Annotated in this window: 199 protein-coding genes and 5 tRNA genes (1 of these 204 running past the window's edge); 108 read left to right on the top strand and 96 right to left on the bottom strand. The window is 53.6% G+C overall.

From position 1 onward, the window contains the following. Positions 1-55: 55 nt before the first annotated feature. Positions 56-550: a GNAT family N-acetyltransferase gene (locus FJM65_RS08595; protein WP_239022887.1), complete on the bottom strand. Its 495-nt coding sequence runs from the start codon at positions 548-550 to the stop codon at positions 56-58. 116 nt (positions 551-666) lie between these two features. After that, positions 667-1,638: an aldo/keto reductase gene (locus FJM65_RS08600; protein WP_140621107.1), complete on the bottom strand. Its 972-nt coding sequence runs from the start codon at positions 1,636-1,638 to the stop codon at positions 667-669. 241 nt (positions 1,639-1,879) lie between these two features. Here FJM65_RS08600 and FJM65_RS08605 point away from each other — a divergent pair, with 241 nt between their 5' ends. Further along, complete coding sequence (locus FJM65_RS08605) at positions 1,880-2,416, top strand: YceI family protein (RefSeq protein ID WP_140621108.1); 537 nt, start codon at positions 1,880-1,882, stop codon at positions 2,414-2,416. Between the two features lie 86 nt (positions 2,417-2,502). Here the strand turns inward: FJM65_RS08605 and FJM65_RS08610 are convergent, their stop codons facing one another. Beyond that, complete coding sequence (locus FJM65_RS08610) at positions 2,503-2,997, bottom strand: DUF4168 domain-containing protein (protein ID WP_140621109.1); 495 nt, start codon at positions 2,995-2,997, stop codon at positions 2,503-2,505. 426 nt (positions 2,998-3,423) lie between these two features. Between FJM65_RS08610 and FJM65_RS08615 the strand changes: the two genes are divergently transcribed. The 4 genes from FJM65_RS08615 to FJM65_RS08630 all read left to right on the top strand — a co-directional run bounded on the left by FJM65_RS08615 (position 3,424) and on the right by FJM65_RS08630 (position 7,184). After that, complete coding sequence (locus FJM65_RS08615) at positions 3,424-5,190, top strand: chloride channel protein (protein WP_140621110.1); 1,767 nt, start codon at positions 3,424-3,426, stop codon at positions 5,188-5,190. A gap of 143 nt (positions 5,191-5,333) precedes the next feature. Beyond that, the gene (locus FJM65_RS08620; protein WP_140621111.1) at positions 5,334-5,609 is read left to right on the top strand and encodes a hypothetical protein; all 276 of its coding nucleotides are present in this window, start codon (positions 5,334-5,336) and stop codon (positions 5,607-5,609) included. A gap of 174 nt (positions 5,610-5,783) precedes the next feature. After that, the gene (locus tag FJM65_RS08625; protein ID WP_140621112.1) at positions 5,784-6,461 is read left to right on the top strand and encodes a site-2 protease family protein; all 678 of its coding nucleotides are present in this window, start codon (positions 5,784-5,786) and stop codon (positions 6,459-6,461) included. A 111-nt stretch (positions 6,462-6,572) separates the two neighbouring features. After that, on the top strand, positions 6,573-7,184 hold the full coding sequence (locus tag FJM65_RS08630; protein WP_140621113.1) for a MarC family protein: 612 nt from the start codon (positions 6,573-6,575) through the stop codon (positions 7,182-7,184). Positions 7,185-7,221: 37 nt separating this feature from the next. Here the strand turns inward: FJM65_RS08630 and FJM65_RS08635 are convergent, their stop codons facing one another. The 3 genes from FJM65_RS08635 to FJM65_RS08645 are packed head-to-tail and all read right to left on the bottom strand — an operon-like array spanning position 7,222 to position 10,947. Further along, positions 7,222-8,097 (bottom strand): universal stress protein, encoded by an 876-nt coding sequence (locus FJM65_RS08635; RefSeq protein WP_140621114.1) that lies wholly within the window; start codon positions 8,095-8,097, stop codon positions 7,222-7,224. Further along, positions 8,094-9,758, bottom strand: a complete 1,665-nt coding sequence (locus FJM65_RS08640) for a BCCT family transporter (protein WP_140621115.1) — start codon at positions 9,756-9,758, stop codon at positions 8,094-8,096. Before FJM65_RS08640 ends, FJM65_RS08635 begins: the two co-directional genes overlap by 4 nt. Positions 9,759-9,774: 16 nt before the next feature. Continuing rightward, positions 9,775-10,947 (bottom strand): hypothetical protein, encoded by a 1,173-nt coding sequence (locus tag FJM65_RS08645; protein WP_239022888.1) that lies wholly within the window; start codon positions 10,945-10,947, stop codon positions 9,775-9,777. 319 nt (positions 10,948-11,266) lie between these two features. On the opposite strand from FJM65_RS08645, the gene FJM65_RS08650 reads away from it, so the two are divergent. Continuing rightward, complete coding sequence (locus FJM65_RS08650; protein ID WP_140621116.1) at positions 11,267-11,692, top strand: YybH family protein; 426 nt, start codon at positions 11,267-11,269, stop codon at positions 11,690-11,692. A 28-nt stretch (positions 11,693-11,720) separates the two neighbouring features. Next, positions 11,721-12,113: a YybH family protein gene (locus tag FJM65_RS08655; protein WP_140621117.1), complete on the top strand. Its 393-nt coding sequence runs from the start codon at positions 11,721-11,723 to the stop codon at positions 12,111-12,113. Positions 12,114-12,211: 98 nt separating this feature from the next. Here the strand turns inward: FJM65_RS08655 and FJM65_RS08660 are convergent, their stop codons facing one another. Then, entirely contained in the window at positions 12,212-14,389 is a 2,178-nt protein-coding gene (locus tag FJM65_RS08660) for a M3 family metallopeptidase (RefSeq protein ID WP_140621118.1), read from the bottom strand. 48 nt (positions 14,390-14,437) lie between these two features. Between FJM65_RS08660 and FJM65_RS08665 the strand changes: the two genes are divergently transcribed. From FJM65_RS08665 to FJM65_RS08715, 11 genes are all read left to right on the top strand, one after another. Then, positions 14,438-14,623, top strand: a complete 186-nt coding sequence (locus FJM65_RS08665) for a hypothetical protein (RefSeq protein ID WP_140621119.1) — start codon at positions 14,438-14,440, stop codon at positions 14,621-14,623. Between the two features lie 121 nt (positions 14,624-14,744). Continuing rightward, positions 14,745-15,614 (top strand): prephenate dehydrogenase, encoded by an 870-nt coding sequence (locus FJM65_RS08670; protein WP_140621120.1) that lies wholly within the window; start codon positions 14,745-14,747, stop codon positions 15,612-15,614. A gap of 116 nt (positions 15,615-15,730) precedes the next feature. Further along, entirely contained in the window at positions 15,731-15,985 is a 255-nt protein-coding gene (locus FJM65_RS08675) for a hypothetical protein (RefSeq protein WP_140621121.1), read from the top strand. Between the two features lie 26 nt (positions 15,986-16,011). After that, the gene (locus FJM65_RS08680) at positions 16,012-16,299 is read left to right on the top strand and encodes a hypothetical protein (protein ID WP_181163680.1); all 288 of its coding nucleotides are present in this window, start codon (positions 16,012-16,014) and stop codon (positions 16,297-16,299) included. A 195-nt stretch (positions 16,300-16,494) separates the two neighbouring features. Beyond that, positions 16,495-20,574, top strand: a complete 4,080-nt coding sequence (locus FJM65_RS08685) for a response regulator (RefSeq protein ID WP_140621123.1) — start codon at positions 16,495-16,497, stop codon at positions 20,572-20,574. Next, positions 20,564-21,394: a CheR family methyltransferase gene (locus FJM65_RS08690; RefSeq protein WP_140621124.1), complete on the top strand. Its 831-nt coding sequence runs from the start codon at positions 20,564-20,566 to the stop codon at positions 21,392-21,394. Before FJM65_RS08685 ends, FJM65_RS08690 begins: the two co-directional genes overlap by 11 nt. After that, complete coding sequence (locus FJM65_RS08695; protein ID WP_140621125.1) at positions 21,394-21,969, top strand: chemotaxis protein CheB; 576 nt, start codon at positions 21,394-21,396, stop codon at positions 21,967-21,969. Before FJM65_RS08690 ends, FJM65_RS08695 begins: the two co-directional genes overlap by 1 nt. Next, positions 21,959-23,170, top strand: a complete 1,212-nt coding sequence (locus FJM65_RS08700; RefSeq protein WP_140621126.1) for a sensor histidine kinase — start codon at positions 21,959-21,961, stop codon at positions 23,168-23,170. Before FJM65_RS08695 ends, FJM65_RS08700 begins: the two co-directional genes overlap by 11 nt. A 323-nt stretch (positions 23,171-23,493) precedes the next feature. Then, complete coding sequence (locus FJM65_RS08705; protein ID WP_140621127.1) at positions 23,494-23,952, top strand: hypothetical protein; 459 nt, start codon at positions 23,494-23,496, stop codon at positions 23,950-23,952. A gap of 194 nt (positions 23,953-24,146) precedes the next feature. Beyond that, complete coding sequence (locus FJM65_RS08710; protein ID WP_140621128.1) at positions 24,147-24,686, top strand: glycine zipper domain-containing protein; 540 nt, start codon at positions 24,147-24,149, stop codon at positions 24,684-24,686. An 88-nt stretch (positions 24,687-24,774) separates the two neighbouring features. Continuing rightward, a complete protein-coding gene (locus FJM65_RS08715) occupies positions 24,775-25,230 on the top strand; it encodes a YybH family protein (RefSeq protein ID WP_140621129.1) in 456 nt (151 codons plus the stop codon). A 74-nt stretch (positions 25,231-25,304) separates the two neighbouring features. On the opposite strand, the gene FJM65_RS08720 is transcribed toward FJM65_RS08715, so the two are convergent. Beyond that, positions 25,305-27,029, bottom strand: a complete 1,725-nt coding sequence (locus FJM65_RS08720; protein ID WP_140621130.1) for a T9SS type A sorting domain-containing protein — start codon at positions 27,027-27,029, stop codon at positions 25,305-25,307. Positions 27,030-27,233: 204 nt separating this feature from the next. Here FJM65_RS08720 and FJM65_RS08725 point away from each other — a divergent pair, with 204 nt between their 5' ends. Further along, positions 27,234-27,536: a hypothetical protein gene (locus FJM65_RS08725; protein ID WP_140621408.1), complete on the top strand. Its 303-nt coding sequence runs from the start codon at positions 27,234-27,236 to the stop codon at positions 27,534-27,536. 69 nt (positions 27,537-27,605) lie between these two features. Here FJM65_RS08725 and FJM65_RS08730 read toward each other — a convergent pair whose 3' ends face one another. Both FJM65_RS08730 and FJM65_RS08735 read right to left on the bottom strand, forming a co-directional pair. After that, positions 27,606-28,139 carry a YceI family protein gene (locus FJM65_RS08730; protein WP_140621131.1) on the bottom strand — a complete coding sequence of 178 codons (534 nt, stop codon included), beginning with the start codon at positions 28,137-28,139 and terminating at the stop codon, positions 27,606-27,608. Positions 28,140-28,228: 89 nt separating this feature from the next. Next, on the bottom strand, positions 28,229-28,831 hold the full coding sequence (locus tag FJM65_RS08735) for a TetR/AcrR family transcriptional regulator (protein WP_140621132.1): 603 nt from the start codon (positions 28,829-28,831) through the stop codon (positions 28,229-28,231). A gap of 489 nt (positions 28,832-29,320) precedes the next feature. On the opposite strand from FJM65_RS08735, the gene FJM65_RS08740 reads away from it, so the two are divergent. From FJM65_RS08740 to FJM65_RS08775, 8 genes are all read left to right on the top strand, one after another. After that, complete coding sequence (locus FJM65_RS08740; RefSeq protein WP_140621133.1) at positions 29,321-30,817, top strand: M48 family metalloprotease; 1,497 nt, start codon at positions 29,321-29,323, stop codon at positions 30,815-30,817. Positions 30,818-30,839: 22 nt separating this feature from the next. Beyond that, positions 30,840-32,411, top strand: a complete 1,572-nt coding sequence (locus FJM65_RS08745) for a DUF6770 family protein (protein ID WP_140621134.1) — start codon at positions 30,840-30,842, stop codon at positions 32,409-32,411. 277 nt (positions 32,412-32,688) lie between these two features. Continuing rightward, positions 32,689-33,543, top strand: coding sequence for an ABC transporter ATP-binding protein (locus tag FJM65_RS08750; protein ID WP_140621135.1), 855 nt, complete (start codon positions 32,689-32,691; stop codon positions 33,541-33,543). Next, positions 33,527-34,300: a hypothetical protein gene (locus FJM65_RS08755; protein ID WP_140621136.1), complete on the top strand. Its 774-nt coding sequence runs from the start codon at positions 33,527-33,529 to the stop codon at positions 34,298-34,300. The genes FJM65_RS08750 and FJM65_RS08755 overlap by 17 nt, the downstream gene beginning before the upstream one ends. 12 nt (positions 34,301-34,312) lie before the next feature. Next, positions 34,313-34,705, top strand: a complete 393-nt coding sequence (locus FJM65_RS08760; RefSeq protein WP_140621137.1) for a GntR family transcriptional regulator — start codon at positions 34,313-34,315, stop codon at positions 34,703-34,705. Further along, complete coding sequence (locus FJM65_RS08765; protein ID WP_140621138.1) at positions 34,702-35,439, top strand: hypothetical protein; 738 nt, start codon at positions 34,702-34,704, stop codon at positions 35,437-35,439. Before FJM65_RS08760 ends, FJM65_RS08765 begins: the two co-directional genes overlap by 4 nt. Positions 35,440-35,597: 158 nt before the next feature. Continuing rightward, a complete protein-coding gene (locus FJM65_RS08770) occupies positions 35,598-36,527 on the top strand; it encodes a lytic transglycosylase domain-containing protein (protein ID WP_140621139.1) in 930 nt (309 codons plus the stop codon). A gap of 176 nt (positions 36,528-36,703) precedes the next feature. Beyond that, a complete protein-coding gene (locus tag FJM65_RS08775) occupies positions 36,704-38,089 on the top strand; it encodes a hypothetical protein (protein WP_140621140.1) in 1,386 nt (461 codons plus the stop codon). A 106-nt stretch (positions 38,090-38,195) separates the two neighbouring features. Here the strand turns inward: FJM65_RS08775 and FJM65_RS08780 are convergent. The 4 genes from FJM65_RS08780 to FJM65_RS08795 all read right to left on the bottom strand — a co-directional run bounded on the left by FJM65_RS08780 (position 38,196) and on the right by FJM65_RS08795 (position 40,245). After that, positions 38,196-38,279, bottom strand: a tRNA-Leu gene (locus FJM65_RS08780). 57 nt (positions 38,280-38,336) lie between these two features. Next, positions 38,337-38,873 (bottom strand): Fe-S protein assembly co-chaperone HscB, encoded by a 537-nt coding sequence (hscB, locus tag FJM65_RS08785; protein ID WP_140621141.1) that lies wholly within the window; start codon positions 38,871-38,873, stop codon positions 38,337-38,339. A 179-nt stretch (positions 38,874-39,052) separates the two neighbouring features. After that, a complete protein-coding gene (locus FJM65_RS08790; protein WP_140621142.1) occupies positions 39,053-39,343 on the bottom strand; it encodes a putative quinol monooxygenase in 291 nt (96 codons plus the stop codon). A gap of 125 nt (positions 39,344-39,468) precedes the next feature. Beyond that, positions 39,469-40,245: an SAM hydrolase/SAM-dependent halogenase family protein gene (locus tag FJM65_RS08795; RefSeq protein WP_140621143.1), complete on the bottom strand. Its 777-nt coding sequence runs from the start codon at positions 40,243-40,245 to the stop codon at positions 39,469-39,471. Positions 40,246-40,342: 97 nt separating this feature from the next. Between FJM65_RS08795 and FJM65_RS08800 the strand changes: the two genes are divergently transcribed. Genes FJM65_RS08800 through FJM65_RS08810 form a run of 3 tightly spaced genes read left to right on the top strand, consistent with a single transcriptional unit; the run spans position 40,343 to position 44,016 of the window. Then, positions 40,343-41,380, top strand: a complete 1,038-nt coding sequence (locus FJM65_RS08800) for a PhoH family protein (protein ID WP_140621144.1) — start codon at positions 40,343-40,345, stop codon at positions 41,378-41,380. 36 nt (positions 41,381-41,416) lie between these two features. After that, positions 41,417-41,914 (top strand): GNAT family N-acetyltransferase, encoded by a 498-nt coding sequence (locus FJM65_RS08805; RefSeq protein WP_317131335.1) that lies wholly within the window; start codon positions 41,417-41,419, stop codon positions 41,912-41,914. Beyond that, positions 41,914-44,016, top strand: a complete 2,103-nt coding sequence (locus tag FJM65_RS08810) for a ComEC/Rec2 family competence protein (RefSeq protein WP_140621145.1) — start codon at positions 41,914-41,916, stop codon at positions 44,014-44,016. The genes FJM65_RS08805 and FJM65_RS08810 overlap by 1 nt, the downstream gene beginning before the upstream one ends. A 671-nt stretch (positions 44,017-44,687) precedes the next feature. Here the strand turns inward: FJM65_RS08810 and FJM65_RS08815 are convergent. After that, positions 44,688-44,769 (bottom strand) — tRNA-Leu (locus tag FJM65_RS08815). Between the two features lie 295 nt (positions 44,770-45,064). On the opposite strand from FJM65_RS08815, the gene FJM65_RS08820 reads away from it, so the two are divergent. Together FJM65_RS08820 and FJM65_RS08825 are read left to right on the top strand one after the other, a co-directional pair. Continuing rightward, positions 45,065-45,823, top strand: coding sequence for an ABC transporter ATP-binding protein (locus FJM65_RS08820; RefSeq protein WP_140621146.1), 759 nt, complete (start codon positions 45,065-45,067; stop codon positions 45,821-45,823). A 93-nt stretch (positions 45,824-45,916) separates the two neighbouring features. After that, positions 45,917-47,278 carry a hypothetical protein gene (locus FJM65_RS08825; RefSeq protein ID WP_140621147.1) on the top strand — a complete coding sequence of 454 codons (1,362 nt, stop codon included), beginning with the start codon at positions 45,917-45,919 and terminating at the stop codon, positions 47,276-47,278. 60 nt (positions 47,279-47,338) lie between these two features. Here the strand turns inward: FJM65_RS08825 and FJM65_RS08830 are convergent, their stop codons facing one another. The 15 genes from FJM65_RS08830 to FJM65_RS08900 form a co-directional block, all read right to left on the bottom strand. Next, entirely contained in the window at positions 47,339-48,121 is a 783-nt protein-coding gene (locus FJM65_RS08830) for an enoyl-CoA hydratase/isomerase family protein (RefSeq protein ID WP_140621148.1), read from the bottom strand. Positions 48,122-48,189: 68 nt separating this feature from the next. Continuing rightward, the gene (paaZ, locus tag FJM65_RS08835) at positions 48,190-50,241 is read right to left on the bottom strand and encodes a phenylacetic acid degradation bifunctional protein PaaZ (RefSeq protein ID WP_181163681.1); all 2,052 of its coding nucleotides are present in this window, start codon (positions 50,239-50,241) and stop codon (positions 48,190-48,192) included. A gap of 121 nt (positions 50,242-50,362) precedes the next feature. Then, positions 50,363-50,962: an acyltransferase gene (locus tag FJM65_RS08840; protein ID WP_140621150.1), complete on the bottom strand. Its 600-nt coding sequence runs from the start codon at positions 50,960-50,962 to the stop codon at positions 50,363-50,365. Positions 50,963-50,964: 2 nt separating this feature from the next. Continuing rightward, positions 50,965-52,170 (bottom strand): 3-oxoadipyl-CoA thiolase, encoded by a 1,206-nt coding sequence (pcaF, locus tag FJM65_RS08845; RefSeq protein WP_140621151.1) that lies wholly within the window; start codon positions 52,168-52,170, stop codon positions 50,965-50,967. Positions 52,171-52,237: 67 nt separating this feature from the next. Then, positions 52,238-53,398, bottom strand: a complete 1,161-nt coding sequence (locus FJM65_RS08850; protein WP_140621152.1) for a 3-hydroxyacyl-CoA dehydrogenase NAD-binding domain-containing protein — start codon at positions 53,396-53,398, stop codon at positions 52,238-52,240. After that, complete coding sequence (locus FJM65_RS08855) at positions 53,395-54,180, bottom strand: enoyl-CoA hydratase-related protein (RefSeq protein WP_140621153.1); 786 nt, start codon at positions 54,178-54,180, stop codon at positions 53,395-53,397. Before FJM65_RS08855 ends, FJM65_RS08850 begins: the two co-directional genes overlap by 4 nt. A gap of 3 nt (positions 54,181-54,183) precedes the next feature. Beyond that, positions 54,184-54,690, bottom strand: coding sequence for a 1,2-phenylacetyl-CoA epoxidase subunit PaaD (gene paaD / locus FJM65_RS08860; RefSeq protein ID WP_219855963.1), 507 nt, complete (start codon positions 54,688-54,690; stop codon positions 54,184-54,186). Beyond that, positions 54,684-55,517: a 1,2-phenylacetyl-CoA epoxidase subunit PaaC gene (gene paaC, locus FJM65_RS08865; RefSeq protein WP_219855964.1), complete on the bottom strand. Its 834-nt coding sequence runs from the start codon at positions 55,515-55,517 to the stop codon at positions 54,684-54,686. Before paaC ends, paaD begins: the two co-directional genes overlap by 7 nt. Before the next feature lie 6 nt (positions 55,518-55,523). Continuing rightward, positions 55,524-55,811, bottom strand: coding sequence for a 1,2-phenylacetyl-CoA epoxidase subunit PaaB (gene paaB, locus FJM65_RS08870; RefSeq protein WP_140621154.1), 288 nt, complete (start codon positions 55,809-55,811; stop codon positions 55,524-55,526). Positions 55,812-55,823: 12 nt separating this feature from the next. Beyond that, positions 55,824-56,777, bottom strand: coding sequence for a 1,2-phenylacetyl-CoA epoxidase subunit PaaA (gene paaA / locus FJM65_RS08875; protein ID WP_140621155.1), 954 nt, complete (start codon positions 56,775-56,777; stop codon positions 55,824-55,826). Positions 56,778-56,834: 57 nt separating this feature from the next. Then, positions 56,835-57,911, bottom strand: a complete 1,077-nt coding sequence (gene paaE / locus FJM65_RS08880; RefSeq protein ID WP_140621156.1) for a 1,2-phenylacetyl-CoA epoxidase subunit PaaE — start codon at positions 57,909-57,911, stop codon at positions 56,835-56,837. Next, positions 57,895-58,494: a TetR/AcrR family transcriptional regulator gene (locus FJM65_RS08885; RefSeq protein WP_140621157.1), complete on the bottom strand. Its 600-nt coding sequence runs from the start codon at positions 58,492-58,494 to the stop codon at positions 57,895-57,897. The genes paaE and FJM65_RS08885 overlap by 17 nt, the downstream gene beginning before the upstream one ends. 256 nt (positions 58,495-58,750) lie before the next feature. After that, positions 58,751-59,515 (bottom strand): DUF4403 family protein, encoded by a 765-nt coding sequence (locus FJM65_RS08890; RefSeq protein WP_140621158.1) that lies wholly within the window; start codon positions 59,513-59,515, stop codon positions 58,751-58,753. Beyond that, positions 59,484-59,556 (bottom strand) — tRNA-Lys (locus tag FJM65_RS08895). The genes FJM65_RS08890 and FJM65_RS08895 overlap by 32 nt, the downstream gene beginning before the upstream one ends. A 139-nt stretch (positions 59,557-59,695) precedes the next feature. Next, a tRNA-Lys gene (locus FJM65_RS08900) sits at positions 59,696-59,768 on the bottom strand. A 73-nt stretch (positions 59,769-59,841) separates the two neighbouring features. On the opposite strand from FJM65_RS08900, the gene FJM65_RS08905 reads away from it, so the two are divergent. Next, complete coding sequence (locus tag FJM65_RS08905; protein WP_140621159.1) at positions 59,842-60,579, top strand: SH3 domain-containing protein; 738 nt, start codon at positions 59,842-59,844, stop codon at positions 60,577-60,579. Between the two features lie 146 nt (positions 60,580-60,725). On the opposite strand, the gene FJM65_RS08910 is transcribed toward FJM65_RS08905, so the two are convergent. Beyond that, positions 60,726-61,535, bottom strand: a complete 810-nt coding sequence (locus FJM65_RS08910) for an SDR family oxidoreductase (protein ID WP_140621160.1) — start codon at positions 61,533-61,535, stop codon at positions 60,726-60,728. 304 nt (positions 61,536-61,839) lie between these two features. Here FJM65_RS08910 and rlmD point away from each other — a divergent pair, with 304 nt between their 5' ends. Together rlmD and FJM65_RS08920 are read left to right on the top strand one after the other, a co-directional pair. Beyond that, positions 61,840-63,252 (top strand): 23S rRNA (uracil(1939)-C(5))-methyltransferase RlmD, encoded by a 1,413-nt coding sequence (rlmD, locus tag FJM65_RS08915; protein WP_394348135.1) that lies wholly within the window; start codon positions 61,840-61,842, stop codon positions 63,250-63,252. 86 nt (positions 63,253-63,338) lie between these two features. Then, entirely contained in the window at positions 63,339-63,707 is a 369-nt protein-coding gene (locus tag FJM65_RS08920; protein WP_140621161.1) for a hypothetical protein, read from the top strand. A gap of 69 nt (positions 63,708-63,776) precedes the next feature. On the opposite strand, the gene FJM65_RS08925 is transcribed toward FJM65_RS08920, so the two are convergent. Further along, a complete protein-coding gene (locus FJM65_RS08925) occupies positions 63,777-64,226 on the bottom strand; it encodes a DoxX family protein (RefSeq protein ID WP_140621162.1) in 450 nt (149 codons plus the stop codon). Positions 64,227-64,266: 40 nt separating this feature from the next. Further along, the gene (locus FJM65_RS08930; RefSeq protein WP_140621163.1) at positions 64,267-64,875 is read right to left on the bottom strand and encodes a mechanosensitive ion channel protein MscS; all 609 of its coding nucleotides are present in this window, start codon (positions 64,873-64,875) and stop codon (positions 64,267-64,269) included. A gap of 119 nt (positions 64,876-64,994) precedes the next feature. Here FJM65_RS08930 and surE point away from each other — a divergent pair, with 119 nt between their 5' ends. Then, on the top strand, positions 64,995-65,771 hold the full coding sequence (gene surE / locus FJM65_RS08935) for a 5'/3'-nucleotidase SurE (protein WP_140621164.1): 777 nt from the start codon (positions 64,995-64,997) through the stop codon (positions 65,769-65,771). 121 nt (positions 65,772-65,892) lie between these two features. Here surE and FJM65_RS08940 read toward each other — a convergent pair whose 3' ends face one another. From FJM65_RS08940 to FJM65_RS08975, 8 genes are all read right to left on the bottom strand, one after another. Continuing rightward, complete coding sequence (locus FJM65_RS08940) at positions 65,893-66,255, bottom strand: hypothetical protein (RefSeq protein ID WP_140621165.1); 363 nt, start codon at positions 66,253-66,255, stop codon at positions 65,893-65,895. A gap of 21 nt (positions 66,256-66,276) precedes the next feature. After that, positions 66,277-66,972 carry an energy transducer TonB gene (locus FJM65_RS08945; protein WP_140621166.1) on the bottom strand — a complete coding sequence of 232 codons (696 nt, stop codon included), beginning with the start codon at positions 66,970-66,972 and terminating at the stop codon, positions 66,277-66,279. A 112-nt stretch (positions 66,973-67,084) separates the two neighbouring features. Next, complete coding sequence (locus FJM65_RS08950; RefSeq protein WP_140621167.1) at positions 67,085-68,527, bottom strand: hypothetical protein; 1,443 nt, start codon at positions 68,525-68,527, stop codon at positions 67,085-67,087. Positions 68,528-68,728: 201 nt separating this feature from the next. Further along, positions 68,729-69,970: a TonB family protein gene (locus tag FJM65_RS08955; protein ID WP_140621168.1), complete on the bottom strand. Its 1,242-nt coding sequence runs from the start codon at positions 69,968-69,970 to the stop codon at positions 68,729-68,731. 96 nt (positions 69,971-70,066) lie between these two features. After that, on the bottom strand, positions 70,067-71,359 hold the full coding sequence (locus FJM65_RS08960) for a M56 family metallopeptidase (protein ID WP_140621169.1): 1,293 nt from the start codon (positions 71,357-71,359) through the stop codon (positions 70,067-70,069). Then, a complete protein-coding gene (locus FJM65_RS08965) occupies positions 71,343-71,735 on the bottom strand; it encodes a BlaI/MecI/CopY family transcriptional regulator (protein WP_140621413.1) in 393 nt (130 codons plus the stop codon). The genes FJM65_RS08960 and FJM65_RS08965 overlap by 17 nt, the downstream gene beginning before the upstream one ends. 167 nt (positions 71,736-71,902) lie before the next feature. Further along, on the bottom strand, positions 71,903-72,487 hold the full coding sequence (locus FJM65_RS08970) for a histidine phosphatase family protein (protein ID WP_140621170.1): 585 nt from the start codon (positions 72,485-72,487) through the stop codon (positions 71,903-71,905). A 57-nt stretch (positions 72,488-72,544) separates the two neighbouring features. After that, positions 72,545-73,147, bottom strand: a complete 603-nt coding sequence (locus tag FJM65_RS08975) for a GNAT family N-acetyltransferase (protein ID WP_239022890.1) — start codon at positions 73,145-73,147, stop codon at positions 72,545-72,547. A gap of 215 nt (positions 73,148-73,362) precedes the next feature. Between FJM65_RS08975 and FJM65_RS08980 the strand changes: the two genes are divergently transcribed. The 12 genes from FJM65_RS08980 (at position 73,363) to FJM65_RS09035 (ending at position 87,588) form a co-directional block, all read left to right on the top strand. Continuing rightward, complete coding sequence (locus FJM65_RS08980; protein ID WP_140621171.1) at positions 73,363-75,093, top strand: ABC transporter ATP-binding protein; 1,731 nt, start codon at positions 73,363-73,365, stop codon at positions 75,091-75,093. A 230-nt stretch (positions 75,094-75,323) separates the two neighbouring features. Continuing rightward, complete coding sequence (locus FJM65_RS08985; protein ID WP_181163682.1) at positions 75,324-76,028, top strand: SDR family oxidoreductase; 705 nt, start codon at positions 75,324-75,326, stop codon at positions 76,026-76,028. 80 nt (positions 76,029-76,108) lie between these two features. Continuing rightward, entirely contained in the window at positions 76,109-77,227 is a 1,119-nt protein-coding gene (locus FJM65_RS08990) for an NAD-dependent epimerase/dehydratase family protein (protein WP_140621173.1), read from the top strand. Positions 77,228-77,267: 40 nt separating this feature from the next. After that, positions 77,268-79,331, top strand: a complete 2,064-nt coding sequence (locus FJM65_RS08995) for an SDR family NAD(P)-dependent oxidoreductase (protein ID WP_140621174.1) — start codon at positions 77,268-77,270, stop codon at positions 79,329-79,331. Between the two features lie 3 nt (positions 79,332-79,334). Further along, a complete protein-coding gene (locus FJM65_RS09000; protein WP_219855965.1) occupies positions 79,335-80,345 on the top strand; it encodes an MDR/zinc-dependent alcohol dehydrogenase-like family protein in 1,011 nt (336 codons plus the stop codon). Positions 80,346-80,347: 2 nt separating this feature from the next. Then, positions 80,348-81,397 (top strand): Gfo/Idh/MocA family protein, encoded by a 1,050-nt coding sequence (locus FJM65_RS09005; protein ID WP_140621175.1) that lies wholly within the window; start codon positions 80,348-80,350, stop codon positions 81,395-81,397. Between the two features lie 39 nt (positions 81,398-81,436). Continuing rightward, on the top strand, positions 81,437-82,507 hold the full coding sequence (locus FJM65_RS09010) for a glycosyltransferase family 4 protein (protein WP_140621176.1): 1,071 nt from the start codon (positions 81,437-81,439) through the stop codon (positions 82,505-82,507). Between the two features lie 140 nt (positions 82,508-82,647). After that, a complete protein-coding gene (locus tag FJM65_RS09015; RefSeq protein WP_140621177.1) occupies positions 82,648-83,772 on the top strand; it encodes a CgeB family protein in 1,125 nt (374 codons plus the stop codon). Between the two features lie 7 nt (positions 83,773-83,779). Next, positions 83,780-84,886: a CgeB family protein gene (locus FJM65_RS09020; protein ID WP_140621178.1), complete on the top strand. Its 1,107-nt coding sequence runs from the start codon at positions 83,780-83,782 to the stop codon at positions 84,884-84,886. Further along, on the top strand, positions 84,883-85,986 hold the full coding sequence (locus tag FJM65_RS09025) for a CgeB family protein (protein WP_140621179.1): 1,104 nt from the start codon (positions 84,883-84,885) through the stop codon (positions 85,984-85,986). Before FJM65_RS09020 ends, FJM65_RS09025 begins: the two co-directional genes overlap by 4 nt. 134 nt (positions 85,987-86,120) lie before the next feature. After that, the gene (locus FJM65_RS09030; RefSeq protein WP_140621180.1) at positions 86,121-86,942 is read left to right on the top strand and encodes a TIGR04290 family methyltransferase; all 822 of its coding nucleotides are present in this window, start codon (positions 86,121-86,123) and stop codon (positions 86,940-86,942) included. 82 nt (positions 86,943-87,024) lie between these two features. Further along, the gene (locus FJM65_RS09035; protein ID WP_140621181.1) at positions 87,025-87,588 is read left to right on the top strand and encodes an NUDIX hydrolase; all 564 of its coding nucleotides are present in this window, start codon (positions 87,025-87,027) and stop codon (positions 87,586-87,588) included. Between the two features lie 638 nt (positions 87,589-88,226). Here the strand turns inward: FJM65_RS09035 and FJM65_RS09040 are convergent. The 5 genes from FJM65_RS09040 to FJM65_RS09060 form a co-directional block, all read right to left on the bottom strand. Next, positions 88,227-89,795, bottom strand: a complete 1,569-nt coding sequence (locus tag FJM65_RS09040; protein WP_140621182.1) for an NFACT RNA binding domain-containing protein — start codon at positions 89,793-89,795, stop codon at positions 88,227-88,229. A 286-nt stretch (positions 89,796-90,081) separates the two neighbouring features. After that, positions 90,082-90,846, bottom strand: coding sequence for an MBL fold metallo-hydrolase (locus FJM65_RS09045; RefSeq protein ID WP_140621183.1), 765 nt, complete (start codon positions 90,844-90,846; stop codon positions 90,082-90,084). Next, positions 90,843-91,118, bottom strand: a complete 276-nt coding sequence (locus tag FJM65_RS09050) for a hypothetical protein (protein ID WP_140621184.1) — start codon at positions 91,116-91,118, stop codon at positions 90,843-90,845. The genes FJM65_RS09045 and FJM65_RS09050 overlap by 4 nt, the downstream gene beginning before the upstream one ends. Then, complete coding sequence (locus tag FJM65_RS09055; RefSeq protein WP_140621185.1) at positions 91,119-91,499, bottom strand: response regulator; 381 nt, start codon at positions 91,497-91,499, stop codon at positions 91,119-91,121. A 3-nt stretch (positions 91,500-91,502) separates the two neighbouring features. Beyond that, positions 91,503-96,728 carry a PAS domain S-box protein gene (locus tag FJM65_RS09060; protein WP_140621186.1) on the bottom strand — a complete coding sequence of 1,742 codons (5,226 nt, stop codon included), beginning with the start codon at positions 96,726-96,728 and terminating at the stop codon, positions 91,503-91,505. Between the two features lie 281 nt (positions 96,729-97,009). Here FJM65_RS09060 and miaA point away from each other — a divergent pair, with 281 nt between their 5' ends. Further along, positions 97,010-97,930 carry a tRNA (adenosine(37)-N6)-dimethylallyltransferase MiaA gene (gene miaA, locus FJM65_RS09065; protein WP_140621416.1) on the top strand — a complete coding sequence of 307 codons (921 nt, stop codon included), beginning with the start codon at positions 97,010-97,012 and terminating at the stop codon, positions 97,928-97,930. Positions 97,931-98,096: 166 nt separating this feature from the next. On the opposite strand, the gene tamL is transcribed toward miaA, so the two are convergent. From tamL to pfkA, 3 genes are all read right to left on the bottom strand, one after another. Beyond that, positions 98,097-100,463, bottom strand: coding sequence for a translocation and assembly module lipoprotein TamL (tamL, locus tag FJM65_RS09070; RefSeq protein ID WP_140621187.1), 2,367 nt, complete (start codon positions 100,461-100,463; stop codon positions 98,097-98,099). A gap of 5 nt (positions 100,464-100,468) precedes the next feature. Beyond that, a complete protein-coding gene (locus FJM65_RS09075) occupies positions 100,469-105,511 on the bottom strand; it encodes a translocation/assembly module TamB domain-containing protein (protein WP_140621188.1) in 5,043 nt (1,680 codons plus the stop codon). Positions 105,512-105,821: 310 nt separating this feature from the next. Next, on the bottom strand, positions 105,822-106,793 hold the full coding sequence (pfkA, locus tag FJM65_RS09080) for a 6-phosphofructokinase (protein WP_140621189.1): 972 nt from the start codon (positions 106,791-106,793) through the stop codon (positions 105,822-105,824). A gap of 284 nt (positions 106,794-107,077) precedes the next feature. Here pfkA and FJM65_RS09085 point away from each other — a divergent pair, with 284 nt between their 5' ends. Together FJM65_RS09085 and FJM65_RS09090 are read left to right on the top strand one after the other, a co-directional pair. Further along, positions 107,078-107,506: a TerB family tellurite resistance protein gene (locus FJM65_RS09085; RefSeq protein ID WP_140621190.1), complete on the top strand. Its 429-nt coding sequence runs from the start codon at positions 107,078-107,080 to the stop codon at positions 107,504-107,506. Continuing rightward, entirely contained in the window at positions 107,506-107,817 is a 312-nt protein-coding gene (locus tag FJM65_RS09090; RefSeq protein ID WP_140621191.1) for a hypothetical protein, read from the top strand. Before FJM65_RS09085 ends, FJM65_RS09090 begins: the two co-directional genes overlap by 1 nt. An 11-nt stretch (positions 107,818-107,828) precedes the next feature. On the opposite strand, the gene FJM65_RS09095 is transcribed toward FJM65_RS09090, so the two are convergent. From FJM65_RS09095 to FJM65_RS09105, 3 genes are all read right to left on the bottom strand, one after another. Continuing rightward, entirely contained in the window at positions 107,829-108,431 is a 603-nt protein-coding gene (locus FJM65_RS09095; protein ID WP_140621192.1) for a hypothetical protein, read from the bottom strand. Positions 108,432-108,481: 50 nt separating this feature from the next. Continuing rightward, entirely contained in the window at positions 108,482-110,239 is a 1,758-nt protein-coding gene (locus FJM65_RS09100) for an SLC13 family permease (RefSeq protein WP_140621193.1), read from the bottom strand. 714 nt (positions 110,240-110,953) lie between these two features. After that, positions 110,954-112,144, bottom strand: coding sequence for an aspartate aminotransferase family protein (locus FJM65_RS09105; protein WP_219855971.1), 1,191 nt, complete (start codon positions 112,142-112,144; stop codon positions 110,954-110,956). A 245-nt stretch (positions 112,145-112,389) separates the two neighbouring features. Between FJM65_RS09105 and FJM65_RS09110 the strand changes: the two genes are divergently transcribed. Both FJM65_RS09110 and FJM65_RS09115 read left to right on the top strand, forming a co-directional pair. After that, positions 112,390-113,928: a sensor histidine kinase gene (locus FJM65_RS09110; RefSeq protein WP_140621195.1), complete on the top strand. Its 1,539-nt coding sequence runs from the start codon at positions 112,390-112,392 to the stop codon at positions 113,926-113,928. Positions 113,929-114,051: 123 nt separating this feature from the next. Further along, positions 114,052-114,231 carry a hypothetical protein gene (locus tag FJM65_RS09115; RefSeq protein WP_140621196.1) on the top strand — a complete coding sequence of 60 codons (180 nt, stop codon included), beginning with the start codon at positions 114,052-114,054 and terminating at the stop codon, positions 114,229-114,231. 54 nt (positions 114,232-114,285) lie between these two features. On the opposite strand, the gene FJM65_RS09120 is transcribed toward FJM65_RS09115, so the two are convergent. Further along, positions 114,286-115,383: an MBL fold metallo-hydrolase gene (locus tag FJM65_RS09120; RefSeq protein WP_140621197.1), complete on the bottom strand. Its 1,098-nt coding sequence runs from the start codon at positions 115,381-115,383 to the stop codon at positions 114,286-114,288. Between the two features lie 257 nt (positions 115,384-115,640). Here FJM65_RS09120 and FJM65_RS09125 point away from each other — a divergent pair, with 257 nt between their 5' ends. The 3 genes from FJM65_RS09125 (at position 115,641) to pepE (ending at position 117,079) form a co-directional block, all read left to right on the top strand. Next, positions 115,641-115,871, top strand: a complete 231-nt coding sequence (locus FJM65_RS09125; protein WP_239022891.1) for a hypothetical protein — start codon at positions 115,641-115,643, stop codon at positions 115,869-115,871. A gap of 98 nt (positions 115,872-115,969) precedes the next feature. Next, positions 115,970-116,230 (top strand): hypothetical protein, encoded by a 261-nt coding sequence (locus FJM65_RS09130; RefSeq protein WP_140621199.1) that lies wholly within the window; start codon positions 115,970-115,972, stop codon positions 116,228-116,230. A 129-nt stretch (positions 116,231-116,359) separates the two neighbouring features. Beyond that, a complete protein-coding gene (gene pepE, locus FJM65_RS09135) occupies positions 116,360-117,079 on the top strand; it encodes a dipeptidase PepE (protein WP_140621200.1) in 720 nt (239 codons plus the stop codon). 298 nt (positions 117,080-117,377) lie between these two features. Here pepE and FJM65_RS09140 read toward each other — a convergent pair whose 3' ends face one another. The 9 genes from FJM65_RS09140 to FJM65_RS09180 form a co-directional block, all read right to left on the bottom strand. Continuing rightward, positions 117,378-117,830 carry a hypothetical protein gene (locus FJM65_RS09140; protein ID WP_239022892.1) on the bottom strand — a complete coding sequence of 151 codons (453 nt, stop codon included), beginning with the start codon at positions 117,828-117,830 and terminating at the stop codon, positions 117,378-117,380. 7 nt (positions 117,831-117,837) lie between these two features. Then, positions 117,838-118,260: a hypothetical protein gene (locus FJM65_RS09145; RefSeq protein WP_140621201.1), complete on the bottom strand. Its 423-nt coding sequence runs from the start codon at positions 118,258-118,260 to the stop codon at positions 117,838-117,840. A 43-nt stretch (positions 118,261-118,303) separates the two neighbouring features. After that, positions 118,304-118,843: an RNA polymerase sigma factor gene (locus FJM65_RS09150; RefSeq protein WP_140621202.1), complete on the bottom strand. Its 540-nt coding sequence runs from the start codon at positions 118,841-118,843 to the stop codon at positions 118,304-118,306. 131 nt (positions 118,844-118,974) lie between these two features. Then, the gene (locus FJM65_RS09155; protein WP_140621203.1) at positions 118,975-119,928 is read right to left on the bottom strand and encodes a transketolase family protein; all 954 of its coding nucleotides are present in this window, start codon (positions 119,926-119,928) and stop codon (positions 118,975-118,977) included. A 71-nt stretch (positions 119,929-119,999) separates the two neighbouring features. Continuing rightward, complete coding sequence (locus FJM65_RS09160) at positions 120,000-121,391, bottom strand: vWA domain-containing protein (RefSeq protein ID WP_140621204.1); 1,392 nt, start codon at positions 121,389-121,391, stop codon at positions 120,000-120,002. Between the two features lie 22 nt (positions 121,392-121,413). Further along, positions 121,414-122,271 carry a transketolase gene (locus FJM65_RS09165; protein ID WP_140621205.1) on the bottom strand — a complete coding sequence of 286 codons (858 nt, stop codon included), beginning with the start codon at positions 122,269-122,271 and terminating at the stop codon, positions 121,414-121,416. Between the two features lie 184 nt (positions 122,272-122,455). Further along, positions 122,456-122,905, bottom strand: a complete 450-nt coding sequence (gene bcp / locus FJM65_RS09170) for a thioredoxin-dependent thiol peroxidase (protein ID WP_140621206.1) — start codon at positions 122,903-122,905, stop codon at positions 122,456-122,458. Between the two features lie 85 nt (positions 122,906-122,990). Further along, positions 122,991-124,904 (bottom strand): M23 family metallopeptidase, encoded by a 1,914-nt coding sequence (locus FJM65_RS09175; protein WP_239022893.1) that lies wholly within the window; start codon positions 124,902-124,904, stop codon positions 122,991-122,993. Beyond that, entirely contained in the window at positions 124,891-125,502 is a 612-nt protein-coding gene (locus tag FJM65_RS09180) for a fumarylacetoacetate hydrolase family protein (RefSeq protein ID WP_140621207.1), read from the bottom strand. Before FJM65_RS09180 ends, FJM65_RS09175 begins: the two co-directional genes overlap by 14 nt. A 346-nt stretch (positions 125,503-125,848) precedes the next feature. Between FJM65_RS09180 and FJM65_RS09185 the strand changes: the two genes are divergently transcribed. Both FJM65_RS09185 and FJM65_RS09190 read left to right on the top strand, forming a co-directional pair. Further along, positions 125,849-126,649 carry a M48 family metallopeptidase gene (locus FJM65_RS09185; RefSeq protein WP_317131336.1) on the top strand — a complete coding sequence of 267 codons (801 nt, stop codon included), beginning with the start codon at positions 125,849-125,851 and terminating at the stop codon, positions 126,647-126,649. 21 nt (positions 126,650-126,670) lie between these two features. Beyond that, positions 126,671-127,303, top strand: a complete 633-nt coding sequence (locus tag FJM65_RS09190; protein ID WP_140621209.1) for a hypothetical protein — start codon at positions 126,671-126,673, stop codon at positions 127,301-127,303. A gap of 191 nt (positions 127,304-127,494) precedes the next feature. Here FJM65_RS09190 and FJM65_RS09195 read toward each other — a convergent pair whose 3' ends face one another. Both FJM65_RS09195 and FJM65_RS09200 read right to left on the bottom strand, forming a co-directional pair. Continuing rightward, a complete protein-coding gene (locus FJM65_RS09195) occupies positions 127,495-128,301 on the bottom strand; it encodes a 3'-5' exonuclease (RefSeq protein WP_140621210.1) in 807 nt (268 codons plus the stop codon). A 5-nt stretch (positions 128,302-128,306) separates the two neighbouring features. Continuing rightward, positions 128,307-129,692, bottom strand: a complete 1,386-nt coding sequence (locus tag FJM65_RS09200) for a UDP-N-acetylmuramate--L-alanine ligase (RefSeq protein ID WP_140621211.1) — start codon at positions 129,690-129,692, stop codon at positions 128,307-128,309. 210 nt (positions 129,693-129,902) lie between these two features. On the opposite strand from FJM65_RS09200, the gene dnaB reads away from it, so the two are divergent. The 5 genes from dnaB (at position 129,903) to FJM65_RS09225 (ending at position 138,107) form a co-directional block, all read left to right on the top strand. Next, complete coding sequence (gene dnaB, locus FJM65_RS09205) at positions 129,903-131,477, top strand: replicative DNA helicase (protein WP_140621212.1); 1,575 nt, start codon at positions 129,903-129,905, stop codon at positions 131,475-131,477. 744 nt (positions 131,478-132,221) lie between these two features. Next, the gene (locus tag FJM65_RS09210; protein ID WP_140621213.1) at positions 132,222-134,924 is read left to right on the top strand and encodes a D-alanine--D-alanine ligase family protein; all 2,703 of its coding nucleotides are present in this window, start codon (positions 132,222-132,224) and stop codon (positions 134,922-134,924) included. Between the two features lie 96 nt (positions 134,925-135,020). Then, positions 135,021-135,797: a PASTA domain-containing protein gene (locus tag FJM65_RS09215; RefSeq protein ID WP_140621214.1), complete on the top strand. Its 777-nt coding sequence runs from the start codon at positions 135,021-135,023 to the stop codon at positions 135,795-135,797. Between the two features lie 185 nt (positions 135,798-135,982). Next, positions 135,983-137,794 carry a T9SS type A sorting domain-containing protein gene (locus FJM65_RS09220; RefSeq protein WP_181163683.1) on the top strand — a complete coding sequence of 604 codons (1,812 nt, stop codon included), beginning with the start codon at positions 135,983-135,985 and terminating at the stop codon, positions 137,792-137,794. Positions 137,795-137,801: 7 nt separating this feature from the next. Continuing rightward, positions 137,802-138,107 (top strand): rhodanese-like domain-containing protein, encoded by a 306-nt coding sequence (locus tag FJM65_RS09225; protein ID WP_140621216.1) that lies wholly within the window; start codon positions 137,802-137,804, stop codon positions 138,105-138,107. 162 nt (positions 138,108-138,269) lie between these two features. Here the strand turns inward: FJM65_RS09225 and FJM65_RS09230 are convergent, their stop codons facing one another. Both FJM65_RS09230 and FJM65_RS09235 read right to left on the bottom strand, forming a co-directional pair. After that, a complete protein-coding gene (locus FJM65_RS09230) occupies positions 138,270-139,556 on the bottom strand; it encodes a site-2 protease family protein (protein ID WP_140621217.1) in 1,287 nt (428 codons plus the stop codon). After that, complete coding sequence (locus tag FJM65_RS09235; RefSeq protein WP_140621218.1) at positions 139,543-140,175, bottom strand: HAD family hydrolase; 633 nt, start codon at positions 140,173-140,175, stop codon at positions 139,543-139,545. The genes FJM65_RS09230 and FJM65_RS09235 overlap by 14 nt, the downstream gene beginning before the upstream one ends. A 92-nt stretch (positions 140,176-140,267) precedes the next feature. Between FJM65_RS09235 and FJM65_RS09240 the strand changes: the two genes are divergently transcribed. Beyond that, positions 140,268-140,341 (top strand) — tRNA-Ile (locus FJM65_RS09240). Positions 140,342-140,459: 118 nt separating this feature from the next. Beyond that, positions 140,460-140,636: a Fic family protein gene (locus FJM65_RS21725; protein ID WP_140621219.1), complete on the top strand. Its 177-nt coding sequence runs from the start codon at positions 140,460-140,462 to the stop codon at positions 140,634-140,636. A gap of 251 nt (positions 140,637-140,887) precedes the next feature. Here the strand turns inward: FJM65_RS21725 and thrC are convergent, their stop codons facing one another. Genes thrC through thrA form a run of 3 tightly spaced genes read right to left on the bottom strand, consistent with a single transcriptional unit; the run spans position 140,888 to position 145,610 of the window. Continuing rightward, positions 140,888-142,189: a threonine synthase gene (thrC, locus tag FJM65_RS09250; protein ID WP_140621220.1), complete on the bottom strand. Its 1,302-nt coding sequence runs from the start codon at positions 142,187-142,189 to the stop codon at positions 140,888-140,890. Then, positions 142,189-143,142 carry a homoserine kinase gene (locus tag FJM65_RS09255; RefSeq protein ID WP_140621221.1) on the bottom strand — a complete coding sequence of 318 codons (954 nt, stop codon included), beginning with the start codon at positions 143,140-143,142 and terminating at the stop codon, positions 142,189-142,191. The genes thrC and FJM65_RS09255 overlap by 1 nt, the downstream gene beginning before the upstream one ends. Positions 143,143-143,159: 17 nt before the next feature. Further along, positions 143,160-145,610 carry a bifunctional aspartate kinase/homoserine dehydrogenase I gene (gene thrA / locus FJM65_RS09260; RefSeq protein ID WP_140621222.1) on the bottom strand — a complete coding sequence of 817 codons (2,451 nt, stop codon included), beginning with the start codon at positions 145,608-145,610 and terminating at the stop codon, positions 143,160-143,162. 785 nt (positions 145,611-146,395) lie between these two features. On the opposite strand from thrA, the gene FJM65_RS09265 reads away from it, so the two are divergent. Continuing rightward, positions 146,396-146,881 carry a hypothetical protein gene (locus FJM65_RS09265; protein ID WP_140621223.1) on the top strand — a complete coding sequence of 162 codons (486 nt, stop codon included), beginning with the start codon at positions 146,396-146,398 and terminating at the stop codon, positions 146,879-146,881. A gap of 288 nt (positions 146,882-147,169) precedes the next feature. On the opposite strand, the gene FJM65_RS09270 is transcribed toward FJM65_RS09265, so the two are convergent. Both FJM65_RS09270 and FJM65_RS09275 read right to left on the bottom strand, forming a co-directional pair. Beyond that, positions 147,170-148,144: a hypothetical protein gene (locus tag FJM65_RS09270; RefSeq protein WP_140621224.1), complete on the bottom strand. Its 975-nt coding sequence runs from the start codon at positions 148,142-148,144 to the stop codon at positions 147,170-147,172. Positions 148,145-148,636: 492 nt separating this feature from the next. Continuing rightward, positions 148,637-149,041 carry a DUF7793 family protein gene (locus FJM65_RS09275; RefSeq protein WP_140621225.1) on the bottom strand — a complete coding sequence of 135 codons (405 nt, stop codon included), beginning with the start codon at positions 149,039-149,041 and terminating at the stop codon, positions 148,637-148,639. Positions 149,042-149,125: 84 nt separating this feature from the next. Here FJM65_RS09275 and FJM65_RS09280 point away from each other — a divergent pair, with 84 nt between their 5' ends. From FJM65_RS09280 to FJM65_RS09290, 3 genes are all read left to right on the top strand, one after another. Continuing rightward, positions 149,126-151,579 (top strand): bifunctional aminotransferase class I/II-fold pyridoxal phosphate-dependent enzyme/GNAT family N-acetyltransferase, encoded by a 2,454-nt coding sequence (locus FJM65_RS09280; protein ID WP_140621226.1) that lies wholly within the window; start codon positions 149,126-149,128, stop codon positions 151,577-151,579. A 42-nt stretch (positions 151,580-151,621) separates the two neighbouring features. After that, entirely contained in the window at positions 151,622-153,292 is a 1,671-nt protein-coding gene (locus FJM65_RS09285; protein WP_140621227.1) for a PAS domain-containing hybrid sensor histidine kinase/response regulator, read from the top strand. A gap of 195 nt (positions 153,293-153,487) precedes the next feature. Next, the gene (locus FJM65_RS09290) at positions 153,488-153,976 is read left to right on the top strand and encodes a cupin domain-containing protein (protein ID WP_140621228.1); all 489 of its coding nucleotides are present in this window, start codon (positions 153,488-153,490) and stop codon (positions 153,974-153,976) included. Between the two features lie 72 nt (positions 153,977-154,048). On the opposite strand, the gene FJM65_RS09295 is transcribed toward FJM65_RS09290, so the two are convergent. Further along, positions 154,049-155,077 (bottom strand): SDR family oxidoreductase, encoded by a 1,029-nt coding sequence (locus FJM65_RS09295; RefSeq protein ID WP_140621229.1) that lies wholly within the window; start codon positions 155,075-155,077, stop codon positions 154,049-154,051. 114 nt (positions 155,078-155,191) lie between these two features. Here FJM65_RS09295 and FJM65_RS21230 point away from each other — a divergent pair, with 114 nt between their 5' ends. After that, complete coding sequence (locus tag FJM65_RS21230) at positions 155,192-155,344, top strand: hypothetical protein (protein ID WP_181163684.1); 153 nt, start codon at positions 155,192-155,194, stop codon at positions 155,342-155,344. 1 nt (position 155,345) lies between these two features. On the opposite strand, the gene thiL is transcribed toward FJM65_RS21230, so the two are convergent. Continuing rightward, positions 155,346-156,371, bottom strand: a complete 1,026-nt coding sequence (gene thiL / locus FJM65_RS09300; protein WP_140621230.1) for a thiamine-phosphate kinase — start codon at positions 156,369-156,371, stop codon at positions 155,346-155,348. Positions 156,372-156,587: 216 nt separating this feature from the next. Here thiL and FJM65_RS09305 point away from each other — a divergent pair, with 216 nt between their 5' ends. Further along, complete coding sequence (locus FJM65_RS09305) at positions 156,588-157,172, top strand: nitroreductase family protein (RefSeq protein ID WP_140621231.1); 585 nt, start codon at positions 156,588-156,590, stop codon at positions 157,170-157,172. Positions 157,173-157,193: 21 nt separating this feature from the next. Then, a complete protein-coding gene (locus FJM65_RS09310; protein ID WP_140621232.1) occupies positions 157,194-157,907 on the top strand; it encodes a pirin family protein in 714 nt (237 codons plus the stop codon). A 57-nt stretch (positions 157,908-157,964) separates the two neighbouring features. On the opposite strand, the gene FJM65_RS09315 is transcribed toward FJM65_RS09310, so the two are convergent. Next, a complete protein-coding gene (locus tag FJM65_RS09315; RefSeq protein ID WP_140621233.1) occupies positions 157,965-158,660 on the bottom strand; it encodes a TIGR02117 family protein in 696 nt (231 codons plus the stop codon). A gap of 446 nt (positions 158,661-159,106) precedes the next feature. On the opposite strand from FJM65_RS09315, the gene FJM65_RS09320 reads away from it, so the two are divergent. The 4 genes from FJM65_RS09320 to FJM65_RS09335 all read left to right on the top strand — a co-directional run bounded on the left by FJM65_RS09320 (position 159,107) and on the right by FJM65_RS09335 (position 164,510). Beyond that, positions 159,107-161,665, top strand: a complete 2,559-nt coding sequence (locus FJM65_RS09320; RefSeq protein ID WP_140621234.1) for a M14 metallopeptidase family protein — start codon at positions 159,107-159,109, stop codon at positions 161,663-161,665. Positions 161,666-162,187: 522 nt separating this feature from the next. Then, complete coding sequence (locus FJM65_RS09325; protein WP_140621235.1) at positions 162,188-162,721, top strand: DinB family protein; 534 nt, start codon at positions 162,188-162,190, stop codon at positions 162,719-162,721. Positions 162,722-162,794: 73 nt separating this feature from the next. Next, positions 162,795-164,243, top strand: coding sequence for an SLC13 family permease (locus FJM65_RS09330; RefSeq protein WP_239022894.1), 1,449 nt, complete (start codon positions 162,795-162,797; stop codon positions 164,241-164,243). A gap of 84 nt (positions 164,244-164,327) precedes the next feature. Beyond that, positions 164,328-164,510, top strand: coding sequence for a hypothetical protein (locus tag FJM65_RS09335; protein ID WP_140621236.1), 183 nt, complete (start codon positions 164,328-164,330; stop codon positions 164,508-164,510). 292 nt (positions 164,511-164,802) lie between these two features. Here FJM65_RS09335 and FJM65_RS09340 read toward each other — a convergent pair whose 3' ends face one another. After that, complete coding sequence (locus FJM65_RS09340; protein ID WP_140621237.1) at positions 164,803-165,855, bottom strand: AI-2E family transporter; 1,053 nt, start codon at positions 165,853-165,855, stop codon at positions 164,803-164,805. An 89-nt stretch (positions 165,856-165,944) separates the two neighbouring features. On the opposite strand from FJM65_RS09340, the gene FJM65_RS09345 reads away from it, so the two are divergent. The 3 genes from FJM65_RS09345 to FJM65_RS09355 all read left to right on the top strand — a co-directional run bounded on the left by FJM65_RS09345 (position 165,945) and on the right by FJM65_RS09355 (position 169,021). Next, positions 165,945-167,240, top strand: a complete 1,296-nt coding sequence (locus tag FJM65_RS09345; RefSeq protein WP_140621238.1) for a M20/M25/M40 family metallo-hydrolase — start codon at positions 165,945-165,947, stop codon at positions 167,238-167,240. A 46-nt stretch (positions 167,241-167,286) separates the two neighbouring features. After that, positions 167,287-168,300 (top strand): hypothetical protein, encoded by a 1,014-nt coding sequence (locus FJM65_RS09350; protein WP_140621239.1) that lies wholly within the window; start codon positions 167,287-167,289, stop codon positions 168,298-168,300. A gap of 145 nt (positions 168,301-168,445) precedes the next feature. Then, entirely contained in the window at positions 168,446-169,021 is a 576-nt protein-coding gene (locus tag FJM65_RS09355; protein ID WP_140621240.1) for a hypothetical protein, read from the top strand. Positions 169,022-169,125: 104 nt separating this feature from the next. Here FJM65_RS09355 and FJM65_RS09360 read toward each other — a convergent pair whose 3' ends face one another. Continuing rightward, positions 169,126-169,989 carry an endonuclease/exonuclease/phosphatase family protein gene (locus FJM65_RS09360; RefSeq protein ID WP_140621241.1) on the bottom strand — a complete coding sequence of 288 codons (864 nt, stop codon included), beginning with the start codon at positions 169,987-169,989 and terminating at the stop codon, positions 169,126-169,128. Positions 169,990-170,294: 305 nt separating this feature from the next. Between FJM65_RS09360 and priA the strand changes: the two genes are divergently transcribed. Further along, positions 170,295-172,826 carry a replication restart helicase PriA gene (gene priA / locus FJM65_RS09365; protein ID WP_140621242.1) on the top strand — a complete coding sequence of 844 codons (2,532 nt, stop codon included), beginning with the start codon at positions 170,295-170,297 and terminating at the stop codon, positions 172,824-172,826. Positions 172,827-173,015: 189 nt separating this feature from the next. On the opposite strand, the gene FJM65_RS09370 is transcribed toward priA, so the two are convergent. Both FJM65_RS09370 and FJM65_RS09375 read right to left on the bottom strand, forming a co-directional pair. Continuing rightward, entirely contained in the window at positions 173,016-175,613 is a 2,598-nt protein-coding gene (locus FJM65_RS09370; protein ID WP_140621243.1) for an ATP-dependent Clp protease ATP-binding subunit, read from the bottom strand. Between the two features lie 120 nt (positions 175,614-175,733). Continuing rightward, positions 175,734-176,339, bottom strand: a complete 606-nt coding sequence (locus tag FJM65_RS09375; RefSeq protein ID WP_239022895.1) for a WbqC family protein — start codon at positions 176,337-176,339, stop codon at positions 175,734-175,736. 257 nt (positions 176,340-176,596) lie between these two features. On the opposite strand from FJM65_RS09375, the gene FJM65_RS09380 reads away from it, so the two are divergent. Beyond that, a complete protein-coding gene (locus tag FJM65_RS09380; protein WP_140621244.1) occupies positions 176,597-177,502 on the top strand; it encodes a lysophospholipid acyltransferase family protein in 906 nt (301 codons plus the stop codon). Between the two features lie 66 nt (positions 177,503-177,568). On the opposite strand, the gene FJM65_RS09385 is transcribed toward FJM65_RS09380, so the two are convergent. Beyond that, entirely contained in the window at positions 177,569-178,195 is a 627-nt protein-coding gene (locus FJM65_RS09385; RefSeq protein WP_140621245.1) for an L-threonylcarbamoyladenylate synthase, read from the bottom strand. A gap of 89 nt (positions 178,196-178,284) precedes the next feature. Then, positions 178,285-178,842: a GNAT family N-acetyltransferase gene (locus tag FJM65_RS09390; protein ID WP_140621246.1), complete on the bottom strand. Its 558-nt coding sequence runs from the start codon at positions 178,840-178,842 to the stop codon at positions 178,285-178,287. Between the two features lie 129 nt (positions 178,843-178,971). Between FJM65_RS09390 and FJM65_RS09395 the strand changes: the two genes are divergently transcribed. Next, positions 178,972-179,571 carry a porin family protein gene (locus FJM65_RS09395; protein WP_140621247.1) on the top strand — a complete coding sequence of 200 codons (600 nt, stop codon included), beginning with the start codon at positions 178,972-178,974 and terminating at the stop codon, positions 179,569-179,571. Between the two features lie 19 nt (positions 179,572-179,590). After that, the gene (locus tag FJM65_RS09400; RefSeq protein ID WP_140621248.1) at positions 179,591-180,139 is read left to right on the top strand and encodes an RBBP9/YdeN family alpha/beta hydrolase; all 549 of its coding nucleotides are present in this window, start codon (positions 179,591-179,593) and stop codon (positions 180,137-180,139) included. A gap of 513 nt (positions 180,140-180,652) precedes the next feature. Here FJM65_RS09400 and FJM65_RS09405 read toward each other — a convergent pair. The 4 genes from FJM65_RS09405 to fabG form a co-directional block, all read right to left on the bottom strand. Next, positions 180,653-181,333 carry a pseudouridine synthase gene (locus FJM65_RS09405; RefSeq protein ID WP_140621249.1) on the bottom strand — a complete coding sequence of 227 codons (681 nt, stop codon included), beginning with the start codon at positions 181,331-181,333 and terminating at the stop codon, positions 180,653-180,655. Positions 181,334-181,357: 24 nt separating this feature from the next. Further along, positions 181,358-181,939 (bottom strand): GNAT family N-acetyltransferase, encoded by a 582-nt coding sequence (locus FJM65_RS09410; RefSeq protein ID WP_140621250.1) that lies wholly within the window; start codon positions 181,937-181,939, stop codon positions 181,358-181,360. Between the two features lie 272 nt (positions 181,940-182,211). Next, complete coding sequence (locus tag FJM65_RS09415; RefSeq protein WP_140621251.1) at positions 182,212-184,287, bottom strand: VWA domain-containing protein; 2,076 nt, start codon at positions 184,285-184,287, stop codon at positions 182,212-182,214. 318 nt (positions 184,288-184,605) lie between these two features. Continuing rightward, positions 184,606-185,352: a 3-oxoacyl-[acyl-carrier-protein] reductase gene (fabG, locus tag FJM65_RS09420; RefSeq protein ID WP_140621252.1), complete on the bottom strand. Its 747-nt coding sequence runs from the start codon at positions 185,350-185,352 to the stop codon at positions 184,606-184,608. Positions 185,353-185,630: 278 nt separating this feature from the next. On the opposite strand from fabG, the gene FJM65_RS09425 reads away from it, so the two are divergent. Continuing rightward, a complete protein-coding gene (locus FJM65_RS09425) occupies positions 185,631-186,968 on the top strand; it encodes a peptidoglycan DD-metalloendopeptidase family protein (protein WP_140621253.1) in 1,338 nt (445 codons plus the stop codon). A 287-nt stretch (positions 186,969-187,255) separates the two neighbouring features. On the opposite strand, the gene FJM65_RS09430 is transcribed toward FJM65_RS09425, so the two are convergent. After that, a complete protein-coding gene (locus tag FJM65_RS09430; protein WP_140621254.1) occupies positions 187,256-187,864 on the bottom strand; it encodes a tetratricopeptide repeat protein in 609 nt (202 codons plus the stop codon). Positions 187,865-188,066: 202 nt separating this feature from the next. Here FJM65_RS09430 and lpdA point away from each other — a divergent pair, with 202 nt between their 5' ends. From lpdA to FJM65_RS09475, 9 genes are all read left to right on the top strand, one after another. After that, on the top strand, positions 188,067-189,461 hold the full coding sequence (gene lpdA, locus FJM65_RS09435; protein ID WP_140621255.1) for a dihydrolipoyl dehydrogenase: 1,395 nt from the start codon (positions 188,067-188,069) through the stop codon (positions 189,459-189,461). 138 nt (positions 189,462-189,599) lie between these two features. After that, positions 189,600-190,358, top strand: a complete 759-nt coding sequence (locus FJM65_RS09440) for a DUF3108 domain-containing protein (RefSeq protein ID WP_140621256.1) — start codon at positions 189,600-189,602, stop codon at positions 190,356-190,358. 106 nt (positions 190,359-190,464) lie between these two features. Beyond that, positions 190,465-191,055 carry a hypothetical protein gene (locus FJM65_RS09445; RefSeq protein ID WP_140621257.1) on the top strand — a complete coding sequence of 197 codons (591 nt, stop codon included), beginning with the start codon at positions 190,465-190,467 and terminating at the stop codon, positions 191,053-191,055. A gap of 361 nt (positions 191,056-191,416) precedes the next feature. Beyond that, entirely contained in the window at positions 191,417-192,535 is a 1,119-nt protein-coding gene (locus FJM65_RS09450; RefSeq protein WP_140621258.1) for a fatty acid desaturase family protein, read from the top strand. Between the two features lie 130 nt (positions 192,536-192,665). Continuing rightward, the gene (locus FJM65_RS09455) at positions 192,666-193,187 is read left to right on the top strand and encodes a GNAT family N-acetyltransferase (protein WP_140621259.1); all 522 of its coding nucleotides are present in this window, start codon (positions 192,666-192,668) and stop codon (positions 193,185-193,187) included. A gap of 87 nt (positions 193,188-193,274) precedes the next feature. Further along, positions 193,275-194,255 carry a YpdA family putative bacillithiol disulfide reductase gene (locus FJM65_RS09460; RefSeq protein ID WP_140621260.1) on the top strand — a complete coding sequence of 327 codons (981 nt, stop codon included), beginning with the start codon at positions 193,275-193,277 and terminating at the stop codon, positions 194,253-194,255. A 2-nt stretch (positions 194,256-194,257) separates the two neighbouring features. After that, entirely contained in the window at positions 194,258-195,070 is an 813-nt protein-coding gene (gene ygiD, locus FJM65_RS09465) for a 4,5-DOPA-extradiol-dioxygenase (RefSeq protein ID WP_140621261.1), read from the top strand. A 703-nt stretch (positions 195,071-195,773) separates the two neighbouring features. Next, a complete protein-coding gene (locus FJM65_RS09470; protein ID WP_140621262.1) occupies positions 195,774-197,153 on the top strand; it encodes a DEAD/DEAH box helicase in 1,380 nt (459 codons plus the stop codon). A 510-nt stretch (positions 197,154-197,663) separates the two neighbouring features. Continuing rightward, positions 197,664-199,571 (top strand): multicopper oxidase domain-containing protein, encoded by a 1,908-nt coding sequence (locus FJM65_RS09475; RefSeq protein ID WP_239022896.1) that lies wholly within the window; start codon positions 197,664-197,666, stop codon positions 199,569-199,571. A gap of 58 nt (positions 199,572-199,629) precedes the next feature. Here FJM65_RS09475 and FJM65_RS09480 read toward each other — a convergent pair whose 3' ends face one another. Continuing rightward, positions 199,630-200,526, bottom strand: a complete 897-nt coding sequence (locus FJM65_RS09480; RefSeq protein ID WP_140621264.1) for a DMT family transporter — start codon at positions 200,524-200,526, stop codon at positions 199,630-199,632. 107 nt (positions 200,527-200,633) lie between these two features. Here FJM65_RS09480 and FJM65_RS09485 point away from each other — a divergent pair, with 107 nt between their 5' ends. The 5 genes from FJM65_RS09485 (at position 200,634) to FJM65_RS09505 (ending at position 206,594) form a co-directional block, all read left to right on the top strand. Then, entirely contained in the window at positions 200,634-201,734 is a 1,101-nt protein-coding gene (locus FJM65_RS09485) for an AI-2E family transporter (RefSeq protein WP_239022897.1), read from the top strand. Positions 201,735-202,115: 381 nt separating this feature from the next. After that, positions 202,116-203,384 carry a replication-associated recombination protein A gene (locus tag FJM65_RS09490; protein ID WP_140621266.1) on the top strand — a complete coding sequence of 423 codons (1,269 nt, stop codon included), beginning with the start codon at positions 202,116-202,118 and terminating at the stop codon, positions 203,382-203,384. A gap of 66 nt (positions 203,385-203,450) precedes the next feature. Then, positions 203,451-203,654, top strand: a complete 204-nt coding sequence (locus FJM65_RS09495) for a hypothetical protein (RefSeq protein WP_140621267.1) — start codon at positions 203,451-203,453, stop codon at positions 203,652-203,654. Between the two features lie 172 nt (positions 203,655-203,826). Further along, positions 203,827-205,590 (top strand): signal peptide peptidase SppA, encoded by a 1,764-nt coding sequence (sppA, locus tag FJM65_RS09500; RefSeq protein WP_140621268.1) that lies wholly within the window; start codon positions 203,827-203,829, stop codon positions 205,588-205,590. A 191-nt stretch (positions 205,591-205,781) separates the two neighbouring features. Then, entirely contained in the window at positions 205,782-206,594 is an 813-nt protein-coding gene (locus FJM65_RS09505) for a purine-nucleoside phosphorylase (protein WP_140621269.1), read from the top strand. A gap of 108 nt (positions 206,595-206,702) precedes the next feature. On the opposite strand, the gene FJM65_RS09510 is transcribed toward FJM65_RS09505, so the two are convergent. The 9 genes from FJM65_RS09510 to FJM65_RS09550 all read right to left on the bottom strand — a co-directional run bounded on the left by FJM65_RS09510 (position 206,703) and on the right by FJM65_RS09550 (position 221,635). Further along, a complete protein-coding gene (locus FJM65_RS09510; protein WP_140621270.1) occupies positions 206,703-207,476 on the bottom strand; it encodes a CPBP family glutamic-type intramembrane protease in 774 nt (257 codons plus the stop codon). A 255-nt stretch (positions 207,477-207,731) separates the two neighbouring features. Continuing rightward, the gene (locus tag FJM65_RS09515) at positions 207,732-208,541 is read right to left on the bottom strand and encodes a DUF4249 domain-containing protein (RefSeq protein ID WP_140621271.1); all 810 of its coding nucleotides are present in this window, start codon (positions 208,539-208,541) and stop codon (positions 207,732-207,734) included. Next, positions 208,541-210,844: a TonB-dependent receptor gene (locus tag FJM65_RS09520; RefSeq protein WP_140621272.1), complete on the bottom strand. Its 2,304-nt coding sequence runs from the start codon at positions 210,842-210,844 to the stop codon at positions 208,541-208,543. The genes FJM65_RS09515 and FJM65_RS09520 overlap by 1 nt, the downstream gene beginning before the upstream one ends. 215 nt (positions 210,845-211,059) lie before the next feature. Continuing rightward, the gene (locus FJM65_RS09525; protein ID WP_140621273.1) at positions 211,060-212,412 is read right to left on the bottom strand and encodes a TolC family protein; all 1,353 of its coding nucleotides are present in this window, start codon (positions 212,410-212,412) and stop codon (positions 211,060-211,062) included. Positions 212,413-212,457: 45 nt separating this feature from the next. Beyond that, on the bottom strand, positions 212,458-214,338 hold the full coding sequence (locus FJM65_RS09530) for a M61 family metallopeptidase (protein ID WP_140621274.1): 1,881 nt from the start codon (positions 214,336-214,338) through the stop codon (positions 212,458-212,460). Between the two features lie 259 nt (positions 214,339-214,597). Further along, positions 214,598-217,003, bottom strand: a complete 2,406-nt coding sequence (locus FJM65_RS09535) for an ABC transporter permease (RefSeq protein WP_140621275.1) — start codon at positions 217,001-217,003, stop codon at positions 214,598-214,600. Between the two features lie 46 nt (positions 217,004-217,049). After that, positions 217,050-219,452 carry an ABC transporter permease gene (locus tag FJM65_RS09540; RefSeq protein WP_140621276.1) on the bottom strand — a complete coding sequence of 801 codons (2,403 nt, stop codon included), beginning with the start codon at positions 219,450-219,452 and terminating at the stop codon, positions 217,050-217,052. 87 nt (positions 219,453-219,539) lie between these two features. Then, complete coding sequence (locus FJM65_RS09545) at positions 219,540-220,259, bottom strand: ABC transporter ATP-binding protein (protein ID WP_140621277.1); 720 nt, start codon at positions 220,257-220,259, stop codon at positions 219,540-219,542. A 125-nt stretch (positions 220,260-220,384) separates the two neighbouring features. After that, positions 220,385-221,635 (bottom strand): efflux RND transporter periplasmic adaptor subunit, encoded by a 1,251-nt coding sequence (locus tag FJM65_RS09550; protein WP_140621278.1) that lies wholly within the window; start codon positions 221,633-221,635, stop codon positions 220,385-220,387. A gap of 294 nt (positions 221,636-221,929) precedes the next feature. On the opposite strand from FJM65_RS09550, the gene FJM65_RS09555 reads away from it, so the two are divergent. Beyond that, positions 221,930-223,318 carry a sigma-54-dependent transcriptional regulator gene (locus tag FJM65_RS09555; RefSeq protein WP_140621279.1) on the top strand — a complete coding sequence of 463 codons (1,389 nt, stop codon included), beginning with the start codon at positions 221,930-221,932 and terminating at the stop codon, positions 223,316-223,318. After that, positions 223,308-224,684, top strand: coding sequence for a sensor histidine kinase (locus tag FJM65_RS09560; RefSeq protein ID WP_239022898.1), 1,377 nt, complete (start codon positions 223,308-223,310; stop codon positions 224,682-224,684). The genes FJM65_RS09555 and FJM65_RS09560 overlap by 11 nt, the downstream gene beginning before the upstream one ends. A 74-nt stretch (positions 224,685-224,758) precedes the next feature. Here the strand turns inward: FJM65_RS09560 and trxA are convergent, their stop codons facing one another. Further along, complete coding sequence (trxA, locus tag FJM65_RS09565) at positions 224,759-225,064, bottom strand: thioredoxin (RefSeq protein ID WP_140621280.1); 306 nt, start codon at positions 225,062-225,064, stop codon at positions 224,759-224,761. Positions 225,065-225,242: 178 nt separating this feature from the next. On the opposite strand from trxA, the gene FJM65_RS09570 reads away from it, so the two are divergent. From FJM65_RS09570 to FJM65_RS09605, 8 genes are all read left to right on the top strand, one after another. Next, positions 225,243-225,563 carry a hypothetical protein gene (locus FJM65_RS09570; RefSeq protein ID WP_140621281.1) on the top strand — a complete coding sequence of 107 codons (321 nt, stop codon included), beginning with the start codon at positions 225,243-225,245 and terminating at the stop codon, positions 225,561-225,563. After that, a complete protein-coding gene (locus FJM65_RS09575; protein ID WP_140621282.1) occupies positions 225,560-226,225 on the top strand; it encodes a hypothetical protein in 666 nt (221 codons plus the stop codon). The genes FJM65_RS09570 and FJM65_RS09575 overlap by 4 nt, the downstream gene beginning before the upstream one ends. Continuing rightward, entirely contained in the window at positions 226,222-227,097 is an 876-nt protein-coding gene (locus FJM65_RS09580; protein WP_140621283.1) for a sensor histidine kinase, read from the top strand. Before FJM65_RS09575 ends, FJM65_RS09580 begins: the two co-directional genes overlap by 4 nt. Beyond that, on the top strand, positions 227,060-227,476 hold the full coding sequence (locus FJM65_RS09585; RefSeq protein ID WP_140621284.1) for a response regulator: 417 nt from the start codon (positions 227,060-227,062) through the stop codon (positions 227,474-227,476). The genes FJM65_RS09580 and FJM65_RS09585 overlap by 38 nt, the downstream gene beginning before the upstream one ends. 151 nt (positions 227,477-227,627) lie before the next feature. Beyond that, complete coding sequence (locus FJM65_RS09590) at positions 227,628-228,176, top strand: CsgE family curli-type amyloid fiber assembly protein (RefSeq protein WP_140621285.1); 549 nt, start codon at positions 227,628-227,630, stop codon at positions 228,174-228,176. Between the two features lie 31 nt (positions 228,177-228,207). After that, complete coding sequence (locus FJM65_RS09595) at positions 228,208-228,636, top strand: curli production assembly/transport component CsgF (RefSeq protein ID WP_140621286.1); 429 nt, start codon at positions 228,208-228,210, stop codon at positions 228,634-228,636. 60 nt (positions 228,637-228,696) lie between these two features. After that, positions 228,697-230,091, top strand: a complete 1,395-nt coding sequence (locus tag FJM65_RS09600) for a CsgG/HfaB family protein (protein WP_140621287.1) — start codon at positions 228,697-228,699, stop codon at positions 230,089-230,091. A 222-nt stretch (positions 230,092-230,313) separates the two neighbouring features. After that, on the top strand, positions 230,314-230,686 hold the start of the coding sequence (locus tag FJM65_RS09605; RefSeq protein ID WP_140621288.1) for a hypothetical protein. The gene runs 1,241 nt beyond the window's last position; the window shows 373 of its 1,614 coding nt (coding positions 1-373); it begins with the start codon at positions 230,314-230,316; the stop codon falls past the right edge of the window.

Raw genomic sequence — 230,686 nt, forward strand, 5'->3', positions numbered from 1 at the left:
GCCTATCCCTATCCCGATAGAGAGTGATAATAGCTGCACAAGTTGCTAAAAGTCCCTACGCCTTCGTCATCTCAATATGGTCGATGCCGTCCTCGTCGTACACCGGGCCCGACTGCAGAAAGCCGAAACTCTTGTAAAAGCCTTTAGCGTATACTTGCGCACCGATTTTAATCGGGCCGTGGCCGTAGAGGCGGTAGCATTCCGCAATAGAGTAATCCACCAGAACCTTGCCCATGCCTGTGCCGCGCACCGCCATACTTGTCACGATGCGGCCGATAGACATGGCATCGGGGTAGGAGAGGCCGGGCGGCACCAGGCGTGCCGTAGCCTCCAGCTCATCATCCTTATAAAGCAGAATGTGCTGGCACTTCTGGTCTTTGTTGTCCATGTCCAGGAACACGCAGGTCTGCTCCACCACAAACACCTCGCTGCGCAGGCGCAGCATCTCATACATCTCGTGTGGGGTAAGCTCGTCAAAAGCTTTGCTGATCTTGGTAAGGCTCATGCAGGATATTTCGTCAAAAGGTAACACCACAAAGATAGCATTCATTGGCCACCTATGAGCACAAAAAAGCCGCTGCGGTTCGGGCAGCGGCTCTGTTTATACTTTGCGGCAGGGCGCAAACGGGTGCTGGCGCCATACTTTCTGCTGCAGGTATGCTTTATTTACTGCGACCACTCGGTCGGCTGGCGGTCCCAGCGGTGGCCTTTTAGCTCCTGCACCAGCTCCTGGGGCAGGCCTTTGCCGTCGCTGCTGGCCAGGTTGGCCTCTACGTGGTTGGCTTTGCGCATGCCCGGTATGGTGGTGCTGATCTGCGGGTTGCTCAGGATAAAGCGCAGCGCCATCTCGGCCATCGTCATACCTTGCGGCACCAGCGGTTTTAGCGCGTCGGCGTGGTCCACGCTGCTGTTCAGGTTTTCCGGCACAAAGTACGTGTTGCGCCAGTCGCCTTCCGGAAAAGTGGTGTCTTTGGTGAGGTTGCCGGTCAGGGTGCCTTCGTCAAACGGTACGCGGGCGATGATGCCGATGTCCAGCTTCTCACAGAGCGGGAACAGCTCATCCTCCGGCGCCTGGTCGAAGATGTTGTAGATAACCTGCACGGCGCTGATATGGCCGGTCTGCAGCGTTTTCAGCACGTTTTCCGGCTCCCAGCGGTTCACGCTGATGCCCATGTGCTGTATCTTGCCGTCGGCTTTCAGCTTTTCCACAGCGCGCTGCCACTCCTCGTGCTCGGCCCAACTGTCTTCCCACACATGGAACTGCTGCAGGTCTATCGTTTCCACGCCCAGGTTCTTCAGGCTTTTCTCGGTGTACTCTACTATGTGGCTGGCCGGAAAAACATCCTCCAGCTTAAACTCCGGTTTGGAGGGCCATGTAAAGTTCTTCGGCGGGATTTTGGTAGCCACATACAGCCTCTTGTCTGCGTGGCGCTTGAGTAGCTGGCCCAGCAGCTCCTCGCTATGGCCTTTGCCGTAGCCCCAGGCGGTATCGAAAAAGTTGCATCCGCGCTCCACGGCCAGGTCCAAAGACTGCTCCGACTGCCGGTCATCCGACTCTGTCCAGCCGGCCATGCCCCACATACCGTAGCCCACTTCGCTTATGTTCCAGCCTGTGCGGCCAAATCGTCTGTATTGCATAAGTATGGTTTAGTTTGGTAGATGCCTAAGGTACGAAAAAGCAGGAAAAAATGTGCCCCTGGTTAGGCCTGCCAGCGAAAAGAAGGCGTAGTGGAAACAAAATGCGCTTACGATTGTATGTATGTACACAGGAATTAGGTGAGGCTGAGTGCGCAGAACGATATATGCTCCGGCTCGTTAAGTCTAATTCCCTATCACCCAAGGAATTTAATTTATCCGATAACTACAAAAAACAACAAGTATGGCAAAGACAAAATGGCTAACAGACCCCACGCACAGCGAAGTGCAGTTTAAGGTGAAGCACCTGATGATCTCCACCGTGACGGGCTATTTCGGCAAGTTTAATGTGGAAGTGGAGACAGAAGACGACGATTTCACCGAAGCCTCCCAGATCCTGTTTACAGCTGACGTGGACTCCATCAGCACCAACAACGAGCAGCGCGACACCCACCTGAAGTCGGCGGACTTTTTTGATGCGGCCAACCACGAGCAGGTGAAGTATGAGGGCAAGAATTTTGAGAAGGTAGGCGATGACGAGTATAAACTGCACGGCGACCTGACCATCAGGGGCACGACAAAGCCTGTTACCGTGAATGTGGAGTTTGGTGGCGTGGTGGTAGACCCTTACGGGCAAACCAAAGCCGGTTTTACCGTTACCGGCAAAATAAACCGCAAAGACTTTGGCCTTACCTGGAATGCCGTAACCGAGGCCGGCAGCGTGGTGGTAAGCGATGAGATAAAGCTAAACTGCGAGATACAGCTGGTAAAGCAGGGCTAAGGACCTGAATCAGCCACAGCTTATACCTACAGAAAGCCCCGGCCGTATGCGGCCGGGGCTTTCTGTAGGTATAAGCTGTGCAGCTCTTACTTCTGCGCCACGATTTTTCTGATCTGCTTCTGTACCTCCGGGTCCTCGCGGTAGGCTTTCATCATGGCGTCATACTTTTCTTTTGTCAGGCCCTGCTCCTCAATCGCCTGCTGCACCTTTTCGCGGGTTTCCGGCTGTATTTTTACAACCTCCTGCGCTGCCTCGCTAAAAGACGCAATTTCCTCGGGGTTCTCGGCCACCTCGTCCAGCTTTTGGGCACGGTGCGCCTTGGCCAGTTCGTTAAAGCGCTCAAGCGTCAGGCTGTGTCCTTCTATCACGGCAACCATGGTGTCGCGGCTTGCCTTCTGTAACTCGGTAACGGCCGTGTTTGCCGCCACAAAGCTTTGTAGTTCCTGGTCGGTAAACTCTTGGTCGGATGCTGCCTGAGCGGTTGCGTTTGGAGTAGCCTCTTGGGCATAGGCGGTGTTGCCGAAGTAAACTGATGCCACCAGAAGTGCGGCTGCAATGGTCCCTGTCTTCTTGAATACCATAACTGGATTTTTGGATTGGGTTAAAAATAATTTTTCTGAGGGATGTGCCGCTCCGCCTCCAGGTTTGATAGAAGAGGCAAAAGAGAAGCTGCGAGGGCCTACTCGGGCCCGTGTGTAAATCCCGTGAGACTAAATATAGGCTTTTTTTGTGGCAAAGGCAAATTTTAGGGCGAGGAACCCTGCGCTGGAGTATCACTGCGGCAGCCATCCAAACCCGGGAAGTAAGTATAAAGTTGCGTTGAAAAGAGCTGTATACCAGGATGAAGTATAAGTGCCTGAGCCGAGAGGAGAGGAGGGCGGCGGCTAACCTGCATGAGCAGGTTGGTTAAATAAACTATGCCCAGGCCAGCATCAGGGATTCCTGAATAATAGTAAATTAGCGATCTATAGGGTTTCCTACGTATAGGGTGCATATATCCACAACCCATGAGCAGACTCAACCGCTACCAGTTGGCTTTTCTTAAGTGGCGCAGAAGGCAGAGCAACAACCGCATCATGCCTTTTGTGTTGAGCGTAGTAGTGGGCCTGATCGCGGGGCTCTCAGCCATTACGATCAAGACGATCATTTTCTACATAGAGCAGTATGCCGTATACTTTGCCCCTAACCTGCTGAACTTCCTGCTGCCTTTGATAGGCTTTTTGCTGGTAACGTTCATCAACCGCAACATCTTTCAGAAAACCGCCTACTTCAGCGGTGCCCGCAACGTGATCGAGGCCATCGAGAAGCACTCTTCCATCATCAAGTTCCGGCTCATTTACTCAAAGTTCATCACCACAGGACTTACCATCGGTTTTGGCGGAAGCTCCGGGGTAGAGGCGGCCATTATCTCCAGCGGCTCTGCTGTAGGCTCTAACGTGGGCCGCTTTCTGGGGCTGGGCTACCGGCTGCGCACCCTGCTGATAGGCTGTGGCGTGGCGGCAGGCATCTCGGCGGTGTATAATGCGCCTATGGGAGGCTTCATCTTTGCCCTGGAAACCATTTTGCCGGAGTTTACGCCCACGCTGCTGATCCCCCTGCTGGTGGCCGCCGCGGCCGGCAAAATCCTGTTCGAGTTTATCATGGGCCAGCACCTGCGCTTCGAGGTGCCCATCACGGACTTTGCCTACGAACAGATACCGCTGGTCGTGCTGCTGGGCGTGCTGGGCATGCTCATGTCGAGTTACCTGCTGAAAACCTACAGCTACTGTGCGCAATATTTCTCCCGCGTTAAAAACGCGTATGTGCGGGCGCTGATCGGAGGCGTGGCCCTCGGCAGCATCATATTTATACTGCCGCCCATGTATGGCGAGGGCTATGTAAGTATAAACGCGCTGCTCAACAACGAGGAGCGTTCCCTGTTTATGAACTCGCCGCTGGCCGTGCTGCCCAACACGCTCTGGGCCAACCTGCTCTTCTTTTCGCTGATAACGCTGGTAAAACCGATCAGCACGGGCATTTGCGTGAACTCCGGCGGAGAGGGCGGTTACTTTGCCCCTTCCATCATCACGGGTGGCCTTTTAGGCTTTCTGTTCTTTAAGGTGGCCGATTTCATGTTTCCTTTTTATGGGATAAACCAGGCGACCTACATGTTTTTGGGTATGGCTAGCGTGTTTGCCTGCGTGATGAATGCCCCGGTTACCGCCATATTCCTTGTAGCCGAGATTACCCAAAGCTACGAGCTGTTTGTGCCCCTGATGCTGGTGTGCGCCGTGGCTTATTTCCTGAAGTACTACATCGAGAACCTGAGCCGCAGCGTGGTGCAACCGAAGGGGCAGAGCAAAGCGCTGCGCGTAGACCGCATCCTGCTAAACCAGCTAAGTATAAAGCAGCTGGTGGAGAAGGATGGTGCCGCCGTTACCGAAAACGCGGGCTTCCGGAAAGTGGTGGAGAGCTTTGCCAGCTCGGATAAGGACGTGCTGCAGGTGCTGGACGAGCAGGGCATGCTGAAGGGAATCATCAGGCTGCAAGACTTCCGGCAGCAGCTGGGCGACACCTCCAACTACGATACCCTGCTGGCCCGCGACATGATGCACCCGCCCGAGGCCGTGGTAGAGCTGGACGAGTCGGCTGCCGAGGTGCTGGACAAGTTTGACAAGTATAACCTGTGGTCGTTGCCGGTGGTGCGCAAGGGCAAATTTAAGGGCTTTATCTCCAAGAGCCGTTTGCTAACGCAGTACCGCACCGAGCTTACCCGCGTAAACAGGTTCTTCTGATGCCGCCCCTGCGCCGTGCCGAACAGCCAAAAAATATCTTTTAGCGCTATCCGGGCAATTTAAGCGGGAATTTCATAACAATAGGCAGGCCTACTGCGTTTCTACTGAAATATTATCAATAACTATTAATTAGAAGAGAAACTATGGATGCAAACGAGCTAAAAAGAAAAGCCGATTCGATGAACCCTGAAAAGAAGGAGGGACCTGTAGCCGCCGCAATAGAAGAGTATACCGCACGAATCCCGTCAGATATGTACCTGTGGGCCGCGCTTGGCTCTATGGCAGTTTCTGCTACGCTAAAAGTATTAAGAAAAGACGAAGAAGCGCTGTTTGTGGGCCAGTGGGCTCCATCTTTCCTGCTGCTGGGCGTTTACAACAAACTTGTAAAGGAACTGGGCAAAGATAAGTACAGAGACTAAGGGCTGTTACCTGCCACAAACAAAAAGAGGAAGCCACCACGCTTCCTCTTTTTGTTTGTGGCTCAGTTTAGGGTATACTTTAAAGGCCTTCTGCAGTAACCTCTGTTAACTCTAACCTTGCTAGCCGCTAATTTTGGGTACACATTTTTGCCGGATGCCGTAACAGGAAGGGTTATGTTTGGCATTCAAGATATCCCTAAGTTTTTCCTGGCCTTTTTCCTGGTGCTTCCTGTTATCTCCCTGTTGCACGAGTCGGGCCACGTTTTCTTTGCCTGGCTGATGGGCGGCAAGAACATTAAAGTGACCGTTGGCTCGGGTAAAGTGCTTTTTACGGCCGGCATGCTGGAGGTGCGCAAGTATTACTTCTGGTACGGCCTCTGCTCTTTCGATAACCTGAAGCGCAACCGTCGGTTCTCCAACATCCTCATTTTCTCGGGCGGCGTGCTCTTCAACGCCTTGTCGGCGCTTGCGGTCATGGTTATGGTGGAGGAGGACGTAATAAAAGCTGGCATGCTTACCTACCAGTTTACCTACTTCTCCATGTACTACATCTTCTTTGCCCTGCTGCCCATGCCTTACCCCGACGGCACCTACAGCGACGGTAAAATCATACTTGACCTGATCCGGAAACCGCAGGTGGCGGAAAACACATACCGCCTGCACTGGGATGAGAAGACGCAGCAGTGGCAGGTGCTGGACCACAACAGAAAACCGGTAGAGAGTTTTGAGAACGAGGAAGAGGCGCTGGAAAAGGCGCACGAGGTGGCGCAAAGCAACAGGCCCAGCCGCCTGCTGCGGGTCCGGAGCGGCGAAGAAACCGAGATCTGCAACTACCCCCGGGTGCCGCTGTAGCCAGAAGTATTTTGCCAACCATGCAGCTTGCCTCAGCAGGCTTCCTTATACTTGCACGGTGGCCTCAGGCTTGGCCCGTACAAAACAACACCTAAACCTTACCTTTATTTTATGATTGCAGCAATTGTCAGCTTTTTAGTGATGCTGAACCCGTTTGCCCTCTTTCTGTACCTGAGGCCCGTGATGAGTGATTTGTCGAGCGCTGATTTCCGCTCGGTGTTCCTGAAGGCCTCCATGATCTCGTTTGGCATATACCTGGTGTTTCTGTTCTTCGGCGATTTGATGTTTAAGACCGTGTTCCGCATAAACTTCGAGTCGTTCAGGATATTTGGCGGCGTGGTGCTGTTTTCTTTCGCTTACATCTTTATTGTGCAGGGCAAAAAAGCCTTTATCCAGATAAAAGGCGACCTGCACGACCTTGCCTCTGAGATTGCCTTGCCTTTTATGGTGGGCGCGGGCACCATCTCGCTTACCGTGCTGATGGCCGAAGAGCTGGCCCTGTGGCAGGGCGTGCTATCGCTTGCCATTATCATGGCCGTGAACTTCGGGATCATTATGGGGCTGAAGAACATCCGCAGAGGCATGCGCTCCAAAAAGGTGCAGGTGGCTTTCGATAAAAACATGGAGATACTGCTGCGCATCAACGGCTTCTTTCTGGGCGCCATCGGCATAGACATGATCGTGACAGGCATCAGGCACCTGGTGGCAGCCGGAGTAGCTTAGCCCTCCAAAACCTGCTCCTCAGGGAGGGGCTTAGTGCTTACTTTATCACGTCCTCAGAGTACACCAGCCACAGCGGCACGTTTATATCGGTGTTATATATTTCGGTAGGCACGCTGCCCAGGCTAAGCGAGGGCAGGGGGTTATTCCCCTTCAGGCCCAGCACCAGCAGGTCATATTTGCCTTTCTCCAGCTGCTGGGCAATGCGCCCGGCAATGCTCTTGTTGGCGGCGCGCACCAGCGTATAAGGTATGCCAGCTATCTCCGGGTGCTTTTTCTGCAGGTCGGCGAATTTTTCCTTTACAACCTCCTCGGCTTTTTTTACGGCTTTCTCTTCGGATATCAGCGGGAAGAACTGGCTCGGGAGCCGGTACACGTGCATGATCTCCAGATGCAGGCGGAGCTGGTCGGCCAGGTTACGGCTCAGGTGCAGGGCGTGCAGCGACGCGTCTGAGAAATCAATCGGGACCAGCACCCTCTGAATCGGGAACTGTGCCGTTTCCGGGAAGACAAGCATGCTGCAGGGCAGAATGCGCAGCAGTTTGGTGCCCAGCGCCCCGGTGCTTTTGTCGCTCATCTTTTTGCCGAGCAGCGTCAGCTTTATTTTATAGCGCTTTACCAGGTCCGCCAGTATAATCTCGGTGTTCGGCTCCTCGCTCACCAGTATCTCATAGTCGGCGGCGTTGGTAAAATGCGCTGTCACGATGTCGGTAATGTTGCCTTCAATCTCATCGCTGATGTTCACATCGCCAAAGAACTCCCGGAAGTCGTCGCTCAACTCCGAGGTTTTGATGTTGTGCACAAAGTATACTTTCTTTACCGGCACCCGCTCAAAAATGGACCGGGCAAAGCCTACTAGTTTTTCGTCAATATCGCTCAGGTCGAGGCAAACCATCATGGCATCTACTGCAATCATAGCGTTTCGGGGTTTTGTGTGGTGGGAGGATCTTTTCTTACATCAGCGGGTTTCGCTTCCTGCTTTTGGGCGCGCCGGGCAATTACTTCTGCTACCAGCTGCTGGTAGTCCTTGCGCTGCTGCGCCATGCCCAGTTTCCTTTCCTCGGCCAACTCTTCGCTCAGGCCGCGGTACAGGCTGTAGCACATCAGCAGGAGGATAAGCGCAAAGGGCAGGCCCGTCAGGATGACGGCCGTTTGCAGGGCCTGCAGGCCGCCGCCTATTAAAAGCACGGCTGCCACGGCGCCCTCTGCCAACGCCCAGAAGATGCGCACACCTACCGGCGAGTCGGGCCTGCCGCCCGAGGTGAGGCTGTCGACCACCAGCGAGCCGGAGTCGGAGGAGGTGACGAAAAAGCCGGCCACCAGCACAATGCCTATCACGGAGAGCACGGTAGAAAAAGGCAGCTGCTCAAAGAACACGAAAAGCGCCGTGGAGATGTCTGCGGCCACGGCCTCGGCCACCGCGTTGTTGCCGGCCAGCACCTCGTGCAGGGCTGTGCTGCCAAACACGGTCATCCACAGGAACGAGAGCAGGGACGGCACGATCAGCACGCCAAGTATAAACTCCCGGATGGTGCGGCCTTTGGAAACGCGCGCGATAAAGATGCCCACAAAAGGTGCCCACGAAATCCACCAGGCCCAGTAGAACACCGTCCAGGCGCCTTGCCAGTTGCGGGTAGAGTAGGCCTCGTTCCAGAAAGAGAGCTGCAGGAAGTTGCCCAGGTAGGAGCCTGTGTTCTGCACATAAGAGCCAAGTATAAAAACCGTAGGCCCCAGAAACAGCACGGCCAGCAGCACCAGCAAGGCTATCCGCACGTTCCACTCGCTCAGGATGCGCACGCCTTTGTCTACGCCCGTAACCACAGACACAGTGGCGATGGCCGTGATGCCGGCTATAAGTATGATTTGGGTGGTTACGCCGCTGGCAATGGCCGGGAAAACGTGGTGCAGGCCGGCTGCCACCTGTTTCACGCCGAGGCCCAGCGAGGTAGCCAGGCCAAAAAGCGTCGCCAGCACCGCCAGGATATCGATCACATCGCCGATAAGGCCGTGGATGCGCTCTCCCAGAAACGGGTAAAAAACGGAGCGGACGGTGAGGGGCAGCTTTCGGCTATAGGTAAAGTAGGCCAGCGAAAGCCCCACCAGCGCGTAAATGGCCCAGGCATGGAAGCCCCAGTGCAGGAAAGTATAGTTCATGGCCTGCCTAGCGGCGGCGGGTGTGCCCGGCTCTCCCAGGGGCGGCGTCTGGAAGTGGTTGATAGGCTCGGCGATACTCCAGAAAAGCAGGCCGATGCCCATGCCCGCGCTAAACAGCATGGCAAACCAGGAGGACGTGCTGAACTCGGGCTTCGCGTCCTTTCCGCCCAGCCTGATGTGCCCGAACTTGCCAAAGGCCATGTACAGGCAGTACACCACAAACACGTTTACGCTAAGTATAAACAGCCAGCCCATGTTGGCGGTTACGGCGGCCTGCGTGTCGCTGAAGAATTCCTCAGCGCCCTTTCTAAAGGTCAGCACCAGCCCTATCACCAGGATGAGTATGACAATGGAAGACCAGAAAACCGGGCCGTTTACCTCCAGCCCCAAGGATTTTTTTGTGTCGCTTCTTACTTTACTCATGTAGTATATGTTAAGCTCAGAAATAATATCCCATGTTTATGTTAAAACGCATGTGCCACTTTGTGTCATCGGGGGTGCCGGCGGTGAAGGCGTTCGTCCACTCCGGCCCCAGCCACGGGTGGTTATAGCCAAAGGCCGCATCGGTGTAGATGTACATCGGGCCGGCCGTCAGGAGGGCGCCAAGTACGTTCATGTGTGCGTTTTCGTAGCCGCTGATGCGTTTGTTGTAGTAGCCGTAGTTGTTGTAGATATCGATGCTTTGCAGCAGGCGCGTCTGTATCGGAAGGTGGTAGGAGATGCCTGCCGTATATACCTCGCCTTTGTTGGCCACGTTGTAATTGGCCCCGTACGCGCCCATCTCCACAAAATCAAGGTCGTTTCCGGCGGCATACTTGGGGTTGATGCGGTAGAGCATCGCCTGCAGCTTCAGGTTCCAGGGGCTGTGGCCTGATTTATACTCGTAGTGCACAGCGCCGGCGTAGCGGTTGCCGTTCTCCTCGGTATCGAGGTTGTAAATCAGCCCGCCCTGCACCGACACCCCCAGCTCATGCGCCAGGCTGTCGCCCAAGCGCCGCACTACCTTAAAGTTAAGCTGGTTATTTTCCTTGTTGCGGCCGGTTATGTCGTACGAGTAACGGTTAGGGCTAGCCTCTGCAGAACTAAACACCATGTCTTCGGCACTTTTATAGTAGGCTGCCTGCCACTGCCATTGGCCCGCGTCGTGTATATACTTCACGCCCATGTCGTGGTCATCCTCAAAACCGATGTAGTAGGTCATATTAAAGAACCAGTTGTTGGAGTTGTACTGCTGAATGCCAAAGGGCACTTGGTTCAGGCCCACCTGCAGCTGTGAGGCCTCCGAGAAATCATGTTGAAACCAGCCCTGCTTTAAAAAGCCGCCACCGAATGCTTCCGAGTAAAAGCGGTACTCGGCGTTTAGCTTGATGCCTTTATACGCTGCCTCGGCGTTGATGCGGAACAGGTCGAAGCCAAAGTCGCCGCCGCGTTCCAGTTGGTCCTCTTTCCAGGTAGACAAGTTGTAGTTGAAGCGCAACGCGCCACCGAGTTTCAGGTACGGTTTCTCTTCAGGCTTCTCCTCTTCCGGGTACTGCGCTCGGCAAACCGCGCTTACCAGGAGGAGAAGCGGTAACAACAAAATCCATTTCAGTATAACTCTTTTCAATGGCATCTGCTAGTTTAGGTTTAACATTGCCCTACTAGGTTGGACGAACTGAGGTGATTTAAGTTGTCCGACGGGCTACACTTCAAGTATGTTTCCGTTGCAACCTTGCATCGCCTTTACCACTGCCTTTGCTGCACTTGGCCATTCGCAAACGGGCCTTAGCTTAAAAGCTATGGTGAATTGTGCGCTGCAAGTATAAAATTTATGGTGTTTTTCGTTTATAATGTTAAACGGAAGTAAGTTTGCGCGGCTGCATAGAGTGGTGCGGTTGCGCCATCAAATTGATGAGGAGTTTTAAGGATGAGTGTTTTTAAAGAATGTAGCTATGGAAACAAAAGTAAACCTGCGGGAGGAGATCAGGAACGCCTACAATAAACTGGAAGGGGCTTTTACGAAGGGAAATGTAACAGGCGTAGACAGCATATATGTGGAAAACGCCGAACTGTTGGCGCCCGGCCACGATGTGGCAAAAGGGAAAAGTGCTATACTGAAGTATTGGCAGGGTATCGTAGATATGGGGATCAGGAAGGTTGAGCTGAACACAGATAAGGTAGAGGACCACAACGACCTCGCCGTTGAAACGGGCACCTACCGGATGTATGCCCAAGCCAATCAGCAAATAGACCAGGGTAAGTATATTGTGCTGTGGAAGCATACGGATGGTAAAATGCTGGTGGAAAGGGGCATCTGGAACAGCAGCAACCCTGAGTCGTTGCAGTTCCTGACCTCACGGATCCCGCAGCACCGTTGATTTTCTAACCATACAAACAGACCAACCTATGGAAACAACAACAGTGAACATCGGTGCAGAGATCAAGCGCGCCAACGAAAAGTTTATACAGGCCTTTACCGAGGGCAATGCTGCCGGCATCGCCAATTTATACACCGATGAGGGCATGCTCTTGCCCACCGGCATGGAGGCTGTAAAAGGAAAGCCGGGCATACAGGAGTTTTGGCAGGGCGCCATGAAAATGGGTGTAAAAGGCGTAAAACTGGAAACCGTGGAGGTGCTGCCCTGTGAGAACACGGCCATTGAAATGGGAAACTATACGTTAACAGGTGAGGGCGGCACCCGGATGGACAAAGGAAAGTACATTGTGGTGTGGCAGAAGCAAAACGGCCAGTGGAAGCTGCACAAAGACATCTGGAACACCAGCCTGAGCGCCACCTAAGTTGAACGGCACAAAGTATAAACGCCCTGCAGGTATAAACTTGCAGGGCGTTTGCTTTAGCTGCGGCGCAAAGTATACACTATGGCTGCAGGTTGGTTTTACTTTTTAGACTGCGGCACCGGGAAACCACGGTCACGCATCAAGGCATCAATCGTCGCGTCGCGGCCACGGAACTTGCGGTACGCCTCGGCAGGGTCCATGGAGTTGCGCGGGGCAAACAGGTACTTCACCAACTTGTCGGCCACTTCCTTGTCGTAGAACCCGCCCGGCGCTTCGGCAAAAGCCTCGGCAGCGTCAGAGGTCAGCACGTCGGCCCAAAGGTAACCGTAGTAGCCAGTAGCGTAGCCCTCACCGGAGAACACGTGCCCGAAGTGCGGCGAACGGTGGCGCATCACGATCTCTTTCGGCATGTTCAGCTCGGCCAGCGTCTCGCGCTCAAACTTGTCCGGGTCCAGGTTGGTTGGGTCTGCCAGGTGATACTTCATGTCCATCAGGGCAGAGGCCAGAAACTCGGTAGTGGCAAAGCCCTGGTTAAAGGTAGCCGCCTTCTCGATCTTGGCAACCAACTCCTGCGGCATTGGCTCACCGGTCTTGTAGTGCTTCAGGTAGTTGTTGATCACCTTGTCGGTAGACAGCCAGCGCTCCAGCAACTGCGACTGGAACTCGGTATAGTCGCGCACGCCGCCGTTCAGGGTCGGGTATTTTACGTTAGAAGACAGGAAGTGCAGCGCGTGGCCAAACTCGTGGAAGAAGGTTTCGGCATCGTCCCAGGACACCAGCACCGGCTCGCCTGGGGCAGGCTTCACGAAGTTAGAGTTGTTGGAGGCGAGCACCGTCTCTTTGCCGTCAAAGGTAGTATGGGAGCGGTAGGTAGTGGCCCAGGCGCCGGAGCGCTTGCCCTGCCGCGCAAACGGGTCGAGGTACCACAGGCCGATGTGCTCGCCGGTGGTTTTATCGGTCACTTCCCATACTTTCACATCCTCGTGGAACACGGGCACAGAGCCCTCCGGCACCGGCGTGAACTTAAAGTTAAACAGCTCGCCGGCAGTGTAGAAGATCGCCTGCGTCAGGTTGCCCAGCTCCAGGTACTGCTTCACCTCATCCGAGTTCAGGTCATACTTCTCCTGGCGCACTTTCTCGGCGTAGTAGCGGTAGTCCCACGGCTCTATGGTGATCTTGGCTTTGCTGGTTTTGTCGGCGATGGCCTGCATGTCGGCTACCTCTTCCTCTACGCGGGCCAGGGCAGCAGGCCATACGGCCAGCATCAGGTCCATGGCGGCCTCAGGCGTTTTCGCCATGCGGTTTTGCAGGCGCCACTCGGCAAAGTTGTCGTAGCCCATGAGCTGCACGCGCTCCCGGCGCAGCTGCAGTATCTTGGTGATGTTCTCGTTGTTGTCGTGCTCGTCGCCGTTATCGGCACGCGAGTAGTAGTTTTTCCATACTTTCTCACGCAGGGCGCGCTCATCCGAGTAGGTCAGGAACTGGTCCATGCTGGAGCGGGTGTTGGTCACGGCATACTTGCCTTCCTGGCCGCGGTCGGCGGCGGCTTTGGCGGCAGCCTTCACAAACGACTCGGGCAGCCCGCCCAACTGGTCTTTGGTGAGGTATACCACATAGCCTTCTTCGTCTGCCAGCACGTTGTTGGAGAACGAAGTATAAAGCGCCGCCAGCTCCTTGTTTATCTCCGCGTAACGCTGCTTTTTCTCCGGACTCAGGTCAGCGCCTTCCATCGCGAAGCCCTCGTACACCAGCTGCACCACGCGCTGCTGGTCGGCTGGCAGCGGGTTTTTCCGGGATGCCTCGTAAACAGTTTTAACGCGCTGGAACAGCTTCTCGTTCTGCGAGATCTTAGAGCTGAACTCCGATATTTTCGGCGCCAGTTCTGCCTGCACCTCGCGGAACTCCGGCGTGGACACGTTGCTGCTCCAGATGCCATAGTAGGTAAACACGCGGTCCAGCTCCTTGCCGGAGCGCTCCATAGCCGCAATGGTGTTCTCGAAGGTGGCAGGCTCCGGGTTGTTGGCGATCTTCTCCACCTCGGCCAGGTTCAGGGCCATGGCTTTCTCCATGGCCGGCTGCAGGTCGGCCAGGTTCATTTTATCGAAGGCCGGCACACCGCCATAGGGGCCGGTCCACTCTTGCAGGAGCGGGTTGGTTTCTTCCTGTTTTTGTTCCATTTGGGTTTGCTGTGCCTGTTCCTGCGTCTTTACGGAGGAGCAGTTGCTAAGGGCAAGTATGGCCACCAGGCCAGCTGCCGTTATTACTTTCTTTTGCATCTGTCGTTTGGGTAAACTTATACTTTAGGTGTCAAAACTGTTCCGTTTATGAACAATCAACAGTACAAGTTACAAAAAAATGTTGTTCCGGGGCATTTCGTGCTTCCCTGGCAAGGCACTTCTACTGCAAAAGTATGGCCCCGGCAGTTGCTATTGTGCTGCAAAACACATTACTTAGAGGCTGCAGAAACATGGAAAATCGCCGCAACCTGTACTTCTATTATTATCGCCTAAGCCTGCTCCGGGACTTAAGCATGGGTTGCTGTTGCGTTTAGCTTGCTACTGAAACCATAACCGAGTCCTGGCCCAGCCGGGACTTTTTTGTTTATACCCCATACATCACACACAGAAAATCATGCATACAGTAACTATAGTTGGGCTTGGGCTTATCGGAGGCTCCGCTGCGCGCGACCTGCGCCGGGAAAATGTTGCAACAAGTATCATCGGCGTGGACCAAAACCCGGCGCATGCCGGCGCGGCCCTTGCCTTGGGCCTTGTGGACGAGGTGCTGCCGCTGCAGGAAGCCGTGGAAAAGGCGGATGTGGTGTTGCTGGCAGTGCCGGTAAACGCTATTGGCGCGCTGCTGCGGCCCGTGCTCGACCTGTTGCCAGAGCACGCCACCCTCATCGACTTTGGCTCTACCAAGAGCGCGCTTTGCGGGCAGGTAAGGCAGCACCCGAAGCGGGGGCAGTATGTGGCGGCACACCCCATTGCAGGCACCGAGAACTCTGGCCCCGCGGCCGCGCTGGAGCATTTGTATAAGGGCAAAACCAATATTGTGTGTGAGCGGGAGGCCTCGTCGGGGGAGGCACTGGCTACGGCCATGGCACTTTTTGAGGCGCTCGGGCTGCAAACGGTTTTCATGGACGCAGAAACGCACGACAAGCAGCTGGCCTACATCTCGCACCTGTCGCATGTGAGCTCTTTTGTACTGAGCATGACGGTGCTGGACGCGGAGAAGGCTGAGAAGGATATTTTTGCGCTGGCCGGCAGCGGCTTTGCCTCCACGGTGCGTCTGGCCAAAAGCTCGCCCGCCATGTGGGCACCCATCTTTGAGCAGAACAGCGCTTACCTGGGGCAGGCCATCGAAGAGTACATCACCATTCTGAAGCAGTTTCAGGAGCACCTGCAGAGCGGCAACACCGCCATACTTTACCAGATGATGGAGCAGGCAAACAAGATCAGGCCCGTGCTGGAGGGGAAGGCTAAAACGCCTGCCTTGTAATACAAGCCGCTACGTGGTGAGCGGCAAAGGGCATGGTACAGATAATCTTCTGAATTTTTATACTAACTAATTGAAATTTACGTAGAACACAACTGTGTAACCAGCCCAGCATCGCCATGTATACTACCGTTTTCAAATTCGAGGAGGGAAGCCCGTTTGTAGACGCCAGGCGCCCGGTTAGTAACGAGATCCACGACAGGCTACTATGGCAGGCCATGCGCCTTTCTAAGTCCGGGAAGCGCGTTTTCAAAGACGGGTTGATCATTTACACGCCCATACCGGCATACTTGCAGGGCCCCACAACGCTGGAGGTGTACTGGGATTTTGGAAATTCCGAAGAGTATGGCGCCCCTTTTAAAGCAGCCTCCTGAAAGTTAGGTAACAAAGGCTGTATGGCTTGTTTCTTTTACCGCTTACCAACGTATACTACCGCATGGACCTCACCTTTTTTAACACCCACACCCTGGCAGGAAGATTAGAGATTATCTGGGCCCATGGGAATTTTATAGCTTTTCGCGGCAGAAGAGGTTACCGGATCGCCTTATACGACCTGGGCAGCTTTTTTGCAGAAATCTGGTACAACCCGGCAAACGACTATGTGAGCCTGGTGCGGGGCTTTATAAGCAAAAAAGCGCTGGAGCCATACATCAACCAGGTAGACCTGATGGAAATGTTTGACTGGTAAGCCTTGCCATGTAAGCCAAAACTGCCTGCCAAAGCAGCGCCTGCGCCGGTGAGGAAGCCCTCAGCGTGCCCCACTTTTATACTTCTATTCTCCTCCCTCTTTGCCTGAACTGTGCGCCTGAGGCAGTAAATCAGGCTATGTTTTACTAACTTGCCAATTAGTAGGTAAAAAAATGCCAAACTATAAGCTCGTTAGATGAACATCATAAGAAACCTAAAGATCAGGGATAAGCTCATCCTTCTTCTGTCCCTGCTGCTGATTCCGCTAGTATACCTGGTTACGACCACCGTTATCCGGGAGCTGGAGGAGAGCGAGGCCCTGCAGGAGGAAATGCTGCAGCTGGAGGAATCGGAGAAAATCTCGGCTTACCTGCACTACTTGCAGCGGGAGCGGGCCCGTGCTTTAGGCGCCGCCACCGGCGACTCGGCTATGCTGGTAGAGGCCAAAGTTTACCGCGTAGAGACGGACGCCGCCGAAAGGGATCTGAAAAAGTATCTTGAAGAATCCGGAAGAACGCTGCCGGAGCTGTCGATGCTGAACGAACTGAAGGTTTTCCGCACCCAGTTAGACCAGCATCGTCTGAACGTGCAGGAATACAGGCGCTTTTCCACAGAGCTGATCTTTAGCCTGTTGGATAGAATGGCCGATAACGCTTCCAATTCTGGCAACCCGGTACTGGCCCGGCAACTGGAGAGCTTCAGGCAACTAACCGAGGCAAAAATTCAGCTCGGCCGTATCCGGAGCCTGGTGGTAAATTCCATTCAGTCGGGCTCCTTCCCTCCCAAAGACTACGGCGTCGTTATGTCTCAAATTGCGGCGTTTGAGCGGGCGCTGGCTAATTTTAACCGCTATGCCGATCCTGTAACCATACAAAATGTACAGCAGATAATCGAGTCAGAGAACTACCACCGCATGGCGGCCATCCTGCAGGCCATCGACGAAAAACCGGAGCTGGATTTATCGGCCTACGACCCTGCCAAAACGTTCCGGGAGTTTACCACAAGTATAGAAGACCTGCGGGTAGCCGAGAAGGTGCTGATCGGGCGCATCGGAGATGAGGTGAATGCGCGCATTACGGAGAAAGAGGGGAAAGTTGGCGTGCTGCTGCTGGTTTTTCTGCTGACCGTGGGGCTGGCCATTGTGCTGGCCATGTATATCATCAACCTGATCGCCACCTCGCTCTCGAGACTGAAAACCGCCGCCGACCGCATTAAACTTGGCGCTACCGACGTGGTGATCGACGTGGACTCGAGGGATGAGATTGGCAGCGTGGCGGAGTCTTTTAGGGGCGTGCTGCGCAAAACCGTGAAGCTGTCGGAAGTGGCGCAGGCCATTGGCGATGGCCGCTACGATGTGGAGGTGGAACTGCAGAGCCAGGAGGACGTGCTAAGCGGCGCCATCCGCGACATGAAAGATAATCTGCAGCGCTATACTTCCGAAAGCGCCAACCGCACGTTTATACTTACCGGCGTATCGGAGCTCAACAGCCAGGTGAGCAGCGAGACAGCCCTTGACCGGGTTTCCGAAAAAGCCATCTCCTTTCTTTGCGACTACACCGGCTCGGAGGCGGGCATTATGTACCTGCACGGCAACAACGGAAAGCTAACGCCGGTTGCCAGCCACGGCGTGGCCGTAAGCCCCGAGCAGCTGCCGGCCTTTGCCATCGGCACGGGCAAGGTAGGCGAGGCGGTGCAGGAGCGCAAGGTAAAAGTGCTGGAGAATGTGGGGGAGGAGTACCTGCGGGTTAAATCCGGCCTGGCCGACATCGCCCCGGCTTCCGTGATCATCGTTCCGCTATACTTTGCCGATAACATGGTAGGAGCCCTGGAGCTGTCTTCGCGCCGGCCTTACACAGAGCTGCACCAGCGCCTGTTTGAGTCGATTGCCGAGCGCATTGCCGTGGTGATCCATACCTTGAAACAGCACCTGCAAACCCAGGAGCTGCTATACGAAACACAGAACCAGGCCGAAGAGCTGGAGACGCAGCAGGAGGAACTGCGCCAACTCAACGCCGAGCTGAAGGCATCGGAAGAGGAGCTGCGCGTGAACCAGGAGGAGCTGCAGGAGAAGAACGCCGAGCTGGAGGAGAAGGCGCAGCTGCTGGAGGAGCAGTACGAGGCCCTGGGTGCCAAGAACAAAGCCCTGGAAGATGCGCGCGAGGCCATTGAGCTGAAAATACAGCAGGTGGAAACTGTGAGCAAGTATAAAAGCGACTTCCTGGCCAATATGAGCCACGAGCTGCGCACGCCGCTCAACAGCATCCTTATACTTTCGAGGCTGCTGGCCGATAACTCTGAGAACACCCTTTCTGAGAAGCAGGTGGACCATGCCCAGATCATCCACAAGTCGGGCAACGACCTGCTTCGTCTCATCAACGAAATCCTGGACCTGTCTAAGATCGAGTCGGGGATGGTGCGGCTGGAGACAGAGGAACTGCAGGTGAAGGACATCTCCATGGCGCCGCTGTTTAAAGAAGTCGCCGCCAAAAAGCAGATCCGCTTCATCGAGCGCATCAACCCCGGCAGCTCCGACATAGTCGTGACCGACCGCTTCCGCCTGGAGCAGGTCCTGAAGAACTTTATCGGCAACGCCCTGAAGTTTACCGAGGCCGGCGGCGAAGTGGAGTTCTCCATCTCGCCTGTGCTGCATAAGCCTAAGTTTAAATCGGAGCAGCTGCGCGAGCAGACTGATATCCTGGCCTTTTCGGTGCGCGACACGGGCATCGGCATACCAAAGGAGAAGCAGGGAATGGTGTTTGAGGCGTTCCAGCAGGCCGATACCTCTACCACGCGCAAGTATGGCGGCACCGGCCTGGGCCTTACCATCAGCAAAGAACTGGCTGCCCTGCTGGGCGGGGAGCTGATGCTGGAGAGTGAGGAGGGCAAAGGCAGCACCTTTACCTTATACTTGCCGCGCGTGCCGCAGACCGCCGCAGACCGTAAGCAGCCGGAACCAGTTGCCGCGCCAGAGCGCGTGACAAGTATAAAACCGGAGAAACCTGCCGCCGCTGTACCTGCGCCTGCGCCCGCACCAACCCAGGTAAATGGCAAAGGCCAGAGTGTGGGCCGGATGTTTATGGACATGGAGCGACAGGACAGGCAGGACATTAAGGTGCTGATCGTGGAGGATGACAAAGGCTTCAGCGATATTCTGGCTGACTTTGCCCTGGCCAAAAACTTTAAGGTGCGGCAGGCCTACACCGGGCAGGACGGCCTGGACCTGGCCCGCGAGGAGAAGCCCGACGCCATGCTGCTCGACATTCACCTGCCCGACATGACCGGATGGGACGTGCTGAAGTATGTGCGGGAGGATAAGGAGCTGCGCAACATGAACGTGCACGTAATGTCGGCCTATGACAAGGAGGTGATAGGCGAGCACGCCGAAAACGAGGAATACCTGCCCAAGCCGGTTACGCTGGAGATGCTGAACAAGGCCTTCAGTTCTATCTTGAGCGGGTCTGACGCCTCCATTGAGAACATCCTGATTGTAGAGGACAACGAGATAGAGAACAGAGCCGTGGCCGAGCTGCTGCTGGCGCATGGCCTCAAGTCCACCTCTGCGTTCTCTGCCGAGGAAGCGGAGCAGGTGCTGGCCAAGCAGAAGGTTGACTGCATCATACTGGACCTGAACCTGCCGGGCATGAAAGGCTACGACTGGATGAAGAAGATCAAGTCGCAGACGGGCCTGTCCGACATTCCGATCATCATCTACTCGGGCAAAGACCTGAGCAGCGAGGAGGAAACGCAGCTGAAGGAGTTTGCCAACACCATCATCATCAAAAACGAGTACTCTTACCTGCGCCTGCTGGATGAGGTGCAGCTGTTTCTGCACAAGGTAAACCAGAAGCTGCCGCAGGGCAAGGAGTTTAAGATGAAGCTGCATGTGCCAGAGGAGGTGCTGCGCGGCAAAAAAGTGCTGGTGGTGGATGATGACGTGCGCAACATTTACTCGCTGAGCAGCCTGCTGGAGCTGCACGGCATGGAAGTGGTGGCCGCCTACGATGGCAAGGAGGCGCTGGACAAGCTTGGCGCTGAGGAGGGTATCGATATGGTGCTGATGGATGTGATGATGCCGGAGATGGACGGCATAGAGGCGACAAAACGAATCCGGGCTATTTCTCGTTACAAGCAGCTCCCGATTATCGCGCTCACAGCAAAAGCCATGAAAGAAGACAGAGAGAAATGCATAGAAGCCGGCGCTTCTGACTATATACCCAAACCAGTGGATACCGACAAGTTGCTGACTTTAATGCGGGTGTGGTTGTATGAGGCCTGAGCAGGAGGAGCTTTTTGAGCAGGAGGTAGAGGCGCTGATACAAGACATCCTCACGCAGTATGGCTACGACTTCAGCGGGTACGCGCGGGCCTCGGTGTACCGCAGGATAAAGCGCTTTCTGGGCCAGAAGCACCTGCCAAGCATGGAGGCGCTGCGCGAAAGGCTGTTTGCAGACAGTTTCTTTTTCGAGAACTTCCTGCAGGAGGTGACCGTGAACGTGACCGAGATGTTCCGCGACCCTACGTTTTTCCTGTCGCTGCGCCAGAACGTGCTGCCCATACTTAGCACCTACCCCTACATTAAGATCTGGGATGCCGGCTGTTCCACCGGGGAGGAGCTTTTCTCGCTGGCCATACTTTTAGAGGAGGAGGGATTGCTGTCTCGCACCAAGATCTACGCGACCGACATTAACCAAAAGGTGCTGCGGCAGGCCAAAGAAGGCATTTTTCCGGCAGCCAACATGGCGGCTTATACGTCGGCCTACTATGCGGCAGGCGGCAAGCGCGAGTTCTCGAGCTACTACACCAGCAACTACGGCAGCGTGAAGTTTAACGCGCAGCTGGTGAAGAACGTGGTGTTTTACCCGCACAATCTGGCTACCGATACGTCTTTTAACGAGTTCCACCTGGTTGTGTGCCGCAACGTGCTCATATACTTTAACCGGCAGCTGCAGGAGCGGGTGTTTCACTTGTTCGACGAGAGCCTGGTGAGCCTGGGCTACCTGGCGCTGGGCAAAAAGGAAACGCTGGCGATGTCGGGTATCAGCAGCAACTATAACGCGGTGGATAAGAGCAACCGCATTTACCGTAAGCTAAACTAATGCAGAACGATGCTTTAAAACTGGTGGTGATTGGAGGCTCCTGGGGCGGTATTCAGGCGTCGCTGGGCGTGCTGAAGGACCTGCCGGTAAACTATAGCATACCGGTGGTGCTGGTGCTGCACCGCCTGCGCAACCAGGAGGGCAGCCTGCAGGAGCTGCTCGACAAGAAGCTGCCCCTGAAGGTAGTGGAGGTGGGGGACAAGGAGCCGGTGCTGCCCGGGCACGTCTATCTGGCGCCAGCCAACTACCATGTGCTTCTGGAAAAAGACCATACTTTCTCGCTGGACGACTCGGAGCTGGAGAACTATTCGCGCCCCTCCATCGACGTAACCTTTACCAGCGCCGCCGATGTTTACGGCAAAAACACGGTAGGCATACTGTTAAGTGGCGCCAGCAGGGACGGAAGTTCAGGATTAAAGTATATATTTGAAAAAGAAGGCTTGGTGGTGGCCCAGGACCCGGCAGAGGCGGAGGTCGCTACCATGCCACAGGCAGCCATTGCCACCATACCTGGCTGTAGAGTAATGAACGTAGCGCGTATACAGGAGTTTTTGCTAGCCTTACATGAACACTGACCACGATATCAAACCGATAACCACGCATACAAACGTACACCCCGTCCGGGTACTGCTGGTGGACGACAAGCCGGAGAACCTGGTGAGCCTGGAGAGCCTGCTTGCTGAGGAGGGAGATAACGTGACTTACCTGTTTGCGAACTCCGGCGAGGAAGCCCTGAAAATAGCCTTGCAGGAGGAGCTGGCGCTTGTCCTGCTGGATGTGCAGATGCCCGGCATGAATGGCTATGAAGTGGCCCGCTACCTGCGCGATATCTCCAAAACCCGCCATGTGCCGATTATCTTCGTAACCGCCATTTCGGAGCAGGATGCCCATGTGATAGAGGGGTTTGAGGCCGGAGCCGTGGATTTTCTGTTTAAGCCGCTGCACCCGATCATCACCAAAGCCAAAGTGGCCGCTTTTGTGCGCTTTTACCTGCAGAAAAAGGAGCTGGAGCGTGCCAACAAGGAAACCAAAGCGCTAAACCAGGAGCTGGAGCAGCGTGTGCAGGAGCGCACCCGTGCCCTTACCAAGGCCAACAAGGATCTCGATAACTTCGTCTACACGGCCTCGCACGACCTGAAGGCTCCTATCAATAACATTGAGGGCCTCATGACCGCCTTGCAGGAAACGCTGGAGGAGAAGGAGCTGGACCTGCAGGATGTCTCGCCGCTCATGCACATGATTAACGATGCCATCGGGCGTTTTAAAGATACGTTGATGGACCTGACGGAGGTGGCCAAGGTGCAGCACCAGGAGCAAAACAAAGCCCAGGAGAACGTCTGCTTCCAGGCGATACTGGATGATGTGAAAGTGCACATCAAAGACCTGATCCAGAAGTATGGCGCTAATATAACAGCAGATTTCTCGGCTGCCCCCGAAATCGTTTTCACCAGAAAAAACCTGCGCAGCATCCTCTACAACCTCGTTTCCAATTCCATTAAGTATAGCTCCCCCGACAGAAAACCCGAAATTGCCGTGGCTACAAAGATGGAAGGCAGCTTTGTGGTGTTAACGGTTCGCGATAACGGCTTGGGCTTGCGTAAACAGGACCAGGAAAAAGTGTTTGGGATGTTTAAGCGGCTGCACGCGCATGTGGAAGGCACCGGCGTTGGCCTGGCCATTGTGAAACGGATTGTGGAGAACTGCGATGGACGGATTGAATTCGAAAGTGAGTTGGGCAAAGGCTCCGAGTTTAAAGTATACCTGAGGCAGGAATAAGCGGCTACCTTTGAAGAGAACCACGCGCATTGCGCCTCCTGTTGCTGTGCCTGAGCTCTTCTGATTCCTTGTCATTGAAAGGGTTCTGAAGTATGATACTAATATCAACTCATTGATGCACCTCATCTACGGTTCCGACGGGGTGATAAGCTCTCTTTCCTGTTAACCTCCCACGCATTTTTTCACGAAGCAAACTTTCGGCTTGCGTTGTTTGCCGGGTACTGCCGCAAGCTTTCTGCCTGCGCCGGCATCTGTAACAACCTGTGGCAGCTATAGTATAAGGCAAATCACCTCAACTCAACAAAGTATACTTTACAAGCATTATGAGCCAATACCCAACCCGCGACAAGCAAAGCATCCAGCAACTTTACAACACCATACTTCCTGCCCTGGCTGAGCAGATCCACCAAAGTATCGCCCCGGTGCTTCCTATGTTCGACAACTTTACGCTGGAGCGGGTAATTGACACGTGGACCAGAGACCCCTCGGCAGCCGACACATCGGAAGTGGTGAGCGTAGAGAACGGCAACGTGCAGCAACTGGGGCTGCGGCTGCGGTTGGAGGGATTTCAGAAACCGGGGGTAGAAGCGTTTAACCTGGCCAAGGACCTGGTATTTAAACTGGAGTACAGCAGCTATACCGTTGGTCCGGACAAGAACAACGTGTGGCTTGAGAAGCCATACTTGGAGCGCTGGGAAAAAACGGAGCTGGAGGACGTGGCCGGTAAGTGGAGCGAAGAGTTGGTGGAGGAGCTGACGCAGCGCCTGCAAAAGCTGATATAAGCCTGCTCCTGAGGCCAAGACCCTTGAATCTCTGTGCTCATGTTCTGTTTTTTGAAAAAAAATAAACCTCGTTAATGCGTTGATTTAAAGATTTTTATGTCTTGTGGTTTGCTTGGGTATTCCTGAGTGGCACACAAATTGCAAATTACCCTCCCTGAATACGTGAAGTAGATTTTTAATTTAAAGAACACGTTATGAAAAAGGGAAATTACATTTTCAGCATGCTCCTTATAGTATCGATGCTGCTGAGTATTCCGGGCATGGCACAAGAGAGAAAGAAGATCAGTCCGCAGGCAAAAGGCGCCGTGATTGGCGCGGCTACCGGTGCGGCGGCAGGTGCCATTATACATAAGCGCAACCGGGTGGTTGGCGGTGTAGTGGGTGGCGTTGTAGGTGGCGGTGCCGGCTATGCCATTGGCAAGCGCGTGGATAACAAACGAAAAGCCGAAGAGGCTGAGCGCGTGGCTGCTGCCAACAGAGCTGCGGAGGCGGCAAGAGCTGCAGAGGCCCGAAACGCCAGAACCGTGGCAGCCAAAGCCCCTGCACGCAAGCAAGTAAGCCAGCCAGCCCCGGCTAAGCGGGCAATGGTGGCTCAGAACCAGGTGGTGGTGCCTTATGCCGCTTACCAGGAGGAGCCGTCGCTTATCACTAGCCTTGGCTATCTGCCAAACCTCACCTTCGGGAAGCCTAATACCGCTTATGCCACTTCAGAGGTAAGGAGAAAGAGCTGGTAACACGTTAACCACTTCAGCAAAGTTTATCTGCGGCAGGTTTTCGTTACGGCGTACCTGCCGCAGCATTTTACAACATAATCACACAAGTATGAAACGCTTTTTGTATATACTGTTTTTTGCCGCTGTGTTTACTTCCTGCTCAGAGCCGGAAGAGGCGGTGGATGTGCAGCGCCTGAACCAGGAGTTTATCAGTGCCTGGAACAGCAAAGACGCTGACAAAGCAATCTCGTTACTGGCAGAGGATGTGCAGTTCTTGCAGGGAGAGACGCATTTTCAGGGTAAATCTGAAGTAGCAAACCGCTGGGTTAAGGATACTTACAGCAGCATTTCTGACCTGAAGACAAATGTGGTAAGCTCCGGTACCGACAGTGAAACAGCGTATGAGGCCGGTACTTTCTCGGTGGATGTGCTGCCTGAGGGGCCAGACCAGTTGAGCGGAATCGGGGAGGGTAACTTTATCCTGCTCTGGAAAAAGAACAAAGACGGCGAGTGGAAGTTGAGCTATGCCCAACTTGAAGACTTGCCGGTACAGGCCAAGAATTAAGGCAGGTTTATAGTATAAAACGGGAGTCCGTGCGGCACAAACTGCCGCACGGACTTTTTTGTTTTTGAGCCAGCTTATTGCTTGATGAGTTTAAGCTGCTGTTGCCCGTCGCTGAGCTGAACGGAGAGAATATAGATGCCGGCCGGCAGGTTCAGGTTCTGCAGCAGCAGCTGGTTGTGGCCACTCTCCAGTTCCTGAGCGGACCGGTATGCCACCCTGCCTTCTAAAGTATGAAGCTGGATGAGCGCCTGCCCGTGGTGAGGAGAGGTAACGGTAAGATGAAAGCTGTCTGTAAATGGGTTGGGGTAAGCCTGTACAGCCAGAGCGCCCGGCGTGCTGCCCGCCTGAATTACCCGCACAGGGCTAAAACTGTAGGTGCCGCCATAGTCTACCTGCCTTAGCCTGTAGTATAATGTTTTGCTTCCGTAACGGGCAATGTTCGGGTCGGTGTAGGCGTAGTGTTGCAGGGATACGGTGGTGCCATGGCCGGCCACGTGCCCGGTGCTGGTATAGTGCTTTCCGTCGGTGCTTACCTCAATGTTAAAGTGGCTGTTATCTGTTTCTGAGGCAGTGGCCCACTCCAGCGTGGCACTGTTGCCGGCGCGTTTGGCTGAAAAATGCAGAAGCTCTATCGGCAAAGAGGTGATAGGGTCGCTGGCCCGCACGCCAAAGGCCTGCAACCCGCTGGAGGCAAGTATAACGGTTTGGCCGCTGTAGTTGGCTTTGGTGCTGGTAACGTTGTTATAGCTTCCCCCGCTCATCAGAATGTGCTCCTGGCCAAAGGCAATGTTATCGGTAGGAGAGTCTTTATATGCGATATTGTCGCCGCCATCAGATAAGGTATAAACTACCACCACCTTGCTTGCCTCCTGGTTAAGGAGCACGATGGGCCGGGTGCCGCGGTGCGTCACTTCGTACAAATCGTCCCAGGTGCCGTCGGGCCGGCGCACCAGAAGTATGATTTCCGGGTAGTCGCCGTTGTCGTAGCTGGTTTTTACGGCGCAGTACAGCGTGCCGTCGTCAGCTACGGCCATGTTCAAATGATCGTCCGCCATGCCGCCGCCAATATTATCGGCAGCCTGTGTTGCACCCGGCATTTCGTCCTGAGACCAGGTATCGGCATCGGTGCCGTCGGTATGGGTGCTAAAGCCAAAGCGTTTTGTTAACTGGTTCGACCACAGCACGCCTATCTTTCCGGGCATCGCAATCACGGCACAAATGTCATCGCTGGAGATCTCCTCAGGAAAGGTATGCTTGTTCGTGCTGTTCCAGTTGGAGTAAGGCGGAACACTCCACCGCGCGTAGATCCTTTTTTTGCCGCTGCTTTGGTTGCCGCTGTATGCCAGCCACATCCGGCCAGTGCCGTCAATGTCGATGGTGGCAGTCTCAGCACTATTATCCAGGGTGATGGCGGCAGTTGCGCTACGCAGGGACCATAGCTTATAGTTGTCTTGCTCCTGGTCAAATTCCAGGGAGACCAGTTCGGAGTTTTTGCCTTTAAAGATGAGTATATGGGCTACGTTGCCAACTATTTTGCAGTCGGCACGCATGTCTGTGGCTGAAGAAAGGAACAGCGCCTCTTCCCACGTATCGTCAATCAGGCGCCAGAGGTGGGTGCCGCTGGAGTTAGGCAAAACAGTCCAAAAACTGCCGGCATACTCCCATACTTTAGACTGCGGCTTATCTGCTGTTGTGGCAGAGACAGTTAAGGGGGTTAAGGGCTGAATAGAGGCAAACTGGGCGAAAGCGTTTGCGTGAAGTAGTAGTACACAGCAAAGTAACAGCGTAAAGTTCCTCATAAGCAATTCCCCCTTCTCTCTTGCTGCTTTATATATTTATATTATTTCATGAATATTGATGTTTAACGATGTATATGTAAATTAGTTGTTGCTATAGTGCAAGTTAAGTGTTAATAAAAGGGCTGCCCCAGTAAGTATAAACGGCTAAAGCGGCTACACCTGGCGCAATGGCAATTCCTGTGAAGTCTGCTATCTTTGCCTTTGATGAACGCCTTTAAACTTAGCCCATACTACCGCCTCTACGCTTTTTCTGATTACCAGAGTATGAAGGCTGCGCTGCCCTATATGCAGCGGGTGGTGCTGGCGAAAAGCCTGCAGGATGTGGAGGAAGCAGATGCCAGAAGGGTCGTGAGCCGGGGCAGGGGAGGCGGCTATAAAAACTACCTGGAGCCGTTCGGCAGCTACCAGGCCAAGGGCAGCGGCATACAGTCGCTGGTGACGGCGCTGCAGGCGCTCTATAAAAGCAACAGCTACTCGGCCAGGTACATAGTAGTGGAAAGGTGCTGAAGTGCAGCCCCAAAAAAAGAGGCTGCCCCGCATGCCGGAACAGCCTCCTTACAAGTATAATTGGAGGGGTTATGCCTGCTTCACCAGCTGCACCTCGCCCTGTATCTTCAGTTCTTCGCCCAGCATCACGCCGCCTGTCTCCAGGGCAGCGTTGTAGTTAATGCCCCAGTCCTTGCGGTTAATCTTGCCGCTGATGGAGAAACCCGCCTTCACATTGCCCCAAGGGTCTGTGGCAATGCCGTTGTTCTCTACCGACAGCTTCACCGGCTTGGTCGTGTCTTTAATCGTCAGGTCGCCGAACAGGTGGAAGGTTTCGTCATCTACCTTCTCTACTTTAGTAGACACGAACTTCATGTTCGGGTGCGTATCGGTGGCAAAGAAGTCGGCATTGCGCAGGTGCTCGTCGCGCTGCTCGTTGCTCGTATCAATAGAGGCGGGGTTAATGTTTGCCACCACCTTCGCGTTTGTAAAGTCATCTCCGTCGGTTTCAGCCTCCGCTTCGAACTCCGTGAACTTGCCGGTCACGTTGGAGATCATCAGGTGCTTAATTTTAAAACCAAGTTCGCTGTGGGTTGGGTCCAGAGACCATTTTGTAGTTGCCATGTTTATTCGTACTAAATTTAAAGTTGTTATATTCTAAAAGTTTAATGATGTTCTTTTTCCTAACACTGTTAGGTATAACGGCAAAAAAATTATGCTTTCATACCGGACACAAAGCCTCGGATAAAATCCTGGAGCACTAACTGGTTCAGCTCTCTTTTGTTTTCGCCGGTGCCCATCATGTTGATCGAGATCAGGCCGTGCAGCATAGACCAGAACGTGTGCAGTTTCAGGAACGGGTCCGTGTCGGGGTGCTTGCCTGCCGCGATAAGCTCCTTGATCGGCTGCAAAATCAAATCGCTGAAGGTGCTCAGTTCGCTGATCTGATTTACCGTTTCGCAGGACGGGATGCCCAGGCCATACATTACCTGGTAGTAAGCCGCGTTGTCGAAGGCAAACTTCCAGTAGGCGTAGGCCATGGCCTCTATCTGTGCTTCAGGCGTTTCAACTTTATTCTTTGCCTTGATCAGCCCCTGGTTCAGCTTCTGAAAGCCCTGCTTTGTCAGCTCCAGAAGTATGGCCTCCTTGTTCGCGAAATGGTCGTAGATCACGGGAACGCTGTACTCGATGGCCTCGGCAATTTTTCGGATAGAAAGCGCCTGCCAGCCATCCTGCACCACCAGGTGCCAGGCAGCCTCCAGTATAGAGGCCCGTACCTCTTCCTTATGCCGTTTCTTCCGTTCTGCTATTCCCATTCTTGTTATCTCTGTTATTTTACCTAACAGTGTTAGCAAAGGTAGAAGTTCCAGGCGAGAAAGTAAAATTTGTGGCGGCACAAGTAAAGAAAACTGAGTGATTGACGAAAGAAAATCAAGGTGCCCTCTTAAGGTAAACTACACCTCTTAAAGAAGATAAAATTTTAGATGATTCTTTAACTATAGCAGTGTGTTGTTATACTTATTGTATGATTTGTTGAGGTTGCTAAATTTTCTTTTGCCAAGTATAAGCTAAATTATATATTTGGTTTATAACAGCTTTTAAGCCTGTATTTGTGCCAATAAAATGCGCATAGGTGGAGTATAGTGCTAAGTTTATGTAAGGTTTCTGAAGAAAGAGTGGTGGTGAATTACATAGAGAACTGTACTTTTTTGTGTGCCTAGAATCGTGACGGTATTAGCTAAGTGCAAAGTATAAAGGTTCTGTGCCAGCTGATGACGTTGCTCAAACTGAAAACAAACTGACTTATGTTTCTATTATACTCATCTGCAAAGCTGCGGGCGGTAGTTGTCTGCATGCTACTTCTTTTGTCTGGGCTCTCTGTCGCCTCTGCCTCTCAAAATGAATACTTCCCTTTCTACGAACCGGATACCACCAAACTGCACAGGCTGGCGACGGCCAAGCGGGAGTCGCTGGTGCGCTACCTTCAGGTGCCGGAGGGGGTAAGTGCAGACTATAAAAAAAGCTTTGCTAGTATAGTTGCCCGAACAGCTACCGACAGCTATGAGCGGGTGCGCTATACGGCCTTGCTGGATACAGTTATCTCACCGTTTGTGCAGGAGGTGTTTCAGGAGGTGCTGGCCGCCAACAAGGAATTACCTCCTGCTAACCTTGTGCTTACAAGAAGCCCGGTGGAGAACGCCTATGCTCTGGCAGACGGTACCATATTCTTTAACGTGGGCTTGTTATCCAAACTGCAGAATGAGGGGCAGCTGGCGTACATCATATGCCATGAACTGGCCCACATTAAGCTGCGGCACATGGAGCGTAACATCACAGAAATTTTAGATGTGATGCATGGCCGCTATTACAAGAAACAGTATAAGAAGCTTACTCGGGAGAAGTACAACAAGTACGCTAAAATGGAGTCTTTTCTGGAGGGGCTTACCCTGAACAGCCTGTACCATAAGCGCTCGCTGGAAACGCAAGCAGACTCCCTGGGTCTTATTTTGTACACAAACACGCGCTATAGTATAGCGGATGCCTTCGGTACTCTACAGCTTCTAGATAAAGTAGACCTGCCATACTCCGTGCAGCCTGTAGACATCAACAGGTATTTTGGATGTGCAGGTTATACCTATAAGCCTCAGCAAAATGGAACAACGGCCTCCGTTTTCAATATTTCTGCACAGCAGCCTGATTTTGCAGAAAATCCGGATACGCTTAAAACGCACCCGGACTGCATGAAGCGGCTAGCCTACATCCGTCAGTTGGCCGGAGATAAGGCCAGAGCCGCAAAGCCAGAAAGCGGATACAGCCAAGGCATGCGGCATATAGCAGACCTGGCAAAGCGGGAGGTCACCCAGAGTTGGTATGACTCTGGCAATTACGACTACTCGTTGTTCAACGCGCTTCTGCTGCTGCAAGGGCAGCCCGGAAGTACTTACCTCAGAAGCATGGTGCAGATGAGCCTTGCCGGGCTAAAGCGGCACATGGAGCAGCACCGGTTCGGTGAGATGGTGGCAGTAGCCTCTGATTACAAACCTGCCAACCTAAACGACTTCCTCAACTTTCTGAACAGCCTGAATACCTCTGATTTTAAAAGCATCGGCAACTGCCTGAATTCAGCTTTAGCTGGCGCTGAAGCCGTGCCTGCAAACAAAGAGTATGGCTTAATGGCCAAGTATGCCCAAGCCATTCTACTGGATAAAGAACAGGAGGCAGATAGGCTACGGAACATCTATCTGGAGGAGTACAAGGAGGGACGGTTTGGCCCGCTGCTGCTTTGGGAAGGCATTAACTAAGAAACAACTTTAATTTCACTGTATGAGAAAACGTATACCATTGATTGCCTTGCTGGCACTAAGCTTGTGCACCTTCACGGCAAAGGCGCAGCAGTACACACTGGCCGGCTTTTCTAATTTTAACAAAGAGGCGCTTAACCCAGTTTATGTCGGGGCGGAGGTGCAGGGCTACTCTATTTTTTATAGAACAGACCAGGCTGACAAGAAACACTATAATTATGGGTTTGATCTTTTTGACCAGAACCTGCAAAAGCTCAAAAACATTACGATTACCAAGGAAGGCTACTACAACCGCTTGCTCGGTTCGTGGTTTAACGGAAAGAGCTTTGCTTTTTATTTTTATGATGCTGCGTCAGGAAACCTGGAACTGGATGTGTATGATAACGCGCTGAACAAGGTAAAGTCTGTTGAGCTGCCCAAAATCTCCAGCACCAACCGAGGTGTTGCCTACCAGCAGCTATTGCACCCCCTTAACCGCAGCAACAGGAATATTTCTGAGCTTAACCTCTATCCGGTGCCCCAGAAGGGCTTTATCCGAAACGCCTACACCAGAGGCCAAAAGGGCTTTGAGTTGGAGATGTATGACAACAACCTTGAACTGAAGTGGAGCTACCAAACGGATAAGAAAGCAAAAGGCTACGAAACCATCATCGTAAACGAGGTGACGGATAAATATCTGCTGGCCACTATAGGGCGCAGTCCTTCAGCCAAATACCAGGGCACTTTATTTTATATAGCAGCTTTTGATGTGGAAACCGGCGAGAAAGTGCTGGACTACGAAATAGGAAAGCAGGATGGGCGGCAGCTGGTACTGGGCAACTTCAGGCTGGATGGCAAAAAGGGTGAAGTGATTGCTGCAGGCGAGTTTTATGCGGCTGAGGCCAGAGTGCTGAAAGATCACAGCCAGGGTATGTTTATAAAGCGAATCGGGCTTGATGGCAAAGAGAAGCATGTGGAGTTTTATGAATGGGATAAAGGCATCGCGCCGATGCTGCCGCAGGGCGCGATGGAAGGTTTTGGCAAAGGTAAGATCAGTTTTGTGCATGATATAGTGCAAGGGCGCGGTGGCAGATACCACATTATCACAGAGCAGTACACTTTGCGGCGGGATGGCGTTTCGGTGGCACTGGCGGTAATGGGCAGCGTTAAGCCCACTGTCTTCGGCATAGTTGGCGATATGGCGGTTTATACACTCTCGCCTGACCTTAAGCTCAGCAGGGTGGATGTCTTTGATAAAGAGGAAACAAAATTTGGCCTACCCCGAAGGAGCAAGCCGTTCGGCAACCCCGTGCTTGGACACATCATCAAGCGGACCAACGGGTTTGACTACCAGTTTACGCAAGGTGAAAATAACCCGGAGAACCTGCACCTGAGCTACACCAAGGATACAAAGTTAAAGAGGAGCCGGTATGACCAAACCGTGCTGGAGAGCGTGGCCTTCCTGAACGGCGCAGGTGCTGTTACAGACAAACTGGATATTTCTTCTTCTAAAGAGATAACGACTTTCGTGTATCCCGCAAAAACCGGTTATGTGATGGTGCTGAATAATGTGGATAATAATTTGGAGATGAAGCTGGTGAAGCTAAACAAGTAAACAGAGCGCTTCAAAGTCGGCTGGCTGCCAAAGGCGCAGCCGTGCATACTGGGGCAAGGCCCGGACAATAGTGTCCGGGCCTTGCTTTTTCCAAGGTATAAGCAGTTGTTCGCGTTGCTGCTAACCTCTGCCTGCCGCAATGTGCCAGCAGCTTTGCAGCACTTGCCTATTAAATTTTATACTTCAACCCAAAAATTCTAACAAAGTATAGGAAAATAAAAATACTTGTTTACATTTGTAGTGTACTATGTAACTAATACACTATAGCAATGCACGCATGATAGAGATCCAGGAGTTAAGCTTTGGGTACCCCGGAAAGCCGCTGCTTTTCCAGAACCTGCATTTGTCGCTCTCGCAAGGGCACATCTATGGCCTGTTAGGTAAGAACGGAGCCGGTAAATCCACGTTGCTCAAGAACATGGTAGGCCTGTGCTTCCCCAGGCACGGCAGGTGCGCCATCCACGGCAAAAGTGTTTCCGGCAGACCGGTAGACCTGCTGGAGGATTTATACTTCATTCCGGAGGAGATCTACGTGCCGGCGCTCACGCCGCAGAAGTTTGTTTCCAGCACGGCCTGTTTCTACCCTAACTTTTGCGAGGATTCTTTTTACCGGTACCTGCAGGAGTTTGAGGTGCCGCAGCATGCCGTGCTGAGCAAGCTCTCGTTTGGCCAGCAGAAAAAAGCCATTATCGCCTTCGGCCTTGCCGCCAACACGCGCCTCCTCGTGATGGACGAGCCTACCAACGGGCTGGACATCCCCTCCAAGGTGCAGTTCCGGAAAACCATAGCGGCCGCCCTGACCGAGGAACGCTGCATCGTTATCTCCACGCACCAGGTAAGAGACCTGGATAGCTTGATCGACAGGCTGGTGGTGCTGCACGAGCAGAAAATCATACTGAACAGCAGCCTGGACGAAATAGCCGAGAAACTGACATTTGCCACCCTGCCTGACACAGCCGGCAAACAGGTCTTGTATGCCGAAGACTCTGTGAGGGGCAAGCAGGTGATCATGCCGAACCTGCAGGGCACCTACAGCAAAGTAGAAATAGAACTTCTTTTTAACGCCCTTATTAGCGGCAACAGCAGTCTTTTAAATCACTTAAAACTGACAGAGTATGAGCAGGCATTTTAACCTCAGGCGCTTCGGGCTGCTGTTTAAGAAACAGGTGGCCGAGCAGTATAAACCATACCTTATGAGCCTGGCCGTGCTTACCGGCCTGCTGGCGCTCCTGATCGGGGTGCCTGCCTATGTGCAGTCGCGGCCCCTGGTGGTTAGCATGCAGGAGTTCTTGTTTGTGATGCCGCTGCTGCTGGCCGGCGCCATCTTTACGAGCAGCATCTTCTCCGCCCTCGGAGATAAAAAGCATGCCATTGCCACGCTCACACTGCCGGCCTCTCACCTGGAAAAGTACCTGCTCGGCTGGGTCTTCTCCTTCCTCATCTTCCTTATACTTTATACCATCAGCTTTTACGGCGTGCTCGCGGTGGTGCTAAGTATGGACGACTGGCAGGGTGCAGAGAAGCAGATGCTGAACATCTTCTCCGGGAGAATGCTACGGAACGTGCTGGGTGCCTATGCCATGGTGCACGCGGTGGCCCTGGTAGGAGCGGTATACTTTGAGAAAGGGCACTTTATTAAAACTGCCTTCGTTTTCCTGCTCTTTATGATCGTGCTGGTAACCCTGAACAAGCAGGTGATACAGTTGGTGCTGGGCCACGACCTTTCAGCCATGCCTTTTGGGGGAGTTACGCTCACAGAGAACGACAGAATGTTTAATGTAGCGCCTCCCAAGCAGTTTTCCGAATGGTTAAACTCCGCTTTAGGGGTGGTGCTGATGCTTATACTTTGGATAGCGGCCTACGCGCGGCTAAGAGAGAAGCAGGTTTAAAGCGTAACATACATGGAATTTAGAGACAACGAAGCCATTTACCTGCAGATTGCCGCCTACATAAGCGAGCGCATCCTGCTGGGGGAGTGGCCCGAAGAACATAAAGTGCCCTCGGTGCGGGAGATGGCGGTGGAGCTGCAGGTAAACCCCAACACCGTGATGCGCACCTATGAGTTTCTGCAGAAGCAGGAGGTGATCTATAACAAGCGGGGCATCGGCTTTTTTGTGGCCCCTGATGCCGCCGCCAAAGTGAAAGCCTACCGCAAGGAGCGTTTCCTGGAGCAGGACCTGCCTGTGTTTTTTACGAACCTCTACCTGCTCGGCATCAGCCTGGAAGAACTTCAGGGCCTTTACGAAAAGTTTACATCAGACCATTACGGAGCATCCCAAAAGAAAGAATCATGAAAACCAGTAATAAACTCTTGTTGGCAGCCGTGCTTGTGCTGCTCGCCTCGCTGGCGGTATATAACGTGGCCCTGACTGCCGAGTATAAAAAAGGCGGTTTTAAAAACCCTTTTGCCGGGTATGAGGCCCGGGGGCTGAAAGACTTTCAGGAGGTTTCGGTGAACGTGGGAAACAGCATGAGCGTGGAGATAGTGCCGGGAGACTTTGAGGTGCGGGTGCTGGACAAAGTAGCGGACTATGTAAAAGCTGAGGTGCGCGGGGAGGAGCTGGTGCTGGAGGTGGCATATCCGGAAGAGTATAGCATGCCGAGCGCGGGGCCTCATGTCATCATCTCCTGCCCCGACCTTACCACCTTAAAAACAAACGCTGTGTATACCGCTGGCGGTAAAAAGATAGAGGAGAAAGCATATAAAGAATGGAGTATGGTTCATAATGCAGTTACACTGAAAGAGATGGAGCTCGACAGCCTCACGATTTTGCAGGACAACGGCAGCGCGGTTATACTTCAGGGCAATAAGATCGGTCACCTGCAGGCCACAGCGGGTATAAGCAGCGGCAGCAGCCCGAAGCTAACCGTGGCCAACGGTAACACCATCCAGAGCGCGCAGCTGGACATCCGGTCGGGCAGCGAGTTGGTGCTGGACAACGTTTCCATCCCCAACCTGACCTACAGCTTCTCGGATAGCGCCAAAACAGTTTTGTCGGGGGCGTCGCTGCGTGTGCTGCGGCAATAACCGGCGGTTTCTGAAGTTTATTTTAAGCCGTTGGCCCCGAATCTGAGGCGAATGACCAGCCCTTGCGGCAGTTGCTTTGATGCTCTTCCTTTTTTGACTAATTTAAAGAGGACGTTCAAAAGTATACTTAAAAAAAGACCGAAAGGAGGGAGGAAACCATGGCTCAGCAGATTTGGAAGTACCTAGGCATTATGTTGGTGATTGTGTTGGCGGTGCAGCTATGCAGCCAGCAGCAGATCATGACCGCAGGCGGTATGACTACCGCATCAGACACAAAGTTAAATGCGCTGAAGCCGGTGTTTAGTGCGCCGGCGGTGCCGGAGGCCCTGAGCTTTGCCGGCGAGCCGGTGCCGCTGCAGGTGCCCGACGTGGCCGAGCGCCTGGACCGCGAGCTGGTGGTGAACTCTTATCTGCACGGCACCATTTTTCTGGGCCTGAAGCGCATGCAGCGCTATGTGCCGGAGATTAAAGCCATCCTGAAAGAACACCATGTGCCGGAAGACTTTGTATACCTGGCGCTGGCCGAGAGTTTGTTTGGCCACGTTACCTCGCCGGCCGGTGCGGCTGGTTTCTGGCAGCTGATGCCCGACACTGCCCGCGGCTACGGTCTGGTGGTGAACGGCGAGGTGGACGAGCGCTTCCATGTGCAAAAAGCTACGCTGGCGGCTGTGCAGTACCTCAAAAAAGCCAAAGCGCGCTTCGGCTCCTGGACCAACGCCGCCGCCTCTTATAACAGAGGTATGGCCGGCCTGGGCCGCGCGCTGGAGCGGCAGGGGGTAAGCTCCTATTACGACCTCTACCTGAACGACGAAACCTCACGGTACATGTTCCGCATCCTGGCCCTGAAAGAGGTGCTGGGCAACCCGCAGAAGTATAACTTCGAGATGAGTGAAGAGCGCGGCTACCAACCGCTGCCATCACGCATTATCAAGATCACTTCCACCATTAAAGACCTGCCTGCCTACGCGCTGGAGCAAGGCACTAATTACAAAACCCTGCGCCTCTACAACCCCTGGCTAAAAGACTACAAGCTAACCGTGCCGCAAGGCAAGGCGTTTGAGCTAAAGCTGCCGCAGGAGGCGATGTAAGTATAAGGGGACACCATAGCGCAAGCGTCCGCTTGTGCCAAGGGAATATAAATCCGAGTTTATCATACTATCATATTGTAAATCAGAAGGAGCAGCTTATTATTAGGAGATTTATAATATAAGCCAAAAAAAATTTTTTAATCTTATATTTGGCTCCTTGAACTAACCTTACGGCAATGCACCCCACAACAACTAATATTTCAAACTGGTTTAAAAATCCAGCTCCTGAAAATCAGTTACAAACGTTCATTGAACGGAATCCGAACTTCACGAGCAGCGAAACCACTATTGAAGAGGCGGCCGCACAGCTGGAAGTTGTAAAAAACCACGTACTTATCGCAATAGAAAACGGGGAGTTTGACAAAATTTCTTTTATAAATAGAAATCAAATGGCCACCCATCTTACAAGCATAACTGGCCATTTAAATATAATAGCTCAGCATTCCTATAATGTAGGACACTCTACAGTAAAAAATCAAGCAGTTGCCTTAATCACAAATATCCTGCATATATATGAACTGTTTATTCATTTACCCATACTTAATAATTCAAAAGGATTATACAGTTATAAAGAGGAAGTAAAGGAGCTAGTTAAGGGGAAGAAACAGTTTGAAAAGAATTTAGCTGAAATTCAGAAAGCAGAAGGTGTCTTCAATGAAACTCAGGGTTTACTTACTAATGTAAAGCAGCAGGTAGATGAGTGGACTAAGACAAATGCTACTCTAAAATCTGAGTACAAGACAGTCATAAACATTAAAAAACAGATTGATGCTCTTTACCAAGATATCCAGACAAGTGTGCAGGATATCAACAATAAAAAATTAGTCATAAACTCTGTGCATACTAATGCCCAGAGTATTGAAGACACTATAGAAGCATCAGGTAATAAGATAAAGAAGTTTATTGAACAAAAGACAGGAGATATTCAGTTCTTCATTGATACTGAAACAGACTTCTTCAGTAAAGAGTTAAAAGCTTTAGTAGATAAAACTAGCTCAATAGTTGTAACGAACCTTGAACAACAGCGAAAAGTGAATCAACTATTAGAGGGCGCTAATGCTGGCAGGCTTTATCGGTCCTTTTGGTTAAGGAAGAAGCAGTTAGAAGAAAAACAAAAATATTGGCTTGGAGGTATAATTTCAATCAATATTCTCATAGTGTGCCTATCTATCTTATTGGTCAACGGAAGCGAGTGGCTTGGAGTCAACCCATTGGATCTAAAAGACATTGATGGAGCATTTATTTTTAAATTAGTTATCTCCATTCCACTATTATTTCTTGATTATTTCATTGTATCGCAATATAACTCAAGAGCTGAGCTGATTGAAAAGTATTCTTTCAAATCAGCACTATCGTTATCGTTGCTTTCTTATAACGAAATGATAAAAGAAAATGCAGAGAGTGACGAATCTAGAGAATTTATAAACAAGACAGTAGATTTGATATATGAATCACCTTTTGATACACCCAGAGCACCAAAAGGCTACAATAGGTTTTTGCAAAAAATAGAAGAACATACGCATAATGCGGTATCGAAAGGAATAGAAAAAGTTACAAGCTAAGGGAAAGTCAGCCTTAACAATTAAAGCCGTTGTTGGTGTTTTTACCAACAACTCAAAACAGCACCAAGCAAAAAAGCCCTGCAGATTTTCATCTGCAGGGCTTTTGTACCTTGGGCCGGAGTCGAACCGGCACGAGTGTTACCTCATTGGTGTTTGAGACCAACGCGTCTACCAATTCCGCCACCAAGGCTTGTCGTCCTTATCCAGCTTAAGTACCTTGGGCCGGAGTCGAACTGGTGTTCCTCTGTCAGGAACGGGATGCAAACTTAGATAATGTTTCCTGAATACGCAACAGATATTTTTTCTTCAGGTAATAAGTTTTCACCTCCTGCAGGGCCTCGTCCTTGGTGATGCCGTGCAACTCGGGGTAGCGTTGCAGAACCGGCAGCACATCGTTGTCCAGTTGCGCCACAATGCCCGCTGTTTTCTCACCTATCTCGTGCAGCTTGGCAGCGTCAAAGTCAAACTCCAGCTCCATCAGCTCCTCGTTAATGTCCATCATGTCCATCAGGAAATCGCCGGGCAGCTCGTTCTTGCCGCCTTCCTCCAGTATGCCGTGTTCCTTCAGGATGTACTGCATGCGCAGGTCGGGGTTGGAGAGGGTGCGGTAGGCGTTGGTGTTTAGGGTGCTCAGCTGCAGGATCTCCTGCTGCTTCTCCTGCGGTTCGTTGGCGTAAAAATCCGGGTGGTACTCGCGGCTCAGCTTGTAGTAGGTGTTCTTCAGCGCCTTTTCGTCAAGTATAAAACTCTCAGGTATATCGTAAAACTCGAAGTAGTTTTTCATGTATCAATCAGCAATTAATATTTAGCGGCCAGCCCAACAAAGGCAGCCATACACAGCAAAGGTACAGCAAAAGGGCCAGGATTGTTCGAAAGGAACCAGGCTGTTTGCGCTCGCCCACTGCCGGATGCTGGCAAGACCGGAGGCCAGTGCCGAAGTATTTCGGGAACTCCGCGAGGTCTTTACACTTGGACCTGCCTGTATGACCAGGCCTCCGGCTTGGCCGCGAAAAGGGTTTTGGTGGCCGGCCATACTTGCCCGAAAAGCTCCGAGCCGCGGTAGGCGTTCAGGTGCTCCTCGGAGTCCCAGAGGCTGTAGGTGCTGTATACGTTGGGTTGGTGCAGGTCCTGCAGCAGCTCCACATGGTTGCAGCCCTCAAAAGCGCGGATCCTGTCTTTAGAATTGCGGAAGATCTCCAGGAACTCCTCCGTTTTCTCCGGCTTAAACGTCATCCGGACGATGCGTATTAGCATGGTTTAATCGTTAGTTGTTAATTGTTTTTGGCCGTTGCAGGACCACAAGGTACTACGGCAAAAATAAGAATAACTGTAAGTCCAGCCAATTTGGGGTATTTTTAGCAATCAACAACCATCAACCATCAATTCCCCGGATAAAAGCGCACGTCTACCTGCGAGTCGAAGCCGAGGCCGAGGAGCTGGGCGGCGTGGCCTTTGTTGATGCCGATGCACAGCTGCCCCTCGCTGTTGTAGGTGCAGCAGCAGTCGCCGTCATCCACCTGGTTATAGTTGGGGTAAATGCGCCCTATGGTTTCGCGGCCGAAGTGGATGGTGAAGGTGCGGCCATGCGCAATGGTCTCCACGCTGTCGCGGGTGATGTCGGTGATGAGGTTGCCGTAGCGGTCCACGTGGATGACGTGGCCCGTGATGGCATGGTCGCCGAGGCGCAGCTGGCGGTTAAACAGTTGCCTGAAGTTGGTGGTGCGGTCGCCGAGCACGTCTATGTCGCCGCCCTGGGCCAGGTAAACGGCGGCAGGGGCCAGCAGGTCGCGCGCCGGGGAGGGCAGGAAAGGCGCCTCCGTCTTCAGCTCCACCACCAGCTCGGGCTGCCCATCTGTCAGCAGCGAGAGCAGGCCATTGTCGGGCAGCAGAAAATAATGCCCTTTATACTTTGTAGCATGGTATTTGCCATGTTTACAACCGTGGGTGTCTACAGCAATAATGTGCACGGTGCCTTCCGGAAAATCCCGGAAAACGGCCCCGAAAACATACTCAGCATGGGCGATGTTGTAGGGCTCAATGGCATGCGTGATGTCAATAACCTGCACCTGTGGGTCTAACGAGAGGATTTTGGCTTTCACGGCGGCTACGTAGTGGTCCCGGTATCCAAAGTCAGACAGAAACGTAATTACAGCCATAGTACGAACTATAATTTGAGTAGATTTGTATTAATATTACTGAATTTAGTTAAATTAAAGAAAATATTCTAAACCTGCTATATAAGAGGGTAATCATTTGGTAGAGAAAGTAATAACCTTAGAGAATATATCTCTCATCGATTTCCTGGGAACAGAGAACCAGAACATCAAACAGCTTGCGGCGGCATTCCCGAGCAGCAAGATCATATCGAGAGGTAACGAAATAAAGATCCAGGGGCAGACCCCTGAGATCACGAAAATCCACGAAATCCTGTCTTCGCTGATAGACCATTATCATAAGTTTGGGAAGATTACGCATAACAGCGTAAATAGATACCTTGGCACCGATTCTTTAACCGAAGAGGAGGTGATCATCACTTCTTCGGACGTGATCGTGTACGGCAGCAAGGGCGGCGTGATCAAGGCCAAAACCCCGAACCAGCAGAAATTGGTGGACGCGGTGGAGAAAAACGACCTGGTGTTTGCGCTGGGGCCTGCCGGTACGGGTAAAACCTATGTGTCGGTGGCCATGGCCGTGCGCGCGCTCAAGAACAAGGAGGTCAAGAAGATCATCATCTCCAGACCGGTGGTAGAGGCAGGCGAGAGCCTCGGCTTTTTGCCCGGCGACATGAAGGACAAGGTAGACCCCTACCTGCGCCCGATCTACGACGCCCTGGAGGACATGATCCCGGTGGAGAAGCTCAAGTATTACCAGGAGAACAAGATCATTGAGATTGCGCCGCTGGCCTACATGCGTGGCCGTACGCTGAACAATGCCTTCGTGCTGCTGGATGAGGCCCAGAACACCACGCCGGCCCAGATGAAGATGTTCCTGACGCGTATGGGCCCGAACGCCAAGCTGATGGTGAACGGCGACTGGTCGCAGATCGACCTGCCGCGCAACCAGCGCTCCGGTTTAATGGAGGCGCTCAATATCCTGCGCGGCGTGAAAGGCATCGGCTTTGTGGAGATGACTGCTGAGGACGTGGTGCGCCACCGCCTGGTGCGCGACATCGTGAACGCCTACAGCGAACTGGAGGAGAAGCGCCGCGCCGCCCGCGAGGAGGCCAAGGCAGCCGAAGATAGCGAAACCGTGAAACTGAACGGCCGCAGCAGGAAGCAGCCGGCAGAATAGCGATTAGCTGAACTTTCTGTACCTTCATTTTGATTTATGTTTACTAACATACCTGTAGAGGCGCAACCTGTTGCGTCTCTACTTTTTTTATACTTCATACAGGCCATGATCAAGGTAAAACGAGCCACCTCGAAAGAGGAACTGCTGGCAGCTTTTGATATACGCGAAAAAGTGTTTGTGCAGGAGCAGCAGGTGCCCCGCGATGCGGAGTATGACGCCCACGATGCCACCGCCAAACACTACCTGGCGATATATGGAGGCGTGCCCTGCGGCGCGGCGCGATGGCGCAAAACAGACGCCGGCGTAAAGCTGGAGCGCTTCGCTGTGCTGCCGGAGTTCCGCAACAAAAGCATAGGCGGCAAGGTGCTGAAGCTGGTGCTGGAGGACGTGCAGGCGGCACAGCCGGGGCAGAAAATCTACCTGCATGCGCAGCTGCCGGCGGTAAACTTTTACAAGCGCCACGGCTTTGCCGAGGAAGGCGACATGTTTACCGAGTGCGACATCCGGCACTATAAAATGGTATACAAGGGCTGATGCTGCGCTGGGCGCCATACCCGTTTGTGCGCATAGTGCTCAGTTTTATAGCGGGCATTGGGCTATACTTTTGGCTGGGTGCGCAGCTTGGGCAGGCACTGTGGTTGCTTATGGCTGTTTTTTCAGCATTTGTGGCTGCGGCCATACTTGCCAGGAAGTATAAAAGTGCCTTTGCTACGGATGTAGCGGGTATTTTGGCCCTCCTCACTTTTGTGGTTTTAGGCTATGTTACCGTTCACCAGCGTACCGAACTAAACCAGCCTGATCATATCGCTCATCTAAAGGCAGCGCCAAGCTACTACAAAGGTGTGGTGGATGATTATGTGCTGCAGAAGCCGGGCTACCAAAGCACGGTGCTGGAGGTGGAGCAGGTGCAGGTTAATGGCCATTGGCAGCAGGCCACCGGCAAAGTGCAGCTCTCAGTGCCCCACGACTCCGAGAAGAAGTATGAGTTGCGCTACGGCGACGTGCTCCTCGTGAAGGGCAGCCCGCAGGAGGTGGCCCCACCGCTCAATCCAAACCAGTTCGATTACAAAGCCTATCTCGGCAACAAAGGTATTTACCACCAGCACTACTTGCAGCCGCTGCAGTACCAGAAAATAGCCGCTGATCCACCGAACCTTATTTTATACTACAGCATACTGTTGCGTCGCAACCTGGATGCTGTACTGCAGGAGCGGGTGGGGCAGAAGCGTGAGTATGCCATAGCCTCGGCGCTTATACTTGGCGTAAAGGACGAGCTGGATAACAGCATCCGGCAGGCCTATGCCGATACGGGCACGATGCACGTACTGGCGGTGTCGGGGCTACACGTAGGGCTGATTTATGGGGTGCTGATGTTCCTGTTCGGGAGGTTTACGGCCACGGCCAGGCAGCGTTGGTTCGGGACCATACTGGTGCTGGCGGCGCTTTGGCTGTATGCTTTCGTCACGGGGCTGTCGCCGTCGGTGCTGCGGGCAGTGCTGATGTTTAGCCTGGTGGCCATTGGTATGGCGTTGCGGCGGCGCACGGTTATCTACAACACAATTGCGTTCGCGGCCCTGGCGCTGCTCTACCTAAACCCGTACAACCTGCTGGAGGTAGGTTTCCAGCTGTCTTTTCTGGCGGTGCTGGGCATCGTGTACCTGCAGCCGCGGCTCTATGGCCTGCTGGCGGTGCGCAGCCGCCCCCTCGACTTTCTATGGGCGCTCTTTACGGTGGCGCTGGCCGCGCAGCTGGCTACGTTCCCGCTGGGCATATACTATTTTCACCAATTCCCGGTTTATTTCTGGCTGGCTAATATCCTGGTGGTGCCGCTTGCTACCTGGGTGCTCTTTTCGGGGGTGGCGGCTCTGGCGTTTAGCTGGGTGCCGGGGCTGAGCTGGCTGCTTTTTCAGGTGCATTTCTGGCTGATCTGGTTGATGAACGAGTTCAACCTCTGGCTACAGCGCTGGCCGCAGGCTATCCTCTCGGCCATCGATATCACTGCGGGCCAAACCTGGCTTTTATACCTGATCATGCTGGCTTTTATACTTTTCCTGGCCCTGAAGCGGCTCCGTTACCTGGCACTTGCGGTGGGTATGGTGGCTATACTTTCGGGGCAGGAGATGTGGGAGCAGGTGCAGCAAAGGCAGCAGCGGCAGCTGGTAGTATACAGCGTGCGCGGCAGCACGGGCATAGGGCTGGTGCAGGGGCAGCAGGCCCTGGTGCTGGCCGACTCCGCCCTGCTGCAAAAACAGCAGAGCTACACGTTTAGCGTGCAGCCGCACCTGCGGCAACTGGGCATTGCGCAGCCAAAACAGGTGCCGTTCGTTTCTCCTGAAGCTCCGGCCGTTTCGCTGCCCGACGGCAACCAGCTGCTGGTGTGGCAAGGGCAGCGTTGGCTCATACTTTCGCGGCCGCCTAAACTGCAGCCCAAGCCAGGCTTTGCAGTAGATTACCTGATGCTGCGCCAAAACGTGCGCCTGAAGCCGGAGCAACTGCAGGCTTATACTTTCTCCAAACTTGTTCTGGATGGCTCTAACGCGCCCTGGTATCGGCAACGCCTGCACCAGCAGCTGGATACGCTCGGCATCGCCTATGTTGATGTAGCAGAGTCAGGTGCTTTTGTGTTAGAGTTGTAGGGGGCGGATTTTATCAAAGTATAACAGCACTCCATCTTTCCTATTTACCGAGGCCTCTTCTTAAATAGAAGGGGGAGTTTCTGCAAGTGTAAACCCACCCCTAACCCCTCCCAGGAGGGGAATTCACCCCAGCCCTCTCCTAAGACCAGGGGAGGGATCTATTCTGCTGTTCCGGACTTCCTAGTCGGGCACTATTGCTGATGCGGACATCCTTGTTCGCATTTCTGCAGATCCTGTTTCAACTGCCCCTTCTTGTCGAAGGAGGGCAGTAATCAGCAGACGGTTATCATCCCCCTACCCCCGGCAGGAAAAGCTCCCAGCGCGATGCCCGAAAGAGTTTACCCCGAAGCATTTCGGGGAGGCCTTAAAGTATGAATGAATCTATAGCTATGTAAGACTGAGGGTGAACAATGGCTAGAAAGGATAGCTTAGCTCCAGTTGCAGGGAGCAGCAGCTAAGGTATAAGGCACAAGCGGACGCTTGCGCCAGAGAGGGTTAAGGAAGTATAAATGCACAAGCGGACGACTGCGCAGAAATAGTTTTTGAAGTGAACTGGAAAACTTTACCAACTCAGGTCACCGAATAACTCACGGCAAGAGACAAGGTACAGTAGCAGGGAAAAGCCCCTAAAAGCAAAAAGCTCTATTCACAAAGAACAGAGCTTAGCGTTGTGCGCACGGGGAGATTCGAACTCCCACACCCGAAGGCACCACCCCCTCAAGATGGCGTGTCTACCGATTTCACCACGTGCGCGGGTAAAAGTAGGATGCAAAAGTATAAACCGGCCCTGACAAAAGCAAAAGCAAACAATCAAAAAAATGTACTGTTTATACTTTAAGGCTAAAATCCGGCAGGCAAAGAACCATATAGACGGGCTGCGGTGTTAGCACATAAGAAAGTAGGAAGTGCATACGGAATTATGAATTTTTATAGATAAAGATGCCATGAGTCTAGGGCGTTTCTGAGATTGTTTATACCTTTATGTCTGTGCTGCAGGTTGATGCAAGGCGCTTTTTGTTTTTAGGTCTTTACGCTACGATACAAATATATGAGTATAGTTATAACAGGATTGTCGAAGAAGTTTGGAAAAAAGCAGGTGCTGCAGGAGCTGGACCTGACTATCGAAAGCGGCCAGATTTACTGTCTGCTGGGCAAGAACGGCGTGGGCAAAAGCACTTTCCTCAACTGCATCCTCGACCTGGTGCAGCCCGACAGTGGGAGCATCAGCCTGTTTGGCAAAGACTATCTCCAACACCAACTGGAGGTGAAGCAGAACCTGGGCGCCCTTTGCGAAGACAATCCGCTGATAGAGGAGTTTACGGGCCTGGAGTACCTTAACTTTGTAGCAAAGCTCTACAAGCTGCCTCCGGCCGAGACCCAGGAGCGTATCAGTAGCCTTGTAAACTATTTTTTTACGGATAAAGAGTCGTTGCAGAAGAATGTAGCGGGCTACTCTACCGGCATGAAAAAGAAAGTAGGCATTGCGGCCGCCATGTTGCACAAGCCGCAGGTGCTCATCCTGGACGAGCCGTTCACGGGCCTGGACCCGATTGCGGCGCAACTGCTGGTGCAACTCATCCGGAGCTACCGCAACGATAACCGCGCCATCCTCATCTCCTCGCACGACCTGAACTATGTGGAGAAGATCGCTACCCATATCGGTGTGCTGAACGACGGCCAGTTGATGTACAACGGGTCGGTGCAGGAGTTTACCAGAAATGGCGCCAACCTGATCGACCAGGCTTTGTTCCAGCTGTTGCTGCCGCACCACAACACAGAGGCCAACCTCGACTGGATGCTCACTTAAGTGAGTTAAAAGTTAAGAGTTCAAAGTGAAAAGTTTCACACGAACACTTTTGCAGACTCTTAATTCATCACTCTAAATTCTTAACTAAAGTAAATGGATTTGATCGCTTTTTCTTGCCGTGCCCGCATCAACAGTTTTTTCAGGCAGAAACGCCTGCAGCGTTTGCTGCTGCTGTCGGTAGGGCTGGTGGCGGCAGGAGTGTATGCCTGGCTTTTTTCTTTTCTGCTGCAGCAGGCGGCCGAGGGCAGCACGCGGCTTGGCGTAGACCAGGTGCTGGAGTATGCAAACCTGTTCATGCTGGCCATCATCATTCTGAAAGGCTTTTTCCCGGCGTATGTGCCCAAAGCCAACCTGGTGCCGCAGCTTTACCCGGTGCCGCCCTTGCAGCGCTTCCGCGTCGAGCTGATCGTGGAGTTGGTGTCGCCGTTCTATTTTGTGCTTCTCAACTTCCTGCTGCTCCTGTTCATGATGTCGCCGTTTTACACGCTGCTGCACCTGCTGCAAAGCGTGCTGGTTATACTTACGGCTCACGTAACGCTGCGCTCGCTGCAGGTGTTTATCGAGCGCCGCATACGCTGGCGCAGTGCCAATTTCTACTCTGCCGCGGTAATGGCTGGCGCCTTTATAGCCTTGCAGGCGCGCGCGCCTATGTTTTACCCTGCTTCAGAATGGCTGCTGCTGGTGGCGCACATGGCAGCCCTGGGCTTTTTTATCACCTCCAACTTCTTACTGGAAAAGGCCGCTGCAGAGCCTCGGCGCAAAGCGGTGAACTACAGCAGCAGCGCCCACCGCAGCCTGGGTTGGCGCTTGTTTAAAAACCATAAGCAGGCCAAGCAGATGCTGATTTTCGGGCTGGTGTTTAAGGCATTTATACTTGGTGCCGATGCGCTTGCCGTGGAGAAGAAAGGGCAGCATCTGTTGGATGAGGTGATGACGCTGTGGCTGTTTGTAGGGCCGCTGGTGGTGTTTTCGTATGTGTTTAACAACATCTGGGGCTTCTACCGCAACCTGTGGCTCACCGTGGAGCGCTCCAGCGGTTCGGTAAAAGACTTGCTGGCCGTTACCTGGATGGCTTTGCGCGTGCCCCTTCTCATCGATGCCGTACTGACCTTTGTTTATGCCGCCCTGTTTAACCACGAGGATGTTTTCTTTGTGGTGATGATGTATGCGGCCAGTGTGCTGGTGTTGGCTCCGTTAGGGGTGGTGGCTTCCATCGTGAGCCCTAAAATGGTGTCGGGAGGGTTGTTCAGCTTCAGCGCCAAGGCTTCTTACCTGTTCAACTTTATCGCGATCGGGTTAGCCTGCCTGCTGTTTCTGCCGCTTATCCACCCGCTGCTATACCTGGTATACCCGGTGGTGATTGGCGGGGCTATCTTTGCTTTGGTAGCCGTGCTCAAAGAGTATCCAACGTATAAATACCGCCTGTTTGAAACCCACTTTAAGAACGAAGTATAAAGTATAAAAAAAGCGGCCACCTAACTCAGGTGGCCGCTTTTTTTATACTTTATACTGTTGCTACTGTTTTGCCTTAAACTTCTGGATAAAGTCTCTGGTGAAGTCGGACAGGACCAGGGTGCCGCTAATGCCGGCGCGCTGTGTCAGGAGCTCGTCCCAATGCTCTGTGCCTTGCCAGAATACCTCTTTCATAGCGCGTAGGGCCTCCGGGTTGTAAGAAGCCAGCTTCGTGGCAAAGTCCTGCACGGCGGTGTCCATTTCCTCTATAGAGTCGAATACCTCGGCGTACAGTCCTTTGTCTTTGGCCCACTCTGCCGAGCGGAACTCTGCCGCATCCAGCGACAACTGTGAAAAGGCGGCCAGGCCAAGCTTACGCTCTACGGCAGGGCCTACCACAAATGGGCCGATACCCACCGCCAGCTCGCTCAGCTTAACGGCCGCAAACTTCGTGGCAAAGCAGTAATCTGTGGCAGCCGCCACCCCAACGCCACCGCCTACGGCTTTGCCCTGCACGCGGCCAATAATAACCTTCCCCGACTTGCGGCAGGCGTTAATCACCTTGGCAAAGCCGGAGAAAAACTCCAGCCCCTGCGCTTTGTCCTCAATCGCGATCAGCTCGTCGAAGCTGGCGCCGGCGCAGAAGGTGCGGTCGCCTTTGCTTTGAAGTATGATTACTTTGGTTCTCTCATCCCTGCCAGCCTCGGTAATGGTGCTGGCAAGTTCGTTTAAGATGGCGCCCGGCAGGGAGTTGTGCGACGGGTGGAAAAACGTGATCGTGCTTATTCCCTGTTCATCGGTGACAATGTCTACGCTGCCTGCGGCTATTGCTGTTGTGTTGCTCATCGTTCTTTTCTGTTGCGTTTTTAGGCACCGGCCAAGGCTTGTTCCCAGGCCAGTGACTTCTGTCTGAATTATGCCTGGTCCTTCTTTTTTACCATGGTCATGATCGTGGCGATGGCCACAGTTTCGCCGGTTTCGTCGGTCACGTCTACCAGCCACTTCACGATGCCTTTGGCCACATCTTCCTCGCTTCGCTTTTCCTGGCTGATTTTCTCTTTGCAGGTCAGCTTCACGCCAATGGTGGCGCCAGGGTAAACAGGCTTGGTAAAGCGAGCCTCCTCTAAACCGTAGTTCAACAACACAGGCCCTTTCTTGGGATGCACGAACATACCTGCTGCCTTCGAGAGGATATAATAGCCGTGCGCCACTCGCCCTTCAAACAGGGTGCCTTCCAGCGAGGTAGCGTCTACGTGCGCATAGAAGTGGTCGCCGGACACATTGGCAAAGTTCACGATGTCTGCCTCGGTTACCGTGTGGTTGTGGGTGGTGTAGGTTTCCCCGATCTCCAGCTCCTCAAAGTACCGCTGGAAAGGGTGCTTATCATACTCCACCTGCTTGGCGCCTTTCTGGTATACTTCGGTAACCGCCGTAATCATACTTGGCGAGCCCTGAATGGCCACGCGCTGCATAAAGTGCTTCACGCCCCGGATACCGCCCATTTCCTCGCCGCCGCCAGCTCTGCCCGGTCCCCCGTGGATCAGCATGGGCATAGGTGAGCCGTGGCCAGTACTTTCTTTGGCGCACTCGTTGTTGAGCACCAGTATACGGCCGTGGTGTGTGGCAGCTCCCAGGGTAAAGTCCTGCGCTATTTTCGGGTCGGCTGTGGCGATAGAGGAGACCAGTGAGCCTTTTCCTTTTTTGGTGAGCTCGATAGCCTCGTCCAGCGTTTTGTAGGGCATAATGGTCGCTACCGGGCCAAAAGCCTCCACCTCGTGCGTATCGGTGCAGCGGAAAGGGTCCTGGTTCAGCATCACGATAGGGGAGATAAAAGCGCCTTTTTCCGGGTCAGCGCCCAGCAGGTCCACCTTTTCCAGGTCGCCGTAGATGATGGGCGTTTGCTTGGCCAGCTCGCTTATTTGGTTACGCAGCTTCTGCAGCTGCTCCCGGCCTACCAGGGCCCCCATGCGCACGCCTTCGGTGAGCGGGTTGCCGATGGTGGTTTTGGAGAGTTCGCGGCCTAGCGCGATCTGCACATCCTCCACCAGATTCTCCGGCACAATGGCCCTTCTGATGGCGGTACATTTCTGCCCCGCTTTAGAGGTGATCTCTTTTCGGATCTCTTTGATGAACAGGTCGAACTCCGGTGTGCCCGGCACGGCATCCTCGCCCAGCACGGCGCTGTTCAAAGAGTCAGCCTCCATCGTGAACGGCACGGACTCCTCGATCAGGCGTGGGTGGGCCTTCAGCTTGCGGCCTGTGGCAGCCGAGCCGGTAAAGGTGACCACATCCTGGTACGTCACATGGTCCAGAATGCCCTCGCCGGTGCCGGTCACGAGCTGCAGCGAGCCCTCCGGAAGTATGCCCGAGCTGATGATCTCCCTTACCACTGCTTCTGTCAGGAAGGCTGTAATAGGAGCGGGCTTCACGATGGCGGGCATGCCTGCCAACAGGTTCACGGCGATTTTCTCCAGCATGCCCCACACCGGGAAGTTGTAGGCATTGATGTGGACGGCAACGCCCTCTTTCGGCACCAGAATATGGTGGCCCATAAACGTGCCGCCTTTAGACAGGCCAATCGGCTCATCTTCTACATAAAACGGCTTGTCCGGGAATTTACGGCGCAGCGACGCGTAGGCAAACAGGTTGCCGATGCCGCCTTCAATGTCTACCCAGCTGTCGGCGCGGGTGGCGCCGGTGCGGTAGCTGAGCTTATAAAAGTCGTCTTTCTTAGACATCAGGTGCAGGGCCAGCGCCTTCAGCATAAGGCCACGCTCTTGAAACGTCATTTTGCGAAGTGCCGGGTTGCCCTTGCTGCGGGCATACTGCATCATCGCGTTAAAATCGAGCCCTCCGCTGTAGGCCGTGCAGATCAGTTCGCCGGTTACAGCGTCTAATACCTGGCTTTCCTGCCCAGAGCCTGGGGTCCATTCCCCCATGGCGTAGTTCTGCAATATTGCGCTCATATTTTTGGTAGTTTTGATTACGGGTTATGTCGTTTCTTATTCCTTTAACCTGGAAGTGGAGGTCAAGTATAAACTGCCGGCTCCCTTTGCCTAAGGTATAGCCATAGTATAGATGAACGTTTTATACTTCTCCCTTCGTCTCGTTCCAGGTTTTATAGGCTGCTTCCTGCTTCTTACGGTTTTCAGGCAGCTCGCGCAGCGGCTCACAGGGCTTTAGGGTGGCGTGGCAATCGGCGGGCAGGCCCATGTAGATCTGGGTGCCCTCGGTTTTCCAGGCTACCATCGCGTCACTTACCTGCTTCACGATCTTGTGCGGGTTGCCCACCACCACGCTTCTGGCCGGGATTTTTTCATCAGCCCTGATGAAGCAAAGCGCGCCCACCACACTCTCATCCCCGATCTCCACGCGGTCCATCACCACAGCGTTCATGCCTACCATTACGTTGCGGCCCACAGTGGCCCCATGTATAATGGCCCCGTGGCCGATGTGCGCCATCTTCTTTAACAGCACCGTTGTGCCCGGGAACATGTGGATGGTGCAGTTTTCCTGCACGTTGCAATTGTCTTCGATGATGATCTCGCCCCAGTCGCCACGGATGGCCGCGCCCGGACCGATGTATACATTTTGGCCGATGATGACATTGCCTGTAACGGTGGCCTGCGGGTGCACAAAAGCGCTTTCGTGTACTACTGGGATATAGCCGTTGAACTCGTAGATCATACTTATACTTTTTCGATAATAGCGGCGTAGCCTTGGCCGACGCCCACGCACATGGTTACCAGCGCATAGCGCTTGTTCTGCCTGTGCAGCTCTATGGCCGCCGTGTTCAGGATTCTGGCGCCGCTCATGCCCAGCGGGTGGCCCAGGGCGATAGCGCCGCCGTTCGGGTTAATGCGCGGGTCCTGGTCGTCGAGGCCGAAACCGCGGATGCAGGCGAGCGCCTGTGAGGCAAAGGCTTCGTTCAGCTCGATCAGGTCCATGTCGTCCATGGTGAGGCCGGCTTTCCGGAGCGCCATCTGGCTGGCTGGCACCGGACCGATGCCCATATACTTTGGCTCTACGCCAGCCACACCCATCGACACCAGGCGTGCCTTTGGCGTCAGGTTATACTTTTTCAGGCCTTCTTCGGAGGCAAACAAGAGGGCGGCTGCCCCGTCGTTCAGCCCGGAGGCGTTGCCGGCGGTAACGGTGCCGTCTTTGCGGAAGGCCGGTCGCAGTTTGCCCAGCACTTCCAGCGAGGTGTCCGGCTTTATGAACTCATCCTCCTTAAACACGGTCGGTTCCTTTTTGCGCTGCGGTATACTTACCGGCACAATCTCCTCGGCCAGGCGGCCAGCGGCTTGCGCCTTGGCGGCTTTCTGCTGCGACCACAGGGCAAACGCATCCTGGTCTTCGCGGGAGATACCCTCGCGCGCAGCCAGGTTCTCGGCCGTTTCGCCCATCCCGTCGGTGCCAAACAGTTCGTGCATCTTTGGGTTTACAAAGCGCCAGCCAAAGCTGGAGTCATACATTTGCGCATCGCGCCCGTACGGGGTGCTGGCTTTGGAGATGACCCACGGGCCACGGGTCATGTTCTCCACGCCGCCGGCTACAATTAGGTCGCCGTCGCCGCACTGAATGGCGCGGGCAGCGGCCACAGAGGCCGACAGGCCGGAGGCGCAGAGGCGGTTTACCGTTTCGCCGGGAACGGAGAAGGGCAGGCCGGCCAACAGCAGCGCCATGCGGGCCACGTTGCGGTTATCTTCGCCGGCCTGGTTGGCGCAGCCAAGTATAACGTCGGAGATGGCGGCAGGGTCGGCGGTGGGGTTGCGCTTCATCAGTTCTTCTATCACCAGCGCTGCCATGTCATCCGGCCGCACGGGTGCCAACGTACCGCCGAAGTTGCCGATAGGGGTTCGAATGCCGTCTACTAAATATGCTTGGTTCATTTTATACTTTCGCGTTACAATTTTTACTCTGCAGATCTGTGCTTTTAAGCCGGTTGTTCAGCGCCGGTTATACTGCTACAAACCTGCCTTCGGTTTTCACCGCCTTGCGGAGCAGGACGCTGGCGCGGTAGCGGTCTTCGTGGTACTCCTCATACAGGGTGTCCAGCGTCTGCAGCACACGCTCCGGGCCAATCTCATCGACCCAGGCCAGCAATCCCTGCGGGTAGTTCACGCCTTTGGTCATGGCCAGTTCCAGGTCTTCTCTGGAGGCAACATTCAGGGCCAGCGCGTCTACCGCTTCGTTTATCAGCATGGCCAGTATGCGGTTTAGGATGTAGTGGCCCAGGGCCTCGTTTTTGGTCGGCTCCGGCTGCGGCGCGCCATCTCCGTAGTTGTAAAACCCTCTACCAGACTTGCGGCCATAGTAGCCCGCCTCAAAAAGGCGCTTCTGCGTGAACGAGGGCTTATACCTGGGGTCATAGAAGAAGGAGGCGAACACGGATTCTGTTACCCGGTAGTTGACGTCGTGGCCGATAAAATCCATCAGCGTGAAAGGTCCCATCCGGAAACCACCCAGTGCCGTCATAGCCCAGTCGATGGTGGCTGCGTCGGCGATGCCTTCTTCCAGGATGCGGATGGCCTCACCGTAAAACGGACGCGCCACCCTATTCACGATAAAGCCCGGCGTGTCTTTGGCCAGCACCGGCACTTTGCCCCAGGATTTTACCAGCTCCTTTATCTCTTCAGCCAGGCCTTCTCTTGTCTGCACGGCAGGTATAATCTCCACCAGCTGCATAATAGGGGCAGGGTTAAAGAAGTGGATGCCGATAAAGCGCTCCGGCTTTTTACAAGCCGAGGCAATGGAGGCGATGGACAGGGAGGAGGTGTTGCTGGCAAGGATGCAGCCGGCCGGAACGATCAGCTCCAGTTCCCGGAACACCTGCTGCTTTACCTCCAGGTCCTCCACAATGGCTTCCAGCACCAGGTCGCATTTGCCAAACTGCTGGTACTCCTGCGTCAGGTTAATGTTGCCGCTGATCTCCGCTGCGCGGTCCGCCGAGATCTTTTCTTTGGCTATAAGCTTCTCCAGCGATGCTTTTATACTTTGCTTTGCACGCGCCAGGGCATCGGCATTTGTATCCAGTAAGTATACCTGGTTTCCGGCGGTGGCGATAACCTGTGCTATGCCCGAGCCCATGGCCCCGCTGCCTACGATTCCGACTATCATTGGCCTTTGAAGTTTGGTTTTCTTTTTTCGATAAATGCCTGCACGCCTTCCTTGAAATCGGCGGTGATGCCGGCCCGGTGCTGGTAATCGGACTCCTGGGCAAGCTGTTGTTCCAGGCTGAACTCAAAGCTGCAGTTCAGGAGGGCTTTGGTGTAGGCCAGGCCTTTGGTGGGCATCTGCGCCATGCGCTGCGCCAGGCGCTGTACTTCTGCCTCAAAGGCCTCATCGGCAAACACTTTGTAGATCATGCCCATCTGCTGCGCCTCTGCCGCGCTCACTTTGTCGCCGGTCATCATCAGGGCGGAGGCCCTTTGCAGGCCTACCAGCCTTGGCAGGAAAAAGGTGCCGCCGCTATCGGGTATCAACCCAATTTTGCTGAAGGCCTGGATGAAGCTGGCAGACGCTTTGGCCAGCACGATGTCGCAGGCGAGGGCCAAGTTGGCACCTGCCCCGGCGGCCACCCCGTTCACGGCGGCAATGACCGGTTTCTCCAGCTGGCGTAGCAAAAGTATGATGGGGTTGTAGTGCTGGTCCACGATCTCGGAAATCTCCATGGCGTTAGCCGCAGTTGCCTCTGCCAGGTCCTGGCCGGCGCAGAAAGCCTTACCCTCGCCGGTCAGCACCACGGCGCGCACGGCCTCGTTGTGCTGGCACTGGCGCAGGTGCTGCTGCAGCGACAAGGCCATTTCGCGGTTAAAGCTGTTGTAAACGTCCGGGCGGTTTAGGGTGATGGTGGCGATGCCGGCATCAAAAGTATACTTGATAAAGTTGTTATCTTCCATGTTTTATTTTAGGCATTTGAAATAGTCGAAGGGCTCCAGGCAATCGTTGCACTGGTACAGCGCCTTGCAGGAGGTGGAGCCGAACTGGCTCACGAGTTTTGTGTTTTCTGATTTGCAGCGCGGGCAGCGAACGGTTACGTCTTTGCCGAAAAGCTGGTTTACGTTGCCTGTAGGCTCCACGGGCGGGGCGATGCCATACTCCTCGAGCTTTTGCTTGCCCGCCTCCGAAAGCCAGTCAGACGTCCAGGCCGGCCGCAGCTGCGTGTCGATCTCCACGTTTGCGAACCCTTCGGCCAGTAGCTTGAGCCTGATTTCGGTGGAGATAACGCCCATGGCCGGGCAGCCGGAATAGGTAGGGGTGATGGTGACGCACACCTCCTCCCCCTGCACCTGCACGTCGCGCACCACGCCCAGGTCCACCACGCTCAGCACCGGAATCTCAGGGTCGTACACGTCCTCCAGTAGCTGCCATACTTTCTCCGCCGTCGCTGCCTGCATGTTGTCTACCATTTTTGCCCCGGATAGGTGCGCTGCAGGTACTGCAGGTCCGACAGGATGTAGCCCAGGTGCTCGGAGTGCCGGCCATACTTACCGCCGGACTGCATCCATTGGTCTTGCGGCAGCGCCAGCGTGGCTTCCTGCAGCACCTGCGCCACGTGCTTGTCCCACTCGGCTTTGATGGAAGTGTAATCCGGGATGATGTCCAGCTCCTGCAAGGCTTTCTCGGTGGGCGTGGCCTCAAACAGCTCGCCGGAGTAGGTCCAGAGCTCGTCTATGGCAGCCTCCATGCGCTTCTTGCTTTCTTCGGTGCCGTCGCCTAGGCGTATCACCCACTCCGAGCTCCACTTAATATGGTAACTGGCCTCCTTCAGCGATTTTTCGGCAATGGCGGCCAGCCTGTGGTCGGTGCTGTTCTGCAGCTCTTTCAAAAAGAAGTAGTGGAAGGTGTCGAAGATGAACTGGCGCAGCACTGTGTCGCCGAAGTTGCCGTTTGGCTGCTCTACCAGCAGCGGGTTCTTATAGGCCACGGCATCGCGCAGGTACGCCAGGTCGTCTTCGGTGTGGCCCTTGCCCTCCAACTCGGCGGCGTACTGGTACAGGTTGCGTGCCTCGCCCAGCAGGTCCAGGCTGATGTTGGTCATGGCCATGTCCTGCTCCAGAATGGGGCCGTGCCCGCACCACTCCGCCAGCCGGTGGCTAAGTATCAGGCTGGTGTCGGCCAGCTGCAGCGTGTAATCGAACACCAGCTGGCGCACCTCCGGGCTATACTCCTGCAGGGGCGTTTTGAACTGCAGCTCATGCAGCACATGAGCGGGTTGTGTGTGATGATCCATCATGGGTGATTACATGTTTTTGATTTCCGCCGGCACTACGTAAAAAGTGGGGTGGCGGTATACTTTGTCGTTGGCAGGGTCGAAGAAAGAACCTGCTTCTTCCGGGTTAGAGGCATGGATGTGCGACGACTCCACTACCCAGATGCTCACGCCTTCCATGCGGCGGGTATACACATCGCGGGCATTCAGAATTGCCATCTCGGCGTCGGCAGCGTGGATGCTGCCCACATGCTTATGGTCCAGGCCCTGCTTGCTGCGGATAAACACTTCCCACAGTGGCCACTCTTTCTTGTTCATATCTTCTGTAGCTTAAGCTGATTTCTTTTCTCTTGTTGCTGCCTTCTCGGCATAGGCCATGGCGGCCTCACGCACCCAGGCGCCTTCTTCTTGGGCTTTGTTGCGGGCCTTCAGGCGGTCTTTGTTGCAGGGGCCGTTGCCTTTCACCACGTTCCAGAACTCGTTCCAGTCTATGGCGCCAAAGTCGTAGCCGCCTTTTGCCTCGTTCCACTTCAGGTCTTTGTCCGGCACGGTCAGGCCCAGGAACTCGGCCTGCGGCACCATCATGTCCACGAAACGCTGGCGCAGCTCGTCGTTGGTGAAGCGCTTAATCTTCCAGCGCATCGACTGCTCCGTATTCGGCGACTCTTCGTCTTTCGGGCCGAACATCATCAGGGTGGGCCACCACCAGCGGTTAAAGGCTTCCTGCGCCATCTCCTTCTGTTCCTCCGAGCCATTGCACAAGGTCATCATAATCTCGAAGCCCTGGCGCTGGTGAAAGCTCTCTTCCTTGCACACCCGCACCATGGCACGGGCGTAGGGACCATAGGAGGTGCGGCACAGCGGCACCTGGTTCATGATGGCGGCGCCATCCACCAGCCAGCCAATTGCACCCACATCCGCCCACGAAAGGGTAGGGTAGTTAAAGATGCTGGAGTATTTTGCCTTGCCCGAGAGCAGGTCCTCAAACATCTGATCGCGGGAGGTGCCCAGCGTTTCGGCGGCGCTGTATAAGTATAAACCGTGGCCTGCCTCGTCCTGCACCTTGGCCAGAAGTATGGCTTTGCGTTTGAGCGAGGGGGCCCTGGTGATCCAGTTGCCTTCCGGCAGCATCCCTACGATTTCGGAGTGGGCGTGCTGCGAGATCTGGCGCACGAGCGTTTTGCGGTACTTCTCAGGCATCCAGTCCTTGGGCTCAATCCTGATCTCGCTCGCAATCTTCTCCTCAAATATGTCTTCCAGTGATTTTTCTACGATAGTCTCCATAGTATAAACTACTTTATGTACGACCGAATGTTTGTTTGAAAATCCGGTAAAAAAAAATTATTGGTCAAAATCCACCACCACTTTTTCGGTTACCGGGTGGGCCTGGCAGGTAAGCACATACCCGGCAGCAATTTCCTCCGGCTCCAGCGAGTAGTTCACGTCCATTTCTACCTGGCCCTCGGTTACCCTGGCGCGGCAGGTGCTGCACACGCCGCCTTTGCAGGAGTAGGGGAGGTCGGCGCCGGTCTCGATGGCGGCGTCCAGGATGGTGCTGCCGTAGTACGACATGTCCATGTGCAGGTAGGTGCCGTCCAGCTTCACGGTCACTTTGCTTTGCTTGTCCGTCTCGGTGGCGGCGCGCTCGCGGCGCTCGGCGGCTTTTTTGCCTCCCTCGCCTGTGGTAAACAACTCGAAGTGTATTTTCTTGCTGTCTACCCCTGCTTCCTGCAGCACTTCCCGGACATCCAGGATCATCTGCTCCGGGCCGCACAGAAAGCACTCATCTATCTGGTCCGGCTCCACGATCTTGTCCAGGAAGAGCCTGGTTTTCTCTTTGTCTATACGGCCAAACAACAGGTCTGTGTCGCCCTGCTCGCGGCTGAGGATGTGGTAGATGCTGAGCCGGTCGAGGTACTTGTTCTTCAGGCCTTCTATCTCTTCCTTAAACATGATGGAGTTGCGCCCCTTGTTGCCGTAGATCAGGGTTACCTGGCTGTGCGGCTCGGCCAGAAGTATGGTTTTGATGATGGAAATGATCGGCGTGATGCCGCTGCCGGCGGCCAGCATCAGGTAGTTCTTCTGCTGGTCAGGGTGCAGCTCGGTGTAAAAGCGGCCCATGGGCGGCATTACCTCCAGCTCCTCGCCCACCTGCAGCAAATGGTTGGCATAGCTGGAGAAGCGACCCTCGGGCACTTTCTTTATCGCCACCCTCCACTCGTTCTCCAGCGGGCTGGAGCAGATGGAGTAGGACCTCCTGATCTCCTCGCCCGCTATGTCTCTGCGGAAGGTGAGGTACTGCCCCTGCGTATACCGGAACGTGTCTTTCAGCTCCTCCGGCACGTCCAGCGTTACCGTCACGCTATCGTGCGTCTCTTTGTTGATGCTCTTTATCTTGACCTTATGAAACATGTTCATGATGTGTTTTTTCCAAACCTTTAAATAAGATGGTGATGATGGCGTTCTCCAGCTCGTCTGGCGTAATGCCGCGCTCCGGGCGCCACCAAAGCTCTACCCAGCGCACTGCCGAGAGAATGGTGAACAGCGCCACCGACGTGTCCAGCGCCTCAAACTCCCCTGCTGCCACGCCCTTCTCCAGCAGGGCCGCCACGCCCCGCTCATACTCTTTGCGCCGGGCCTTAAACTGCTGCAGCGAGTCCTCGGCCAGGTACTTCCAGTCGTTGTTCGTTACCGATACCTCTGCGCTCCTGGTTACCATCACGCGGATGTGCAGCCGCACCAGGTCCTTCAGCTTTTGGGTATAAGTTGCCTGTTTTTGCTCTATCTCCGCCAGCTGCGAGATGTAGACGGTGCTGATGTTGTAGCATATCGTCCGCAGGATCTCATCCTTGGAGCTGATGTAGTGGTACATGCTGGCAGCGTCTATCCCTATTCGTTCGGCCAGGTCGCGCATGGAGGTGCCGGCAAAGCCTTTCTGCTTGAACAGTTTGGCCGCCTCTTCCAGTATCAGGTCCAGCTTCTTCGATTTCTTTGTAGACATTCAGTAGTGTTTAAAGTATGGGCCAGCCACTTTGAGCTACCTCCACCTAACAAGTATACGAAATATAAAGAAATTTATCAAACGTTTGTTAGAATTTTAGAATACAAACTGGCTTCCGTCATTGCTGGTTTTACCTAAAATGCTATGGGGTCAGGATGGGAAGTATGGCAGGTGGCGGCCAAGCGGGATTCCGCAAAGTATAGCCGGAAGTATAAAATATAAAGTATGGCCAGAAAAGCCTCTTTTATACTGCTGTTTATTGGGGTGGGAGGAGCTCGGAGAGGTTCAGGACGCTGGCCTGCAGGTTGCCGCCCAGTTCTACAGAGAGCGTTATGCTGTCTGGGGTGGGGGTGATGTCGAGGACGCGGGCCTGGGTAACGGCGCCGAGCAGTTTGATGCCTTTGGCCTGGAAGCCTTCCGCGAGCATGGCGTTTGCCTTGGAGAGCTCGGTCGCTATTATTCCGGCAACGTTTAAGCGGGCTTTTTTGATGATCTGGCTGTAAGCTGCTTTGTTTACCATCACCTCTAAGGCTGTGTTGTAGAGGGTGCTGCTGGTTCTGGAGCTGAGATGGTAGTGCTGCACATACAGCTCCTGCGAGGCGTTGTCGTAGCCCAGGGAGGCGCGCACATACAGGTCCGCCTGGTCGCGCTTCATGATGGTGCGCAGGATGCTTGCCCGAATGCGGAGGATGACTTCCCGGTTGCCGCTGTCGCTGCCACTGATGCCAACATCCAGGATCTGCACGTATGGGGCGGCGTCAGAGCCCTCTTCCGGCTTTGGCAGAAACTCCCCGGCCAGCTGGCTTTTCAGGACACCTTGTAAGGCAGGGTAGGAGACAGTGACGGGCAAGTGTATGCGGATGGCATCTTCCATAGGTTGCAAGGCTAGCGTGCGGGCAAGGGTTGTGTTCAGTGGTTTTGAAGGGATACGTGTGCTTCGGGAAAATGTAAACGAAAAAGCCCCAAACTTGCGTTTGAGGCTTTGAGAGTGATCCCGCTGGGATTCGAACCCAGGACCCATACATTAAAAGTGTATTGCTCTACCAGCTGAGCTACAGAATCGGATGTTTTTTATTTAATTGGGAGTGCAAAGGTAGAAGCTTTGCTTAAAATATCAAACAATTTTGAGCTTCTTTTTTGCCTCTTGCTAAAGGCTGAAAGAAAAAGCCTCTCTGTGAAGAAAGGCTTCCGCTTTCGCTTGTGATCCCGCTGGGATTCGAACCCAGGACCCATACATTAAAAGTGTATTGCTCTACCAGCTGAGCTACAGAATCAGTTTATTTATTAACTTGCGTTCTCAAGGCGTTTCCCTGAATTGCGATGCAAAACTAATAGCTAAGTTTTTAAATGCAAAATATCTTCTCCAAAATATCTGCCATTCTGATTATTTTTTTGGCTGTTTTGGCGGAACCGGCTTGTGCTCAGGCGGATAAAATAACACTGGCTAAAGCGGATTCTCTCTTTCAGAATCAACGTTATTCCGATGCTTTTGTTCTGTACGAGCAGCTGCTGACGCAGGAGCAGGATTATTCGCCGCAAATGCTCCTGAAGATGGCCTATATAAAAGAGGGCCTGCGCGACTACACGAGCGCCATGTACTACCTGCACCTTTTTTATACCAAAGAGCCCAGCCGCTCCACGTTAAAAAAAATGGAGGAACTGGCGCAGGCGCACCGGCTGTACGGCTATGAGTACAGCGACCTGCAGTTCTTTAAAACGCAGTTTAGCAAGTATTACATGCGCCTGCTGGAGCTGATGCTGCTGGTGGCGGTGGCGGCAGCTACCGTGATGCTGTTCAGGTGGCGAAGAGGGTACAGGTTCAGCCGGACCTTTAAGGCAGGCTTTATACTTTACCTGCTCTTTATTTTCTACTACGTCAACTTTCTCAGCCTAGGCGAGGAGGGCATTATCAAAAACGACCAGGTTGCCATTATGTCTGCGCCCGCTGCGGGTGCTACCTGGTTAGCAACTGCCTCCAAAGGCCACAAAGTGCCCATCACCGGCGAGCGCGACATCTGGTACGAGATCAAGTGGAGAGGAGAAAAAGCCTACATCCGCAAGAGCAATCTGCTGGAGCTGCCTTAACTTCGCATCTCGTAGCACGACTTTTTGACAAAGGGTTTTTCTGAAAAGGACTTGAACGCCTTCTCTAATGATTCTTTAGTCCTTTGTCCGTTGGTCTTTTGTCAAATTCTAAAAGACCGGAATCGTGCTACTTGATACGCAGATAACTAACGCTTCAGCGGCGAGTCCTTCTCTTTTGCCATCACGTTATATACCAGCTTGTCTGCCAGGCTCGGGAAGAGTTTGTTGACCCACACGGCCAGCTTGCCTTGCGTGGTCATTACCAGGTCGCGTTTGCGCTGCATGGTGGCTTTCAGGATGCGCTCGGCCACTTCCTCGGCGCTCATCATTTTCTCCTCCGCGCGCGGCGTCTCGCCCTGCTGCTGGCCGTTGGCGGCCAAAGCGGTGTTGCGGATGTTGGAGGCGGTAAAGCCAGGGCAAGCCAGCAGCACGTGCACGCCGGAGTGCAGCAGCTCGGTGCGCAAGGTCTCCAGGAAACCGTGCATGGCAAACTTGGAGGCAGAGTAACCGGTGCGGGCCGGTAAGCCACGGTAGCCGGCAATAGAGGAAATGCCCACAACAGAGCCTTTTGCCTGCTTAATGTACGGCAGCGCATACTTGGTACTGTACACGGTGCCCCAGAAATTAATATCCATCACCTTCCGGATCACGTCCAGGTCCACGTCCTCGAACAGCGCGCGCATCGAAATGCCGGCGTTGTTGATGAGCACATCAAGGCGGCCATACCTATCCATCGTTTCCTGCACCATGCGCTGGCACTGCTCCTCTATGCTCACGTCGGCGTTTACGGCCAGGTTGTCTATACCTGCTGCACTTAGCTCCTGGCTGGTCTGGTCGAGGTTCTGCTGGTTGCGGCCCGATACGGCTACTTTGGCGCCCTCACGGCCAAACGCAAAGGCTAGCGCCTTGCCTATACCCGACGTGCCGCCGGTAATTAACACTACTTTATCTCTCATTTTTATACTTTCTTCGACTAAAATCAGCAGCAAAGATAAAGTTAATGGTTGATTGTTGAATGGTTAAATTGTTGATCAATGCTTCTAAACTTGTCCTATAATAGCTTTCTGCCTGCAAGCGTAAGTACATAGAATCATGAATTGTTGGTGTAGACTTCAACATCGGCGGGGAAACTAAAAGGAAAGCGAAACTGCCGCTCTGCCGCTGACAAGGCGCAATGTATTGCGTCCCTACATTCCCATAAACCAATAACTAACAACCAACCACCCGTATCTCCCCATATTTTCGTAATTTTGCGCCACTGTGAGAAATAAGAGCAAGAAGAAGAAATTTGAGATTCTCGAGGGAGTACGGATCGAGGACATGGTGGCGGAGGGCAAATGCCTGGCGCGCCATGATAACATGGTGATTTTTGTGGCGGGCGTAGCCCCCGGCGATGTGGTGGACCTTCGCGTGACCCGCAAAAAGAAGAAGTTCTACGAGGCTGAGCCGGTGCATTTCCATGAGCTATCGGAACTGCGGGTGCAGCCGTTTTGTGAGCATTTCGGTACCTGTGGCGGCTGTAAGTGGCAGCACATTGGCTATGATACGCAGCTATACTTTAAGCAGAAGCAGGTGAAGGACAACCTGGAGCGTATCGGGAAGGTGCCGTTGCCAGAGTTCGATCCTATACTTGGCTCCGAGAAAACGCGCTATTACCGTAACAAGCTGGAGTATACTTTCTCCAACACCAGCTGGCTTACCAAAGAGCAGATACAGTCGGGGCAGGAGTTTGACCGCGACGCACTGGGCTTCCACATCCCGGGCCGCTTCGACAAGATCCTCGACATCAAGCATTGCTACCTGCAGCCAGACCCGTCCAACGCCATCCGTCTGGAAGTAAGAAAGTATGCCAAGGAGCACGACCTGCCGTTCTTCGACATTGTGAAGCAGGAAGGCTACATGCGCAACCTCATCATCCGCACGGCCAATACCGGAGAGACGATGGTGATCGTGCAGGTATATGAGGACAGGCCGGAGGCGATGCAGGCGCTGATGGAGCACCTGGCCGCGACTTTCCCGGAGATTACCTCGCTGCAGTATGTGGTGAACTCCAAAGGCAATGAGACCTTCCACGACCTGGAGGTGGTGTGCTACAAAGGCCTGCCGTATATCCACGAGGAAATGGAGGGCATCAGGTTCAGGGTAGGGCCGAAGTCCTTCTACCAGACCAATGCCGATCAGGCGTACGAGCTGTACAAGAAAACCCGTGAGCTGGCTAACCTGACAGGAAACGAGCTGGTGTACGACCTCTATACCGGAGCCGGCACCATTGCTAACTTCGTGGCGAAGCAGGCGCTGGAGGTGATTGGCATTGAGTATGTACCGAGCGCCATAGAGGACGCCAAGATCAACTCGCAGATCAACGACATCACCAACACCACCTTCTACGCCGGCGACATGAAAGACATACTTTCTGATGAGCTGATCGAGCGACACGGAAGGCCGGATGTGGTGATCACGGACCCGCCGCGCGCCGGTATGCACGAGGATGTGGTGCAGAAGCTGCTGCAGGTGCACCCGAACCGCATTGTGTACGTGAGTTGCAACCCGGCTACCCAGGCCCGCGATGTGGAGTGGCTCTCGGAGAAGTATGAGGTAACGCGCGTGCAGCCGGTAGACATGTTCCCGCAGACGCACCACGTAGAAAATATTGTATTGTTAACCGCTAAATAGATTTTAGACATTAGATACTAGATGTTAGATTCTGGTTTTGAAGAATCTAACATCTAGTATCTAATGTCTAGTACCTAAAGATAAATATGGAAAACGATCCGGAACTGAATGGTAAATACCTGGGCACTATCTCGAAGGATTTTGTGGTGGTGGCCGAGACGCTGAAAGAGGCATCGTACCAGGTGCGCAAGCGCAAGATATCGGAGTACCCGATTTTTGTGTTTAGCCGTACGCAGGTGCCGGTAGGCTCGATCTTTTTGGCCAAAGAGGAAGTGGCGCTGGACTGGCACATCAACGCCTCTTACCTGGAGGACTTTGTGCAGCGGCAGCTGGTAGTAGAGGACAAGGTAGAGGAGTTTAAAGCCGCCTACAAAGACCCGGACGAGTTCTGCTGCCTGTTCGTGGTGGACGGCGAGTTCCAGAACTTTGTGTTCATCCCTTACCCGGAGGACTAAACTGCGGTATGGCAAAAAAAGAGGCACCGCCAGCGGTGCCTCTTTTTTTGTCGCTTCAAGTATAAAACCTCAGGCGAAATATTTTCTGGGGCGTGTTTTGTCTTTTTGGAGGTATTTGTGGTCGAGGCTATACTTGCCCGGGCCGATGAACAGGAGAGAGGCAAAAAGGATGGCTGCCTCCAGCGCGTGCGAGTAACCGCCAAAGCCGTCGCCACCCAGCGCATGGCGGGTGGTGGCGACCAGCATCGTAAGGAGCATTAGCAGGCAGGCGGGCCGGAACAGAAAGCCAAGCATCAGGAGCAGGCCACCCACAGCCTCGGCAAAACCAGCCATAAATCCCCAAAAGGCAGGCGCAACGCCAATATGGAACAGCTGCATGGTTTGGCCAACCGCCTCCCAGCGCTCCGGGCCTCCTGCCAGCTTGGGCCAGCCATGAAGTATGAACATAACGCCGATGCCCACCCGGAGCATCAGCAAACCGAAGTTTTTTGATTTATAGCCAGCGCGTAGTATTGCCATAGAGGCAAGTATAGGAATTTACCCTGAATATAGCAACCAACTAATATACTAAGATTTTCCTGACAGGCAGATTTTCAGGGACTGTAGTGGCTTTTAGCTGTGGCAACTGGTCGGGCTGCAGGCTGCTGTGGTCTAGTATAAAACTCATACCGGCGTCGGGCGCCAGGGCTACCAGGTTGCCTTCTTCAAAGGTAACCGTGCGGATGTTATAGGCCTGCTGCACCTCGCCATACTTAGAGCCCACGCTTATTCCCGCAGCTGTTCTGAACTCCTGGCTCAGCACACTGATGCGCCATACTTTGCAGTCGGGGTTGCAGGACTGCTCTACCAGAATGCCTTTTGGCTGCTCTTTGGGGTGCAGTACATAGGCCGTGCTTTGCATGCCTTCCAGTTGCAGGGTGGTGTCGTTTAGGGTAAAGCCCTGGGGCACCTGCTCGCGCATCTGGGTTATGTCCATACCGATGCGGATGTTGCCCACCCCTTGTTTCTCTACCACAAAAGCCGATGGATTGGGTGCGATTTCGGAAGTTTCGGTAGCCTCGGCTGGCGGCGCGCTGCCGGAGCTTTCTTCGGCTTTTTTGTCCTGCTGCGAGAGGCAGGCAGCCATGCCCACGCCAAACAGCACGGCATAAAATATATTCTTTAGCATGAAATGTGTAGTCCTTGTTATTTCCTACTTAAACCTTGTTGTGCAGCTGCAGGTTGTAGTATATTAGCATCAAATACAAATTCGTCCTTTTTGTCACACATCAACTTTAAATAATAAAAATGGCTAAACCATTAATCTTAGTTTCCAACGACGACGGCATCACTGCCCCGGGTATTAGAACGCTGGTGCGCGTGGCCATGAAAGTAGGGGAGGTAGTAGTAGTGGCTCCGGATTCGCCGCAGTCGGGTATGGGGCACGCCATCACCATTGGTAACACACTCCGTTTAGATAAATCGATTGCGCTGGAGGACCTGGGCGTGGAGGCATACGAGTGCTCCGGCACCCCGGCCGACTGCGTGAAGCTGGCCAAGCACCATGTGCTGCGCGACCGGCAGCCCGACCTGGTGGTGAGCGGCATCAACCACGGCTCCAACTCCAGCATCTCTGTGCTATACTCCGGCACCATGTCGGCGGCCATTGAGGCGGCCATTGAGGGCTTGCCGGCCATCGGTTTCTCGCTTTGCGACTATGGCCACGGGGCTGATTTCTCGCATACCGAGGAGTTTGTGGAGAAGATCATCCGGGAGGCGATAGCGCACGGCATCCCGGAGAACACGGCTCTGAACGTGAACTTCCCGAAGAAGGGCGAGGAGCCGATAAAAGGCATCAAGATCTGCCGCCAGGCGCGCGCCAAGTGGCAGGAGGAGTTTGATGAGCGCCTGGATCCGCACAACCGCAAGTACTACTGGATGACGGGCAGCTTCGTGAACTTCGATAAAGGCGAGGATACCGACGAGTGGGCGCTTTTGAACAACTACATCTCTGTGGTGCCCTGCCAGTTCGACATGACGGCCCACCACAGCATCAGCATGCTAAACGAGGACTGGGATATTTAGCTTATACTTCATCAGTAATACAATCAGGCCCTGCTGCACTAATTACAGCAGGGCCTGTTTATTTTTCTGGCGATCTTTCAGGTTGGCGCAGCAGAAGCCTGAAACGAAGGAAGATTTTGGGCTATACCTGGCTCTGCTTGTTGAGCTTGCTTTGGATGTGCCGGATGTAGCCGCCTTGAACCAGTACACCTATCATAAGCGGAGACAGAAAAAGGTAGTCGCTAAACGGAACATGTAAGATTTTCATGGCTGCGATTCCGGCTACCAAAGCCAGCCTAATGCCATAGACAAGACTTTTATTCTGGTAAACCCCGTACTCTTCCAGCTTTTCTTCAAGTTGCTTTACATGCCAGCTTTGCACCAATAGCCCGAATGCTAATGCAAACGTTAAAGCCCAGGAGGCGTTTGGCACATGCATCATTTTCAACGAAGCAGCGAGTATCAGTAGTAATCCTGCAAGTCTGTAAAGGGTGTTCTTCTTCATTCTGTAGTCTCAGTAACTATGTTAGAAGTATACCGGCATAGTGTACTCCAGCTTTGTTTGCTTACCGTCCTTTACCGGAGGCAGCCAGTTGCCGTCGGTTAGTTTGGCCAGGCGCAACGCCTCTTTGTCGAGAGCGGGCTCTACGCTGCTTTTTATTTTGTAGTCGCTCAAGGAGCCATCCTCGTTAATCACAAAAGAGACCACCACGGTGCCGTGCTTGGTACCTTTGCGCGGGTAGCGGGCGTTCTTTTTCATAAACGCCTTAAACGCAGCCGCTCCGCCTTTATACTCTGGCATGGTTTCGGGAGCATTTTTGTCGGGTTTGGGCTGGCCAAACTTAACCGGCAGCGTAAACCGCACCGGCACTTTCTCGCCTTTCTGCACCCCCGGCGTCCACTTGCCTTCCATGGCTTTCACGGCGTTTACACAGGCGGCGTCCAGCGCCGGGTCCAGGCTTTTAACCACGGCTACGCTGTCTATGCTGCCGTCTTTGTCCACGATAAAGCTCAGCACCACCATGCCCTCCGGCTGTGCGCTGGAGTAGGTAACCTGCGAGCCGATAAACTGCATCATCGCCCCCATACCGCCTTCAAATACAGGCATCTTCTCTACAAATGTATAAGTTGGTTCATCTGCAGGTTTGGTTTGCGCCAGGGCAGGGGCTGTGCCGAAGGCTGCCGCAAAAAGTATGGCAAGCGGAAAATGTTTGTTTTTCATATAAGCTAACTGAGTACAAAGTATAAAGATAGTATAAATTTTATGTTCGCTATACTTTGTCAGGACTACATCGGCAGGTAGGGAGGGTTTTAAGAAGTTGCGGATCTTACATTTAGTGCTCTTTAGTTATGTTTGAGGTAGATAACCTTTTGCTCTCTATCTCTTTACCCTTTGCATTAAAAAGGATGAGGTAAAAGTCCTTTAAAGGCAGTTTCAAATCTATCTTTTCTTTCGGGTTGAGATAAACAGCACGAAAGGGCACTTTGTCAACATAATCATATTCATGCGCCATCTCATCAGCTAAGAACAACGTAAGTTGTACTGGAAACGAGTTGTGGTTTTTATAGCTAAAGTTTGCTTCCTGTTTATTTAGAGGTTGTTCAATATTATTTAATAGGTGATAGTCTACACTCTGAAGTCTTCCCTTAAAATATTCCCCTTCTACCAATGATAGCTCTTCTTTTGAGATTCTCCTGTAACGGTTCAAATCGGTCTGGCTTATAGTTAAAGGATCAATATCATATTTTTTATGTAGTACTGCGCCTAACCACTTCTTACCTTCTTCAGTAGGCTGCTCCAAAATATGGGCAAATCCGCCTAATAGTAAAACTTTCGCATCTTTATTGAGAGCAAAGGTCTTACTATAGAGATTCTGAGCTTGTCCAAGTTCCCGCTCTACTGTACCTGAACTCTCATAAGCTACAAATTCAAAGCCTAATGCTTTAGCGTACCTCAACAGATTGCCGTAGTTCTGCTCTTTAGTGTAAAATCCTGTTTCAAGCGTTGGAAATCCCTCATCAAGATTAAGTAAGCTATCTTGTTTGCTGCCTAAAGCCTCCAGAGCAAAATAGTCGTACCCGATTGCTCTCAAATAAGGTAAAAGACGGTATACAAACTTTCTATGCCGCGGCACAAAGTGGTTTTCATTTACCATTACCAAGTTTGTCTGCATAGCTTTTGCTTTAATTTCTTCAAAAACCTTAGTGTCAGAAATTAAATTTTGCTTGATAATCTGGCTTGTTGAATCTTGGATTCTTTCTGGCTCAAATTTTTTGAATAATTCATCGTACTCAGGCTGATTCTCCAAAAAGGAGGCATAAGTCAGTTGCAATTGCAGTTTTAGCCAATCCTCATTTTCATCATAGGCAGGATAACTTTTTATCTCTTCATACACCTCGATAAATCTGTTTGATCCACGATACCTTGAAACAACATCCATAACAGTAGAGACGTCTTTGCGATACCTTGGTCCAAGTTGAGTACTTTGAAAGATCTTGTTTATGTCTGTTTTAAAAGCTGCTGTATTTGAATCAAGACTTCTGGCTATTAGCCTTACCGTATGATTATGCAGTAGAGTATCTAAAATAATGGTGTTTTCATCAAGGCTTGGATTTGGTGCTTCCGGGCCATCTATTACTAAGAAGTACTCATAAAACGGTGCTATATAAGTTTTACCGTAAAGCAATACGTTGCTATAAGTGCTTTCCTGTTGCCCGATAAGTTTAGAGAGAGCCTTTCTGTCTGTAACATAGCTAATATCTCCAGGTGACTTCAAATACAGTTGAAGAGAATCATTGATGATGTGTGTGTCATAATTCTTTACATATCTGTTAGCGCCGAAGTTTCTGTGAACCCGTTGAGTACAAGACAGAAAAAATAAGGTTAAAACAATAGCATAACTACTCCTCAACATGCTTATTTACTTTAATAGGCCTAGATGATGATAGATAAATTTCATGTTTTCTAAGCTTTATACTTATCTATACTTTGTTACCACCACATCGGCAGGTAGGGCGGCGCTGGCCGTTGCCTGCTGCTGATCGCCTTTCCTGACGAAGCGGATGTTCAGGTGCCTTACCGTGGTGACGGGCGCTCCTGCCACTTTGCCGGCAGTCCAACGGCCCTTGGTCTGGTCCAGCACCCGGAAAATCTCGTCGGTTATACTTTTGTGGTTGGCGGCAGCCATAGGGGCAAGCATTTTTCCGTTAGCGTCGATTACCAGCGTTACCTGCACATCGCCTTCAAAATCGGTGCTGCCTGGGTAGCGCAGGTTTTTGGCCATGTGCTTCTCCAGCGGCCCTTCCTGTAGTTGGGGCTTCACGTCCACTTCGTCATACTTGTAGGCGCTCTTTTGCTGTTGAGAACGCTGTTGTGCCGGCGGTGCAAAAGAAGAACCTTCGCTTTCTGCCTCTGAGCCGGAGAATTGCACCGGCAGCACCATTTCCGCTGGCACAGGGGCGCCGTTTTTGGTAGCCGGTATCCATTGGCCAGAGGTGGCTTTTACGGCCTCGGCGGCCGCCTCCGCCAGTTTGGCAAGTATGGCTTTGTTCTGCAGTTTAAAGGTGGACGCATCCATATAGTCGAGCTTAGCGTCGGGGCCCACGGTTTTCTTCAGTTTGGTGCTGGCCAGCCGGATGTTGGAGACACTGCCGTCTTTCTCCACCGTAAATTTTACCACCACCCGCGCGTTCAGGTGCTCCTGCTTCGCTTCTTCCGGCATTTGCAGCTGCTGGCTTACCTGCTGGATCAGGGCCTGCGGACCGCCTTTAAACTGTGGCTGCTCGTCTGGGGCGGCTTTGGCAGGCGTGTCTTTCATGGCAAAGCGTATGGGCAAAGTATAAATAACGGGTACTGCCTTGCCGTTTTGCTTGCCGGGCTGCCATTTTCCGTCCATCAACTTTATAACACGTATCGCTTCGGCGTCGGTGCTGGTGCTAAGCGACTTTACAATTTTCGGGTTGCTCAAGGAGCCGTCGGCATCTACTACAAAGCTCAGTACCACCAGCCCCTCTACACCCGCCTTCTTGGCATCTTCGGGGTACCGGATGTTCGTTCCCAGGAACTTCATCATTTCCTGATCGCCCCCTTCAAAGGTTGGCATCTGCTCCACATACGTATAAGGTTTGTCTGATTGCTGCGCTGAAGCCGTTGGTGCGGTGACCAGGATGGCCATACTCAGGAGCGCTGCAGCGCTTAGTTGTTTGATGATGTTTTTCATGAAATGTTGGTTTTAAGGTTTGAGAAAAGGCAATAGGTATCCTGCATCAGCCCAAAACGAGCTGAAAAAGGTGTTAAAGTAAGGATGAATTATGCTTTACCTGATAGCGAAGCGGATGGGCATGGTGTACTGCACCCGAACAGGTTTACCGTTTTGCAGGCCGGGGCTCCACTTGCCGTCCATCATCTTAACCACACGCATCGCTTCCTCATCGGTGCCTTCGCCAAGCGATTTTATGATCTTGATGTCGTGCAGGCTGCCGTCTTTCTCCACCACAAAGCCCAGCACTACCAGCCCCTCTGTGCCGGCTTCTTTAGCTGCCTTTGGGTAGCGTGTGTTCATGCCCAGGAACCTCATCATTTCCTGTTCACCGCCCTCAAAGCGTGGCATCTGCTCCACGTAGGTATAAGGCTTTTCTTTAGCGGACGTCTCCTCTGCGGAAGGAGCTGGCGTGGTTGGCGCCGGTGCTTCAGCGGAAGCGGAGTTGATGTTCTGGTTTTCTGCCGTGGCTTGCTGCCGGGCAAGTATAAACGCCAGGCCTGCCAACAGAGGCAAGGTAAGGAGCGGGCGGAGCCAGCCTGGTTTCTGGCCCTGGCGCTGCAGCATGTGCAGGCGCTTGAGCACCTGCGGTTTGGTAAAGTGGCTGCCCACCGGAAGCCCCATGCTCAGGAGTGCCTCTTTGGAGAGCAGCGAGGTATACTTTTGTGCTTGGTGCTCTTTTACCACGGCGGCATCGGCCTGGTACTCGTGCACATCCCGCAGTTCCTCTTTTAACATCCAAACAGCCGGGTGAAACCAAAGTACAGCCGAAAGCAATTCGTAAAACAGCACATCCCAGGTATGGCCAAACTGCACGTGCGCCAGCTCATGGGCCAGTACCTGCTCCTGCTCCGGCTTGCTCAGGTGCTGCTGCTGGCTCAGAAAAACGCTCTTCCCGAAGGCAAAGGTAGGGTAAGGGCTGTCGAGCAGGTATACCTGGGCGCTACCTGAGGCAGAGGCAGGAGTAGCATTGGCTTTTGTTTGCTGTATCAGCCACAGTTGCCGCACCAGCTTAACCAGCATAACCGCCATGCCTGCAAAGTATAACACCGTTAGTATGGCCGCCAGGGAGGAGGCTGCCCCTGTTTCCGCTGCCGACGCAGGCCTGTAGGAGGTGACGACCACCTCGCTGAGGCGCACGGCCTTTAGCGTTTCCGAAACGGCTGCTTCCGGGGCCAGCATGGCGGGCCAACTGAGGAGTGGGAGCAGTAGGGCCAGCACGGGCACCGCCAGCAGGTAGAGCCTGTTAAAGCCAAAGTTGTTCTGCCGCCGCAGCACCAGAAAGTAAAACAAGTATAAAGCCGCCAGGGCTATACTTACTTTTATCGTATAGTTAAGCATTGCTTCCATCGGTATCGCTGTTTTCGTCTAAATCCTGCTTTACATGCTTCATCAGCTGGTCTATTTCGTTTACGTTCAGGTTGTTGTCCTTGGCAAAGAACGACACCAGCTTTTCGAAGGAGCCGCCGAAGTACCCGCTCATAAAGTTCTGTAGGAAGAAGCTCTTATACTTATCCTGCGCCACCAGCGGGAAATACTGGTGCGACTTACCGAAGGCCTCGTGCCCCACAAAGCCCTTGGTCTCCAGAATCCGCACAATCGTGGAAACGGTGTTGTAGGCCGGCTTGGGCTCGGGCAACTCGTCCAGGATGTCGCGCACAAAGGCCCGCTCCAGTTTCCAGAGCACCTGCATTATTTCTTCCTCGGCTTTGGTCAGTTCTTTTATCATGTGTAGGTAAAGTATGGCGTTGATCTAGTAAATATATAACTATCTACTTAGTTTAGAAACTAAATGTTTAGTTATTTGAAATTTTCTTTTAAAAAGTATGGCACCGGTACCAATGAGTTGCTCGGAAAAGGAAGGCTGGTTGTCAGTAAGTTAGGGTAGAGGGCTCAGGCGAAGGTCAGCATGTCTACTGCCAGAAACCCGGTGCCGCCTTTTATACTTTGTTGCCAGCCCATGCGCACCAGTTCCCGCTTTATAAAGTGGTTGAGCAGGCCGTGAGCCACCAGCACAGTGGTTTTATGCTGATGGGCATCTTCGGAGAGCATCTCTGCCGCTTTGCGGGCGCGGGCGCGGGCCTGCTTAAAGGTTTCGATCCCGCCGTTGTTAAAGCCCAGGAACCAAAGCAGGCGCGCGCCCAGCAGCCACAGTTTAATAGGCAGGCGCACCAAAGGCAGCCCAAAAACGCGCCGCTCAAATTCCCGGAACGTCGCGTCGATTCTCAGTTCAACCCCGTCGCCGAAGATGGCGCGGGCCGTTTGCTGCGAGCGCACCAAGGTGCTGCAGTATACTTTACGGATATGCTTGTAAGGAATGGCCTCGTGCTGCAGCACAAACTCCTCCACCTCGGCCGTGTCGTAGGCCGACACGTAGGCGCGTGCCTGGTGTGCACTGAAAAAGCCTTTCCGGTCTACCTGCGGCTTGGCATGGCGAATCAGGAAAATCCGCTTGGGCGGCATCGGGGCGTCTGGCATTAGGATTAGCGGCTGTGGTTTACAGACATATACGGCGCCCTTCGCCTTAGTTATACATTATGCCGGATGCGCGGCCAGGTCTGGGAACACGCGCTCCTTTATACCTGCCCATTCCTGCCGCAGGATGCTGTAGTAGATGGTGTCGCGGCGGCGCCCGTCGTGCATGTGCGTGTGGCTGCGCAGGATGCCTTCTTCCACGGCTCCCAACTTCAGCATGGCGCGCCGCGAGCGCAGGTTCAGCGCATCCGTCTTCAGCTCTACCCGCTCCATCTGCAGGGTCTCAAACGCATGCTGTAGCAGCAGAAACTTGCAGTGCCGGTTCAGGCCGCTCCCCCTGAAGTCCTTTCCCAGCCAGGTCCAGCCGATTTCCAGCCGCTTGTCCGGCTCCGAGATGTTGCCATAGCTGGTGCTGCCGGCCAATTGCCCGGTGGCACGGTCCACGATGAGGAACGTATAGCGGCTGCCCGTGGCATAACCCTGCACTACCTGCTGGCCCCACGTCTCCAACTCTTGCCAGGTACTGATGCGGTTAGGAGTAAAGCGCCAGATATCCACATCAAAGGCCACTGGAGCCAACTCCTGCAGGTCTGTGGCCCGAAAGCGGCGCAGCAGCACACGGTGGTCCTGCAGGCGCAAATCAGTTTGAAAATCTATAAGCATGGGGTGGTGTAGGTGTAGGTTGAGTAGTTGTAGTGTGAATAATAGCGATACCTTAAAAGTAATTCAGTTTACACTTTAAAAAGTAACTGTTAGTTGCTTAAAGTCATACTTTCCCTTTTTTTGAAGTGAATATAGTCTTAATAAATGGAGAATTAATTATAAAAACTGCCTGCATTACGTAAATTCTTAAACAGCCTATATTTGAAAGTATCTGCATGGAAGAGTGGAGAAGGTTTATTTCTAAAGTGCCAGAACTTAAAGAATTATTTAGGGTTCGGGTGCCTTTAGTGTTATTTCTATCAATTATGATAGCAATTATAGGAGTATTTGAACCGCTTGTATTAAAATACTTTTTTGATAGCCTCAGCTTGGCGGAAAGTAGTTTATCGCAAACTTTTCAACTTTCTATAGCATTGCTGTTCATACTATACATAGGAAGAGAACTTATTGGGAGTGTTCAAAATTGGTTAGTATGGAAGATTAGGTTAAGCGTGCAAAAGCAGCTTCAGTCAACAGCTATTTCAAAGTTGTACTCCTTGCCATTATCCTTTCATCATCAAGAAGGCGTCGGAGCAACAATGACAAAGCTAGAAAGGTCTATCAATAGCTTAGTTGGAGCTTTCAGCGAAGTTGCTTTTTTTACCCTCCCTACATGCTTTTATCTGGTTATCTCCTTGTATGTCATGTTTACCCTCGACTTAAGGCTTACACTGATTATTATATTCTTCGTTCCTCTTCCTGTCCTGATTAGCATGCAGGCGTCTAAAGAACAGACCCGACGAGAGAAGTTATTGATAACGGTTTGGGCAAAAATATTTAATCGTGTTCATGAAGTGCTTTCTTGTCTGCCTATGGTGAAGAGCATGTCTATGGAGAAGGCTGAGGCAAACTTCTTTCTCTCTAAAGTTAGTGAAACAAACACCTACGTGATGCGAGGTATAAAGACCGATACTAAAGTAGGAATGGTCAAAAATATCATTGTTGCTTTTGCTCATATAGTTGTTCTGGCTTATGGAGGGTATTGCATTACATTAGGAGAAATGACTTTAGGTAGCTTAATAGCCTTCCTCAGCTATATAGGTAAATTTTTTGGTCCAATCCAAGGTATTACTAATGTTTACCAGACCTACAGAAAAGCCTCTGTTTCAATTAATTTATTAAATGAGATATTAGAATTTAAGGATCCTGTTGCAGATGGAAAAGTAGTTTATGAATTAAATGAAGTTAAAGGAGAAGTAGAGTTTGATAAGGTAAGCTTTATTTACCCCAATGGGTATCAAGTATTCTCAGAGCTCAACCTAAAAGTAAACCCAGGAGAAAGGATTGCTATTGTGGGACAGAGTGGAGCAGGCAAAAGCACGATAGTCTCTTTAATACTAAGGCTGTATAGCCCGACAAGTGGACTAATTAAAATCGATGGCCATGATTTAAAACTACTGAGGCAGCGGTTTATCAGAAATCACATTGGGGTCGTTTTGCAGGATTTTTTTCTTTTTAATGATACAATCAGCAACAACATCTCCTATGGTGCTGGGGCCGTAAATCAGGAGCAGATCGAAGCAGCAGCCAAGATCGCAAATGCTCATGATTTTATCATGCAACTCCCCGAACGATATGAGACTACGATTGGGGAGCGTGGTAGTATGCTATCTGGCGGGCAGAGGCAGCGCATCGCCATAGCAAGAGCTATTCTTAAGGATCCTGCCATACTTATACTTGATGAAGCTACCTCAGCTTTAGATGCTGAGGCAGAAACTTTGGTGCAGGAAGCTTTCAAGAATCTTGTAAAGGGTAGAACTACCTTTATAATCTCTCATAAATTGGCAAACATTGTGGATGTTGACAAAATAGTGTTATTGAAAGACGGTAGAATTTCAAAAATAATAACAGACCCTTGCCACCTTAAAGTTGAAGAGGTATATGCGTGTCGTGTTAAGATAGGTTAAGTGCACGCACAATGTAAGAAGTCTTGCTGCCTTAGTGCAACACCCGCCATATAAATCATAGGATTATTAAGAGGCCAAAGGTTGAAAAACGAAGCTAAGGCTATTATTAACTTGATTTTATATAGTGCAGTCGCAGCATCTACAACCCTATTTGTCTCTCCTACGTTCTACCTAATCAGTTCAAATAATTAACTGTTTTAATATAGAAACAAGAACAATTTAGCAGTATCGTGCAGGATTTAGAAGGCAGAAAGGCAGTTGTAAGCGGAGGCGGCTCAGGCATTGGCAGAGCGCTGGTGGAAGAGCTTACTACAGCCAAAGTACCCGTTGCCGTAGCGGACCTGGACCTGCCCCACACCTTGCCAGCTGGCGCCACGCCCTATACCTGCGACGTTACCCAAGGCACTGCCATCGATGCCTTTTTTGCAGCAGTGCACCAGCAAATGGGCACACCCGATATACTTGTCTGCAGCGCTGGGCAAGGCATCCATGAGAAACTGACGGAAGGCGACCCGGAGAAGTGGCAGCAGATCATCAACACCAACCTGATGGGGACGCTCCGGATGATCCGGGCATTCGTGCCCGGCATGCTGGAGGCAGGCAAAGGCGACGTGGTGTTAATTTCGTCTGTGGCGGCTGGTCAGGCTTACCCTTACGGCGGCATTTACGCCGCTACCAAAACAGCCCTTCAGGTCATCGCCGAAACCCTGCGCCAGGAGGTGCTGCCCACGGTGCGCGTAAGCGTGGTAGCCCCGGGCGTAACCGACACGAACTTTTTTCAGAACACCCTTTCCGGGAGCCAGACGGCAGAAAGTATAGGCTACGGTGCGCTGAGCGCCCAGCAGGTAGCACAATCCATTATGTATGCGCTTCGGCAACCGCCGGGCGTAGCCATCAACCACATCACCCTTAGGCCGGCAGCACAGGCATTTTAGCCTTGGCGCAAGCAAGTGGCCCTTCTAGCGCAATCGCATTTAAAACATAAAAAAACAACAGAACAGGAAACACGCAAACTATGAAAAACAAGGTACTGATAACCGGAGGAGCCGGCTTTATAGGATCTCACTTGGCAGATGAGCTGTTGCAGCAAGGGTATGCCGTAAGAGCGTTAGACAACCTGAGCGAGCAGGTACATGGCAAAGACTGCGTACGCCCGGATTACCTGCACGAGGAGGTGGAGCTAATAGTAGGCGATGTGCGCAACCCGGAGGATGTGGCGCGAGCGCTGGAGGGCGTAGACTACGTGTTCCATTTTGCGGCCATGGTGGGCGTGGGGCAGAGCATGTATGAGCTGCGCGAGTACACGGCCGTAAACAACATCGGCACCACCGTGCTGCTGGAGGCGCTGATCAAGAACCCGGTGAAGAAGCTGGTGGTGGCCAGCAGCATGAGCATCTATGGCGAGGGCATGTATAAAAATCCAGCCGGCGAGTTGACGACGGTGCAGGAGCGCCCGCTGGAGCAGCTAAAGGCCGCTGACTGGGAGCTGTACAACGAGCAGGGCGAGCAACTGCAGCCAGTGCCGACACCGGAGGCTAAGACGCCATCGCTTTCCTCGGTTTACGCCCTCAGCAAGTATGACCAGGAGCGCCTTTGCCTGATGGTAGGCCGCGCCTACAACATCCCGACCGTGGCCATGCGCTTCTTTAACGTATACGGCACGCGGCAGGCGCTTTCCAACCCTTACACTGGTGTGCTGGCCATCTTCGCCTCACGCCTGCTCAACAACAATTCTCCCATGATTTTCGAAGACGGATACCAGCAGCGCGACTTTGTGCACGTGCGCGACGTGGCCTTGGCCTGCCGTCTGGCCATGGAGAAAGAGGAGGCCACCGGCAAAGTGTTTAACGTGGGCAGCGGCAACAACTACACCATCCGGGAGATAGGCGAGCGACTGGCCACCGTGATGGGCAAAACAGAGCTGAAGCCGGAGATTACGGGCAAGTACAGGGTAGGGGATATCCGCCATTGCTACGCCGACATCTCGCTGGCCCAGGAGGTGCTGGGCTTTTACCCGCAGGTAGAGTTTAATGCAGGCCTGGAAGAACTGGCCAACTGGCTGGAGGGCCAGATCGCCTACGACCGTGTGAGTGAGGCAAGCGCTGAACTGGCCGCACGAGGCTTAACCGTTTAGGCACCCGCTCATCTACAACAACTAAAGGAACCGAAAGATCATGAAGACAGATACACAAGCAACCAGCAGCAGCGCTACACTTCCGGTGGTAGGGCTGGTAGAGTGGTTCAGACCAGGTGAACACGAACATGTAAGGGAAACACTGGCCAGCCTGAAGGAACTGGGCGTGACAGACCTGCGCACCGGCGTATCGTGGGCCGACTACTACACCCCCGAGGGAAAGGAGTGGTACGACTGGCTGATACCGACCCTGGCCAAAGAAGTGAACATCCTGCCCTGCTTTCTGTACACGCCGCCAAGTATAGGCGAGAAGCCCCGCACCTCATCCCCACCGAAAGATAAAAAGGCCTATGCCGATTTTCTGGATGTGTTTATCGCCAAGCATGGAGAGCATTTTGAGTGGGTGGAGCTGTGGAACGAGCCTAACAACATGGTAGAGTACGACTTTACGCACGACTACGGCTGGAACAAGTTTGCCGAGATGGTGGGCGGAGCGGCATACTGGTGCAAGCAGCTGGGCAAGAAAACGCTTTTGGGCGGCATGAGTCCCATCGACCCGAACTGGCTGCAAACCATGTACGACCGTGGCGTGATGCAGTACATCGACGCGGTGGGCATACACGGCTTCCCGTACGTATTCGACCAGATGTGGGACGGATGGGAAGACAATGTGCAAACGGTGCGCGACGTGATGCAGCGTAACAACTGCACCGCCGAGCTTTGGATAACGGAGGCCGGCTTCTCTACCTGGCAGCACGATGAGTTTAAGCAGCTGCAGGAGTTTAAGGAGGTGCTGCAGGCAAACGTAACGCGCATCTACTGGTATGCCCTAAAAGACCTGGACGCCAACCTGCCCACTGTGGCCGGTTTCCATCTCGATGACCGGGAATACTACTTTGGCCTGAAACGCGCCGACGGCACCAGCAAGCTCTTGTACCGGCTCTGGGCAAGGCACGGCATCCATAAACTGGACCAGCTGGATTACGTGAAGCGCTCCATCGATGACGACACCGAGCCTTATACCTTGATAACCGGCGGCTCCGGGTTTGTGGGCACCAACCTGGCCAAGCGCCTGCTGGAGCAGGGCAAGCGGGTACTGGTGTTCGATAGCCTGAGCCGCGATGGCGTAGAGCAGAACCTGCAGTGGCTGCACGAGACCTATGGCGACAGGCTGGAAGTATTTGTAGGCGACATCCGGGACCAGCAGGCCGTGCGGCAGGTGATGAAGCGGGCAGAGCAGGTGTTTCACTTTGCCGCCCAGGTGGCCGTTACCACTTCGCTGGACCTGCCCATCAACGACTTTGAGATAAACGCGCGCGGCATCATCAACGTGCTGGAAGCGATACGGGAGCAGGACACCCCGCCGCCGCTGGTGTTTACCTCTACGAACAAAGTATACGGCGGCCTGGAGGATATGAAGTTTATCTCCAACGGCTCCCGCTACTACCCTGCCGACGAAACAACCGAGAAGTATGGCATTTCCGAGAAGCGCCACCTTGACTTCCACAGCCCGTACGGTTGCTCTAAAGGTGCAGCCGACCAATACGTGATCGACTATGCCCGCACTTATAACCTGCCGATGGCAGTGTTCCGGATGAGCTGCATCTACGGCCCGCACCAGTATGGCAACGAGGACCAGGGATGGGTGGCGCATTTCGCCATCAAGGCCATTGAGGGGGAGCCTGTAAACATCTACGGCGATGGCAAGCAGGTGCGTGATATCCTGTTTGTGGAGGATCTGGTGGATGCCTTTTTACTGGCGCAGGAGCACATGGAAAGTATAAGCGGCCAGGCCTTTAACATTGGTGGTGGACCAGAGAACACCGTAAGCCTGCTGGAGCTGCTCAAGACTATCAGCAAGTTCCGTGGTAAAGAGATACCGCTCCAGTTCGGCGACTGGCGCCCCGGCGACCAGCATTATTATGTGTCGGACACGCGCAAGTTCCAGAAAGCCACCGGCTGGTACCCGAAGCACAATGTGCAGGAAGGCGTGGCCAAGCTGTACCAGTGGCTCTGCGAGAACCGCGGCTTTGAAGTGCCGATATCGCTTAGCGCCATACTTGAAAAAGAGGAAGAACCTGTTAAAAAAGCAGTAGTAGCATAACCCATGCAAGATACCCTGACCAAGAACCAGAAAGAGGTTGCCGCCACCCGGGCAACCACCATGAAAGCCGCCGTTTTGGAGGCACCGCAAAGTATAAAAGTTAAGGAAACCGCCCTGCCCGAGCCAAAAGCCGGGCAGGTGCGCATCCGGCTGCAGGGCTGCGGCCTCTGCGCCTCCAACATTCCTGTGTGGGAGGGCCGCGAGTGGTTCAGCTACCCCATAGACGCCGGTAACCCCGGCCACGAAGGCTGGGGCGTGGTAGATGCCGTGGGCGAGGGCGTAACGGAAGTGAAGCCCGGCGACCGCGTGGCGGCCTTGTCTTATAACGCCTATGCTGAGTATGATTTGGCCGACGCCAACAAGGTGGTGAAGCTGCCGGAGGCTTTGGCAGACAAACCCTTTCCGGGAGAGCCGCTGGGCTGCGCCATGAATATCTTTAAGCGCAGCGACATTCAGGCTGGGCAAACGGTGGCCATACTCGGCATCGGTTTCCTGGGGGCGCTGCTGGTGCAACTGGCCAAAAGCGCTGGGGCACGTGTCATTGCGGTGTCGCAGCGGGAGTTCTCCCTGGAGGTTGCCCAAGAGTGCGGGGCCGATGAAGTGATTAAAATGGATGATCACTATAAAATTATAGAAAAAGTTAAGGAACTGACAAACGGAAACTTCTGCGAGCGCGTAATAGAGTGCACCGGAAAGGAGTGGCCGCTGAACCTTGCGGGAGAGCTTACGGCCGAGCGCGGCAGGCTGGTCATCGCCGGTTTTCACCAGGACGGGATGCGTCAGGTTAATATCCAACTTTGGAATTGGCGCGGCCTCGACGTCATCAATGCGCACGAGCGCGATCCAAAAGAATACATCAAAGGTATAAAAGCGGCTGTAGAAGCAGTAGAGGAAGGCAAGATCAACCCTGACCCGCTTTATACCCATCGTTATACTTTAAATAATATCGACAAAGCATTTGAGAACCTTACAAACCGCCCCGACGGATTTGTGAAAGCCCTGATAACCTTCTGAACATGACGGAATCTATACTGGACAAGGCGCAAGCCTCATCTGCATCTTCTTCTTCTGCCTCTGACTCTAAGCCCAAGCTCGGCTTTCTGGGCGTCGGCTGGATTGGCCGCAACCGCATGGAAGTAATTGCCAAGCACAATGCCGCAGAGGTTGCCTACATCTCCGACACAGCCACGCATAACGCCGAGGAGGCCCTGAAAAGCGCCCCGGAGGCCACGCAGGTGCACTCGCTGGAGGCGATGCTGCACAAGCCGGAGGTGAATGGCATCGTGATTGCCACGCCGAGCGCCTTCCATGCCGAGCAAAGCTCCCTGGCCCTGGAGGCGGGAAAATCCGTTTTCTGCCAAAAGCCGCTGGGCCGCAACCTAGAGGAAACAAAGCGTGTGGTAGAGGCTGCCCGACAAAGCAACAAACTGCTGGGCGTGGACCTGTCGTACCGCTACACAGCGGCCATGCAGGAAGTATACAAAGTGGTGCAGAGCGGCGAGTTGGGGCAGATTTACGCTATCGAGCTGGTGTTTCATAACGCCTATGGCCCGGACAAAGCCTGGTTTTACGAGCCGAAGCTCTCCGGCGGCGGCTGTGTGATAGACCTGGGCGTGCACCTGGTGGACCTGGCGCTGTGGAGCATGGATTTCCCGAAGGTAAGAAAAGTGCAGAGCCACCTGTACGCCAAGGGCAAGCCCATAAGTATGGCCGAGGGCAAAGTGGAGGATTATGCCTCAGCAAGTATAGAACTGGACGGCAACACGCATGTGCAGCTAAGCTGCTCCTGGAACCTGCCCGCTGGTCAGGAGGCCATCATCAGCGCCACGTTCTACGGCACCAACGGCGGTGTGGCCTTTAAAAACGTGAACGGCTCTTTTTACGATTTTGTGGCAGAGCGCTACTACGGCACCAAAACCGAGCAGCTCTGTGCCCCGCCCGATGAGTGGATGGGCCGTGCCGGTGTGGCCTGGGCTGAACGCGTGGCCAGCGGCGAGGGCTTTAACGAGGAAGCAAACGAGTTTGTGAAAGTAGCAGAGGTATTAGATAAAATTTACGGAAGATAAGAAGAGAATATGGAAGCACATCATCCCTCAAAGATATTGATGACCGCAGATACCGTGGGCGGTGTCTGGACGTATGCGCTGGAGCTGATCAGAGCACTGGCCCCTTTTAAAACGCAGGTGGCACTGGCTACCATGGGTGCGCCCCTGTCGGAGGAGCAGCGCCAGCAGGCCGACGACATCGACAACCTGACCCTTTACGAAAGCGACTACAAACTGGAGTGGATGGAGAAGCCCTGGGAGGACGTGGAGAAGGCAGGCGAGTGGCTGCTGAAGCTGAAAGACGAGGTGCAGCCGGACCTGGTGCACCTAAACGGCATGGCGCACGGCTCTCTGGACTTTGGTGTGCCAACGGTGGTGGTAATTCACTCGTGCGTGCTGTCGTGGTGGAAGGCGGTGAAGGACGAAGAGGCGCCGCAGGAGTGGAACAAGTATAAGGAAACGGTGACGAAGGGGCTGCAGAAGGCCAGCATGGTAGTGGCTCCAACGCAGGCCATGCTGCACCAGGCCGAGGCGCTGTACGGGCCGTTCCAGAACAGCACGGTGGTGTATAACGGCCGTGGCCAGCATACCTTCCAGTTCGGCAAGAAAGAGCCGTTCGTGTTTAGCATGGGCCGTGTGTGGGATGAGGCCAAGAACATCTCCATGCTCGCGCACATTGCCTCCGATCTGCAGTGGCCGGTATACATTGCCGGCGATGCCCGCCATCCAGCCACCGGCAAGGAGGTGCAGTTGGAGAACGTGCACTTCCTGGGCCAGCTGACGGAAGGAGAAGTATCCGATTGGCTATCCAGAGCCTCCATTTACGCGTTGCCAGCCAAGTATGAGCCGTTCGGCCTCACCATTCTGGAGGCGGCCATGTCGGGCTGTGCGCTGGTGGTGGGCAAAACCGAAAGCCAGGCTGAGATTTGGGGCAACGCCGCCAAGTACGTGAACCCAAGCGATGCCGACGAGCTGCGCGACACCATCAACAACCTGATCGACGATGAGTTTGGCCGCAACATCATGGCCTGCCGCGCGGTAAAACGCTCCCACGGCTATACCGCCGACCCCATGGGCCAAGACTACGACCACGTGTACCGCCAGCTCCTGAAGCAAACGGTTACGGTATAAATTGATTGCTGATTGTTAGTTGTTGATTGTTCCTTCAAGGAATAACAACAGTTTAGAAATCAGCCATCAGCATCGTATACGCCATGATAGTGGATCATAGTTAAGCGAACAGCAATCGACAATCAACAACCAACAATCAAATGAACATCACCCTTTTCTACCACTCTATACTTTCGGACTGGAACCATGGCAATGCCCACTTTCTACGGGGCATTGTGCGGGAGCTGGAGGAGCGGGGGCACCAGGTAGACATGTATGAACCGGAGAACGGCTGGAGCCTGCAGAACCTGGTAGAAGGCTACGGAAAAGAGAAGCTCGACGAGCTGCAGGAGTATTATCCCAACATCAAAACCAACTTTTATACTTTAGAAAGTATAAACCTGGATGAAGTGCTGCGCGATGCCGACCTGGTGCTGGTGCACGAGTGGAACGAGCATGAGCTGGTAAAGCGCATCGGCGAGCACCGCGCCAACGGTGGCAAGTATAAACTGCTGTTCCACGACACCCACCACCGTGCCGTAACAGAGCGTGAAAGTATGGCAGGGTATGACCTGACGCATTACGATGGCGTGCTGGCCTTCGGGCAGAAGATCCGCGATCTGTACTTGCAGGAACACTGGACCCAAAACGCCTGGACCTGGCACGAAGCCGCCGATACCTCCGTTTTCTACCCGCACGAGCGAAGTGAGTTTGAAGGTGACCTGGTATGGATCGGTAACTGGGGCGATGAGGAGCGTACCGCCGAGCTGCATGAATTCCTGATAAACCCGGTGAAGGAGCTGGGGCTGAAGGCCAAGATCTACGGCGTGCGCTACCCCGAGCACGCCCGCAAGGCACTGGCCGATGCCGGCATCGAGTATGGCGGCTGGCTGCCCAACTACAAGGCGGCAGAGGAGTTTGCCAAGTATAAAGTAACCGTGCACGTGCCGCGCCGGCCCTACGTGGAGGCGCTGCCGGGCATTCCGACTATCCGTCCGTTCGAGGCCATGGCCTGTGGCATACCTTTGATCTCCTCACCATGGGATGATGCCGAAAACCTGTTCACGCCGGGTGAGGATTTCCTCGTGGCCCGCAACGGCGAGGAAATGAAGCAGCACCTGCAAACCATCATCAACCATCCTGACAAAGCAAAAGAAGTGGCCGCGCATGGTTTAGAGACCATCCGCAGCCGCCATACCTGTGCCCACCGCGTTAATGAGCTGGAGAAAGTATGTGAGGAGCTGGGCATAGCCGAATCAAAAATCTATCTCACCCAAAAAGCCTGAACCCTACATGAAGAATAACAAACTGAACATCGCCTTCTTCGGCTCCAGCCTGGTGTCTGCCTACTGGAACGGTGCCGCAACGTATTACCGTGGCATTGTGAGAGCCCTGAGCGAGCGCGGCCACCACGTTACCTTTTACGAGCCCGATGCCTACGAGCGCCAGCAGAACCGCGACATAGACGACCCGGAATGGGCGAAAGTAGTGGTGTATGAGGCTACGGAAGAGGCTGTGTATAAATGCCTTGAGGATGCCGCCGAAGCCGACATGGTGGTGAAAGCCAGCGGCGTGGGCGTGTTCGACGAGCTGCTGGAGCGCGAGGTGCTGCAACTGCAGACCGACGAGCGCCTGGTGGTGTTCTGGGACGTGGACGCGCCTGCCACCCTGGACCGCGTGCACAACGACCCGAACGACCAGTTCCTGCAGCTGATCCCGCAGTATGATATGATTTTGACCTACGGCGGCGGCGACCCGGTAGTGAATGCCTATGAGGCGCTGGGCGCGAAGAAGTGTGTGCCGATCTACAACGCCTTGGATACGGCAACGCATTTTCCGGTAGCGCCTGACCCTCATTTTGAAGCTGATCTGGCCTTTTTAGGAAATCGTCTGCCCGACCGCGAAGCCCGCGTGGAGGAGTTCTTCCTGAAGCCGGCGGCGCTGGAAATGAACAAAAAGTTTATCATTGGCGGCAGCGGCTGGGGCGACAAGCAGATGACGGATAATGTGGAGTACGTGGGCCATGTGTACACCAAAGACCACAACGCCTTTAACTGCACCCCAAAGGCCGTGCTCAACATCAGCCGCGAAAGTATGGCCCGCTATGGCTTTTCGCCGGCCACGCGTGTTTTTGAGGCTGCCGGCGCCGGCGCCTGCATCATTACCGATTACTGGGAGGGCATTGATTTCTTCTTTGAGCCAGGCAAAGAGATACTGGTGGCCAAAGACGGTGCCGAAGTAGCGGAAATAATGGCTGATTTATCCGTAGAAAAGGCAAAAGCAATTGGAGAAGCTGCGTATAAGAAGGTACTTGCCGCGCACACCTATCATCACCGCGCGGAGCAACTGGAAAAACTGCTGTACGCAGAAGTTAAATCTACAAACAAAGCATTAGCATGAATATCGTAATTCTTGGCTTATCCATCACCTCCAGCTGGGGCAACGGCCATGCCACCACGTTTAGAGGCTTGGTAAAGGAGCTAAACAAGCAGGGCCATTATGTAACTTTTCTGGAGAGGGATGTGCCTTGGTATGCCGGCAACCGCGATTTGCCAAAACCGGACTATTGCCAAACAGAACTTTACAAGTCGGTGGATGACCTGAAGAGCCGTTTTACAGAAGAAGTGCGCGAGGCGGATATGGTGATCGTGGGCTCTTATGTGCCGGAGGGCGTGCCGGTAGGCGAGTGGGTAATCCAGACGGCCCGGGGCATAAAGGCCTTTTATGACATCGATACACCAGTAACACTAGCTAAACTGGAGCGCGGCGATTACGAGTACCTGCACCCGAACCTCATCCCGAAGTATGACCTGTACTTATCTTTCACCGGAGGCCCTACGCTGGACCTGCTGGAGCAGAAGTATGGCTCCCCGATGGCGCGCGCCCTGTACTGCTCTTTCGACCCGACCTTATACTACCCGGAGCTGATGGAGGCCAAATGGGACTTGGGCTACCTGGGCACCTACTCCGACGACCGCCAGCCGCCGCTCGACAAACTGATGCTGGAGGCAGCGCGCCAGTGGCCGCTGGGCCGTTTTGTGGTGGCCGGACCGCAATATCCGGCAAGTATAAAATGGCCGAAAAACGTGCAGCATATCCAGCACTTGCCGCCTGCCGAGCACCGTACCTTCTATAACAGCCAGCGCTTTACCATGAACATCACCCGCGCCGATATGATCAAGGCGGGCTATGCGCCGAGCGTGCGCCTGTTTGAGGCAGCGGCCTGCGCCACCCCGATAATCTCCGATTACTGGGACGGACTGGAAACCATCTTTGAGCCTGGCACGGAGATCCTGATCGCCAAGGATTCGAAAGACACGCTGAAGTACCTGCGCGAGATCTGCAAATCGGAGCGCAAACTGATAGGGGAGCGTGCCCGCAGAAAGGTAATGGCCCACCACACGGCCGCTCATCGTGCCAAAGAGCTCATAAGCTATGCCGAAGAGCTGATGACGCTGGAAAACCCGTTTGCCAACGCGGAGCTGGGCCAGGAAGTATAGCAACAAAGTATAGTTGATAAGAAAAGCTGCCGCCCCGGGATGATTCCTTGGGCGGCAGTTTTGCGTTAATGCATCAATAGCAGCTGCAGCTGCGTAATCTTTAAACAAAACATCATTAAACCACAGATAAAAGCATGACCGACATAGAAGCACTGGCACCCTGGTTTCATAACCTGCACCTGCCTAACGGCGAGCAGACAGCACCCGATCATTTTCTGGGGGACTTCCCTAAGTTTAAGTGGCAGGAGTTGGAGCCATTTATTCCGCAGGACCTGTCGGGGTGGGAGGTGCTGGATATTGGCTGCAACGCCGGCTTTTATAGTATAGAGCTGGCCAAGCGCGGCGCTAACGTGCTCGGCATCGATGTAGACCCGCACTACCTGAAGCAGGCGGAGTGGGCCGCCAAGCAGTTTGGTTTGGAGGATAAAATTGAGCTTAGGCAGATGCAGGTATACGACGTGGCGCGCCTCGACCGCCAGTTCGACCTGATCTGGTACATGGGCGTGCTTTACCACCTCCGTTACCCACTGCTCTCGTTGGACATCCTCTCTAAAAAATGCCGCGGGCAGATGGTGTTCCAAACCCTGACCATGCCCGGCAAAGAGGCTGCAGAGGTGGCCGATGATTTTGAGATAAACGACCGCAAGCGTATGCAGGAAGAAGGCTGGCCCAAAATGGCATTTATCGAAAAGAAAATGGCCGGCGACATTACCAATTGGTGGGCCCCGAACCACGCGGCTATACTGGCCATGATGCGCTCCTGCGGCTTAAAGTTGAAAGAGCAGCCGGGCCACGAAATATACTTGCTGGAGGCGGACGAGCAGCTGAAACAGGCGCAGCAGTGGAATGAGTCGGAATACCTCTCCGCCACCGGCCAGGACTGGCAGGAGGCCGTGCAGCAGAAAGTATCCGGCAAAAACGAGTACATGGTGCGGCACAATGGAAAGCAGGAGTAGGAGCAGCAATGTGCTGAAAGTATAACCCCAAGCCATGCACCTAGCGTGGCTTTTTTACGCCGATAAAGTATAACTTGCAAGTATGAGTGATAAAAGCAAAGCCCCACAGCCCTGGAAAGTCCTGAAATCGGATATGGTGGTGGATGAGAAATGGTATAAACTGCGCCGCGACGAGGTGGAGCTGCCTAACGGCCACGTGATGGATGATTACTACGTGAGCGTGCGCCCGAACGTGGTGTTGGTCTTCCCGCTTACCGAGGATGGCCATGTTATATTTGTGCGCCAGTACAAGCATGCGGCAGGTGATATTTTTATTGAATTGCCTGGCGGTGTGATTGACGAGCACGAAGTGGAGCCGCAGGAGGCCGCCCGCCGCGAGCTGCTGGAGGAGACCGGCTATACTTCCGAGGAGCTGGAGCCGGTGCTGGAGGTAATAGACAACCCCACCAAAGACACGAACAAGATCTATTATTACATCGCCCGGAACGCGCACAAAGTAGCCGAGCAGGATTTAGACGTAAGCGAGCACATCGAGGTGCTGAAGGTGCCGCTGGAGGAAGTGGAAAGTATGGTGTTGAGCGGAAAAGTAAACGTGGCCGGCTCCGTTGCACTTAGCCTGCTGGCTTTGCGGAAGTTGGGGGTGTAGTTAAAGGAGGGGAGTTTACTGCAGAAGTATAAACCCACCCCTAACCCCTCCTAGGAGGGGAATTTACCTCACCCCAGCCCTCTCCTAAGAACAGGAGATGGAGAGCTCTGCATTACCGGGTCCAACCACCCCTGCCCCTCAGAGCTACGCTCGCTACCTTCGAACTCGCGTTCTCGGTAGTCCAGAGGAGGGGAATTATACTTGTTCCATAGTTGGAGCCGCAGCTATTGAACTGATCCCAGCCTTTGGGTGGGGGTAGGGGCCCTCGACAAGAGCGCCTTGTGCATGTTGCGGTGCCGCGGATGCGGCAGCCGGAGCAGAGCGGAAAAGAGGGCCCCTACCCCCGGCAGCTTCAGGCACACAGCGCGATGCCCGAACGCGAGGCCTCCCGGCCTTGAGGGCACCACAGCCAGAGGTGAAACTGTAGGTATGTAAGACTGAGGATGAACTGCAGCTAGAAAGGATAGCTTGTATCAAGTCGAAGGAAGTGGTGGCTATGAAAGTACAAAGTCACAAGGTAAAGTATAGCCGAAGCAAGTATGCCTCTGCGAGCCAATTGAGTTACAAACTCAACATCATAAAAGGCACAAGCGAACGCTTGCGCCAGGGCTGAAAAACCTATCAAACCTTATCCTGCGCTAAACTTTCGCAAAAGGGTTCTCCGGCTTCACCAGCAGCACCTTCTCCCGCTCTACCACCACGGCGCCGGCAGGCGCGCCTTTAGGCTTGCGCACCCACTTCTTCGGCGTATAGATAACCGGGCATAGCGAGTCGGTTTTGCGCTTGCTGTAGTAGGCCGCCAGCTGCGCCGCCTTCTCCAGCACGGTGTTCGGAATGGTTTTCCCCGCCTGGTACTTGATCACCACATGCGAGCCGGACACATCTTTGGCGTGCAGCCACATATCCTCTTTATACGTATGGCGCTGCGTGAGCTCGTCGTTATTTTGCGAGCTTTTGCCCACCAGTATCTTAAAGCCCTCGCTCTCAAACACCCGAAACGGGATCTGCACCTGTTCCTGCTGTTTGCTGCCGAGGAGGTGGTTGTACTCTTTCAGAAAGACCTTCAGCTGCTTGTAGTTCTCCACCTCTGATAGCGCCTGCAGCGCGTCCTCCAGCACGATCAGTTCCTCCAGCTTACGCTCTACTTTCTCCTCCAGCTGCTTTACCTCCAGGTGCTGGTTCTTGGCTTTGCGGTAGAGGCGCTCGGCATACTTCTGCGGCGTTTCGTTCTGTTTTAAAGTATACCTGCGGTTTTGGTCGGTGTAAAAGTCGTAGAGTTCCACCTCGGTGGCGCGCGGCGGAATGTTGGTGAGGTTGGCCATGATCACGTCGGCGGTCTGGGAGTAGGAGCGGTTGTGGCGCAGCTCCTGCAGCTTCTCCTCGCTCTGCTCCATCACTGTTTTGGTAACGTGAACCTTGCGCTCCAGCTGCTGCTTTGCCTGCTCATATTGGCGCCTAAATCCTGTTTCGGATAAGTATAAACGCGTGTACTGATTGGCAGCCTCCAGCGGGTCCTGGAATGTATAAACCACCTCGCCGAGCGGCAGCAGCGAGAGGCGCAGCTTGTCCTGCAGCCGGATGATGTAATATGCTTCCGGGGCCTCCAGCACATCCAACATGCTCTGCACCAACTCCCATTTCTCCTCCAGCGCAGCCTGGCTGTAGCCGCGCTCCTCTAAGTATAAAGCCGGCACGTCGCCAAAGGTCGGGTATACTTTGCGCAGGTTGCCCTCGGCAGCGGCAAAGGCGGCAAAGTTCTGCTGCAGCGGCCGGTCCATCTGCAGCGGGTCCAGCCCGGCGTCGGCGGGGAATTTCTTCAGGAACAGCTTAATGGCCTCCCCATTCTGGTACAGCACTATGTTGGAGCGGTTGCCGAACATCTTGAACAGCAGCAGATAGCCTCCGGTAAGTATAAAATAGAAGCTGCGTTCGTTCTGGTGCTGCACCACGTCCTCCACTGTCTGCCCCTGCATCTCCTGCAGCAGCTCAATGGTGTTGGCGCGGGCCCTTTTAAACTCGGTGGGGAAGGAGAGGGAGGTGAAGTGCGGCCCCAACTGCGCCCGGATGTAGAGTTCCTCCTCCCCGCGGGCAAAGCCAAGTATAAGCTCCGCCTTGTTCTGGCTAAAAGCCGTAACTACCTGCATGCCCACCAGTTTGGTTTTGAGCGCCTGCGCCAGTTGCCGTAAGAAGTAGAAGTTTAGATGCACCTTTTTAGAGTTACGAATTACGAATTACGAGTTAGATTGCCTCATACCAATATCGAATGAATAATACGTATGGATCAGTTCCACAATTTACCAACAGCCTAGAACCCACCCCTAACCCCTCCTAGGAGGGGAATCTGCTTGTAGATCTATAGCAGGTACTGCGTACGAACAAACTGATGGTGGTATAAGCAATAAAGACAGAGACAAGTATAAACCCTTGAGCTTAACGCTAATCAGGTAGAGCCCGACTCGTAACCCGGCACTCGTGACTCAGAACTCCTCAAAGCTATAGTTCGATCTGCAGGCCGTCGTAGCCGAGGCGCACGAAGTCGGGGAGCTGCAGCTCTACCTCGCGGTGCAGGCCCATCAGGTGGCTGATGTGGGTAAGGTATGCCTGCTCGGGCTGCAGGTCCTCCAGCATGGCCACGGCCTCTTTCAACGAAAAGTGCGAGATGTGGTGCTCGTGGCGCAGCGCGTCCAGCACTACTACCTTAGAGCCGCGTATTTTTTCCTTCTCTTCCTCCGAGATGTAGTTGGCATCGGTAATGTAACTAAAATCGCCGACGCGGAAACCGAGCACGGGCAGCTTGTAGTGCATCACCCGGATGGGTATAAACTCCACGCCCGCCACCATAAACGGCTCGTCCTCGGTAATTGGGTGCAGTTCTACCCGCGGGATGCCGGGGTACTTATAATCGGAAAAGATGTAGGCAAACTCGCGCTTAAGCTGCTCCAGCACGCGCTCTTCGGCGTACAGGGGCATGTCTTTGTGCTGCGAGAAATTGTAGGCGCGGATGTCGTCGAGGCCGGCGGTGTGGTCTTTGTGCTCGTGCGTAAAGACCAGGGCGTCGAGCGTCTTGATGCGCTCACGCAAAACCTGCTGCCTAAAATCAGGGCCCGAGTCAATGATGATGCTCTTGCCATCCACCTCGAGGTGCACCGACACGCGCAGGCGCTGGTCACGGTAGTCTACAGAACGGCAAACCTCGCAGTTGCACCCAATAACTGGTACGCCCTGCGAGGTGCCCGTGCCTAGTAATGTTACTTTCAATTGGCGTTTTCTCCGTTTCGGATTTCATGGTAAAGCTGCCTGGTTTTGTCGCTCAGGCGGCTCTCATCCACAGAAATGGTGCGAAGGATATCGTAAAGGCAGTTTATCTTCCCCTCCAGGCTGTAGTATTTGTTCACTACCGCCACCTTCATGTCTTTTAGCACACAGTAGCCGGCTTTAAAGTTGCCTTTCTCGTAGCGCAGCACAAAATCCGACTCTGCAAAAATATCCTCCAGCTTGTTTAAGAATGGCCGCGTGTACTTAAGCTGCATTTACTTTACGGTATACTTCTTTACTGTTTCCACCAGCATGTCAAAATCCAGTGGCTTCGGCAGGTAGTCGTTAATGCCCACGGCCTTAAAGTCTTCCATGCTGTAGTTGTTTGCGTTGCCTGTTACCGCAATGATCGGAATGCCGGCAACCTGGGGGTCTTTGCTGGCGCGAATCTCCTTTGTGCAGTCCATGCCGTTCTTCACCGGGATGTTCAGGTCCATCAGGATAGCGTCGATTTTGTTAGACTCCACCTGCTTCAGCACCTCGCCGCCGTTCTTGGCTGTCAGGATCTTGTAGTTCTGCAGCTCCAGGATCTTCTTCGTTAGGTTCAGGATTACAGAGCTATCCTCAGCGATCAAAATAGTTTTGCTTTCTGCCATTTTCTAACTGAATATAATGTCCTTATAAGTTTTTTTATAGTTTTCGTACTGCGTCTGCAACTTGGCAAAGTTGAGTTCAACTTCGTCAAAGTTGTCGTTTTTAATATCGTGTTCTATTTTTTTGGCCAGTTCTGCCAGCAGATTAATGCCCAACGTGAAGCCTGTACCCTTTAGTTGGTGCAATGTACTTAAAATACCTTTGTAATGTTGTACATCCAGTTCTTTTTTGGCTTCCTCGATCAAACCGGCGGCTTCTTCCTCAAACTCGGTATATAATTGCTTGGTAAAATCCTCTCCGCCTATTTCCTTCAACTGCTCCACAATGGCCAGGTCGATGATCGGTTCCTGGTTTTCTAGTTCTTCTTCTGCTGGGGCGGTTTCCTCTGCTGCGGGTTCCCAGGCATTGCTTTCCCATTTGCTGATCATAGCGTGCAGGTCCGAGCTCTTCACCGGTTTCGACACGTAATCGTCCATACCCTGGTTCATGAACTTCTCGGCATCGTCTTTCATCGAGTAGGCCGTCATGGCGATGATTGGAGGGCAGTCAGTTCCTAACTTCTCTTTGATGTGCTTAGTCGCCGTCACGCCGTCCATCTCGGGCATTTGTATGTCCATAAAGATGATGTCATACTTGTTCTTGATGGCGTGGTCGATGGCCTCGTAGCCGTTCGAGGCGATGTCGGTGATGCAGCCCAGGCGCTCCAGCTGCTTCTGCGCCACTTTCTGGTTTATCTGGTTATCGTCTACCAGCAGCACGTATGGCTGAAACTGCAGTGTCTTGAACTCCTGGTGCTGCTGTTGCTGCCGCAGCCTCTGCTCCTCCATTTCGGCGGGGGAGGCCTCGCGCACCTTTATGTTAAACCAGAACACGCTGCCATCGCCCGGGATAGACTCCACCCCGATGTCGCCGCCCAAGAGGTGGGTCAGCTGCTTGGAGATGGCCAGCCCCAGGCCTGTGCCGCCAAAGGTCTTGGTAGAGGAGTTATCGAGCTGGGTAAAGTCGGTGAACAGCAGCTGCTGGTCCTCCGGCGAAATGCCGATACCGGAGTCTTTTACCCGCACATGCAGCCTGTAGTTCTTGCTGCTCAGCTTCTTGGCGCTCACGTGTATACTAACATCCCCGGCATTGGTAAACTTAATGGCGTTGGAGGTGAGGTTAGACAGCACCTGCAGTAGCCTGGTTTCGTCGGTGATAATGTGGCGCGGCACATCCGGCTCTAGCGTATAGGTAAAGTTCAGGTCTTTTTGCTGGGCCCGGTTGGCGAACAGCGAGTGTATCTTGCCCAATGTTTCCTGCAGGTCCACACCGCTTTCGTGCAGCACCAGCTTGCCGGCCTGTATCTTGCTCAGGTCCAAGATGTCGTTCAGGATGGCGAGCAGCGCGTCCGACGACTTACGCAGGGTATCGATGTACTCGCTCTGCTCGGGGTCTGTGTTGATCTGGCTCAGCAGGTCTATCATGCCGATGATGCCGTTCATTGGCGTGCGCAGCTCGTGGCTCATGTTGGCCAGGAACTGGGTCTTCACTTTCAGCAGGTTCTCGGCTTCTTCCTTGGCGCGCAGCAGGGCCGTTTGCGTGCGCTTCAGCTCCGACACGTCGCGTACCACGCCTTCCATGGCCACGGGTTCCCCCATCTCGCTGTACACCAGCCTGGAGTCGAGGAGCACGGTTTTCCTGGTGCCGTCCTTACACACCATCTCCACCTCAATGTCCCGCACGGTCTCCTGGTCCAGCACGGCTTCGCGGATATCTTTCTGGTCCTCGGTGTTCACGTAGAACTGCCCTGATGGGAAGCCCAGTACCTCATCCTCATGGTAACCCAGAAGCTGCGTGATGGACGGGCTCACAAGTATAAGCCTGCCCTCCAGGTCGGCGCGGTAGTACACATCCTGGAACGACTCGAAGATATTTCGGAACTTCTCCTCGCTCTCAGCCAAAGCCAGCTGCGATTTCTTCTTATCCGTTATATCCAGGGCAATGCCGGAGACTTCCTCAAAGGAGCCATCGGAGAGGTAAATCGGGTTGAGGTATACTTCGCGCCATCGTTCCGGGTACCGCATGTGTATCTCGAAGTGCTGCGGGTGGCCGGCAAAGGCCTGCTTATACTTGTCTTCCCAGAAAGCATACGAGTTCTCGTGCACCATCGAGCTGTCATCTATCCTGGAGAAAGGCCGTAGCTCATAGCCGCTGCGCTCGGAAAACTCCTGCGCAAAGTTGCGGTTAAACGAGGTTAGCTCGTAGTTGCGGTTAAGCGACCACATGTGGTGCGTACCAGACTCAAAAATGGCGTTCAGGCGGGCGTTCTGGTTGTTAATCTGCTCCTCGTTGCGCTTCCGCTCAATGGCCAGCGCCACCTGGTTCGATATAAAGTGTAGTATCTCGATGTCGGTGCTCACGTAGGCGTCCGGGTTCTGGTAATCCTGCAGCGTGATCACCCCGATGATGCGGTCGCCGATAGCCAGCGGAGAGCAAAGTATAACCTCCGGCACCTCCCCGAAAATATTGAAGTTCTCGCGCTGGGCCAGTTCCAAGAGCTCCTGCTTCTGCATGTACAGCGGCTTTCCGGTCTCAATGATATACTCCGAGAGGCCAACCGAGAACGGGCGCTTCAGCTGCGCCTTCGCCGACTTGTCTACAAACTGGTCTACCAGGTAGGCAAAGTGTAGGTACTTATGCTCGTTGTCGCAAAGGGCAATGTAGATGTTGCGGGTCTCGATGATCTTGCTCAGCTCCCGGTGGATGGCCGAGTACAGCGAGTTCAGGTCTTTGCTGCTGATGGCCAGGTTGGCGATGCTGTAGTATACTTTCTGCAGGCGCTCGGCCTTGATGCGGTCGGTAATGTCGTGCAGGATGGCGCGGGTGGCCACAGGGCGGTCGTCCTGCCAGCTGCAGGTTATACTTCCGATCAGGTGCACCGGCTTGCCTGCCTTGGTCAGGAACACCGTCTCGATCTTGTTCACGTTCTCGCCCTTGTACAGGTTCCGCAGCTGGTAAATCAGCTTGGCCTTGTAGTAGGGGTGCACAATGTCGTTTAGCGTGAGCGACTCGATATCCTGCTCGGTATAGCCCAGGCGGTCTTTCCAGGCTTTGTTTACGAAGATGAACTTGTTGTCTACCGAGATGTTCTGGATCAGGTCATGGGCATTGTCGAAGAGGTCCTGCAGGCGGATCTTGTTGTCCTTGAGGGCCTCCATGGCGATGCGCTTGTCGGTCATGTCCTTGCCCACGCTGGTGATGCCGGTAACATGGCCTTCGGGGCTGTACTCAAACATGCAGTTCCAGCGGATCGTCTTCAACTGTCCGGATTTAGTCACCACGTCGCGCTCGTAGTAGGAGCTCAGCTGCTTTGTCTCCAGCGAGCGCTTGTAGTCCTGCAGGCGCTGCACCCGCTCCTGCTTGGGTACCAGCACCTCATAGAAGTTTTGTCCTATCAGCTCCTCTGCCGAGTACTCCACATACATCAGGAAATAATCGTTGGCGAAAGCGATGTTGCCCTCGCGGTCCAGGCTATAGTATACCAGGTTTACCTTGTCCAGGAAGCTGCGGAACTGCTCCATCGACTCGCGCAGCACTTCTTCGCGGCGGCGCGTCTGCTGCGCCATTTTGCGCTGGGTAACATCGCGCTTAAAGGCCTGCAGATAGTGCTCGCCGTCCAGGGTAAGGCGGTTCACGGTTACCTCGGCATCAAACGGGGTGCCGTCTTTGCGCAGGTTCTTCCACTCAAAGGATGTGGAGCGGCCCGTTTCCAGCACCTCGCCCATCAGGCGCTCCATCTTCTTGCCCGACTGCTCCCCGTCCGGCTGTACCTCAGGCGAGAAGTCCATGGATGTTTTGCCGATCAGGTCCTCGCGGGTACAGCGGAAAAGCTCTATGGTTTTATCGTTGCAGTCTACAATCATCCCGTCCTTAAACAGAATAATGGCGTCGTAAGACGAGTCGAACAGCAGTTTATACTTGTCTTCGTTCTGGATGAGCTGCTGCTGCAGTTGGTGCCGGTCTATGTAGTTGCCGATGGCGTTGCCGATAAAGTCGAGCAGCGAGATGAAGGACTGCGTCATGCGCGGCTCGCTGCTCGGCCAGATCAGGATCAGGGCCAGCAGCTTGTTGGTGGTAGTGATGGGCACAACGGTAAGCGAGCGGTGCAGCCGCAATTGGAGCTGCTCTTGCAGCGTAACCACGGCGCGGCGCTTTTCGGGCGTGCAGAGCTGGCGCAGCAGCTCCTCGCTCAGCGTCATCTCCTCGGGCAGGGCAGGGGTGCCTACCTCGCCGGCAGAGTAAGAGAGCCTGGCAGGGCTGTCAAATGACTGCAAAGTATACACGCTGCCGCCTTTCACATCGCTCTTCTCCAGGAGCTCGTCCAGGGTGTTGTGCAGCACCTCGTGCTGGCTGTCGGTAGAGGAGAGGTTGGTGATGAGCTGGTTCACAAACTCCAGCTGGTGGTTGCGGAAGCGCACGTCCTGCTCGGTCTCGATCAGGTCGTTGAGGTTTTTAACGGAGCCATAGAGGATGTCCTCGGCCTTAAACTTTCCTTTTTGCAGCGTGATCTCTACGGGGAGCAAATCGTGGTTGTGCTCGTGCAGCCACCACTCAAACTTTTGTCGTCCTTCCTGCAGGGCCTGCTGCAGCTGCCGCTTCAGGGCCACCCGCTCAAACAGGTTCAGCTTCAGGGCCCTGAAAATAGACTTGCCAGTAAGCTGGTCCTTGTTCTGCTTCACCATCTGCAGGGCCGCCTGGTTGATGTCGATAAAATTGCCGTCGCAGTCGAGCAGGAACATGGGCTCCGAGTTCTCCTCAAACACATCGTGGTAACTGTCGCCGTCGTAGGGGAGCAGGGCGGTTGCCTGCCCCACATTGGCCAGCTCTACGCACACAAAGCTCTCGCCAAGGCAGTGCACCATGCGGCAGCTATAGGTAAAGGGGCTGCAGGCCGCGTCCTCCTGGGTCGGTACAGTGCCGGTATACTTCCGCTGCTGCTGCAGCTCGGACATAATGTGGGCAAACTCCTCGGCGGAAGTGCCCAGCAGGCTGCGCAGGTTACGGGATGTCCCAAAGTCGGAGTCAGGCAGCATATAGTTGCTGGTTTGCGCGTTGGCAGCCAGCACAAGGCCGCTTTGCTGCGCCACCACCACGCCGTGCGCGGGTTTGGCCAGTTGCACCAGCACTTGCAGCAGCACAGCGGCCGACTGGGTGAGGGTATCGTCAGGATGCCTTAGTTGTGAAAAGGGCATAGTAAATGTCTAAAGTATAAAAATGCCGTAGCCCCCTGCATTGGGGCAAGCTATTCTATAAATAAAGCGATAATTTAGCAAAAATTTGCATTGCAGACCATGCCTTGCCGCTCTAAGTATAGAAACAAGGCCTATGCCGCCTGATTTAAAACATTACGGCAAAAAAGAATCCGCCTTATATGTAAACAAGCACTGCCGTACATTTGTGCCTGCAACGGGTATAAAGAACCGCGGCGAACATATTTTTGTACGGCATTAAGGTGCTGGCAAGTATAAATAACATGGGTAAAGAGAAGAATAAGAGATACTTGGTAGTAGTGGTGGGCCCAACGGCAGTAGGAAAAACCGACCTGTGCGTGCAGCTGGCCAGGCACTTCCAAACAGAAATCATCTCCGCTGACTCCCGGCAATTTTTCCGGGAGATGAGCATCGGGACGGCAAAGCCAAGCCCTGCAGAGCAGCAAGGGGTAAAGCACCATTTCGTGGACTCGCATAGCATAACGGAGGAGTATAGCGCCGGCGCTTTTGAGCAGGATGTGCTGGCGCTGCTGGAGCGCCTTTTCCAGGAGCATGAGGTGGTGATCATGACGGGAGGATCAGGACTGTATGTGCGGGCCGTGCTGGAAGGAATGGATGAAATGCCGGAGATAGACCCACAGGTGCGGGCGCAACTGGCCGAGCAGTATGAACAGGAGGGGCTGCAGCCGCTACTGTTCATACTGCAGCAGTTGGACCCGGTATACTTTGCACAGGTAGACAAAGCCAATCCGCAGCGGGTGGTGCGCGCCCTGGAGGTATGCCTGGGCAGTGGCAAGCCTTATTCTTCTTTCAGGAGGAGCGAGGGGCAGGAGCGCCCTTTCCACATCATCAAAATTGGCCTTAACCGCGACAGGGCAGAGCTTTACAGCCGCATAGACCAGCGCATGGACCTGATGCTGGCGCAGGGACTGTCCGACGAAGCCAAAAGCCTGTACCCTTACCGGGAGCACAATGCGCTGCAGACGGTGGGCTACAAAGAAATATTCGAGTACCTGGAAGGGAAGTATGATTGGGACGAGGCCGTCCGGTTGCTAAAGCGCAACAGCCGCCGCTACGCAAAGCGCCAGCTTACCTGGTTCAACAAAAGACCGGACGAGTATACCTGGTTTCACCCGGAGCAACAGGAGGAGATCGTTCGTTATATTAATGAGCGAATTTCTTGATGGCTGGTTGTTAATTGTTAAACTTGTACGATTCTTTTTCAAGCTGCTGCCATACTTTATACTTGCCCCTTTTATACTTTGCTGATCATACAAAGTATGAACTTAGGGTACAAAGTATAGGGGTGTTAGCAATCCCACAAAAGAGCGATCAACAATAAACCAGCAATTAAAACGGATACCCGATAGCGATGTTCAGCACCATGCCATAGTCGCCGTTGAAGCTGCCGTTAAACTTGTTCAGCACGAAGCGGTCGCCTTTGGGCAGGTAGGGCACCATCACCGGTATGCCCAGGTCCAGGCGGATCACGAAAAACTCAATGTCTATGCGCAGACCCACGCCAGTGCCCACGGCCAGCTCGCTCAGAAAGTCTTTTGCCTCAAATTTGGCCCCTTCTTTATCTGTTTCGCGCAGGTTCCAGATGTTGCCGGCGTCAGCAAACACGGCGCCCTTAAAAAACCCCGTTATCGGGAAACGGTACTCCAGGTTCCCCTCCAGCCTGATGTCGCCGGTCTGGTCGAAGAATGAGAAAAGCAGGCTGTCGGGCACATTGTAAGAGCCTGGGCCAACGCTGCGCGCCCGGAAGGCCCGGATGCTGTTGGGGCCGCCAATGGAGAACTGCTTTACATAAGGCATGGTGGAGGAGTTGCCGTAGGAGTAGCCAATACCCGTTACCAGGCGCGCCACCAGCTGGCTCTCCTTGCCCAGGTTCAGGTAATGCCGGAAATCATTGTCGAGCAAGGTGTACTGCGCATAAGACTGGTTAACCAGGGTACGCGGCTCATCGTCGGTAGGGGGCGGGTTGCCCAGCAGCGACTGTACCCCGCTCATCAGGTTTCCCGAAATATCCAGCGTAACCTTGTTAAAGATATTTGAGAGCTTGTCTTTGCGCATTTGGTTGCTGTAGGTGAGCTGGTAAATAGCGCCAAGTATAAACTGGTCCTCAAAGCTGCGCCGCAAGTATGGGTTTGTGGTCAGTAAGTTTTCGAACGCCGGGGTAGTGTTGGCCAGGCGCACATACTGCAAATTAATGGGGGTGGCATCAAACGTAAGGGTCTCGCGCGGGCGCCAGGTATAGCCGTAAGAGGCGTTATAGGAGTTCATGTCGTAGTAGCCGGATCGGCTCAGGAAATTAAAGCCAAGCCCCATGCGCGTTTGCGGCACAAACTCGGTGCGCAGGTTATAAAAATCGAACGGCGACACAATGCGGGGAATGGCCAGCGTGGACTGCACGCCCAGCTCGTAGGAGGTAAGGTTGGTATTGCTCGGCTTCGACACCCCTTCCGGCGCGGTGCCCGTGCCCCTGCCGCCCACCTGCGACTCAAAGCTGCCGGTAACCTCTACGTTCAGCACCTCCGAACCCCGGAAGGTATTCCGGTTCCGGAACGATACTTTTACACCCGGGCCGGCAAAGTTATTCGATTTGGTGACCATCTGCGCCTCAGCCCGCAGCGATTTTCTCAGGGACGGTGTCAGGTAAATAAAGGCATCCAGCTTTCCGGCGGCGGCGGTGTCAGGTTCATAGTCTATGTTCACGAACTTGTAGGCCGAGAGCCCTGACAGGCGCTTGGTCGTGAGCAGGTGGTCTTCGCGGGTATAAAGGCTGTCGCTCTCCAGAAATACGCCGTCCAGCACATGCTTGGCTTTTACATAGTTCTCGTTCGGGATGTAGTGGTAGCCTTTGTAGTCGATGGTGTCGTTTACAGAGAGGCTGTCGCCGAGCGAGTAGTTGGCAAAAATAAAGATGTCGTCGAGGGCGTAGGGCTTAAGGGACTGCGCGGCGGCTGCCCTTTTAACGCGGAGCAGCACGTCAGCCTGGCGGTTGCCCACCGTGGTGTCTACGCTGAAGATGAGCAGGTCCGGGCTGAAAAAGTAATAGCCGCTGTTCTTGAGCACGCCATCCAGCCGGATGCGCTCGTCGGTCATCACGCTCAGGTCGTAAGGCTCTCCCGGCTTTAGCAGCGATTCAGGCTTTGCCCTCTCTATTACCTGGTGCACCTGCAGCGAGTCATCCAACGTATACTTGATGTTGCGCAGGCGGTAAGGCTCCCCTACACGGGCGGTCCAGGCAATGGTGCCTTTCTTTTTGGCGGTGTCGATGTCGGTGGTGCTGCTTACGCTGTTGATAAAGTAGCCCCGGTTGTGCAGGCGGCTGCTCATCACCTGGCTCACGCTGCCCGTATCCACCTGCGAGACCAGCACCGGCGGCTCCCCGAGCTTGGTCATGATCCAGTGCTTCAGGCCTTTGTCCTTTTCGGTATAGAACGCGTTGTAAATGCCTAGTTTCGGGCGCAGCCCAAGTATGGAGGCGTTTGGCTCGGGGCGCACAGTGGCGCTCAGTTCCGTCTCTAACTCAGGGCCGCGCTGGCTGCTGTCGTTTTCATCCTCCACGTTTACGGAGAAGCCGGTAAACAAGGCATCGCCCTCCGGCACCGTTTTTGTAACGCTACAGCCCGCCAAAAGCACCTGGGCCAGCAGCAGTGGCAAAAGTATGGCTACAGGCAGTTTTCTACTGCTTGGGTAGTGTCTCAGCATACAGATTATTCTCTACCTTCTTCTTTAAGATCCTTTTCTTGTTTTAGCTCCTCCTCCTGCTTTCTGAACTCGCGGGCAGCCTCCAGCTTGCGCTCCTCGTCGCGGCGGCGGCGGCTCTCCAGGTCGCGGAACAGGTCGGAGAAGTTGTTGTACTCCCGCACAAAAATGAGCGACACGCCCGTGGCACGCACATCGCCACCCTCAATAATGCCCTCGTACTGGTTGCGCTGGAAGCCCCGCACCCGCAGCGACCCGCTTTCGGTTAAAGAGTACTCCACAGAAATGTCGCCGCCAAAGCCGCTCATGGTCTGGTTTGATTGGCTGCCGCCTTCCAGCCCGATGTCGGTGCCGACCCGCACGGTAAGCCTGTCGTTCAGGAACTGCTGGCGCATGGCCACGTTCAGGTCGGTGCGGCCCTGCGCAGAGCCGGAGGAGTAGTCCTGGTAAGAGTCGACGCCTAGCTCAAGCCCTAGCCCGCCGGCATAGCGGTTGGTCAGTTGGTTCAGCTGGTCCGTCATTACCTGGCTTAGGCTGTTGCGGGCCGAGGCCTCAAAGCCGCCGCCGGAGCTGCTGAGCGGGTCGGGGGCCATAAAGCGGTTGAGCACCAGCAGCGAGAAAACCTGCTTGTTCATCTCCGATTCGTCCTGGCGCAGGTTGCCCAGGCTGGTGAGCACGATGGGCGGCACGCTGCCGCGCCTGTTCTCGGGCATTTGTATGTCAAAGGTGATGTCAGGGGTGAGGATATCATTGCGCACGTACACGTATACCTGAAACGGCTCCTGGTTGCGCAGCGCCGGGTCTTGGTAAGAGGCCGCCTGTGATGCCACCAGCTCCTGGGGGGCAGCCTCTACGGTATAAATGGCCGTGATATCCATGTTGGCCTGCAGCGGGTCGCCGGTCCAGTTGATGTAGCTGCCTTCGGCAATGTCGAGCTCCCGCGAAGCCAGGTCGTAAAAATCCATGCTGTACTTTCCGTCCGTCACGGTAAAGCGGCCCGACATGTTCATCTCCCCGCTCGGGCGCATGCCGATGTAGAGCGGGTCTGCGGTGCCGCGCACGGTCAGGTTATCCCCTGTGGTGGGGTCTATCACAATGGTGATGGGCGTTTCGTCGGTAACGGTGAGTTGGGCCTCCACATTGGCCCCCACAAAACCGGTTACCTCGGTTGTGTCGGCCTGTTCTGCACGCAGGATGCGGGTCATCTCCGGGTTCAGGTTCACAAATTCCACGATGCCTTCCCGTTCGGCGGCGCCCACCTCATCGGCAGGTATAACCGTGGTAAAGTCTGAGCCATCCAACACCTTAGCGTTTACCTTTATGTTTGGCTCCAGCATGTTTCCGGTAATGGAGGCGTCTGCTGAGACGTAAACAGTGCCGTAAAAAAGGCTGTTGTCCTGGGCGGTGGAGTTAAGCGCCAGAAAGCGCTCGGTGTCAACATTCAGCCCAAACGTGAAGTCGGTATAGTTCTCCGTCAGGATATTGCCGTTGATCACCAGATCGTTGCCCAGCGAGTCGGTGATGGTGAAGTTGGGGAAGCTGATGCCCTGCTGGTTGAAGTCGAGCCGTTCGTTCTCCAGCGTAAACAGAGAGCCCAGCATGGTGATGTTGAACTGCGCCCGGTCAAAGTCTAACTGGCCCTGAATGTCGGGTTGCGCTAAAGTGCCTGTAATGCGCAGGTCGCCGCTGGCGCTGCCATCGAGCTGCTTCACCATGCCTGCCATAAAGCCCTCCAGCGAGGCCATGTTCAGGGTGCCGATGTTGGCGTTCATGTTCAGAAGCGTGGCATTGGGCTGCATCTCCATAAAGCCGCCTACTGTTACCTGGTTGCTGTTGCCGGTGAGGCGGGCATCTATGTTATAGCGGTTGCCGCTGGGGTTGCTTGCCTGTAGCGCCAGGTTTCCTACCGGTACGCCCTCGTAGGCAAAGTCATCCACCGTCAGGTCGGCGGTAAAGGCCATGTTGTCCAGCAATATATTTTGGATGGTGGCGGTGCCGTTGATAGTGCCCGAGATCAGACTGTCCTGCGGCTGCTGCACAGTGCGCATCAGGTAGCCGATATCCAGGTTCTCGAACGTGGCGGTTAGCGGCGCTTGCGGCGATACCGGGCCGGAGCTGTTCAGAAGTATAGCCTGCCCGTTGTGCTGCAGCCTGATGTTATTAGCATACAGCAGGTTGGTGTCGAACTGCAGGTAGTTGTCCTGTGGCACATCCCAGTCATCACCGTTGATGACGAGCTGATCGGGGTTAAAGGCGAAGCGGTAGCCGCGGCCCAGGCTATTTAATACGCCTCCTATCACCAGCCGCTCTTTTTGGCGGGCGCTGTCTCCGGCAATGGTCAGCCGCAGGGCCAGCTCGTTGTCGCGGGCGGCGCCGTCCAGGGTAATGTTGTCCATCGTGAGCGACGGGGAGATGAGGTGCTGCAGGTTCAGGTTATAGCCCAGCTCTTCGCGGTTGCCATCCACGGCCAGGTCCAGGTTCTGTAACGTATAGTCGGTGTATACGAGTTTGCTGATGCTGCCCTTCAGCTGTAGCTGCTGGTTCTCGCCGTTGTAGCTTGCCGTAATCGGCCCGGCAGGCTGTAGCTGCTCCAGCCCCGGCACAAACGCTAAAATCAAGCCCGTCTTTTTCAGGTCGACGGTGGCCGTAAAGTCTTCCAGGTTCAGGTTGGCAGGGTAGGGCGGGTCCGGCTGCAGGTCCAGGTAGTTGGAGAAATGCTTTTGCAGCGCCGTTGGCAGGGTAGCGAGCGAGTTCTGGAAGTGCATCTCCGCATCGGCCACATCAGACTGCAAGGCTATGTCGGCATTCTCCCCCCGCTGCTGCAGCGTCATCACCAGCGAATCGATAGGATAGCTTTTGCCTGACTGCGCCACCACCAGTTCCTGCCCCTGCAGCTTTCCGCTGATGGTGCTGGCCTCGGCGCCGGTAAAATCGCCCTGTAGCTTGCCTTGAATGCTTAGCGGCTCGGGGTACAGGTTCAGGGCCTGCAGGTTGGCGCGGGCCAGGTCCAGGTTAAACGTATAAGCCGGCTGGGTGGTGTCGCGCAGGTTAAAGGTGCCGGCCAGGTCAAAGGCCAGGTTCTTATCGTCTGCAGTGGCCTCTACCTCGTACAGGTTCCGGTTGATGGTGGCGTTCAGGTCGATGTCGTTGTAAGTATAGCTGTTGTAGTCGAGTAGCTGCACATCGGCCTGCACCTTGGCGCGCATTGTTTCGGGGGTAAGGCCGGTGCCTTGCGCCTTGGCGTTCAGGGCTACTTTGCCGAGCCCGAGGCTGTCGGTCATCAGTTGGTTTAAGGCAAAGCCGCCGGAGCGGACAGTGGCCGTGAAGCTTTCGTTGGCGCCCATATCCACCTTGGCCACCACATTGCCGAACGAAGTGCGCAGGTCGGCGTTGGCGTCGAAGTTGGTGAGGCTGCCTTTGTAGTTGCCCTCCAGGCTCATCTGGGCCGGCAGCCTGAAGTTGGGCGGAATGGTGCCGGCCGGAACCAGCGCCTGCACGTCGGTGCGGGTGGTGGCAAAGCGGCCGATGTGCAGGTCTAAGTATAAATTATCCGGGTCCATGGCGTTTCGAACGTTGCCGCTCACCGCTACACGCGTGTCGCTAAGCCCGGACAGTTGAAGGTGCTGTACGCGCAGGTTGTCCAGTTGCCCCTTGGCCTTGGCCGATACCTTGATGTTGGAGTTTGCTATACTTTGGAAAGAGGGGTTACTGGCCATGTCGGGCATAAAGTATAGCACATCCTGCATGCCGATGTAGCTGTTCTCGATGTCCACGTTCAGGCCCACCTGTTCCGGCTTATCGGCTATCTGCGCCAGGGAGGGGTAGGTCATGGACAGGTCGTTCTGCAGGTGGCTGTGGCCGGTTTGCAGTTCCAGGTTGGCGAGGCTGGCGCTGGTGGAGTCCACGGTGATCTCGGCTTCCAGGTTTTTGAGCTTAAAGCCGCTTTGCTCCTGCAGGGTAAACTGGTTCAGGTCGGCGCGGATGCGGTTCAGGCTGTAAAGTATGTCTTGCGCGTCCAGCGTTACGTCCGTAAACTTCAGGTGGTCGTAGTCCATGCCGCTGGGCTGTTTGGGAGCGTTAAAGTTGTCGAAGGCCACATCCAGGTTGCTCACGTCGATCCCGCCAAGGGTTACCACCCAATTTACAGGCTGCCCTTTGGCCTGCTCCACCGATTTGTCCAGCTCCTCCACGGTTCGTTCCGGGTTTATAGCCAGCGAGTCGGAGGGTTTATACTTCTCCTGCACATACTTCAGGTCGGTGTCGTGCAGGGAAAAGCTTTCCAGCTCCACCCGCGCGTTCGTCAGATCTATGTTGTCAGATACCACCTCCGACTCTCCCAGCGCCAGCTCCACACGCTGCTCGGCGGGGCGGCTCAGGTAACTCAGGCGGATGTTCTCCAGCGCCAGGCGGTTCAGCCCAAAATCCATTTCCAGGGGTTCATAGGCTGACGTGTCGGGGGGCGGAAGCTTGGTTTGCTCGTAGTCTACCCAGGTGTTGGCCAGCCGCACTTCGTCTACCAGGTAGCGCTGCTCTTCCAGGTTCAGTTCCTCCATGGTGGTGGTCAGCTCGCCCACGCGGGTTTTAATGTAGTTGCCGCCGGCCTCATCCCAAAACACCACATACACGTTGTCCAGGTTTACGGTGCCCAGGCTTATCTGCATGGCGGAGGCCGTGTCGGCGGGCTGTGCGGCGGCGGTGTCGGTGGCAAAGGCCTCCGTGATAAAATCGAAGTTGGTAGTGCTGTCTTCGCGGATGTGCAGCTTCAGGGTGGTGTTGTCCAAGTCTACTTTGCTGATGTTCACCTCGCCTTTGATCAACGAAAGTATGGCCATGTCCACGCCCAGCCGCTCGGAGTACCAGAGGGTGTCCTGCTGCTGGTCCTCCACATACACGTTCTTCAGCACCAGGGCGTTGCGCCAGTCGGTGGTAAAGCCTCCTATGTTCACTTCGGTGCCCAGGGTCTTCTGCAGGTAGTTCTCGCCTTGTTTGGCCAGGTAGTTCTGCACCCCCTGAAACTGCAGAGCGATGATGATAAGAAGAAGCAGCGCCACGATGATGGCGAGGGGCCAAAGTATAACCTTCAGTATGGTTTTGCCTATGTGCTTTGCTGATGCGATGACTCTCAGGATTTTGGTTGTGCTTTGCTTTTACGGAAAAGTACCCGAAGGGATAGGGCTTTGCCAATATTTAGCTGCAGTAAGAATAGGGTCGCCATTTCCTGTCGGGGTTGTAACACAGGTTGTAATAGCCAGCGGCAGGGGGAGGGGGCCGGAAAGGGCGGAAATGAAGGGCAAAAAGAAGCCCTACTGCCAGGAGGGAAACCTGTTGGCAGTAGGGCCGGAAAATCTTGGTGGTTTATACTTACACCGAAAGGATGTTGACCATGTTCAGGTAGTGCGGGTTGATGAGCTTGTCTTTGGTGATGGTCTCGATGAACGGCGTGTACACCAACTCACCGTTGATGATGCCGGCCATCACGCACTTCTCGCCCTTCAGCAGGCCTTCCACGCAGGCAATGCCTAGCTGGCTGGCCAGCATGCGGTCGGCGGCGGTTGGGGCACCGCCACGCTGTACGTGGCCCAGTATGGTGACGCGGGCATCCATGTGCGGCAGCTCCTCCTGCACTTTGGCGGCTACCTGCGAGGCGTTGCCAGCTTCGTCGCCTTCGGCCACAATCACGATAAAGGACGTTTTAGAGCGGTTCCAGCCGGTGCGGAGGGCGTCCACCACGTTCTCTATGCTTGTCTCGGCCTCCGGTATCATCACGATCTCGGCACCGCCGCCAATGGCGCAAGGGATGGCAATGTAGCCGGAGTCGCGGCCCATTACCTCGATAAAGAACACGCGGTCGTGGCTGTCTGCCGTGTCACGGATCTTGTCGATGGCGTCGAGGGCGGTGTTTACTGCTGTGTCGTAGCCGATGGTATAGTCTGTGCCGTACAGGTCGTTGTCGATGGTGCCGGGGGCGCCCACGATCGGAATGCCAAACTCCTCATAAAAGATGTTGGCCCCGGTAAAAGTGCCGTCGCCGCCAATGCACACCAAGCCTTCGATGCCGTGCTTCTGCAGCTGCTCATAGGCCTGCTTACGGCCCTCTGGGGTCACAAAGTCCTTGCTGCGGGCTGAGCGCAGTATGGTGCCACCTTTCTGGATAATATTGCTTACGGTGTGCGAGTCCATTTTGTAGATCTCGCCCTTGATCATGCCTTTATAGCCACGGTGAATGCCATATACTTCTATCCCATGATAAACAGCGGCCCTCACAATCGCTCTGATACATGCGTTCATGCCCGGCGCGTCGCCGCCTGAAGTAAAGACTCCAATTTTCTTCATGGTGTTAATGTCTCTGTTAGTTGCGGTAATATTACTCAAAATCCGATATACGAACGTTAAATTAATTTTAACTTGTGCCTGGCACCGTATCATCGATAAAAACTGACGATATTCTGCGACTTTAAATAGAGGAAACCGTATGTTATAGCGGAACGCCGTACGCTTGCTCTATTGTGGGGGTTGCTGCCTCAGGAATTGAGGTTGTTCCCGGCTTTTGAGGCGCAGGAACGGTGTCAGCACAAATTGGAGCCCAATTAAACTAATTTAACCTACAGAGGCAACGTATGTTCGGTTTTTTTGAGAGTGAAGAAACAAAAAGATTAAAAAGTCACATCACAAACCTGGGTGCGCTGGCTAAAGTGGACGGCCATTTGGATCCTTCTGAGATGAAATTTATCATTGCCATTGGCCAGAAGCACGGCCTGAAGCCAGATGAGGTGCGCTCGCTTTTATCGGATGCCAAAACCAGGCCACCGCAGCTGCCCACCAACGACTCGGAGCGCTTTGACCAGATCTACGACCTGGTGGAGATGATGCTGGCCGACGGCATCGTGGATGAGAGCGAGATGGACTTTTGCATCAACATGGCGGCAAAACTGGGGTTCAAGAAATCCATTGTGGGGGTTTTGGTGCGTAAAATCTCGGTGGGGGTGAAAGACGGCCTCACGCGGGACAACATCAAGCGGGAGGCGCAGGCATTTTTTAATTACTAATGAGGCAACACGAATTTTCTTACCTGGTATTAATTTTATCGCTTTACGGCGGGCTGCTGATCACGCTGGCGTCCGTTTTTTTAGTGGAGGACTTTAAGCCGCTTGTTTTCCTGCTGCGGTTCAGCACGTTCTGGCTGGGTAGCTTTGTGTTGGCGGTGTTTGTGTTTTTATACTATACGCGGCAGCGCATGTATACTTTGCCTAAAGTGGAGCGCAGCCGCGTGTTGCGCTTCAGCACCTACTTGGTAAGCTTCGGCACCGGCCTGGCGCTGCTGGTGGCTTCTTCGCTTCTTCTGCTATATCATACGTAAAGTCACCCGCCTTACGGGATGGGGTAGCTTTTAAAGGTGCCGTTCTGGTAAATGTATAGCCTTGCCTTCTCTCCCGTACCGACACCAATGGCCTCCTGAGCCAATTTTGGCAGCTCCGCGTTTTCGGGCCACTCGTCCGGCGCCACCCGGTACAGGTAATATGAGCTTTGCCCGTTCCCGTTATCCAAGGTGCCTTGTTTTAGCTCCACCAGTTTATACTTGCCTTCCTGTGTTTGCAGGGCTACTATAAGCCGTAGCTCTTTTTCTTTAGCCAGCTGCAGGGCCACGTCCTGCCTGCTGTCTCCGTCGAAGTCGCCGCGGGCAAGGGAGGGGGCGCTGGCATACTCCTTTGCTTTTTGCTGTGCGGCAGGTGCTATTTCGGGCTGCTCCCATCCCGGATACTCTTCTGCCAGAAGCTGCATAACATCGGGTGGCAGCGGCAGGGTAGGAGAAATTTCGTTTTCATCTGTTTTCAGCGCGTCTTTTTCGGTGCTGGCAATGCTGTCCAGGGCCTCGGCTTGGGGCGCCACCTGCACCTGCTCGTCTTTTACCTCCTCGTTTTTAGGGGAGCAGGCAAGTATAAACAGCGGTAGTAAGTATAGGAGGTTTTTCATATTGTATAACATAACTGATGGTATACTTTACTACGATTGCCGCCCGCCTGTTACAAGGGCCAGAACACCGGCACCATCACCAGGATAACCACAATAAGCAGCAGGGTGAGCGGCGAGCCCACTTTCATGAAATCCCGGAAACGGTACTTGCCCGGGCTGTAAACCAGAATGCAGGCCGGCTCGAAGGGCGTTACCAGCGACACCGAGGCAGCCAGCATAATGGCAATGGCAAAAGCACGCGGGTCTGAGCCCAGCGCCTCGGCTGTTCTTAAGGCCACCGGCACTATTACCAGGGCCGCCGCCGCGTTAGACATGGGTTGCGTAAGTATAACGGTTAGCAGCACAAAGCCCGCCAGCACGGCCACCTTGCCCATCGGCCCCAGCACCTGCACAATGCCCTCGGCCAGAAAGTCTGCCGCACCGGAGTTTTCCATGGCCGTGCCAAAGGCCGTCATGCCCCCAATCAGCACCAGAAGCTTAAAGTCGATGGCGGCGTAGGCTTTATCAGAGCTGATGCAGCGCAGCAGGATGGTAGCGAGGGCAGCCATCAGGAAAGCAATGGAAAGCGGCAGGACTTCCAGCGTGCCCAAAAGTATGGCTACCAGAAAGCAGGAGATGGCGATGATGCCTTTCCGTTTTTTAAAGAGAAGCGGCTCAAACTCGCCGAGCAGCGCCAGGTTGCTGGAGTTGCGCAGTTGGCTCAGGCGCTCCGGCGAGCCCTGCACCAGCAGCAGGTCTCCGAGCTGCAGTTGGGTGCGCCCTATTTTAGTGCGCAGCGTTTCGCCGTAGCGCGAGATGGCCAGCACCACCAGCCCATAGCGCTGCAGAAAGTTTATCTCTTTTATCGTGCGCCCGATCAGGGCGGATTGCCGCACCACCAGCAGCTCTGCCAGTCGGATGTTGTCTGTCTCCAGGTCCTTCTCCAGGATCACATCGGCCATAATGTCAATGCCTTTGGTTTCCTTTACCTTTATCAGGTTGTCCAGGTCACCTTCTACCAGCAGCACATCGCCGGCGCGTATGCGGGTGCGGAAGTCCGGCAAAAAGTTTTCTTTGCCCCGGATGATGTTCAGGATGCGGAAGTTGAGCGTGGTAAGGTCGGAGGCAAATACCAGCTGGCCAGCCAGCGGCGAGTCCTGTTGCACCACAATCTCTGAAAGGTACTTTTGCAGCTTATATTCCTCTGTCAGCTGCTGGTCCTCGTGGTTGGGCAACATGCGCTGGCCTATGGTCATCATGTAGGCGATGCCAACCAGGAAAATAACAGCGCCAATACCTGTTATCTCGAAGATGCCGATGGGCGCTAACCCCGTTTTGGAAATGTAGCCGCTTACTGCCACGTTGGTAGAGGTGCCGATAAGAGTGCAGGTGCCGCCAAGTATGGCCGCGTAGGCAAGCGGCATCAGCAGCTTAGAGGCGCTGGTGTTTATACGCTTGGATAGGCCCACCAGCGGGGTCACGAGCATGGCCGTCACGGTGGTGTTGTTCATAAAAGCCGATACGATGCCCGTAACCAGCATAATGGTAAACAGCATGAGGTTCCGGCTCTGCTGGGCCAGCCGCACTAACCGTACCACGGCAAAATCAAGTATGCCTGTTTCCTGCAGGGCCGCGCTGAGCACAAAAATGGAGGCGATAATGATGATAAAGTCACTGCTGAAACCGGCAAAGGCTTCCTGGGCGGTGATGATCTGCGAACCGGCCAGTACCACGAGCATGAGCAGCGTCACGATCTCGATGGATACTTTCTCGGTTGCAAACAGCACCACGGCAATCACCAGCAGCGTCAGCACAAGGGCTATTTCCATAAAGCTTTGTAGATGTGCTTATACTTCAGGGCAAAGTATAGCCCCGGTTTTTACGTGCAATCAGGGCTGCGGTTGCTGGCAGGAGTAGGGATGTTATTAATGGGTAAGGCTTGATAGGTTGAGAATAGTTATACTTTCCTTCCACGGACTTCCAACTTCGCTTGAGGCAAGCGTCCAGCTGTATAAGTATAAGTACAAGTATAGTGTTAAAGGCTGGAAGCAGCTTGTCATACTTTTCTGGCGCAAGCGTCCGCTTGTGCCTTGTGCGCTTCCTGCATCTTGAAGCAAGCTATCCTTTCTAGCTACCGTTTACCCTCAGTCTTACATACCTATCGTTGCATCTCATACTTGGCTCCCTCCAAGGCCGGGAGGCCCCTACCCCCACCCAAGGAGTGGGATCAGGTTCGATAGCCACTGCTTTTGCTATGCAACTTGAACCAAGTCCCCCTTCGAAGGGGGCAGGGGGATGATTACACCTGCCTAATTCCCCTCCTCTGGACTACCGAGAACGCGAGTTCGAAGGTAGCGAGCGTAGCTCTGAGGGGCAGGGGTGATTGAATAAGGCTAGGGTTGAAATTCCCTCTCGGGAGGGGTAGGGGTGTGTTTACACCTGCAGAAACTTCCTCCCCTGTTTTTAGGGGTGGGGTGAAAGCGAAATACAAAAAAGAGACGCAAGGAACTGCGTCTCTAAAGTATAAAACTACAACAGCTTTCTTAGTCTTGGGTTGCCTCTTCAATGGAGCGCAAAATCACGGCACAGGCTTCGCGTATCTCCTCCGCTGTGATGACAAGTGGCGGCGCGATGCGCATGGAGTTGTCGCAGAACAGGAACCAGTCGGTTAGCACGCCGTTGAGTATCGCGCGATCGATAACTGCTTTCAGCACCTCAAAGCTCTCAAACTCAGCGGCCATCATCAGGCCGCAGTTACGGATCTCTTTGATGCGCGGGTGCACCAGCAGCTCCCGGAACAGCGCCGCTTTTTCTGCCACGCCCTCCAGCAGGTTCTCCTCTTGTATGGTTTGCAGGGTGGCCAATGAGGCGGCGCAGCTTACAGGGTGGCCGCCAAACGTGGTGCAGTGGCCTAGTATTGGATCGGTCTTAAAAGCAGCCATAATCTCCTGCGGCGCAATAAAAGCCCCGATAGGCATACCGCCTCCCATGCCCTTGGCGCACAAAAGTATATCCGGCTCTATGCCAAACTGCTCGAAGGCCCAGAAGGTGCCGGTGCGCCCGAAACCACACTGTATCTCGTCTAATATCAGCAGGGCGCCCACCTCGGTGCAGCGCTGGCGCAGGTGCTGCAGGTAATTATTCTCAGATACCCGCACGCCTGCCTCGCCCTGTACTGTCTCTACAATAACAGCGGCTGTTCGGGTGGTAATATCCTGCAGGTCAGGAAGGTGGTTATAGCGGATGTGGCGCACGTCGGGCAGCAGCGGGCGGAATGCGTTTTTGAAGCCCTCGCTGCCGTTTACCGAGAGGGCACCCTGCGTGGAGCCATGGTAGGCGTTGCGGCAGGACACCAGCTCAGTGCGGCCGGTGTAGCGTTTGGCCAGTTTCAGGGCGCCTTCCACCGCCTCTGTGCCGGAGTTCAGGAAGTACACGTTGTCCAGGCGCTTGGGCAGCGTTTCCGTGAGTGCCTGCGCCAGCCGCGCCTGCGGGGCCTGCACAAACTCGCCGTACACCATCAGGTGCATGTATTTTTCCAGCTGCTCGTGTATCGCGGCCAGCACGCGGGGGTGGCGGTGGCCCACATTGCTCACCCCAATGCCCGAAATCAGGTCGAGGTAGCGCTCGCCCTGCGTGCCATACATATAAACGCCCTCGGCCTTCTCCACCTCAATCATGAGCGGGAAATCTGACGTCTGTGCCACGTTCTGCAGAAATAATTGCCTCATCGAAATCATAGTGCAAAGGTACGCAATTAAAGGCAGCAGTAGAAAAAGGGCAGGCAGCAGTTAAGGTCCATTGCATAGGCGTAGCCCTTGTTAATCTTTTGTGGGAATAGTATAATTATAGGCCGGTTAAAGAATTGTTAAAGTATAAAACACGCCTGTTTTTTGTTTCCAGAACTTTTAGGGTTAATTTTAGTATGACTGTTTGGAATACGACCTACCAGCAATAACTACGTTAGAGGAGCCTTTTTTACATGAGCGAAGAGAATCACATTTTAAAAGACGCTTCGGAGCTACTATCTCAAAACCAGGATTTGTACAGGTTACTTGTGCACGGCGTCCGTGACTATGCTATTTTCCTGCTAAGCCCTTCCGGCTATATTCAAACCTGGAACCCCGGCGCAGAGAAAATAAAAGGCTATACGGCCAAGGAGATCATAGGCAAGCACTTTTCCATATTCTACCCTGAGGCCGCCATACAAATCAAGCACCCCGAAATGGAGCTGGCGTATGCCAAACTGCACGGGCGTTTTGAGGAGGAGGGATGGCGTTTAAAAAAGGACGGCAGCAGGTTCTGGGCAAACGTCGTGATCACGGCGATCTTCAGTAGCGACAACGGCCAGTTAATTGGTTACTCCAAGATCACGCGCGACCTGACGGACCGCAAGATACTGGAGGATAGACTTTCGAATACCCTGGAGGAGCTTCGGAAAAGCGAGGAACGGGCAAGGCTGCTAACCGAAAGCGTGTCTGACTATGCCATTTTTATGCTGACGCCGGAGGGCAAAGTGGCCAGCTGGAACCACGGGGCTCAAAAGATAAAGGGCTATGCCGCCGAAGAGATTATCGGAAAGCACTTCTCTGTCTTTTATCCTGAAGAAGCCAATCAAAGGAAGTATACGGAGTATGAAATAAGCCGCGCCCTGCAAGACGGCCGCTTTGAAGATGAAGGCTGGCGCGTTCGCAAAGACGGCACCATGTTCTGGGCCAATGTGGTGATCACGCCTTTGTATAACCCCGAAGGCAAGCTGATCGGTTTTTCAAAAATTACCCGCGACCTGTCGGAGCGAAGGAAGAACGAGGAGCTGCAGCGCAAAAACAAAGAGTTGCACAAGGTGAACACCGACCTCGACAACTTTGTGTATGCCGCCTCTCACGACTTAAAAGCCCCAATCTCGAACCTGGAGGGGCTGATCTCCTTATTGAAAGAGGACATGGGGCCGGAGCATGCAAAGCACGAGGAAGTCATGAACCGCATAGACAAGTCCATCAGCCGGCTAAACAACATCATCCTGGACTTGACAGACGTGACAAGGGTGCAGAACGAGGAGGTGCAGGTGGAGGAGGTGAAGCTGAACGACCTGGTGCAGGAGGTGGAAGGCAGCCTGGAAAACCTGATTTTTTCCCGCAGCGCCACCATCGAGAAAGATTTCTCCGGCTTTGACCGCTTATGCTACTCCCGCAAAAACCTGCGCAGCATCCTCTTTAATTTGATCTCCAACGCTATAAAGTACGCCGCCCCGGACAGGAAGCCGTTGGTAAGGGTAAAAACGGAAAAACAGAACAACAAGTATATACTTTCTGTTTCCGATAATGGACTGGGTATTAGTGAAAAGCATCAGCAGAAGATTTTCTCGATGTTCAGGCGCGTGCACACGCATGTAGAGGGCACCGGCCTTGGGCTGTACCTGGTAAAGCGCATCCTGGAGAACTCTGATGACCACATTGTGGTGGAAAGCGAAGAAGGGAAAGGCTCCACCTTCAGGCTATACTTTCATCAGGGCCAGGAGTAATTTTCGTGTGCTTTGGGGAGGGTGTGGAAGTATAAAACTCATCGTTACCGCATCTTTTCCCGTACAATAGGATGAGCTAGGAGGATACAGGAATTATGTATCACAGAACAGAAAGGAGAAATTATGCCACAAGGAGATAAGTCTGCTTATACAGATAAGCAGAAGCGTAAAGCCGGGCACATCGAAGAAGGTTACGAAAAACGCGGCGTGAGCCACAAAGAGGCCGAGAAGCGCGCCTGGGCCACCGTTAACAAACAGGACGGCGGCGGCAACAAGAGCGGCTCCGGCAGAAAGAACCATTAAAGCACCTTATAGAAAAGCAAAGAGGCCAGGACTTGACTCCTGGCCTCTTTGCTTTTACGGATAGTTGTTGGTGTGCTCCGTTGGGTTGTCATAGCTGGCGTCTGCGGTTACGGGCCTGGTGCGCAGCACCCGGTTGTGGGAGTAGGGCCGCTGCACCGGGCGGCGGCGCGCGCTTCTTTCGGAGCTGTAGCCGCTGCCGTTTTTGCTGCGCTTGGCAAGGGCCGCCCAGGCCAGGCCTGCCACAGCCACGGCTCCGGCCACAGCCAGCACTGTAGGAACAGGGTTGCCTGCCGGCGGTGGCACCGACACCACGCCATACTCATCTACCACGGCAGGCTCGTGCACGTAGCGCCCATGCTTAGGCACCGCCAACAGCCAGAAATCCTGTACCAGCCGGTCCAGCTGCTGCCGTAGTTCCTCGCCGTGCATGGGCAGGCCGTGGCCGGTGGCTGCAATCTCAGGGCGCAGGTTATCTAAAATCTCTACGGAATGGTGCGCCGCCCCCCAGTCTGGGGTAAAGTAGGCCGGTGGCCCATGCACTTCGCGCTTCTGCGTCATCACGGCCATGGCAGACTCCCCGTTGCGCGTTACAAAGGCATCTCCTGCAATCAACGTACGGTCTTCTTCCCGGAACAGCGAGATGTGGCCCGGGCTGTGGCCTGGCGTGTGCAGCCACCGCCAGCCCCCTAACCCCGGAACGCTTCCGTCTGGCGGAAGCAGCTCCAGCCTGTTTTTGATGTTGATCGGCTTTTTAGGATATGCAAACGAAAGGTAAGCCATCGCGCCGCCACCCACACTTGGGTCTGGCGGCGGGTAGTTGCTCTGGCCCGTGAGGTACGGGAATTCCATCTGGTGGGCATACACCGGCACATCCCATTCCTCGGCCAGCTCCTTCACGGCGCCAACGTGGTCGAAGTGGCCGTGGGTAAGTATGATGGCGCGTGGCCGGCTATTGGAGCCGAAGATCTCTGCCGCTGCTTCCCTTATCTTGCCTGCCGAGCCTGGCACACCGGTATCAACCAGTACCCAGGAGCCGTCGGGGTTGGCTGCAAAGTATAGGTTAACAAACACGGTTTTCAGTCCAAACACGCGGGGGGCTGCTGTAAAGGTGGCTCGTTGGTTGGCGCTTTGCTGCGCTGCTGTTGTTTCCATAGGCTAGATCGTTTTAAAGTATAAACCTGATGTTACTTACGCAACACGCCGCCGATAAGCTGCCAAAACCGGCGCAGTAGTTCCTGTTTTCTCTAAAAGACGGCGGTGCGCCGGCAAAAATGGCGGGAGGCACGCTTTTTGTACCTTACAGGTGGTCGCTAAAAAATGATCAGTTGTTTCTGGATTTGCAGGAATTATTTATCTTAGAGGAAAGTTATTTTATTGATATGGTTAATTTATTTGTACCCCCCAGCTATATGGCCGTTTACGCGAAGTGTGTAGATGCGTCGAAGCCAGCCTTTGAGCCGGAAGAGTGGATAGAAGAAGGAAAGGTGTATCCGGTGAAGCATTTTACTGAGCCCCTGAACCAGGGCGACGGTTTTGCTGTCACCATTATTGATGAGGATGGGGTAGAGATCCATCCGTCGCCGTCGCACTGGAGCTTTGCCTCCACCCGCTTCGAGTTGTATACACTTCACCTTAACTAGACCTAAATTGAGAATCTTACGTTAAATTATTTAAGGCTGCCCTGGGCAGCCTTTTTTGTAACTAAGTTGTAGGATAGTGTAGCAGAAGAATTTTACCCATGAGTGCCAAAGAATTTAACGAGTTGCCGCCGCACCTGCAGGCAACGCTGGCCCTGGAGCAAGGGCACTACCTGTACCACCGCATCAAGGGCTGGTGCAAAATCGACCTGTACTGGCTTCACGATTTTTATGTGGAGATCTGGTTTTTGTATGACCTGAAAAGCATTGGCCTGGTACGCGCACTCACCACAAGCAGGCAACTGGAGCCCTACCTGGAAACAATCAAACTAAAGCTAAAGCCGCAAAGAAAGGACAAGTGAAGTTGGACGTTTGAGGTTGAGCGGTCTTTGTAGTGAGCGTGATGAGGGGAGGCGATAACTGGCAGCGGCACGTAGGTTCTGCTACTGCAGGCATGCTTTACCTCCTCTTCAAATTTCCTATCTTTGGGGATGAGCAGAAACCTACTTTTAATAAGCACCTCTACCACGCACGGCACGGGCTACCTGGAGCACGCTGAGGCGGAGATAAAGAAACTTCTGGAAGGCAAAAAAAGCATCCTGTTTATACCCTATGCCCGCCCGGGAGGCATCTCGCACAACGACTATACCGCAAAGGCGCGCAAGGCCTTTGCCCAATGGGGCATCAGCCTGACCGGCGTGCAGGAATATGACGATGCGGTAAAAGCCGTGAGAGAGGCGGAGGCCGTGTTTATTGGCGGGGGCAATACCTTTGTGCTGCTGCGGCAGCTGTACCAGAACAAGCTGGTGGAGCCGCTACGGGAGCGTGTGAGGCAGGGTATGCCTTACATGGGCACAAGCGCCGGCACCAACGTGGCTGGCAAAACCATCGGCACTACCAACGACATGCCCATTGTGCATGTAAAAACCTTTGATGCGCTGCAACTGGTGCCATTCAATATCAACCCGCATTTCCTGGACCCAGACCCGAGCTCTACGCACATGGGCGAGACCCGCGACACTCGCATTGCAGAGTTTCATCATCATAACCGCCAGCCGGTGGTGGGGCTGCGCGAAGGCAGCATGCTGCGCGTGCAGGGCGACAAAATACAGCTGCTCGGGCCCCACCCGGCGCGTGTTTTTCTGCAGACCGGCAAGCCAATGGAGTTCAAGGCTTCAGAGGACCTTAATTTCCTGATGGAGGCTTATTAAGGCAGAAGTATAACCTGTAGCCAAAAACGACCCCTGCCCCACCAAGGAGGGGGATTTTTACCTCCCCTGGCCCCTCCTAAAAACAGGAGGGGTACTTTTCGTGCAGGATTGTTCCATTTCAAGGGAGAAAGGGATGACAATTCTTCCCACATTCCCCTCCTCGGAGGGGTTAGGGGTGGGGTCACACCTGCACTGCATTAGTAAATCGAACTTAGGTTACTTACTACGCCATAAAAACAAGAGGGCACCCCATTGCGGTGGTGCCCTCTTTACTCTCAACTTTAGCCAATTTTAAGTCTTAGTTACTCGCGTGCTTGTCGTCCAGGCGCTTGAGTAGCATTTTTGTGAAGTCGCGCTCGCCGCGGTAAAGCTTGATGAGCTGCTTGTTGGTGATGATTCTCAGGTATTTGCCGGCATACTCCTTTTCCAGCTCCAGCTCTTTCTCCTTCGTCACAAACATGTTATCGATCCGTGTTTTGGCTTCCTGCTCGCTCAGGGCTTCCACGTCTTCGCGGTAGCCGCTGCGGTAGCCTTTTATCAGGGCGCGGCGCTTTGCCTCATACTCGTTGTATAGCGGCCAAAACTTCTGCGACTGCTCTGCTGTAAGGCCCATCTTATCGGTCAGGAAGGCTGTTTTGGCGGCCTCCACGTTTTCACGACGTTCCTCGGAGCGCCTGTCCTGGGCCATGGCTGCTGAACTGCACAGGGCAAAAGCGCAGCATAAAATCAAAAATGAAAAATATCGTTTCATGGGTGAATTAGTATTCCATATGGTTAAGGTCATAGTACTCCAGCTCTTCCTCTGCCGCCTTTGGGCTTACATTCAGCATCTCTGAGGGCAGCTCCTGCTCCTGCAGGTTGTGCAGCTCTGCAAAGTCGGCTGTTTCCAGGGTGGCGTAGGTGCTAAGGTAATCTACAATGGCGGTGTCGGGTACCCCGGCCAGGTTGATAATAGGCTTATCGGGGACGCTGTAAAAGAAGGCAGCCACAAACACCAGCAGCAGCACCAGCGGCGCTACGGCCAGGCGCAGCGGGCGCCACAGGCTTTCCAGCCAAAACGCCTGTTCCTGCGCGCTTTCGGTGCGCTCCATCACGCGGGCCGGAAGCCGGTCAAAGTAACCGTCCGGCACCTGGTAAGGGTTGCGCTTGGGTATGTCGCTCAGTTTTAATTCGTTTTTCATTCCAGTTAACTCTGCTTATTAGAGCACGCTCATACTTTATAGTTTAATCTCTTTTCAGAAATTCTTCAATTTTTTTTACGGCGATGTGGTACGAGGCCTTCAGGGCGCCAACGGAGGTGCCCAGTATCTCCGACATCTCCTCATACTTCAGGTCCTCGAAATACTTCATGTTAAACACCAGCCGCTGTTTATCCGGCAGCTGCAAGATGGCTTTCTGCAACTTCAGCTGCACCTCGTCGCCGGCCAGGTCGGGCGAGGCTTCCACTTTCTCGGTCAGCTCGGCGGTAATGTCGTGGAGGGGCAGGAAGAACTTTCTTTTTTTGCTGGACAGAAAAGAGAGGCACTCGTTGGTGGCAATACGGTAGATCCAGGTATAAAGCTGGGCATCCTGCCGGAAATTCTCCAGGTTTTTCCATACTTTCAGAAACACGTCCTGCGTCAGGTCGTCGGCATCGTCGTGGTCTATCACCATCTTGCGGATGTGCCAGTATACTTTTTCCTGGTACTTGCGCACAAGCTGGTTAAAGGCCATGTTGCGGCTCTCTGGCTGGGCAAACTTCTCAAGTAGGTCTTTGTCTTCCAACGGAACGTCCGAGTAATCTGAATTGGCGGGCTCAGCGGCAGGTTTGCCACCGAGGTAACAGCAAGTATACAAAAAAATAGAGGGAGATACCGCGGTACCTCCCTCTAAAAAATGTAAGTGGCAAAAAATGCTTATTTGCGGCTGATGGCGTGCTCGGCGGCGGCCACAATGTTATTTTCTGTCAGGCCATACTTCTCCATCAGCTCGTCCGGCGTGCCAGACTCCCCAAAGCTGTCGTTTACGGCCACATACTCCTGCGGGGCAGGCTTGGCCGTGGCCAGGGCCTGGGCCACGCTGTCGCCGAGGCCTCCGATGCGGTTGTGCTCCTCTGCCGTTACCATGCAGCCTGTTTTGGCTACCGACTTCAGCACCGCCTCTGCGTCCAGCGGCTTAATAGTATGGATGTTGATGATCTCAGCGGAGATGCCCTTTTCCTCCAGAATTTTGCCGGCAAGTATGGCTTTCCACACCAGGTGGCCGGTGGCGATGATCGTTACGTCGGTTCCCTCGTTCAGCATCACTGCTTTGCCGATTTCAAACTTCTGGTCGGCTGGCGTAAACACCGGCACCGACGGGCGTCCGAAGCGCAGGTATACCGGGCCTTCGTGCTCGGCTATGGCAATGGTGGCCGCTTTTGTCTGGTTGTAGTCGCAGGGGTTGATCACAGTCATGCCTGGCAGCATCTTCATCATCCCGATGTCCTCCAGGATCTGGTGCGTGGCACCGTCCTCACCCAGCGTAAGGCCGGCGTGCGAGGCGCATATCTTCACGTTTTTGCCAGAGTAAGCCACAGACTGACGGATCTGGTCGTACACGCGGCCGGTGGAGAAGTTAGCGAACGTGCCAGTGTAGGGAATTTTGCCCCCGACGGTCATGCCGGCGGCCAGGCCGATCATGTTCGCCTCGGCAATGCCCACCTGGAAGAAACGCTCCGGAAACTCTTTCTGGAAAGCGCCCATCTTTAGCGAGCCGGTCAGGTCGGCGCACAGGCCTACCACGTTCGGGTTCTGGCGGCCTACTTCCAGCAGACCGTCGCCGAAGCCGGAACGGGTGTCTTTTTTCTCTGTATAGGTATACTCTTTCATTTGTGTTGTTTTTTCTTGAAGCTTAAAAGGCGCCTGCCGCAAGCTTTATACTTGTGCGGGCCGGCTGCCCATTATCTGTTAAAAATTCTTACGGTTGTTGTAGCCCCGGACCGGATGGTAAAATCCTGCACAAAGGTAAACTTGCTCGACTGCGCCGTTTGCATTCTGTACACTAACTTATACTTGCCGGGCTGCAGGGCAATGGTCACCTTACTGTTGTCCTCGGGCAGGTTGCACATCCAGCGCTGGGCGCCGCTCTCATGCAGCTCATACACGCTGCCGTAGCCCTGCACCTGCGATGGGATGGCCAGCTGACCCGGAGGCGGAATCGTAATGGTATTGGTTTCCCCTGATTTTATCTCCACGTTGCGCATGATGATGCGCGGCATCGTAAGGATTTCCAGGTCATACTTGCCCGCCAGGTACTTGTGCCTGTTCCCGAAGGTTTGCACGTTCAGGGTTTTGTCGGAGCCTGCCTGCCGCACAATGGTGTTCAGAATGCGGTATGGCGAAGGCCCGTCCTGGCGCAGGTATAGCTGGCCTTGCGGCGCCTTTACCCGCACCACATTGTGCTTGCCGGGCTTTATCGTCAGGTTGCGCTCCAGCACCGGTGGCACTGTGTTTACCAGCAGATGGTAAGGCACCAGGGCATCAATGTCCAGTAAATCGGTTTTGCCTTTGCCGTCCAGGTAATGCACGTAGTCATACTCTGCCTCCCCGGTGAGGGCGTTTACAAATGTCATATTCACGCCGGTCTCGCGGGGCCGGTCCTGCGCATCCAGCAGCTCCACGCTCACGGTGGTCTCGCTCAGCGTCTGCGTCACGATCTCGGTCAGCACCTTCTCGAAGGTCTTGATATCGGCGGCGTTAAAGTACTGCCCAATGCAATCCAACTGGTTCTCGTGCTCCCGCTCTATGCCAATGCCAATCACAAAAGGTCGAAGGAAAATGCGCTTCTTCTGCAGGGCCTCGGAAGTGGCGCAAGGGTCACCTCCGCAAGACTCCAGCCCATCGGTAATCAGAATAACCACGTTTCGTGACTTCTCTTCGGGAAAATCGCCGGCCGCCTGCTGCAGCGAGTACGTGATGGGGGTGTTGCCCCGGGGCACAATGGCATCCAGCTTACTTTTGATCGCCTGTGCGTTGTTCTTCCCAAAAGGCACCTCCAGCTTGGTGTCCTGGCAGTCGTTGCGCTCCCGCCCAAACTGGTGGCCATAGGCGCGCAGCGCCACCTCCACGTTGTCGTAACGGTCCAGCGAGTCTACCAGGTGGCTCAGCAGGTTTTTGGCAACGGCCATGCGGTCGCTGTCTTCCCACTTGGCCATCATGCTTCCGGAGGCATCCAGCAGAAAGAGGATGCGCGTTTTAGGCTTCGGCTTTGCTTCCTGGGCAAAAGCAGCGCCTGTTGCCAAACACATCAGCAACATAAAAAGGGCGGCTATACTTTTGCTCCAGCTTACCATGGGCTAAAACGAGTGTGGGTTGTTAATAGTCTGATGCAGAGTCTACGGCCAGCTGCTGCAGGGCAATCTCCAGCTGCTCGTCGTTAGGCGCTATGCCATGCCATTTGTGAGAACCCATCATAAAGTCAACGCCGAAGCCCATCTCCGTGTCCATCAGAATTAGAACAGGCTTGCCCTTGCCTGTAGCGGCTTTGGCATCGTCCAGGGCGGGCAGCAGCATCTCAAAGTTGTTTCCGTCGGCCTCCAGCACATGCCAGCCAAACGCTTCGAACTTGGCGCGCAGGTTGCCCAGGTCCATAACTTCTTCGGTAGAGCCGTCAATCTGCTGGCCGTTGCGGTCCACGGTGGCAATCAGGTTGTCTACTTTGTGGTGGGCGGCATACATGGCAGCTTCCCAAATCTGGCCTTCTTCCAACTCGCCGTCGCCCATCAGCACGTATACCAGCTTGTTGTCTTTGTTCAGTTTTTTGGCTTGGGCGGCGCCCACTGCGGCCGACAGGCCCTGGCCCAAAGAGCCGGAGGCGATACGCACGCCCGGCAGTCCCTCGTGGGTGGTGGGGTGGCCCTGCAGCCTGGAGTCGAGCTTGCGGAACGTAGCCAGTTCTTTTACATCAAAGAAACCGGCACGGGCCAGCACGCTGTACCAAACAGGGGAGATGTGGCCGTTAGACAGGAAGAACAGGTCTTCGCCCTCGCCATCCATGGTAAAGTCGGTGCTGTAGTCCATCACCCGGAAGTACAGCGATACAAAATAGTCTGTACAGCCAAGTGAGCCGCCCGGGTGGCCGGAGTTAACGGCATGCACCATACGCACAATGTCGCGGCGCACCTGAGCAGCTGTCTGCTTTAGCTCTTCAATGCTTAGGTTGTGTGGATTCACGATAATTTATTGTTGAAATGTTAAATGGTTAATTGCTGTGTTGCTGTGTAACTGGCCTGCGGGTTTATACTTTAAAGCTAAACCCGTGGCCGCGTAAGCTCATGCTTATCTGGGCAGAGCCTCTACGGGTGTTCAAATATAACAAAAAAACGCAGCTGCCGAATCGGGGCAACTGCGTTTGCTGTTACTTAAGTAGCTGGGCCGTATGGTCCTTGGTCTTTACTTTCGTGATGATGTCCTGTATGGTGCCGCTTTCGTCGATGACGAAGGTGTAGCGCATGGTGCCCATGTACTTGCGCCCATACATCGATTTCTCCTGCCACACGCCATACTGTTCCACGATCTTTTTATCGGTGTCGGCTAGCAGGGTGAAGGGCAGCTCATACTTGCTGATGAAGTTCTGGTGCGATTTCTCGCTGTCTATGCTCACGCCGATCACTTCGTAGCCTTCGCGCTGCAACTCGCTGTAGTTATCGCGCAGGTTGCAGGCCTGGGCAGTGCAGCCGGGGGTGCTGTCCTTCGGGTAGAAGTATAAGATCACTTTCTTGCCGCGGTAGTCGCTCAGCTTTACGGTGTTCCCGTTCTGGTCCTTGCCCTCAAATTCAGGCGCTTTGTCTCCGATGTTCAGTGTCATAGTTTTGTTCTAAGTATCTGGTAGCACTAGCACGGTAAGCTCCGGCTTTCCGGCCGCGTTGCGTGCGTCCTGATACGGTATCACATTATATCCTGGTGGTGTAGGTAGACTCGTTGCCGGCGTTGTCCTTTACCTTCAGGATTACTTCCCCGGACAAAGGTACACTTTTGTCTAACTTTTCAGACCAGATGGTAGCGGTTTTGTGCTCATACTTCATCAGGAGCCACTTGCCGTTTACCCAGGCGTTAAAGGAATTCAGGCCCGAGAGGTCGTCTGAGATCTTAAAGCGGATGCCGTTGCGGTTCTTGCTGATCAAGCGGATGTAAGGCGGCTTGGTATCTTGCAGCACCTTAAACTTGCCCATGTTCTTGGTGTAGAAGGTGATGGTGTTGCCTTCCCATTTGCCGCCGGCATAGCCACGGCCACGGCCGGTGCCCAAAAAGTAGACAGCTGCCTTGCTCAGGTCCAGCCCAGTGGTGTCGGGGCGTATGGTTACCTTCATGGCCTTGTGCAGCGGGGTGAAATAATCGCCTATGGTATACACGCCGTCTTCCAGGGCTGTCTGCAAGTATAACGTGTCGTAGAGCGAGTGCTCGTCGAAGCGCAGCTGCAGGTAATCGTTTTTATATGCTGTTGCCTGACCGGATGGCACCATCTGCTTTAGCCCGAAGTCTGTGCTCTCGCCGCAGAAGCGCATAGAGTCGGGGAGGCCGGCGCGCAGGTCGTACAGGCTCACAGAAACGGAGTTGTTTACATAGCTCGGCACTAGCATCAGCTCTTCCCCGCCTACAAACAGGTTGATGTTCTGCGGCGTGCGGCTGGTGTCGGCAGCACTTACCTTGAGCACATTGCCCAAAATCTCATACTTTATAGATGGCTTGGTAACGCTGGCAGACTTGGTTTGGGTAAAGGTTGGCTTCTGCCCCTTCACTACAAAGCTGAGGGTAGAGGCGTTGTCGTAGGAGTCGCGGGCCACCAGTTTCACCTGATACACCGAGTCCGGCTGCACGGTCAGGCGCCCGTCCTTTTCGTTGGCCTGGTACAGCGGCAAATCGTTGCCATGGTCTATAAAAGCCTTCTGGAAAGTGCGCCCCTGCCGCTTATACTGGTTATAGTTGATGTGCTGCGACACCTGCCGCGACAGCTCAAAAGGCACCTTGTCGATGTAGTGGTTATAGATCTGCTTGCCGTTTACGTACAGGGTTACCTCCTGGGTACCGTTTCTGTTTGTGGCCCCGTCCAGCCTGTCGATGGTTTGCAGCTCCAGCCCCACCAGGCCGTGGGCATACACGGTATCGGGCAGCGTATAATTAGTGCCCACCTGTTTGGTGCGCCACTCTGCCCGCTCAAACTCGTTGTTTATCCGGGCGTTTATGCCCAGCGGGGTCATGCCGATGCTGTAAATATCCGGCGGTGTGGTATCGATCACCTCCTTGAAGGTATAACGCAGCGGGTTGTAGAGGCGGTCTTCCTTGTCCCGGATCTCAAAGTGCAGGTGCGGGCCGCCCGAGCCGCCGGTATTGCCCGACAGACCGATCACGTCGCCGCGCTTCACCGGAAACTGCCCCGGCTCCGGAAACAGCTCAATGTCGAAGCTCTGCTTTTCGTACTGCTGCTGCAGCACGTAGTCTGCCAGCGGCTTGTAATACTCCAGCAGGTGCGCGTAAGTGGTTACCAGCCCGTTGGGGTGCGTCACGTAGATAATGTTGCCATACCCGTAAGTCGACTGCTTCACCCGCGACACGTAGCCGTCGGCGGCGGCGTGCACCTGCAGCCCCACCCGCTGGTCGGTTTTAATGTCGAGCCCGCCGTGGAAGTGGTTAGAGCGTATCTCGCCCATGGTGCCCGACAGGTAATTGCGCTCGCCCGGCTTTATCGGGAACAGGAAATAATCGGCAGGGGCGGGCATGGGCGGCTCTGCCGGCATCTGCGCCATGGCCCCAAACCCCGCAAACACAGCAAGTATGGCTGTGGCAAAACGCTTTTTACTTAACTTCAAAATCGAGGAGTTTCTTGTCTTCAACATATCCTTCCAGCCTGTCTCCAATTTTTACGGGGCCTACGCCCTCGGGTGTTCCTGTATAAATAATGTCTCCCTTTTTCAGGGTGATGAATTTTGAAATGTAGGCGATGATGTCGTCAAAATCGTTGAGCATCATCTTTGAGTTGCCCTGCTGCTTTGTCTCACCGTTCACGTCCAGCCGGAAGCTGATGTTCTGCAAGTCCGGGAACTCCGACAGGGGCAGAAACTCCGATACCGGGGCCGAGCCGTTGAAGCCTTTGGCCAGCGTCCAGGGCAGCCCTTTGGCCTTGGCTTTGGCCTGCAGGTCGCGGGCGGTAAAGTCTATGCCCAGTCCGATGGCGTCGTAGTACTTGTGCGCAAATTTTTTCTCGATGTTCTTGCCCTCACGGCTGATGCGCAAAATCAGCTCCACCTCATGGTGGATGTCGGTGCTGTACTCTGGGTAGTAAAACGGCTCGTTGTTCCGAAGTATGGCCGTGTCTGGTTTAAAGAAAATCACAGGCTCGTCGGGCACCTCGTTTTGGAGCTCGGCAATATGCTCGGCATAGTTCCTGCCGATGGCTAATATCTTCATGCAAAGGGATTTTACGGTTCTATTCTCAAAAATAGGACTTCTAACGGAGAGCCCCAGCAAAACTGCGAAAAATATCTGCAGCCGGGTGTGCAGCTACCCTTTTCCTGCTGTTGTGCCCGCCCGCAAAACAGTGCAATGAAATCTGGTGCTGCATCTATAACTCTAACGCGTGCAGATGTCGTATACTTGTACGGAAACTATACCTTTATTTGCAGGAAAGCTGTATCCACAGCACATGCATTTACGTATTAAGGTATATATGTATAGTAATTAATCCATATAATTGCGATTGGCTTGGCAGAAATTGGTTCAAAATTTGAAATAGGTTTCTGAAAGCTTTTAAATCATGAAGACGATGTATAAGAAAATTATTGCATTTGCAGTAGCTGCGGTTATGTTTGTAGCCTGTACCACGGTGCCGCTAACAGGGCGCCGGCAGCTAAACCTGGTGTCTGATGCGGCGATGCAGCAGCAGAGCTATGCCGCCTACGACCAGGTGATCAGTGAAAGTAAGCTCTCGCGCGACGCCCAGGCCACGGCCATGGTGAAGCGGGTAGGGCAACGCATACAGGGGGCTGTGGAGCGCTACATGGCGGCCAACGGCCTGCAAAGTGAATTGGATGGCTTCCAGTGGGAGTTTAACCTCATTGAGGATGACCAGGTGAACGCCTGGGCCATGGCCGGCGGTAAAACGGCGGTGTACACGGGCATTTTGCCAGTGGCTAAAAACGAAACAGGACTTGCCGTGGTGATGGGGCACGAGATTGCGCACGCCATTGCCAAACATGGCAACGAGCGCATGAGCCAGCAGCTGGCGCAGCAGTTTGGCGGACAGACGCTGGCCGCGCTGGCCGGCTCGCAGCCAAGCACCGCGCAGAGCCTGGTAATGGCTGCCTATGGCGTTGGCTCGCAACTAGGCCTGCTGAAGTATGGCCGCACGCAAGAGTCTGAAGCCGACAGACTGGGTTTGATTTTTATGGCGATGGCTGGTTACAATCCGGAAGAGTCTGTCTCTTTCTGGCAGAGGATGGAAGCGCAGGGCGGCCAGGCTCCACCGGAGTTCCTGTCTACTCACCCGAGCGCCGGCACCCGACAGGCAGACTTGAAAAAGCACATGCCGGAGGCGCTGAAGTATTATAGGAAGTAATCACGCTCTATCCCAAACTACATGACTGCACACGCCCATAGCCGTCGCTTCGGCTTCACCCTTCGCCCGGTAAGTTTGTTGTACCTGCTGTTTTTTCTGATGCTGGCCTCTTCGGCCTGCTCTACAAGAGAGTTTATTCAGGAAGATAGCGCAACAGACCCTGAAGGTGGGGAACTGGAGGCAGAGGTGCCCTATGACGGCAAGTTGCTGGCGCAAGTCGTGTTCGATTCAGTGGACTATATTGTGCCCACCACTGAGCTGATGCAGCCCTTTATCCGGGAGTTTGGCGACGGCACGGTGGTAGACAAGGTGATGATCCATAAGGTGCAGGAGACAAAAGAGGATGAACCCGCTTATTACTTGGTAGGGCTGGGGCAGCAGAACGGCGCTTTCAGAAGTATGGCCCTCGAGCTGGACCTTGCCCCTGACAACAGCTTATACCTGAGCAGCAAAGGAGCGAAGCACATGTGCAAGTCCTCGATTGGCTGTGGGTTCTGCTACTTCACCTTCTCCGGAAACCGCATCACGGGCTGTGAGTGCTCCTCGCGCGCGCCGGGCAACAACTGCGAGCACCGCTTTGCAGAAGGCAACACGCTTTTAAAGGAGGCGCCGAAGTTGAAAACGACCCGCGAGCGCGATAAGAGACGCAGATAAACTTTAGGTGTAAGTATAAAACCAGAGGCAGCCGCTATACTTTAGCGGCTGCCTCTGGTTTTATACTTTAGATAACTCGTGGATACTTTACTTTGCCTTTGCTAAAAGCTGGAGGGGACAGCAACTGAAGAAAATCATATGACACGCCCCAAAGAGCCAGTTTAGTCTTTTACATCAGCATTCATCACTGGTTAAGATACTTTCATGCCCCGTAGCCTGATGCGCGTCAGGATCTTTTTAGTATACAGCGGGAATTCGCTCTTCATCATCCAGTCGTAGTAGCTCGGCTCCTTCTGCAGCACTTCCTCCACCGGCACATTTTTATACTTGCCGAAGTTAAAGACCTCCTGCCCGGCGTTGTTGTACACAATGCGGCCCGACAGGTCGGCTGTTTTCTGGAAGGTGAACTTGTGCAGCGCAGCCATATCGTTCTGCACCGGGTACTCTGTCAGCCCTTCCGAAGTCTCGTAAGGCGTTTCCTGGTAGCGGTCCAGCTGGGCTTTCAGAATCTCGTAAGTCGCCACGGTGTCGGCCTCGGCGCTGTGGGCGTTGTCAAGCTGCCTATCACAGTAAAACTTATAGGCAGCCGACAGGGTGCGCTGCTCCATCTGGTGGAAAATACGGCAGGCATCCACGATGCTCCGGTTCTCGATGTCGAAGTCGATGTCGCAGCGCAGGAACTCCTCGGCCAGCAGCGGAATATCGAAGCGCAGCACGTTGTAGCCGCCCAGGTCACAGCCTTCCAGGAACTTGTTCAGGTCGTGGGCTATCTGCTTAAAGGTAGGGCAGTCGGCCACGTCCTCGTCATAAATCTTGTGGATCAGGCTAGATTCCAGCGGAATGGGAATAGTCGGGTTGATGCGGCGCGTCTTCAGGATCTCCTCGCCGTTGGGCATTACTTTCAAGGCGCTCAGCTCCACAATGCGGTCTTTGCCGATGTCGGTGCCGGTGGTTTCCAGGTCAAAAAATACAATGGGGCGCTTCAGGTGTAGTTTCATACTTTCTAGGATTTCAGAACCGCCTGCGTTAGCGCCTCCAGGTTAATGTTGTTATAGGTGCCCGAGCTCATGAGCAGCAGGTTGGCGTTCTGCCAGTTGCGCTCCAGCAGGTGCTGCTGCAGTGCCTCCGAGTCGGTGTATACTTTCAGGTTCGGGTTTTTGAAGGCGGCTTTCAACTCGTCCTCCGTCAGCATCTCCATGCGCTTGTGCTCCAGTGTTTTCGGGCTGAAGAACACGATCGGCTCATCGGCCAGGTCCAGGGCGCCGGCGTACTGCGGAATAAAGCTTTTGTTCAGGCTGCTGAAGGTATGGAGCTCCAGCACCGCCACCAGCTCTCGCTGCGGGAACTGCTTTTTCACGGCCTCGGTAGTAGCTTTTACCTTGGATGGCGCGTGGGCAAAGTCGCGGTAGATGTTCGCTGTGGCCGACTCGCCAAGCTTCTGCAGGCGCTTGGCCGCCCCCTTAAAGGTTTTCATGGCCTCGTAGAAATCGTGCGCCTTCACGCCGATCTTCTTGCACACCTCCTTGGCCGCGCTCAGGTTGCGCAGGTTGTGCTCCCCAAAGAGCTGCACCTCTACATCGCCCTCTTTCTTGGTATGCAGGATGGTTTTGCCGTTGCGGATGCTATGCTCGTGCACGCCGTAGCCGATGTAGGAGATGTCGGCCGGGTTGCGCGGAACGCTCACCAGCTGCACCTGCTCATCGTCCTGGTTGTAGATCAATGTGCCTGCTTTCGGTGTCATCTCGGCAAAGATGCGGAACTGGTCGCGGTACATGTCCGGGTCCGGGAACACGTTGATGTGGTCCCAGCTGATGCCGCTGATCACCCCGATATGGTGGTGGTAAAGGTGGAACTTCGGCACCCGCTTCACTGGGTCCGACAAATACTCATCACCTTCAATGATAATTACCGGCGCATCGTCCGACAGCTTCACCATACGGTCGAAACCCTCCAGCTGCGCGCCCACGGCATAGTCGAACTTACGGCCCAGGTGCTTGAGCACGTGCATGATCATGCTGGTGATGGTAGTTTTGCCGTGGCTGCCGCCAATCACCACGCGCTGCTTGTCGCGGCTCTGCTCATAGATGAACTCGGGGAAAGAGTAGATCGGGATGTTCAGCTCCTGTGCGCGCTTCAGTTCCGGGTTGTCGGGGCGGGCGTGCATCCCAAGTATAACGGCATCCGGTCTGGCGTCCAGTTTCTCCGGGAACCAGCCTTCCTGCTCCGGCAGAATGCCAGCGGCGGCCAGTCGGCTTTTGGCCGGTTCGTAAATCTCGTCATCCGAACCCGTTACTTTCAGGCCCTTGTCGTGCAGGGCTAGCGCCAGGTTGTGCATGATGCTACCGCCCACGGCGATCAGGTGTATGTACTGAAAATCCTTCTTCTCCATATGCAACAAATGTGTACTCAATCAGACAAAGTTAGAAGTACTCGCTAAATATAAAATAGCTATACGTTAATATGTGGATACTTTGTGGATATGTGTATATTTATGTGGATATCCTGTGTAAAGCCGCCCTTTGGGCTGTTGAAATCCCAGTGGGCAATTTTTACGAACATTTTTCGGGTGTGGGATATATAAGGATTTATCTTTGTGCTTATGGAGGAGATGAAAATGAACGTGCGGCCTGCGGGCAACCGCAATGGATGGCAGAAAAAAGCCCCCGTAGTTTCGGAGCTGGGCAAGAAGCCACCGCAGGCGCTGGACCTGGAGGAGGCCGTGTTAGGCGCTCTGATGCTGGAGAAGGATGCCTTAACCAATGTGATCGACATTCTGCGACCGCAGAGCTTTTACAAGGAGTCGCACCAGCGCATTTTCAAAGCCATACTTTCCCTGTTCGACAAGTCGGAGCCGATCGATATCCTGACGGTGACGCAGGAGCTGCGGGAGCACGGGGAACTGGAGCTGGCAGGCGGCGCTTATTACGTAACGCAGCTGACCACCCGCGTTAACTCCGCCGCTAACATCGAGTACCACGCCCGTATCATCACGGAGAACTCCATCAAACGGGATCTAATTTCTATTTCATCAGAGGTGCTTTCCAGCGCTTTTGAGGATACCACCGACGTTTTCGAGCTGCTCGATAAAACAGAGGCCAAGCTCTACGAGGTTTCGGAATCCAACATCCGTAAGAACTTCGACGACATGCGCTCGCTCATGCACCAGGCCATTAAGGAACTGGAGGAGAAGCGTAAGCAGTCGGACGGTCTGACAGGTGTGCCAAGCGGCCTGACGGCGCTGGACCGCGTTACGTCCGGCTGGCAGAAATCGGACTTGGTCATTCTGGCCGCACGTCCGGCGATGGGTAAAACGGCCTTCGTGCTTTCTTGTATGCGTAATGCGGCAGTAGACTTTAAAAAGGGTGTGGCCATTTTCTCGTTGGAGATGTCCTCGCTGCAGCTGGTGAATCGTCTGATTTCGTCGGAGGCGGAGCTGGAGTCGGAGAAGATCAAAAAAGGCAGTCTGGAGGAGTATGAGTGGGCACAGCTCAACCATAAAATCTCTAAACTCACCGAAGCCCCTATCTTTATCGACGATACGCCGGGTCTTTCCATCCGGGAGCTGCGTACAAAGTGCCGCCGCTTAAAGGCGCAGTTCGATATCCAGATGATCATCATTGACTACCTGCAGCTGATGAGCGGCAATGCCGACGGCAAGAGCAACGGTAACCGTGAACAGGAAATCGCCTCCATTTCACGGGCGCTGAAGATGCTGGCCAAGGAGCTGAACGTGCCGGTAATTGCGCTCTCGCAGCTAAGCCGTGCCGTAGAAACGCGCGGTGGCGACAAGCGCCCGCAGCTCTCCGACCTTCGAGAATCCGGCTCGATAGAGCAGGACGCCGATATGGTGCTCTTCCTGTATCGCCCGGAGTATTACGGCATCACAGAGGACGAGATGGGTAACCCGACAGCTGGTGTGGGGGAGGTGATCATCGCCAAGCACCGTAACGGATCGTTGGAAAACGTGCAGTTGAAATTTATCGGAAAGTATACTAAGTTTACAAACCTGGACAATGATTTTGGGGGAGACGGAATGGGCGGCTTCAATGCACTGCCAAACAGTACCTTCGATACGGAAACGCCGGGAGCCATACGCCTGGGCAGCCGCATGAATGATGGTGGCAGTGGAGGAGGCTTCCCGACGTCTAACTTTGACGAGGAACCGCCATTCTAACGTATAAGTTGCCCGACCAGCTTCATGCTAGTTTAAGGCAGAATTGCAGCAATACAGCATAAGTATAAACGAATAGCCAAAGGAGGATCAGCCGCTGTGCCACAAGCCAGTGGCTGTTCTGTTTTTAGTGACCTCGCAGCGTCCGAAGGTCCTGAGAGCGTCTGAGCTATACTTTGGGTATACTTCCGTAGCCGCTGCTTTCTTATACTGGAATGGCTTGGAAAGCTATACTTAAACTTGCTGGCGCAAGCGTCCGCTTGTGCCTTTACCTGCCACTGCTTCCTGCAACTGGATACAAGCTATCCTATCTAGCTGCTGCTGATCCACAGTCTAACAAACCTATCTTTCCACCTCTGGCTTTGGCTCGCTCAAGCCTGCGAGGCCTCCCCGAATAAACTCTCTCAGGCATCGCGCGGTGTGCCTGAAGCTGCCGGGGGCAGTAGATGATTACACCTGCGGGAATTCCCCTCCTCGGAGGGGCTGGGGTGGGTTTATAACTCAAATGACAACATCCATGAAACTTACACTTTAGCCTAAGCAATCCTAGATTCCACTCCTTACCCCAGGAGAGGCTAAGGGTGGTTAGAGCCGGCACCGATGTGGCTTAGTAAAGTATAAAACCATCCGCTTTATGCAACTCTTTTGGTATTGCAATTGTGTTGCAAATGAAAGTATAGCCGGGCTGCGTTTTTAAGCTCCTAAATTCTAATTAACTTAAGCCCCTCATTTATTACCTTTGCTTCAATGAAAGTAGGAATCATCTTTGGTGGCCCATCGCGCGAGCGCGAGATCTCGTTTGCAGGTGGCCGTACAGTATACGATAATTTAGATAAGTCTCTTTTCGAGGCCGTTCCGGTGTTTGTGGATAGCCTGGGCAACTTTATTCTGCTCGACTGGCAGTTCATCTACAAAGGCACCATCCGCGATTTTTACCCGCCGGTGGAGGCTTTGCCGGAGAGCGAGCACGGCCTGCAGATTTACCTGGAGTCGTTGGGCGAACTGAGCATTGAAGAGCAGGACAAAATTATAGCCAAAGCCGGTAAACGCCTGCAGCCAAACGAGTTCAAGCAGCATTTCGATTTTGCTTTCCTGGCCCTGCACGGCCCTTACGGCGAGGATGGCAGCATCCAAGGATTGCTGGAGTGGTACCACATCCCGTACTCCGGCTCCGGTATACTTCCGTCGGCCATCGGTATCGATAAGGCGGCGCAGAAGGAGATGCTCAAGCAGCACGGTTTCCCGACGCCGGACTACAGAACGATACAGTACGCGGAGTGGAGTGATAAGCAGAACCGCCGTCAGATCTTTGAGCAGCTGAAAGCTGACCTGAGCCTGCCGCTGGTACTAAAAGCGCCGCACCAGGGATCATCCATTGGGGTTTCCATCATTAAAGAAGATGATTTTGACGCGTTTGAGGCGGGCGTGGAGCGCAGCTTCTTCACCAAAACCATCTACAAGAGCCAGTGGCTGGCGATGGGCGAGGAAAAGCAGCTGATGAGCATGAAGCAGCTCGTGGATATTCGCGAGGGTATCGGCATGCCGGTAGTGCTGGAGGATGGGCAAATCATCTATCACCCGGAGGAGCTTTTTAATCACATCAACCATACTTTCAGCAGCACCGCCACCGACAGCCTTACGCTGACAAACGTGGAACATGAGCAGCAGGTATTGGTAGAGGCCTTTATTCAGGGCAAGGAATTTTCTTGCATCGTGGTGCAGGACGAGCAGGGCCAGCCGATCGCGCTGCCGCCAACAGAGATCGTGAAAGGCAGCGAGGTGTTCGACTACCGCTCCAAATACCTGCCGGGCCTGAGTCGCAAGATCACGCCGATCAACCTGCCAACCGAGCAGATCCAAAGTATAAGACAAGCTACCAGCAGGCTCTTCAAGGCCTTTGGCTTTAACGTGTATGCCCGTTTGGATGGCTTTATCACCGACAATGGCGATATCTTCCTGAACGACCCGAACACGACCTCGGGTATGCTGCCTTCTTCGTTCTTCTTCCATCAGGCGGCTGAGATTGGGCTGAACCCATCGCAGTTCCTGACCTATATCATCCGCACCTCGGTGGCCGAGCGCCTGAAGACTGGGAAGGATACTGTGAAGCTGACACGCTTGCTGCAGCGGTTGGACAAAAGTATCAAAGACGAGCAGGCGCACCGCCAGGAGAAGATCCGGGTAGGCGTGATCATGGGCGGCTACTCTTCCGAGCGCCACATTTCTGTGGAGTCCGGGCGCAATATTTACGAGAAGCTGTCGTCTTCTACAAAGTATGAGCCGCTGCCGATCTTCCTGACCGGGAGTAACGAGGCGCACCGCCTGTACTCGATCCCGATCAACATCATGCTGAAGGATAACGCCGATGACATCAAGGAGAAGGTGTTATACTTTGAGCAGGGCGGAAAGCCGCACCCGGTGCTGGCGCAGATAACAGAGGAGGCCGCAAGTATAACTCGCAAGTATACAGGCCGCACTCTGCAGGAGCCGCAGCGCATCACCTATGATCAGCTGAAGAACCTGGTGGACGTGGTGTTCATCGCCCTGCACGGTCGTCCGGGAGAGGATGGGGCGCTGCAGAAGGAGCTGGAGAAACTGCACATTCCGTACAACGGTTCCGGCATCCGCTCCTCGCAGATCACCATCAACAAGTATGAAACCAACGAGATCCTGGCCAAGCACGGCGTGCCGGTGGCGCACCACAAAATGGCCTGGAAAGAGGATTGGCTGCGCGATAAAGAAGCTTTCTACCAGAGCCTGGAGGCTGAGTTCAGGTATCCGTTCATCGCCAAGCCTGCCGACGACGGCTGCAGCTCCGCGGTGAAGAAGATCAAGAACCGCCAGGAACTGGATGCCTTCTCTACTCTGATGTTCCGGGAGATGGAGGAGCTGGACACCGAGTGTGCCCGCACCCTGTCGCTGGGCTTCAAGGAGGAGTTTCCGAATAAGGCTGGCTTCCTGGTAGAGACGCTCATCAGCAGAAACGGTGCGAAGCACTTCCTGGAGATCACGGGAGGTTTGCTGACCAAGTATAGCCCGGATGGCACGGTGAATTACGAGGTGTTTGAGGCCTCTGAGGCGCTTGCCGAGGGAGAGGTGCTGAGCCTGGAGGAGAAGTTTTTGGCCGGTGAGGGACAGAACATCACGCCTGCCCGCTACGCTGCCGACCCGGAGCGCCGCCAGAAAATCTCCGACAAGGTGAAGGAGGATCTGAGGCGCGTGGCCCAGATTCTGAATATTGAAGGGTATGCCCGTATTGACGCTTTTGTGCGCGTGCTGGAGAACGACGAGGTGGAGACCATCATCATTGAGGTGAATTCGCTGCCGGGCATGACGCCGGCTACCTGTATCTTCCACCAGACGGCCATCAACGGCTACAAACCATACGACTTTATCGACCGCATCCTGAGCTACGGCATAGAGCGCACGAGGATGAAGGCAGAGATATAGAAGTTAAAAGTTAGAAAGTTAAAAAGTTAGAAAGTTGGGTTTAGGCTGAAAACCAAATTCAACAATTTAACAATCAACCATCAGCAATTTAATTGCATGTTTAAAACGAATTCATTTTTAGGTGTGATAGGGCACCTTTTGATCATGGGCGTTATTGTGGCGGCCATGATTCTGGGCTTCTTTTACTATTACTTGCCCTCTACCACCAATCATGGGGAGAGCATTTCGGTGCCGAAGATAACCGGCATGCAGCTGCAGGACGCCGACCAGCTGTTGGAGGAGCAGAACCTACGCTACTTCATCAACGACTCCACTTACAAGCCGGACCAGAAGCCCTTTCAGATCCTGACGCAGGACCCGGCGCCGGGCTCTAAGGTGAAGGAGAACCGCAAGATCTACATCTCGGTGAACATGAAAAACCCGCCGATGATCAAGATGCCGAAGCTCATAGATGGCTCTGTGAAGAACGCGGAGCTGATCCTCAAAAGCTACGACCTGCGTAAAGGCAAGATCACCTATGTGCCGGACCTGCAGCAAAACGCTGTGCTGAAGCAGTTTGTGAATGGCCAGGAGGTGAAGCCAGGCGACATGGTGCCGAAGGGATCTGTGGTGGACCTGCACGTGGGAGACGGCCTGGGCGACACGGAGTTTGAGATGCCAAAAGTGGTAGGCATGCCAGTGGATGAGGCGTCTGTGCTACTGGTAGGGCAGGGCTTGCAGATTGGCAATGTGTTTTATGTGCAGGGAACCGAGGAGCCGGACGGAACGGTGGTGAAGCAACGCCCTTATGCGGAAGTGGGAGCCAAGATCCGCGTAGGTGAGCTCGTAGACCTGTGGGTAGCTGGCCAGGAGCCGGTGCAGGGGATAGAGTAAGCCTTTATAATATAAACCGGAAGCGTCTGCCAGCAATGGCAGGCGCTTCCGGTTTATACTTGTACGACGGTGGCTTTCGGGGTGGTTTAGGAGGCAAAACTGTAGCGGAAACAGCCCTGCCACAACCTTGTTGTTTGCATCAGAGTAGCGGAAATACTACCTTTTGCCTTTATTTTATACTTCGGATGAGAAAACAGCTGGCGTTTATACTTTTGTTGATGTGCAGTACGGCCACCGGTGCGCTGGCACAGGCGGTGCTGCAGCCGCTGCGGCAGGAGGCAAGGCGAACAGATAAGTATGAGTACGCTAATTTTCTCAGGCTGGCAGCGGCGGAGCCCTTGCCTTTCTTTGATGACTTTGCGGCGGCAGACACTCTAGTGCCAGCCCGGTGGAGCGGGAACGGTGTTTTTGTGAATAACCGTTACGCTTTGCGCCCCATCACTAAAAATGTGGCTACGTTAGATGGCTTGGACGGCAACGGACAGGCCTATGCGCCCAACACACTGTCAGCGGGTGCCTCCGATACCTTGACTTCTGCGCCCATACTTCTGGGAGGCCTCACACCGGCAGACTCCGTATACCTGAGCTTTTACTGGCAGTCCGGCGGCCTGGGCGATGTGCCCGACCAAACGGAAAGCAACCTGCGCTACCTCACGCTGGAGTTTCTGGATAACACCGGCGCCTGGCAGGAGGTATGGCGGCAGCCGGCCGTGGGCGAGGTAACAGATTTTGCACAGGTGTTTGTGGGGCTGCGGGAGTCCAAATACTTCCACAGCGGCTTCCGGTTCCGGTTCCGCAATGTGGGGCTGCGCAACGGCATGGCCGATGTCTGGAACCTGGATTACATGCTGCTAGACCGGAACCGCACCAAAGGGCAAGCCAACAGAAGAGACATTGCCATCAGCCAAAGTATAAGCAGGCTGCTGCAGTATTATACCGCTATGCCTGCCTGGCAATTTCGCGAGGACCCGAATGCGGCGTTGGCAGATACCGTTACGGCTACATTCAACAACTTAGGCAGCGCGCCGGAGGCCATTGCCTGGAGAGGCTACATCCGGGGGGCAGGAGGGGCAGAAACTACTTTTTTGCAGGACCAGGCGCTGGTGCAGGGGCAGGCGCGGCAGTATCAGATCGCTGGGGTGCCTGCGCTGGACCAGGCAGTCATCCCGGCCACGGAAAACTTTACCCTGGCACATGGCATTGCGCTTGATACGAAGGAGCTGAACCCGGAAACCCAGGCCAACGACAGAACAGAGCGCACGACCGTCTTCTCAGACTACTTTGCCCTGGACGACGGAACCGCTGAGGCCGGTTTCAGCTTTCTGGGCACGACAAATACCCAGGTGGCCCAAAGGTTCATCCTGAGCAAGCCAGACCAGGTAAAGGCTTTTCGGGTCTACTTTCCGAGGGTTGGCAAAGACATTTCAGGTAGCAGCGTAACGTTCAGAGTGTGGGGCAACGACAACGGCGTACCCGGTAAAACCCTGCACCAGCAGAGCTTTCAGGTACAGTACTCTGATAGCCTCAATAAATTTTATGAAGTAGCGCTTACGAAGCAGGTGACGGTGCAGGATACATTTTTTATCGGCTGGACGCAGCCTGGCAGCCTTTACTTAAACATAGGCTTCGACAAAAATGAGAACGCGGCAGGGCAGCGGTTTACTTACACTGCTTCGGGCGGTTGGGCCGAAGAAACCAAGTTTCAAGGTGCCGTGATGCTGCGGCTGGTGATGACTGGGGAGGTGCCGCTTGGCGCAGAGGAGGAACGTTACCAGGCGGCCATGCAGGTGTTCCCTAACCCTAGCCATGGCGAGGTACACCTGAGCGAGCCGTACGAGTTGGTGCGGGTTTACGATATGCTGGGGCGGGAGGTGCATCGCCAAACCTACCGTGGGCCGGGTGTGCCGCTGCAACTGGGGCACCTGTCACCGGGAGTGTATACTTTGCGTATTCAAAATAGAAAGACGATTATTACTGAAAAATTAATCCTTAAATAAATAAACTATGATTGCATCGGCAGACATTACCGCAGAAGAACTAAAGGAGCGCCTTCAGAAAGGGGAGACGCCTGTTATTATAGATGTGCGTGAAGATTGGGAGTACCAGGAGGCCAATATTCCGGGAGCAAAGAACATTCCGCTGGGCACGCTGCCACAGCGCCTGGACGAGTTGGAAGACATGAAAGACAAGGAAGTGATTGTGCAGTGCCGTTCGGGAGCCCGGTCTGCCTCTGCCAGAGCGTTTCTGCAGCAGCAGGGCTTTAGCAATGTGCGCAACCTGGTGGGTGGCATTATGGCTTACAACAGCTAAGTATACCTTACCTTATCACAAGTGTAAATGGAGCAGCCACAACGGCTGCTCCATTCTGTTTTTAGCTAAAGTTGGGTTTGCAGCAGGTATAAATCTGCCGAAATTTGTCAAACGGCAGTTGAGTTCTCAGCTCAGATAGTATGCAGCTCCAGGCCAAAACTGCTAATCAATAATAAACGGCGACGGACTGAAGCAAAGCAGGAAAACGATGAAGGCGAAAATGCCCAGGGCTTTGCGCATCGGCGAAAGCGGGCGCTCGTCGGGGCAGGCAGGATGAAAAATGCCCATCACCCGGGAGAGCAGAAGCCCAAACACCATCCAGCCACTATAGCCATCTACTCCCGGAAGCGCCATGGATACCAGCACTTGCGCCGCCAGCACGGCAGCGGCAAGGTATAATGTATGCTTTAGCTTAGAAGTTGCCGGCTGCAGCACAAACACCAGGTACAGCACGTAAAAAGGCCACAGCCAGAAATACCCCTCCAACTCCGGGAACAACCCGGCCAAGCCATACTGTAGCAGCAGCATGGCCATGGTGGCGGCGAGGGCATGGTTGCGGGAGGGCAGCAGTTTAAAGTAGGCCCAATAGGCAAAGGGCGCCAGCACCACCAGCAGCTCCTCCGACCACAACGGCTCATGGTGCGGAGAGACCACGCCAAGGCCCGCATAAAGTATAAACAAGCTGAAGAAGACAGGGGAAACGCGGTTGAACCTGCGGTGTCCGATCAGGCCATAAAGCACGTGGCCCCCGTCCAGCTGCCCGATCGGGAGCATGTTTAATGCCGTGAAGAACAGTGCCAGATAGCCTGCAAACACATAAGGATAATGGATGATCTCGTAGTGGTTGGGCAACAGCGCAGGGTCGGCCACATACTTCTCGAAGAGCAGGAACAACAGGTTTTTGCCGAGCGCGAAATTACCCAACCCGCTTTGGTAGGCATACTGCGCATAATCCAGGCCATAGCGCTTATACTCCGGATGGATGCTGAAGATGTACTCTGGCGGAGGCAGGTGTGTAAATGCGTAAAAAAGCAGCGGCACCGCCACCACAAAGCCTGCCAGCGGGCCTGCAACACCGATATCAAAAAACTGCTTTCTAGAGAAAATGTGCTCTTTGATGCGGATAAAAGCCCCCATCGTGCCGATGGAGAATGTAATCCCGAACCACAGCGGGATGTAGTATGGCAACGTGACCGCCGTGCGATAATAGCGGGCCGTAAAATAATGCCCGAACTCATGTACCGTCAGCACCCCCAGGAAAGGCAGCGAGAAGTACAGGCCACCTAAAAACTCGCTCCAGGTGAACGTTCCCGTCCAGTTAAATCCTTCCTGATCCAGAAAAAAAAGCTTGCCGTACCGCCACTCTGCGCCGGCAAGGGTCGTGGTAACCAGCGTGACGCAGAAAAGCAGCAGGTGCAGCCACTGTTGCTGGCGCTTAGACTGCAGCATCTGCAAAAAACTCGTTAATAGTGAGGGGCGGCTGTAGGTGCAGGGTATGGAAGCCCAGCTTTCTGGCGCTCTCTATATGCTGTATGCTGTCGTCAATAAACAGGGTTTCTTCCTTCTTAAGCTTATTTTCGGCCAGGATCTGCTCAAAAACAGGGGCATCGGGCTTGCGTTTGCCCACCAGGTGCGAGTAATAGGATTTCTCAAACAAAGAATCCAGGTTTGGGATGCTGAAGCTGTGCGCCACGATCTGGTTGAAGCGCTGCATGTGTATGTCGTTGGTGTTGCTGAGGAGGAAGATGCGGTACTTTTTGCCTAACTCCAGCAGCAGGTCAATGCGCTCCTGCGGGATGTCGAGCAGCATTGCGTTCCAGGCCTCGTCTATTTGCTCATCGGTAGCATCTATTCCGTACGCCTCGCGCAAGCCGTTGCGGAACTCCTCGTTAGAGCAGTTGCCGGTCTCCAGCAGGTCGAACAAGTGCGACTGCTCTTTTTGGCTGTAGGCTATGTTGCAATTGCTGTTGCAAAGCTTCTGCAGCTCTTCTATGCTCTTGTTGTAATCGAGGTTGATAATAACGCCTCCCAGGTCGAAAATGATATTTTTGATTTGTGTCAGGTCCACGAAAAAAATAGTTGGTAGTATTTGAAATATTGAATGCAAATATGTAAAATTGCACTCCCAATTCAAAGGATGCATATCCAGAGAAGCGGATCGGGCCTATAGCTCAGTTGGTTAGAGCACCTGACTCATAATCAGGTGGTCCCTGGTTCGAGCCCAGGTGGGCCCACGTTAAAGCCTCTCAGTTAATTCTGAGGGGCTTTTTTATTTTATATATCAAAATTACCTTCAACATTTTCCTCATCTGCTCACAGCCAGATTTCACCACCAGTAAATGAAAACTTTACTTGACGGCAGGCAAAACGATCAAAAAGCTTACAGTCCGGTCTGCGGTTGTTCATATGTTCTTTGAGAACCTGCACCTCTTTGCGGATGGCAATGGGAATATAGGGTGTGCCCTGGCAGAAAGGCTTAGTCCCAAACTTTGGGCCCTCTGGTCTTGCTTAGCCTCTCCAGCACCATAGAGGTAGATAAGAAGGCGTATTTCCAGGCCCTGGAGCAGGCCCAGTAAAGCAACGATAGCACGGCCTGGACGCCAGGAAATAGTAAAATGCCCAAGGCTACTGCCACAAGGGGTTTGCAGTACCTCTTGGGGCTGGTTGCGTTTATCCAGAAGGTAGCGGCCGGAGCACCCGCTACCTTCTGGATATTTAAGTCAAACATGTGTCTTAGGTGCCAGAAACGGATCATCCTCACCCATGGGAGGCTACTTCCTTTACGCCTCTGAAAGTATAACTTTTAGCTCCTGAAAGCTGTTCTGCATCGGTACAATGCGCTCCTGTTTTTCCGCAAAGCGCTGCAGCCTGGCAGGTATGGCAATGGCCTCTCCCAACGTATCTTCCATGACTTCCTTGAACTTGGCCGGGTGCGCAGTTTCCAGAAAGACGGCAGTAGCCGGCTCCTTGGTTTGAGACAGGAATTTACCGGCTCCGCTGTAGGCTACTGCTCCGTGCGGATCCAGGAGGTAGCCGTGCCGTTGGTATACCTGGCGTATGATTTTTCGGGTTTCCTCATCTGTAAAAGTATAGCCGGTGATGCGACGGCGGAACTGTTCGAGCTCCCCACCAAACAAGGCCTCCATGCGGGCGTAGTTGCTGGGGCTGCCTACATCCATGGCATTGCTGATGGTTTGCACGGAGGGCTTGGGTGCGTATATGCCGGTCGCAAGGTACTGGGGCACGACATCGTTGGCATTGGTGGCGGCTACGAAGCGATGCACCGGTAAACCCATGGCGGCGGCCAGCAAACCGCCGGTTAGGTTGCCGAAGTTGCCGCTGGGTACGCTAAATACCAGGGGTTTGCCTTGCCGCTGCAGCTGGCCATAGGCGTAAAAGTAATAGAAGGACTGTGGGATGAGCCGGGCAATGTTGATGCTGTTGGCGGAGGTGAGCAGGTGACGCCTATTCAGCTCCTGGTCGGCCAGTGCCTGCTTGGCCAGTCGCTGGCAATCGTCGAAAGTGCCTTCTACCTCAATGGCTGTGATATTGTCTCCCCAGGTGGTGAGCTGCTTTTGCTGCAACGGGCTTACCTTTCCTTTTGGGTAAAGGATAAAGACCTGTATCCCCGGTACTTGGTGGAATCCGGCCGCCACTGCGCTGCCTGTATCGCCAGAGGTAGCCACGATCACCTTCAGTTCCTTGTCCTTATCACGGTTGAAGTAGGCCATCAGGCGCGACATGAAGCGGGCACCCACATCTTTGAACGCCATGGTTGGGCCATGGAACAGTTCCAGGCTGTAGATATCCTTTTCCACCTTGACCAGCGGTATCTCGAAGTTCAGGGTTTCCGCTACCATGCGTTTTAGTACCTGGTCTGGCACGTCCTCCCTCAGGAAAGCGGAGGCGACAGCATAGGCTATCTCCTGCAGCGACTGCTGGGGCAGTCGCTCAAAAAAAGAAGCCGGGAGCACAGGTATAGACGCTGGCATGTAAAGGCCGCCATCATCGGCTAGCCCCTTCAGTACTGCCCTCTCTAGAGGTACGTGTGTAGTTTGTCGGCTAGTGCTGCTATATAACATTATACTTTGGCTAAAACGGGTTGCAAATGTTCTAGTAACGGCCCCTGCAGGTTAATCTCGGAGACATACGTAGTGCTTCCGATGCGCTCTTCGGAGAGCTTAGCCTCTAGGGCGGTTGTCACGTTATGGGCAACGGAGAGGCAGCTGCAAAGCGCGAACACAGCGGGACCGGAGCCGGATATGCCGAAGCCCAGCGCCTGCTGCTCCAGGGCCAGCTGCCGCAGCTCCTCGAAGCAGGGAATGAGCATGGAGCGCATAGGCTCAATAACCACGTCTTGCATGCTCCGGCTGATCAGACCCAGGTCGTTGGTGCAGAAGCCCGCCACCAGGCCTGCCACGTTGCCCCATTGCGTCACGGCATCTCGAAGCGGTACGTGCGTCTTGAGAATCTGCCGCGCCTCCCGTGTCGGGATTTCCACATGCGGGTATACCAGAGCGCAGGATAGTCCCGGCGGTACCGGTAGCCGGACCACGTCCAGCGGATGGTAGCTACGCACTAGCACCAGGCCACCCAGCAGGGCAGGGGCCACGTTGTCAGCGTGAGCGTGGCCACAGGCCAGCCGCTCTGCCTCCATAGCGAATGGCAGCAGCTCTTTTCTCGTCAGGGGCTGGCCCATCAGCTCATTTATCGCCACCAGGCCGGCCACGGCACTGGCAGAGCTGGAGCCTAGGCCGCTGCCAAAAGGCATCTTCTTGTACAACTCTATACTTACTCCCTGCGCGAGACCCAAGTGCCGGAGGTAACTCATTACCGCGGCGCTCACCGTGTTCTTTTCCGGGTCGCGGGGCAGTCGTCCCTCGTCGCCCTCCAGCACGTCCAGCGTCACCTGTCCGCTGTCGTTGAGGTGCATGATCACTTCATCGCCAGGCGCGTGCACGGCAAGGCCCAGCACATCATAGCCGCAGCTCAGGTTGGCGACTGTGGCCGGGGCAAATACTCTTATTGATTTCATGTGTTCTGCTTTTTTAGTTAATAAGCTGCTACCCGTACCAGGTCTGCCAATACGCCGGCGGCTGTAACCTCGGCGCCCGCTCCCGGCCCTTTGACCACCATCGGGTTGAGCCGGTAGCGATCGGTGGTGAAGGAGATGATGTTGTCGCTGCCGGAGAGGCCGAAGAAGGGATGTTCCGGGCTAGCCATTACCAGTTCAATCTTTACCTTCCCACCCTCCAGGGAGCCGATGTAACGCAGCACTTTCCCGCTAGCAGCGGCCTCTTCTTTGAGGCTTGCGAAGTAAGGCTCTGACTTTTCCAGTTCTTGGTAAAAGGCCTCCACCGTAGGGGCCGCTGTACAGCTCTCGGGAAGGATAGGCTGTATCTGCACATCCTGCAGCTCCACCGGCAAACCTGTTTCGCGGGCCAGAATGAGCATTTTCCGGGCGAAGTCCAGCCCGCTGAGGTCGTCCCGCGGGTCCGGCTCAGTAAAGCCACTCTGCTGCGCCTCCCGCACCACGGCCGCAAAGGTTTTGTCGCCTCTGTACTCATTGAAGAGGTAAGAGATCGTTCCCGATAAGATAGCCTCAATTTTAAGCACCTGGTCTCCGCTGATGAGCAGGTCATGGAGAGTCTTGATGACCGGTAGGCCAGCGCCGACGTTCGTCTCATAATAATAGTCCACGCCATACTTGCGCACCACCTGCTTGTCCTTGTGGTAGTCGGAGAAGGTACCGCAGTTGCGGATCTTGTTGCAGGTCACGACTGAGAAGCTCTGCCCGAACAATTCACGGTAAACGCCAGCCACGTCCGTACTGCCAGTGTTGTCCAGGAATACAGCGTTGGGCAGGTTGAGCAAGGCCGCCTGCTCCATGAAGCGCTCCAGGCTAGCCGGCTCCCCGTGCTCCACAAGCTCGTTCTGCCAGTTTTTGAGGCTGATGCCGTCACGGTTGCAGAGCATCTGCCGGCTGTTGCATACTCCTGCCAGGTTGATTCTCAGGTGCCGGCTGGTCTGCAGGTGCTCCTGGTGCTGCGCCAGCTGCCGGAGCAGGGTGGCGCCGATGTTGCCGGTGCCGCAGCAGAATACGTTCAGCGTTTTAACAGGTGAGAGAAAGAGCGCGTCGTGCACGGAGTTCAGTGCTTTGGACAGGTCTTCGCTGCTGACCACCACGGAGATGTTAAGCTCAGAGGAGCCCTGCGCGATGGCGCTGATGTTCACGCCGCTGCGCCCCAGGGCGCTGAAGAGCTTGCCCGACAGCCCGATGGCCTGCTTCATGTTTTCCCCGACCACGGCCATCACACTGTATCCTTCCTCCACCGATGGCTTGGAAAGCCTGCCAGACAGCAGCTCATACCTAAACTCTGCCTCAATGGCTGTACTGGCAGCCTGAGCCTCCGCCGGTGACACGGCAAGGGTAATGCTATGCTCAGAGCTGGCCTGCGTGATCAGGATCACGTTAACGCCTGCCTGGGCCAGGGCACTGAACAGGCGGCCGCTAAAGCCTTTGTACCCGACCATGCCGCCACCCTGTACCGTCAGCATGCTGATAGCTGGGATGGAGGTAATACCCTTCACCAGGGAACAGTTCACAGAGGATTTGGGACCAATGGCAGTCCCGGAGAAGGAGGGATTAAAGGTGTTTTTGACAATGATCGGGATGCCCCTGGCAATGGCCGGCAGCATGGTAGGCGGGTGCACGACCTTGGCGCCAAAGTAAGAAAGCTCAATGGCCTCGTTGTAAGACAGCTGTTTGAGCGGAAAGGCCCTTTTAACCAGCCGCGGGTCTGCCGTCATGAAGCCATCCACGTCTGTCCAGATCTGCACCTGGTCCGCGCCCACAGCGGCACCCACCAGGGCGGCAGTATAGTCGGAGCCTCCACGGCCGAGGGTAGTGGTGTTGCCGTGCTGGTCGGAGGCGATAAAGCCCGTGAACACGGGAACAGCGTCGGCGTGCCGGCTGAAGAAATCTTTTACGAGCTGGTTGGTCAGCGCTTCGTCCACGGCGGCTTTGCCATGATGGCTGTCCGTTCTAATAAGCTGGCGTGCATCGGCAAACACCGCGTTGACCCCATGCTGCCTGAGCACATGCGCTATGGTGTAGTTGGAGCAGAGCTCGCCATAGGCCACTACCCGGTCGCTGGTTCGGGGAGAGGCCTCTCCCAATGCCCGGACCCCTGCCAGCAATTCTTCCAGCTCATTAAAGTATAGCCGGAGTCCCAGCAGGGCCACGTTCTGGTGCTTCACCTCCAGCAGGGTTCTCACTAGCCCAAAATGGCGGTCCTCTATCGTCTTCAGACCAGTCACATACGCCTTCCCTTCCGACGCTTCTGTCACGAGTTGTAAAAGAGTATTGGTCACCCCACTCATGGCCGAGCAGACCACGGCCACTGCCTCGTCTTGCTGCTGTTGCTCTTTAACTAGTTGCACCAAGGTGCTGATCGACTGCGCGGAGCCGACCGAGGTGCCTCCGAATTTCAGGATTTTCATGTTGTAAAGGGGTTAAAACAAAAAGGCCTTCCTCAGGAAATGAGGAAGGCCTTTTTGTAGGTTATGATGCGTTTTTCTAACTCATACTACGATAATGTTCCTGTCCCCATGTGCAATAGCCTGTTGTCCCGGTAATCGTAATGATCCCGGTGGAAATAATAATGGTAGTTGAAAACAGGTTGTTGCTCATGGATTGCATGGCGGTAATATGGAGACTTTTTTCTATATATGCTAATGAAATTGATATTAATATGTTAATGATCAATATATTACCATAAGAAGGCCGTTTTGGAAAGGTAGTAACAGCTAAATCAGCATCGTGGCCTGCTGCTTAGAACGGTATTTTTTGCAGAAGGAGGGGCAGCGGCAAAAGCCAACTGTAGATGCATTAATCCTGCGGTTCTTGTAGCAAGCATTTCTGAATTATTGTCTCAGCAGATCTGGTGCTGCGTTCATAGTCCTTGAAGAGCCTACGGTAGAGGTAAGCTAGCCGAAGGTGGGTTTCACTATCCAGCGTTTTGGCAAGGCCGCAAACACCTTCTTGTTTCCTCAAATAAAAAACAGCCTCTAAGATCGGCATCAGCTAAGATATGAGGATGTGATACCTGCAGCGGAGAAATAAAGCAGCAGCTATGCCCCATGAAACAGGTGTTTAAGCGCTCTTACTAATGCTTTTTGTCTGTTAACTAAACTTTTCGTAGCAGCACAAACTTGTTATTTTAAAGCAAAGTATTTTTAGTGTCTTCCTGAGTTTAGGATGTGACTTACGCGCGTTTATAGATTAAATGGAAAAGGATCAGTCTTGCAGCAGCTCCTCTGCAGCTATAAACAGGAATAAGGAATGCGGCCAGCAGGCAGTTGAGCAAGAGTGCCTGAAGCTCTACCATTCTGGTTTTGCAGAGATAACATTAGACAAACGGCAGGGACTTCTTGTGGTGCGCTGGCTTAGGCCCGTAAAAAGCCAGGAATATAGGGAAGGAATAGAAGAAACTGGGCGAATACTGCTGGAGCGCAAACTGGAGAAACTTTTGGTAAACAACCAGCGGATGGGGGTGCTGACGATGGACGACCAAGGGTGGCTTGCCAAAATCTCTGTAGAGGTTATCTCAAAAAGCAACCTCAAGTACCTGGCTATTGTATCATCAGTTGATGTGCTGCAGCAGCTTACTAACGAAGTGCTAGACAAGAAAGTGAAGAAAGAAACCCCGCTTTTCGATACGCAGTATTTTCTAACAGAAGGGGCGGCGCTGGAGTGGCTTACCAATAGCTAAACGCTTTCCTGATAGAAAACCTCATACTTGCTTGCTGCAACAATTTATGTCCCTTACCCTGGTGCCTCTACCATGCCTAACTGGCAGTTCCTTCTAAAGCGGCAGCACATGATCATGCTGCACCTCTCAGCAGTTCTTAAGTATAAGCACGGATGGTGATCACTTTAGAAGATGTAGCAAGCGGATATCCAGCATGTTTGGGCAAAGTATAAATAGCGTTTCGCTGTAAACAAAAAGAGCCTGTGGGATAGGCATATCCCACAGGCTCTTCTATGTAGAATCTAGACTCTATTGGTTGATTGTGATAGAGTTTCCGTGTCCTGTCTGGCTAACGCTTACATGGCTGCCCATGCCTGTCTGGTTAATGAGCGCTTGGTTGTAAGTGCCCTCTTGCATGATCTCAGCCATGTTATCCATACCAGTCTGTGAGATGATGCCGCTGTTGTGCTCTCCGTCCTGGACAACCATACCTGTGTTACCCTCGCCGGCGCCATACTGCACCACGTCTGCGTCATTATGCTCGCCGTACTGCATGATGCTGGCCATGTTGTTCATGCCACCGTCCTGCATAATATAAATGTCGTTTACATGACCCTCCTGTACGCCGATAGCCTGGTTGTTTACGCCGCCATACTGGAAGACCTCTGCCTCGTTATAGGTGCCTTCCTGCATAAGTGAGGCGCTGTTCTGCTCGCTTCCGTCCTGCAAAATGTAGGCAACGTTGCTGTAGCCATCCTGAGAGATCTCGGCCATGTTGTCCATGCCCTCGTTCTGCTGAATGATCGCTCTGTTGTCCTCCACCATTTGCTGGATGCTGGCTGAGTTGTTCATGTTGTTGTACTGGCCTATCGCAGCTGCGTTACCCATGCCATCCTGCGAGATGGAGGCGGAGTTGCCGTCTGTATAAAGCTGTTCGATGTAGGCGTATCCGGAGGTTCCCATTTGGTCTACCATGGCCATGTTAGAAGTATGCTGCATGCCGCCTTCCTGCTTTACATGCGCCTCGTTGTCGTCGCCGGTCTGCATGGCCTGGCCTGTGTTGTTTGTGCCACCTGCCTGCGAGATGTTTATCATATTATTATTTCCTTCCTGCCAAGCTGAGGCGGCGTTGCCCTCACCAGAAACCTGCTGCAGTTCTATCATGTTAGACATACCGTTTTGCATGATTTCAGATGTGTTTGTGCCAGCGCCTTGGGCCATGGCAGCGTTAGTAATGAACAGGCTGGTAGCAAGGGTTGCACCAATAGTAAGCGTTTTTTTCATAACTGTAACTTTAAGTTTTAAATTATACTTTTATAATGATCTTATACTGGTGCAGCAAAATAAGGTTGAAGAAAAGTCTAAGATTATTCTTGATAAAAGTACAATTTAATATACCTATATATCTTATTAAGTATATATAAAACCCGTTTCTGATTCGTTTTAGGCGTTTTTGCGCTTTTAGGGGATTAATAGGGTGTTTAGGGAAAGTGCAAAATTGTGCCGCGGTGGCAATTGTGCCGCTTTTTTGTAGTATAAAATGGTGCTGTGTGCAGGAAAGGGCTTGAAAGCTATGGACGAAAGAGGGGCAGGCAAGTCAGGCGGCTCTTTATACCTGTTCATCGTGGCGCTCCCTTCAATGCGTAAACGTTGCACAGAATGTGGCTGCAACACCGGAAGAGCTTGAAAGTATAGGCTTGCTTTTGCTGCCCAGGAGCAGAGATTGTGGGATAACTTGCTTGAGGTGAGCTTGTTAAGGCTAGGGTGGGAGTTTTGTTACTTTTCCCGGAATTGCGTAAGCCATTCCACTGCGCTTTTCTCGTCGGTAAACATGCGGGTAGGGTTCTTGGGCCTGTTCACCATAATGTAGAAGTTGGCCATCATTCGCAGCATCGGGGAACTGACCATGATGGCGCTGGCCTGCACCAGGTCATTCCCTTTGTCAGCCATGTAGTCGCGGGCCTCTTTGGTAGAGTGCTCCACCCGCTGTATGTCAAACAGGCTAGGGTATGGAACTCCCTCCTTAAAGGCAAGCCTTTCCTTTACAATAGCCTTTGCAATATGGATGTCCAGCAGACGCAGGGGCTTATAGTACATGTAAAAGATTCCGTCATGTACCTTCATCGTAACATAGTCTGTGCTTTTAGACTTTGTCTCGTAATTTTTGTCGAATTTTGCCATTCAGGACGGATTATGGGAATTAAAAGTATAATCTGGCTGTACATACCCTACTTACTGCACTTACTGCAAGTATACTAAAATTTTATGGCTAAAATCAGGCACAACAATATTCTGGATACGGTTGACTCTGTTCTATCTGTCTCCAAGAAGAATGGCATTATCCACTTACACGCTCAGGACGATATGCTTACCGGCCAGCACCTCACCCTGAAAGGCAGAAAAGTGCTGCACTTTGGCACCTGCGGTTACCTGGGGCTGGAGCATCATCCTGCCCTGAAACAAGGTGCCATCGAGGCCATTCAGCGTTACGGCACCCAATTCCCGATGTCGCGCACCTATGTTTCCAATCCGCTATACGCCGAACTGGAACAGATGATACAGGCGATGTACCAGGCCCCGGCCGTTATCTCCAAGAACTGCACCCTGGCCCACCTCACTACCATTCCCAGCCTGATCCGGCAGTCGGACCTGGTGATTCTGGACCACCAGGTGCATGCCAGCGTGCAGGAGGCCGTGAAGAAGATGCTAAGCCAGGGCGTAACGGTGGAGATGATCCGCCACAACAACCTGGAAATGCTGGAAGACCGCATCCTGAAGCTGCGCAGCAAGTATGAGCGCATCTGGTACATGGCCGACGGCGTGTACTCGATGTACGGGGACTTTGCGCCCATCAAGGACTTGATCGCGCTGGCCGAGAAGTATGAGCAGCTCTACCTCTACGTAGATGATGCCCACGGCATGAGCTGGGCCGGGCAGCACGGCACCGGGTATGTGATGAGCCAGATGGATAACCGGCTGTACCGCAAGATGGTGCTCACGGCCAACCTGGGCAAGGCCTTCGGGGCCTGCGGCGGCGTGTCGCTGTTCCCGAATGAGGAGTGGTACCACAAGGTGAACAACTTTGGGGGGCCGCTTACCTTTTCGGTGCAGATAGAGCCTGCCACGCTTGGTGCGGCTATTGCCTCCGCCAAAATACACCTGAGCGACGAGATTTATACTTTGCAGGAGCAGCTGCAGCAGAAGATTTTATACTTCAATCTGCTGCTGCAGACTACAAACCTGCCGTTGGTGCACGAAAGCAACAGCCCGATCTTCTTTATTGGCACTGGCACCATGGACATGGGCAACTACCTGGTGCAGGCGCTGCTGCAAGACGGCATTTACGTGAACCTAGCCACCTTCCCGGCTGTGCCTGCCAAGAACATCGGCATCCGCATCACCATCTCCTTACACAACACCTTTGAGGATATTGAGCAGCTGGTAGAACGCCTGCAGGCAAACTTTGCCAAGGCGCTACAGGCCACCAACCAAACCCAAGAGAACATCCGGAAAGCCTTTAAAATGCCTGCGCCCCAAGCCCAGCCTGCAGCCGCTGTGGCCGCTGTGGCCGCTCCTGCAGGGGCTAACGAGCTGAAGCTACAGGTTTATACTTCTATCGGGGCGCTGGACGCTGACCTATGGAACCGTCACCTGGGCAAGCGGGGCATGTTCGACTGGGACGGGATGCAGTTCCTGGAAAAGGCCTTTAGCGGGAATGGAGCGCCAGAGCATGACTGGGACTTTCGCTATTACCAGGTGCAGGATGCGCAGGGGGACCCCGTGCTGATGACATTTTTTGTAACCGCCCTGTACAAGGAAGATATCTTCTCGCGCGTTTCCGTATCGAAAGCTGTGGAGCAGGAGCGTGAGCTTAATCCCTACTACCTGACCACGACGGGCATTATCATGGGGAGCCTCTTTACCGAAGGCAACCACATGTACCTGAACCGGCAGCACCCGGCCTGGAAAAATGCGTTTAAGTTACTGTTAGAGGAGCTTTACCAGGAACAGGAGAAAACAGGTGCGGGCAACATCATGCTCCGCGACTTTGATGCCGGCGACCCGGAACTGGATGCCTTTATGGTGGAGCAGAACTTTGTGAAGGCCGACATGCCGGAATCTTGCGTGGTTACCTCGCTTGGCTGGACAACAGAGGCAGAGTACCTGGCCATACTTACTAAAGAAAACCGCCGAAACTATAGCCGCTACATAAAGCGCTATGAGCAGTATTTTGATGTGGAAGTACGCAGCCAGCTGCCGGAGGAGGAGCTGCAGCATGCCATCAGGCTATTTGGGAACGTGAAAGAGAGAAACCTGGGTATAAATAATTTTCTATTTCCGGAGAAAGTATTTCGGGAGATGAACAAAGATTCTCGCTGGGAGTTTGTTACTTTGAAGCTGAAAAAAGAATTTGGAGGTACCGGCATGCCTGTGGCCGTATGCTTTTGCCAGAAGAACGCTGCCAATGTGTACAGCTTTATGCTAACCGGCTTAGATTATGAGTATACGCATACTTACGGGGCGTACCGGCGGGCGCTTTTCCAGGTGGTGCAGCGTGCCAACGAGCTCGGTTGCGAAAAAGTAAATATGGGCATTTCGGCTACGCTGGAGAAGAAGCGGGTGGGGGCGAGGCCGCATCCGAAGGTAGCCTACCTCCAGGCAAAAGACAATTATGTGCTGGAGATGCTGGAAGCTACCATCGCCATAGAAAAAGACTAAAAATAAAGCGTGAAGGTTCTCAAACAAAGAATAGAGGAGTTAATGACACTCATAACCGAAGTGGCCAATGGCAATTTCGATTATAAGCTTGATGTGTCTGAGGCAAGCGACGAACTAGACGCTGTAATTGCCGGTGTGAGTATGCTGGGGCAGGAGCTAAAAAGCTCCACCGTGTCCCGCGACTTTATGCAGAGCATTTACCAGGGCGTGGTAGACATGCTGCTGGTGCTTAACACAGACAATACTATTCGAAATGTGAATGAGGCCTTTGAGGAAATAGCCGGCAAGAAAGAGGCAGACCTGGTGGGCACAAACGTTTTAGAGATCTTTCAGGACTTGAGCCCTGCCAAGCGGCAGGAAATAAGGGACGGGCTGGAGCAGAAAGGGAAGTGCCTGAACATGGAGCTCAAACTGAAGGCAAGCGGGCAGGAGGGGGTGCCGACCTCCTGCTCGTTTTCATACCTTAAAAACAGTAAGCAGCAGATAGATGGCATCCTGGTAATAGCCAAGGATATTACCGAGCTGAAGAATAAGGAGCAGGAACTGCGGGAGGCGAGAATAAAAGCTGAAGCCGCCAATGAGGCCAAGAGCAATTTCCTTTCCAGTATGAGCCACGAGATCCGCACACCTTTGAATGGCATTATCGGCTTTACCAACCTGCTAAAAGACACCCACCTGAACGCGGTACAGGCGAAGTATGTAAACCTCATTCAAACTTCCGGCAACAACCTCTTCAAACTCCTGAACGATATTCTGGACCTGCATCGCATAGAGCAGGATAAGATCGTAATAGATGCCGTGCCGTTTAACCTCCGCGAGGTGCTTGCCTCCAACCTGGAGCCATACCAATTTCTGGCGCAAGGCAAGCAGCTGGCCTTTACCTATACTTTTGATGAGGCGGTGCCACAGGTCGTTATCGGCGACTCGACACGTATCAGCCAGGTGCTGGTAAACCTGGTGAGCAATGCCATTAAGTTCACAGAAGTTGGAAGTATAAGGGTGCATTGCGCCCTTGTTTCGGAGAACAAAGGCACCGGCGCCGTAGAGCTAAAATTTACTGTTTCGGATACAGGCACCGGCATCCCTGCCGATAAGCAGGGCATCATCTTCGACTCGTTCACGCAGTCAGACCAATCCACTACGCGCAAGTATGGCGGCTTTGGCTTAGGGCTGGCCATCAGTAAAAAGCTGGTTAGCCGGATGCACGGCGAAATGGGGGTGGTAAGCCCGGCGGAGGGGCAGCAGAATGGCGCTACGTTCTGGTTTACCATAAAACTGAACGCCGTGTCGGACCAGGAGACGCTGGAGCCGGAAGAAGAGGAAAAGATAGATTACACGCTGCCAGCTGGCACCAAGATCCTGGTGGCGGACGACAACGCGATCAACGTCATGATCATGCAGGTGATGCTGGAGGGCTTTGGCGCGCAGGTAGTGGCTGCTTACGGCGGGGAAGAGGCCGTGCAGTTGGGGCTGGCAAATGCCTTCGACCTTATTTTTATGGATATCCAGATGCCGGAAGTAGACGGCCTGGAAGCTGCCAGCAGGTTGCGGCAAGCCAACGTTCAGACGCCCATCATCGCCTTCTCGGCCAATGCCTACGAAGAAGACATCGCTAAAAGTATAGCCTCTGGCCTAAACGACCACCTCTGCAAGCCCTTTACCAACAAGGAGTTGGTGCCGCTTCTTAAAAAATGGGTAAAGGCCGGAAAATAGCCTGGCATCCGGAGAGCCTTCTGGCTTTAAGTATAACCACCGCCCTGCGGCATAGCGGCTTTTTTGCTCTCTTCACGCAGCAGAAGTTGCGCAAACACTTCCTCATGCCTCTACTTATTACTATATTTGGTTCCTAGCAAAGTATAAATGCTGTTATAGTAACTATAACTGACTTACTCGACAACAAACGCAGAAATGAAAGATCAACTTTTTGAAGAGCTGGAGCGTGAGCTGCAGGCACAGGGGTTTAATATTGACAAACAAGACCGTACCCGCCCATGGGGAGGTTTTTTTGTGATAGACGAGGCGCAGGCCCAGCGCTTTGCCGACACCTACTTTGGTGGCATGCCTGTAGAAGAACTGAAGATCTCCGGCAAGCTGAGCCCTAAGATTCTTGTTGTCGCACCCGAAAAAAGGCTGTCGTGGCAGTATCACCACCGCAGAGCCGAGATCTGGCGTGTGGTAAAGGGTACCGTAGGCGTGGTAACCAGCAACACCGATGAGGAGGGCGAGCAGCAGGTGCTGAACCCGGGAGACCAGATAAAGCTGCAGCAGGGGGAGCGCCATCGCCTGGTAGGGCTCAAGGATTGGGGCGTGCTGGCCGAGATCTGGCAGCATACCGAGGCCGCCCAGCCATCCGATGAAGAAGACATTGTGCGGGTGCAGGACGACTTTGGCCGCTAAGCTATACTTCGTAAAAAGAGCGAGGCCGCTGCAGTTACGCAGCGGCCTCGCTCTTTTTTTATACTTCTGGTATCAGTCCCGGTTGTTTCGGGTAAGCAAGCTGCCCAGCGCCAGGGCACCTAAGGCCAGGGCACCGGTTAGTATTTCCTGCCGGTGCAGGCTTAGCCATACTTGCGGACTGGTATAAGTGGCCTTTTCATCGAACGTGCCGTGGGCGCCGTGGTCGCCCGGAAGCGGCTCATACAGGTTGTTCTTACGGTTCGGGTCTTCGGGCTCGTTTGTCTGCTGCCCGTCAAAGCCGTTTTTAGCCAGCACATAATCGGCATACCAAGGCGCTATCTTATTGCCGATAATGGCCTCCAGGGTAGGGTAGCCCACGCGGTATTCGCGGCGCTCATGCTCGGCGGCGTATGCAATCACCTCGGCTGCCACCTCTGGCTGATAAATTTTACCCATCGGGCGCGGCTTGTTAGGCAACCGCGACTTTACGAAGCCAAACTGGGTGGTGTTCATGGCCGGCAGCTGCACCATGGTTATCTTCACGTGGCTGTTGTCGTGCATCAGCTCGGTGCGCAGCGAGTCGTAAAAGCCTTGGATGGCATGCTTGGCACCGCAGTAAGCCGACTGCAGCGGGATGCCGCGGTAGGCCAGCGCCGAACCTACCAGCACAATGGAGCCACGGTCGCGAGGCAGCATACGTTTTAGGGCCGAGAGGGTGCCGTATACCTGGCCAAGGTAGGTCACGTCGGTTACGCGCTTGTAATCCTCTGGCTCCATCTCCTTCACTGGGCTGAACACGCTGTTCATGGCGTTGTTCACCCACACATCTATCTCCCCCAACTCCTGCTCTATCTTGGCTGCTGCCTGCTCCACGGCCTGCGCGTCGGCAACGTCTACGCTTACGTAAGTAGCCTTGCGGCCCATTTCCTCTACCTCGCGCTTGGCGCCTTTCAGGCCGTCCTCGCCGCGGGCCAGCAGACCCACGTCGTAGCCTTGCTTGGCAAACTCGCGGGCGCAGGCGCGGCCCAACCCAGCCGAGGCGCCGGTAATAACAGCTACGCCTTTGCGGCTTCCGCTGTGTCTGTTTTCATCGTTGCTCATGCTTTATACTTGTTTTTATGGTACGTGTCTCTTGCTGATGTTACGCCACGCGTACAGTCATAGTTATAAGATGAGCTTGTTTAACAGCTGTTTGCCTTTTTAAACCTAATGCTGGTGCTGTACTTTGTTTATCTAAAAAAGAGCGGCACAAAGTATGGGAAAGTGGAGGTAAGTATGGCCGGTGAGGTATTCTTCAAAAAAAAGCCCCTGCCTAAAATGATAGGAGGGGCTTTTGAGAAGTATGATTTTCTGTGCTACAAGGCTTAGGTTAAAAATGCGACCAGCCCTGGGCCTTCAGCGGGAACACCTGACCGGTTTTGGTAGCCAGATTCACGCCGTTGCTTTCTTCGGTTATGTTACCGATGATGGTAATATCCGGGTGGTTCTTCAGCTCGTCGTAGGCAGAGAGCGGTACTGTAAAGAGCAGCTCATAGTCTTCGCCGCCGTTCATGATGCAGGTCAGCGGGTCGATGTTGAACTCCAGCGCGGTCTCCAGCATCTGCGGGTCGGCGGGCAGGTTGTCTTTGTACACAATAGCCCCAACCTTCGACTGGCTGCAAATATGGAACAGCTCCGAGGCCAGTCCGTCTGAGATGTCTATCATGGAAGTAGGTTTGATGCCGCGCTCCTTCAGGTCGTAAATCACGTCCATGCGCGCCTCCGGCCTTAGCTGACGGCCTACAATGTATTGCTTGCTGTCCAGCTCCGGCTGCATCTCCGGGTTAGCCATAAACGCCTGCTTCTCCCGCTCCAGAATCTGAAGGCCCATGTAAGCGCCGCCCAAATCGCCGGTAACGCACACCAGGTCATTCACCTTAGCGCCGTTGCGGTATACTATCTGGTCTGGGGCAGCCTCGCCAATGGCCGTTACGCTGATAACAAGTCCGGAGGAGGAAGAGGTGGTGTCGCCGCCCACCAGGTCAACTTTGTAATTCTCGCAGGCCAGGCGCATGCCCTCGTACAGCTCCTCCACGGCCTCCACGGTAAAGCGGGCGCCCAGGGCAATGTTCACCGTAATCTGCGTCGGTTTGGCGTTCATGGCGGCCACGTCGGAAACGTTTACGGCCACCGCTTTGTAGCCCAGGTGCTTCAGGGGGCAAAAAGTAAGGTCGAAGTGCACGCCCTCCAGCAGCATGTCTGAGGTGATCACGATCTGCTTTTCCTTCGGCTCCACCACCGCTGCGTCGTCGCCAATGCCTTTTATAGTGGACGCGTTACGCAGCTCAATCTTCTCTTTTAACTTCCGGATAAGGCCAAACTCGCCTACCGAACTCAAGGGGGTATATTCGCTCATGGTTCTGTATCTGTTTAAGAATATGCAAAGATACAAAATAAGATACAGAGCTGCGCCAGGTGTGCCTTAAGTCGGCGCAAAGCAGCTTTCTGCAGGAGCGGCAGGAGAAAGTATGAACTTTTCTGTTGTTATGTTTGTACATTATATGTATGTACATTAAATTTGTGAAAACAATCTTTCAGAGTGCGTATTTATACTTATATCAACCTACAGGACATGACTACAACAACAGATAATAACATTGCCATCCATACTTTGATAGAGAACCGCTGGAGCCCCCGTGCCTTTAGCGACGAAAGCGTGGGCGAGGAGCAGCTGGAGGCATTGTTCGATGCGGCCCGCTGGGCGCCCTCGGCTATGAACGAGCAGCCGTGGCGCTTTATTTATGCCGCAAAAGAGGACAAAGCGGCCTTTGACAGACTGTCGGGGCTGTTAGTAGAAGGCAACAGCTGGGCTAAAAACGCGGCGGTTCTTTTTGTGTCCATCGCCAAAACGGCCTATGACTTTAACGGGAGCCCTAACAAGCATGCCTGGCACGACGTGGGGCTGGCCACGGGCAACCTGCTGCTGCAGGCCACCGACCTGGGTCTGCATGTGCATCTGATGGGCGGCTTTGATGCGGCCAAAGCTAAAAAGGAATTAGGCATACCTGATGGTTTTGAGGCAGTAGCTATGGGAGCCATAGGTTATGTGGGCGACCCGGAGACGTTGCCGGAAAACCTGAAGGCACGCGAACTGGCCACGCGGCAGCGCAAGCCACTGAACGAAATAGCCTTCAAAGGCGAGTGGAAGCAAAAATAACTGAGATAAAAGTTTAAGACTATGAGCAAGAAAATAATCCACAAGGCCAATACACGCGGCCGCGCCAACCACGGCTGGCTCGACTCGCACCATACCTTCAGCTTTGCGCAGTATTACAACCCCGAGCGCATGGGCTTTGGCTTGCTGCGTGTGCTAAACGACGACGTGGTGGCGCCGGGCATGGGCTTTGGCACGCACCCGCACGACAACATGGAGATCATCTCGATCCCGCTGAAAGGCTCGCTGGCGCACCGCGACAGCACCGGCACGCAGGAGGTGATCAAAACGGACGAAGTGCAGATCATGTCGGCGGGCAGCGGCATTACTCACTCCGAGTTTAACGGGTCCAAAACAGAGCCTGTGAACTTTTTGCAGATCTGGGTGTTTCCTAAAGAGCGGGACATACAGCCACGCTACGGGCAGAAGGCCTACAAGCCTGAAGACCGCGTGAACAGGCTGCAGACCGTGGTTTCTCCTGAAAAGGATGGCGAAGCCCTGTGGATAAACCAGGATGCCTGGTTTACGATGGGCACGCTGAAAAACGGATTCTCCGAGGAGTATGCGCTGCACAAACCCGGAAACGGCCTCTATGCCTTCGTAATTGACGGCGAGGTAGAGATAGACGGCGAAAAGCTGGGCAAGCGCGACGGCATGGGCATCAGTGAGGCAGACAAAGTACAGATTAAAGCCTCCGGCGATGCCGAACTGCTGCTGATGGAGATTCCCATGAAATAAGAATATAGTGTTTAGTGATTGAAGATAAGGCCCCGGCACATGCCGGGGTTTTTCTTTTTAGCGCAGGTGCCGCATGATGCAAAACGGAAACGGAGCCCACAACGCGGTTTTCACGCCCATGCTTTTCAGCCCCTGGTTTACCCAGTTGTTGCAGTTCTTCAGGATGTAGAACTTCCTGTGCGCCTCGTAAAAGGTATCTCTTTCAGAATAGCCTGAGCCGCTGATGTGCAGGTATTTCCCATTTTGCTGCACAAAAGACTCATCAATATAAACGATTAGCCGCCGGTACTGCTCCGGCGTAATGCGCAGGGGGCGCTGCCGTTTGGTGGGCACCAGCCGCGAGCGGATGTACTCTACGTGCATGGCGGTGCGGGTGGGCCAGAGGGCGGCGGAGATGGCCACTGTGGGGGTGAGGTCGGTCCACTCGGGCGTCTCTATGTAAAATTTGCGGTCGCCCCAGCCAAAGCCTATGTAGCGGAAGGTGCTGTCTACTTTGCCAAAATGTTGCAGCGGCAGCTTCTCGCGCCAATCAATGTATTTTGTAGAAACAGGAACGATGATATCAGTGTGCACGCCGTTGGAGGTGACGTAGATCTCTATGTGCTCGTCCTGCGGCTGCGGCTGGGCATAGCCGTTGTTCACGGTAATGCTGCTAAGTATAACCGCGGAGGCGACAAAGAGTATAAATGCGCTCAGCACCGAGGCCAGAAGCCAAAGTATAACAGCCGCTAATTTCCGGAGTACGTAACGCATACTTCGTAAATACGTGTAAAGCTGTTAAAGTATAAGTTGCAGCAAAAAACAAAACCCGGTGCAATGCACCGGGCCTGAGTGTAGTTTAGTTAGTTTAGTTTCTCTTTTAAATTCGCCCGCTGCCCCGGCCGCTTCGGTAAGTTATACTTGCCAGACTTTGTACGTCAGGGTATTTAACTGATCAGGAATTGCCGTGGTTTATACTTTGCGGCAGCTTTTGTTTTCAGTAGTGGGAGGGCGATCAGAAACCCAAAACGGATTTCGGGTACAAAGGTATAAAATTTTGCATTTGTTTAAACACCTTTCCCTAATTTGTTAAGATTTTATCATCCTGATCAGGTGCAGCATCTAAAACGGTTTGTATAGCCTATTTGCCATACTCGCAGATTTTGCGCAGATTGTAAAGTATAAAAACACTCCACCATCATCATACTTTAACCACTATCATGATAAACACGCTAAAGCGTTTTGCCGCTTTGTGGCTGGTGTTACTGAGTATGCAAGCTGCCGTGGCGCAGCAGCAACTGCAGTCACCGGCGCAGTTCCTGGGCTATGAGCTGGGCCAGCAGTTCACCACCCAAAACCGCATCCTGGACTATGTTAACTACCTGGCCGCGCAGGCACCCAACCGCATTAAGGTAGAGGAGTATGGCCGCACCTACGAGAACCGCCCGCTGGTGCTGGCGTACGTGGCCTCCGATGAAAACCTGCAGCGGCTGGAGCAGATCCGGGAGAACAACCTGCGCCAGGCCAGCCTGCAGAGCGGAAGTATACAAGGCGACCAGCCTGCTGTTGCCTGGCTCAGCTACAACGTGCACGGCAACGAGGCGGTTAGCTCGGAGGCGGTACTGCAGGTGCTGTATGATTTGGTGAACCCGGAGAATGCGCAGAGCCGGGAGTGGCTGCAAAACACAGTCGTTATACTTGATCCGATGGTAAACCCCGATGGACGCGAGCGCTACGTGCAGTGGTATCAGCAGGCCTCCAACCGCGGCGGCAATGCCTCCCCTTTTGCCTGGGAGCACTACGAGCCGTGGCCGGGCGGCAGGCCCAACCACTACTATTTCGACCTGAACCGCGACTGGGCCTGGCAGACGCAGGTGGAATCTCAGCAGAGGTTGAAAGTATACAACAGCTGGCTGCCGCAGGTGCACGCCGATTTTCATGAGATGGGGCCGGAGTCGCCTTACTACTTCTCGCCGGCGGCCAAGCCTTTCCACGAAAGTATAACCCCGTGGCAGCGCCAGTTCCAGAACACCATCGGCGAGTATAACCGCCAATACTTCGACAAGAACAACTGGCTATACTTTACCCGCGAGAGCTTCGATCTATTTTACCCGAGCTACGGCGATACCTGGCCCACCTACAACGGCGCGATCGGCATGACCTATGAGCAGGGCGGATCGGGCCGCGCCGGCCTGGCCTATAAGAAATCAGACGGAGATACGCTGACCCTGACTGACCGCATTGCGCACCACGTGGCGGCGAGCGAGGCCACCATCAAGGCCACCTCTGAAAAGGCAGATCAGCTGAAGCAGGAGTTTCAAAAGTACTACAGCAACAGCCTCCGAAACCCGGGCGGGGAGTACAAATCCTTCGTGATCAAGAGCAGCGCCAACACAGCCGGCAACCTGAAGATGCTGACCGACTACCTGCAGCAGCAGGGGATACAGTATGGCTATGCCGGCGAAAAAGGCGCTGTGAGGGGCTATAACTACCTCAACGGCAAAACAGAGCGTGTGGAACTGGCGCCGGAAGACGTGGTGATCAGCATGTATCAGCCCAAGTCGGTGCTGGTGAAGGTGCTGTTCGAGCCAAAGTCTGCGCTGGAGGATTCTTTGACCTACGACATCACCTCCTGGGCGTTGCCTTATGCGTACGGCGTGCAGGCGTACGCGGTGAAGGGCAAGGTGGATATGACGAACACGGCACCTGCCGCGCCTGCCGCAGCCGCTATCAACATCGACAAGCCTTATGCTTACCTGGCCCGCTGGAGCAGTGTGCAGGACCTGAAGTTCGCTACGCAGCTGATGCAGCAGAACGTGAAGCTGCGCATGGCTGAGCGGCCATTCGAAATGGATGGGCAGCAATATGAGGCTGGCACCCTGATTATTACTCGCACCGGAAACGAGCGCCTGGGCGATACGTTTGATGCCAAAGTGCGTGAGTTGGCGCAGCAGCATGGCGTGCAGCTGGCCGCCACCAATACCGGGTTCGTAAGCACCGGCGCCGACTTTGGCTCGGGTAACGTGCGCTACCTGGAAACGCCGAAAGTGGCCCTGCTCTCTGGCGAGGGTGTTTCTCCCTACGGGTTTGGTGAAGTATGGAATTTCTTTGAGCAGCAGCTACACTATCCGGTCACGGTGCTCAACACCTCTTACTTCAGCCAGGTGCCGCTGCACGAGTTTGATGTGCTGATTCTGCCGACCGGCTCGTATGAGAAGGTGCTGGATGAAAAAACACTCGATCGGGTGCAGGCCTGGGTCCGCGCCGGCGGTAAGCTGATTGCGATGGAAAGCGCCGCCAATTACCTGGCGGATAAAAAAGGGTTTGAGCTGAAGAAAAAAGAGGAGGAGGCCGAAGCCAAAGGAGGAAATAACGGCAAAACAAAGGAAAACCCTTACCAAAACCTGCGGTCTTACGCTGCCCGCGAGCGGGAGGCGCTGGAAAGCGAAGTGCAAGGCAGCATTTTCAGGGTAGACCTCGACAAAACGCACCCACTGGCGTTTGGCTACGGCGACAGCTATTTTGCTCTCATCCGCTCTGCCGATGCCTACCAGTTTATGGAGGACGGCTGGAATGTGGGCGTACTGAAGAAAGATAACTATGCCACAGGCTATGTAGGTGCCGAAGCCAGAGAGCAGCTGCAGGATGCACTCATACTTGGGGTGCAGGATTTAGGTCGCGGAGAGGTTATATACCTGGCCGACAACCCGCTGTTCCGCGGTTTCTGGCAAGGCGGCAAGCTCCTGTTCGGGAACGCCGTGTTCGTGGTAGGGCAGTAGCGAAGTGTAAAGGTATAATGAAAGTCCCCTGTTCCAGTGTCGGAGCAGGGGACTTTTTGTATGGAGCAGGATTTACAGGATGGGAATGTTTGCAGCACCGGGTCCCTTAGACAAGTCCGGGATCCAAGATTTGTCTAAGGGGAATTATCAGTCAGCAGAAGTGAAACCCACCCCTAGCCCCTCCGAGGAGGGGAATTCACCCTACCCCCAAGGGAAGGCCTCGGCCTTGAGGGCACCAAAGCCGGAGCTGAAACCATAGCCTTTGTAAGACTGAGGGTTAGCAATGGCTAGAAAGGATAGCTTGTATCAGATTACTGGTAGCCGCGGCTATGCAAGTATAAAGGCACAAGCGGATGCTTGCGCCAGGGCCTGGAAAAGTTCATGAAAGCATGAGCAGTATAGAAACGTAAAACACCATCGACGCTGGCAATATACATAACCAACAATACAAATTGCCAGCTATAACTATATAGTATAAATGCGTAACTTGCACAGCATCTATCCTTAACAGATGCCAAACACATGCAAACGCAACGGATCATTACACCGCCAGCACCAGACGAGTATAACGGCTACATGGCCAACTATATACAACAGGCTCAGGCCGAAGACCTGATTGAAGGGCTGACGGCGAGCTATGTATTTATCACCGGGTTGGTGCAGGGGCTCCCGGAGGAGCAGCTGCTTTACCGCTATGAGCCAGGCAAGTGGACGATCAAAGAGCTGCTGGTGCACATGATGGACGCCGAGCGCATTTTTGCTTATCGCGCCCTGCGCTATGCCCGCCACGATAAAACGGAGCTGCCTGGCTTCGACGAGAACCATTTTGCAGAGCACTCTAAAGCAAACGCACGCGATATCAACTCCATTTTAGCGGAGTATACATCGGTGCGCACGGCAACCATAGAGCTTTTTAAAACCTTTGATGAGGAGACGCTGCAGCAGAGAGGCACAGCTAACGGAATTGAGGCAAGCGTGCGGGCACTGGGGTATGTAACGCTCGGGCATGAGGTGCATCACCAGAAAATAATACGCGAGCGCTACCTGAAGGCATAGCAGTGGCACGGCCGTATGTATACTTTTGCCTATCTTTAAAGCTGCACCCTTAAAAAACAGCTAAAGTATACGTATGGCTTTAACTCCAACCCGCCGCAACGTCGGTATGGTAGTGGCACCGCTGCTGGCTCTGCTGGTATGGTTCATCACCCCCACGCTAGACTATCAGGCCCGCCTGGTGGCAGCTATCATGTCGTTTTGCCTGGTGTTTTGGATGACGGAGGTGATTCCGCTCTCCATGACTGCTTTTCTGGGGGTGCTGCTGGCCATCCTGCTGGGTATCGCCGAGGTAGACACAGCCTTCCGGAACCTGGGCCACCCGATTATCCTGCTCTTTATCGGCAGCTTTCTGCTGGCCCGCTCCATGACGCGCCACGGGCTCGACAAGCGCATCGCGCTCTTCATACTTTCTCGCTCCTTTTTCCAGCAGAGCCTGTTCCGGCTTTTCCTGGGCTTTTCGGCTATATCCTTTCTGCTTTCGATGTGGGTGAGCAACTCGGTGACGGTGGCCATGCTGCTGCCGTTGGTGCTGGGGGTAACGCAGCTGGTTTGCCAGCATGAGAAGGAAAGAAGCACAGCCGTCTACTTTTTGGTGGGCATCGCCTACAGCGCCTCCATCGGAGGGATCAGCACCATCATCGGCTCCCCGCCAAACCTGATCGGGGTAAATTACCTGGAGCAGGAGGGAGTGCGGATCGATTTTCTGCAGTGGATGTACCTGGCCATGCCGGTCTCGCTGAGTATGTATGGTTTTCTTCTGCTGTACATGCGCCACTTTTTGGGCAAGAGCCGCTACAACAGGCAGGTTGTAAAGGCGTACGTAGCCGAGCATCAGCGCCAGGGGAAGAAGCTGCGCATGGGGGAGCAGGTGACAATGGGCGTATTTATACTGGCAGTTATACTTTGGCTGGCGCCCGGCGTTTTTAACCTGTTAGGCATGCAGGAGGCCTACGATTTTATGAGCACCTACTTTGCCGAGAGCACCGTGGCCGTGCTGGCCGCGCTGCTGCTGTTCCTGATTCCGCCGGGGCAGGAGAATGGAGGCAAAGGCACCCTAACCACAGAAGACCTCGTGAAGATAGACTGGGACACAATCCTGCTTTTCGGGGGAGGCATGGCGCTGGGGCAACTGGTGGTCAGTTCCGGGTTGGCAGATATTATCGGTAAGAGCATTACCACGGCCATAGACCCTAACCAGCAGCTGTTGTTGGTGCTGGTGCTCGTGTTTCTGGTGGTGATGCTGACGGAGGTTAGCTCCAACACCGCTATTGCCATTACGTTCGTGCCGATTATTATTGGGGTGTTGCATGGGCTGCAGCTGCCCCTGCTGTACCCTGTGCTGGGAGTAGTGATTGCCTGTAGTATGGCCTTTATGCTTCCGGTAGCCACGCCGCCGAATGCCATTGTGTATGGCAGCAAAGAGGTGCCTATCAGCCAGATGATACGCGCAGGGGCAATTCTGAACGTAGTGGCCACTATCCTGATTACAGCCTGGATGGCCCTGTACATGATGGGGCAGTAGCGTAAAAGGCATCATCAGCTGACGATACCTGAATTTTCTATAGTATTAACTAAGACAGGCTGAGCGCAGCCAACATTTGAGCACATGCAAAACCGCAGAACCTACCGCATCGTCATGACCATTGCCTGCTTTGTGTTTGCAGGTATGAACGCTTACCGAATTTTAAAGGGAGATTATGCCGCTATAGATGTATTTCTGCTGGTGGTTTTCCTGGTCTTCGGTATCATGTACCTTTTTATACTTTTCAGGAAAGACCGTCCGGAGTAGGAGGGGAGGTATGAAAAGAAAAAACCTGAAAGTCAACATTGTTCCTTCTAAACAATAAGACTTTCAGGTTCTCAACTTTTAGCCAAAGGTATCTATATTTACGCGAGTGGCTATCGGAAGGTTATGATTTGTCAAATTTTTTTTTATTTTTTTGCGAAGCACTACCATCTATTCTCCAGACACAAGAGAAGGACATCAATCTGAATAAAATTTTTATATAATTATTCCTTGATTTGTATGTGTTAAACCTAAGGACTTTAGCAGCAAAACCTGTTATAGTAGGCGAGCGAGATTATAGTCCCTTTTTGTTGCCGCTGCCTAGCAGCAGCGAGATAGGGCGCATTTCATCATGCTTGTCGGCAATGAGCTTTAGGATGGCTAGGAAAGGTATAAACAGGATCATGCCGGAAGCGCCCCAAAGTATACCGCCCGCCACAATGGCCAGCAGCGTGAAGAGCATGTTTACCTGCAGCCGCGCACTTACCGCCCACGGGAATATCAGGTTAGCCTCCAGGTACTGCACTACCGAAAACACCGTCACCACCCCCAGCGGGTACCACACCGAGTCGTAAGTGATCCAGGCGACGGCCATGGGCAGGATGGCCCCAATCGTGATGCCCACATAAGGTATAAACGTAAGCACAGAGGCTGCCACGCCAAAGAAAACGGCATGCGGCACACCCAGCGCCAGCAGCCCCACGCTGTTCAGGATGCCCACAATCACATACACGATAACCATGCCTTTGATAAAGTTATAGTAGGTGGTGATAGTTTCGTGCAGGATCTGCTTGATCTTGCCGTGCTCGCGCCTCGGAAAGAAGGAAGCCAGTGCCCGGGCCAGCGCCTCGCGGTTGTAAAGTATAAGCGCCACGTAAATAGGGATGAGTACCAGCAGCACTAGCGATACCGCCGAAGTATACACCACGCCCTGCACCATGTTAAAGGCTTTGGAGGCCGCTTCGGAGGTGATGTTCTCCAGCCACTGCACCTGCCTGGTTGTCGCAATGCCCAGTTGCCGCTCGGCATAAACGCTGATGTCGTGGAGGGCGCTGCTGATCTTTACCTGTAGCTGCGGCCACTCCTCTCCGAACTGCAGCAGCTGCGTTACCAGCAGGAAGGCGAGTCCGCCAACCAGCACCAGCACCAGCAGCAGGCAGAGCGCGATGGCTGCCCAGCGCGGCAGCCCTTTCAGCTCCAGCCAGTGGCATACCGGGTAGAGCACAAAGCTAAGGAGCAGCGCAAAGCTGAGCGGAATAAACAAGGTGCTCCCGAAGTACAGGATCACCGATATCAGCACGATATACTGCAGCCACCTAAGCCAGTTTACCTCTGCGCTATTGTTCATAGAAATGCTATATTTGTTCTGGCAGTACGATAGCTGCTGCCAACGCTAAGATTCTCAAATATTTTCTCAAAAACCATAGACGCTACCCTATGAATCTGAAATTAACCGCCCTGCTACTAGCCTGCGGGTTGGGCCCGGCAGCATTTGCCCAGGATGTGAGCACCATCACGCAAGACGAAGTGACGCGCATCGTCTCCACCCTCAGCCACGACAGCATGCAGGGCCGTGCTTCTTTTACGCCCGGCATTGACGAGGCAGCCGACTTCATTCAGAATGAATTTAAGCAAATTGGCTTAAAACCCCTGCCCGGCGAGGATGATTTTCTGCAGACCTTCGACATGTACCGCATTTCTCCGGAGGAAAAAGAGGCAAAGTTCAGGCGCAGTAAAATCTCGGAGGAGCACATTTTCGCCATCACAGACAAGGAGGAGCTGGAGTGGAACCAGAAAGACAAGGTAAAAACAGTGCGTATCGGGGAGAACGATAATTTCAGGGAGGCGCTGCAGGGGCTGGATAATAAGGAGGATGTGCTGGTGCTGGTGCACCCGAAGCACCAGCAGATGTTTGAGCGCTACCAGCACTACCTGGAGCGCGGCAACGTGAAGCAACAATTGGGCGGAGAAGGCAGCAAGGTATTTATACTTACCGATGAGCAAACGCCTAAAAAGTATAAGATCGAGATAGAGAACAAGGTAGAGAAGCTGCAGCTAACCAATGTGGCCGGCATGATAGAGGGCAAGCGCAAAGATGAGTTTGTGGTGTTCTCGGGTCACTACGACCACATCGGCATACAGGAGGCTGTAGACGGCGACAGCATTGCCAACGGCGCCGACGACGACGCAGCCGGTACCACCGCCATGATGCTGCTGGCCGATTACTACAAGCAACAGCCGCAGCCGGAGCGCACCTTGCTGTTTGTGGCTTTTACGGCAGAAGAGATCGGGGGCTTTGGCTCCAGGTACTTTTCCGAGCAGCTGAACCCAGACCAGATCGTGGCCATGTTCAACATCGAGATGGTGGGCAAGCCGTCTAAGTTCGGGCCGAACAGCGCCTATCTTACCGGCTTTGAGCGCTCCGACCTGGGGCAGCTGATGCAGAAAAGGCTGGAAGGCACCACCTACAGCATCCACCCCGACCCTTACCCGGAGCAGAACCTCTTCTACCGCTCCGACAACGCCACGCTGGCCCGCCTCGGCGTTCCGGCACACACCATCTCCTCGGTGCAGATAGACCAAGACAAAACCTACCACACCGTAAACGACGAGCTGGAGCAGCTAAACATGGAGCATCTGACCAACATGATCCGGGCAATAGCTTTAGCTTCAGAAGGTGTGGTGAACGGAGAGGATACACCGACGCGGGTGGATAAGTCGCAGGTGAGGTAGAGGAAAGCTGGCAAAAGGTTGTGAAGGAAGAACAATATATAATAGTATGAAGACTTTTATTTCATTAAGCTTACTCTTATGCTTAGCATTTAGCACAGTGGCTCAGACAAATTACTTTAAGCCTAAAAAGCTTAAAGCAAAGTCTACTTACACTCATATAGAAACCAAAACTGAGTTTCCTGTTATAATTGATAAGTACAAACGAACAAGTGTTTACTCTTTCAATAAAGAGGAAATAAACATTGGGGCTACATATGAAATAAAGAACAATTATGATAAGACAACCTTCACAGTCTATGTTTATCCGGCTGATGATAAGAGTGAGGGGCGTTTGCGTAGTGAATATTTAAGTTCTTTACAATCAATAGCTAATGCTTCGTATCGCGGCGTAGGGGCTAGCCAGCACCCTGTTAGGTATATGGATGATGAATATAAAATCAATGGTTATACTGCTGATATCGCCAGTAAGTTTGGTAGAAGCAGCTCAAGGCTAACTGTGTATGAATGCGGAAGCTGGTTCTTGAAAATCAGGCTCTCCTCTGAAAGCTTAGATTCTATAGCATTTGAAAACTTAGAGAAAAAGATTGTTGATGTATTTTCGCCTGCAAAGCTCGTAAAACAGAACCCTTTATCAGGTAAATTCAAAATTCATTTAGCAAAAGGTGCCTTTCGTGACTCTACTATGCTTCATACAGTGCTTGGCAGCTCATACAAAAAGTTTGAGTGGATGTCAGAGAATATTGATTCAGTTGAATTAATGGCCTCTATACCTGACTTATACTTGGAGTATAACTCTATTCCCTTAAAGGAAATGGTAAAGCTATGGCAAGAAAGTCCGTTTAAAAGCTCCACTGCTACTGATAAATACCTAGCGGAGTTGAAGATGGTAATTGACAGTGGCTTTCTAAATGAGATGATTGTAGATCAGTATCATGCAGTGGTTATCTTACCTGAAGGCTTGGAGTTAGACCTTAAAGCCTATAGAAGTTGGCTTTTACAAAATCCCATTAGCATAGACATTAATGAAAAGTTTTATGTACTGAGCAGCAGTGAAGAGTAAACATATGTATTAAGAGGCAGAACTAGCTTCTCTCTGGCGCAAGCGTCCGCTTGTGCCCAACCTGCAAAGGCAGAAAGCAGCACAAGCAGACGCTTGCGCTAGTAATAAATGTAGATGAGCTGCAGCTCAAAACTCACACAACAGCATGAATAAAAGATTATCCCTGCCCTTTCTTATACTTCTATTTATCTTCGGATGCAAAGAAGAAGATAGCTCTCCGAGTCAGTGTGGTCGAGTAGAATTGGCAATTAATGGAGTTTCTAATAAAGCCTCAAAGCCTATGGCTATTATAAGTGAGATGAAATCGCAGCTTAATATTCGTTTATTCACAGTGGTAAACACGGAGGATACTTTACATTTCTCAATGGCTGTGCATAACTGGACATTAGCCCACTCTACTCCGGATAAAGCTATGGTGAATACGTTTACAAGTGAATTCACTTATGATAGTTGTCAGACCACCACTGAAAGCTTTGAGAATTGCGCTTCTTTTATCGGTTACGCTATTTATAAAAATAAGGACAGCTTCTATTATACTCTTGACCAAGAGTCGGATAAGCTAAATCAAATCCGAATTCTGAGTATTGATGAATCAAAGAAAAAACTATCAGGAGACTTTAATTTCCGTGTTGTAAAGATTGATGATTCTGGATTAGGCGACACGGTTACAGTAGCCGGAAGCTTTACAGATGTTTGTTACCTGATAAACAAGATAGACTAGCATCCTTTTATCGCTTTCAGATTTACCCCCTTGCACAAGCGGACGCTTGCGCTAGTATAAAGTATAATACGAAAGCGGCTCCCAATCAGGAGCCGCTTCTCTGTTTATTTCTTCTTCGCTTCAAACTTTACCTCTGCCATCACTGGGAAGTGGTCGGATGGGAAAAGGCCGTTGGCGTAGGTATCGGTTAGAATGCCGTAGCGGGTAACTTTAAAGCCTGGGCTTAGCCAGATGTGGTCGATGCGCTCGTCGGTTTGGCGGGTGGCCTCAAAGCCATTAAACGTGCCGCGGTGGGCGTAGCGCTTCTCGGCCAGTTGAAAAGCCGCCGTCAGGTTGCTGCCGGCGCTCATGGCTTTGTACTTCTCATCCTTTTGGCTGAAGTTGAAGTCGCCGGTAAGTATAACCGGGGCAGATTTGGCTATCTCTTTTATCTTCTGCTGCATCAGCTTCACGCTTTCTTGGCGAGCCTTTTCGCCGCGGTGGTCGAAGTGCACATTGAAAAGGTAAAACTCAAGCCCTGATTGCTGATCCCTGAACTGGCCCCAGGTGCACACGCGCGGGAAATCAGCGTCCCAGCCCTTGCCCGGTTTCTCAGGCGTTTCGGAGAGCCAGAAGTTACCTTGCTTCAGCAGTTTATACTTGTCTTTTTTGTAGAACACCGCCGCATACTCCCCGGCCTGCTTCCCGTCGTCGCGGCCCACGCCAATGTAGCCATAGCCTGGCAGCGCTTTCGCCATACCTTCCAGCTGGTGGTGCTGCACCTCCTGCGTCCCGAAAATATCGAAGTCATGAAACTGCACCAGGTCCGCAATAACCGGCAGGCGCTTTTGCCAAGCGTTTACCGTGTCGCTCTTGTTGTCGTAGCGGATGTTATAGGTGGTTACACGCATAGTTTGGGTCTGGGCAAGTATGGAAGTGGCGCAAAACAGCACCAGCAAGCCGGCAAAGTATAAAAATTTGGTTGTCATAGGTCGTTGTTTGGTTATGGTATAGATTTGATCTTCAGAATTAAATCATTTTCCTGCCCCTTCAAAGGGGGACTTTTCTGAAGGTGTAATAAAATTTACGTTGTAAAATTACACCTACGTATATCCCGTACCTTCGAAGGGGGCAGGGGGATGACAATCGTTCAGGAATATTCATCCAAAGCTTAAGTTAGCTTTTTTATCCGCACCAGCCAAAGTATACTTCCCCTCTCATACTTCGTCTGCATCCACCTACACAATTCATCAATTTTTTACGACCTTTGTATCTAGCTAAAGTATAAACACCCTTGTCTGAGCTACTGAACTTTAATTACCCGCCGGAGCCGGCCACAGACCGCGTCACGCTGTTTGCCGATGTGATTCTGCCGCTGCCCCTGCCCAAGCTGTACACCTACCGCATCCCTTACGAGATGAACGACGAGGTGTCGGTGGGCGTGCGGGTAATTGTGCAGTTCGGCTCGAAAAAGGTGCTCAGCTGCATTGTAGCCGACATCCACGAAAATGCGCCGGCCGATTACCAGGCCAAGTATATCCTGGACGTGCTGGACGACAAGCCGATCATCACGGCGCCACAGCTCAAGCTCTTTAAGTGGATTGCGGATTACTACATGTGCACGTTGGGCGAGGTGATCAATGCCGCGCTCCCTTCTGCACTCAAGCTCAGCAGCGAATCCCGGATACAGCTGCACCCGCACTACAACCCCGAGGAGGACGAACTTATACTTGCGCCGCAGGAGGAGAAGATCATTTTTGCGCTGCAGAACAACCAGGCGCTTACTTTTACCGAGGTAGGCAACCTGCTGCAGCTCAAGAGCTACCACAAGTTCATCAAATCGCTGATACAGAAGGAGGCGATCATTATTTATGAGCAGGTAAGCGACAAGTTCTCGCCGAAGGTGGTGAAGAAAATCCGCATCACGGAGCATTTTGTGCAGGAGGAGGGGCTATTGGAGGAGCTCTTTAACCAGCTCACGCCGCAGCCCAAGCAACTGGATATATTGCTCAACTACCTGCAGCTCGTGCCCGTGCACCAGGACATCCACCTGAACTACCGCGGCATCGAGAAAAGCGCCCTCACCAATAATCCGCACCTGTCGTCCTCGTCCATCAACACGCTCATTAAAAAAGGCGTGCTGGAGCAGTTCGACCAGATCGTGTCGCGGTTCCCGATGGAGCATGAGAACCAGCAGCTGCCCATGGCGCTCTCGGAGCACCAGCAAGAGGCCAAGGACGAGATTTTGGGGCTGTTTAAGGAGAAGGAGACGGTGCTGCTGCACGGCGTGACGGGCAGCGGCAAAACCGAAGTATACATCGACCTGATCAAACACGCGCTGGATGGCGGCGGCCAGGTTTTATACTTGCTGCCGGAGATTGCCCTGACGGCCCAGATCGTGACGCGCCTGATGAAAGTGTTCGGCGACAAGCTGGGCATCTACCATTCCAAGTTCTCCGATAACGAGCGCGCCGAAGTATGGCAGGGGGTGCTTTCGGGCCGTTTCCAGGTGGTGATCGGCGTGCGATCGTCTATTTTCCTGCCTTTCCACGATTTATCTTTGATCATTGTGGACGAGGAGCACGAGCCAAGCTACAAGCAGTACGACCCGGCCCCGCGCTACAATGCCCGCGAAACGGCGTTGATGATGGCCCACCTGCAGGGAGCCAAAACCTTGCTGGGCTCTGCCACGCCGTCTATCGAGAGCTACTACAATTGCAAGACCGGCCGCTGGGGTTTGGTAAGTATAACCAAGCGTTTCGGGGAGGCCAAACTGCCGGAGATCGAGCTGGTGGATACGCGCCGCGAGCAGCAGCGCAAGAACATGCACAGCCATTTCTCGGCCAAATTGCTACAGGATATTGAGGAGCGGCTGAAGCGGCACGAGCAGGTGATCCTGTTCCAGAACCGCCGCGGCTACGCACCCTTCATCTCCTGCGACGAATGCTCCTGGATACCCAAGTGCAAGTTTTGCGCCGTGAGCCTCTCGTACCACAAGTATAACAACGAGCTGCGCTGCCACTACTGCGGCTACCACGAGCGCATGCCCCACGACTGCCCCGCCTGCGGCGCCACCACCCTCAGAAGTATGGGCTTCGGAACGGAGAAGGTAGAAGACGAGCTGAAGCTATTGCTCCCCAACGCCGAGGTGCAGCGCATGGACCTGGACACGACGAAAAAGAAGAACAGCTATCAGCAGATAATCTCGGATTTTGAGAGCGGCCGCACCAATGTGCTGGTGGGCACGCAGATGGTCACCAAAGGCCTCGACTTCGAGAACGTGAGCCTGGTGGGCATCCTCAATGCCGACACGATCATCAACTTCCCGGATTTCCGGGCGCATGAGCGGGCCTACCAGCTGTTTGTGCAGGTTAGCGGGCGTGCTGGCCGCAAGGGCAAGCCGGGTTCGGTGATCATCCAGACCCGCGACCCGCTGCAGCCGATTTTCAACAAGGTGCGCAGCAACGATTACCAGACGCTGTACGAGCATGAGATAGAGGAGCGCCTGCGTTTCGGTTACCCGCCGTTCACACGCATGATCCGCATCACCGTAAAGCATGCCGATGATAAAGTGGCCGAGAATGCCGCCATCGTGCTGGCCAAAGATCTGACAGACCGCTTGGGCAAACAGCAGGTGCTGGGGCCGGAGGTGCCCTACATTTTCAAGATCCGCAACCTGTTCCTGCAGGAGATCCACATCAAGCTGCCCCGCGACTCCACGAACCTGAAGTCAGCCAAAGGCCAGATCGTGCAGGCTATCTTTAACCTGAAGCTGCTGCCCGACTTCAAAAGTATAAGGGCAGTGGCCGACGTGGACCCGGTTTAAATCTTGAAAATTAAGTTTAGAATATTCTGAACCCACCTCTAACCCCTCCGAGGAGAGGAAATTTTTTGTGAATTGAGAAAGTAGAGTGCACACTGTTCAACTGACTTAAATTTTAATTGCCGGAGAAAGAGCAAAAAAGAAAGGCTACCCGATCGGGTAGCCTTTGCTGTAACTAAAACTTATACTTTTTTATTCTTTCGTCTTATCAGAGTCTGTGGACTTGGTTGGCTCTTTTTCCTCCTCCCCGTCGTTAGCAGTCTTGGCTTTTTTGCCAGTAGACTTCTTCGAGGTGAAGGTAAGCTTTTCTTCGCCTTCCTTGTAATCCACCATGATCACGTCGCCCTGGTTTACCTCAGCCTTCAGTATCTCCTCCGCAATCGGGTCTTCGATGTATTTCTGAATAGCTCGGTTTAGCGGGCGCGCGCCATACTTCGGATCATAACCTTTCTCGGCCACAAAGTCTTTCGCTTCTTTTGTCAGCTCGATGGTATAGCCAAGGCCTTCCACGCGCGTGAACAGTTTCTTAAGCGACAGCTCGATGATCTTGTGCATATCCTCACGGTTAAGCGAGTTAAACACAATCACGTCGTCCAGACGGTTCAGGAACTCTGGCGAAAACGTTTTCTTCAGAGCGCTGGCAATTGTGCCCTTCATAATGTCGTCCACGTTCTCCTGCTTAGCCTTAGACATGAAACCGATACCGGCGCCGAAGTCCTGCAGGTCGCGGGCACCGATGTTGGATGTCATGATGATGATCGTGTTACGGAAGTCCACCTTGCGGCCTAGTCCGTCGGTCAGGATACCATCGTCCAGCACCTGCAAGAGCAGGTTATACACATCCGGGTGCGCTTTCTCGATCTCATCTAGCAGTACCACAGAGTATGGCTTGCGGCGGATCTTCTCGGTCAGCTGGCCACCTTCTTCGTAGCCCACATATCCCGGAGGCGCTCCCACCAGGCGAGACACGCTGAATTTCTCCATGTACTCACTCATGTCGATACGCACCAGCGAGTCCTCTTTATCGAACAGGTAGGTGGCCAGCACTTTGGCAAGCTCAGTTTTACCCACACCTGTCGGGCCAAGGAACACGAACGAACCGATCGGCTTTTTCGGGTCTTTCAGGCCAACACGCGTACGCTGGATGGCTTTCACCAGCTGCGTAATCGCTTTGTCCTGTCCAATCACTTTGCCTTTCAGCTCATCGCCCATGTTCAGGAGTTTCTGTCCTTCATTCTGGGCAATACGCTTCACCGGAATACCTGTCATCATGGCAATAACCTCTGCCACATTTTCCTCTTTTACGGTATAGCGCTTTTTCTTCGTCTCTTCTTCCCAGTTGCGCTTGGCAGCGTCCAGTTGGTCGATGAGTTTTTTCTCCTTGTCGCGCAGTTGGGCAGCCTCCTCATACTTCTGGCTCTTCACCACGCGGTTTTTCTCTACCTTGATGTTCTCGATCTGCTCTTCCAGCTTCAGGATGTCATCCGGCACAATGATGTTGTTGATGTGCACGCGCGCACCAGCCTCATCCAGGATGTCGATAGCCTTGTCCGGCAGGAAGCGGTCGCTCATGTAGCGGTCAGAAAGCTTCACGCAGGCCTCAATCGCCTTATCAGTGTAGTTTACGTGGTGGTGGTCCTGGTACTTGTCCTTGATGTTGTTCAGGATCTCGATCGTCTCCTCCGGTGTGGTAGGGTCTACCATCACGATCTGGAAACGACGGGCCAGGGCGCCATCCTTCTCGATGTACTGGCGGTACTCATCCAGCGTGGTAGCGCCGATGCATTGGATCTCGCCACGGGCAAGCGCAGGCTTGAACATGTTAGAGGCATCCAAAGAGCCGGAGGCGCCGCCGGCACCAACTATGGTATGCAACTCGTCGATGAACAGGATCACGTCCGGAGACTTCTCCAGCTCGTTCATCACGGCCTTCATACGCTCTTCAAACTGACCTCTATACTTTGTGCCGGCTACCAGCGAGGCAAGGTCCAGGGTTACCACACGCTTGTTAAACAGCACGCGGCTCACCTTCTTCTGCACAATGCGCAGGGCCAGGCCCTCGGCGATGGCGGTTTTACCCACGCCCGGCTCACCTATCAGGATCGGGTTGTTTTTCTTACGGCGGCTCAGTACCTGGGCCACGCGCTCAATTTCTTTCTCTCGGCCAACGATCGGGTCCAGCTTATCGTCCTCGGCCAGCTTTGTTAAGTCGCGGCCAAAGTTATCGAGCACCGGCGTGCGCGATTTCTCCCCTGGCTTTTTGCTCGAAGAGCTGCCAGAGCGGGACGATGAGCTACCAAACAGTTTGTCTGAGTCATCAGAATCGTCTGTGTCGGACGATGCGAGTGGATTATTGCTATGATAATCCAGCGAGTCTCTTATTGCTTCGTAGTTCACGTTAAATTTCGCTAAGATTTGAGAAGATATGTTGTCCTCGTCCCGTAGGATGGACAACAGAAGGTGTTCTGTGCCAATGATATCGCTCTTGAAGATTTTCGCCTCCAGGTAGGTTATCTTGAGCACCTTTTCGGTCTGCTTCGTCAGAGGGATACTGCCCGTGATGTTGCTGCTTTGTGATGCTGTATTTCGTGTAGCCTGCTCTAAAGCGTACTTTAATTCATCTATCGAAACGCCAAGCTTCTTCAGCAGAGAGATGGCCGTACCTTCTCCTTCCCGAATCATACCCAGCACCAGGTGTTCGGTGCCGATGTAGTCATGGCCAAGCCGTATGGCTTCCTCACGGCTAAGCGAGATGACCTCTTTTACTCGGTTTGAGAATTTTGCTTCCATGTATACTATACTCCGTGTATTCTTTTAAACTCTGAAATGTTATAACTGATTGAGCTTTACAGTTGTAGTCTCTTTTTAAACAAGCATTTTAGTACAAATGTTCAGCTTGCGGATACGTCTTTACTGAAGGAATGAAACTGACGCCGGACCCTGTGTAAATAACAAGTCAATTATACTTAGCTCTGGTACAAATTGTTTGCCAAACACTTGCGTATATGGTATTACGTGCAAATTGTCAGGATAGATTTTAGGATGTATCCTGTTTCTGAGATCGAGCACGCTCTTGGGGGGCTGAACCTGGTACTCCTCTGTGTACTGCAGCGGTTTGTTTAGTTTCAGTAATTTAAGATAAAGCTTCAGAAGTTCAACGTTCAGCTCGAATAAAAATTTCGGCTGCCGCTCGTAAACCTCCCGCAGGTAGTCGCTGTAGAACTCGAAGTAGGGCGCGCGGCCATACGCCGCCTGTATGGTGCGCCAGTGCACCAGCTGCCATTTCTGGCTGTAGTCTATCTCAATTTCTGTTATCGGGATTTTTATTTTGCTGTTGCCGCGCAGCACCGGCACGCTCAGGGGCTGCACCCCGTGGGCGGTCAGCACGTGGCAGCGGTTGCGGTAGCTTTGCTTCACGTAGTTTTCGTGCGCCTCCAGCAGTATACTTTCACAGCGAATGGCATGCCTGAAATAACTGATGGGCGGGTTATACTGTATTTCGGTTAGGAGAATCAAGTTGGAGAATAGAAATTAAGAATTAGAAATTAGAAATGACTGGGGCGATATTGCCACAGTGGGCTAATATCGCTAATAAAACTTAAAAGCGCTTAAGGCAAAAGCCTTGCTTATATTTTAGTAAGTACGGTTTCAGTCCCATAATATAACTTTTACTTCCGGAAGTGGCGGAATTGCTATTCCCACCCAATTTCTCATTTCTAATTTTTAATTTCTAACTAGATTAGGTTGTACCTTTGCGGCTGCTCCGTTTGCCTGTGAAAAAAAACATACACATACCTCCGCTCTACTACCCGCTCTGGCTGCTGCTTAAAGTTTTGTCACTGTTGCCGCTATCAGTGTTGTACCTTTTGTCCGACTTCCTGTACTTTATAGTCTATTATATGGTGGGCTACCGAAAAAAAGTAGTGCACAACAACCTGCGAAAAGCTTTCCCGGAGAAAGACGATGCTGAAATCGGGCAAATATCCAAAGACTTTTATAAGCAGTTTATGGATGTGGTGGTAGAGATTCTGAAGCTTCGGTCTATGGACGCAGCCGAAATGGAGCGTCGCATTGTTTTCATGAACCAGGAGCTGCTGGATAATTATGTGCAGCAGGGGAAAACCGTGATAACTATGGGCTCTCACTCCTGCAACTGGGAATGGGTGCTTTCTGCCGGGGCGGTGCAGTTCGGTTTCCCGGCTTATGGCATTTACAAGCCCCTGAACAACCCGTTCTTCGAAGCCTTTATGCTGAAGACGCGCAGCAAACTAGGGGCAAGGCTGATAAAAATGAAAGATACCCTCCGAGACTTTGCCGCCAACCGGAACATGCCGCGCGTGGTGGCGATGCTCTCAGACCAGACGCCCCTGAAAAGTGAGATTACATTCTGGACTACTTTCTTAAACCAAGATACACCATTTTACGAGGGAGCCGAAAAGCTGGCAACCCGCTTTGGCTATCCAGTGCTTTTCCTGGATGTGAAACGCACCGCCCGTGGCTACTATGCCCTTACTTTTGAGTTGATATCGGATGGTAACCCCGCAGCAACTGATGCAGATGCGCCTTCCATTACAGAAATATTCGCTCAAAAGCTGGAAGCCGCCATCCGCCGCGCCCCCGCCGACTACCTCTGGACCCACAAGCGCTGGAAACATCGCCGCGAAGCGGCAGAGAAGTAGAAAGGTAGAGAAGTGAAAATATAGCCGTTCCCAACTTTCTACTTCTCTACCTTTTTACCTTTCTACCTACAAATACTCCTCAATGTCGCCGGCTCCCTGGCGCAGCACCTCAAAGTTATTTGTGGCATCTACCACGGTGGAGGCGATGTTGTTGCCGGGGCCGCCGTCTATCACCGCGTCCACCAGGTTGCGGTATTTCTCATAGATCAGCTCCGGGTCAGTGCTATATTCTATCACTTCGTCCTCATCGCGCACGGAGGTGGAGAGGATTGGGTGACCAAGCTCCCTTACCAGCTGCAGCGCAATGTTGTTGTTCGGCACGCGTATGCCCACCGTCTTCTTTTTGGCGCTGGCATACTTTGGCGTGTTGCTGGTGGCATCCAGCACGAAGGTGAATGGCCCGGGAAGCGCCTTCTTCATCACCTTATAAGTGGGGGTGTCTATTTTGGCGTAGTCGGAGATGTGGGTGAGGTCGGAGCAGATGAAGGAGAGGTTCACCTTTTCGGGCTTTACGCCTTTTATCTGGCACACACGCTCTATGGCACGGGCGTTATGGATGTCGCAGCCAAGGCCGTAGATGGTGTCGGTAGGGTAGATGATGACGCCCCCGTTGCGGAGGATTTCCACTGCCTCGCGTATTTTTCGCTCCTGCGGGTTGTCGGGGTGTATCTGTATAAAGGCTGCGTTGCTCATAGTTTTATCAAAGTATAAAAAGTATAAAAAGGACGTTTAGGTAATGATACTGGCTTAGCTGCAGAAGCGTTGCAAAACCTGCCTGTGGCTCAGTTGCCAAACTCTCGGCGTAGCAGGCTGTATACTTCCAGGTCGTGAAAGCGCCCGTTTAGCAGTTCGCCGTCCCGCTGCACTCCCTCCAGCGTAAAGCCTAGTTTTTTAGGGATGTTGCTGCTGCGTTCATTGCCCACGCCCACCCTGATCTCGACACGGTTCATGCGCAGTTTTTCAAAAGCATAGGTAATTAAGGTGTGGCAGGCGCGCCGCATAATGCCGTTTCCCTGCTTGTCCTCCGCTAGCCAGTAGCCAATCTCCAGCTTCTTGTTCAGCCTGTCTATGCATTTAAACCCGATTAGGCCGCACACTTTCTGCACGTGCACTATCACAAACACCAAATCGTTGGTGTTGCCTGGCGCGGAGATGTGCCTCAGGTATGCCTCGGTGTCGGCAACGGCCTGGCTGTAGTCTATAAAAGGCAGCCACCGGCGCAGGTAGGGGCGGTCGCGGTCTATCAGGTAGTACAGGGCAGAGGCATCAGCTACAGAAGCACGGCGCAAGTATAGGTCAGAGGCAACTGGCAGTTGTAGTAAGCTGGAGGCTGTTTTCATAGTATGGATGCTGGTTTTTTGCAAGCAAGTTAAGTAAATCAAGTATATAGGTAGCAGCAGCGGCTAAACAAAGCTAAGGCAAGAGAGGTTAAATAAGTACAGGTTAATCACTTATTTTTTACATGATCTATGAAAACATCTACGCTTTTACTGTTTATACTTTCACTGTGCTGTAGCTTCTCGGCTGCTGCTCAGGACGAGCCAAAGCTAACCATTGGGGCCAAGGCAGGCATTAACTTCTACAGCCTCAGCAGCGATGCACTGATAGTGGACGATGACACCGGCCTGAGCTATGAGTTCGGGGTGTACGGGCGGATAGGGGAGCGGCTCTTCGTGCAGCCGGAGCTCAATTTTGTAAGCCATAAAACCCACCTGATCACCCGCATACAAACACGGGCGGGAGAGCGCGACGCGCTGACGGTGCGTTACCTGCGCATCCCGGTTATGCTGGGCTACCGCACCGATTACGATGGCAAGATCGCTTCCCGCATCAGGTTTATGGCCGGTCCTTCCATCTCTTACGCTGTGGGTGTGGCCGACAATAACCTTGGCATCAAACGCAACGATATACACAACGCACAGTTTGCCCTGAACGGAGGAGTAGGCTTTGAAGTATGGCTACTGCACCTGGACCTGCTGTACCACCACTATTTTACAGCACTGTTAAATGATGGCAGGGCAGAAGGCAAGGGCAGGGCGTTCTCTATTTCGGCAGGTGTGGGTTTTTAACTGATTTTACACGGTAGCAATGCAGCACAGCACAGTTATACTTGTCCCCGGCCTCGGCGACTCAGGGCCCAACCATTGGCAGAGCCTTTGGCAGCAGCAATTCCCGGCATTTGAGCGGGTGCAGCAGCAGAACTGGGACGCGCCCAGGCAGCAGGATTGGGTGGAGGAACTGGAAAAGGAAGTAGCCCGCCACAAGCCGGATCAGGTGGTGCTGGTGGCGCACAGCCTGGCCTGCATTGCCGTGGCGTTTTGGGCGCAGAAGTATAACCGTAAAATAAAAGGCGCCCTGCTGGTGGCACCCGCTGACACAGAAGCAGCTGCGTTTCCAGAAGCGGTAGTTGGCTTTTCGCCCATCCCGCTGCAGCCCTTGCCCTTTAAGAGTGTGGTGGTAAGCAGCAGCAACGACAGCTACATTTCTGCTAAAAGGGCGCAGCAACTGGCCAGTGCCTGGGGTAGCCGCTACGTCAATATTGGTTTAGCGGGGCATATCAACAGCGCCTCCGGCTACGGCTGCTGGGACGAAGGGCTGGAACTGGTAAAGGGGCTGTGCGGCACGTCGAGGTTGTGATGCTGGGGTAAACCACCCATTATTCTTTCAAGGAGGGGAATTTACCCTACCCCAGCCCTCCCCTAAAAACAGGAGAGGGAGCTTTGCAGATAATTGTCATCCCCCTGCCCCCTTCAAAGGGGGACTTAGCTTAAGCTCCGTCAGCCGTGGCTATCGAACTTGATCCCAGTCCTTGGGTGGGGGTAGGGGCCCTCGACAAGAGCGCCTTGTGCGATCCGGTGCCGCCCTGGCGGCATTGCGACGCAGGAGCAAAGGAAATGTAGACAGCGCGATGCCCTTATCGAGGGCCCCTACCCCCAAGGCGAGGCCTCCCGGCCTTGAGGGCGCCAAAGCCAGAGTTGAAACGATAGGCAAGTAAGACTGAGGATAAACGGCAGCTTGAAAGTATAGCTTATGTCCAGTTACAGAAGGCAACGACTATGCTACTAAAAAAACACAGATTATAAGATATATTAGAGATGGAAGTAGCCTTGAAGAGACTATTCACTAATAATCAGCATCAAGAACTACTGTTTAATTAATCTGCTTCCTGAAACCGCCTTTGCCGCTACTTCTGCGGCCTTTGCTGCCGGCGCCAAAGCTTTTTCCCCGCACAGCGCTACTCCCGCTTCCACTGTTGCCTTTGCTGGCGGCGCTTTTCAGCTGCTCTACTTCCTCAGGCATTAGCTCGCGCCACTCGCCGGGCTGTAAGCCTCCCAAAGAAAACGGACCTATACTTGTGCGGATGAGGCGGAGCGTGGGGTAGCCTACGGCGGCAGTCATGCGGCGCACCTGGCGGTTCATGCCTTGCGATATCTTTATTTCCAGCCAACAAGTGGGTATGTTTTTACGAAAACGGATCGGGGAGGAGCGCTCCCATACTTTAGGTTCGCCTTCCATCAGGCGCACTTTGGCAGGGGTGGTTTTGCCGCCTTTTATCTGCACCCCCAGCCGCAGCCTCGTCAGCGCCTCCTCCTTCGGAATATCATCTACCTGCGCCCAATAGGTTTTCTCAACCTTAAACTTTGGGTCGGAGAGGCGGTGCTGCAGTTGCTTGTCGTCGGTTAAAAGCACCAGACCCTCGCTGTCGTAGTCCAGGCGGCCGACGGGGTAAATGCCCGGCTCGGGCACAAAATCCTTTAGCGTGGCACGGCCAGCCTCATCGGTAAACTGCGTGAGCACTTCGTAGGGCTTATTTACAATAATGTATTTCAAAGTATAAAAATAAAAGGTTTTCGATCAGGAAGTGCCTGTCAGCTGCTGTGCCTGCCACTCGGCAAACTCGGGTTTCAGGAGCGAGAACATCACGGAGTCTTCCAGTTGCCCGTTTACCAGGTAGTGGTTGCGCAGCAGGCCCTCCCGCCGGAAGCCAAAGTGCTGCACCAGCTGCAGTGAGGGTGTGTTGTACGTTGCCACCAGGGCCTCCACGCGGTACAGGTTCATCTGCCGGAAGCCAAAGGTAAGTATACTTTCCAGCGCTTCTGTCATCAGCCCTTTGTTTTTATACTTCTGGTCTGTGATGGCGTAGCCGATTTCGGCGCGGCGGTGGCCCGGCACCCAGGTATGGTAATCGCAGTGGCCGATAACCTGCTTCGTTTCCCTATCTAGCAGGTGGAAGCCTTTAAAATCCTGGTGATAGGTGGTGATGCCTTTGGTGTAGCGCTCTTCCATTTCCTCAAACTCCTGGTCGGTTTGCAGGTGCAGGTAGGCCATGATCTCCGCCTTGGGCTTCTTCAGGAACAGCTGGTTAAAAAGGGCGGGCGTCAGCTCGCGGAGCAGCAGGCGTTTGGTGGTAAGGACGATGGGAGAGGAGCTGAACATGCTGTCTGAGTCAGGATTTACAGAATTTTAGGATGTACAGGATGAGGTACTACTTTATTATACCTGTAGTTGGCAGGGAAAGTATAGCTTAAAACGAAGTATACTTTTCTGCGCCGCAGAAAGGAGGTTAAAAGCCTACCGCAAGTATAGCCAGCTTTGCTTTTAAAAAAGAGAAGTTGAAAACTTCTGCCATGCACAGCCACAAACTGCACTGCGCTAAGCTAGCGGGAGTTAATCCTGAATCAATAACTGACCATACAACAATTTAGCAATTAATAACTGCCGTTATACTTGCGCACAAACCACTCTACCACGATCAGGCCCAGCAGCAGGAAGAACAGCCATTTCAGGTCCACCAGGTCGCTGAGTTCTTCTTTGCTGTAGATCACGTTCTTGTGGTCGGCCTGCAGGATGTCCTGCTCCAGCTGCTGTAGCTGCTGCGGGTAGTATAGCCTGGCGCCGCTGTTGCTGGCCAGTTGGTAGAGCAGGTTGTGGTCGGCCACGGCGTTGAGGGCCTCCAGTTGCAGCTCCTCCACCACAAACTCGCCTTCGTCTTTCTGCCGTTGCCCGTTTATACTTGCGGTGGCCGTGTAGCCATAGCGCCCGCCGGGCAGCGTGCCGATGTTCACACCGCTCTGGTTCTCGCCGTTGGCAAAGGTAAAAGTGCGTTTCTGCTCATCCTCGCCGGTTATGATAAGGGTGATGTTTTGCCCATAGATCGGCTCCAGCGCCTCGTTATACGCCTCGGCGTTGAAGTGTATTTCATCAGAGCTGGTATACTCGGTTTGGGTAGGGTAAACGTTCAGGCGCTTTTTGTTTCGGGGCGCGCTTAGCAACTGCACCAGGTTGGTAATTAGTTGGTTATATGCTTCCGGCTGTTCGTTGTTAGCTGCTTCCTGCAGGCGCCACTGCCAGGTGCCCGAGGCCAGCATCACCGCGTTGCGTTTGTCGCCGGAGGTTTGCACGGCCAGCAGCGGCTTGTTGGTGCGCACGCGGCCCACCTGCTGGTAAAGTATAACTTCGGTGTTTGGCGCCAGCTTTACCTCCCCGAAAGGCACCCGCGCCGGCGGGTACTCCTGCAGCCGCTCCGCCGCGTTCTCAGGCAGCTGAAAATTGCTGAAACCGGAGTTGGCTACGGCTGTTACCTCGTCGGTTTGGCCGGTGCTGATGAGGCTGATGCCCACGTTGAGCCGGTTGAAATTGGCCAGGTCGCTCTGCGGGCCGAGGATGTAGAGGGCAGGCAGGTTCTTTTGGCGCACCAGGTTCAGGGCAGCCTCGGCGCCGGCTGTGCGTCCGGGCAGTTGGTGCAGCACCGCCACATCGTAATCCTGCTGCTTCAGTTCGTATACGCTGGGTATAAACAGCACCGTTTCGTAGTTCTCGTTCGTTTCTATGGCAGAGCGGATGGCCTTGATATCAGGATGCGGGGCTGCGGCAGCGATCAGCACTTTTATCTTGCCTTTCACCACATCGATGTAGGCATGCTTGGTGTTGTTGAGGGTGGTGAATTCGCCCTGCATCGGCTCTACCTGCACTACGTAATGGCGCTTGCCCAGCCCGCTGGCCAGCACCCGGAACGGCACCTGCTGCACCTGCTGGTTATCTTTAAAGAGTACTTTTTTGCTGGCGATGGTTTTGCCGTTTTCCTGAAGTATCACGTTGGCCGTTCTGCCGCCGAAGCCTTCGTGCTGCAGCTCCACCTCCAGCGGAAAGCGGTTGCCACTGTAGTTTACCTTGTTGTAGCGCAGCGAGGCTACTAGCACATCCTTCTTCGGCACGGTATCGCCCACAGCCACCGGATACAAAGTATAGCCGTAGTTGGCATAGGTCGGCGACATGCCCTGGTTCACGATGCCATCCGACAGCAGCACCACGCCCGCCAGGTTCTGCTCGGCATATCCGTCCTGCACTCGCTGCAGCAGCTGGCTCAGGTTGGTGGTCTCGGAGCCGTAAGTTACATGGTTTATACTTTCCTGTTGATCGTCTCCCAGCGTCTGGAGGGCCGTTTTATAACCCTGATCCTCCAGTTGCTCCCGCACCTGCTGCAGTTGCTGCTGCGTAGCCTTCAGCTCCGTAGAGTCCGAGAACAGCGCCACCGACTGCGAGTTATCCACGGCGAACACAATGGTAGGAGGCACGGTGGTATTGGACACATACCGCACCAGAGGACCCATCAACAGAAAACAAAGTATACTGACCACCACAAAACGAAGGGCCGCCAGCGCGTAGTTGAGCTGCTTTGGCCACGGTGTCTTTTTGCTGTACAGCAGCCACGCATACAACGCACCCGCTGCCAGGCAGGCAAGTATAAGCCAGGGTGAGGCGGTGGTGATGAGGCGGAACGACACGTTGCGGAGTTAGAAAGTTAAAAGGTTAGGAAGTATAGATTTTGCTTTACGATAGCTTTTGCGTATTGGTGCAGGTGGCAACTTACTGGCGCAAGCGTCCGCTTGTGCCATGGCTACTACCTCTTGGGCACAAGCGGACGCTTGCGCCATTTTTTAGCCAAAGCTTTACCTGCAAAACTAAAGTTAAAACAAAAAGACCAATGCTATTAACGTAAACGCCGCCGCATTGGTCTTTTTTAGATTGTAGGTTCCGAATTCCGAGTCACAGGCTCCGAGTTATTACTCTTCGCAACTCTTGACTCGGAATTCGGAACTCAATTATGTTAGCATGCCGCCGTCTACCTGCAGCACCTGGCCGGAGATGTAGGCAGAGTCGTCGGAAGCCAGGAACACGGCTGCTTTGGCCACATCCTCCGGGGTACCGCCACGCTTCAGCGGAATAGCCTTGCGCCACTCGTCCACCACTTTTTGGTCCAGCTCACCGGTCATCTCTGTTTCGATAAATCCCGGGGCAATGGCGTTGCAGCGGATATTGCGAGAGCCCAGCTCCAGCGCCACCGACTTGGTGAAGCCGATAATACCCGCCTTAGAGGCCGCATAGTTGGCCTGGCCCGCGTTTCCTTTGATGCCTACCACCGAGGTGATGTTGATGATGGAGCCGCTCTTGGCGCGCATCATGTGCTTGGTGGCCGCCTTGGTCACGGCAAAAACAGATTTCAGGTTCACGTTCATCACCGCGTCCCACTGCTCCTCGCTCATGCGCATCAGCAGGCCGTCGCGGGTAATGCCGGCGTTGTTCACTACGATATCGATCTTGCCAAATTCCTTCACTACGTCCTCTACCAGCTGCTCGGCCTGCGCATAGTCCGATGCATCGGAGCGGTAGCCTTTCACTTTGCCGCCGCCAGCTGCCAATTCCTGCTCCAGCGCTTGCCCCTTCTCCACACTGGAGAGGTAGGTGAAGGCCACCTGTGCGCCCATTTGTACAAATTGCTGTGCTATGGCACGGCCTATTCCTTTTGATGCCCCGGTAATAAGGGCTACTTTTCCTTCTAATGCTTTCATGGGAGCCAAAGTTAAAAAAGATTTCGGTAATCGGAAGGAATGGCCTTTCGAATGGCGCTTTTGGCTGCGAATACGCTGTTTTTAAGGGTGTTGAGGGAAGTATAGTAAAGGTAAAATAGAGGGAGTAAGTATGGCTACGGCAGCCTTTGTGCTATGTATGGATTGGTAGAATGTATTGTAACATATTTATAACCTGAATATTGTGCTGAAATTGACTTTTATTTTTATAGGTTAAAGTATATTTTCGTGCAACTATTAACCAAAGGTACCCCAAACTCATGTTAAAACGCACGAAAGGACTTGCCATCCTGTTCGCGTTGTCGTTGTTAATTTGCATTACGGCTGCGCAAATCCTTAATTTCTCCCCGGCCTACCTGATGGGCTCTAAAACGGTGGAGGCGGCCCCTGTCACCAGGTCTGCTGTGAAAACAGAAAAGAAAAAACAACCGGCCCCTGTCGTCTACGGCATCGCCACCGACTCGCTGGAGATAGTGGAAGACGAGGTAGAGCGTGGCCAGGTACTGTCTGGCATACTTGCCAAGTACAACATCGACCCCACCACAGTGCACAACCTGGCCCAGAAGGCAAAAGAAGTATTTAGCGTGCGTAAAATTGCCGCCGGCCGCAACTACACCATCCTGCACAAGCGCGATTCAGCCCAAACTGCCCAGTACTTTATCTATGAGCCCAACCAGGTGGAGTATGTGATCTTTGACCTGCGCGACAGCCTGGAGGTAACGCTGAATAAGCGCAAGGTAGAAGTGGTGGAGCGCACCATTGCCGGTGAGATCAACAGCTCCCTGTACGTAAGTATGGTAGAGGCCGGCGGCTCGCCGCAACTGGTAAACAGCTTTGCCGACATCTTTGCCTGGCGCCTGGACCTGAACCGCCTGCAGCCTGGCGATAATTTTAAGCTGATCTACGAGGAGAAAGTAGTAGACGGCCAGACCATTGGATTCGGTGAACTGAAGTCTGCTGTTTTTGAGCACGAGGGTGAGGAGATCTATGCCATCGGTTTTGACGAGGGCAACGGCCTGAACTACTATGACCAGAAGGGACAGAGCCTGAAAAGAGCTTTCCTGAAAGAGCCGCTGGAGTATAGCCGCATCAGCTCTCGTTTCTCCAAGCGCCGTTTCCATCCGGTGCAGAAGCGCTACAAAGCCCACCTGGGCACCGACTTTGCCGCACCGCGTGGCACACCGATACGTACAGTTGGCGATGGCGTGGTAGTGGCAGCCCACTATACCAGCGGAAACGGCTACTTCGTGAAAGTGCGCCACAACAGCACCTATACCACACAATACCTGCACATGTCTAAGTTTGCCAAAGGCATCCGCAAAGGCGCCCGCGTTAAAATGGGCCAAACGATCGGCTACGTGGGCAGCACCGGCCTGGCCACCGGCCCGCACCTCTGCTACCGCTTCTGGAAGAATGGCCGCCAGGTAGATGCCCTGCGCGTGAAACTGCCAGCCGCCAACCCGGTCAGCAAAAACCATATGACTGCCTTTGACGAGGTAAAGGAACAAACCATGCACCGTATGCAGGCCATCGATATTAAAAGTATAAAGCAGGAGCTTTTAGCCTCCGGAAAAGACAAAGATCCTACAGATGCATAAAACTATACTTTAGTGAACATTTGATAAACAGCAAGAGGCGCTATTTCCAGCGCCTCTTGCTGTTTATATAGTCTAAGGGCTACTTTGCTTCTCCTGGCGCAGGCGTCCGCTTGTGCCTTACCCGACACCAACAACGCTCCTCCTTCAGCATGATATGGAGACAGCTGCATAGTATGAATAGCCCAATGGAGGCACAAGCGGACGCTTGCGCCATAATAATTGAAAGAAAAAGAGGCGCCGGAAAAAGCGCCTCTTCAAAATTATACTAATCCCTTAAATCACTGGTCTTATTTGCAGTATTTTTTCAGGTAAGGTTCAGCGTCTTTCAGTCCCAACTGCTTAGCCTTAGCCCAGTCGGCGCAGGCGCTGGAGCGCTCGCCGATGTTGTAGCGGGGGGCACCGCGGTTGTAGTAAGCTTCGGCATACTTGCCGTCCAGCTGAATGGCTTTAGTATAGTCGGCCACAGCCCCGCGATAGTCTTTTAACGCATAGCGCACCAGGCCGCGGTTGTTGTAAGCCCGGGCATCTTTAGGGTTAAGTTCAATGCCTTTGTTAAAGTCCTTCAAGGCGCCTTTGTAATCCCGTAGGTTATACTTGGTCAGGCCGCGGCTCAGGTAGGCCTCTGCATACCTGGGGGCGGCTGCAATGGCGCTGCTAAAGTCTTCTATGGCTCCTTTGTAGTCGCGGAGGCGGTCTTTGGCCACGCCGCGGTTGGTAAGGGTGCGGGCATGGTCGGGCTCCACGAGCAGCACCTTATCATACTCCCGGATAGCATCCGTATAGAGGCCTGCCTTAAACTTCTCATTCCCGTTAACAAAATACTCTTTTATGTGCTGCTGTGCAGACGCAGTGTAGGAGATGAACAGCAACAAAAACAAGGGTAGAATTTTTAGCATACGCAATAGCAATTTATACTTTCGGAGGCTAAAGTACGGCAGTATGATACACGCTCAAAATAAAATTAGGATTATTGTGGTATAATGGGATGTGAGTACTATGAAGTTCCTGCCATTGTCCTAAAAATCAGGTGGGTAAAAGGTGGTTTTGTAGAGTTGGGATTATCGTTTAATTTTGTCTGTCAACTATAATTAAGATACTATGGCATCAAAATACGATTTAGTAGTGCTGGGTAGTGGCCCGGGTGGATATGTGGCGGCGATTCGCGCGTCGCAGCTTGGTCTGAAGGTAGGCGTTATTGAGCGTGAGTCGCTGGGCGGCATCTGCCTGAACTGGGGCTGTATCCCGACGAAAGCACTGCTGAAAAGCGCAAACGTTTTCGAATACATTAACCATGCCTCTGACTATGGCATTACCATCGGTGAGGCTTCGGTAGACTTTAATAAAGTGATCCAGCGCAGCCGCGGCGTGGCCGACGGCATGAGCAAAGGCATCCAGTTCCTGTTCCGCAAAAACAAGATCGACGCGATTATGGGCACTGGCAAAGTAGTGGCCAAAGGCAAGATTGAGGTGACGGACAAAGACGGCAAAAAAGAGACTGTAGAGGCCACTAACATCATCCTGGCCACAGGTGCCCGCTCGCGCGAACTGCCTAACCTGCCGATCGACGGCAAGAAGATCATCGGCTACCGCCAGGCCATGTCTTTGGAGAAGATGCCGGAAAGCATGGTGGTGGTAGGCTCCGGCGCTATCGGCGTGGAGTTTGCCTACTTCTACAACGCCATGGGCACGAAAGTGACCATCGTGGAGTATATGCCGAACATCGTGCCGGTAGAGGATGAGGAGGTATCGCGCCAGCTGTCCAAGTCGTTCCGCAAGGCCGGCATCAACATCATGACCGATTCTTCTGTGGAAAAAGTGGACACGAGCGGAGACCTGTGCAAGGTTTCTGTAAAAACGGCCAAAGGCGAGGAGATCCTGGAGGCTGAGGTAGTGCTTTCTGCGGTGGGTATCCAGACAAACCTGGAGAATATCGGCCTGGAAGAGCTGAGCATTAAAGTAGACAGAGGCCGCGTGGTGGTGGATGAGTTCTACAAAACCAACGTGGACGGAATTTATGCCATCGGCGATATCGTGCCGGGCCCAGCGCTGGCGCACGTAGCTTCTGCCGAGGGTATTATTTGCGTAGAGAAAATCGCGGGCCAGGATCCGGAGCCACTGAACTACGGCAACATCCCGGGCTGTACCTATTGCTCTCCTGAGGTTGCCTCAGTTGGTTTGACAGAGAAAGCTGCCCGTGAGCAAGGCCTGGAGATTAAAGTGGGCAAGTTCCCGTTCTCTGCGTCTGGCAAGGCGAGTGCTGCCGGCGCCAAGGATGGTTTTGTGAAAGTGATCTTCGACGCCAAGTATGGCGAGTTCCTGGGCGCGCACATGATCGGTGCCAACGTTACGGAGATGATCGCCGAGGTGGTGGTAGCCCGCAAGCTGGAAACGACTGGCCACGAGATTATCAAGTCGGTGCACCCGCACCCAACCATGAGCGAGGCGATTATGGAAGCCGCCGCGGCTGCCTACGACGAGGTGATACACCTGTAAGCAGCACGAATAGCGATAGAATGAAAGGGTTGGTCGAAAATTCGGCCAGCCCTTTTTTATTTTAGTAGCTGAAGTATGAACTTGCACCTGCGCAGGAAAACTATCTGTGCAGAACGACACCCATTATACCTAAAAACTATGAAGAAGTACTTCCTTTTGGCAGGAGCTCTCCTGCTGGGCGGCATCGCCATGGCTGCCCCCGACACCCTCTATGTAAAACCCTCTGACCTGCGTATGCACCAGCTGAAGTCCGGCTTGCGGCAGTACATGGTCACCATTCAGAAACCTGACAAGCCCCACGTGCTGAGCCAGTCGCTGTGGAACCGCGACGTGCGCTTTGAAAAGCATGAGGGGCAGGAGCAGCTGGTGATACGGCAGAACTGGGTGGGAACAGACAGCACGGCTAACCGCCAGGTTTTCTCTATCTGCCGCGAAGACTTTACCCCCGTTTACCACACCAGCACCTCGTTTAGGGGCACAGCGGCTTTTGAGTTCCGGCAGGGGCAGGTAGTGGGCTCCGATACCACCGCCAACAACGCGTTTAAAGGCTTTCAGGTGCCATCGGAGGAGCAGGCGTTTAACTGGGAGCTGGACCTGGAGTTTTTCGAGGTGCTGCCCCTGAAGGCCAATACCGTGTACAGCATCAACTTTTACCACCCAGGCAGCCGCCCTGGGCCCGGCCACAAACTGTACGAGGTGGTTGGCTCCGAGAAAATCCCGACCTCAAACAACCGCCAAACCGACTGTTGGAAACTGCGCATCGACTACGGCGATAACAACTACAGCATGTTCTGGATCAGCAAAAAGCAGCATGAGGTGCTGAAGATGGAGGAGCGCTTCAACGGCAACATACGGCACAAGGTAAAGCTGAGCACCGTGGCCGGAAAGTATATATAGCGCAAATATTTCAGGGGCCATGCAACCTGTAGTCTTGAAAACGAATCTTTTAGTTTGAAAGGCGCCCGAAGCGGTTCCTCTATCATACTTACTTATAATCTAGAAAATGATGAAGCGAGTTTTTACACTGGCCTTGGTGGCGCTGGCGCTCACTGCCTGCAAGAAGGAAGAGGATGATGCCATTGAGCTGGATGAGATCGTGTACCGGCAGGTGAATGGCTCGTTTAAGTATACGTTGCCGCTGAACCTGGATGTGAACAATGACGGGCAGGACGATTTCACGTTTGGCAATGTGCTGGTTTCTGATGCAGCCGGGGCGCACAACCTGTTTTACATCAGGCCGCTGGAGTATAACCAGGTGCTGTTAAACCTGCAGGAGGAGGTGTCGCTGGGGCACTGGGTGGAGGCCTTACGTGCCGACGAGGCAGTAGAGGAGGACCTGGCCAAAAAGCAACAGTGGGGCCGAGACCCAGGCTTTGTGCTCGACCTGCGCCAGACAGTCAAGTCAGAGGTCTTCTACGAAGGTCCGCTGACCGAGAGCAACACATTATTTGTGGGCGTGCGGCTGATGGAGGATGAAAAGTATAAAACTGGCTGGGTGAGGCTGAATTACACCGTGGGCAGCGATGAAGTTGAGGTCAATGACGTGGCTTTCCGTTTAACCCCCAACCGCCCCCTGAAAGCCGGGCAGCAGTGAGGATTGGCTGCGCTTTCATCATCTGTACGAATGCATGAACTGTGCATCATGACAGCTCCGAAAGGTTCGCTCCGCATACTTCCAGGCAGAACAGCCGGACCGCAAGGCCCGGCTGTTTTTGTAAGAAATCATACTTATTTCCGTTGTCTCTTAAAGCCGGGATTTTAGCTAGGTCCGGTTTTTATACCTACCTTTGTCATATTTTACAGCTGCTCATTTAGCGGTGTATGCAGTATTGCTGGCACCCTTGTTGCTGTAAATAGCTTTAAACTGCATGCTGCGGGCACTTTTACCCATGATTCGCTCCTGAGTATCTCCCTCCTCATCGTGTGGCATCTATCACACAATTTAATTATCCTGAATGAAGTTAAAAGGCAAAGTAAAATTCGTTAATAAAGACAAAAGCCTGTTTTTCCCCACCCTGCGCAAAAGAGTAGATTCTTATTTCACTGATAACAACATAGCCAAAACGGGCAACGGCAACATGCTTTTTAAAAGTATTGCCCTGCTGCTGGGCTACATCATACCCTTCGTGCTGCTGCTAAGCTTCACGCCCTCGCTTGGCATAAGCCTGGCGCTGTGGTTCGTGATGGGCGTGTGCCTGGCGGGCATCGGCATGAGTGTAATGCACGACGCCAACCATGGGGCCTATTCTAAAAGCAAGACCATGAACTACCTGATGGGCCACTCTGTGAACCTGGTGGGCGGCTCGGCTTTTAACTGGAAGTTGCAGCACAACATCCTGCACCATACTTATACCAATGTGGTGCACATGGATGAGGACATACAGGACCGGGTGATGCTCCGTTTCTCGCCGCATACTGACGTGAAGTTTTACCACAAACTGCAGTGGGTGTACGCCTTCTTTTTCTATGGTTTGCTGACGCTGTACTGGGTGCTGTTGAAGGATTTTGTGCAGTATGCAGGATTTATAAAGAGCGGCGTGAACGCAAACTCCAGTTCGGAGAACCGGGTGGTGCTGGCGAAGATCGTGGTGATGAAAGTGCTATACTTTTTCTCGATGCTGGTGGCCCCGACGCTGATTTTCGGTATTCCGTTTTGGGAGATATTGGTTGGTTTTGTGCTGATGCACTTTGTGGGCGGCATTATACTATCGGTGGTGTTCCAGCTGGCGCACACGGTGGAGGGCACCAGCCATCCGCTGCCCTGCGAGAACGGCACCATCCAAAACGATTGGGCCATACATCAGCTGAACACCACAGCCAATTTCTCGCGCCAAAGCAGGTTGCTGTCCTGGTATGTGGGCGGGCTTAATTTCCAGATAGAGCACCACTTGTTCCCGCGCATCTGTCACGTTCATTACCCGGCCATCGCCGAGATAGTGCGCCAGACGGCGGAGGAATTCGATATCCCATACCTGGAGAACAGGACGTTCCTGAAGGCGGTGCGGTCGCACCTGGCCACGCTGCACCGCTTCGGAAGGCTGCAGTTGCCGCACCTGAGCGAGGTGATGGCTTAAAAAACAGAATTAACAGAGCGAATGCAGCGGCGGGAGGAGAACTTTCCGCCGCTTTTGCTTTACCGGGCTTTCAAGTCTCCACAACTTCGGCCTCTTTTAAGTAAATTAGCGGGGCAAAACCGCTTCTCACATGCTCAAGACCCAAATCAAGCCCTGCACCCCCGCAGACCTTTATACGTTACAGGACATTGCCATCCGCTCTTACAACGATCATTATTTATACTTGTGGTTTGATGGCGGCACCTGGTACGTAGACCGCAGCTTTAAGGAAGAGACCCTCCGCAACGAGCTGGCTGACCCTAACGCCGCCTTTTACCTGATCTACCACGATGAGGAACTTGTTGGCTTCCTGAAACTCAACCTGCACAAAGACACAAATGAGTATACAGCAGAAGAGGCGCTGGAGCTGGAGCGGATCTACCTCACCAAAGCCGCTTCGGGCAAAGGCATTGGGCGGGAGGTGGTGAAGTTCACCAAAAGTATAGCCGCCAAGTATAACAAGCGCGTTATCTGGCTCAAGGCCATGGACAGCAGCCGCTCCGTGGATTTTTACGAGCAGAACGGCTTTGTAAAGTGCGGCACCTATACCTTGCCTTTCGAGCAGATGAAGCCGGAGTACAGGGGCATGTATGTACTGAAACTGGAGATATGATTTAATGTACGTACATTAAACTTTGTACTGCCGTCTTCTGTTGTAATCAAAGTGCCCGTGATGGCACATCATCAGAAAGTATAAAAATTGGATACAACGTACGATATACTTATCATCGGAGCCGGGCCTATCGGCCTGGCGGCGGGGCTGGAGGCGCAACGTGCCGGCCTGAGCTACCTGATCGTGGAGCGCGGCTGCCTGGTCAACTCCATCTACAACTACCCGCTCAACATGACCTTCTTTTCCACCTCCGAAAGGCTAGAGATAGGGGGGATTCCGTTTACATCGCTCAACGCCAAGCCTACCCGTGCCGAGGCGCTGGAATATTACCGCCGCGTGGCCGACTCGGCTAAGCTGAACATTAACCTGTTTGAAGAGGTGGAGCACCTGCAGCCGGAGGGCGAAGTATACCGCATCAGCACCAGCAAAGGCAGCTACCTGGCGCGCAAGGTGGTGGTGGCGCTGGGCTTCTACGGCATCCCGAATTTGTTGCACGTGCCCGGCGAGGAACTGCCCAAAGTACGGCATTACTACTTCGACCCGCATTACTACTACCGCCAGAAGGTGGTGGTGGTAGGGGCCAATAACTCTTCCGCCGATGCCGCCCTGGACACCTGGCGCAAAGGTGCTGACGTGACGCTGGTGGTGCGTCAGCCGGAGCTCGGAAGTATAAAATACTGGACCAAGCCCGACCTGGAGAACCGCATCAAAGCCGGTGAGATAAAAGCATACTTCAACGCCAACATCACCGAAATTCGCGAGCGTGAGGTGGACATTGAGACGCGGCAGGGGAAGGTAACGCTGGAGAACGACTTCGTGCTGGCCATGACCGGTTATCAGCCGGATTTCAGTTTCCTGGAGAAGATCGGTGTGCAGCTGAGCCAGGATGAGAAGCGCTACCCACAGTACGACCCCGAAACCATGGAAACCAACCTGCCGGGCGTGTACCTGGCCGGTGTGGTGTGCGGTGGCATGGACACGCGGGTTTGGTTTATCGAGAACTCGCGCGAGCATGCCATAAAAATTGTGGAGCATATAACGCAGGAACTGCAGGAGGAGAAAGTATAAAGATGGAGGCACTGAAGAAGTTACAGCAATTGCCGCAGCAGGAGGCAAAAATGCCGGCGCTGTTCGTGGGCCACGGCAGCCCGATGAATGCCGTAGAAGAGAATGAATTTACCCGTGGCTGGGCAAGTATGGCCAAAGGCGTTGCCACCCCCAAAGCCATACTTGTGGTGTCGGCGCACTGGCAAACCAAAGGCACAGCCGTTACCGCCATGGCAAAGCCCCGCACCATCCACGATTTTTACGGCTTCCCACGGGAGCTTTTTGAAGTGCAGTACAACGCCCCCGGCAGCCCTGAAACGGCGGAGGAGCTGCAGCGGCTGGTAAAGAAAACCGAGCTGCACCTGGACCACGAGTGGGGCCTCGACCACGGCACCTGGAGCGTGCTTAAGCACATTTACCCGAAAGCCGATATACCGGTGCTCCAACTCAGCCTCGACTATACCAAGTCTGCCCAATGGCATTATGAGCTGGCACAGGAACTGGCGCAGCTGCGGCAAAAAGGCGTGCTAATCGTGGGCAGCGGCAACATCGTGCACAACCTGCGCACCCTCAACTGGCACAAACCCGACGAGGCACTGGACTGGGCCACAGAAGTGAACGAGCAGGTAAAGCAGCAGATTCTTTCTGGTAGTCCAGAGGCGCTGATAAAGTATGAGCAACTCGGCAGAGCAGCTTCTTTAGCTATCCCTACACCGGAACATTACCTGCCATTGCTTTATACTTTAGGCTTGCAGCAAGGGGAGGAGCAGGTGCAGTTCCTGAACGATAAAATGCAGCTCGGCTCTATTTCCATGACCTCTGTGAGGATTGGGTAGATGTCATAGAACAAGTTTTCTACGTTGCTGTTCCGGACTTCCTAGTCTGTGTTTCTGCAGTACCGGGTCCAACCACCTCTGCCCCTTTTCCCCACCCCAGCCCTCCCCTAAAAACAGGGGAGGGAGTCTTTGAGAAAGATTGTCATCCCCCTGGCCCCTTCAAAGGGGACTGTGCAGGAAGCCGTGGCTATCGATAACTGATCCCAGCCTTTGGGTTGAGCGCCTTCTAGATTTCCGGTGCCGCCCTGGCGGCATTGCGACGCAGGAGCAAAGGAAATGTAGACAGCGCGATGCCCGAAGGCGAGGCCACCCGGCCTTGAGGGAGCCAAAGCAAGAAGTGGAACTATCGCTTTTGTAAGACTGAGGATGAAAAGCAGCTAGTAAGGATAACTTGGTTCCAACAAGCGGGAGCTAAAGTAAAGGCACCCCGAAAGCCTTCGGGGCGCCAGAAACAGCGGCAATGAAAACATAGCAATAAAAGTATAAACCCTGCCAAAATAGGATGCTACCAAACATGGCGCTATCTTTGCAGCTTATACTTTGCCCAAATCTCCAAAAGAAACTATACTTTCAGTTTTTAAGTTGATGAAAGCAACACCGGTCGGGAATGGCCTAAAGCATCTATGCACAACTCAAATTCCGGCCACCTTACCGCGAAAGCAGCGCACATGGCGTTGCGCGGTTTTTATTTAAAAACCATTTGATGACATTCGAGAATCTAAACCTCATAGAGCCGATCCTAAAAGCTCTTAAAACAGAAGGATACACCAACCCAACCCCTATCCAAGCCAAGTCCATCCCGCTTATACTTCAGCAGAAAGACCTGTTAGGCTGCGCCCAAACGGGTACCGGCAAAACGGCGGCTTTCTCTATTCCGATTCTGCAGTTGCTGCACGAGAAGCAGGGCAACGACAGGGGCCAGCACAAGATCAAAGCGCTTATCCTCACGCCAACCCGTGAGCTGGCCATGCAGATCGGCGACAGCCTGACAGCTTATGGCAAGCACACTGGCCTGAAGCATACCGTGATCTTCGGTGGCGTGCCGCAGAAGAAGCAGACCGACGCCCTGCGCGCCGGCGTGGATATTCTGGTGGCAACCCCGGGCCGTTTGCTCGACCTGATGAACCAAAAGTACATCCACCTGCAGCACCTGGAGCTGTTCGTGCTGGACGAGGCCGACCGCATGCTGGACATGGGCTTTGTGAACGATGTAAGGAAAGTGCTGAAGGTGCTGCCGGAGAAAAAGCAGTCGCTGTTTTTCTCGGCTACCATGGCGCCGGAAATCATGAAACTGGCTGATACTATCCTGGTAGACCCTGCCAAAGTGGAGGTAACGCCGGTATCATCCACAGCCAACACCATTCAACAGTCGGTTTATTATGTTAAGGGGCCAGATAAGCGCAAGCTGCTGCTGCATTTGCTTAAGGATGAGGAGATGGAGAGCGTGCTGGTGTTTACCCGCACCAAGCGCGGCGCCGACCGCGTAGCCAAGGACATTGCCAAGGCTGGCGTAACGGCAGAGGCCATACATGGCAACAAGGCGCAGAACGCCCGCGTGCGTGCGCTGGATAACTTCAAGTCGCGCAAAACACGCGTGCTGGTAGCCACTGATATTGCCGCCCGCGGCATTGATGTGGACGACCTGAGCCACGTGGTGAATTATGAGCTGCCAAACGAGCCGGAAACTTACGTGCACCGCATTGGCCGTACGGGCAGGGCAGGGGCAAGCGGCATTGCGCTATCTTTCTGCGGAGCCGACGAAGTGCCATACTTGGCCAGCATCCAAAAGTTGATCGCCAAGAACGTGCCGGTGATTGACAACCACCCGTTCCCGCTCACGGCCAAGGATTTTGCCGAGGCAGCCAGCACCGTGAAGGAGCAGAAGAAAAAAGGCGGCAGAGGCGGCCGTGGCAACTGGGGCAATAAGCCGTCAGGAGATGGCCAGCGCAGCGCCGGGACCAGCAGCGGCAACCAAAGCCGTAGCAGCTCAAACAGCGCCAATAGCAACAGGCCTGCAGGAGGCCCTCGCAACAGCGGCGGCAACAGGCGCTGGAGCAACAATAAGCCGAAAGCTAACGCTTAAGTATAAATTCTTATAAAGTAAGAAGCCCTGCCGGAGATCATCCGGCAGGGCTTTTTTTATACTTATCGGCAGCAGGGTTTGCAGGCACTCATCCTGTTTAGGTTTGGTACCTCCGGCTGTACCTAAGCAAGAAGTATGCTCTCCTACCTAACAGTATCTGTACATGCCTCAAACAGCGAGTAGAGAGCAGTTGCTCCTCTTTTTATAATAATAAACACTATTTGAGCCAGAGGCTATAAACCGGGGCTGAGCGTATATTTTTAAGCAGTTAAATTTATTATTAGAATGATTAAAAAACGTACAATTAAATAGCCCAACTAGCTGCACAGGCAGAAATCATCTGATTCGTTTACCTACATACCCTATAGCTTATGAACTATGAGACTTCTACAGTATTTGTATCCAAAATGGGCAATGGCAGCTATGGTTGTGCTTTTGCAGCTGTCAGGCCACCCGCTTAGTGCTCAGGCACTGCTATCTCCGGATGCGGTTCCAAAGTTTATAAACCCATTGCCTATCCCAGCCGTGATCGATGCCACCAACTCAGGCAACAGATCGATCACGATGACCATCTCACAGTTTGAGCAGGACCTTGGCCTGGGCCTGACAGATGCCTCGGGCAATCCTGTGCTTACGACCGTCTGGGGCTACAACGGCCAGTACCCGGGCCCTACTATTCTGGCTAAAAAAGACCAGCCATTACAGGTAAAGTGGCTCAACAGGCTGGTAGATGAAAACAACCAGCCATTGCCACACCTGTTCCCCATAGATAGGTCCTTGGCCTGGGCAGATCCGGGGGGAGAGGGGGTGCCTATTGTTACGCACCTGCACGGCGGTCACAACGAGTCTGCCAGTGATGGCCTGCCCGAGGCTTGGTACACACCTTTTGCCCAGGACAAAGGCCCCGTGTTTGTGAAAGGAGAAGACATACCTTACTACTACGACAACAGGCAGGAGGCTGCCACCATCTGGTACCACGACCACGCAATCGGCATCACGCGCCTTAATGTATATGCTGGCCTGGCAGGATTTTACCTGCTGACCGATGGGTTTGAGAATGGCTTGAGAAGAAGCAGAAGGTTGCCCAACGAGCGCTACGACATTGGTTTAGCCATACAGGATCGTATGTTCACCACCGATGGGCAGCTGTTTTATCCATCTGAGTCGGAGGTGGAGGGCGCTCCCACGCCCAGCATACTTCCCGAGTTCTTTGGAAACATCATTCTGGTAAATGGCAAAGCCTGGCCTATCTTACATGTAGAGCCCAGGCAGTACCGCTTCCGTCTGCTGAACGGGTCGGACTCCAGGTTCTATAACCTGAAGCTGCCCAAAGGGATGAAGATGTGGCAGATCGGCTCGGACAGCGGCTTGCTGCCCAAGCCGGTTGAGCAGGAGGAACTGCTGATTGCTCCGGGTGAACGTAAGGATGTGATCATTGACTTCTCGGATCAGGGTCTGTGGAAAAAAAACATCATCATCCAGAATGATGCCCCTACACCTTACCCTAACGGAGAGCCAGTGGACGAGAACGATGGCGCGGCTCAGATAATGGCCTTTAAAGTGGATGTTCCGCGAAACGAGGCTTATCCGCTCACGCCTGTTCCGGTATCCTATAACAAGCCCTTGCCCGCTGTGCCAACTGCTATTAATGTCAGAAAACTGATCTTGTTTGAAGGAGAGGATGAGTATGGCCGGCTGATGCCAATGCTGGGTACTATGGAAGACGGTGCCATGGAGTTTCATGACCCGATCACCGAAAACCCTGCCCTGAACAGCACTGAGGTTTGGGAGATCTACAACCTCACGCCTGATGCGCACCCGATACACCTGCACCTGGTGTCGTTCAGGGTGCTTAATTCGCAGGCATTTACCGGTACTGTAAACGAAGAGACAGGAGCACTCTCGGATGTGCAACTGGTGGGGCCGGTTAAAAAGCCGGAGCCAGGGCAGGAGGGCAGGAAAGATACCTACCCGATTGCTCCCGGTGAGGTAACCAGGCTGATAGCCACCTTTGAGAGGGAAGGACTTTATGTCTGGCACTGCCACATTCTCTCGCACGAAGACCACGATATGATGCGGCCATACTATGTAGGCAACATGCCTAAAGGTATGCTGGCCAACCTTGAGGAGTTAGTGGAGGATCTTTTAAAGGAAGGCGAAAAGATCTTTGTTGTGTATCCAAACCCATCCTCTGGTACGGCCACGCTGCGGGTAAAGATTGATGAGCCAATGACGGCTGTTGCACTACGTCTGCTGGACCTAAACGGTAACCTGGTGCTGGACATGCTAAGCCAGCAGCTGGAGAAAGGCGAGCACCAGCTCGAAATAAACGGCAACAGTTTACCAAAAGGCATTTACGTATGCGAAGTATCGGTAAACAACCGCGTGTACCGCGAACGGCTAATCCTGACAAAGTAATTATTCATGCATAAAAGCAAATCCCTGGTCGTAGCAGGGATTTGCTTTTATGCACCCATTACCCCTCCGTCACGGCCTGCCGCGTGCGGCTTACCAGGTATACCCCGGCAAAAATCAGCATTGCAAAGAGCCCCTTTTGCAGCGTAAACACGTCTTTGCCCGCAATAACGGCTATAAGTATGGCCAGCACCGGCTGCAGGTAGATGTAAGCCCCTACCAGCGAGGGATTGGCATAGCGCAGCGCCCAGGTGTTGAAAAGGTAAGCGATGATGGTTACGGCAAGCACCATAAAGACAATAGCCCACCAGACAGCGGCAGGATAGGTGCTATAATCCGTTTCCAGCACCTGCTGCCATCCGAAAGGCACCACAATCACGGCTCCTACGGTAAAGATGCGGCTCACCACTGTAAAGGCGTTATACTTCTGCATCAGCGGCTTTACCAAAACTAAGTATAGGCCAAACGAAGTAGCGTTGAGGATAATGAGCAGGTCGCCCCAGAGGTTGCCGGTAGTATGCTCGCTGCCGGAAGTATAAATGAGCAGAAAAGCACCCGTAAACGCCAGCGCGATACCGCCCACCTTACGTTTGCTGATGCGCTCGCGCAAAAGTATGGCCGAAAAAACCAGCACCACCACCGGCACGATCACCATCAGCAGGGCCGCATTGATGGGCGCCGTCAGGTTGAGCCCGGCAAAAAAGCAGAGCTGGTTGATGGCCACGCCCGTTACGCCGCAAAGTATGGCCCGCAGGTTATCGTTCCAGCCCACAATCTTCTCGCGGGTTACCAGCCGCGAGAAAAAGCCGAAAAAGATGGCTGCCGACACCACCCGGATCACGATCAGACCGAAAGGACCCATGTAGGCGGGCATCACCTCTTTGGCGATGCTGTAGTTACTGCCATAGATCAGGGCCACCAGAAAAAGTGCCCCATGCACCTGCCATTGCTTGTTCATGCCGCAAAGGTACATGCTTATTTGCACCGCTCCGTATAAGGGAGGGAACAAAATCTACAAGCTCTATGAATGGGATGCCCTTAACGGTGCGGCGGTCTATCGAAATAATGGGACTGTTCTTTCTGGGATGGTTTATTGTGCTGGCCAAGGGGCTGCTGACCCCGCTGCTGCTGGCTTTTTTTATCAGCATCATGCTCATGCCGCTGTACCGGTTTTTTGCCAAGTATAAGCTGCCCGACGCACTGGCTATTATCATCAGTATCCTGTCGATGGTGGTGGTGTTTGGCCTGATAATCTGGTTTTTCTCTGTTCAGATCGGCAACCTGATCTCAGACTTCCCGGTGATCCGGAAGAACGTGACGCTGCACCTGAATGCCCTGAGTGCCTGGGTGGAGAATCACTCCCCCTTCTCCACTACCGAGCAGCTGAACTTTATACGGGAGCAGAGCGATAAGCTGCTGGGCTACACGGGCACGATTTTATCCGGTGCAGCCGGCTCGGTTACATCCGTGGTGGTGCTGTTGGGCCTGCTGCCCATCTACATCTTTCTTGTCATGTTCTATAAGAACCTGCTGCTGCGCTTCGTGTTTTTCTGGTTCCCGAAAGAGCAGCACCACAAGGTAGAGGAGACGCTGCAGGAGATGCAGGTGATCATTAAAAGCTACCTGTTTGGCCTGCTGATCCAGGTAAGTTACATGACGGTGCTGTTAGGCGGAATTCTGCTGCTCATCGGCATTAAGCACGCGCTGCTTATCGGGCTGATCTTCGCCTTCCTCAACTTGATTCCATACATTGGCGCACTGATCGGGAACATCATCGGTGTGCTGCTGACGCTGGCCTCCTCGTCTGAGCTGTGGCCGGTGTTTGCCGTGTTGGGCACCATCACCTTTGTGCAGTTCCTGGACAACAATATCCTGATGCCGCGCATTGTGGGTTCTAAAGTGCGACTGAATGCCCTGGCAACCATTGTGGGCGTTATTGTGGGCGGTGAGATTGCAGGAGTGGCCGGCATGTTCCTGTCGTTGCCTGTGTTGGCTGTGCTAAAGGTAGTGTTCGACCGCACCGAGCAGTTTAAGCAGTGGGGAGTGCTGTTCGGCGACGAGCGGCCGGAGCGCAGCCCGATGGAGGAGCCTTTATTCCGGAAGAAGAGCAGCCGGGTAAGGAAGATGCTGGAGCGGGAGAACAAAGTGGAGCCGCCGCAGAAGTAGTTTTTATTTTTAATTAAGAACATGGAAGGCTCATCCCAGTCCTTGGGTTGAGCGCCTTCTAGATTTCCGGTGCCGAAGGCATTGCGACGTAGGAGCAAAGGAAATGTAGACAGTGCGATGCCCTAATCGAGGGCCCCTACCCCCAGGACGAGGCCTCCCGGCCTTGGAGGGCACCAAATATGAGGTGCAACGATGGGTATGTAAGACTCAGGATAAACGGAAGCTAGAAAGCTTAGCTTGGTTCCAGTTGCAGGAAGCGGTGGCTAATAGCGGCACAAGCGGACGCTTGCGCCAGAAAAGCTCCAACACCCTTGTTTTATACTTACCTCTTTGCCTGCAAATTTGTAGCTTTGTCTTAAACCGACTGCGGAGAAAGTATAGATGAACCACCCGAACATACCCCTGGCCGAGCGCATGCGGCCCCACAACCTCGATCAGTATTACGGACAAAAGCACCTCGTAGGCCCTGACGGCATCCTGCGCCGCTACATTGAGGGCGGGGTGATACCAAGTATGATTTTGTGGGGTCCTCCGGGAGTGGGCAAAACCACGCTGGCCAACATTATCGCCAACCAGATGAAAGTGCCCTTTGTAGCTCTGAGCGCGATCAACTCCGGCGTGAAAGACATTCGTGAGGTGATAGACCAGGCCAAAAAGCGGCAGGGAACGGTGCTGTTCATCGATGAGATCCATAGGTTTAACAAATCGCAGCAGGATGCGCTGCTGGGGGCGGTGGAGAAAGGTGTGGTTACCTTGGTGGGAGCCACAACCGAGAACCCTTCTTTCGAGGTTATTTCAGCTTTGCTGTCGCGCTGCCAGGTATACATCCTCAAGCACCTGACGAAAGATGAGTTGATAGAACTGGTAGACAAGGCGCTGGCGCAGGACGAGTGGATGCAGTACCGCAAGGTGCGGGTAGAGGAGTATGAGGCGCTGCTGACCATCTCGGGCGGCGATGCGCGCAAGCTGCTGAACCTGCTGGAGATTGTGGCTGAGGGTGTGAAAGCTGAGGAAGTAGTGATCACCAACGAGCTGGTGAAGCAGGTGGCGCAGCAGAACATCGTGATGTACGACAAGTCGGGCGAGATGCACTACGACCTGGTGTCGGCCTTCATCAAGTCTATCCGCGGCTCAGATCCCAACGCGGCCGTTTACTGGCTGGCCCGCATGATAGAGGGCGGCGAAGACCCGAAGTTTATCGCCCGCAGGCTGCTCATCGCGGCTTCCGAGGACATCGGCCTGGCAAATGCCAACGCGCTGCTGATGGCCACCAACTGCTTTCAGGCGGTGCAGATGATCGGGTACCCCGAGGCAGAGATCATACTTTCGCAGTGCACGATTTACCTGGCCACATCCCCCAAGAGCAACGCCAGCTACAAGGCCATTAAAACGGCGCGGGCGCTGGTGCAGCAAACCGGTAACCTGCCCGTGCCGCTGCACATCCGCAACGCGCCTACCAAACTGATGAAGGAGATCGGCTACGGCAACAACTACAAGTACGCCCACGACTACGAAGGCAACTTTGTGCCGCAGGAGTTCATGCCGCAGGAGCTAAGTAACACTTCCCTTTACCAGCCCGGCAGCAACGCCCGCGAGCGCGACCTGCTGAAGCAGCTGCAGGCGCAGTGGGGGAAAAAGTATCGTTATTAGAAAGCTGAGAATCTAAAAGTTAAGGAAATCAAGAAACTAATAGCGCGTAACAATCAACGACCAAAAATGAACAGGCTGGTCTTTATACTTTCGTTTGTGCTGCTGATCGCCTTCTATGTTGTGTGGGGGCAGCTGGAGTATCCGTTTGGCGGTTTTTTAGTGGTGGTGGGTACGCTGGCGTTGATATACTTCAGGAGGCGCTACCTGGGCATGCGGCCTTACTGGGCAGGTAAATTTTCTGATATCCCAAAGTATTTTAAACTGCCGTAACTTTTAACCTTGGATTTTTATAACTTTCTAACTTAAATGGTTTGTCTATAAATTGGGGTGGTTGGTCGAGAAGGGGAGAACAGGATGAACTTTAAGGCCTATTTTTGTTTATGAAGTATGGGGGGCAGACGGCCCCACGTCTATACAAAGAATAACCAAACCCTAACGCAACATGTTAAACTTCCTGAAGTATGTGCTGGCTACCATTGTAGGCTTGCTCATATTCTTCTTTATCAGCATTCTGTTATTGATAGGCATCGTCGCCAGCTCATCCTCCAAAGATGAGGTTAAAGTGGCCGACAACTCCGTGCTGGAGCTGAAGCTGGACAAACCTATAGCAGAGCGCGACCCGAAAGACCCCTTGGCTGAGCTCGGATTCGCCTTCGGCGGATTCTCCAGCACCGATGGCCTTGACCAGATAAAAGCAGCCATCCGCCGCGCCAAAACCGACGATAACATCAAAGGCATTTTCCTGAACATGACGTTTGTGGATGCCGGTATGGGCCAACTGGAAGAAATCCGTAACGACCTGGCTGATTTCAGAAAGTCGGGGAAATTCGTGGTGTCTTACACCGACCTCTCTACCGAAAAAGCCTACTACCTGGCCTCCGTGGCCGACAAGATCTACCTGAACCCGATGGGCACGATCGAGTTTAATGGTATGAGCTCGGAGATGTTCTTCTTTAAGCGCCTGCTGGATAAACTGGGAATAGAGGCGCAGATCTTTAAAGTAGGAACCTATAAGAGCGCCGTGGAGCCTTTCTTCCTGGAGAAGGCCAGCGAGGCGAACCGTGAGCAGCTCAACTCCTTCCTGAACTCCATCAACAACTACCAGCTAAAGCAGATTGCTGCCTCGCGTGGCATAGCGGCCGAGGAGCTGAAGAACGTGCAGGACAACCTGCTGGTGCGCGACCCGGAGGATGCCCTGAAGTATAAACTCATTACCAACGTGGGTTACTACGATGAGGCGCTTACCTACATGAAAGACCAGATGGGCCTGGAAGAGAAAGACGAGCTGGAAATGGTGGAACTCTCAAAGTATAAAAAGGTGCGTGGCAAGGATGAGATCAGCACGTCGAAGAACCGTATTGCGGTGGTGTATGCCGACGGCGACATTGTGGACGGTGAAGGCGATGAGGACAACATCGGCGGCATCCGCTTTGCCGAAGCCATCCGGGAGGCCCGCCTGGACGAGGACGTTAAGGCCGTGGTGCTGCGCATCAGCTCACCGGGTGGTAGCGCGCTGGCCTCCGACATCATCTGGCGCGAAGTGCAGCTCACCAGAAAGGTAAAGCCGGTTATTGCCTCTATGTCTGATGTGGCTGCCTCGGGCGGGTATTACATTGCCATGGGCTGCGATACGATTGTGGCGCACCCGAACACCATTACCGGCAGCATCGGCGTGTTTGGCGTGATCCCGAACGTGCAGGGCTTCCTGAACGAGAAACTGGGCATTACCGTGGACCACGTAAGCACAGGCAAGTTCTCTGACATGCCGACCATTACCCGCCCAATGACGGCGCAGGAAAAGGATATCATGCAGCACCAGATCAACCAGGTGTACGAAACCTTTACCGGCAAAGCCGCCAAGGGCCGCAACATGAGCCAGGACCAGCTTAAGGAGTATGCCTCGGGCCGCGTATGGTCTGGCATAGAGGCCAAAGAGCGCAACCTGGTGGATGTGTTCGGAGGCTTGGATGAGGCTATCGCCATTGCCGCCAAAAAGGCAAGCGTAGAAGACGATTACCGCCTGAAAGAGCTCCCTGCCCGCAAGACTTTCCTGGATGAGTTCCTGAAGAACATGGGCACGAATGCCAAAGAGCAGTCTATAAAGGCGGAAATGGGCGAGCTGTACCCATACTACAAGCTTTATCAGAAAGTGTCTACCATGCAGGGCATACAGGCACGCATGCCTTACGAGATGACCGTAGAATAAAAAAAACGCCTGCAGTAAAGGGCGAGAGCCTTTTTATAGCTGCATGGCCGCAAATATGAAACGCTTCCGGGATCCAGTTCCGGAAGCGTTTTTTGTTTTTTACCAGTGCTATTTTTCGCAACTTTGCCGGGCATGGTTCTATAGCAGGGCCTGTGAGATGAACTCAAAAACCACACATTCACGATTATATTATGCAGCAGCTACAGGAGTCTACTTCATACTTACAGAAACGCATCGGCGATTTTGCGCCTGAGTTCGGAATTATACTTGGAACAGGCCTGGGGGCGCTGGTAAACGAGCTGGAAATAGCGAATGCCATCTCTTATGCCGAGATACCTAACTTCCCGGTGTCTACCGTAGAGAGCCACTCCGGCAAACTGATTTTCGGAACGCTGGCTGGCCGCCGCGTGATGGTGATGCAGGGCCGCTTCCACTACTACGAGGGCTACAGCATGGAGCAGGTGGTGTTTCCGGTGAGAGTGATGAAGCTGATGGGCGTGAAAAAGCTGTTCGTTTCCAACGCAGCCGGCGGCCTGAACCCGGACTTCAATACCTCAGACCTGATGGTGATTACCGACCATATCAACCTGCAGCCTTTCAACCCGCTGATCGGCAAAAATATAAATGAGTTGGGCCCCCGCTTCCCGGACATGAGCGACGTGTACGATGAGCATATGGTGCGTGAGGCCATGGTGGTAGCCGAAGATGCAGGCTTTGCGGTGCAGGAGGGGGTATACGTGAGCGTGCCGGGCCCGATGCTGGAGACACCAGCCGAATACCGCTACCTGAGCATTATCGGTGCAGATGCCGTGGGTATGTCTACGGTGCCCGAGGTGATTGCCGCCCGCCACATGGGCATGCCGGTGTTTGCTGTCTCCGTGATAACGGACCTGTGTACGCCGGGCCGTATTAAAAAAGTGGTTTTGGCTGATATTTTAGAGGCGGCGGCCATCGCAGAGCCCCGCATGACGCACCTGATCAAAGAACTGGTGCGCCGCAGCTAGCTTTATACTTTAACAGAAACAGGACAGGCAGAAGCACCATCGCTTCTGCCTGTCCTGTTTTAGCTGCAGCGGATAAAGTATGGCGGCCGGTTTTGCCTGTAGTGTGGCTTATTGGTTCATCAGGTACCCGTACAGCAGGATGAGGGAAATGAGGTTGTTAAAAGCATGTTGCCCCACGGCCCAGCCGAAGCCGAGGCGCAGCCGGGTGTAACCTAGAAAGAAGCCTCCTATAAACTTAGGCAGCACCAGTAGCGGCAGCACCTGCAGGGGCAGGTCCATATCGCGGTAGTTAAGCAGGTGCATCAAGGCAAAAAGCGCCGTAGAAGTATAAAATACTGTTCCGAAATGCTTTTCCCACAGGCCCCGGAAAGCAGCGCGGAGTTTGGCGGACCGTAAGTACCAAAGGCCAAGTATGGCAACCAGCATCGTGGCCGCGGCGAAATACAAAAGGGGCATATCCGTAGCAGACAAAAACGCCGGGCAAAAGTGGAACAGGAAGGTTAGCGCCGCCACGAGCAGAAAGCTGTGCGAGTACACCAGCGGAAGCCGGAATATTACCTCCTCTGTTAGTGGGGCAAGCAATACCACCGAAACGAACAGCGGCAAGAGCGGTATGTCCATGGCAAAGCCCTCAGAATATTCGGCGGCAAAGGTTTCCCAATTACCAATTATGAGCGCTATACCCGTAAAAAGGCCGGTGCGCAAAATCAGTTCTGCAAAGGTCAGCTGGAAGAGGAGAGGAAGTTTTGTCTCCAGCACGTTATGCTCCCGCGTAAGCTGCTTTGGCTGCCGCGCAAACAAGTATACCTTTTTCAAAGTATCCAGAACAGGCGGCGGGGGCGTGCAAGGCGGAGCCGCAGTGAAAAAAGTCGGTGTTTTCATAGTTCGGTGCAGAGCCACGGGAGACTCTTATATATCGTTTTATAAATATAATAACTAATAGTATGATTCCTATCGGGCAGTTACTATTTTAGCGATCATCCATACAAGATGAAAAGAAAACGGGTGAGGAAGGGCGGCTGTAGTTCTAAAGCGCGCAGTGCATGCAGAGTTCTACTCTGATTGATGAACTTTAGTTTGATGTGGCACCGCTGAGTTTCCCGCTCTCGCTCTGAGGGTAAAAAATAAATGCTCCTGTTACTTTTTGATGACCACTGTTTTACGGTCGTAGGCCAGGTTGGTGAAAATGCCGAAGCCACCCTCTACCGAAGACACAATGCGGGAAGGCTGGGCAAAGGGGTTGCCGTTGGCGTCTTTTGCATCGGATATGGAGGCCAGAAAGTCGTAGTACTGCTTCTCGATGTGGTACAGCGACACGATCAGGCTATCTCCCTCTTCGTACTGGTACGCCGAGCCCAGCGACACGCGCTTGCCGTTTGTCAGCTCGTCGGAGGTCACAAAGTCGCGGTCGGAGTCGCCGGCCAGGCTATCGATATGCACCATAAAGCGGTAATAGTTGGCCACGTCCGGGTCATCCTGGAAAGAAGTGAGCAGGTAAGCCTCGTTTTTGTCGTTAAATTTCCACTTTATCTCCTCTATCGGCACCGCCCCCAGTACTTTGGTGAAGCCGGTTACTTTGCGTCCTTTGCCGTCTTTTACCTCCAGTTGGTAAACCTGCCCAGGCTTGCCGTGCATAATGGCGGTAGAAGTATGGGTATAAAACCTGCCGGTGTTCCTTATCAGCACTGGTTTGTACTCCAGCTCCAGCCGCTCACCCTCGGGTGTGGTGATGTATACTTCCGCGTCCGGCACCAGGGGCGGCGTGGGTTCCTCAAAATAGCCGGCGCTTTCCAGCACCGATGCCCGGATCGGCTCTCCCGGCTGCAGGTAGCACTCCACCACCAGCTGCGGCTTATGGTAGGGCAGGTCCACGTCAATGTCTTTCTCCAGGTCGCAGGAGCTAAGCATCAGAAGTGCGAGCAAGTATAAAAGGTGCCGTGTTTTCATCAGAACTTGAAGTTATAGGTAACCGACGGTATGGCCGGGAACAGCGACACCTGCTTGGCCTGGAAGCCTATGGTTTCGTCGGTGTCGCGGTCTTTCTGCTGCTCAAAGTATACAAAGTAAGGGTTGCGGCGGTTGTAGGCGTTGTACACGCTAAAGGTCAGGTCGGCCTCGCCGCGTTTGGGCTTCAGCTTCAGCACCGCCCCCAGGTCTAGCCGGTGGTAAGCCTGCAGCCGGTAAGCGTTCCGGTCTTCATAAATGGGCACGATAGAGGCGGGTTTCCCCTCCACATCCTGAAAAGCGAGGCGCGCCACGGGTACGGAGTAGGCATTGCCGGTGCCGTACACAAAGGCGGCCGTCAGGCTCAGGCGCTTGTTTAGCTGGTGCATCATCACCAGGCTGATGTCGTGGCGGCGGTCGTAGCGGGCCGGGAAGCGCCTGCCCTCGTTTATGCCGTCAAACTGCCTGTAGGTCCACGACAAGGTATAGCCCAGCCAGCCGGTGGTCTTGCCGCTCACTTTCTCGAGGTAAAACTCATTGCCGTAGCTGTTGCCTTGCCCAAACAGAAACTCGTTCTCCAGGCTGTCGTTCACAAACAGGTTTGCGCCGTCCCGGAAATCGATCTGCCGCTTCATCCACTTATAGTATACTTCGTTGGTGAAAAGGAACTTGCCTTTGCCCAACAAGTGGCTAATGCCCAGGGCTACCTGCTTGGAGCGCTGCGGCTTCACGTTTTGGTTAGACGGATACCAGATATCGGTGGGCAGCGAGGCGCCGGAGTTGGTGAGCAGGTGCACGTACTGGCGCATGCTGGCAAAACTGGCTTTCAGCGAGGTGTTTTCGTTAAAGTTATACTTGCCCGATACGCGTGGCTCCAGGGCCAGGTACGTTTTTCCGGCGCTGTTAAACCCCGACAGCCGCAGGCCATAGTTAAAGGACACCATCGGGCTCACCACAAAGTCGTCGGAGGCGTAGAGGCCGAATTCGCTGCCCCGGTAGGTGCTGCCGGACCCAAAGCTCAATGTGCTGTCCTCCGACTCAAAGTTCAGGCGACCCACCGTAAAATCATGCCGGGTGGCCTGCGCCCCGAACTTCAGGCTGTGGCCTTTGCCCACAAACCAGTCGAAGTCAGTTTTCAAGGTATGATCCTGCACATCCGAGGTCAGCCTAAAACTGAAGATGTCGATCTTGTTGTTGATGCTATACTTGTAGCCGGTGTAGCCCAGCGAGGTGGTGGCGTACAGGTTTTCATTGAACTTGTGCTGCCAGCTGAGGTTGCCCAGGGTGTTGCCCCAGTCAAAGCTGAAGGTAAAGTCGCTGTCGTTAAAGCCGAAGATGTCGCGGCCCAGGTAGCCGCCCAGGGTCAGGTTGTCTTTCTCGCTGATGGTGTAGTTCAGGCTGGCGTTGAGGTCGTAGAAATAGTAGTCGGGGATGGGGTTGTAGTCTTCCTTGCCTTCCATAAGGCGGTTTACCTGGCGCGTAAAGATATCCACGTAGGTGCGCCTGCCCGATGCAATGAAGTTTAGCTTGTCCTTTACGATGGGGCCATCGACGGTAAGGCGCGAAGAGATGAGCCCCAGGCCGCCTTTGGCGTGCAGCTGCTCGTTATTGCCCTTTTGCTGCGTTACATCCACCACCGACGAAAGCCTGCCGCCGAACTGCGCCGGAAAGCCGCCTTTGTAAAGCTCCACGCTTTTAACGGCATCGGGGTTAAACACGCTGAAAAAGCCGAACAGGTGCGAGGGGTTGTATACCATGGCGTCATCCAGCAGCACCAGGTTCTGGTCCGGCCCGCCGCCGCGCACATACAGCCCCGAGCTGCCTTCGCCACCCGACTGCACGCCTGGCTTCAGTTGCATGGTCTTGATCAGGTCCACCTCCCCAAAAAGCGCGGGCAGCAGCTTCGCCTCGCGGGTTGTCAGGGTGTTGACGCTCATGCGCGTGTCATTCAGCTTCTGGCGCAGCGAGCCCGTTTCAATCTTCACCTCCTGCAGCTCGTTGTTAGACGCCTCCAGGTAAAAATTGGTTTGCAGGGGCACCGCAAGAACGTTGATAGTGCGCGTGGTTGTTTTAAAGCCAACATACGTTACCTGCAGCGTATGCTCGCCCTGCGGCAGGCGCAGCGCGTAAAACCCGTTCTCGTTGGTGATAACGCCCTGCCCCGTAGCCGGTACCGACACCGTAGCCCCGATCAGCGCCTCGCTGCTGCCGGCCGCGCGCACATAGCCTTGCACCGCCTGCCTTACCTGGGCAAAGGAAGGGACTGTAAGGAACAGTACTAAGATTAAGGGTAAGTATATGCGCATCTGTGGAGCTGTTACGCTGCTGTGTTTGCTAAGTTAACGTATTGGCGGCACGACATAGTCATTTTTGTGCTTTGTTTAGCAGGAGAACCGGAAAACAGGAAGTATAGTTTTGATTTTCGGCCATTTAGCTAAACAAAAGAAAGGCCCCTGCCCGGAGGCAACGGCCTTAACTGAAGGTAGGTAGCAGTCGTGGTAAGGTTCTCCTATGTAGCTGTTTAGCCCTGGTAAAGCTCCAGCACGCGCTTTTTAAGGTAAAACTCGAAGCGGCTCTGCAGCAGCTCGGCCTGCGCCTTGTTCATGTTGTTCAGCGACTCCATGTAGGCAAAGAAGTCGATGCTGCCCAACTCGTAGCGGCGCTTAGCCGAGGTGAAGGCCCGCTTGCTATACTCCAGGTTAGCCATCACAGTATTATACTTCTCGCGCGCGGCCAGCACATCCTGGTAAGCCTGCTGCACGGTTTGGCGCAGCTGGTTTTGGCTGTCGGTGTAGTCCAGTTCTGCCTTGCGCAGGTCCAGCCGGGCTGTTTGGGCGTCATAATGCCTGCTCAAGCCGTTAAAGATCGGGATGCTTAGGTTTAAGCCCACTACCTTGCGCTGGTTCAGGTCCAGCTGGTCGAAGTAAGGCATGGTGGCGAGGTTGCCGTTTTCAGGGTCCTGGTAGATGTTGGTAGAGTAGTTGGAGCCAATCATCCCCTCCAGGCTCAGGGTAGGGGAGAAATTGCTGCGGGCTATCTTCAGGTCGCTTTTGGCGGCCTCCAGCGACGCGGCAGAGGCCTTTACCAGCGGTGAGAAGGACAGCGCATTGGCCAGCACCTCCTCCTCAGAAGGCAACTCCGTACGTATCTCCTCCGGCAGGTTGGGCATCTGCAGCTCATAGTCGGGCGTGCCTTCCACATTCATTTCCTGCACCAGCATCAGCTTTGCCTTCCGGAAACTGTTCTGGTGCGTTATCAGGTTTAGCTTTTCGGTAGCGAGCTGGGCTTTTATCTGGTATACTTCATCCATGGCCCGCGCGCCGGCACGCTCCAGTTTTTCCATCTGGCTCAGCTGGCCTTCCAGCAGCTTAATGCGCCCTTCGGATATATGGATGTTCTCGCGGTTTACAAGGGCCTGCAGAAAGTACGCCGTGATGTTAGTCTCCAGCTCGATCTCTGCCTGCTGCGTGGCAAAGGTGGCTGCCTGCGCCTGCTGCCGCGACTTCTTCAGCTCGAACAGCTTGGTAAAACCATCAAACAGCACCACCTGCCCCGATACATAAGGGTAAGAGGCCGTGGTGTTGCCGCGCTTCACCTCACCGGCCACATTATCGAACACCAAACCGTTTGTGCGGCTCAGGTCGGCGTTGGCGCTGATGGAAGGCAGGTAGCTATACTTGTTGCGGCGCACGCCGATGTCGGCTTTGTCTGAGTTGTAGCGGGCCTGGCGCAGGGCTACGTTGTGCTGGCGGGCCAGCTCAAGGCTTTGCTCCAGCGTAAGAGGCTCTTGCGCATAGGCAGTTACAGCTAAACTAAGGCATAGGCTTAGCCCTCCCAGCTTTTGGAGCAGGGCTCTGGAGATAAAATTTTTCATAGTTTTATTTTACACTAGTGGCAATGATCATACTTTAAGCCAGGGCTAACTCTGCTCCTGGCCCAGCCAGGCATTGCGTAGCTTCAGCTGCTCCGGAGTAGCCGTGGTGTCGGGCTTCAGGACGTGCTGCAGCTCCCGCTTCACGGCGGTGGCTCTGCCTTTCAGTTTTTTCTCTTTTACTTTACCGCCTTCGGTTGGGCGACCCACCACAAAGGTTATCTTATCGCCCGGCTCCATACTTTGCAGTTCCTCCCCAATCACTTGGCGGATGTTAGCCGGGGAAAGCTCAGTGCCGTTGAAGGACAGCAGCAAATCGCCGGTCTGGAAACCAAGCTTGCGGCCAAACGCATCCATGTCGGCGGTGTCGGCCACTTTTATCTTGCCGGATTCCTCGTCGAAACCAGGTGTGAAGCCTCCGTAAGAGATCACCTCCTGCGTGCCGGTCGGCTCATAAATGATGCCCACCTTACGGAAGGTCTCCTCCAGCGGCAGCGGCTCCGACCCCTCCACATACTTGGTGAAGAATTCGCGGATCTCCGGGTAGGTCAGTTCGGTGATTTTATCGAAGAGCTCCTCATCCTTGAAGGAGTTATGCTTGCCGTACGTTTTGGAGAGGTCCAGCATCAGGTTGCGCAGGCCATACTTGCCGTCGCTCAGTTCGCGCAGCTTCACGTCCAGCACCAGGCCAATCAGGGCGCCTTTCTGGTACACATTGCCATACTCCTTCTCATACTTGTCCAGCACCTGGGCGCTCATGTCGGTAAAGGGCAGGGTGTCGTTGTAATAGGATTTGGAAGTATGGATGTAGTCGCGGAGCTTGCCCAGGAACGTGTCCAGGTCATACAGGCCTTCATACATCTGCACATGCGAGGCGAAGTACTCCGTAACGCCCTCGTACAGCCACAGGTGCTTCGACATCTTGGGCTGTATAAAGTTAAAGTTGCCGATTTCCTCGGAGTGGATGCTGAGCGGCGTAACGATGTGGAAGAACTCGTGCGCGGCCACATCGCGGATGGTGCTGCTGAACTGCTCCTCCGGCATCTCCGGCAGAAAGTATACCGATGAGTAGGAGTGCTCCAGCGCCCCGAACGAGCCCGACTTGCCTACGCGCTCCGGCACATAGATCAGGAAGGCGTACTTCTCAACGGGCAAGGTGCCGCCCAGGTAGCTGCGCTGCGCCTCCAGTATACTTTTCACGTTTTCAGCAATTGGCTTGGAGGTCACGTTGCCGGAAGGGGAGTAGACAGAAACCAGCACCTCGGTCTTGCCCAGGTTCAGTATGGTCGTGTCGGGGCGGTTATACATGAGCGGCGAATCCGCCAGGTCTACGTAGTTTGGCAGCCGGTACGTGTCCAGGGTGTCGGTTGTGGCGATGGCTTTGAGGGGCGTGGAGCCGTAAAAGCCTTCGGGTTTGGTTATGCGCAGCTCGTAGGGCAGCTGCTTCATCCCCTCAAAGTAGCCGATAAAGCCAAAGGTGTTGATCAGGAAGTTCTTGCCGTCCTCTATGTTCGTGCCGCCTGGCTCAAACACCACGTCCTCCCGCTTGGCAGCGTCAAACGTGTCGTCTACCCAATAGCTTACCCTGGCCAGTTTCTCTGCCCCGCTTATCTTCCAGCGGTTGGTGTCCAGTTGCGCTACGGTGAGTGCTTTGCCCTGCTTGTCGTAGGCCTTAAAATCTGTTACGAACTTACCGAAATCAGACACGGAATAGGTGCCGGGCACGATCTTGGGCATGTTGTAGATGATCTCGCTCTGCTTAATGGCAGGAGCCTGCACAGTTACCTGTACTTTGTCGTTCTGCACCTTTGCCAGGTTTACAGAAACATTATAAGTTGTGTCGGCACTGGCTTGCAGGCCTGTGGCGGCCTTGGCAGCGAGGCTTAGGCAAAGGCTAAGCGTAAGTGCGGTGAAGGTTTTTTTGAGCATATTTTTATCTGTTTCTATCAATTATAACTCAAGTAAAGTATAAAAGATAGCATTTTAGACAAACCGGCACAATTTGTATACCAGCTTGGCTGTACAAGAACATATTGCTTCGTGTTTGGAGGAGGATTGCCCCGGCTGGCTGCTACAGGTACGCCGCCATGGGCCGGGGTTCTCTCACCATATACAAACAACAAACATTTTATGCCAGAGCGTTAGAAGCTTATTGAACGAGCAACTAACTAACATCAGTTTACCAGACCTACTGTGTTCGGATGGCCTTTACGGGGTCTAGCAGCGCTGCTTTTACAGCCTGGAAACTGACGGTGGCCAGGGCCACTACCAGGGCCAGTGCGCCGGCAAGGGCAAAAATCCACCAGCTAAGGTCTATGCGGTAGGCAAAGTCCTGCAGCCATCGGCTCATGCCATACCAGGCAACCGGGGTGGCCAGCACGATGGAAATGAGCACTAGCAGGGCAAAGTCGCGGGAGAGCAGCATCACGATGTTGCCTGTGGAGGAGCCCAGCACTTTCCGGATGCCGATCTCTTTGGTGCGCTGCTCAGCCGTAAACGAGGCCAGGCCAAACAAGCCGAGGCAGGCGATGAGGATGGTGAGGCCGGCAAAGTAACCAAACACGGTCAGCATTTTCTCCTCTGCGCGGTACTGCCGGTCAAAGAACTCGTCCATAAAGAAGTACTCCATTGGGTGGCGCTGGTCAAACAGGCGCCACTGCTCCTCTACAAAACCGATGGTGCCGGCCTGATCTTCCGGGGCAATGCGGGCCAGCAGGTAGCCCGGCGACTCGGGGTAAAGCCTCATGGCTAGCGGCTGTACCTCCGTGTGTAGCGAAGTGATATGAAAATCTTTTACGACGCCTACCACCTTGGCCCCGCCACCGTCAAAGGCCGTCTCGCCGGTTTCTATCTTCTTGCCGATTGGGTTGTCGGACCAGCCCAGCCACTTGGCCGCTGCCTCGTTTATGATGATGGCGTTTCTGTTGTCTGTCTTCATGTCGCGGGAGAAGTTGCGCCCCGCTGCTATCTCAATGCCCAGCACAGGTATAAAATCATAGTCCACGGCAATCACATCAATTGTTTTTTCTACCATCTTATCTCCCTGCTCGGCAAGTATAAGAGAGCGCGATGGCACCTCCGCCGGTATACTATAGGAGTTGGATACCTTCAGCACATTCGGGTTTTGCAGCAGCTTCTGCTTTATCATGGGCAGGCGCTTTACCAGCGTAGAGTCGCCGGCCGGGATATCGATTACCATGACCTGCTCCTTGTTAAAGCCCAGGTCTGAGTTTTTGAGGTAGTGCATTTGTGTAAACACCACAATGGTGCCGATGATCATGACGAGGGAGATGCTGAACTGCACCACCACCAGCGCCCGGCGCAGGGTGGCGCTCCCGCCTTTGGGCTGCTTATCAGACTTCAGTACCTCCGCCGGTTTAAAGCCCGACAGGAAGAAGGCCGGGTAGCTGCCAGCCACCACGCCCACCAGCAGCACTATGGCCAGCACCACCAGCAGGAACTCCCACTGCAGGAAAAATCCGGAGGTAAAGCTTTTTTCCGTCAGTTGGTTAAAGCTTGGGATAAAGATCTGCACCAGCGCCAGCGCCAGCAGCACGGCAATGAGCGTCAGCAGCACCGATTCCCCTAAAAACTGGCGGATGATCTGGCTCCGGTCGGCACCCACCACTTTGCGGAGCCCTACCTCTTTGGCGCGCTTGGCAGAGCGGGCCGTGGCCAGGTTCATGTAATTTATACTTGCTATCAGGAGCAGGAAAACAGCTACTGCCCCAAAAATATAGATGTAGGATATGTTGCCGTGCGGCGAGAGGTCGTGCTTAAACCGGGTGGTGAAGTGGATGTCCTGGAGCGGCTGCACAATCAGCTTCATCTCGGCGTTCAGTTTGTTTTCCTTTATCCAGGGGTTTACATGGGTGCGGGTTAGCTCATCTACCTGCTGCTGCAGTGCTTCAAACTGGTTCTCGTTCGGCAGCAAGATGTAGGTATAGCTGTTGAGGTTAAACCACTCGTTTCGCTCCTGCTCCACCTGCCCGGCAAAAGTGGCTTTAGATAGCAAGCCGGCTGCATTGATGTGTGAGTGGCCGGGGTTGCGGTACACGCCGGTAACGGTATACTTGTTATTGCTGAACTCCAGCACCTCGCCCATGGCCTGCGCTGCACTGCCAAATATTTTCTCTGCCAGGGCCTCTGTGAGCACAATGGTTTTGGGTGCATCCAGGGCTGTGGCGGGGTTGCCGGCCAGCATTTCATAGTCAAACACCTTAAAAAAGGAGCTGTCGGCTATCAGCAGGTTCTCTTCCGAAAAGGTTTGGTCGTTATACCAGATCGTTTGCTGGCCGGCCTGGCGGAACTGCGTGAGGGCCTCTATGCCCGGAAACTTGCTGGCGGAGTAGGAGAGGGCGGCAGGTGTTACTGCAAACTCGTCCTTCTGCCCCTCAAAAATCACCTCCCCCACGATGCGCGCCGTTCTGCCGGCATTGCTGAAGTGGCGCTCATAGCTAAGTTCATCCTGCACGTACAGGAAAATAAGTATACAGGAGGCAACGCCAATGGCCAGCCCCACAATGTTAATGGCTGAGTATACTTTGTTCCGCATGAGGTTGCGGACAGCGATTTTTAGATAATTCTGGAGCATAGTTTTATATAGGTTAGTAGAGCTTGTTCTATTCGGAATCAGGTGTTTAATCGGCACGAAGCGCTTTTACAGGATCTGCCGTAGCAGCCTTTATAGCGTGAAAACTAACTGTGAGCAGGGCAATGAGCATGGATACTAAACCTGCGGTAGCAAATAGCCACCAGCTGATTTCTGTTCGGTAAGCAAAGTCCTGTAGCCACACATGCATACTATACCAGGTGATGGGTACAGCCAGCGCAACGGCCAACAACACCAGCATGGCAAAATGGCGGGACAGTAACAGGACAATGCCCGTGACCGTGCTTCCTAGTACTTTCCGGATGCCAATTTCTTTGGTGCGTTGTTCGGCGGTATAGGACGACAACCCAAAGAGACCCAGGCAGGCGACGATGATGGTAAGTATGGAGAAGTAGGTAAAGATGGTGAGCATCTTTGCTTCAGCCCTGTACTGCTGTTGAAAGCTCTCATCCAGGAAATGGTAATCCATAGGGTATTCCGGGAAATGATTTTGCCATACCCGTTCCATGTTTTTCAGGGTTGCAGCGACGTTAGCCCGTGCATTGATGCGGGCCAGAAGCGTTCCAAAGTTTGGGTCCAACATGATGACCAGCGGCTCTATTTTAGAATGCAGCGATTTGTAGTTAAAGTCCTGCACCACACCAATTACTTTGCCGTTGGTCGTATCGGCCCAGCTGCCTCTTATACTCTTACCCACCGCATTGCCCGTCCAGCCAAACTCTCTTGCAGCCGCCTGGTTAATGATGTAGCCGTTCTGGTGATCCGTCTGGATAGATTCAGAGAAATCTCTGCCCTCAACCAACTTTACCTGCATCACCTGCAGGTAGTTATAGCCTACCCTAAAGTTGTTCAGGGATTTCTTAATCACTTTGTGGTCTATATCTATAAGGAAAGGAAAGACATTGACAGGCTGCCCGGGCAGGCTTTGGGTAGAGGAAGTATGCAGAACCTGTGGCAGGGAGAGCAGTTCTTTCTTGATAAGGGCAAGGTTCTCCTTCTGTTTTACCCAACCGATAGCCGGGATTTTAACTGCAATAACCTGCTCTTTATTAAACCCAAGCTCCTTATTCTTGAGGAATAGCATTTGGCTGTAAACCACCACGGTACCCATTATCAGCACCAGCGAAACCGTAAACTGCACCACCACAAGTGCCTTCCGAAGTATAGCGCCGCCTGCGGTAGGTATTTGGTGCGCTTTCAGTACCTCAGCAGGCTTGTAGCGCGACAGGAAAAATGCAGGATAGCTGCCTGCCCCCACGCCAATCAGTAAAATGAGCATAACAAGCGCTACTGCCAGGCCAGGGGTAAGCAGGAAAACCGTATCAATCTGCTTTTCTGTAACCGCATTGAAGGTTGGGAGTATTAGCTCGACTATGACAAGGGCCAGAAAAGTGGCTATTAACGTCAGAAACACTGACTCCGCCAGGAACTGAAGCACTACTTGCGTGCGACTGGCGCCTGCCACCTTACGCAACCCCACTTCCCGGGCTCGCTTGGCTGAGCGGGCTGTGGCCAGGTTGATGTAATTGATAGAGGCGATGGCCAGTATAAACGCGGCAACAACTGCAAAAAGGTACACATAGGCTTTGTCCCCAACCTCCGATATAGGGTATTCCCGTGCGTTGTCCATATAGGCCTCTGTAAGGTGCTGAAGATGGAATCTCAAGTCCGTAGGACCGTTGCCTGAGAGCTGTCCTTTTACCTTGCGTTCGTAAAAGCCCGGAAGCTTGTGCTGGAGCGTTGCTGCCTGCTCCGGGTTATGAAGCTTTAGGTAGGTATAGGCACTGAGGTTATCCCAACTGCTTAGAAAGTACAGGTATTCGCCGGCGCCTACATGCAGTGGTATAAACACATCTGCCTTAATGTGGGAAGGGGCTGCCACAGAGATGACACCTGTTACCTGCAAAGGAGTTTGTATATGCTTCAGCACTTTCCCCATCGCCTCCGCTGCGCCTCCAAAAAACTTGCGAGCAACTTCCTCCGTCAGCACGACAGAGTTCGGGTGTTTGAAGGCAGTGGCTGGGTTTCCGGCCACAAAAGGAAAATCTAACACCTCAAAGGCATTGCTGTCTGCATACATGACATGCTTTATATAGAATGCCTTGTCATCGGTTCGCAGCGCCTGTTCTCCTACAGGCAAGAGGCGTGTGGCGTGCACCACTTCCGGGTATTCGGCTACCAAGGCAGGAGCCAGTGGCCCAGGCGATGCGGCTACTCGGTGAATATCACCATTCAAGCTGGCGTCGCTAACAACTCTGTAAATTCTATCAGCGTCTGAAAAATGCTTGTCATAGCTAAGTTCGTCGTGAATGTAGAGGAAAATGAGGATACAGGCTGAAATGCCCATTGCCAACCCAACTATGTTTATCGCCGCGTATGCTTTGTTTCTGGTGACATTTCGCCAGGTGGTAAGCCAGTAGTTATATAGCATAGGTATAAAGTTGAAGTTGGGTTTACTCTACACTGTCGCCAGCCCCTACAGCATTTTCTGACGCTGTGGGGGCTGATGCAGTATACTTTACAGCAGCTCGGCTGCGTGGCGCTTCACGTTCAGGTTTTCTGTTACAATCTGGCCGTCGAACAGGTTGACGATGCGGTGGGCATACTCGGCATCGGTAGGGGAGTGCGTTACCATTACCACGGTGGTGCCGGCGTCGTTTAGTTCGGATAGCAGTTGCATTACCTCACGGCCGTGAACAGAGTCCAGGTTACCTGTCGGTTCGTCGGCAAGTATAAGCGCAGGCTCCGATACCACGGCTCTGGCAATGGCGGCACGCTGCTGCTGTCCCCCCGAGAGCTGCTGCGGGAAATGGTTGCGGCGGTGCGCAATGCCCATGCGCTCCATGGCCTGAAGGGTGCGCTGCGCCATCTCAGATTTAGAGTAACCCAGGTAAGCCAGCGGCAGGGCAATGTTCTCCTCCACAGTCAGCTCGTCTATCAGGTTAAAGCTTTGGAACACGAAGCCCAGGTTTTCCTTGCGCAGCTTGGCACGCTGGCGCTCCGACACATTGGCCACCTCCTGGCCCAGAAACTTAAAGCTACCGGACGAAGGGCTATCCAACATGCCCAGGATGTTGAGCAACGTAGACTTGCCGCAGCCCGACGGGCCCATTATGGCCACAAACTCACCGCGCTTTATTTTCAGGTCCACGCCGGCCAGGGCAGTGGTCTCTACGGTATCGGTGATGTACTTCTTCTGCAGGTTCTGCGTGTCGATTACTAGTTCTTGCTTGCTCATGGTTCTTGCTGTTGTCAATGTTTTTATAGTTTTATTTTGTACTGATGGAGTGTTGCGTTACTGGTTGCTAATTGTTGTTTCCTCAATTTTATAGGTAAGAGAAAAAGCAATCATCAATCAACAATTTACTTCAATTCTAACTGGTCAATGTCGCCGTAGCTGTCGTAGGAGGAGAGTACTACTTTCTCGCCCGGCTGCAGTCCCTCCAGCACTTCGTAGTGCTTCGGGTTCTGTCGGCCCAGTTTTATCTTGCGCTTCTCGGCGTAGCTTCCTGATTCGTTTAGCACAAATATCCAGTTGCCGCCTGTGCTCTGGTAAAAGCCGCCTTTCGGTAACAGCACGGCCTGTGCGCCGTCGTTCAGGGTCAGCTCGATCTGGAGCGTCTGGCCGCGGCGGATGCCTTTGGGTGCGCCCTCGGCAAACTCCAGGTCCACCTGAAACGTGTTGTTCTGCACTTCGGGAAACACTTTGGCTACCGTTACTTTGTAGCTTTTGCCGTTAAACTCGAAGGTGCCGTCCAGGCCGGGGTGTACTCTGGAGATGTAGTGCTCGTCTATGTTGGCCTTTACTTTGTAGCCGTTCAGGTCGTCAATCTGGCCAATATTCTCGCCCGGCGCTTTCGACTCGCCCACCTCCGCCTTCAGGGTGGATAGCTGACCGGTGAAGGGAGCCGTTACATACAGGTTGTTAAGCGTGTTGCGGGCCATGCCGATGTTGGCCTCCATGCGGCGGATCGACTCGTCGAGCTGCTTCAGGCGGTCGTTCATCAGTTTGGTGTCCTGCTTCACGGAGCGCTCTGCCAGGGTTTGGCGGGTATTCAGGTACTCATACTCATCCTTGGCAGCCTCATACTCCTCCCGCGAAATCACCTTCTCCTCAATCAGCAGCTTGTTGCGCTCATACTTGCGCTTGGCCAGGGCCAGCTGATACTTTATCTCCGCCAGGTCATTCTCCTTCCGGATCAGGTCCTGCTTCATGGTGATCTCAGAGTTCTGTCGCTCGTTCATCAGGTCGTAGAGCTGCGCCTCGCGGGTCATAAAGTCGATCTGGAGCGTGGTGTTGGAGAGCTTCAGAATAGTATCGCCTTTCTCTACCATCTTGCCGTCATCGGTGTAAATTTTCTCTACGCGGCCGCCTTCGGTTATATCCAGGTAAAAGGTCTTGAGGGGCTCTACGGTGCCATCAACGGCTATAAACTCCTGGAACCTGCCTTGGCTAACCTGCCCGGTCGTAATGCGCTTGCTGTCTACGTTCAGGGTGGAGCTATGCTCGGCAAACAGCAGGTTGTACAGTACCAGCACCAGGCCAATGGCCCCGGCTGCAATCAGAATAATCTTCTTCGGCGTTGTTTTTTTCTTTTCAATTACGCGATCCATAGTAGTAGCTTGTGGTCGAGGGGATTTTTTCATAGTCTCCTTAACCCGCTTGCCAATTAATGTGCCAAAGATTTTAATTAATTGATAATCAATACTTTATGTTAAAGTATATGTTTGTGGCTATGTCTTGAGTGTACGGAAGCGGACACTACGGTGTCCTGTACCGAACAGCAGTTGGAAAGGGGTGTCACAACTGGCTGCTGCGGCAATTTATAGTTTAGTGTAAGCATGGCATATTGCACAGGAAAAACGTACTTTTACATATACACAGCGCACACAACACAATAAAAAACTATGAGTAAGATTTCCTGTAAGGTATTGGTGGTGGATGATGAGGAGGATATTCTGGTAGCTGGCAGATTGCTGCTAAAACAGCATTTCGAGACGGTCATTACAACCTCGGACCCTTATAAAATACCCGCCCTGCTGCAGGACCATAGCTTTGACGTAGTGCTGCTGGACATGAACTACAGTACCGGCGCCACCTCCAGCAAAGAGGGGTTTCACTGGCTGAAGCAGATTTTGCAGCTCTCCCCCAAAACCACTGTTATTTTAATGACCGCCTACGGCGACATTGAACTGGCCGTGCGGGCCCTGAAGGAGGGAGCCTCAGACTTTGTACTGAAACCCTGGCAAAACGAAAAACTGGTGGCCATACTTAAATCGGCTTGCCAGAACCGCAGCGCCCAGGCCACTGGCAAGCGCAGCGCCGAAAAAGCCGAACGCGACAATACAGCCTTTCATTACGATGGGTTTATAGGCGTGTCGCCGGCCATGCAGCGCGTGTACCAGACTATAGAGAAAGTAGCAGCCACCGAGGCCAACGTGCTTATACTTGGCGAGAACGGAACAGGGAAGGAAGTGGCTGCCCGTGCCATCCACCGCAAGTCCAAGCGGGCCAAACAGGTGTTTGAGATCGTGGACCTTGGGGCCGTGAGCGCCACCTTGTTTGAGAGCGAGCTGTTTGGGCATGCCCGCGGCGCCTTTACCGACGCCAAAGAGGAGCGGGCAGGCCGGCTGGAGGCTGCCTCAGGCGGTACGCTGTTTTTAGATGAGATCGGCAACCTCTCGCTGGCGCTGCAGGCAAAGCTGCTGACCGTGCTGCAAAGCCGGCAGGTGGTGCGGTTGGGCACCAACAAGCCGCGCCCCATCGATATCCGCCTGATCTGCGCCACCAACATGCCGCTTTACGAGATGGTGCGGGAGGGCACTTTCCGGCAGGACCTGCTTTACCGCATCAACACCGTGGAGATACACCTGCCGCCCCTGCGCGAGCGCCGCGAGGACATCAAACTTCTGGCCGGGCACTTCCTGAAAGTATACCGCCAGAAATACGACCGCCCGGAGCTGCAACTGAACAGCGAAACGCTGCGCCGCCTAAACGAATACCACTGGCCGGGCAACATCCGCGAACTGGACCATGCCATGGAGCGCGCCGTTATACTTTGCGACGGCAACCAACTGCACCCCGACGATTTCTACTTTGCCCCCTCCGAAGGAGAGCATCATAAGCAGCAGGCCCTGGAGACCATCGCCGAAAGCGACTACACCCTGGAGGCCCTGGAAAAAATGATGGTGCAGAAGGCGCTGGTAAAGCACTCCGGCAACATCACCCATGCCGCTAAAGAACTGGGCATCACGCGCACGGCCCTCTACCGCAGAATAGAGAAGCATGGCCTATAACGGGTTTCGCGTAAAGCTACTGCTGCGCCTGCTGTTGCTGGTAGGCGTGGTGCTACTGCTCATGCTGGTGCTCTTCCGCACCGATTGGTACATTACGGCCCTGTTGCTGTTCCTGCTGGTGCTCTTCCTCCTATACGACCTGGTGCATTTCGTGGAGCGTACCAACCGCGACATCAGCAGCTTTCTGCAGTCCATACGCCACTCCGACTTTACGCAGCGCTTTGCCACGGAGGGCGCAAATGCTTCCTACCGCGAGCTCTATCAGAGCTTCAATAGTATTTCGGAGGCTTTCCTGCAGGTAAAAACGGAAAAGCAGGCGCACTACCATTACTTGCAGGCTGTAGTGGAGCAGGTGGGCGTGGGTATACTTTCTTTTGATGAGGAAGGAGAGGTGCAGCTGGTGAACCATGTAACCAAAGAGCTGCTGCACGTGCCGCACCTGCGGCACATAGACGCGCTGGAGCGGGTTAGTCCGGAACTGGTGCAGGCTCTATATAGTATAAGGCCAAACGAGAAACGGCTTGTAACGCTGCAAAGCAATGTAGAGCCGGTGCTCCTAAACCTGAACGCGAATGAGCTGCAGCTGCAGGGCCAGCTTGTAAAAATCGTGACGCTGCAGAACATCCAAACGGAGCTGGAGGAGCAGGAACTGCAAACCTGGCAAAAAGTAATCCGGGTGCTGACGCACGAGATCATGAACTCGGTGACGCCGGTGGTATCGCTAACGTCTACCCTGAACAACCTGCTGGAGCAGGAGGTGGTGCAGCCCCTGGCCGCCGGTAAAAGTATAAACGAAGAGGTGCTGGAAGATATGCAGGCAGGGCTGCAGACCATTGAGAAACGCAGCGCCGGCATGCTGCACTTTGTGAAAAACTACCGACGCCTGATGCGCTTGCCGGCCTCAGAGCTAAAACCAGTGCGCATCGCAGCCCTGCTGCGCAACGTGCACCTGCTGCTAAAACAGCAGGCAGAGGAGCAGCGCATGCGTCTGAAAATATTTTTGCCCGATGAGAGAACAGAAGTGCTGGCAGATGCCGAGCAGCTGGAGCAGGTGCTCATCAACCTGATAAAAAATGCCATGGAGGCAAGTGTAGGCAAGAAAAACGCTAGCGTGGAAGTAGTGGCCTATGCACCGGAGGGCGAACGGGACCGGCTACGCATCGATGTTACCGACAACGGCCCCGGCATACCCGATGACGTGCTGGACAAGATCTTTATACCTTTTTATACTACTAAAAAGCAGGGATCCGGTATTGGCCTCAGCCTATCCAAGCAAATAATGCGGCAGCATGGCGGCAGCATCCGCGTTAAGACTCAGCCCGGCGAAACTACGTTCACCCTCATGCTGAAGAGACCAGGGGGATGAGGGAAGCCTGACTGAGCGTTTGAAGTATGAAAATCCACTTGCTCATGCACAAATCACTCACCTAGGCTCAAAGATTAAACATACTGCTGGATAACCTGCGTTAGCTGCTGCGCCGGCATGGCCCCCGACTGTCGCCATACCTGCTGGCCTTTATGGAAGAGGATAAAGGTAGGCACGCCCTGCACCCGAAACTGGGAGGCAGCTGTCTGGTTGTTGTCGATGTTGACTTTAACGACTTTCAGCTTCCCGTTAAACTGGCTGGCCACCTGCTGCACCACCGGGCTCATGGCCTTGCAAGGCCCGCACCAATCTGCATAAAAGTCTACCAGCACTGGCATTCCCGGGCTGTTGATCAGTTCCTGAAAAGATTTCTTTGCCATCGCAGTCTGAGGTTTAATGTGCTACTAATACGCGGGGCAGCAGCATACAGTTGAGCATACAAGCTAGCTTTTCTAGCCTAAATTTCAAAACGCGCGCTGCCAGTGAAAAACTTGTAGGCGTCGCTTCACAATTATTTAAGAATTAGTATATTTATCTCTGGAAAATTAATCAGCATTTATGCCAACATATAACGGATCCGAGGGAGGCCAGATAGAGCCGGAAGTAGCGGCCAGCTACACGCAAAACTACCGGCAAAGTATAGCCGGCAAAGAAGGAGTGGCCAAGGCACATTTCTTCGGGCGCGACATCCTGCAGGCAATCCTGGAGCAGGAGGGGTGCATGGGCATCCGCATATACTATGGCATAGACGAAAACGGGCAGAAGCAGTTGGTGCTGGTGGGCGCAAATGCCGACGGGGAAGACATGGAAGACGGCGTGATGGCTGATTTTTCGCATGTCTGCCCACCTGACTGCGTAGCAAGTATACTAAACGGATGATGGAGTTTTACCTGCGGGAAGTTTACCCGTGGTTGATCAAAGCCTCTACCTACAGTTTTCTGATTCCGTTGGTGGCAGGGTTCATACTTTTGCCAAAGCGCAAGAGCCGCCTCTTCCGGCTGCTGTTGTTTTACGCCGGATTTATTGGGTTAGGGGAGGTCGTAAGCCAGCTGACGGTGTTCCTGGGCACGAACAATAACTTATGGCTCGGGCATCTGTTCACACCGCTGGATTTCCTGTTGCTGGCCACCATATATTACTTTAGCTTTGAGAAACGCTTAATCAGGCGGAGCATCCAAGTAATGGTGGCCGTTGTGGTGGGGTTCAGTGCCTCCAGCGTGTTGTGGGGCGAAGCCATCACGCAGATGAACTCGCAGCCGCGCATGCTGGCGGGGCTGCTGCTACTATGCATGGCCGTGCTATACCTGTACCAACTCATCAGCAAGCCAAACTATGTTTTCGTGGACCGTGACCCTATTTTTGTGCTGAGCGCCGGGGTTATTGTTTTCCAGGCAGGCACGGCCATGGCCTACAACTTGTTTAACGAAGCCCTGGCGGAGTCTTATGACGCCGCCAGAATGTGCCTTTCCGTAATCCTGGTGCTGAATATTTTATTCAGGGTAGTGTTGATGATGGCCATAAGGCGAGCCCCGGTGGTATGAAAACGCTAGAACCGCTTATACTGATAACCCCGATCATGCTGCTGCTGGCAGTAGGCATCATCGTGTTTGTGGTGCTATACCAGCGCCGCATGCTGCAACACCAGGAGCACCTGCGCCAACTGCAGGCCACCAAGCAGCAGCAGCTGCTGCAGGCTACCTTCCATGCGCAGGAGGAGGAGCGCCGCCGCGTGGCCCGCGACCTGCACGACGAGGTGGGCGCCATGCTGGCGCTGATACGCCTGAACCTGTACCAGATGATGAACAGCACCGCCTGCGACGACGAGGGCCTGCACACGAGCGTGCAGAACATGAAGCAGCAGCTGGACGATGTGCTGGTGAGCGTGCGCCGCATTTCTCATGACCTGATGCCTGTGGTGCTCGAAAAGATGGGGCTGGGGCAGGCGATCGAGGCCCTGCGCCGAAACCTGACCGCAACGGGGCAGCTAGAAATGGAGCTGCGCTGCAACGACAAGAACAAAAGGCTTTTACCGCAACACGAACTGGTGCTGTACCGTATGGTGCAAGAGTTGCTGAACAACACCCTGAAGCACGCAAAGGCCACCAAGGTAACGATTGACCTGCACTTCGGAGAGAAAGACATCGAGTTGCTGTACAAAGACAACGGCGTAGGTTTTAAGCTGGAGAAGATTGTGCAGGAACAGCAGGAAAAAGAGGGGCTTGGCATCATGAGCCTGCAAAGCCGCGCAGCTCTCCTGGACGGAGACATACAAATCACCTCTGCGCCGGGCGCAGGTACTGCCGTAGCGATTAAAGTACCTGTTGCCACACAACCGAATTTACACACAACTAACTATACTAACCCTGTTACTGCCCATGGAGTATCAGCCACTAACATTGGCAATAGCCGATGATCACAACCTGTTCCGGAAGGGGGTTCTGGAACTACTGAAAGCTTTTGAAGAAGTTACACTTGTTGCCGATGCCTGCAATGGCGCCGAGCTGCTGGACAAGATCGAAGCAGACCTGCCCGATGTGGTAATGCTGGATTTGGAAATGCCTGAGATGGACGGCGTTGCCACGTCCCGCTACCTGCTGTCCAAGTACCCGGACGTCCGCATCCTCATTATGTCCACCTACGGGGACGAGGCGCTGGTGGAAAGCCTGCTGGATGAAGGCGTGAAAGGCTATCTGCTAAAGAACTCAGAGCCCCAAGAGCTCCGGCAAGCCTTGCAGGCGCTAAAATCTGGCCGCGGATACTTTTCCTCCGCCATCAAGATCGACGCCACTTAAGCGCTCAATTTCCCAAACTATAGGCCCGGTTTTAAAGAATCGGGCTTTTTTGTGCCGTCGTTTAACCTGTTTTTATACTTTAAATATATAAGATATAATAAAACTTTTTTACATAAGTATAGTATATTGCTATTATAAAATCAAATGATACTTGTTTAGTGAATCCGTTTTGAGCCTGAAGGTGAAGTATGTGTGGCAGAAGTGGCAAATGGGGGCCATTGTGGTGGCCTGTGCCTTGTTGCTGCCGGTGCAGGCTGTAAAGGCTCAGAACAACAAGGAGGTGCAGGACACAGCCCGGCAGGCAACGCAGGCACAGCAGAAGGCTTACCAGCAGCTAAACCAGTTTGAGGAGCAGGTGCGCAGTTCTGCCGACCTGGAAGTAGACGGGCTGATCGTGGATGAAACCATCACCAAGATAGGCCGGGACTTTTACGATGTTTTTCACAGGCAGTGGGAAGCGCCCCCGTCGGCCAAAAACTTTACCATACTTATAAAGGAGAGGCCTACCCGCGGAAACGGCGCGCTTATACAAGTGGCCCTGAACGATGAACTGTTATTTGAGCAGCAGTTGCAGCCCCGGTATGATGTGATTGAAGAGGTCGCCACCTATGTGGCATCCGGACTTTACGAGTACCTGGTACGCAATCAGTTGCAGCAGCAGCTGGAGGCAGAGGGGAACAAGTCGCGGGAAGTTTTTTAAAGTATAACACTGATCCATATAAAGCCATTCTATGAAAAATGTTATTTATACCCTGATAGCATTCTCTCTTTTCCATCTCGCAAATCCTGAAAATATACAAGCGCAGGATATGGTTTACACACCTAAAAACCCTGCTTTTGGCGGCAACCCCTATAACTACTCCTGGCTGCAAAGCTCTGCCCAGGCACAGGACAAGCTAAAAGACCCGGATGCCGAAACCAATACCGGCATAACCCGCGACCCGCTCCAGGATTTCAAGAACAGCCTGAACCGCCAGATACTTAACGAGCTGTCCAGGAAGCTTATCTCCAACCAGTTTGGCGAAGACGGCGTGACACCAGGCAGCTACACCGTAGGCGACTACCAGATAGATGTAGTAGAAGGGCCTGGCGGTATAAGTATAGACATTGTGGATATTGGCACCGGCGACAGGACATCCGTGACCATTCCATACTATTAATCCGCCAAGTTAAGTTAGGTTATCCGCTGGCATCCTCCTTTTCCTACTTCACCCTTTCTTATGACAAATAAGCTTTTTACCTACATTTTCAGTATTTGCTGTGCCTTTTGGCTTAGCCTGCTGCAGGGCTGCTCGCCATACTTTCATCAGCCGATGCAGAGCGCAAAGGCCACTTTGGGGCCACCCTCACCGGCATACAAAGACTTGGTTAGCCTGCCGCAGCCGCAGCAGAAAGTGGTGGCCGCCGTGTACAAGTTCAGAGACCAGACAGGCCAGTACAAACCATCTGAGGTCGGCACCAGTTGGTCTACCGCGGTGACGCAAGGGGCCACTACCATTCTCATCAACTCGCTGGAAGAGTCGGGGTGGTTTACGCCAATTGAGCGCGAAAACCTGGGCAACCTGCTGAACGAACGAAAAATAATCCGCTCTACCCGTGCCGAGGCCGAGGCAATTACCGGAAAGAAAGAGCCGAACCTGCCCGGGCTGCTTTTTGCCGGAATCATCCTGGAGGGCGGCATCATCTCTTATGATGCCAACGTGGTAACGGGAGGCGCGGGCCTACGCTATTTTGGGGCAGGAGGATCGGGGCAGTACCGCGAAGACAAAGTAACGGTGTACTTGCGCGCCATCTCTACAAGCACCGGCGAAATACTGAAAACTGTTTATACCACCAAAACGATCCTGTCTCAGGCAGTAGACTTTGGCGTGTTCCGCTATGTGCATTTTAAACGCCTGCTAGAGGCCGAGACCGGTTTTACCTACAACGAGCCCTCAGAGATAGCCGTGAAGGAAGCCATTGACAAGGCTGTGCAAAGCATGGTGATAGAAGGTATGCTGGCCGGGTTCTGGCGGCCCAAAAACAAAGAGGACCTGGAGTCGCAGGTGGTAAGGGATTACCTGCAGGAGAAAGAGGACATCCTGAACAGTGATATCCACGGTAACCTGATGGCGGAGCGCCGCAGCCTGATCGGCGTGAGCGGTGCCATCGGGGCCATGTACTATAAAGGCGACTTTCCGGGGCCGGAGTTCAAGTTTATGGGAGAGGCGGGGCTACGCATCAGCTCGCGGCAGAACATTGGCCTGGACCTTAGGCTGGGCAAGGGGCAGTTGGCCACCGACAACGGTTTTCAGGCTGATATAAATTATGCAGAGCTTGACCTAAACTACCTGCTGTTTCCTAAGCTGCGCTACTCGCCCTATGCGCAGGTCGGAGCCGGGGGACTAGTTACCGGCAGCTTCGGCGACATCTTCAGTGGCAATGGGTTTAACCCTTACGTAAAAGCCGGCCTGGGCATGGAGTACCTTCTAACAAAAAAAATCGGGATAGACCTTAATGCCTCCAGCGCCTACCTCCTGGACGATGACCTAGACGAAGTAGAGCAAGGGCGCTTTAACGATTACTTTTGGACAGGGAAAATAGGCATAAACTTTTACCTGGGGCAGTATAAGTAAGCTGTCTCTATCGATAAAACTGAAGGAAGGGGATGCTGCAGCGGGCAGCATCCCCTTTTTTGTATATAAGGCCTTTTAGATAATAAAATTAGTTATAAAACTTCCGTTTGTAGTATGTTAATTTTAAAAATAAAAAAAATAAAATTTTTTTGAAACATTTATATTTTAACAGTGTATAGTGCTAATGTAAATCATCTTAAACCTTATCAAAACATTAGTATTATGAAGAAAAAAGTAATCTATGCTGCCACGGCAGCTTTGATGTTCGCAGCGGGCTCTGCTTTCGCGCAAAGCACAGTTAACTCAGCGAGCACCACCCAGGCTGGAACAACAAACTCAGCTACTATTGACCAGGCGGGCGGTGTTGGCAATGCAGCCAGTGTGGCTCAGGTTCTGAATTCAAACTCAGCCACTATTATTCAGAATGGTGGCGAGTCTAATTCAGCCGACGCTTCTCAGTCAGGCGACTTTAACTCTGCTGCCATCACGCAGGACATGGGTGTTGCCAACTCTTCTTCCATCTCGCAGGATGGCACTAGCAACAGTGCAGAGTCTTATCAGATGGGCGGTTCCATGACTTCTTCAGTTATATCTC

This window comes from Pontibacter mangrovi (assembly GCF_006385705.1).
Taxonomy (GTDB): Bacteria; Bacteroidota; Bacteroidia; order Cytophagales; family Hymenobacteraceae; genus Pontibacter; species Pontibacter mangrovi.

Excerpts from the sequence above, each read along its gene's own strand:
- FJM65_RS09555 (WP_140621279.1), top strand. The coding sequence starts at position 221,930 with ATGAGTAAGATTTCCTGTAAGGTATTGGTGGTGGATGATGAGGAGGAT.
- paaD (WP_219855963.1), bottom strand. The coding sequence starts at position 54,690 with ATGGTAGACAACATGCAGGCAGCGACGGCGGAGAAAGTATGGCAGCTA.
- FJM65_RS09055 (WP_140621185.1), bottom strand. The coding sequence starts at position 91,499 with ATGGCAGAAAGCAAAACTATTTTGATCGCTGAGGATAGCTCTGTAATC.
- FJM65_RS09585 (WP_140621284.1), top strand. The coding sequence starts at position 227,060 with ATGGAGTATCAGCCACTAACATTGGCAATAGCCGATGATCACAACCTG.
- trxA (WP_140621280.1), bottom strand. The coding sequence starts at position 225,064 with ATGGCAAAGAAATCTTTTCAGGAACTGATCAACAGCCCGGGAATGCCA.
- FJM65_RS08640 (WP_140621115.1), bottom strand. The coding sequence starts at position 9,758 with ATGAGTAAAGTAAGAAGCGACACAAAAAAATCCTTGGGGCTGGAGGTA.
- FJM65_RS08830 (WP_140621148.1), bottom strand. The coding sequence starts at position 48,121 with ATGAGCAACACAACAGCAATAGCCGCAGGCAGCGTAGACATTGTCACC.
- FJM65_RS08930 (WP_140621163.1), bottom strand. The coding sequence starts at position 64,875 with ATGCTAAAGAATATATTTTATGCCGTGCTGTTTGGCGTGGGCATGGCT.
- FJM65_RS09275 (WP_140621225.1), bottom strand. The coding sequence starts at position 149,041 with ATGGCAAAATTCGACAAAAATTACGAGACAAAGTCTAAAAGCACAGAC.
- FJM65_RS09215 (WP_140621214.1), top strand. The coding sequence starts at position 135,021 with ATGTTTAAAACGAATTCATTTTTAGGTGTGATAGGGCACCTTTTGATC.
- FJM65_RS08720 (WP_140621130.1), bottom strand. The coding sequence starts at position 27,029 with ATGAGGAACTTTACGCTGTTACTTTGCTGTGTACTACTACTTCACGCA.
- FJM65_RS08960 (WP_140621169.1), bottom strand. The coding sequence starts at position 71,359 with ATGGAAGCAATGCTTAACTATACGATAAAAGTAAGTATAGCCCTGGCG.
- tamL (WP_140621187.1), bottom strand. The coding sequence starts at position 100,463 with ATGCTGAGACACTACCCAAGCAGTAGAAAACTGCCTGTAGCCATACTT.
- FJM65_RS09320 (WP_140621234.1), top strand. The coding sequence starts at position 159,107 with ATGATAAACACGCTAAAGCGTTTTGCCGCTTTGTGGCTGGTGTTACTG.
- FJM65_RS08675 (WP_140621121.1), top strand. The coding sequence starts at position 15,731 with ATGTATACTACCGTTTTCAAATTCGAGGAGGGAAGCCCGTTTGTAGAC.
- FJM65_RS09285 (WP_140621227.1), top strand. The coding sequence starts at position 151,622 with ATGACACTCATAACCGAAGTGGCCAATGGCAATTTCGATTATAAGCTT.
- FJM65_RS09160 (WP_140621204.1), bottom strand. The coding sequence starts at position 121,391 with ATGGTAAGCTGGAGCAAAAGTATAGCCGCCCTTTTTATGTTGCTGATG.
- FJM65_RS08855 (WP_140621153.1), bottom strand. The coding sequence starts at position 54,180 with ATGGAAGATAACAACTTTATCAAGTATACTTTTGATGCCGGCATCGCC.
- FJM65_RS08905 (WP_140621159.1), top strand. The coding sequence starts at position 59,842 with ATGCAAAATATCTTCTCCAAAATATCTGCCATTCTGATTATTTTTTTG.
- FJM65_RS09140 (WP_239022892.1), bottom strand. The coding sequence starts at position 117,830 with ATGAAACGATATTTTTCATTTTTGATTTTATGCTGCGCTTTTGCCCTG.
- FJM65_RS08605 (WP_140621108.1), top strand. The coding sequence starts at position 1,880 with ATGGCAAAGACAAAATGGCTAACAGACCCCACGCACAGCGAAGTGCAG.
- FJM65_RS09390 (WP_140621246.1), bottom strand. The coding sequence starts at position 178,842 with ATGAAAACAGCCTCCAGCTTACTACAACTGCCAGTTGCCTCTGACCTA.
- FJM65_RS09600 (WP_140621287.1), top strand. The coding sequence starts at position 228,697 with ATGACAAATAAGCTTTTTACCTACATTTTCAGTATTTGCTGTGCCTTT.
- FJM65_RS09005 (WP_140621175.1), top strand. The coding sequence starts at position 80,348 with ATGACGGAATCTATACTGGACAAGGCGCAAGCCTCATCTGCATCTTCT.
- FJM65_RS09325 (WP_140621235.1), top strand. The coding sequence starts at position 162,188 with ATGCAAACGCAACGGATCATTACACCGCCAGCACCAGACGAGTATAAC.
- hscB (WP_140621141.1), bottom strand. The coding sequence starts at position 38,873 with ATGAAAAACTACTTCGAGTTTTACGATATACCTGAGAGTTTTATACTT.
- FJM65_RS09540 (WP_140621276.1), bottom strand. The coding sequence starts at position 219,452 with ATGCTATATAACTACTGGCTTACCACCTGGCGAAATGTCACCAGAAAC.
- FJM65_RS08615 (WP_140621110.1), top strand. The coding sequence starts at position 3,424 with ATGAGCAGACTCAACCGCTACCAGTTGGCTTTTCTTAAGTGGCGCAGA.
- pfkA (WP_140621189.1), bottom strand. The coding sequence starts at position 106,793 with ATGAAGAAAATTGGAGTCTTTACTTCAGGCGGCGACGCGCCGGGCATG.
- FJM65_RS09035 (WP_140621181.1), top strand. The coding sequence starts at position 87,025 with ATGAGTGATAAAAGCAAAGCCCCACAGCCCTGGAAAGTCCTGAAATCG.
- FJM65_RS09530 (WP_140621274.1), bottom strand. The coding sequence starts at position 214,338 with ATGCTCAAAAAAACCTTCACCGCACTTACGCTTAGCCTTTGCCTAAGC.
- FJM65_RS08810 (WP_140621145.1), top strand. The coding sequence starts at position 41,914 with ATGCTGCGCTGGGCGCCATACCCGTTTGTGCGCATAGTGCTCAGTTTT.
- FJM65_RS09440 (WP_140621256.1), top strand. The coding sequence starts at position 189,600 with ATGAAGAAGTACTTCCTTTTGGCAGGAGCTCTCCTGCTGGGCGGCATC.
- FJM65_RS08725 (WP_140621408.1), top strand. The coding sequence starts at position 27,234 with ATGAACGCCTTTAAACTTAGCCCATACTACCGCCTCTACGCTTTTTCT.
- fabG (WP_140621252.1), bottom strand. The coding sequence starts at position 185,352 with ATGAAAGCATTAGAAGGAAAAGTAGCCCTTATTACCGGGGCATCAAAA.
- FJM65_RS08710 (WP_140621128.1), top strand. The coding sequence starts at position 24,147 with ATGAAAAAGGGAAATTACATTTTCAGCATGCTCCTTATAGTATCGATG.
- pepE (WP_140621200.1), top strand. The coding sequence starts at position 116,360 with ATGAGCAGAAACCTACTTTTAATAAGCACCTCTACCACGCACGGCACG.
- FJM65_RS09350 (WP_140621239.1), top strand. The coding sequence starts at position 167,287 with ATGAAGACTTTTATTTCATTAAGCTTACTCTTATGCTTAGCATTTAGC.
- FJM65_RS09515 (WP_140621271.1), bottom strand. The coding sequence starts at position 208,541 with ATGAAAACACGGCACCTTTTATACTTGCTCGCACTTCTGATGCTTAGC.
- FJM65_RS09230 (WP_140621217.1), bottom strand. The coding sequence starts at position 139,556 with ATGCTGCAGTCTAAGCGCCAGCAACAGTGGCTGCACCTGCTGCTTTTC.
- FJM65_RS09130 (WP_140621199.1), top strand. The coding sequence starts at position 115,970 with ATGAGTGCCAAAGAATTTAACGAGTTGCCGCCGCACCTGCAGGCAACG.
- paaE (WP_140621156.1), bottom strand. The coding sequence starts at position 57,911 with ATGAACATGTTTCATAAGGTCAAGATAAAGAGCATCAACAAAGAGACG.
- FJM65_RS09125 (WP_239022891.1), top strand. The coding sequence starts at position 115,641 with ATGGCCGTTTACGCGAAGTGTGTAGATGCGTCGAAGCCAGCCTTTGAG.
- FJM65_RS08820 (WP_140621146.1), top strand. The coding sequence starts at position 45,065 with ATGAGTATAGTTATAACAGGATTGTCGAAGAAGTTTGGAAAAAAGCAG.
- FJM65_RS09315 (WP_140621233.1), bottom strand. The coding sequence starts at position 158,660 with ATGCGTTACGTACTCCGGAAATTAGCGGCTGTTATACTTTGGCTTCTG.
- FJM65_RS09480 (WP_140621264.1), bottom strand. The coding sequence starts at position 200,526 with ATGAACAAGCAATGGCAGGTGCATGGGGCACTTTTTCTGGTGGCCCTG.
- FJM65_RS09525 (WP_140621273.1), bottom strand. The coding sequence starts at position 212,412 with ATGAAAAATTTTATCTCCAGAGCCCTGCTCCAAAAGCTGGGAGGGCTA.
- paaA (WP_140621155.1), bottom strand. The coding sequence starts at position 56,777 with ATGGAGACTATCGTAGAAAAATCACTGGAAGACATATTTGAGGAGAAG.
- FJM65_RS09155 (WP_140621203.1), bottom strand. The coding sequence starts at position 119,928 with ATGAAAGAGTATACCTATACAGAGAAAAAAGACACCCGTTCCGGCTTC.
- FJM65_RS08805 (WP_317131335.1), top strand. The coding sequence starts at position 41,417 with ATGTTTACTAACATACCTGTAGAGGCGCAACCTGTTGCGTCTCTACTT.
- FJM65_RS09580 (WP_140621283.1), top strand. The coding sequence starts at position 226,222 with ATGAAAACGCTAGAACCGCTTATACTGATAACCCCGATCATGCTGCTG.
- FJM65_RS09535 (WP_140621275.1), bottom strand. The coding sequence starts at position 217,003 with ATGCTCCAGAATTATCTAAAAATCGCTGTCCGCAACCTCATGCGGAAC.
- FJM65_RS09060 (WP_140621186.1), bottom strand. The coding sequence starts at position 96,728 with ATGCCCTTTTCACAACTAAGGCATCCTGACGATACCCTCACCCAGTCG.
- thrA (WP_140621222.1), bottom strand. The coding sequence starts at position 145,610 with ATGAAAATCCTGAAATTCGGAGGCACCTCGGTCGGCTCCGCGCAGTCG.
- FJM65_RS09020 (WP_140621178.1), top strand. The coding sequence starts at position 83,780 with ATGAAGAATAACAAACTGAACATCGCCTTCTTCGGCTCCAGCCTGGTG.
- FJM65_RS09330 (WP_239022894.1), top strand. The coding sequence starts at position 162,795 with ATGGCTTTAACTCCAACCCGCCGCAACGTCGGTATGGTAGTGGCACCG.
- FJM65_RS08730 (WP_140621131.1), bottom strand. The coding sequence starts at position 28,139 with ATGGCAACTACAAAATGGTCTCTGGACCCAACCCACAGCGAACTTGGT.
- FJM65_RS09050 (WP_140621184.1), bottom strand. The coding sequence starts at position 91,118 with ATGCAGCTTAAGTACACGCGGCCATTCTTAAACAAGCTGGAGGATATT.
- FJM65_RS08750 (WP_140621135.1), top strand. The coding sequence starts at position 32,689 with ATGATAGAGATCCAGGAGTTAAGCTTTGGGTACCCCGGAAAGCCGCTG.
- FJM65_RS08610 (WP_140621109.1), bottom strand. The coding sequence starts at position 2,997 with ATGGTATTCAAGAAGACAGGGACCATTGCAGCCGCACTTCTGGTGGCA.
- FJM65_RS09090 (WP_140621191.1), top strand. The coding sequence starts at position 107,506 with ATGAGGCAACACGAATTTTCTTACCTGGTATTAATTTTATCGCTTTAC.
- ygiD (WP_140621261.1), top strand. The coding sequence starts at position 194,258 with ATGGAGGCACTGAAGAAGTTACAGCAATTGCCGCAGCAGGAGGCAAAA.
- FJM65_RS09575 (WP_140621282.1), top strand. The coding sequence starts at position 225,560 with ATGATGGAGTTTTACCTGCGGGAAGTTTACCCGTGGTTGATCAAAGCC.
- FJM65_RS08600 (WP_140621107.1), bottom strand. The coding sequence starts at position 1,638 with ATGCAATACAGACGATTTGGCCGCACAGGCTGGAACATAAGCGAAGTG.
- FJM65_RS09145 (WP_140621201.1), bottom strand. The coding sequence starts at position 118,260 with ATGAAAAACGAATTAAAACTGAGCGACATACCCAAGCGCAACCCTTAC.
- FJM65_RS09400 (WP_140621248.1), top strand. The coding sequence starts at position 179,591 with ATGCAGCACAGCACAGTTATACTTGTCCCCGGCCTCGGCGACTCAGGG.
- FJM65_RS08945 (WP_140621166.1), bottom strand. The coding sequence starts at position 66,972 with ATGAAAAACAAACATTTTCCGCTTGCCATACTTTTTGCGGCAGCCTTC.
- FJM65_RS08795 (WP_140621143.1), bottom strand. The coding sequence starts at position 40,245 with ATGGCTGTAATTACGTTTCTGTCTGACTTTGGATACCGGGACCACTAC.
- FJM65_RS09345 (WP_140621238.1), top strand. The coding sequence starts at position 165,945 with ATGAATCTGAAATTAACCGCCCTGCTACTAGCCTGCGGGTTGGGCCCG.
- FJM65_RS09385 (WP_140621245.1), bottom strand. The coding sequence starts at position 178,195 with ATGAGCAACGCAGCCTTTATACAGATACACCCCGACAACCCGCAGGAG.
- FJM65_RS08925 (WP_140621162.1), bottom strand. The coding sequence starts at position 64,226 with ATGGCAATACTACGCGCTGGCTATAAATCAAAAAACTTCGGTTTGCTG.
- FJM65_RS08755 (WP_140621136.1), top strand. The coding sequence starts at position 33,527 with ATGAGCAGGCATTTTAACCTCAGGCGCTTCGGGCTGCTGTTTAAGAAA.
- FJM65_RS09110 (WP_140621195.1), top strand. The coding sequence starts at position 112,390 with ATGAGCGAAGAGAATCACATTTTAAAAGACGCTTCGGAGCTACTATCT.
- miaA (WP_140621416.1), top strand. The coding sequence starts at position 97,010 with ATGGGTAAAGAGAAGAATAAGAGATACTTGGTAGTAGTGGTGGGCCCA.
- FJM65_RS08980 (WP_140621171.1), top strand. The coding sequence starts at position 73,363 with ATGGAAGAGTGGAGAAGGTTTATTTCTAAAGTGCCAGAACTTAAAGAA.
- FJM65_RS08650 (WP_140621116.1), top strand. The coding sequence starts at position 11,267 with ATGGAAACAAAAGTAAACCTGCGGGAGGAGATCAGGAACGCCTACAAT.
- FJM65_RS09280 (WP_140621226.1), top strand. The coding sequence starts at position 149,126 with ATGGCTAAAATCAGGCACAACAATATTCTGGATACGGTTGACTCTGTT.
- FJM65_RS08670 (WP_140621120.1), top strand. The coding sequence starts at position 14,745 with ATGCATACAGTAACTATAGTTGGGCTTGGGCTTATCGGAGGCTCCGCT.
- FJM65_RS09195 (WP_140621210.1), bottom strand. The coding sequence starts at position 128,301 with ATGAAACTACACCTGAAGCGCCCCATTGTATTTTTTGACCTGGAAACC.
- FJM65_RS09030 (WP_140621180.1), top strand. The coding sequence starts at position 86,121 with ATGACCGACATAGAAGCACTGGCACCCTGGTTTCATAACCTGCACCTG.
- FJM65_RS09570 (WP_140621281.1), top strand. The coding sequence starts at position 225,243 with ATGCCAACATATAACGGATCCGAGGGAGGCCAGATAGAGCCGGAAGTA.
- FJM65_RS09520 (WP_140621272.1), bottom strand. The coding sequence starts at position 210,844 with ATGCGCATATACTTACCCTTAATCTTAGTACTGTTCCTTACAGTCCCT.
- FJM65_RS08735 (WP_140621132.1), bottom strand. The coding sequence starts at position 28,831 with ATGGGAATAGCAGAACGGAAGAAACGGCATAAGGAAGAGGTACGGGCC.
- FJM65_RS09430 (WP_140621254.1), bottom strand. The coding sequence starts at position 187,864 with ATGCTAAAAATTCTACCCTTGTTTTTGTTGCTGTTCATCTCCTACACT.
- paaZ (WP_181163681.1), bottom strand. The coding sequence starts at position 50,241 with ATGAGCGCAATATTGCAGAACTACGCCATGGGGGAATGGACCCCAGGC.
- paaB (WP_140621154.1), bottom strand. The coding sequence starts at position 55,811 with ATGAACAAGAAAGAGTGGCCACTGTGGGAAGTGTTTATCCGCAGCAAG.
- FJM65_RS08920 (WP_140621161.1), top strand. The coding sequence starts at position 63,339 with ATGGAAAACGATCCGGAACTGAATGGTAAATACCTGGGCACTATCTCG.
- FJM65_RS09255 (WP_140621221.1), bottom strand. The coding sequence starts at position 143,142 with ATGAAATCAATAAGAGTATTTGCCCCGGCCACAGTCGCCAACCTGAGC.
- FJM65_RS08850 (WP_140621152.1), bottom strand. The coding sequence starts at position 53,398 with ATGATAGTCGGAATCGTAGGCAGCGGGGCCATGGGCTCGGGCATAGCA.
- FJM65_RS09025 (WP_140621179.1), top strand. The coding sequence starts at position 84,883 with ATGAATATCGTAATTCTTGGCTTATCCATCACCTCCAGCTGGGGCAAC.
- FJM65_RS08790 (WP_140621142.1), bottom strand. The coding sequence starts at position 39,343 with ATGCTAATACGCATCGTCCGGATGACGTTTAAGCCGGAGAAAACGGAG.
- FJM65_RS09490 (WP_140621266.1), top strand. The coding sequence starts at position 202,116 with ATGAACCACCCGAACATACCCCTGGCCGAGCGCATGCGGCCCCACAAC.
- FJM65_RS09340 (WP_140621237.1), bottom strand. The coding sequence starts at position 165,855 with ATGAACAATAGCGCAGAGGTAAACTGGCTTAGGTGGCTGCAGTATATC.
- FJM65_RS08740 (WP_140621133.1), top strand. The coding sequence starts at position 29,321 with ATGTTTCTATTATACTCATCTGCAAAGCTGCGGGCGGTAGTTGTCTGC.
- FJM65_RS08765 (WP_140621138.1), top strand. The coding sequence starts at position 34,702 with ATGAAAACCAGTAATAAACTCTTGTTGGCAGCCGTGCTTGTGCTGCTC.
- FJM65_RS08955 (WP_140621168.1), bottom strand. The coding sequence starts at position 69,970 with ATGAAAAACATCATCAAACAACTAAGCGCTGCAGCGCTCCTGAGTATG.
- FJM65_RS08685 (WP_140621123.1), top strand. The coding sequence starts at position 16,495 with ATGAACATCATAAGAAACCTAAAGATCAGGGATAAGCTCATCCTTCTT.
- FJM65_RS09015 (WP_140621177.1), top strand. The coding sequence starts at position 82,648 with ATGAACATCACCCTTTTCTACCACTCTATACTTTCGGACTGGAACCAT.
- FJM65_RS09360 (WP_140621241.1), bottom strand. The coding sequence starts at position 169,989 with ATGACAACCAAATTTTTATACTTTGCCGGCTTGCTGGTGCTGTTTTGC.
- FJM65_RS08890 (WP_140621158.1), bottom strand. The coding sequence starts at position 59,515 with ATGGGTCCTGGGTTCGAATCCCAGCGGGATCACTCTCAAAGCCTCAAA.
- FJM65_RS09455 (WP_140621259.1), top strand. The coding sequence starts at position 192,666 with ATGCTCAAGACCCAAATCAAGCCCTGCACCCCCGCAGACCTTTATACG.
- FJM65_RS08660 (WP_140621118.1), bottom strand. The coding sequence starts at position 14,389 with ATGCAAAAGAAAGTAATAACGGCAGCTGGCCTGGTGGCCATACTTGCC.
- FJM65_RS09220 (WP_181163683.1), top strand. The coding sequence starts at position 135,983 with ATGAGAAAACAGCTGGCGTTTATACTTTTGTTGATGTGCAGTACGGCC.
- FJM65_RS09445 (WP_140621257.1), top strand. The coding sequence starts at position 190,465 with ATGATGAAGCGAGTTTTTACACTGGCCTTGGTGGCGCTGGCGCTCACT.
- FJM65_RS09085 (WP_140621190.1), top strand. The coding sequence starts at position 107,078 with ATGTTCGGTTTTTTTGAGAGTGAAGAAACAAAAAGATTAAAAAGTCAC.
- FJM65_RS09265 (WP_140621223.1), top strand. The coding sequence starts at position 146,396 with ATGGAAAAGGATCAGTCTTGCAGCAGCTCCTCTGCAGCTATAAACAGG.
- FJM65_RS08630 (WP_140621113.1), top strand. The coding sequence starts at position 6,573 with ATGATTGCAGCAATTGTCAGCTTTTTAGTGATGCTGAACCCGTTTGCC.
- FJM65_RS09510 (WP_140621270.1), bottom strand. The coding sequence starts at position 207,476 with ATGAAAACACCGACTTTTTTCACTGCGGCTCCGCCTTGCACGCCCCCG.
- FJM65_RS08995 (WP_140621174.1), top strand. The coding sequence starts at position 77,268 with ATGAAGACAGATACACAAGCAACCAGCAGCAGCGCTACACTTCCGGTG.
- FJM65_RS08705 (WP_140621127.1), top strand. The coding sequence starts at position 23,494 with ATGAGCCAATACCCAACCCGCGACAAGCAAAGCATCCAGCAACTTTAC.
- FJM65_RS09395 (WP_140621247.1), top strand. The coding sequence starts at position 178,972 with ATGAAAACATCTACGCTTTTACTGTTTATACTTTCACTGTGCTGTAGC.
- FJM65_RS09310 (WP_140621232.1), top strand. The coding sequence starts at position 157,194 with ATGAGCAAGAAAATAATCCACAAGGCCAATACACGCGGCCGCGCCAAC.
- FJM65_RS08840 (WP_140621150.1), bottom strand. The coding sequence starts at position 50,962 with ATGATCTACGAGTTCAACGGCTATATCCCAGTAGTACACGAAAGCGCT.
- FJM65_RS08975 (WP_239022890.1), bottom strand. The coding sequence starts at position 73,147 with ATGCTTATAGATTTTCAAACTGATTTGCGCCTGCAGGACCACCGTGTG.
- FJM65_RS08775 (WP_140621140.1), top strand. The coding sequence starts at position 36,704 with ATGCACCCCACAACAACTAATATTTCAAACTGGTTTAAAAATCCAGCT.
- FJM65_RS08625 (WP_140621112.1), top strand. The coding sequence starts at position 5,784 with ATGTTTGGCATTCAAGATATCCCTAAGTTTTTCCTGGCCTTTTTCCTG.
- FJM65_RS09000 (WP_219855965.1), top strand. The coding sequence starts at position 79,335 with ATGCAAGATACCCTGACCAAGAACCAGAAAGAGGTTGCCGCCACCCGG.
- FJM65_RS08885 (WP_140621157.1), bottom strand. The coding sequence starts at position 58,494 with ATGTCTACAAAGAAATCGAAGAAGCTGGACCTGATACTGGAAGAGGCG.
- FJM65_RS09485 (WP_239022897.1), top strand. The coding sequence starts at position 200,634 with ATGGGACTGTTCTTTCTGGGATGGTTTATTGTGCTGGCCAAGGGGCTG.
- FJM65_RS09270 (WP_140621224.1), bottom strand. The coding sequence starts at position 148,144 with ATGAAAAAAACGCTTACTATTGGTGCAACCCTTGCTACCAGCCTGTTC.
- pcaF (WP_140621151.1), bottom strand. The coding sequence starts at position 52,170 with ATGAACCAAGCATATTTAGTAGACGGCATTCGAACCCCTATCGGCAAC.
- thiL (WP_140621230.1), bottom strand. The coding sequence starts at position 156,371 with ATGAGCGAATATACCCCCTTGAGTTCGGTAGGCGAGTTTGGCCTTATC.
- lpdA (WP_140621255.1), top strand. The coding sequence starts at position 188,067 with ATGGCATCAAAATACGATTTAGTAGTGCTGGGTAGTGGCCCGGGTGGA.
- FJM65_RS09190 (WP_140621209.1), top strand. The coding sequence starts at position 126,671 with ATGACTGCACACGCCCATAGCCGTCGCTTCGGCTTCACCCTTCGCCCG.
- FJM65_RS09290 (WP_140621228.1), top strand. The coding sequence starts at position 153,488 with ATGAAAGATCAACTTTTTGAAGAGCTGGAGCGTGAGCTGCAGGCACAG.
- sppA (WP_140621268.1), top strand. The coding sequence starts at position 203,827 with ATGTTAAACTTCCTGAAGTATGTGCTGGCTACCATTGTAGGCTTGCTC.
- FJM65_RS08715 (WP_140621129.1), top strand. The coding sequence starts at position 24,775 with ATGAAACGCTTTTTGTATATACTGTTTTTTGCCGCTGTGTTTACTTCC.
- FJM65_RS08745 (WP_140621134.1), top strand. The coding sequence starts at position 30,840 with ATGAGAAAACGTATACCATTGATTGCCTTGCTGGCACTAAGCTTGTGC.
- FJM65_RS09100 (WP_140621193.1), bottom strand. The coding sequence starts at position 110,239 with ATGGAAATAGCCCTTGTGCTGACGCTGCTGGTGATTGCCGTGGTGCTG.
- FJM65_RS09335 (WP_140621236.1), top strand. The coding sequence starts at position 164,328 with ATGCAAAACCGCAGAACCTACCGCATCGTCATGACCATTGCCTGCTTT.
- FJM65_RS09550 (WP_140621278.1), bottom strand. The coding sequence starts at position 221,635 with ATGGATCGCGTAATTGAAAAGAAAAAAACAACGCCGAAGAAGATTATT.
- FJM65_RS09180 (WP_140621207.1), bottom strand. The coding sequence starts at position 125,502 with ATGAAGATATTAGCCATCGGCAGGAACTATGCCGAGCATATTGCCGAG.
- FJM65_RS09095 (WP_140621192.1), bottom strand. The coding sequence starts at position 108,431 with ATGAAAAACCTCCTATACTTACTACCGCTGTTTATACTTGCCTGCTCC.
- FJM65_RS09225 (WP_140621216.1), top strand. The coding sequence starts at position 137,802 with ATGATTGCATCGGCAGACATTACCGCAGAAGAACTAAAGGAGCGCCTT.
- FJM65_RS09370 (WP_140621243.1), bottom strand. The coding sequence starts at position 175,613 with ATGGAAGCAAAATTCTCAAACCGAGTAAAAGAGGTCATCTCGCTTAGC.
- FJM65_RS08970 (WP_140621170.1), bottom strand. The coding sequence starts at position 72,487 with ATGCCAGACGCCCCGATGCCGCCCAAGCGGATTTTCCTGATTCGCCAT.
- paaC (WP_219855964.1), bottom strand. The coding sequence starts at position 55,517 with ATGATGGATCATCACACACAACCCGCTCATGTGCTGCATGAGCTGCAG.
- FJM65_RS08825 (WP_140621147.1), top strand. The coding sequence starts at position 45,917 with ATGGATTTGATCGCTTTTTCTTGCCGTGCCCGCATCAACAGTTTTTTC.
- FJM65_RS08760 (WP_140621137.1), top strand. The coding sequence starts at position 34,313 with ATGGAATTTAGAGACAACGAAGCCATTTACCTGCAGATTGCCGCCTAC.
- FJM65_RS09305 (WP_140621231.1), top strand. The coding sequence starts at position 156,588 with ATGACTACAACAACAGATAATAACATTGCCATCCATACTTTGATAGAG.
- FJM65_RS09115 (WP_140621196.1), top strand. The coding sequence starts at position 114,052 with ATGCCACAAGGAGATAAGTCTGCTTATACAGATAAGCAGAAGCGTAAA.
- FJM65_RS08595 (WP_239022887.1), bottom strand. The coding sequence starts at position 550 with ATGAATGCTATCTTTGTGGTGTTACCTTTTGACGAAATATCCTGCATG.
- bcp (WP_140621206.1), bottom strand. The coding sequence starts at position 122,905 with ATGACACTGAACATCGGAGACAAAGCGCCTGAATTTGAGGGCAAGGAC.
- FJM65_RS09120 (WP_140621197.1), bottom strand. The coding sequence starts at position 115,383 with ATGGAAACAACAGCAGCGCAGCAAAGCGCCAACCAACGAGCCACCTTT.
- FJM65_RS09450 (WP_140621258.1), top strand. The coding sequence starts at position 191,417 with ATGAAGTTAAAAGGCAAAGTAAAATTCGTTAATAAAGACAAAAGCCTG.
- FJM65_RS09560 (WP_239022898.1), top strand. The coding sequence starts at position 223,308 with ATGGCCTATAACGGGTTTCGCGTAAAGCTACTGCTGCGCCTGCTGTTG.
- FJM65_RS08770 (WP_140621139.1), top strand. The coding sequence starts at position 35,598 with ATGGCTCAGCAGATTTGGAAGTACCTAGGCATTATGTTGGTGATTGTG.
- FJM65_RS09595 (WP_140621286.1), top strand. The coding sequence starts at position 228,208 with ATGAAAAATGTTATTTATACCCTGATAGCATTCTCTCTTTTCCATCTC.
- FJM65_RS09410 (WP_140621250.1), bottom strand. The coding sequence starts at position 181,939 with ATGTTCAGCTCCTCTCCCATCGTCCTTACCACCAAACGCCTGCTGCTC.
- FJM65_RS08940 (WP_140621165.1), bottom strand. The coding sequence starts at position 66,255 with ATGAAGAAGAACACCCTTTACAGACTTGCAGGATTACTACTGATACTC.
- dnaB (WP_140621212.1), top strand. The coding sequence starts at position 129,903 with ATGGAGGAGATGAAAATGAACGTGCGGCCTGCGGGCAACCGCAATGGA.
- FJM65_RS08910 (WP_140621160.1), bottom strand. The coding sequence starts at position 61,535 with ATGAGAGATAAAGTAGTGTTAATTACCGGCGGCACGTCGGGTATAGGC.
- FJM65_RS09470 (WP_140621262.1), top strand. The coding sequence starts at position 195,774 with ATGACATTCGAGAATCTAAACCTCATAGAGCCGATCCTAAAAGCTCTT.
- FJM65_RS08620 (WP_140621111.1), top strand. The coding sequence starts at position 5,334 with ATGGATGCAAACGAGCTAAAAAGAAAAGCCGATTCGATGAACCCTGAA.
- FJM65_RS09545 (WP_140621277.1), bottom strand. The coding sequence starts at position 220,259 with ATGAGCAAGCAAGAACTAGTAATCGACACGCAGAACCTGCAGAAGAAG.
- FJM65_RS09210 (WP_140621213.1), top strand. The coding sequence starts at position 132,222 with ATGAAAGTAGGAATCATCTTTGGTGGCCCATCGCGCGAGCGCGAGATC.
- FJM65_RS09425 (WP_140621253.1), top strand. The coding sequence starts at position 185,631 with ATGTTAAAACGCACGAAAGGACTTGCCATCCTGTTCGCGTTGTCGTTG.
- FJM65_RS08700 (WP_140621126.1), top strand. The coding sequence starts at position 21,959 with ATGAACACTGACCACGATATCAAACCGATAACCACGCATACAAACGTA.
- FJM65_RS08990 (WP_140621173.1), top strand. The coding sequence starts at position 76,109 with ATGAAAAACAAGGTACTGATAACCGGAGGAGCCGGCTTTATAGGATCT.
- FJM65_RS09200 (WP_140621211.1), bottom strand. The coding sequence starts at position 129,692 with ATGGAGAAGAAGGATTTTCAGTACATACACCTGATCGCCGTGGGCGGT.
- FJM65_RS09355 (WP_140621240.1), top strand. The coding sequence starts at position 168,446 with ATGAATAAAAGATTATCCCTGCCCTTTCTTATACTTCTATTTATCTTC.
- surE (WP_140621164.1), top strand. The coding sequence starts at position 64,995 with ATGGCTAAACCATTAATCTTAGTTTCCAACGACGACGGCATCACTGCC.
- FJM65_RS08645 (WP_239022888.1), bottom strand. The coding sequence starts at position 10,947 with ATGCCATTGAAAAGAGTTATACTGAAATGGATTTTGTTGTTACCGCTT.
- FJM65_RS08635 (WP_140621114.1), bottom strand. The coding sequence starts at position 8,097 with ATGATTGCAGTAGATGCCATGATGGTTTGCCTCGACCTGAGCGATATT.
- FJM65_RS08655 (WP_140621117.1), top strand. The coding sequence starts at position 11,721 with ATGGAAACAACAACAGTGAACATCGGTGCAGAGATCAAGCGCGCCAAC.
- FJM65_RS08695 (WP_140621125.1), top strand. The coding sequence starts at position 21,394 with ATGCAGAACGATGCTTTAAAACTGGTGGTGATTGGAGGCTCCTGGGGC.
- FJM65_RS09010 (WP_140621176.1), top strand. The coding sequence starts at position 81,437 with ATGACCGCAGATACCGTGGGCGGTGTCTGGACGTATGCGCTGGAGCTG.
- thrC (WP_140621220.1), bottom strand. The coding sequence starts at position 142,189 with ATGTTATATAGCAGCACTAGCCGACAAACTACACACGTACCTCTAGAG.
- FJM65_RS08690 (WP_140621124.1), top strand. The coding sequence starts at position 20,564 with ATGAGGCCTGAGCAGGAGGAGCTTTTTGAGCAGGAGGTAGAGGCGCTG.
- FJM65_RS08665 (WP_140621119.1), top strand. The coding sequence starts at position 14,438 with ATGAACAATCAACAGTACAAGTTACAAAAAAATGTTGTTCCGGGGCAT.
- FJM65_RS09295 (WP_140621229.1), bottom strand. The coding sequence starts at position 155,077 with ATGAGCAACGATGAAAACAGACACAGCGGAAGCCGCAAAGGCGTAGCT.
- FJM65_RS09505 (WP_140621269.1), top strand. The coding sequence starts at position 205,782 with ATGCAGCAGCTACAGGAGTCTACTTCATACTTACAGAAACGCATCGGC.
- FJM65_RS09495 (WP_140621267.1), top strand. The coding sequence starts at position 203,451 with ATGAACAGGCTGGTCTTTATACTTTCGTTTGTGCTGCTGATCGCCTTC.
- FJM65_RS09185 (WP_317131336.1), top strand. The coding sequence starts at position 125,849 with ATGAAGACGATGTATAAGAAAATTATTGCATTTGCAGTAGCTGCGGTT.